At 73.3% G+C, this 224,809-nt stretch carries 224 protein-coding genes, 3 tRNA genes and 1 pseudogene (2 of these 228 only partly in view); 103 read left to right on the top strand and 125 right to left on the bottom strand.

Going from position 1 to position 224,809, the window contains the following annotated elements; genetic code table 11:
* The 4 genes in view from zwf to nagA are tightly spaced (at most 17 nt apart) and all read right to left on the bottom strand, a layout consistent with a single transcriptional unit that may run on beyond the window.
* On the bottom strand, positions 1-317 hold the start of the coding sequence (gene zwf / locus G5V58_RS23635) for a glucose-6-phosphate dehydrogenase (RefSeq protein ID WP_165237825.1). The gene continues 1,144 nt to the left of window position 1, outside the view; the window shows 317 of its 1,461 coding nt (coding positions 1-317); the start codon lies at positions 315-317; its stop codon lies beyond the left edge, outside the window.
* 17 nt (positions 318-334) lie between these two features.
* Positions 335-1,630, bottom strand: a complete 1,296-nt coding sequence (locus G5V58_RS23630) for an anthranilate synthase component I family protein (protein ID WP_165237823.1) — start codon at positions 1,628-1,630, stop codon at positions 335-337.
* On the bottom strand, positions 1,627-2,190 hold the full coding sequence (locus tag G5V58_RS23625) for an anthranilate synthase component II (RefSeq protein ID WP_165237821.1): 564 nt from the start codon (positions 2,188-2,190) through the stop codon (positions 1,627-1,629). Before G5V58_RS23625 ends, G5V58_RS23630 begins: the two co-directional genes overlap by 4 nt.
* 4 nt (positions 2,191-2,194) lie before the next feature.
* Positions 2,195-3,325: an N-acetylglucosamine-6-phosphate deacetylase gene (gene nagA, locus G5V58_RS23620; protein ID WP_165237819.1), complete on the bottom strand. Its 1,131-nt coding sequence runs from the start codon at positions 3,323-3,325 to the stop codon at positions 2,195-2,197.
* 57 nt (positions 3,326-3,382) lie between these two features.
* Here nagA and G5V58_RS23615 point away from each other — a divergent pair, with 57 nt between their 5' ends.
* Together G5V58_RS23615 and G5V58_RS23610 are read left to right on the top strand one after the other, a co-directional pair.
* Complete coding sequence (locus G5V58_RS23615) at positions 3,383-3,712, top strand: putative quinol monooxygenase (RefSeq protein ID WP_165237817.1); 330 nt, start codon at positions 3,383-3,385, stop codon at positions 3,710-3,712.
* A 53-nt stretch (positions 3,713-3,765) separates the two neighbouring features.
* Positions 3,766-5,280 carry a YncE family protein gene (locus G5V58_RS23610; protein ID WP_165237815.1) on the top strand — a complete coding sequence of 505 codons (1,515 nt, stop codon included), beginning with the start codon at positions 3,766-3,768 and terminating at the stop codon, positions 5,278-5,280.
* A gap of 7 nt (positions 5,281-5,287) precedes the next feature.
* Here the strand turns inward: G5V58_RS23610 and G5V58_RS23605 are convergent, their stop codons facing one another.
* The 4 genes from G5V58_RS23605 to G5V58_RS23590 form a co-directional block, all read right to left on the bottom strand.
* Positions 5,288-7,195, bottom strand: a complete 1,908-nt coding sequence (locus G5V58_RS23605; RefSeq protein WP_165237813.1) for an anthranilate synthase family protein — start codon at positions 7,193-7,195, stop codon at positions 5,288-5,290.
* Between the two features lie 26 nt (positions 7,196-7,221).
* A complete protein-coding gene (locus tag G5V58_RS23600; RefSeq protein ID WP_165237811.1) occupies positions 7,222-8,343 on the bottom strand; it encodes an SGNH/GDSL hydrolase family protein in 1,122 nt (373 codons plus the stop codon).
* 68 nt (positions 8,344-8,411) lie between these two features.
* Positions 8,412-10,607, bottom strand: a complete 2,196-nt coding sequence (locus G5V58_RS23595; protein ID WP_165237809.1) for a HelD family protein — start codon at positions 10,605-10,607, stop codon at positions 8,412-8,414.
* Between the two features lie 175 nt (positions 10,608-10,782).
* Positions 10,783-11,574: an enoyl-CoA hydratase-related protein gene (locus tag G5V58_RS23590; protein WP_165237807.1), complete on the bottom strand. Its 792-nt coding sequence runs from the start codon at positions 11,572-11,574 to the stop codon at positions 10,783-10,785.
* A gap of 17 nt (positions 11,575-11,591) precedes the next feature.
* On the opposite strand from G5V58_RS23590, the gene G5V58_RS23585 reads away from it, so the two are divergent.
* From G5V58_RS23585 to G5V58_RS23575, 3 genes are all read left to right on the top strand, one after another.
* Positions 11,592-11,921, top strand: a complete 330-nt coding sequence (locus G5V58_RS23585) for a TfoX/Sxy family protein (RefSeq protein WP_165237805.1) — start codon at positions 11,592-11,594, stop codon at positions 11,919-11,921.
* 107 nt (positions 11,922-12,028) lie between these two features.
* A complete protein-coding gene (locus tag G5V58_RS23580; protein WP_165237803.1) occupies positions 12,029-13,594 on the top strand; it encodes a molybdopterin-dependent oxidoreductase in 1,566 nt (521 codons plus the stop codon).
* A gap of 16 nt (positions 13,595-13,610) precedes the next feature.
* Positions 13,611-14,729 carry a CARDB domain-containing protein gene (locus G5V58_RS23575; protein WP_165237801.1) on the top strand — a complete coding sequence of 373 codons (1,119 nt, stop codon included), beginning with the start codon at positions 13,611-13,613 and terminating at the stop codon, positions 14,727-14,729.
* Positions 14,730-14,732: 3 nt separating this feature from the next.
* Here the strand turns inward: G5V58_RS23575 and G5V58_RS23570 are convergent, their stop codons facing one another.
* The gene (locus G5V58_RS23570; RefSeq protein WP_230486904.1) at positions 14,733-16,427 is read right to left on the bottom strand and encodes an MFS transporter; all 1,695 of its coding nucleotides are present in this window, start codon (positions 16,425-16,427) and stop codon (positions 14,733-14,735) included.
* A gap of 205 nt (positions 16,428-16,632) precedes the next feature.
* On the opposite strand from G5V58_RS23570, the gene G5V58_RS23565 reads away from it, so the two are divergent.
* Positions 16,633-17,427: a MarR family winged helix-turn-helix transcriptional regulator gene (locus G5V58_RS23565; protein WP_165237799.1), complete on the top strand. Its 795-nt coding sequence runs from the start codon at positions 16,633-16,635 to the stop codon at positions 17,425-17,427.
* On the opposite strand, the gene G5V58_RS23560 is transcribed toward G5V58_RS23565, so the two are convergent.
* Both G5V58_RS23560 and G5V58_RS23555 read right to left on the bottom strand, forming a co-directional pair.
* A complete protein-coding gene (locus tag G5V58_RS23560; protein WP_230486903.1) occupies positions 17,414-18,085 on the bottom strand; it encodes a class I SAM-dependent methyltransferase in 672 nt (223 codons plus the stop codon). The two genes, G5V58_RS23565 and G5V58_RS23560, sit on opposite strands and share 14 nt — an antisense overlap.
* Positions 18,082-18,486, bottom strand: coding sequence for a DUF4446 family protein (locus G5V58_RS23555; RefSeq protein WP_230486902.1), 405 nt, complete (start codon positions 18,484-18,486; stop codon positions 18,082-18,084). Before G5V58_RS23555 ends, G5V58_RS23560 begins: the two co-directional genes overlap by 4 nt.
* 23 nt (positions 18,487-18,509) lie before the next feature.
* Between G5V58_RS23555 and G5V58_RS23550 the strand changes: the two genes are divergently transcribed.
* The 7 genes from G5V58_RS23550 (at position 18,510) to G5V58_RS23520 (ending at position 24,760) form a co-directional block, all read left to right on the top strand.
* Complete coding sequence (locus G5V58_RS23550) at positions 18,510-19,352, top strand: prephenate dehydratase (RefSeq protein ID WP_165237795.1); 843 nt, start codon at positions 18,510-18,512, stop codon at positions 19,350-19,352.
* A 302-nt stretch (positions 19,353-19,654) separates the two neighbouring features.
* Complete coding sequence (larB, locus tag G5V58_RS23545) at positions 19,655-20,335, top strand: nickel pincer cofactor biosynthesis protein LarB (RefSeq protein WP_230486901.1); 681 nt, start codon at positions 19,655-19,657, stop codon at positions 20,333-20,335.
* Entirely contained in the window at positions 20,332-21,456 is a 1,125-nt protein-coding gene (gene larC, locus G5V58_RS23540) for a nickel pincer cofactor biosynthesis protein LarC (protein WP_165237793.1), read from the top strand. Before larB ends, larC begins: the two co-directional genes overlap by 4 nt.
* Entirely contained in the window at positions 21,456-22,046 is a 591-nt protein-coding gene (locus tag G5V58_RS23535) for a TMEM165/GDT1 family protein (RefSeq protein WP_165237791.1), read from the top strand. Before larC ends, G5V58_RS23535 begins: the two co-directional genes overlap by 1 nt.
* A gap of 39 nt (positions 22,047-22,085) precedes the next feature.
* Entirely contained in the window at positions 22,086-23,309 is a 1,224-nt protein-coding gene (locus G5V58_RS23530) for an arginine deiminase (protein ID WP_165237789.1), read from the top strand.
* 103 nt (positions 23,310-23,412) lie between these two features.
* Positions 23,413-23,787, top strand: a complete 375-nt coding sequence (locus G5V58_RS23525) for a Crp/Fnr family transcriptional regulator (RefSeq protein ID WP_165237786.1) — start codon at positions 23,413-23,415, stop codon at positions 23,785-23,787.
* Position 23,788: 1 nt separating this feature from the next.
* Complete coding sequence (locus G5V58_RS23520; protein ID WP_230486900.1) at positions 23,789-24,760, top strand: adenylate/guanylate cyclase domain-containing protein; 972 nt, start codon at positions 23,789-23,791, stop codon at positions 24,758-24,760.
* Here the strand turns inward: G5V58_RS23520 and G5V58_RS23515 are convergent.
* The 3 genes from G5V58_RS23515 to G5V58_RS23505 are packed head-to-tail and all read right to left on the bottom strand — an operon-like array spanning position 24,741 to position 27,320.
* Positions 24,741-25,580, bottom strand: a complete 840-nt coding sequence (locus G5V58_RS23515; RefSeq protein ID WP_165237784.1) for an alpha/beta fold hydrolase — start codon at positions 25,578-25,580, stop codon at positions 24,741-24,743. The genes G5V58_RS23520 and G5V58_RS23515 overlap by 20 nt on opposite strands.
* Positions 25,577-26,503: a DUF5926 family protein gene (locus tag G5V58_RS23510; protein WP_165237782.1), complete on the bottom strand. Its 927-nt coding sequence runs from the start codon at positions 26,501-26,503 to the stop codon at positions 25,577-25,579. Before G5V58_RS23510 ends, G5V58_RS23515 begins: the two co-directional genes overlap by 4 nt.
* 10 nt (positions 26,504-26,513) lie before the next feature.
* Entirely contained in the window at positions 26,514-27,320 is an 807-nt protein-coding gene (locus tag G5V58_RS23505) for a glycerophosphodiester phosphodiesterase (RefSeq protein WP_165237780.1), read from the bottom strand.
* 77 nt (positions 27,321-27,397) lie between these two features.
* Here G5V58_RS23505 and G5V58_RS23500 point away from each other — a divergent pair, with 77 nt between their 5' ends.
* A complete protein-coding gene (locus G5V58_RS23500; protein WP_165237778.1) occupies positions 27,398-28,237 on the top strand; it encodes a hypothetical protein in 840 nt (279 codons plus the stop codon).
* 1 nt (position 28,238) lies between these two features.
* Here G5V58_RS23500 and G5V58_RS23495 read toward each other — a convergent pair whose 3' ends face one another.
* Together G5V58_RS23495 and G5V58_RS23490 are read right to left on the bottom strand one after the other, a co-directional pair.
* A complete protein-coding gene (locus G5V58_RS23495; protein ID WP_165237776.1) occupies positions 28,239-29,429 on the bottom strand; it encodes an ATP-binding protein in 1,191 nt (396 codons plus the stop codon).
* A 52-nt stretch (positions 29,430-29,481) separates the two neighbouring features.
* Positions 29,482-29,748: a hypothetical protein gene (locus G5V58_RS23490; protein ID WP_165237773.1), complete on the bottom strand. Its 267-nt coding sequence runs from the start codon at positions 29,746-29,748 to the stop codon at positions 29,482-29,484.
* Between the two features lie 66 nt (positions 29,749-29,814).
* Between G5V58_RS23490 and G5V58_RS23485 the strand changes: the two genes are divergently transcribed.
* From G5V58_RS23485 to G5V58_RS23475, 3 genes are all read left to right on the top strand, one after another.
* Entirely contained in the window at positions 29,815-30,717 is a 903-nt protein-coding gene (locus G5V58_RS23485) for a DNA-formamidopyrimidine glycosylase family protein (protein ID WP_165237771.1), read from the top strand.
* 32 nt (positions 30,718-30,749) lie between these two features.
* Complete coding sequence (locus G5V58_RS23480; protein ID WP_165237769.1) at positions 30,750-32,105, top strand: helix-turn-helix domain-containing protein; 1,356 nt, start codon at positions 30,750-30,752, stop codon at positions 32,103-32,105.
* Positions 32,106-32,503: 398 nt separating this feature from the next.
* Positions 32,504-32,839, top strand: coding sequence for a rhodanese-like domain-containing protein (locus G5V58_RS23475; RefSeq protein ID WP_165237767.1), 336 nt, complete (start codon positions 32,504-32,506; stop codon positions 32,837-32,839).
* A 3-nt stretch (positions 32,840-32,842) separates the two neighbouring features.
* Here G5V58_RS23475 and G5V58_RS23470 read toward each other — a convergent pair whose 3' ends face one another.
* From G5V58_RS23470 to aat, 3 genes are all read right to left on the bottom strand, one after another.
* Positions 32,843-33,238, bottom strand: a complete 396-nt coding sequence (locus G5V58_RS23470) for a hypothetical protein (protein WP_165237765.1) — start codon at positions 33,236-33,238, stop codon at positions 32,843-32,845.
* A 64-nt stretch (positions 33,239-33,302) separates the two neighbouring features.
* Positions 33,303-33,722: a hypothetical protein gene (locus tag G5V58_RS23465; RefSeq protein ID WP_165237763.1), complete on the bottom strand. Its 420-nt coding sequence runs from the start codon at positions 33,720-33,722 to the stop codon at positions 33,303-33,305.
* Between the two features lie 35 nt (positions 33,723-33,757).
* A complete protein-coding gene (gene aat, locus G5V58_RS23460) occupies positions 33,758-34,444 on the bottom strand; it encodes a leucyl/phenylalanyl-tRNA--protein transferase (RefSeq protein WP_165237760.1) in 687 nt (228 codons plus the stop codon).
* A gap of 17 nt (positions 34,445-34,461) precedes the next feature.
* Between aat and G5V58_RS23455 the strand changes: the two genes are divergently transcribed.
* Positions 34,462-35,154, top strand: a complete 693-nt coding sequence (locus tag G5V58_RS23455) for an EcsC family protein (RefSeq protein ID WP_165237758.1) — start codon at positions 34,462-34,464, stop codon at positions 35,152-35,154.
* Here the strand turns inward: G5V58_RS23455 and G5V58_RS23450 are convergent.
* Genes G5V58_RS23450 through G5V58_RS23425 form a run of 6 tightly spaced genes read right to left on the bottom strand, consistent with a single transcriptional unit; the run spans position 35,115 to position 42,683 of the window.
* Positions 35,115-36,329 (bottom strand): hypothetical protein, encoded by a 1,215-nt coding sequence (locus tag G5V58_RS23450; RefSeq protein WP_165237756.1) that lies wholly within the window; start codon positions 36,327-36,329, stop codon positions 35,115-35,117. The genes G5V58_RS23455 and G5V58_RS23450 overlap by 40 nt on opposite strands.
* A complete protein-coding gene (locus tag G5V58_RS23445) occupies positions 36,326-37,468 on the bottom strand; it encodes a hypothetical protein (protein ID WP_165237754.1) in 1,143 nt (380 codons plus the stop codon). The genes G5V58_RS23450 and G5V58_RS23445 overlap by 4 nt, the downstream gene beginning before the upstream one ends.
* Positions 37,465-38,556: a hypothetical protein gene (locus tag G5V58_RS23440; protein WP_165237752.1), complete on the bottom strand. Its 1,092-nt coding sequence runs from the start codon at positions 38,554-38,556 to the stop codon at positions 37,465-37,467. Before G5V58_RS23440 ends, G5V58_RS23445 begins: the two co-directional genes overlap by 4 nt.
* Positions 38,553-39,461 carry a hydroxymethylglutaryl-CoA lyase gene (locus tag G5V58_RS23435; protein WP_165237750.1) on the bottom strand — a complete coding sequence of 303 codons (909 nt, stop codon included), beginning with the start codon at positions 39,459-39,461 and terminating at the stop codon, positions 38,553-38,555. Before G5V58_RS23435 ends, G5V58_RS23440 begins: the two co-directional genes overlap by 4 nt.
* On the bottom strand, positions 39,454-41,169 hold the full coding sequence (locus tag G5V58_RS23430) for an ATP-binding protein (RefSeq protein ID WP_165237748.1): 1,716 nt from the start codon (positions 41,167-41,169) through the stop codon (positions 39,454-39,456). The genes G5V58_RS23435 and G5V58_RS23430 overlap by 8 nt, the downstream gene beginning before the upstream one ends.
* A gap of 5 nt (positions 41,170-41,174) precedes the next feature.
* Positions 41,175-42,683: a carboxyl transferase domain-containing protein gene (locus G5V58_RS23425; RefSeq protein ID WP_230487399.1), complete on the bottom strand. Its 1,509-nt coding sequence runs from the start codon at positions 42,681-42,683 to the stop codon at positions 41,175-41,177.
* Between the two features lie 75 nt (positions 42,684-42,758).
* Here G5V58_RS23425 and G5V58_RS23420 point away from each other — a divergent pair, with 75 nt between their 5' ends.
* From G5V58_RS23420 to G5V58_RS23405, 4 genes are read left to right on the top strand one after another with little or no spacing between them, the layout of a single operon-like run.
* Positions 42,759-43,148 (top strand): VOC family protein, encoded by a 390-nt coding sequence (locus G5V58_RS23420; protein WP_165237744.1) that lies wholly within the window; start codon positions 42,759-42,761, stop codon positions 43,146-43,148.
* A 37-nt stretch (positions 43,149-43,185) separates the two neighbouring features.
* Positions 43,186-43,569, top strand: a complete 384-nt coding sequence (gene trxA, locus G5V58_RS23415; protein ID WP_165237742.1) for a thioredoxin — start codon at positions 43,186-43,188, stop codon at positions 43,567-43,569.
* 43 nt (positions 43,570-43,612) lie between these two features.
* On the top strand, positions 43,613-44,173 hold the full coding sequence (locus G5V58_RS23410; RefSeq protein ID WP_165237740.1) for an SACE_7040 family transcriptional regulator: 561 nt from the start codon (positions 43,613-43,615) through the stop codon (positions 44,171-44,173).
* Positions 44,166-44,906, top strand: a complete 741-nt coding sequence (locus G5V58_RS23405) for a hypothetical protein (RefSeq protein WP_165237738.1) — start codon at positions 44,166-44,168, stop codon at positions 44,904-44,906. The genes G5V58_RS23410 and G5V58_RS23405 overlap by 8 nt, the downstream gene beginning before the upstream one ends.
* Here the strand turns inward: G5V58_RS23405 and G5V58_RS23400 are convergent.
* Entirely contained in the window at positions 44,894-45,559 is a 666-nt protein-coding gene (locus G5V58_RS23400) for an SWIM zinc finger family protein (protein WP_165237736.1), read from the bottom strand. The two genes, G5V58_RS23405 and G5V58_RS23400, sit on opposite strands and share 13 nt — an antisense overlap.
* The gene (locus tag G5V58_RS23395; RefSeq protein WP_165237734.1) at positions 45,556-48,270 is read right to left on the bottom strand and encodes a DEAD/DEAH box helicase; all 2,715 of its coding nucleotides are present in this window, start codon (positions 48,268-48,270) and stop codon (positions 45,556-45,558) included. The genes G5V58_RS23400 and G5V58_RS23395 overlap by 4 nt, the downstream gene beginning before the upstream one ends.
* A 53-nt stretch (positions 48,271-48,323) precedes the next feature.
* On the opposite strand from G5V58_RS23395, the gene G5V58_RS23390 reads away from it, so the two are divergent.
* Positions 48,324-48,815 carry a glutathione peroxidase gene (locus tag G5V58_RS23390; RefSeq protein ID WP_165237732.1) on the top strand — a complete coding sequence of 164 codons (492 nt, stop codon included), beginning with the start codon at positions 48,324-48,326 and terminating at the stop codon, positions 48,813-48,815.
* On the opposite strand, the gene G5V58_RS23385 is transcribed toward G5V58_RS23390, so the two are convergent.
* The 3 genes from G5V58_RS23385 to G5V58_RS23375 form a co-directional block, all read right to left on the bottom strand.
* On the bottom strand, positions 48,793-49,866 hold the full coding sequence (locus G5V58_RS23385; RefSeq protein WP_165237730.1) for an NAD(P)H-dependent amine dehydrogenase family protein: 1,074 nt from the start codon (positions 49,864-49,866) through the stop codon (positions 48,793-48,795). The two genes, G5V58_RS23390 and G5V58_RS23385, sit on opposite strands and share 23 nt — an antisense overlap.
* A gap of 34 nt (positions 49,867-49,900) precedes the next feature.
* The gene (locus G5V58_RS23380) at positions 49,901-50,749 is read right to left on the bottom strand and encodes an NAD(P)-dependent oxidoreductase (RefSeq protein ID WP_230486899.1); all 849 of its coding nucleotides are present in this window, start codon (positions 50,747-50,749) and stop codon (positions 49,901-49,903) included.
* A 106-nt stretch (positions 50,750-50,855) separates the two neighbouring features.
* Positions 50,856-52,961, bottom strand: a complete 2,106-nt coding sequence (locus G5V58_RS23375; protein ID WP_165237728.1) for a RecQ family ATP-dependent DNA helicase — start codon at positions 52,959-52,961, stop codon at positions 50,856-50,858.
* 67 nt (positions 52,962-53,028) lie between these two features.
* Here G5V58_RS23375 and G5V58_RS23370 point away from each other — a divergent pair, with 67 nt between their 5' ends.
* Together G5V58_RS23370 and G5V58_RS23365 are read left to right on the top strand one after the other, a co-directional pair.
* Positions 53,029-53,487: a hypothetical protein gene (locus G5V58_RS23370; RefSeq protein ID WP_165237726.1), complete on the top strand. Its 459-nt coding sequence runs from the start codon at positions 53,029-53,031 to the stop codon at positions 53,485-53,487.
* A gap of 30 nt (positions 53,488-53,517) precedes the next feature.
* Positions 53,518-53,919 carry a hypothetical protein gene (locus G5V58_RS23365; protein ID WP_165237724.1) on the top strand — a complete coding sequence of 134 codons (402 nt, stop codon included), beginning with the start codon at positions 53,518-53,520 and terminating at the stop codon, positions 53,917-53,919.
* Here G5V58_RS23365 and G5V58_RS23360 read toward each other — a convergent pair.
* Positions 53,916-54,434, bottom strand: a complete 519-nt coding sequence (locus G5V58_RS23360; protein ID WP_165237722.1) for a hypothetical protein — start codon at positions 54,432-54,434, stop codon at positions 53,916-53,918. The two genes, G5V58_RS23365 and G5V58_RS23360, sit on opposite strands and share 4 nt — an antisense overlap.
* A 50-nt stretch (positions 54,435-54,484) precedes the next feature.
* On the opposite strand from G5V58_RS23360, the gene G5V58_RS23355 reads away from it, so the two are divergent.
* Entirely contained in the window at positions 54,485-54,964 is a 480-nt protein-coding gene (locus G5V58_RS23355) for a group II truncated hemoglobin (RefSeq protein ID WP_165237720.1), read from the top strand.
* A gap of 2 nt (positions 54,965-54,966) precedes the next feature.
* Here G5V58_RS23355 and G5V58_RS23350 read toward each other — a convergent pair whose 3' ends face one another.
* Positions 54,967-56,550, bottom strand: a complete 1,584-nt coding sequence (locus tag G5V58_RS23350; RefSeq protein WP_165237718.1) for a LuxR family transcriptional regulator — start codon at positions 56,548-56,550, stop codon at positions 54,967-54,969.
* Between the two features lie 82 nt (positions 56,551-56,632).
* Here G5V58_RS23350 and G5V58_RS23345 point away from each other — a divergent pair, with 82 nt between their 5' ends.
* Complete coding sequence (locus G5V58_RS23345; protein WP_165237716.1) at positions 56,633-57,184, top strand: hypothetical protein; 552 nt, start codon at positions 56,633-56,635, stop codon at positions 57,182-57,184.
* Between the two features lie 3 nt (positions 57,185-57,187).
* Here G5V58_RS23345 and G5V58_RS23340 read toward each other — a convergent pair whose 3' ends face one another.
* On the bottom strand, positions 57,188-59,167 hold the full coding sequence (locus tag G5V58_RS23340; RefSeq protein ID WP_165237714.1) for a M13 family metallopeptidase: 1,980 nt from the start codon (positions 59,165-59,167) through the stop codon (positions 57,188-57,190).
* A gap of 46 nt (positions 59,168-59,213) precedes the next feature.
* On the opposite strand from G5V58_RS23340, the gene G5V58_RS23335 reads away from it, so the two are divergent.
* A complete protein-coding gene (locus G5V58_RS23335; protein WP_165237712.1) occupies positions 59,214-59,507 on the top strand; it encodes a putative quinol monooxygenase in 294 nt (97 codons plus the stop codon).
* Here the strand turns inward: G5V58_RS23335 and G5V58_RS23330 are convergent, their stop codons facing one another.
* Positions 59,508-59,951 carry an OsmC family peroxiredoxin gene (locus G5V58_RS23330; RefSeq protein WP_165237710.1) on the bottom strand — a complete coding sequence of 148 codons (444 nt, stop codon included), beginning with the start codon at positions 59,949-59,951 and terminating at the stop codon, positions 59,508-59,510.
* Positions 59,952-60,051: 100 nt separating this feature from the next.
* Between G5V58_RS23330 and G5V58_RS23325 the strand changes: the two genes are divergently transcribed.
* A complete protein-coding gene (locus G5V58_RS23325) occupies positions 60,052-60,495 on the top strand; it encodes a MarR family winged helix-turn-helix transcriptional regulator (protein ID WP_165237708.1) in 444 nt (147 codons plus the stop codon).
* Complete coding sequence (locus G5V58_RS23320; RefSeq protein ID WP_165237706.1) at positions 60,492-60,926, top strand: GyrI-like domain-containing protein; 435 nt, start codon at positions 60,492-60,494, stop codon at positions 60,924-60,926. Before G5V58_RS23325 ends, G5V58_RS23320 begins: the two co-directional genes overlap by 4 nt.
* On the opposite strand, the gene G5V58_RS23315 is transcribed toward G5V58_RS23320, so the two are convergent.
* Both G5V58_RS23315 and G5V58_RS23310 read right to left on the bottom strand, forming a co-directional pair.
* A complete protein-coding gene (locus tag G5V58_RS23315; RefSeq protein ID WP_230486898.1) occupies positions 60,901-61,572 on the bottom strand; it encodes a 2-phosphosulfolactate phosphatase in 672 nt (223 codons plus the stop codon). The two genes, G5V58_RS23320 and G5V58_RS23315, sit on opposite strands and share 26 nt — an antisense overlap.
* Positions 61,569-62,531 (bottom strand): NADPH:quinone oxidoreductase family protein, encoded by a 963-nt coding sequence (locus tag G5V58_RS23310; RefSeq protein WP_165237704.1) that lies wholly within the window; start codon positions 62,529-62,531, stop codon positions 61,569-61,571. Before G5V58_RS23310 ends, G5V58_RS23315 begins: the two co-directional genes overlap by 4 nt.
* Before the next feature lie 64 nt (positions 62,532-62,595).
* Here G5V58_RS23310 and G5V58_RS23305 point away from each other — a divergent pair, with 64 nt between their 5' ends.
* Together G5V58_RS23305 and G5V58_RS23300 are read left to right on the top strand one after the other, a co-directional pair.
* Positions 62,596-63,444, top strand: coding sequence for an alpha/beta hydrolase (locus G5V58_RS23305; RefSeq protein ID WP_165237702.1), 849 nt, complete (start codon positions 62,596-62,598; stop codon positions 63,442-63,444).
* A 9-nt stretch (positions 63,445-63,453) separates the two neighbouring features.
* On the top strand, positions 63,454-63,906 hold the full coding sequence (locus G5V58_RS23300; protein ID WP_165237700.1) for an AAA family ATPase: 453 nt from the start codon (positions 63,454-63,456) through the stop codon (positions 63,904-63,906).
* Here G5V58_RS23300 and G5V58_RS23295 read toward each other — a convergent pair.
* The 13 genes from G5V58_RS23295 to G5V58_RS23235 all read right to left on the bottom strand — a co-directional run bounded on the left by G5V58_RS23295 (position 63,887) and on the right by G5V58_RS23235 (position 81,313).
* The gene (locus tag G5V58_RS23295) at positions 63,887-65,131 is read right to left on the bottom strand and encodes a M15 family metallopeptidase (RefSeq protein ID WP_230486897.1); all 1,245 of its coding nucleotides are present in this window, start codon (positions 65,129-65,131) and stop codon (positions 63,887-63,889) included. The genes G5V58_RS23300 and G5V58_RS23295 overlap by 20 nt on opposite strands.
* A gap of 55 nt (positions 65,132-65,186) precedes the next feature.
* Complete coding sequence (locus tag G5V58_RS23290; protein ID WP_165237698.1) at positions 65,187-66,167, bottom strand: electron transfer flavoprotein subunit alpha/FixB family protein; 981 nt, start codon at positions 66,165-66,167, stop codon at positions 65,187-65,189.
* Positions 66,164-66,940 (bottom strand): electron transfer flavoprotein subunit beta/FixA family protein, encoded by a 777-nt coding sequence (locus G5V58_RS23285; RefSeq protein ID WP_165237696.1) that lies wholly within the window; start codon positions 66,938-66,940, stop codon positions 66,164-66,166. The genes G5V58_RS23290 and G5V58_RS23285 overlap by 4 nt, the downstream gene beginning before the upstream one ends.
* Before the next feature lies 1 nt (position 66,941).
* Positions 66,942-69,446: a GcvT family protein gene (locus tag G5V58_RS23280; RefSeq protein WP_165237694.1), complete on the bottom strand. Its 2,505-nt coding sequence runs from the start codon at positions 69,444-69,446 to the stop codon at positions 66,942-66,944.
* 114 nt (positions 69,447-69,560) lie between these two features.
* Positions 69,561-70,631, bottom strand: a complete 1,071-nt coding sequence (locus tag G5V58_RS23275; protein ID WP_165237692.1) for an alkene reductase — start codon at positions 70,629-70,631, stop codon at positions 69,561-69,563.
* An 80-nt stretch (positions 70,632-70,711) separates the two neighbouring features.
* The gene (locus G5V58_RS23270) at positions 70,712-72,322 is read right to left on the bottom strand and encodes a BCCT family transporter (protein ID WP_165237690.1); all 1,611 of its coding nucleotides are present in this window, start codon (positions 72,320-72,322) and stop codon (positions 70,712-70,714) included.
* A 67-nt stretch (positions 72,323-72,389) separates the two neighbouring features.
* Entirely contained in the window at positions 72,390-73,370 is a 981-nt protein-coding gene (locus G5V58_RS23265) for an ABC transporter substrate-binding protein (RefSeq protein WP_230486896.1), read from the bottom strand.
* Between the two features lie 85 nt (positions 73,371-73,455).
* Positions 73,456-75,507: an ABC transporter permease gene (locus tag G5V58_RS23260; RefSeq protein WP_230486895.1), complete on the bottom strand. Its 2,052-nt coding sequence runs from the start codon at positions 75,505-75,507 to the stop codon at positions 73,456-73,458.
* The gene (locus G5V58_RS23255) at positions 75,504-76,580 is read right to left on the bottom strand and encodes a quaternary amine ABC transporter ATP-binding protein (RefSeq protein ID WP_165237688.1); all 1,077 of its coding nucleotides are present in this window, start codon (positions 76,578-76,580) and stop codon (positions 75,504-75,506) included. The genes G5V58_RS23260 and G5V58_RS23255 overlap by 4 nt, the downstream gene beginning before the upstream one ends.
* Positions 76,577-78,283 (bottom strand): choline dehydrogenase, encoded by a 1,707-nt coding sequence (gene betA, locus G5V58_RS23250; RefSeq protein WP_165237686.1) that lies wholly within the window; start codon positions 78,281-78,283, stop codon positions 76,577-76,579. Before betA ends, G5V58_RS23255 begins: the two co-directional genes overlap by 4 nt.
* A 13-nt stretch (positions 78,284-78,296) precedes the next feature.
* Positions 78,297-79,766, bottom strand: a complete 1,470-nt coding sequence (locus tag G5V58_RS23245; RefSeq protein ID WP_165237678.1) for an aldehyde dehydrogenase family protein — start codon at positions 79,764-79,766, stop codon at positions 78,297-78,299.
* A gap of 149 nt (positions 79,767-79,915) precedes the next feature.
* On the bottom strand, positions 79,916-80,701 hold the full coding sequence (locus G5V58_RS23240) for an IclR family transcriptional regulator (protein WP_230486894.1): 786 nt from the start codon (positions 80,699-80,701) through the stop codon (positions 79,916-79,918).
* 36 nt (positions 80,702-80,737) lie between these two features.
* Positions 80,738-81,313, bottom strand: a complete 576-nt coding sequence (locus tag G5V58_RS23235; protein ID WP_165237676.1) for a TetR/AcrR family transcriptional regulator — start codon at positions 81,311-81,313, stop codon at positions 80,738-80,740.
* Positions 81,314-81,428: 115 nt separating this feature from the next.
* On the opposite strand from G5V58_RS23235, the gene G5V58_RS23230 reads away from it, so the two are divergent.
* The gene (locus G5V58_RS23230; RefSeq protein WP_165237674.1) at positions 81,429-83,660 is read left to right on the top strand and encodes an MMPL family transporter; all 2,232 of its coding nucleotides are present in this window, start codon (positions 81,429-81,431) and stop codon (positions 83,658-83,660) included.
* Here G5V58_RS23230 and G5V58_RS23225 read toward each other — a convergent pair.
* The 4 genes from G5V58_RS23225 to G5V58_RS23210 form a co-directional block, all read right to left on the bottom strand.
* The gene (locus tag G5V58_RS23225; RefSeq protein WP_165237672.1) at positions 83,641-84,150 is read right to left on the bottom strand and encodes a glycine cleavage system protein R; all 510 of its coding nucleotides are present in this window, start codon (positions 84,148-84,150) and stop codon (positions 83,641-83,643) included. The two genes, G5V58_RS23230 and G5V58_RS23225, sit on opposite strands and share 20 nt — an antisense overlap.
* 9 nt (positions 84,151-84,159) lie before the next feature.
* Complete coding sequence (locus G5V58_RS23220) at positions 84,160-85,524, bottom strand: threonine/serine exporter family protein (RefSeq protein ID WP_230486893.1); 1,365 nt, start codon at positions 85,522-85,524, stop codon at positions 84,160-84,162.
* A gap of 175 nt (positions 85,525-85,699) precedes the next feature.
* A complete protein-coding gene (gene purU, locus G5V58_RS23215; RefSeq protein ID WP_165237670.1) occupies positions 85,700-86,575 on the bottom strand; it encodes a formyltetrahydrofolate deformylase in 876 nt (291 codons plus the stop codon).
* Positions 86,576-86,580: 5 nt separating this feature from the next.
* On the bottom strand, positions 86,581-88,020 hold the full coding sequence (locus tag G5V58_RS23210; RefSeq protein ID WP_230486892.1) for a trimethylamine methyltransferase family protein: 1,440 nt from the start codon (positions 88,018-88,020) through the stop codon (positions 86,581-86,583).
* A 139-nt stretch (positions 88,021-88,159) separates the two neighbouring features.
* Here G5V58_RS23210 and G5V58_RS23205 point away from each other — a divergent pair, with 139 nt between their 5' ends.
* Genes G5V58_RS23205 through G5V58_RS23185 form a run of 5 tightly spaced genes read left to right on the top strand, consistent with a single transcriptional unit; the run spans position 88,160 to position 93,052 of the window.
* On the top strand, positions 88,160-88,927 hold the full coding sequence (locus tag G5V58_RS23205) for an IclR family transcriptional regulator (protein WP_165237668.1): 768 nt from the start codon (positions 88,160-88,162) through the stop codon (positions 88,925-88,927).
* The gene (locus G5V58_RS23200; RefSeq protein WP_165237666.1) at positions 88,924-89,592 is read left to right on the top strand and encodes a corrinoid protein; all 669 of its coding nucleotides are present in this window, start codon (positions 88,924-88,926) and stop codon (positions 89,590-89,592) included. Before G5V58_RS23205 ends, G5V58_RS23200 begins: the two co-directional genes overlap by 4 nt.
* On the top strand, positions 89,592-90,473 hold the full coding sequence (locus G5V58_RS23195) for a dihydropteroate synthase (RefSeq protein WP_165237664.1): 882 nt from the start codon (positions 89,592-89,594) through the stop codon (positions 90,471-90,473). The genes G5V58_RS23200 and G5V58_RS23195 overlap by 1 nt, the downstream gene beginning before the upstream one ends.
* Before the next feature lie 7 nt (positions 90,474-90,480).
* Complete coding sequence (locus G5V58_RS23190) at positions 90,481-92,439, top strand: ASKHA domain-containing protein (protein WP_230486891.1); 1,959 nt, start codon at positions 90,481-90,483, stop codon at positions 92,437-92,439.
* On the top strand, positions 92,432-93,052 hold the full coding sequence (locus G5V58_RS23185) for a DUF1638 domain-containing protein (RefSeq protein ID WP_230486890.1): 621 nt from the start codon (positions 92,432-92,434) through the stop codon (positions 93,050-93,052). The genes G5V58_RS23190 and G5V58_RS23185 overlap by 8 nt, the downstream gene beginning before the upstream one ends.
* Here G5V58_RS23185 and G5V58_RS23180 read toward each other — a convergent pair.
* Positions 93,039-93,887 carry a helix-turn-helix transcriptional regulator gene (locus G5V58_RS23180; RefSeq protein WP_165237660.1) on the bottom strand — a complete coding sequence of 283 codons (849 nt, stop codon included), beginning with the start codon at positions 93,885-93,887 and terminating at the stop codon, positions 93,039-93,041. The genes G5V58_RS23185 and G5V58_RS23180 overlap by 14 nt on opposite strands.
* 85 nt (positions 93,888-93,972) lie before the next feature.
* Here G5V58_RS23180 and G5V58_RS23175 point away from each other — a divergent pair, with 85 nt between their 5' ends.
* Positions 93,973-94,737, top strand: coding sequence for an SDR family NAD(P)-dependent oxidoreductase (locus tag G5V58_RS23175; protein ID WP_165237658.1), 765 nt, complete (start codon positions 93,973-93,975; stop codon positions 94,735-94,737).
* Positions 94,738-94,740: 3 nt separating this feature from the next.
* Here the strand turns inward: G5V58_RS23175 and G5V58_RS23170 are convergent, their stop codons facing one another.
* Together G5V58_RS23170 and G5V58_RS23165 are read right to left on the bottom strand one after the other, a co-directional pair.
* Positions 94,741-95,601, bottom strand: coding sequence for a methylenetetrahydrofolate reductase (locus G5V58_RS23170; protein ID WP_165237656.1), 861 nt, complete (start codon positions 95,599-95,601; stop codon positions 94,741-94,743).
* A gap of 40 nt (positions 95,602-95,641) precedes the next feature.
* On the bottom strand, positions 95,642-97,045 hold the full coding sequence (locus tag G5V58_RS23165) for an MFS transporter (RefSeq protein WP_165237654.1): 1,404 nt from the start codon (positions 97,043-97,045) through the stop codon (positions 95,642-95,644).
* Between the two features lie 54 nt (positions 97,046-97,099).
* Between G5V58_RS23165 and G5V58_RS23160 the strand changes: the two genes are divergently transcribed.
* From G5V58_RS23160 to G5V58_RS23140, 5 genes are all read left to right on the top strand, one after another.
* A complete protein-coding gene (locus G5V58_RS23160) occupies positions 97,100-97,978 on the top strand; it encodes a GTP-binding protein LepA (protein ID WP_165237652.1) in 879 nt (292 codons plus the stop codon).
* Positions 97,979-98,075: 97 nt separating this feature from the next.
* Positions 98,076-99,401: a hypothetical protein gene (locus G5V58_RS23155; RefSeq protein WP_165237650.1), complete on the top strand. Its 1,326-nt coding sequence runs from the start codon at positions 98,076-98,078 to the stop codon at positions 99,399-99,401.
* Positions 99,398-100,273: an Abi-alpha family protein gene (locus G5V58_RS26230; RefSeq protein WP_230486889.1), complete on the top strand. Its 876-nt coding sequence runs from the start codon at positions 99,398-99,400 to the stop codon at positions 100,271-100,273. The genes G5V58_RS23155 and G5V58_RS26230 overlap by 4 nt, the downstream gene beginning before the upstream one ends.
* 100 nt (positions 100,274-100,373) lie before the next feature.
* Complete coding sequence (locus G5V58_RS26785; protein WP_230486888.1) at positions 100,374-101,822, top strand: fatty acid desaturase; 1,449 nt, start codon at positions 100,374-100,376, stop codon at positions 101,820-101,822.
* Positions 101,823-101,832: 10 nt separating this feature from the next.
* Positions 101,833-102,423 carry a TetR/AcrR family transcriptional regulator gene (locus G5V58_RS23140; protein WP_230486887.1) on the top strand — a complete coding sequence of 197 codons (591 nt, stop codon included), beginning with the start codon at positions 101,833-101,835 and terminating at the stop codon, positions 102,421-102,423.
* Here the strand turns inward: G5V58_RS23140 and G5V58_RS23135 are convergent.
* From G5V58_RS23135 to G5V58_RS23120, 4 genes are all read right to left on the bottom strand, one after another.
* Complete coding sequence (locus tag G5V58_RS23135; protein ID WP_165237648.1) at positions 102,420-103,193, bottom strand: ABC transporter permease; 774 nt, start codon at positions 103,191-103,193, stop codon at positions 102,420-102,422. The genes G5V58_RS23140 and G5V58_RS23135 overlap by 4 nt on opposite strands.
* Entirely contained in the window at positions 103,190-104,182 is a 993-nt protein-coding gene (locus G5V58_RS23130; protein WP_165237646.1) for an ATP-binding cassette domain-containing protein, read from the bottom strand. The genes G5V58_RS23135 and G5V58_RS23130 overlap by 4 nt, the downstream gene beginning before the upstream one ends.
* Positions 104,183-104,281: 99 nt before the next feature.
* Positions 104,282-104,914: a PadR family transcriptional regulator gene (locus G5V58_RS23125; protein ID WP_230486886.1), complete on the bottom strand. Its 633-nt coding sequence runs from the start codon at positions 104,912-104,914 to the stop codon at positions 104,282-104,284.
* Positions 104,915-104,926: 12 nt separating this feature from the next.
* Positions 104,927-105,700 (bottom strand): maleylpyruvate isomerase family mycothiol-dependent enzyme, encoded by a 774-nt coding sequence (locus G5V58_RS23120; protein WP_165237644.1) that lies wholly within the window; start codon positions 105,698-105,700, stop codon positions 104,927-104,929.
* A 62-nt stretch (positions 105,701-105,762) separates the two neighbouring features.
* Between G5V58_RS23120 and ppgK the strand changes: the two genes are divergently transcribed.
* Together ppgK and G5V58_RS23110 are read left to right on the top strand one after the other, a co-directional pair.
* A complete protein-coding gene (gene ppgK, locus G5V58_RS23115; RefSeq protein ID WP_230486885.1) occupies positions 105,763-106,521 on the top strand; it encodes a polyphosphate--glucose phosphotransferase in 759 nt (252 codons plus the stop codon).
* Between the two features lie 122 nt (positions 106,522-106,643).
* Positions 106,644-107,360 carry a hypothetical protein gene (locus G5V58_RS23110; protein WP_165237640.1) on the top strand — a complete coding sequence of 239 codons (717 nt, stop codon included), beginning with the start codon at positions 106,644-106,646 and terminating at the stop codon, positions 107,358-107,360.
* A gap of 37 nt (positions 107,361-107,397) precedes the next feature.
* Here G5V58_RS23110 and G5V58_RS23105 read toward each other — a convergent pair whose 3' ends face one another.
* Together G5V58_RS23105 and G5V58_RS23100 are read right to left on the bottom strand one after the other, a co-directional pair.
* The gene (locus tag G5V58_RS23105; RefSeq protein WP_456237794.1) at positions 107,398-108,786 is read right to left on the bottom strand and encodes a malic enzyme-like NAD(P)-binding protein; all 1,389 of its coding nucleotides are present in this window, start codon (positions 108,784-108,786) and stop codon (positions 107,398-107,400) included.
* A gap of 52 nt (positions 108,787-108,838) precedes the next feature.
* Positions 108,839-109,318, bottom strand: coding sequence for an SRPBCC family protein (locus G5V58_RS23100; RefSeq protein ID WP_165237638.1), 480 nt, complete (start codon positions 109,316-109,318; stop codon positions 108,839-108,841).
* 50 nt (positions 109,319-109,368) lie between these two features.
* On the opposite strand from G5V58_RS23100, the gene G5V58_RS23095 reads away from it, so the two are divergent.
* Positions 109,369-109,848: a glutathione peroxidase gene (locus tag G5V58_RS23095; RefSeq protein WP_165239543.1), complete on the top strand. Its 480-nt coding sequence runs from the start codon at positions 109,369-109,371 to the stop codon at positions 109,846-109,848.
* Here the strand turns inward: G5V58_RS23095 and G5V58_RS23090 are convergent.
* Genes G5V58_RS23090 through G5V58_RS26225 form a run of 3 tightly spaced genes read right to left on the bottom strand, consistent with a single transcriptional unit; the run spans position 109,845 to position 113,415 of the window.
* A complete protein-coding gene (locus G5V58_RS23090) occupies positions 109,845-111,086 on the bottom strand; it encodes a choice-of-anchor Q domain-containing protein (protein WP_165237636.1) in 1,242 nt (413 codons plus the stop codon). The genes G5V58_RS23095 and G5V58_RS23090 overlap by 4 nt on opposite strands.
* Positions 111,083-111,724 carry a hypothetical protein gene (locus tag G5V58_RS23085; RefSeq protein WP_165237634.1) on the bottom strand — a complete coding sequence of 214 codons (642 nt, stop codon included), beginning with the start codon at positions 111,722-111,724 and terminating at the stop codon, positions 111,083-111,085. Before G5V58_RS23085 ends, G5V58_RS23090 begins: the two co-directional genes overlap by 4 nt.
* Positions 111,721-113,415 (bottom strand): SDR family NAD(P)-dependent oxidoreductase, encoded by a 1,695-nt coding sequence (locus tag G5V58_RS26225; RefSeq protein WP_230486884.1) that lies wholly within the window; start codon positions 113,413-113,415, stop codon positions 111,721-111,723. The genes G5V58_RS23085 and G5V58_RS26225 overlap by 4 nt, the downstream gene beginning before the upstream one ends.
* A gap of 42 nt (positions 113,416-113,457) precedes the next feature.
* On the opposite strand from G5V58_RS26225, the gene G5V58_RS23070 reads away from it, so the two are divergent.
* The 3 genes from G5V58_RS23070 to G5V58_RS26500 are packed head-to-tail and all read left to right on the top strand — an operon-like array spanning position 113,458 to position 114,144.
* Positions 113,458-113,811 carry a hypothetical protein gene (locus G5V58_RS23070; RefSeq protein WP_230486883.1) on the top strand — a complete coding sequence of 118 codons (354 nt, stop codon included), beginning with the start codon at positions 113,458-113,460 and terminating at the stop codon, positions 113,809-113,811.
* The gene (locus G5V58_RS23065) at positions 113,808-113,999 is read left to right on the top strand and encodes a hypothetical protein (RefSeq protein WP_165237630.1); all 192 of its coding nucleotides are present in this window, start codon (positions 113,808-113,810) and stop codon (positions 113,997-113,999) included. The genes G5V58_RS23070 and G5V58_RS23065 overlap by 4 nt, the downstream gene beginning before the upstream one ends.
* A 22-nt stretch (positions 114,000-114,021) precedes the next feature.
* The gene (locus tag G5V58_RS26500; protein ID WP_268991246.1) at positions 114,022-114,144 is read left to right on the top strand and encodes a hypothetical protein; all 123 of its coding nucleotides are present in this window, start codon (positions 114,022-114,024) and stop codon (positions 114,142-114,144) included.
* A gap of 10 nt (positions 114,145-114,154) precedes the next feature.
* Here G5V58_RS26500 and G5V58_RS23060 read toward each other — a convergent pair whose 3' ends face one another.
* The gene (locus G5V58_RS23060) at positions 114,155-115,072 is read right to left on the bottom strand and encodes an AEC family transporter (protein ID WP_165237628.1); all 918 of its coding nucleotides are present in this window, start codon (positions 115,070-115,072) and stop codon (positions 114,155-114,157) included.
* A gap of 55 nt (positions 115,073-115,127) precedes the next feature.
* Between G5V58_RS23060 and G5V58_RS23055 the strand changes: the two genes are divergently transcribed.
* Together G5V58_RS23055 and G5V58_RS23050 are read left to right on the top strand one after the other, a co-directional pair.
* Positions 115,128-115,304 (top strand): hypothetical protein, encoded by a 177-nt coding sequence (locus tag G5V58_RS23055; RefSeq protein ID WP_165237626.1) that lies wholly within the window; start codon positions 115,128-115,130, stop codon positions 115,302-115,304.
* Between the two features lie 29 nt (positions 115,305-115,333).
* A complete protein-coding gene (locus G5V58_RS23050; RefSeq protein ID WP_230486882.1) occupies positions 115,334-116,212 on the top strand; it encodes an aminoglycoside phosphotransferase family protein in 879 nt (292 codons plus the stop codon).
* Between the two features lie 86 nt (positions 116,213-116,298).
* On the opposite strand, the gene G5V58_RS23045 is transcribed toward G5V58_RS23050, so the two are convergent.
* A tRNA-Leu gene (locus G5V58_RS23045) sits at positions 116,299-116,385 on the bottom strand.
* A gap of 181 nt (positions 116,386-116,566) precedes the next feature.
* Here G5V58_RS23045 and G5V58_RS23040 point away from each other — a divergent pair.
* From G5V58_RS23040 to pknB, 7 genes are all read left to right on the top strand, one after another.
* Positions 116,567-117,325, top strand: coding sequence for an FhaA domain-containing protein (locus G5V58_RS23040; protein WP_165237624.1), 759 nt, complete (start codon positions 116,567-116,569; stop codon positions 117,323-117,325).
* Positions 117,318-117,797 carry an FHA domain-containing protein FhaB/FipA gene (locus G5V58_RS23035; protein ID WP_165237622.1) on the top strand — a complete coding sequence of 160 codons (480 nt, stop codon included), beginning with the start codon at positions 117,318-117,320 and terminating at the stop codon, positions 117,795-117,797. The genes G5V58_RS23040 and G5V58_RS23035 overlap by 8 nt, the downstream gene beginning before the upstream one ends.
* On the top strand, positions 117,794-119,083 hold the full coding sequence (locus tag G5V58_RS23030; protein ID WP_165237620.1) for a PP2C family protein-serine/threonine phosphatase: 1,290 nt from the start codon (positions 117,794-117,796) through the stop codon (positions 119,081-119,083). The genes G5V58_RS23035 and G5V58_RS23030 overlap by 4 nt, the downstream gene beginning before the upstream one ends.
* The gene (locus G5V58_RS23025) at positions 119,080-120,486 is read left to right on the top strand and encodes an FtsW/RodA/SpoVE family cell cycle protein (RefSeq protein ID WP_165237618.1); all 1,407 of its coding nucleotides are present in this window, start codon (positions 119,080-119,082) and stop codon (positions 120,484-120,486) included. The genes G5V58_RS23030 and G5V58_RS23025 overlap by 4 nt, the downstream gene beginning before the upstream one ends.
* Positions 120,483-121,970 (top strand): peptidoglycan D,D-transpeptidase FtsI family protein, encoded by a 1,488-nt coding sequence (locus tag G5V58_RS23020; protein WP_165237616.1) that lies wholly within the window; start codon positions 120,483-120,485, stop codon positions 121,968-121,970. Before G5V58_RS23025 ends, G5V58_RS23020 begins: the two co-directional genes overlap by 4 nt.
* On the top strand, positions 121,967-123,556 hold the full coding sequence (locus G5V58_RS23015; RefSeq protein WP_230486881.1) for a serine/threonine-protein kinase: 1,590 nt from the start codon (positions 121,967-121,969) through the stop codon (positions 123,554-123,556). The genes G5V58_RS23020 and G5V58_RS23015 overlap by 4 nt, the downstream gene beginning before the upstream one ends.
* Before the next feature lie 71 nt (positions 123,557-123,627).
* On the top strand, positions 123,628-125,382 hold the full coding sequence (gene pknB / locus G5V58_RS23010; protein WP_165239535.1) for a Stk1 family PASTA domain-containing Ser/Thr kinase: 1,755 nt from the start codon (positions 123,628-123,630) through the stop codon (positions 125,380-125,382).
* Between the two features lie 6 nt (positions 125,383-125,388).
* Here the strand turns inward: pknB and G5V58_RS23005 are convergent, their stop codons facing one another.
* Positions 125,389-126,189, bottom strand: a complete 801-nt coding sequence (locus tag G5V58_RS23005; RefSeq protein WP_230486880.1) for a DUF881 domain-containing protein — start codon at positions 126,187-126,189, stop codon at positions 125,389-125,391.
* Positions 126,190-126,207: 18 nt separating this feature from the next.
* Here G5V58_RS23005 and G5V58_RS23000 point away from each other — a divergent pair, with 18 nt between their 5' ends.
* Entirely contained in the window at positions 126,208-126,687 is a 480-nt protein-coding gene (locus G5V58_RS23000) for a cell division protein CrgA (protein WP_165237614.1), read from the top strand.
* A 208-nt stretch (positions 126,688-126,895) separates the two neighbouring features.
* Here G5V58_RS23000 and G5V58_RS22995 read toward each other — a convergent pair whose 3' ends face one another.
* Positions 126,896-127,828: a rhomboid family intramembrane serine protease gene (locus G5V58_RS22995; protein ID WP_230486879.1), complete on the bottom strand. Its 933-nt coding sequence runs from the start codon at positions 127,826-127,828 to the stop codon at positions 126,896-126,898.
* 10 nt (positions 127,829-127,838) lie between these two features.
* Entirely contained in the window at positions 127,839-128,354 is a 516-nt protein-coding gene (locus G5V58_RS22990; RefSeq protein WP_165237612.1) for a peptidylprolyl isomerase, read from the bottom strand.
* A gap of 195 nt (positions 128,355-128,549) precedes the next feature.
* Between G5V58_RS22990 and G5V58_RS22985 the strand changes: the two genes are divergently transcribed.
* Entirely contained in the window at positions 128,550-129,281 is a 732-nt protein-coding gene (locus G5V58_RS22985; protein WP_165237610.1) for a hypothetical protein, read from the top strand.
* A gap of 3 nt (positions 129,282-129,284) precedes the next feature.
* Here the strand turns inward: G5V58_RS22985 and G5V58_RS22980 are convergent, their stop codons facing one another.
* The 4 genes from G5V58_RS22980 to G5V58_RS22965 are packed head-to-tail and all read right to left on the bottom strand — an operon-like array spanning position 129,285 to position 132,238.
* Entirely contained in the window at positions 129,285-130,295 is a 1,011-nt protein-coding gene (locus G5V58_RS22980; RefSeq protein WP_165237608.1) for a 1-acyl-sn-glycerol-3-phosphate acyltransferase, read from the bottom strand.
* Positions 130,292-131,116: a patatin-like phospholipase family protein gene (locus G5V58_RS22975; RefSeq protein ID WP_230486878.1), complete on the bottom strand. Its 825-nt coding sequence runs from the start codon at positions 131,114-131,116 to the stop codon at positions 130,292-130,294. Before G5V58_RS22975 ends, G5V58_RS22980 begins: the two co-directional genes overlap by 4 nt.
* 7 nt (positions 131,117-131,123) lie before the next feature.
* Entirely contained in the window at positions 131,124-131,474 is a 351-nt protein-coding gene (locus G5V58_RS22970) for a DUF3817 domain-containing protein (RefSeq protein ID WP_165237606.1), read from the bottom strand.
* On the bottom strand, positions 131,471-132,238 hold the full coding sequence (locus tag G5V58_RS22965; protein WP_165237604.1) for an SURF1 family protein: 768 nt from the start codon (positions 132,236-132,238) through the stop codon (positions 131,471-131,473). The genes G5V58_RS22970 and G5V58_RS22965 overlap by 4 nt, the downstream gene beginning before the upstream one ends.
* A 71-nt stretch (positions 132,239-132,309) precedes the next feature.
* Here G5V58_RS22965 and G5V58_RS22960 point away from each other — a divergent pair, with 71 nt between their 5' ends.
* The 4 genes from G5V58_RS22960 (at position 132,310) to G5V58_RS22945 (ending at position 135,293) form a co-directional block, all read left to right on the top strand.
* Complete coding sequence (locus G5V58_RS22960; RefSeq protein ID WP_165237602.1) at positions 132,310-133,035, top strand: FadR/GntR family transcriptional regulator; 726 nt, start codon at positions 132,310-132,312, stop codon at positions 133,033-133,035.
* The gene (locus tag G5V58_RS22955) at positions 133,032-133,772 is read left to right on the top strand and encodes a sterol desaturase family protein (RefSeq protein ID WP_165237600.1); all 741 of its coding nucleotides are present in this window, start codon (positions 133,032-133,034) and stop codon (positions 133,770-133,772) included. The genes G5V58_RS22960 and G5V58_RS22955 overlap by 4 nt, the downstream gene beginning before the upstream one ends.
* A 105-nt stretch (positions 133,773-133,877) precedes the next feature.
* On the top strand, positions 133,878-134,396 hold the full coding sequence (locus tag G5V58_RS22950) for a SigE family RNA polymerase sigma factor (protein ID WP_230486877.1): 519 nt from the start codon (positions 133,878-133,880) through the stop codon (positions 134,394-134,396).
* A gap of 33 nt (positions 134,397-134,429) precedes the next feature.
* On the top strand, positions 134,430-135,293 hold the full coding sequence (locus G5V58_RS22945) for a hypothetical protein (protein ID WP_165237598.1): 864 nt from the start codon (positions 134,430-134,432) through the stop codon (positions 135,291-135,293).
* 5 nt (positions 135,294-135,298) lie between these two features.
* Here the strand turns inward: G5V58_RS22945 and G5V58_RS22940 are convergent.
* From G5V58_RS22940 to dnaA, 12 genes are all read right to left on the bottom strand, one after another.
* Positions 135,299-135,371, bottom strand: a tRNA-Ala gene (locus G5V58_RS22940).
* A gap of 12 nt (positions 135,372-135,383) precedes the next feature.
* Positions 135,384-135,509 (bottom strand): DLW-39 family protein, encoded by a 126-nt coding sequence (locus tag G5V58_RS26220; RefSeq protein WP_230486876.1) that lies wholly within the window; start codon positions 135,507-135,509, stop codon positions 135,384-135,386.
* Positions 135,506-136,219: an SGNH/GDSL hydrolase family protein gene (locus G5V58_RS22935; protein ID WP_165237596.1), complete on the bottom strand. Its 714-nt coding sequence runs from the start codon at positions 136,217-136,219 to the stop codon at positions 135,506-135,508. The genes G5V58_RS26220 and G5V58_RS22935 overlap by 4 nt, the downstream gene beginning before the upstream one ends.
* 15 nt (positions 136,220-136,234) lie before the next feature.
* Positions 136,235-136,308 (bottom strand) — tRNA-Ile (locus tag G5V58_RS22930).
* 71 nt (positions 136,309-136,379) lie between these two features.
* A complete protein-coding gene (locus G5V58_RS26215) occupies positions 136,380-137,303 on the bottom strand; it encodes a DUF3566 domain-containing protein (RefSeq protein WP_230486875.1) in 924 nt (307 codons plus the stop codon).
* 41 nt (positions 137,304-137,344) lie between these two features.
* A complete protein-coding gene (gene gyrA, locus G5V58_RS22920; protein WP_165237594.1) occupies positions 137,345-140,053 on the bottom strand; it encodes a DNA gyrase subunit A in 2,709 nt (902 codons plus the stop codon).
* A 61-nt stretch (positions 140,054-140,114) separates the two neighbouring features.
* Positions 140,115-142,127, bottom strand: coding sequence for a DNA topoisomerase (ATP-hydrolyzing) subunit B (gene gyrB / locus G5V58_RS22915; protein ID WP_165239523.1), 2,013 nt, complete (start codon positions 142,125-142,127; stop codon positions 140,115-140,117).
* A 318-nt stretch (positions 142,128-142,445) separates the two neighbouring features.
* Positions 142,446-142,982: a DUF721 domain-containing protein gene (locus tag G5V58_RS22910; RefSeq protein WP_230486874.1), complete on the bottom strand. Its 537-nt coding sequence runs from the start codon at positions 142,980-142,982 to the stop codon at positions 142,446-142,448.
* On the bottom strand, positions 142,975-144,138 hold the full coding sequence (gene recF / locus G5V58_RS22905; protein ID WP_165237589.1) for a DNA replication/repair protein RecF: 1,164 nt from the start codon (positions 144,136-144,138) through the stop codon (positions 142,975-142,977). Before recF ends, G5V58_RS22910 begins: the two co-directional genes overlap by 8 nt.
* A 10-nt stretch (positions 144,139-144,148) precedes the next feature.
* Positions 144,149-145,165 carry a phosphogluconate dehydrogenase (NAD(+)-dependent, decarboxylating) gene (gnd, locus tag G5V58_RS22900; RefSeq protein WP_165237587.1) on the bottom strand — a complete coding sequence of 339 codons (1,017 nt, stop codon included), beginning with the start codon at positions 145,163-145,165 and terminating at the stop codon, positions 144,149-144,151.
* Positions 145,166-145,224: 59 nt separating this feature from the next.
* Positions 145,225-146,370, bottom strand: coding sequence for a DNA polymerase III subunit beta (gene dnaN, locus G5V58_RS22895; RefSeq protein ID WP_165237585.1), 1,146 nt, complete (start codon positions 146,368-146,370; stop codon positions 145,225-145,227).
* 373 nt (positions 146,371-146,743) lie between these two features.
* Positions 146,744-148,306 carry a chromosomal replication initiator protein DnaA gene (gene dnaA / locus G5V58_RS22890; RefSeq protein ID WP_407939764.1) on the bottom strand — a complete coding sequence of 521 codons (1,563 nt, stop codon included), beginning with the start codon at positions 148,304-148,306 and terminating at the stop codon, positions 146,744-146,746.
* Positions 148,307-148,827: 521 nt separating this feature from the next.
* On the opposite strand from dnaA, the gene rpmH reads away from it, so the two are divergent.
* The 8 genes from rpmH to G5V58_RS22850 all read left to right on the top strand — a co-directional run bounded on the left by rpmH (position 148,828) and on the right by G5V58_RS22850 (position 154,240).
* Positions 148,828-148,965: a 50S ribosomal protein L34 gene (rpmH, locus tag G5V58_RS22885; RefSeq protein ID WP_114780495.1), complete on the top strand. Its 138-nt coding sequence runs from the start codon at positions 148,828-148,830 to the stop codon at positions 148,963-148,965.
* Between the two features lie 23 nt (positions 148,966-148,988).
* Positions 148,989-149,366 (top strand): ribonuclease P protein component, encoded by a 378-nt coding sequence (gene rnpA, locus G5V58_RS22880; RefSeq protein WP_165237581.1) that lies wholly within the window; start codon positions 148,989-148,991, stop codon positions 149,364-149,366.
* Positions 149,363-149,644 (top strand): membrane protein insertion efficiency factor YidD, encoded by a 282-nt coding sequence (gene yidD, locus G5V58_RS22875; RefSeq protein ID WP_165237579.1) that lies wholly within the window; start codon positions 149,363-149,365, stop codon positions 149,642-149,644. The genes rnpA and yidD overlap by 4 nt, the downstream gene beginning before the upstream one ends.
* A gap of 4 nt (positions 149,645-149,648) precedes the next feature.
* The gene (yidC, locus tag G5V58_RS22870; protein WP_407939648.1) at positions 149,649-150,689 is read left to right on the top strand and encodes a membrane protein insertase YidC; all 1,041 of its coding nucleotides are present in this window, start codon (positions 149,649-149,651) and stop codon (positions 150,687-150,689) included.
* A 98-nt stretch (positions 150,690-150,787) separates the two neighbouring features.
* A complete protein-coding gene (locus G5V58_RS22865; protein WP_165239518.1) occupies positions 150,788-151,339 on the top strand; it encodes a Jag family protein in 552 nt (183 codons plus the stop codon).
* A complete protein-coding gene (gene rsmG, locus G5V58_RS22860; protein ID WP_165237577.1) occupies positions 151,336-152,004 on the top strand; it encodes a 16S rRNA (guanine(527)-N(7))-methyltransferase RsmG in 669 nt (222 codons plus the stop codon). Before G5V58_RS22865 ends, rsmG begins: the two co-directional genes overlap by 4 nt.
* Before the next feature lie 338 nt (positions 152,005-152,342).
* A complete protein-coding gene (locus G5V58_RS22855; protein ID WP_165237575.1) occupies positions 152,343-153,224 on the top strand; it encodes a ParA family protein in 882 nt (293 codons plus the stop codon).
* Positions 153,221-154,240 carry a ParB/RepB/Spo0J family partition protein gene (locus tag G5V58_RS22850; protein WP_165237573.1) on the top strand — a complete coding sequence of 340 codons (1,020 nt, stop codon included), beginning with the start codon at positions 153,221-153,223 and terminating at the stop codon, positions 154,238-154,240. Before G5V58_RS22855 ends, G5V58_RS22850 begins: the two co-directional genes overlap by 4 nt.
* 53 nt (positions 154,241-154,293) lie before the next feature.
* Here the strand turns inward: G5V58_RS22850 and G5V58_RS22845 are convergent, their stop codons facing one another.
* Both G5V58_RS22845 and G5V58_RS22840 read right to left on the bottom strand, forming a co-directional pair.
* Positions 154,294-155,052 carry a lysophospholipid acyltransferase family protein gene (locus G5V58_RS22845; RefSeq protein ID WP_165237571.1) on the bottom strand — a complete coding sequence of 253 codons (759 nt, stop codon included), beginning with the start codon at positions 155,050-155,052 and terminating at the stop codon, positions 154,294-154,296.
* On the bottom strand, positions 155,052-156,368 hold the full coding sequence (locus tag G5V58_RS22840) for an aminotransferase-like domain-containing protein (protein ID WP_165237569.1): 1,317 nt from the start codon (positions 156,366-156,368) through the stop codon (positions 155,052-155,054). Before G5V58_RS22840 ends, G5V58_RS22845 begins: the two co-directional genes overlap by 1 nt.
* A 93-nt stretch (positions 156,369-156,461) precedes the next feature.
* Between G5V58_RS22840 and G5V58_RS22835 the strand changes: the two genes are divergently transcribed.
* On the top strand, positions 156,462-157,112 hold the full coding sequence (locus G5V58_RS22835) for a GNAT family N-acetyltransferase (RefSeq protein ID WP_165237567.1): 651 nt from the start codon (positions 156,462-156,464) through the stop codon (positions 157,110-157,112).
* A gap of 14 nt (positions 157,113-157,126) precedes the next feature.
* Here G5V58_RS22835 and trxA (G5V58_RS22830) read toward each other — a convergent pair whose 3' ends face one another.
* From trxA (G5V58_RS22830) to G5V58_RS26780, 7 genes and pseudogenes are all read right to left on the bottom strand, one after another.
* Positions 157,127-157,456: a thioredoxin gene (trxA, locus tag G5V58_RS22830; RefSeq protein WP_329957543.1), complete on the bottom strand. Its 330-nt coding sequence runs from the start codon at positions 157,454-157,456 to the stop codon at positions 157,127-157,129.
* Positions 157,457-157,603: 147 nt separating this feature from the next.
* Positions 157,604-158,650 carry a thioredoxin-disulfide reductase gene (gene trxB, locus G5V58_RS22825; RefSeq protein ID WP_165237565.1) on the bottom strand — a complete coding sequence of 349 codons (1,047 nt, stop codon included), beginning with the start codon at positions 158,648-158,650 and terminating at the stop codon, positions 157,604-157,606.
* A 64-nt stretch (positions 158,651-158,714) separates the two neighbouring features.
* Positions 158,715-159,467, bottom strand: a complete 753-nt coding sequence (locus G5V58_RS22820) for a hypothetical protein (RefSeq protein WP_165237563.1) — start codon at positions 159,465-159,467, stop codon at positions 158,715-158,717.
* A 62-nt stretch (positions 159,468-159,529) separates the two neighbouring features.
* A complete protein-coding gene (sigM, locus tag G5V58_RS22815) occupies positions 159,530-160,216 on the bottom strand; it encodes an RNA polymerase sigma factor SigM (protein WP_165237561.1) in 687 nt (228 codons plus the stop codon).
* Between the two features lie 50 nt (positions 160,217-160,266).
* Complete coding sequence (locus tag G5V58_RS22810) at positions 160,267-162,087, bottom strand: protein kinase family protein (RefSeq protein ID WP_165237559.1); 1,821 nt, start codon at positions 162,085-162,087, stop codon at positions 160,267-160,269.
* Positions 162,088-162,153: 66 nt separating this feature from the next.
* On the bottom strand, positions 162,154-163,806 hold the full coding sequence (gene murJ, locus G5V58_RS22805) for a murein biosynthesis integral membrane protein MurJ (RefSeq protein WP_230486873.1): 1,653 nt from the start codon (positions 163,804-163,806) through the stop codon (positions 162,154-162,156).
* A pseudogene (locus tag G5V58_RS26780) lies at positions 163,803-164,198 on the bottom strand (DUF6049 family protein); the annotation flags it as partial. The pseudogene G5V58_RS26780 and the gene murJ, both read right to left, overlap by 4 nt.
* Positions 164,199-166,297: 2,099 nt before the next feature.
* Between G5V58_RS26780 and G5V58_RS22795 the strand changes: the two are divergent.
* From G5V58_RS22795 to G5V58_RS22785, 3 genes are all read left to right on the top strand, one after another.
* Positions 166,298-167,749 carry a CCA tRNA nucleotidyltransferase gene (locus tag G5V58_RS22795; RefSeq protein WP_407939645.1) on the top strand — a complete coding sequence of 484 codons (1,452 nt, stop codon included), beginning with the start codon at positions 166,298-166,300 and terminating at the stop codon, positions 167,747-167,749.
* A gap of 87 nt (positions 167,750-167,836) precedes the next feature.
* On the top strand, positions 167,837-170,650 hold the full coding sequence (locus G5V58_RS22790) for a metallopeptidase domain-containing protein (RefSeq protein WP_165237553.1): 2,814 nt from the start codon (positions 167,837-167,839) through the stop codon (positions 170,648-170,650).
* On the top strand, positions 170,647-171,375 hold the full coding sequence (locus G5V58_RS22785; protein ID WP_165237551.1) for a hypothetical protein: 729 nt from the start codon (positions 170,647-170,649) through the stop codon (positions 171,373-171,375). Before G5V58_RS22790 ends, G5V58_RS22785 begins: the two co-directional genes overlap by 4 nt.
* Positions 171,376-171,441: 66 nt before the next feature.
* Here the strand turns inward: G5V58_RS22785 and G5V58_RS22780 are convergent, their stop codons facing one another.
* Together G5V58_RS22780 and G5V58_RS22775 are read right to left on the bottom strand one after the other, a co-directional pair.
* Positions 171,442-172,530 (bottom strand): inositol-3-phosphate synthase, encoded by a 1,089-nt coding sequence (locus tag G5V58_RS22780; RefSeq protein ID WP_165237549.1) that lies wholly within the window; start codon positions 172,528-172,530, stop codon positions 171,442-171,444.
* Positions 172,531-172,556: 26 nt separating this feature from the next.
* The gene (locus G5V58_RS22775; RefSeq protein ID WP_165237547.1) at positions 172,557-173,138 is read right to left on the bottom strand and encodes a PadR family transcriptional regulator; all 582 of its coding nucleotides are present in this window, start codon (positions 173,136-173,138) and stop codon (positions 172,557-172,559) included.
* 144 nt (positions 173,139-173,282) lie between these two features.
* Here G5V58_RS22775 and G5V58_RS22770 point away from each other — a divergent pair, with 144 nt between their 5' ends.
* Complete coding sequence (locus G5V58_RS22770) at positions 173,283-175,733, top strand: transglycosylase domain-containing protein (RefSeq protein WP_165237545.1); 2,451 nt, start codon at positions 173,283-173,285, stop codon at positions 175,731-175,733.
* Between the two features lie 385 nt (positions 175,734-176,118).
* Here the strand turns inward: G5V58_RS22770 and G5V58_RS26210 are convergent, their stop codons facing one another.
* Positions 176,119-176,349 (bottom strand): hypothetical protein, encoded by a 231-nt coding sequence (locus G5V58_RS26210; RefSeq protein ID WP_230486872.1) that lies wholly within the window; start codon positions 176,347-176,349, stop codon positions 176,119-176,121.
* Here G5V58_RS26210 and G5V58_RS26205 point away from each other — a divergent pair.
* Complete coding sequence (locus G5V58_RS26205) at positions 176,348-177,154, top strand: glycosyltransferase family 87 protein (protein ID WP_230486871.1); 807 nt, start codon at positions 176,348-176,350, stop codon at positions 177,152-177,154. The genes G5V58_RS26210 and G5V58_RS26205 overlap by 2 nt on opposite strands.
* Here the strand turns inward: G5V58_RS26205 and G5V58_RS22760 are convergent.
* On the bottom strand, positions 177,115-178,164 hold the full coding sequence (locus G5V58_RS22760) for an alanine racemase (RefSeq protein WP_165237543.1): 1,050 nt from the start codon (positions 178,162-178,164) through the stop codon (positions 177,115-177,117). The genes G5V58_RS26205 and G5V58_RS22760 overlap by 40 nt on opposite strands.
* Positions 178,161-179,291 (bottom strand): lipid II:glycine glycyltransferase FemX, encoded by a 1,131-nt coding sequence (locus G5V58_RS22755; protein WP_165237541.1) that lies wholly within the window; start codon positions 179,289-179,291, stop codon positions 178,161-178,163. Before G5V58_RS22755 ends, G5V58_RS22760 begins: the two co-directional genes overlap by 4 nt.
* A 152-nt stretch (positions 179,292-179,443) precedes the next feature.
* Here G5V58_RS22755 and G5V58_RS22750 point away from each other — a divergent pair, with 152 nt between their 5' ends.
* The 5 genes from G5V58_RS22750 (at position 179,444) to G5V58_RS22730 (ending at position 185,095) form a co-directional block, all read left to right on the top strand.
* A complete protein-coding gene (locus G5V58_RS22750) occupies positions 179,444-180,037 on the top strand; it encodes an RNA polymerase sigma factor (protein WP_230486870.1) in 594 nt (197 codons plus the stop codon).
* Positions 180,030-180,518, top strand: coding sequence for a hypothetical protein (locus tag G5V58_RS22745; protein WP_165237539.1), 489 nt, complete (start codon positions 180,030-180,032; stop codon positions 180,516-180,518). Before G5V58_RS22750 ends, G5V58_RS22745 begins: the two co-directional genes overlap by 8 nt.
* A gap of 12 nt (positions 180,519-180,530) precedes the next feature.
* Positions 180,531-182,159, top strand: coding sequence for a S8 family serine peptidase (locus G5V58_RS22740; RefSeq protein WP_165237537.1), 1,629 nt, complete (start codon positions 180,531-180,533; stop codon positions 182,157-182,159).
* A gap of 26 nt (positions 182,160-182,185) precedes the next feature.
* Entirely contained in the window at positions 182,186-184,603 is a 2,418-nt protein-coding gene (locus tag G5V58_RS22735; protein ID WP_165237535.1) for a CHAT domain-containing protein, read from the top strand.
* A 126-nt stretch (positions 184,604-184,729) separates the two neighbouring features.
* Positions 184,730-185,095: a hypothetical protein gene (locus tag G5V58_RS22730; RefSeq protein ID WP_165237533.1), complete on the top strand. Its 366-nt coding sequence runs from the start codon at positions 184,730-184,732 to the stop codon at positions 185,093-185,095.
* Here the strand turns inward: G5V58_RS22730 and G5V58_RS22725 are convergent.
* From G5V58_RS22725 to G5V58_RS22710, 4 genes are all read right to left on the bottom strand, one after another.
* Positions 185,046-186,242 carry a bifunctional glycosyltransferase family 2/GtrA family protein gene (locus G5V58_RS22725; RefSeq protein WP_230486869.1) on the bottom strand — a complete coding sequence of 399 codons (1,197 nt, stop codon included), beginning with the start codon at positions 186,240-186,242 and terminating at the stop codon, positions 185,046-185,048. The two genes, G5V58_RS22730 and G5V58_RS22725, sit on opposite strands and share 50 nt — an antisense overlap.
* Positions 186,239-188,176, bottom strand: coding sequence for an ArnT family glycosyltransferase (locus G5V58_RS22720; RefSeq protein WP_165237529.1), 1,938 nt, complete (start codon positions 188,174-188,176; stop codon positions 186,239-186,241). Before G5V58_RS22720 ends, G5V58_RS22725 begins: the two co-directional genes overlap by 4 nt.
* 71 nt (positions 188,177-188,247) lie before the next feature.
* The gene (locus G5V58_RS22715; protein ID WP_165237527.1) at positions 188,248-189,036 is read right to left on the bottom strand and encodes a deoxyribonuclease IV; all 789 of its coding nucleotides are present in this window, start codon (positions 189,034-189,036) and stop codon (positions 188,248-188,250) included.
* A 9-nt stretch (positions 189,037-189,045) separates the two neighbouring features.
* Positions 189,046-189,783 (bottom strand): SDR family NAD(P)-dependent oxidoreductase, encoded by a 738-nt coding sequence (locus tag G5V58_RS22710; RefSeq protein WP_165237525.1) that lies wholly within the window; start codon positions 189,781-189,783, stop codon positions 189,046-189,048.
* Positions 189,784-189,894: 111 nt separating this feature from the next.
* Between G5V58_RS22710 and G5V58_RS22705 the strand changes: the two genes are divergently transcribed.
* Positions 189,895-190,761: a helix-turn-helix transcriptional regulator gene (locus tag G5V58_RS22705; protein WP_165237523.1), complete on the top strand. Its 867-nt coding sequence runs from the start codon at positions 189,895-189,897 to the stop codon at positions 190,759-190,761.
* On the opposite strand, the gene G5V58_RS22700 is transcribed toward G5V58_RS22705, so the two are convergent.
* A complete protein-coding gene (locus G5V58_RS22700) occupies positions 190,745-191,425 on the bottom strand; it encodes a serine/threonine-protein kinase (protein WP_165237521.1) in 681 nt (226 codons plus the stop codon). The genes G5V58_RS22705 and G5V58_RS22700 overlap by 17 nt on opposite strands.
* 202 nt (positions 191,426-191,627) lie before the next feature.
* On the opposite strand from G5V58_RS22700, the gene rpsF reads away from it, so the two are divergent.
* The 4 genes from rpsF (at position 191,628) to rplI (ending at position 193,387) form a co-directional block, all read left to right on the top strand.
* Positions 191,628-191,915 (top strand): 30S ribosomal protein S6, encoded by a 288-nt coding sequence (gene rpsF, locus G5V58_RS22695; RefSeq protein WP_165237519.1) that lies wholly within the window; start codon positions 191,628-191,630, stop codon positions 191,913-191,915.
* 120 nt (positions 191,916-192,035) lie between these two features.
* Complete coding sequence (locus G5V58_RS22690; RefSeq protein ID WP_165237517.1) at positions 192,036-192,617, top strand: single-stranded DNA-binding protein; 582 nt, start codon at positions 192,036-192,038, stop codon at positions 192,615-192,617.
* A 65-nt stretch (positions 192,618-192,682) separates the two neighbouring features.
* On the top strand, positions 192,683-192,919 hold the full coding sequence (gene rpsR / locus G5V58_RS22685) for a 30S ribosomal protein S18 (RefSeq protein ID WP_165237515.1): 237 nt from the start codon (positions 192,683-192,685) through the stop codon (positions 192,917-192,919).
* Positions 192,920-192,934: 15 nt separating this feature from the next.
* On the top strand, positions 192,935-193,387 hold the full coding sequence (gene rplI, locus G5V58_RS22680) for a 50S ribosomal protein L9 (protein ID WP_165237513.1): 453 nt from the start codon (positions 192,935-192,937) through the stop codon (positions 193,385-193,387).
* A gap of 227 nt (positions 193,388-193,614) precedes the next feature.
* On the opposite strand, the gene G5V58_RS22675 is transcribed toward rplI, so the two are convergent.
* Positions 193,615-194,433: an NAD-dependent epimerase/dehydratase family protein gene (locus tag G5V58_RS22675; protein WP_165237511.1), complete on the bottom strand. Its 819-nt coding sequence runs from the start codon at positions 194,431-194,433 to the stop codon at positions 193,615-193,617.
* A gap of 61 nt (positions 194,434-194,494) precedes the next feature.
* Here G5V58_RS22675 and G5V58_RS22670 point away from each other — a divergent pair, with 61 nt between their 5' ends.
* The gene (locus G5V58_RS22670) at positions 194,495-194,932 is read left to right on the top strand and encodes a MarR family winged helix-turn-helix transcriptional regulator (RefSeq protein WP_230486868.1); all 438 of its coding nucleotides are present in this window, start codon (positions 194,495-194,497) and stop codon (positions 194,930-194,932) included.
* A 347-nt stretch (positions 194,933-195,279) separates the two neighbouring features.
* Here the strand turns inward: G5V58_RS22670 and G5V58_RS22665 are convergent, their stop codons facing one another.
* Complete coding sequence (locus G5V58_RS22665) at positions 195,280-195,738, bottom strand: ArsI/CadI family heavy metal resistance metalloenzyme (RefSeq protein ID WP_165237509.1); 459 nt, start codon at positions 195,736-195,738, stop codon at positions 195,280-195,282.
* Positions 195,739-195,875: 137 nt separating this feature from the next.
* Between G5V58_RS22665 and G5V58_RS22660 the strand changes: the two genes are divergently transcribed.
* Genes G5V58_RS22660 through G5V58_RS22645 form a run of 4 tightly spaced genes read left to right on the top strand, consistent with a single transcriptional unit; the run spans position 195,876 to position 197,884 of the window.
* Positions 195,876-196,214 (top strand): ArsR/SmtB family transcription factor, encoded by a 339-nt coding sequence (locus G5V58_RS22660; protein WP_230486867.1) that lies wholly within the window; start codon positions 195,876-195,878, stop codon positions 196,212-196,214.
* A complete protein-coding gene (locus G5V58_RS22655; protein ID WP_165237507.1) occupies positions 196,211-196,930 on the top strand; it encodes an aquaporin in 720 nt (239 codons plus the stop codon). Before G5V58_RS22660 ends, G5V58_RS22655 begins: the two co-directional genes overlap by 4 nt.
* A complete protein-coding gene (locus G5V58_RS22650; RefSeq protein WP_165237505.1) occupies positions 196,923-197,336 on the top strand; it encodes an arsenate reductase ArsC in 414 nt (137 codons plus the stop codon). The genes G5V58_RS22655 and G5V58_RS22650 overlap by 8 nt, the downstream gene beginning before the upstream one ends.
* The gene (locus tag G5V58_RS22645) at positions 197,333-197,884 is read left to right on the top strand and encodes a GNAT family N-acetyltransferase (RefSeq protein ID WP_165237503.1); all 552 of its coding nucleotides are present in this window, start codon (positions 197,333-197,335) and stop codon (positions 197,882-197,884) included. The genes G5V58_RS22650 and G5V58_RS22645 overlap by 4 nt, the downstream gene beginning before the upstream one ends.
* 12 nt (positions 197,885-197,896) lie before the next feature.
* Here the strand turns inward: G5V58_RS22645 and G5V58_RS22640 are convergent, their stop codons facing one another.
* Positions 197,897-198,454, bottom strand: a complete 558-nt coding sequence (locus G5V58_RS22640; RefSeq protein ID WP_165237501.1) for a TetR/AcrR family transcriptional regulator — start codon at positions 198,452-198,454, stop codon at positions 197,897-197,899.
* A 121-nt stretch (positions 198,455-198,575) separates the two neighbouring features.
* Between G5V58_RS22640 and G5V58_RS22635 the strand changes: the two genes are divergently transcribed.
* Together G5V58_RS22635 and G5V58_RS22630 are read left to right on the top strand one after the other, a co-directional pair.
* Positions 198,576-199,769: a thiolase family protein gene (locus G5V58_RS22635; protein ID WP_165237499.1), complete on the top strand. Its 1,194-nt coding sequence runs from the start codon at positions 198,576-198,578 to the stop codon at positions 199,767-199,769.
* 1 nt (position 199,770) lies between these two features.
* Positions 199,771-200,472 carry an SDR family oxidoreductase gene (locus G5V58_RS22630; protein ID WP_165237497.1) on the top strand — a complete coding sequence of 234 codons (702 nt, stop codon included), beginning with the start codon at positions 199,771-199,773 and terminating at the stop codon, positions 200,470-200,472.
* A 78-nt stretch (positions 200,473-200,550) separates the two neighbouring features.
* Here G5V58_RS22630 and dnaB read toward each other — a convergent pair whose 3' ends face one another.
* The 3 genes from dnaB to G5V58_RS22615 form a co-directional block, all read right to left on the bottom strand.
* On the bottom strand, positions 200,551-201,918 hold the full coding sequence (gene dnaB, locus G5V58_RS22625; RefSeq protein ID WP_165239506.1) for a replicative DNA helicase: 1,368 nt from the start codon (positions 201,916-201,918) through the stop codon (positions 200,551-200,553).
* 597 nt (positions 201,919-202,515) lie between these two features.
* Positions 202,516-203,085, bottom strand: coding sequence for a pyridoxamine 5'-phosphate oxidase family protein (locus G5V58_RS22620; RefSeq protein ID WP_165237495.1), 570 nt, complete (start codon positions 203,083-203,085; stop codon positions 202,516-202,518).
* Positions 203,086-203,161: 76 nt separating this feature from the next.
* The gene (locus tag G5V58_RS22615) at positions 203,162-204,475 is read right to left on the bottom strand and encodes a hypothetical protein (protein WP_165237493.1); all 1,314 of its coding nucleotides are present in this window, start codon (positions 204,473-204,475) and stop codon (positions 203,162-203,164) included.
* A gap of 123 nt (positions 204,476-204,598) precedes the next feature.
* Between G5V58_RS22615 and G5V58_RS22610 the strand changes: the two genes are divergently transcribed.
* Both G5V58_RS22610 and G5V58_RS22605 read left to right on the top strand, forming a co-directional pair.
* Complete coding sequence (locus G5V58_RS22610) at positions 204,599-205,846, top strand: YibE/F family protein (RefSeq protein WP_230486866.1); 1,248 nt, start codon at positions 204,599-204,601, stop codon at positions 205,844-205,846.
* Entirely contained in the window at positions 205,843-206,499 is a 657-nt protein-coding gene (locus tag G5V58_RS22605; RefSeq protein ID WP_165237489.1) for a maleylpyruvate isomerase family mycothiol-dependent enzyme, read from the top strand. Before G5V58_RS22610 ends, G5V58_RS22605 begins: the two co-directional genes overlap by 4 nt.
* Before the next feature lies 1 nt (position 206,500).
* On the opposite strand, the gene G5V58_RS22600 is transcribed toward G5V58_RS22605, so the two are convergent.
* A complete protein-coding gene (locus tag G5V58_RS22600) occupies positions 206,501-206,998 on the bottom strand; it encodes a cupin domain-containing protein (protein ID WP_165237487.1) in 498 nt (165 codons plus the stop codon).
* Between the two features lie 29 nt (positions 206,999-207,027).
* Here G5V58_RS22600 and G5V58_RS22595 point away from each other — a divergent pair, with 29 nt between their 5' ends.
* On the top strand, positions 207,028-208,659 hold the full coding sequence (locus G5V58_RS22595) for a DUF429 domain-containing protein (RefSeq protein WP_165237485.1): 1,632 nt from the start codon (positions 207,028-207,030) through the stop codon (positions 208,657-208,659).
* 4 nt (positions 208,660-208,663) lie between these two features.
* Here the strand turns inward: G5V58_RS22595 and G5V58_RS22590 are convergent, their stop codons facing one another.
* From G5V58_RS22590 to G5V58_RS22575, 4 genes are read right to left on the bottom strand one after another with little or no spacing between them, the layout of a single operon-like run.
* Positions 208,664-209,536: a hypothetical protein gene (locus G5V58_RS22590; RefSeq protein WP_165237483.1), complete on the bottom strand. Its 873-nt coding sequence runs from the start codon at positions 209,534-209,536 to the stop codon at positions 208,664-208,666.
* Positions 209,537-209,571: 35 nt separating this feature from the next.
* Complete coding sequence (locus G5V58_RS22585; RefSeq protein ID WP_165237481.1) at positions 209,572-210,327, bottom strand: class I SAM-dependent methyltransferase; 756 nt, start codon at positions 210,325-210,327, stop codon at positions 209,572-209,574.
* A 2-nt stretch (positions 210,328-210,329) separates the two neighbouring features.
* The gene (locus G5V58_RS22580) at positions 210,330-211,223 is read right to left on the bottom strand and encodes a hypothetical protein (protein ID WP_165237479.1); all 894 of its coding nucleotides are present in this window, start codon (positions 211,221-211,223) and stop codon (positions 210,330-210,332) included.
* A gap of 44 nt (positions 211,224-211,267) precedes the next feature.
* Positions 211,268-212,257, bottom strand: a complete 990-nt coding sequence (locus tag G5V58_RS22575) for an LLM class F420-dependent oxidoreductase (RefSeq protein ID WP_165237477.1) — start codon at positions 212,255-212,257, stop codon at positions 211,268-211,270.
* Between the two features lie 44 nt (positions 212,258-212,301).
* Between G5V58_RS22575 and G5V58_RS22570 the strand changes: the two genes are divergently transcribed.
* Positions 212,302-212,802, top strand: a complete 501-nt coding sequence (locus G5V58_RS22570) for a mycothiol transferase (protein WP_165237475.1) — start codon at positions 212,302-212,304, stop codon at positions 212,800-212,802.
* A 3-nt stretch (positions 212,803-212,805) separates the two neighbouring features.
* On the opposite strand, the gene G5V58_RS22565 is transcribed toward G5V58_RS22570, so the two are convergent.
* Together G5V58_RS22565 and G5V58_RS22560 are read right to left on the bottom strand one after the other, a co-directional pair.
* A complete protein-coding gene (locus G5V58_RS22565) occupies positions 212,806-213,261 on the bottom strand; it encodes a hypothetical protein (RefSeq protein WP_165237473.1) in 456 nt (151 codons plus the stop codon).
* Between the two features lie 49 nt (positions 213,262-213,310).
* A complete protein-coding gene (locus tag G5V58_RS22560) occupies positions 213,311-214,585 on the bottom strand; it encodes an MFS transporter (RefSeq protein ID WP_230486865.1) in 1,275 nt (424 codons plus the stop codon).
* A gap of 57 nt (positions 214,586-214,642) precedes the next feature.
* Here G5V58_RS22560 and G5V58_RS22555 point away from each other — a divergent pair, with 57 nt between their 5' ends.
* Genes G5V58_RS22555 through G5V58_RS22545 form a run of 3 tightly spaced genes read left to right on the top strand, consistent with a single transcriptional unit; the run spans position 214,643 to position 217,675 of the window.
* Positions 214,643-214,927 (top strand): DUF1905 domain-containing protein, encoded by a 285-nt coding sequence (locus G5V58_RS22555; protein ID WP_165237471.1) that lies wholly within the window; start codon positions 214,643-214,645, stop codon positions 214,925-214,927.
* Positions 214,924-215,361, top strand: coding sequence for a YdeI/OmpD-associated family protein (locus G5V58_RS22550; RefSeq protein WP_165237469.1), 438 nt, complete (start codon positions 214,924-214,926; stop codon positions 215,359-215,361). The genes G5V58_RS22555 and G5V58_RS22550 overlap by 4 nt, the downstream gene beginning before the upstream one ends.
* A gap of 28 nt (positions 215,362-215,389) precedes the next feature.
* The gene (locus tag G5V58_RS22545) at positions 215,390-217,675 is read left to right on the top strand and encodes a RyR domain-containing protein (protein ID WP_165237467.1); all 2,286 of its coding nucleotides are present in this window, start codon (positions 215,390-215,392) and stop codon (positions 217,673-217,675) included.
* Here the strand turns inward: G5V58_RS22545 and G5V58_RS22540 are convergent.
* From G5V58_RS22540 to G5V58_RS22510, 7 genes are all read right to left on the bottom strand, one after another.
* On the bottom strand, positions 217,672-218,364 hold the full coding sequence (locus G5V58_RS22540; protein ID WP_230486864.1) for a GntR family transcriptional regulator: 693 nt from the start codon (positions 218,362-218,364) through the stop codon (positions 217,672-217,674). The genes G5V58_RS22545 and G5V58_RS22540 overlap by 4 nt on opposite strands.
* Before the next feature lie 72 nt (positions 218,365-218,436).
* A complete protein-coding gene (locus G5V58_RS22535; protein WP_165237465.1) occupies positions 218,437-219,345 on the bottom strand; it encodes a BKACE family enzyme in 909 nt (302 codons plus the stop codon).
* Between the two features lie 15 nt (positions 219,346-219,360).
* Positions 219,361-220,626: a Tm-1-like ATP-binding domain-containing protein gene (locus G5V58_RS22530; RefSeq protein ID WP_165237463.1), complete on the bottom strand. Its 1,266-nt coding sequence runs from the start codon at positions 220,624-220,626 to the stop codon at positions 219,361-219,363.
* A 100-nt stretch (positions 220,627-220,726) separates the two neighbouring features.
* Positions 220,727-223,135 carry a xanthine dehydrogenase family protein molybdopterin-binding subunit gene (locus tag G5V58_RS22525; protein WP_230486863.1) on the bottom strand — a complete coding sequence of 803 codons (2,409 nt, stop codon included), beginning with the start codon at positions 223,133-223,135 and terminating at the stop codon, positions 220,727-220,729.
* Positions 223,132-223,659 (bottom strand): (2Fe-2S)-binding protein, encoded by a 528-nt coding sequence (locus G5V58_RS22520; protein WP_230486862.1) that lies wholly within the window; start codon positions 223,657-223,659, stop codon positions 223,132-223,134. Before G5V58_RS22520 ends, G5V58_RS22525 begins: the two co-directional genes overlap by 4 nt.
* A complete protein-coding gene (locus G5V58_RS22515; RefSeq protein ID WP_165237461.1) occupies positions 223,656-224,519 on the bottom strand; it encodes an FAD binding domain-containing protein in 864 nt (287 codons plus the stop codon). Before G5V58_RS22515 ends, G5V58_RS22520 begins: the two co-directional genes overlap by 4 nt.
* Before the next feature lie 47 nt (positions 224,520-224,566).
* Positions 224,567-224,809 carry the end of a zinc-dependent alcohol dehydrogenase gene (locus G5V58_RS22510; protein WP_165237459.1) on the bottom strand. 813 nt of this gene lie beyond the right edge of the window, so the window shows 243 of its 1,056 coding nt (coding positions 814-1,056); its start codon lies beyond the right edge, outside the window — the gene reads right to left on this strand; its stop codon occupies positions 224,567-224,569.

Raw genomic sequence — 224,809 nt, 5'->3', positions numbered from 1 at the left:
TCGGCCTTGTGGACCGCCTCGGCCAGCTCGTGCGGGCCGCGCTGCTGGGAGACGTAGCTCAGGATCGAGGCGAACCGCGCCCACCGCTCGTCGCTCATGTCGCAGCGACCGAACTCGGCGCAGGCCTCGCGGGCCCGGTCCACGAACTCCTCGGTGGTGATGTCCTCCAGCGAGGTCCCGACGATCCGGGCCTCGGGCAGCAGCCCGGCCTGGGTCAGTCGCAGCAGGCCCGGCAGCAGCTTGCGCTTCGCCAGGTCCCCGGTCGCACCGAAGAGCACGATGACGTGCGGAGCGGTCACTCCATCGACGTTAGCCATAGGTGATGTCCACGGTATTACGGGAGTGGGGACGGTGACAGAGCACTCAGCAACCGCTCCGCCTTCCAGCGCGACTCGGCGTACTCCTCGGCCACGTCGGACAGCACGGTGATCCCGCCGCCGGTACCCAGCCGGTAGCCGCCCCCGCCGGTGGTGGTGAGCGTCCGGATGACCACCCCGAGGTCGGCGCGACCGTCGGCCGCGACCCAGCCGAACGCGCCGGCGTACGCCGCCCGCGGGGTGCTCTCGACCGCCTCGATGATCTCCATGGTGCGCAGCTTGGGCGCGCCGGTCATCGAGCCGGCCGGGAAGAGCGCCCGGAGCGCCGCCACCGTGGAGACCTCGTCGCGCAGCCGGCCCCGCACGGTGGAGACGAGCTGGTGCACCGTCGGGTAGGACTCGACCGCGAGCAGCGCCGGCACCTCCACGCTGCCGAGCGTGCACACCGTCCCCAGGTCGTTGCGGAGCAGGTCGGTGATCATCAGGTTCTCGGCCCGGAACCGCGGCTCGGTGGCCAGCGCCTGCCGCAGCGCCTCGTCCTCCGCCTCGGTCGCGCCGCGCGGCGTGGTGCCCTTGATCGGCTTGGTCTCGACGACCCGGCTGCCGTCCTCCTCGCGGGTGATGAGGGCGTAGCGCTCCGGCGACGAGCTCAGCAGCCACCCGCGTGCGCCCTCGACGTCGTGCTGGAGGAACCCGGCGTACGGCGCAGGGTTGATGCTGCGCAGTCTCAGGTAGGCCGCGACCGGGTCCAGGTCGCTCGCCTGGTCGAGCCGGTAGGTCAGGTTGACCTCGTAGCTGTTGCCCGCCCGCAGCTCCTCCTGGACCCGCGCGAAGGCCTCGGCGTAGGCCGGCGGCGGCCTGTGAGTTTCACCGGCCGGCCGGTGAAACTCACGCTTGGAGTACGAAACTCCCGGGGTCTGACTCCAGTTCCGTACTCCAAGGTCGTGCTCGAAGAACCGCAGATGGCTCGGTTTCATCCACACCGCATCGGGCGCGCCGCTGTCGTCGACCCGCGCGGGGAGGTCGGGCCGGGACGCGTAGCCGAAGTAGCCGAACCACTGGTCGCGCCACGAGCCGGCGGCCAGCTCGGTCTCGAGCACCGCGAAGACGTCGTCGCCCACCACCTCGGCCTCGCCGTCGCAGTGCCGCGTCACCTCGCGACGCGCGGCGGAGTAGGTGAGCGATACGTCGTCGGGCTCGAGGATCCCGAGCACCGAGCGCCGCCCGGACCACTCGCGCGCCCCGCCGCCGTCCAGCCAGAAGCATCGCGGGTGGTCGGCGGCGACGTCGGCGATGAGCCGGTCGGGGGTCACGAGAGGAAGTTCCGCACGAGGTCGACGCCGTGCTCGGACAGGATCGACTCGGGGTGGAACTGCACGCCCTCCTGCGGGAGCGTCCGGTGCCGCACGCCCATCACCACGTCGCCGGAGGCGTCCGAGGCCGTCAGCTCCAGCTCGGGCGGGACCACGAGCGCGGCCAGCGAGTGGTAGCGCACCGCCGCGAACAGCTGCGGCAGTCCGGCGAAGACCCCCACGCCGTCGTGCCGGATCCGCTCCACGACACCGTGGGCGGGCTCGACGCGCACGACCGTCCCGCCGTACGTCGTGACGAGGCCCTGCAGTCCGAGGCACACCCCGAGCACCGGCCGCGAGCCGTCGAGGAGCACGTCACGGCCCACGGCGAAGTCGGTGCGCGAGACCGGCGTGCCCGGGCCGGGCGAGAGCACGACGTGGGAGTGCCGGAGGACCTCCTCGGGCGTCACCGCGTCGTGCTGGACGACGGTCGGCAGCACGCCGGTGACGGCGCCGACGAGGTGGACCAGGTTCCAGGTGTAGGAGTCGTGGTGGTCGACCACCACGACGTCCGGAGTCACGCGGTCAGGCTAGCCAGGTGCCGTGGCGCAGCACCCGCTCGACCTCGAGGTCGTCGGACAGCACGACGAGGTCCGCCCACGCGCCGGGCGCGACGACGCCCACGTCGGCCAGTCCCAGCATGGCGGCCGGTGTGGAGCTGACCGCGGCGAGCGCCTCAGGCAGGGGTACGCCGGCCGCGGCGACCGCGAGCCGGAGCGCGGCGTCGAGCGTCCCGGTCGAGCCGGCGATCGCCCCGGTGCCGGCCAGGCGGGCGACGCCGTCCTCGACCGACACCGCCAGTCCGCCGAGCTCGTAGGCGCCGTCCGGTGCCCCGGCCGCGGCCATCGCGTCGGTGACCAGCGCGGTGCGCCCCTCGCGCCAGGCCAGCGACAGCACGGAGGGGTGCACGTGCACGCCGTCGGCGACCAGCTCGACGTACGCCGAGGACTCCAGCAGGGCGCCGACCGGCCCGGGGTCGCGGTGGTGCAGCGGCGGCATCGCGTTGAACAGGTGGGTGCCGACCGTCGCGCCGGCGGCCAGGGCCTCGCGGGTCTGGTCGTAGGTCGCCTCGGTGTGGCCGACCGCGACGACGACGCCGGCCTCGACGAGCTCGGGGAGGGCGACGAGCGCGCCAGGCAGCTCGGGCGCGAGGGTGACCATGCGCAGGTGGCCGCGCGCGGCGGCGACCAGCCGGTCCACGGCCTCCAGCGTGGGCGGCACCAGCAGGGAGGGGTCGTGCGCGCCGGCGCGCTGGGGCGAGAGCCACGGGCCCTCGAGGTGGATGCCCGCGACCAGCCCGGCCTCGACCGCGTCGGCCAGCGCGGCGCAGGACGCCTCGAGCGAGTCCAGGGACGCGGTCACCAGCGAGGCGACCATGGTGGTGGTGCCGTGCCGGAGGTGGGTCGCCACGACCCGCTCGACCGCCTCGCGCGCACCGCCGTCGAAGGACGCACCGCCGCCGCCGTGCACGTGCGCGTCCACGAACCCGGGGGCGACCAGGCCGCCGGTCGTCCACGCCGGGCGCTCCGGCGGCGGCCCGTCGCCGACGTCGAGCACGCGGTCGCGGTCGACCACGACCCACGCGTCCGGCACGATCCCCGCCGGCGTGGCCACCGCCCCCGCCGCGAGCACCCAGGCACCCAGAGGCAGCTCCACGCGGAGCAAGGTAGCCGACCCGCCCTCCGGGCCCGACGGGCTGGCAGGCTGACGGTCATGATCTTCATCGCTGCGAAGTTCCTCGTCCAGCCCGAGCACGCCGACGCCTGGCCCGAGATCACCCGCTCCTTCACCGAGGCCACCCGCGCCGAGCCCGGCAACCTGTGGTTCGACTGGTCGCGCGACCTCGACGACCCGAACGAGTACGTCCTGCTCGAGGCCTTCGAGGACGACGCCGCCGCCGCGCACGTGCAGTCCGCCCACTTCAAGCAGGCCCAGGCCGACCTCCCGCCGTACCTGCAGGAGACCCCGCGGATCGTCAACACGGTGCTCGAGGGCACGGGGTGGAGCGAGCTCGGCGAGCTCGCGGTCGAGCGACCCAGCTGACGGCTGCCCGGTTTCCGCACCGGGACGGCCGCCGTCCCGCTACCTTGCCCAGCATGAGACGCACGCTGGTCGCCGGTTCCGTCGTGCTGGGCCTCCTCGCCGCTCCGGCGTACGCGGACACGCCTGAGCCCTCGTCACCGCAGACACCCTCGGTCGCCCAGGCGCCCGCGTCGTTCGGCGGGGAGGCGATCGTCTATTCCAACTACCTCTCCGACACGATCTCGTGGGCCGCCCTGAACGGCGGCGCGAGCGGGACGCTCAACACGACCGGAGCGACCGTGAGCGGACCGTGGGGGGTGGCGCTGGACCCGGCGAGGAACAAGGTCTGGTGGGCCAACTACGACAGCAACACCATCGGGTCCGCGAACCTCGACGGCACCGGCGCGGGCGCGGACCTGCCGACCGGCGCGGCACCCTTCGGCGACATCTACGGCTTCGCCCTCGACCCGGTCGCCGGCGTCGTCTACTGGGCCAACTACGGCAGCAGCACCATCGGCTACGCGCGCACCGACGGATCCGGAGGCGGGACCTTCAACACCGGCACCGCGACCATGAACGGACCGTGCGGCGTGGCGGTCGACCGGGCTGCCGGCCGTCTCTACTGGGGCAACTTCGACGGCGACACGATCTCCTACGCCAACCTCAGTGGCGACGGCGGCGGCAGCGGAGACCTCGCCACCACCGGGGCCACCGTGGCCGCTCCGTGCGGCGTGGCCGTCGACCGGTCGGCCGGACGCATCTGGTGGACCAACGCGGACACCTCCTCGATCTCCTCGGCCAGCACCGCGGGTGGCTCGGGGGCCGATCTGGACATGACCGGCGCGAGCGCCGACGCGTACTACGGGTTGGCCCTGGACCCGGCCGCCGGCCGGGTGTGGTGGCCGGGCTACAACAACGGGATCAGCTCCGCAGCCCTGAGCGGTGGCGGCGGCAGCGACCTGATGAGCTCGGCCGACCTCGTCTATCCGAGCTACCCCGCCCTGCTCGACAAGCCCGTCGCAGCCGGCGCGGCTGCGGTCACCGGCGGGTCGACCGTCGGCACCCGACTCACCTGCACGAGCAGCTGGGCAGGTGATCTCGTCGAGTCCTTCTACTTCCGGTCCCCCAGCACCACCACGACGTCGTGGACGCGCAACGGCCAGCCGGTCCCGGGAGCGACGGCCGCGACCCTGACCGCGACCCAGCCCGGCAGCTACACCTGCGCCCGGACCGCGTCGAACCCCGCGGGGAGCGCGACCGCCACCAGCCCGTCGTTCACGGTCAAGCCGGTCGGTGTCACGCTCGGCAAGGCGAGGCGGAACCAGGCCACCGGGACCGCCAAGCTCAAGGTGACGGTGACCAGCCCGTGCCAGATCCGGGTGTCGGGCAAGGGCGTCAAGACCCTCTCGAAGACGGCGACGCGAGCAGGGGTGTTCCAGCTCGTGGTCAAGGCGTCCGGGAAGGCGAAGCGGAAGCTCAAGGCGACGGGCGCCGTCACCGTGAAGGTCACCGTGACGTGCACTCCGAGCGACGGGACCGCCACCACGAAGTCGAAGAAGGTGACGCTCAAGCGGGCCAGCGCTCGCTAGCCCGCCCTCAGGGGAGCAACAGCTCCGACACCAGGCGGTGGACCAGGTCGTAGCCGTGCTCGGTGAGGATCGACTCGGCGTGGAACTGGATGCCGCGGTAGTGCGGGCCGTAGAGCGCGTGGATGTCGCCGGTGTCCGGATCGGCCTCCACCCGTACGCCGGCGGGGAGCTCGGTCTGAGGGGCGACCCGGCCGACGAAGGTGTTGTAGAAGCCGACGCGCTCGGTGCGGCCGTCGATCTCGACCGGTGACTGCGTGCCCTGGAAGACGATGTCCTTGTAGGCCAGCGGCAGTCCGAGCTCGTGGCACAGCGCCTGGTGACCCAGGCACACGGCGAGGAACGGGCGCTGCTGCTCGAGCAGGCGGGCGGTCGCGGCGCGCAGGGTCTGCATCTTGGGGTCGGCGTCGTCGCGGGGGTCGCCCGGGCCGGGACCGACGATGACCAGGTCGTAGCCGTCGAGCACGCCCTCGGCGTACTCGTCGTAGCGCACGACGGTCGTGGTCAGGCCGAGCACGCCGAGCACGTGGCGCAGCATGTTGACGAAGTCGTCCTCGCCGTCGAGCACGACCACGCTCTGCCCGCGCAGCCGCGGGTCGGGCGGCGAGCCGGCCTGGTCGGTCAGCCAGAACGACGAGAGCCGGCGGTTGCGCTGGTTGAGGGTGAGGAGCACGTCCTCGTCGCTGACCAGCTCGGCGACGTTCGCGGTCGAGGCGGGCGCGGCCGGGACCAGCCCGAAGGCGCTGAGGATGCCGCCGGCCTTGGCGTGGGTCTCGGCCACCTCGTACGCCGGGTCGGAGTCGCGCACCAGCGTGGCGCCGGCGGTCACGGTGAGCCGGCCCTCGAGGTCGACGTCGGCGGTGCGGATCACGATCGGGCTGTCGACGACGGGGCCGCCCTCGGGATCGCGACCGAGCACGGCGAGCGCGGCGCCGTAGTAGCCGCGGCCCTCGGTCTCGTACTGCTTGATGAGGCGGCAGGCGTTCTCGACCGGTGAGCCGGTCACGGTGGCGGCGTACATGGTGTCGCGCAGCACCTCGCGGGGGTCGCGGTCGGTGCGGCCGGCGAGGAGGTACTCGGTGTGGATGAGGCGGCTCATCGGCTTGAGGAACGGCCCGAGCACCTGACCACCCTCGTGGCAGATGTCGCACATCATCTTGAGCTCCTCGTCGACGACCATGAAGAGCTCGTAGATCTCCTTCTCGTCGCGCAGGAAGTCCAGCAGCCGGGGCTGCAGGCCCTCGGTCTCGGCGGGGAGCCGGAAGGTGCCGCTGATCGGGTTCATCCGCACGTCGCCGCCGTGGATGGACACGTGCCGCTCGGGGCTGGCGCCGACCAGGTAGCGGTCACCGGTGAAGAACAGGAAGGTCCAGTACGCCCCGCGCTCGCGCTCGAGCAGCCGCTTGAGCACGGTGAGCGCGGTGTCGGCCCCCCAGTCGCTCAGGGTCGCGCGGTAGTGCCGCCCGATGACCAGGTTGGCGCCCTCGCCCTGCCCGATCTCGTCCTTGATGATGGCGTCGACGAGCTTGGCGTACTCCTCGTCGTCGGTGTCGAAGCCGCCGCGGTCGCTGAACTCCACGCCGGTGTCGTCGATGGCGGCGACGACCTCCTCGACGGAGTACTCCAGCTCCGACTGCACGTCCACCACGACCAGCGGCGTGCCGTCGTCGTGGGCCTCGAAGCCGCGCTCGGCCACCTGCCGGAACGGCACGGCCAGCAGCCGGTCGGCGATGTGCCCGGCCTCGGGCACGCCGGTCTCGAGGGGTACGTCGAGCAGGGACTCCACCACCGTGCGCGTGCCGCCCACCAGGCCGACGGTGTCGCGGTCGCCCGCGCGGGTGGAGCGCCGGATGATCGCCCAGGCCTCGTGCCCCTGGAGCGCGGCGATCGCGGTCCGGGCATCGGGCTTGGCGTCCATGCGCGAAGCCTAGGTGCCGCCCGGCGTCAGAGGCCGAGCTGTCTCGCGCAGTTGTCCCAGGCCCGGACGACGTAGCGGGCGTACCAGTCCTCGTGCTGCCGGTCCGGGTGCTCGCCGTCGACGAGGTTGGACAGGTGCTGCGAGGCGTACGACGGCCAGTCGGCCAGGCAGGTCCGCGGCCGGTCGGCGGCGAGCCGCTTGATCCAGGTGGCGTAGCGCTGGGTCGCGGCCACCAGGTTGGCGTTGTCGCGGGTGGGCTCGCGGAAGGGCAGGAACATCAGGACCGGGGTGTCGGCCGGGATGGTGGCCATGGTGGCGCGGAACCGGTCCTCGGTGTAGCCCACGCGGCGGTTGGTGCCGAGCTCGATGATGACCCGGTCCGGGTCGCCGTGGTCGGCCCGGTACCAGTCCAGCCGGCCGGCCAGCTCGTCCAGGCGGCGGCCCGGGCGCAGGTCGAGGGTCCAGCCGTCGGTGCGGCGGCGCAGGTCGTCCCAGGCGCGCCAGCTGACGGAGTCGCCGGTCATGAACGTGCCGCCGAGCGCGCTGGCCGGCGGCGGCCCGACGCGCCGCTCGCACACGCCGTCGACGAAGACCCAGCCGCCGCGGTAGTCGCAGTTGTGCGCCGACCGGTCCTTGGCCGCCTGGGGCAGCGAGATCCCGTCGCTCTTGGCCACCCGCGAGAGCTGCCGCAGCCGCCGCGGGCTGAGGCACTCGTCGTACCAGCCCTCGACCTCGCGCTGGCTGACGTACGTCGCGCGCGGGTCCAGGCACTGCGGCGCGTGCCGGATCACCTTGTGCCGGCGGTCGGGGTTGGACGCGCAGATGTTGATCGGCCCGGTCCACACCCGACCGAGCTGCCGGCAGCGCTGGGAGTTGATGGGCTGGCCGTAGGCCCAGCCCTTGCGGCCCGCGCGCTCGCACAGCTCGGCGTCGTGGCCCTCCTTGGTCATGAAGGCACCGCGGACGCAGTGGTGGCGCGAGCAGCCCTGGCCCGGGTAGTGGACCCGACCCGCGAGCGCGCACTGCCGCGCGCTCAGCGCGGGGTCGGCCGCGGGCGAGGAGCTGGCGACCGAGCCCAGCCCTGCGACGACCACCAGTCCGGCCCCGAGGGTGAGCACGGCGAGCAGGAGGGCTGCGTACCGGCGCACAGCGAGGGAGCCTCCCACAGCAGACGCGGCTTCTCGAAAACGGCGTGGTTGAGCCGGTCGGGACCCGGTCAGGACAGGGTGGTCAGCAGCTGCGTGGCCCGGGTGAGCACGACGTAGAGCGTCGCGCGCCCGGTCGCCGACTCGGCCTCGATCTCCTCCGGTCGGACCACGACGATGCCGTCGAACTCCAGGCCCTTGGTGTCCAGGCCGGTGAGGACCACGACCCGGTCCTCACCCGACGGGGTCACCGACGAGTCGATGGCGGCCCGGGCCGCGGGCGCGTCGTCGGCCAGCTCCGGCCACGAGGCCAGCCACGCGTTGGCCTCGGAGCGGCGGGCCACGGGCACGACGATGCCGACGGTGCCGGGGACCCGGCCGGCCACGTCGAGGACGGCCTCGCGGACCGCGGCCTCGAGGTCGGGCACGCCGGTGAGCACGCGCGGGGGCACGCCGGTCGAGCGCACCGCGGTCGGGAGGTCGGCGTCGAGGCCCACGCGCTCGGCGTACGCCGCGGCGTGCTCGTAGATCTCGGCGGAGTTGCGGTAGTTGGTCGAGAGGTGGAACTCGTGCCGCTCCTTGCCCTCCAGTGCCTCGCGCCGGGCGACCTCGGCCTCGGCCGGGTCGGGCCACGAGGACTGCGCCGGGTCGCCGACGATGGTCCAGCTGGCCGTGCGCCCGCGTCGCCCGACCATCCGCCACTGCATGGGCGTGAGGTCCTGGGCCTCGTCGATGAGGACGTGGGCGAACGGGTCGTCCTCGATGCGGTGCATCGGCGGGGTCCACGAGCGCCCGCTCGAGAGCGAGTCGGCGACCGTCATCAGCTCTTGGAGGTCGCGGCCCCCGCTGAGCAGGCCGGTCTCGTCGAGGTCGCGCTCGTCCTCGGTGCGCTGGGGCACGTCGCCGATGGCGTAGCGCAGCTCGTCGATCAGCGGGACGTCCTCGACCGACAGCGCGGTGTCGCCGCCCCACGACTTGGTCAGCAGCTGCTGCTCCTCGCGGCTCAGCACGCCGTCGCAGACCTGGGCCAGGACCTCGGGCTCGCGGAGCCAGCCGAGGACGGTGGGCGCGTCGAGCGGCGGCCACCAGGCCAGCACGAAGTCGAGGAAGGTGTCGTCGGAGAGCATGTCGTCCTCGAACGCCTCCCGGCCACGCTCGCGGCCGCGCTCGCCGCGGACCTGGCCCCACAGGGCGTCGAGGAGCGCGCCGGAGACGCGCGGCAGCTGGCGGTTGCGCCGGCCCTGGGACATCAGCTGGCGCCGCACCCGCCCGAGCCGTCCTCGGTCCAGGGTCAGCACGTCGTCGCGCCAGAAGACCCGGAAGTGGTCGGGGCTGCCGGGCGCCTGGAGCCGGGCCGCGCGCCGCAGCAGCGTGGCCATGCGGGCCGAGCCCTTGATCGCGGCCACGGCCGGCTCGTCGTGCCGGGTGGCGCGCAGGCCGTCGACGACCTCGCCCAGCGAGCGCAGCGCCACCGCGGTCTCGCCGAGGCTGGGCAGCACGCGCTCGATGTAGCGCATGAACACGCCGCTCGGCCCGACCACCAGCACGCCGCCGCTCTCGTAGCGGCGCCGGTCGGTGTAGAGCAGGTACGCCGCGCGGTGCAGCGCCACGACGGTCTTGCCGGTGCCGGGCCCGCCGCTGATCGTGGTCACGCCGCGGCTCGGCGCGCGGATCGCGCGGTCCTGCTCGGCCTGGATGGTGGCCACGATCGAGTGCATCGTCCGGTCGCGGGCCCGGGAGAGCTGCGCCATGAGCGCGCCCTCGCCGATGATCGGCAGCTCGACACCGTCGGCCTCGAGCTCGGCCAGGGCCTCGGAGTCGAGCAGCTCGTCCTCGATCCCGACCACCTGGGGGCCGGTCGAGCGCAGCACCCGCCGGCGCACCACGCGCTGCGGGTCCGCCGCCGTGGCCTGGTAGAACACCGCGGCCGCCGGCGCGCGCCAGTCGATCAGCAGCGAGTCGCGCTCGGAGTCGCGCAGCCCGATCCGGCCGATGTAGCGCGGCTCGTCGCTCACCGAGTGCTGCAGGTCGAGGCGGCCGAAGACCAGCCCCTCGTGCGCGGCGTCGAGCTGCGCGATCCGGCGCGCGGCCTGGAAGACCATGGCGTCCCGCTCGACCAGGCCACCCTCGTGCTCGAGCCGCCCGCGGTTCTCCCCCTCGCGGGCCAGCTGGCGCGCGTTGCGGGCGGACTCCTCCAGCTGGAGGTAGACCCGGTCGACGAACGCCTGTTCGGCGCCGATCTCGTGCTCGACCAGCTCGTCGTTCAAATGAGTCGTTCCCCTCGGCCCAAGTCTGTCGGGTGCCACCGCCGGAAGCGGCAAGCTCCCAAGCCTATCTCGGGAACCGGCTCGAGGGACGGCCCGATCAGGTCACGATCCAGCTGACCCGTCCGGGCCAGGCCTCGGGCCAGGCCTCGGGCCGGGCCTCGGGTCAGGGCTCGGGTCAGGCCTTGCGGCTCAGGAAGGCGGTCATCGCGGCCTTGGCCTCGTCGGAGGCGAACAGCCGGGCGCTGGTCGCGGCCATCTCCTCGCCGTACGCGTCGATCCGCTCCACCAGCTCCCGGTTGAGGATCCGCTTGGATTCCCGCAGCCCCTGCGCAGCGCCGGTGGCCAGGCTCTGCGTCACCGTGCGGACCTCCTCGGCAAGCTGGTCGCCGGGGACGGCCCGGGTCACCAGGCCGTACGCCGCCGCCTCGGTGCCGCTGAACACCTCGCCGCCCAGCGTCGTGAGCGCCGCGCCGCGTGGCGTCATCCGCGCGTGCACGGTGAGCGAGATGATCGCGGCCGCGAGCCCGAGCTTGACCTCGGTGAGCGCGAAGGTCGCGTCCTCGGCCGCGATCGCGACGTCGGCCGCGGCCACGATCCCGATGCCGCCGGCCCGCACCGGACCGCCGAGCTCCACGACCACGGGCTTGTCCATGGTCACCACCAGCCGCTGGAGGGCCACGATGCGACGCGCACCCTCCTCCATGCCCTCCGTGCTGGCCTCGGTCAGGTCGGCACCGGAGCAGAACACCCGCCCGCTGGACCGGATGAGCACGACCCGGACCGCCTCGTCGGCCTCGGCCGCCTCCAACCGCGCGAACAGCTCGGTGACCAGCCTGCGCGACAGCGCGTTGCGGTTGTGCGGGCTGTCGAGGGTGATGACCGCGACCTGGTCGGCGACCTCGAGGTGGACCAGCTCGGTCGGTGCGGTGCTCGGTGCGGAACTCGGTGCGGTGGCGCTGTCGGACATGTGCGCCACAATGCCGCATGGCCTACGACGAGGAGCTCGCGGAGCGGGTCCGTGGCGTGCTCCCTCCGGTCCCGGTGCGCGAGCGGCGGATGTTCGGCGGGCTCGCCTTCCTGGTCGGTGGCCACCTCGCCGTGGCGGCCAGCGGCGAGGGGCTGATGCTGCGCTGCGACCCGGCCGACGCCGAGCGGCTGCTGGCCGAGCCGGGCGTCTCCCGGATGGTGATGCGCGGCCGGGAGCTGGACGGGTGGCTGCGCACCACCGCCGAGGCGGTGGCCGACGACGCGGCGCTCGCGCGGTGGGTCGAGGTCGGCACGACGTACGCCGGGAGCCTGCCTCCGAAGGACTGAGCACGGTGTGACCACGGTGTGAGCCGCAGGGTCGGCCATGGGGTGGCCATGGGGTGGGCCGTCTGTACCAGACCATCCGGTGGGTCCCGCCGCTCCGAACAGGGTGCATGCGCAGCCGCCTGATGTACGCCCTGTTCGGGGTGCTCGCCACCCTCGTCGGCGTGGCTGCGGGGCACCTGGTCGCCGCGCTGCTGAACCCGGCCTCCTCCCCCGTCCTCGCGGTCGGCTCGCAGGTCATCGACCTGACGCCCACCGACCTCAAGGAGTGGGCGATCCGGCACTTCGGGTCCAACGACAAGCGGGTGCTCATCGGCTCGGTCATGGGCGGCGTGCTGATGCTCGCCGGCGTGGCCGGGCTGCTGGCCCGACGCCGCTTCGTCTACGGCGCGGGGCTGCAGGTGCTGCTCGTGGGCGTCGCCGCGTTCACCGCGCTGCACCGCCCCGCCGCCGAGGGCGTCGACGTCGTGCCCTCGCTGGCCGCGGTGGTGACCGGCGTCGGTGCGCTGTGGCTGCTGGTGCGGCGGGTGCCGGCGGTCCGGGGGGCGCAGCCCGACGACGACAGTGCAGCAGCTCCAGGCGCACGGGGGTCCGGAGATGCTGCGCTGTCGTCCGGGCACAGCCGTCGAGGGGTCCTCATCACCGCCGGCGTGCTGGCCGCGGCGGCGGCGGTCATGGGCGGCGCCGGCCGGCTGATCGGCCAGGCCCGGGCCAAGATCAGCGACATCGCCTTCCCGGCGGCCGCCGACGCGGCGCCGGCGCTCCCGGCCGGGCTGGACCGGCAGGTCCCCGGCATCACGCCGTTCCGCACGTCCAACGCGGACTTCTACCGCGTCGACACCCGCCTCGACGTGCCCGTGGTCGACATCGACTCGTGGTCGCTCACCATCGACGGGATGGTCGACAAGAAGCTCAGCTTCTCCTTCCAGGACCTGCTCGACATGCCGCTCATCGAGCGCGACATCACGCTGACCTGCGTGTCGAACAGCGTCGGCGGCCCCTACGTCGGCGGCGCCCGCTGGCTCGGCGTCCGCCTCACCGACCTCCTCGAGCAGGCCGGCGTCCAGGACGGCGTCGACCAGATCTTCAGCACCGACGTCGACGGCATGACCATCGGCACGCCGTACGACCTGGCCACCGATGGCCGCGACGCCATGATCGTGGTGGCCATGAACGGCGAGCCGCTGCCGCGCGAGCACGGCTACCCCGTGCGGATGGTGGTGCCCGGCCTCTACGGCTTCATCAGCGCCTGCAAGTGGATCGAGAAGATCACCCTCACGACGTACGCCGACCAGGACAGCTACTGGACCAAGCGCGAGTGGGCGACCGACGCGCCGATCAAGATCTCCAGCCGCATCGACACCCCGAAGGTGCTGGAGAAGATCCCGTCCGGCGACACCTTCATCGGCGGCGTGGCCTGGGCGCAGCAGAACGGCGGCGTGGCCAAGGTCCAGGTCCGCATCGACGGCGAGGCCTGGCAGGACGCCCAGCTCGGGCCGAGCGGCGGCAACGACTACTGGCGGCAGTGGTTCATCCCGTGGAAGGCGACCTCGGGCTCGCACACGCTGGCCTGCCGCGTGGTGGACGGCGCAGGACAGGTGCAGACCGACGTGCGCGCCGACCCGTTCCCATCGGGGTCCTCCGGCGTCCAGAGCCTGGTCGTGACGGTCGCCTGAGCAGTAGCGTCCCCGTGTGCTGAGACGCCTCTTCACCCTGCTCGTCGTAGCCGCCCTCGGCCTCGCCGCCACGGGCACCGCGGTGGCCGCCGGCGGCGGGCACCGCCACCGCGCCGACCTGAGCGTGCAGGGCGGGAGCGTGACCCTGAGCGGGACCACGCTCGCCGGCTCGTTCCGGGTCAAGGCCAAGCGGAGCGCCCGGGCCAAGGCCACGACCGCAGCACTGCACGTCCGGGCGGGCGGACGCGACGTCGTGGCCGGGAGCTTCGCGGTGAAGGCGGTCCGCCCCGGACGGACACGGACCGTGTCGGTCTCGGTGCCGCTGCCGGCCTCGCTGCCGGCCGGCCCGGCCCAGCTCGTGGCCTGCGCCGACGAGGGCCGACGGCTGCGCGAGCGGTCGGAGACGAACAACTGCCGCGCCGTCGGCACGATCACGGTGCCGACGGTCAGCTCGGTGCCGAACGACCCCATCGCCTTCGAGCCGGACACGGTGCTCCAGCTCAGCTCCGGGGTCACCGACTACTGGCTGACCGTCCCCCCGTCGTACGACGCGTCGCACCAGACGCCGACCACGCTCTTCGTCTGGCTGCACGGGTGCGGGGGCGAGGGCCGGTACGACATCTACGACGTCTCGCCCGGCGGCGCGGCTCAGAGCTGGATCGCCCTGTCCGTGGGCGGCACCGAGGGCGGGTGCTGGGACGTCGACACCGACGGGGCCAAGGTCTCCGCCGCGATCGCGTCGGTCAAGACGCACTTCAACATCGACCCGCGCGCGGTGGTCCTCGGCGGCTACAGCTCCGGCGGCGACCTGGCCTACCGGACCGCGTTCTACGACGCGCGCAGCTTCGCCGGCGTGCTGGCCGAGAACACCTCGCCGTTCCGCGACACCGGCTCCTCGGCGTCGCAGTCCATCGCCGCGGCCAGCTGGAGGTTCAACGTGGTGCAGCTCGCCCACCTGCAGGACGACACCTACGACATCGCGACCGTCCGCCAGGAGACCGGGGTCCTCGAGGCCGCCGGCTTCCCGGTGACGCTGGTCGAGCGCCCCGGGAAGCACTACGACGCCGGCACCGTGCCCGACCTGCAGAGCGTGCTGCTGCCCTACCTCCGGGCCGGGTGGCGCGCGCCGGCCTGAGGCTCAGTGCCCGGCGGGCGGGCCGCCCTGCTGGACGAAGTCCTGCTGCCGGATGGTCAGGAAGCACACCACCGCCGCGGCGAAGGCCAGCACCATCGCGATCAGCGTGATGTGGTTGAGCGCGTCGACGAAGCTCGACGTGGCCACCGCGGCCAGCTGCTCCCGCACGCCGGCCGGCGCGGAGGCGATGACCGCCTGGGTCTGGCCACCGGTGACGGCCTCGGCGATCCGGTCGGACTGGTCCGCGGCCGGCGTACCGGCCAGGCCGCTGCGGATCCCGTCGGCGACCTGGTGGGCGAAGATCGTGCCGAGCACGGCGATGCCGGTGGCGATGCCGACCTGGCGGAACGTCGAGTTGATGCCCGAGGCCATGCCCGAGCGGTCCACCGGGACCACGCCGACCGCCGTGGAGGCGAGCGGCGTGTTGATCATGCCGATGCCGACGCCGGAGACGAGCAGGCCGGGGATCAGGTGGGTCCAGGAGGAGTCCGGGTGGATGCCGTGGACCAGCAGCAGCCCGACGCCCAGCACCGTGAAGCCCGGCGCGATCAGCCACTTGGCGGGCACGTGCTCGGTCAGCCGGCCCGCGATCGCCGCGGCCACGAAGGACGCACCGGACAGGAACAGGAACCGCACGCCCGCGCCGACCGCGGAGTAGCCGAGGACGTTCTGCACGTAGATGACCAGGTAGGTCAGCAGCGAGAAGATCGACGCGCTCACCGCGAACGCCGCGACCAGGCCGCCGGTGAAGGTCGGCTTGCGCAGCAGCCCGAGGTCGAACATCGGGTGGGCACCGCGCAGCTGGACCAGGACGAACACCGCCAGCAGCACCGCCGCCGCCACCAGGCACGCGATCACCCGGCCGTCGCCCCACTCGGTCTGCCCGGCCCGGATCAGGCCGTAGACCAGCGCGGCCAGGGCCAGGCTGAAGGACACGAAGCCCGCCCAGTCCGGCCGGCCGGCCCGCGGGTCGTGCGACTCCTTGACCCGCCACACTGCGATGGCCACCGCTGCCAGGCAGATCGGGATGTTGACGAAGAAGATCCACCGCCACGAGATGCCGCTGGTCAGCACGCCGCCCAGCACCGGACCGACGGCCACGGCGACACCGGTCGTCGCCCCGAAGGCCCCGAACGCCACCCCGCGGTCGCGGCCCTGGAAGGCGGAGGCGATGAGCGCGAGCGCGGTGGAGAACATCGCCGCCCCACCGATGCCCTGGAAGGCCCGGGCCAGCTGCAGGAAGAAGATGTCCTGCGCCGCGCCGCAGGCGATCGAGCCGACCATGAACAGCAGCGTCCCGATCACGAACACCTTGCGCCGTCCGAAGAGGTCGGCCAGCGAGCCGGCGGTCAGCAGCAGCGCCGCCAGGCTCAGCGCGTAGGCGTCGATCACCCACTGCAGGTCCGACAGGCTCGCGTCGAGCTCGGACTGGATGTCGGCCAGCGCGACGTTCACGATCGTGATGTCGAGCAGCAGGATGAACACGCCGAGGCAGACCGCCGCCAGCGTCCACCACTTCGGGTCGCGGCCGCTGCTCGGGCGCCTGGCGCCTTCCGCGGAGTCCTTGGCGTCCGCCGCGGCCTCGTGGGCGCCCGGTCGGCCGACCGTCGACTCGAGCCGCTCGTCGGCCTCGGCCTTCGCGTGCTGGCCGGCCGCGTGCTGGCCGTGACCGCCCCTGCCCTCGTCGTTCTCGGTCACGAGTCGTCCCTCTCCGTGCTGGGGGTGTGGCGTGTGGTGCGGGTGGGATACGCAAACCGCTTAACGATTACCCTGTGAGCGTAGGTCTGAGCGTGAACATGTGCAAACCACTTAACGATTAGGCGGTGGGCAGATCGTGGAGGAAGGCCTCCGGCCGGAGCTGGCGGCGTCGGCCGGCCACGTGGTGTGGCGTGCGTCGGCACGCGTGAGCGCGACCGTGTCCGAGGTGCTGCCGTCCGGGGTCGACGTGCACGCCTACGCCACCCTCCTCGCGCTCGCCGACCTGCGCCCGCGCACGCAGAAGGCCCTGGCGGAGTCGGTGTCGGTGAGCCGCACGACCCTGGCCAAGGTGGTCGCGAACCTCCTCGAGGACGGCCTGGTCGAGCGGGTGCCCAACCCGGAGGACGGCCGCTCGTTCCTGCTGGTGCGCACCGCCGAGGGCCGGCGCACGATCGAGCGCTGGCGGGCTCACGTCGAGGGGCTCGAGTCGGCCCACGGAGCCGGGTTCTCGGACGAGGAGCGCCGCGAGCTGCGTGACCACCTGCGAGTGGCCGTCGACCCCTACCTGCCGGCCGGGTTGCCGGACTCCCTGCTCCACAGCACCGGGTTCCTGGTGACCCGGCTGCACGCCCTCATGCACGCGCGGGCCGCGGAGGCGCTGCGGGACCTGGAGCTGGAGCCGCGCGACCTCGGGACGCTGATCCTGCTCTCGCAGGAGCGGCCGGAGTCGCAGGCGGTGCTGGCGCGCGAGCTGGGGGTCAGCCAGCCGATGGTCGTGCACATCGTCGACGCGCTGGCCGGCGCGGGGGTCGCGGTGCGGGTCCGGGGACCTCAGGACCGGCGGCTGAACATGGTCGAGCTGACCGAGCACGGGCGCGTCGTCGCCAAGGACGCGCTCGAGCGGGGACGCGCCGTGGCCCGTGAGGTGCTGGGCGAGCTCACCTCCCGGCAGCGCGACCGGCTGGTGGCGCTGCTGGTCCGGCTGGTCACGGGCGGCTGAGCACCGCTCGCCACAGCAGGTACGCGCGACCCTCGACCGGCACCTCGTCCAGCGCCTCGAGGCGTACGCCGTCGTGGGCCAGCGCCTCGACCTCGGCGCGGGTGAGCGTCCAGGGCGGCTCGGCGGTGCGGGGCTCATCGTCGCGGCGCACCATCTGCACGACGAGTGCCGTGCCGCCGGTCCCGAGCAGGCCGTGCAGGCCGGTGACAGCGGCCTCGCGCAGCGAGGGGTGCAGCGCCTGCAGGGTGTAGATCTCCACGACCAGGTCGAAGCCGCGGGCCAGGTCGGGGTCGAGGTCGAGCAGGTCGCCGACGCGGTAGTCGACGGCCGAGTCGGGGTAGCGCTCGCGCACGGCGGCCACCGCGGCCGGCGAGATGTCGAAGGCCGTGGTCTCCCAGCCGAGGCGGGCCAGGTGCTCGGAGTCGGCGCCCAGGCCGCAGCCGACGACCACGGCCCGGCGGCCGGCGCCGGGCGCGGGCGGCTGGGCGAAGGCGGCCAGGACCGGGTTCGGGTCGGTGTGGTCCCAGGGGAGCGCGACGTCGCCGCGCCCGGCGGCCGACCACAGCTCGTCGTACCAGCGGGCCGGCTCGCCGTCGGCGACCGCCCGGGTGCCGAGCTCCTCGGCCAGGCCGTCCCAGTCGTCCCAGGCGCGGCTCACGGCTTGGCGGAGGCCACGGCCTCCTCCTCCTCGGGCGACATCGGCTGGTCCGAGCGCCACCCGGTCACGCTCTTGGCGTAGGACCGGGCCTCGCTGCGGCCGTGGATCGCGGTCAGCACCACGCCGTCGCCGGCGTCGTCGAGCAGGGCCAGCGACCACGACAGCCGGCCGCCGACGTCCTGGCCGTGGGCGGCGAAGGCGTCGTAGCGAACGACCCCGAGGTGGCGTACGGCGCCTGCGGCCTCGGCCCGGAGCGCGGCCACCTCCTGGCGCAGCCCGACGACGTCCTCGGGCAGGGCGTCGACGTCACCGGCACCGCGGGGCGGGCGGCGCAGGCCGAGCCCGGCCACGGCCAGTGCGGCGAGGGCGACCAGGAGCGAGACGACGACCAGGAAGGTCACGCGCACCAAACTACGATGCTGCGGTGACCGGACCGCGACGCATCGCCTACCAGGGCGAGCCGGGCGCCAACTCCCACCAGGTGTGCCGCGAGCACTACCCGGACCTGGAGGCGGTTCCCTGCGCGTCGTTCGAGGACGTCTTCGCCGCGGTCGAGGGCGGCGAGGCGGACCTCGCGATGATCCCGATCGACAACTCCATCGCGGGCCGGGTGGCCGACATCCACCACTTCCTGCCCGACTCGGGGCTGCACATCGTGGCCGAGCACTTCCTGCGGATCCGGTTCCACCTCATGGGCATCCCCGGCGCCCGGCTCGAGCAGATCCACACCGTGCACAGCCACGTCCACGCGCTCGGCCAGTGCCGCAAGGTCATCCGGGCGCACAACCTCACCCCGGTCATCTCCGGCGACACCGCCGGCGCCGCCCGCGAGGTGGTCGAGGCCGGCGACCCGACCCAGGGCGCGATCTCGCCGCCGCTGGCAGCGGAGATCTACGGCCTCGAGGTGCTGGCCGAGGACGTCGAGGACGAGGACCACAACACCACCCGGTTCGTCGTGCTCTCCCGCGAGCTGGTGGAGGCGCCGCCGGGCCACGGACCGGTCGTCACGTCGTTCATCTTCAACGTGCGCAACCTGCCCGCGGCGCTCTACAAGGCACTCGGCGGCTTCGCCACCAACGGCGTGAACATGACCAAGCTGGAGAGCTACATGGTCGGCGGCGAGTTCACCGCCACCCAGTTCCTCGCCGAGGTCGACGGTCACCCGGCCCACGCCGGCCTGGCCCGCGCGCTCGAGGAGCTGGCCTTCTTCACCACCGACATCAAGATCCTCGGCGTCTACCCCGCCGACGCCTTCCGCGCGCGCTGACGCGACGGGAGCCGCCCGACCGACGCGCCCTGCGGGTCGCGCAGGGTGGCGGTCCGCCGTGGCCGCGGGCAGGTGGGGGCTGCCCAGACTCCCGCCCGGACACCACCCCGGCGACCGGGTCGCCGGCCACGGTGCCGACGTCGTCGCGGAACGCCCACCCCAGGAGCTCCCCGCAGAACACCCGGGCGGCCCCGGGATCGGGGGCGGCCAGCTCGACGCAGCACGGGGTCTCCTGGGCGTACCGGTCCACGGTGCTCACCACCGGAGCCGGGCACGGCGCGGCCCGCGACTACCCTGCTCAGGTGGAGCAGGACCCCCGGATCGAGGACCTCGGGTTCGCGCGCGTGGACGTGGACCGCGCGCGCCGGACGGGCGACGCCGAGGTCGTGTACGGCGCGGGCAAGACGCCGGGCCAGGTCATCGCGATCCTGCGGACCCTGCACGCCACGCACCCCGACCGTGCGGTGATGGCCACCCGGCTGTCGGAGGAGGCGCTGGCCCAGGTGGCCACCAGCCTGCCCGAGGCGTCGGTCGACGCGGTGGCCCGCGCGGTCACCCTCGGCCCGCTGCCGGAACCGCGCGGCACGGTGGCCGTGGTCTCCGCCGGCACCAGCGACCAGTCCGTCGCCGCCGAGGCGGCGCTGAGCGTGCGGGTGCACGGCGGCGGCGTGGACCTCATCGAGGACGTCGGCGTCGCTGGGCTGCACCGGCTGCTCGCGGTCCAGGACCGGCTCGAGGCCGCGGACTGCCTGGTCGTCGTGGCCGGCATGGAGGGCGCACTTCCGTCGGTGGTCGGCGGCCTGACCGGCGTACCCCTCGTGGCCGTCCCCACCAGCGTCGGCTACGGCGCGTCCTTCGGCGGCCTCGCGGCCCTGCTGGCCATGCTCAACTCCTGCGCACCCGGGGTGACGGTGGTCAACATCGACAACGGGTACGGCGCGGGGGTCTTCGCCGCCCGCGTGGCGCGCGCCGCGGGCCGGTGACGACCGTCTGGGTCGACGCCTCGGCCGGGGCGAGCGGCGACATGCTGCTCGGCGCCCTGGTCGGAGCCGGCGTCCCGCTCGAGGTCCTGCAGGCGGCGATCGACGCGGTCAGCCCCGAGCCGGTCCGGCTCAGCACCGAGCGGGTGACCCGGCACGGCTTCGCGGCCACCCGGGTCCACGTCGACGTGGCCGACTCCGCGCACCACCGGACCTGGCGCGACATCCGGGCCCTGCTGCCCGAGGGCACCGCGCACGACGTCTTCGCGCGCCTGGCCACCGCCGAGGGCGCCGTGCACGGACACGACCCCGACGACGTGCACTTCCACGAGGTCGGCGCCCTCGACGCGATCGCCGACGTGGTCGGCGTCTGCGCTGGCTTCGCCCACCTCGGTGCCACCGAGGTCGTGGTCAGCCCGGTCGCGGTCGGCTCCGGCAGCGTGCGGACCGAGCACGGCCCGCTCCCGGTCCCGCCGCCGGCCGTGGCCGAGCTGCTCCGCGGCGTCCCGTCGTACGCCGGACCCGGCACGAGCGAGTCCTGCACCCCGACCGGCGCGGCGCTGCTCACCACCCTCGCCACGGCGTACGGCGGGCAGCCGGCCATGACCACCGCGACTGTCGGCGTCGGCGCGGGCGGGCGCGACCCCGAGAGCCACGCCAACGTGCTCCGGCTCCTGGTCGGCGAGCCGAGCGGGGCGGCCGCACAGCTGCACGTGCTCGAGGCCAACGTCGACGACCTCGACCCGCGGCTGTGGCCCGAGGTCCTCGCCGCGCTGCTCGACGCCGGCGCCCGCGACGCCTGGCTCACGCCGATCCTCATGAAGAAGGGCCGCCCGGCCCACACCGTGCACGCCCTGGTCGACACCGAGCTGGCCGACGCGGCCCGCGCCGTGCTCTTCCGGGAGACCAGCACCATCGGCGTGCGCGACCACGCCGTCGGGCGCACCGCCCTGGACCGCGCGACCACGACCGTCGCGGTCGCCGGCCAGGAGGTCCGCGTCAAGCTCACCGCCCACACGGCTCAGCCGGAGTACGACGACGTCGTGCGCGCGGCCCGCGCCCTGCGCCGTCCGGTCCGCGACGTGCTGGCCGAGGCGACGGCGCTGGCGCGGACCACCCGCTGATGGACCTCGCCGCCCTCGCCCTCACCTTCGGCGCGATCTTCGTCGTCGAGCTGCCGGACAAGACCTTCCTGGCCACGCTGGTCCTGGCCACCAAGTACCGCCCGATCCTGGTCTGGCTGGGCGTCGGGGCGGCCTTCGCGGTGCAGACCACGGTCGCGGTGCTGGTCGGCCACGCGGCGTCGTTCCTGCCCGAGGAGGTCATCAAGGTCGTCGCCCTGGTGATGTTCCTGGCCGGCGCGGTGATCCTGGTCCGCGAGGGGCGCAGCCACCAGCAGGACTCCGGCGAGGAGTTCGCCGACGAGGCCGAGCCGGCCACCGGCTTCCGCGCCGTCGTGGCGTCCTTCCTCGTCCTCTTCGCCGCCGAGTGGGGCGACCTGTCGCAGCTGCTGACCATCTCGTTGGTGGCGCGCTACGAGGCGCCGGTCAGCGTGTTCATCGGCGCTCTGGCCGCCCTGCTGCTGGTCAGCGGGCTGGCCGTGGTGGCCGGCCGGACCCTGATGCGCTTCGTGGCCCTGCACGTCCTGCACTACGTCGGGGCCGGCGTCTGCCTGCTGCTGGCCGCGCTCACCGCCTACGAGCTGCTGGCCTAGGGAGCAAGGGTGGCCCGCGCCACCCTTAGGCTGCAGGGCATGACGGACCCGGCTCCCCACGGCGCGGACAGCGAGGTCGGACGGCTGCGCACCGTGCTGCTGCACCGGCCCGGCCCGGAGCTCAAGCGGCTCACGCCCCGCAACAACGACAAGCTCCTCTTCGACGCCATCCCGTGGGTGGCGCGCGCGCAGGACGAGCACGACGCCTTCGCGGCGGCGCTGCGCGCTCGCGACGTCGAGGTCCTCTACCTCACCGAGCTGCTGTCCGAGACCCTCGCCGACCCCGACGCCCGGGCGCACGCGATCGAGGAGGCCCTGCGCGACCTCGACCTCGGCGACACCATGCGCGGCTACCTCGAGGGGCTGCTCGGGGACGCCTCGCCGGAGGAGCTCACGACGTACCTCACCGCGGGCATCCGCAACGACGAGGTCCGCGGCGGCTTCGGGCTGGTGACCAGCCTGCTGGCCTTCGACGACTTCCTCATCGACCCGCTGCCCAACCTGCTGTTCACCCGCGACTCCAGCGTGTGGGTGCGCGACCAGGTCGCGATCACCAGCCTGGCCATGCCGGCCCGCAAGCGCGAGACCGAGCTGACCGAGCTCATCTACACCCGGCACCCGCGCTTCGTCGGCACGCCCACGATGCACGGCGCCCACCTCGAGCACGTCGAGGGCGGCGACGTGCTGCTGCTCGCGCCCGGCGTCATCGCGGTCGGCTGCGGCGAGCGCACCACGCCGGCCGGCGCCGAGCGCCTGGCCCGCCAGTGTTTCGACGCCGGGCTGGCCCACACCGTGCTCGCCGTGCCCATCGCGCAGGAGCGCGCGACCATGCACCTCGACACCATCTGCACCCTCGTCGACGTGGACAAGATGGTCGTCTACCCCAACGTCGCGGACTCGCTGGTCGCCTACACCGTCAAGCCCACCGGGGACCACGAGGACGACGGGGCGATGGTGCTCGACGTCGCGCAGGCCGAGCCGTTCCTGGTGGCCGCGGCCAAGGCCATGGGCATCGACACCCTCCAGCAGATCGACACCGGCCTGGACCCGGTCACCGCCGAGCGCGAGCAGTGGGACGACGGCAACAACACCCTGGCCGTCGCGCCGCGGGTGGCCGTGGCCTACGAGCGCAACGACGAGACCAACGCCGCGCTCGAGGCGGCCGGCATCGACGTCATCAAGATCGCCGGCTCCGAGCTCGGCTCGGGCCGCGGCGGCCCGCGCTGCATGAGCTGCCCGATCTCGCGGGAGCCGCTGGGGTGAGACCGGGCCCACGGTGACCCGGACGGACTTCGGTCGTTCTGGTTGATGGACCCCCTGCGGTCCGCGAAGATCGCGGCGGCAGACCGACGGCGAAAGGCAGGCCATGGCAGAGACCTTCTTCTCGATGTTCACCCCCGAGGAGATCGCCCGCATCAGCGCCTCCGGCCGGAAGGTGAGGCTGCCCGAGGGCTGGGCGCCGATCTCGGAGCGGACCGGCGCCGACAAGGCCTACATCATCCTCAACGGCAAGGTCTCGGTCCGCTCGCACGGCGAGGAGGTGGCCCAGCTCGGCCCGGGCGACATCGTCGGCGAGGCCGCGATCCTCAACCACTCGCTGCGCACGGCGACCATCGTGGCGCTGACCCCGCTGGAACTCATCCACTTCACCCAGGACCAGCTCGACCAGCTCAGCGTGGAGATGCCGGCGTTCCACGAGGCGCTCGAGAAGACCGCGGCGGAGCGGTTCCCGAAGTCCTGAGGTGGACGAGCCGGACCTGTCCGAGGCCCTCGACACCGTCGAGCGGTACCTCCTCGGCTCTGCACCGACGCTGACCTCCGTCCAGGTCTCCGAGCAGGCGGGCGTGCCCCTCGAGGTCGCCCAGGAGCTCTGGCGGCTGCTCGGCTTCGCCCACCAGCCCGACGACGCGGTCGCCTTCACCGAGGCCGACGTCCAGGCGCTGCGCTACACCCACGACCTGGTCCAGCTCGGCATCCTGAACGCCGATCGCCAGGCCGCGCTCGTGCGGACCTGGGGCCGCAGCTTCGCCCGGCTCGCGGAGTGGCAGACCCGGCTCCTCACCGACGTGGCGCTGGAGAGCGACGACCCGGTCGGGCAGGTCACCGACCTGGCCTCGGAGGTGCTGCCGCGGGTCGAGGCGCTGCAGGACTACGTCTGGCGCCGCCACCTGGCCAGCGCCGGCAACCGGCTCATGGCCAGCGACGCGGCCGGCTCCGACACCTCGCGCCTGGCCGTGGTGTTCGTGGACATCGTGGGCTTCACCTCGCGCTCCAAGGAGCTCACCGACGCCGAGCTGGTCGGCTGGATCGAGCACTTCGAGGCCGAGTGCTCCGGGCTGGTCGTCGACTCCGGCGGTCGGGTCATCAAGAACATCGGCGACGAGGTCCTGTACGTCGCCGAGGACCTGCGCGCCGCGGCCGAGGCGGCCCTGACCATGACCGCCCGGGGCGCCGACCCCGACGACGAGTTCCCCGAGGTGCGCGCCGGGCTGGCCTACGGCGACGTGGTCTCCCGGCTGGGCGACGTGTTCGGCCCGACGGTCAACATCGCGTCCCGGCTCACCTCGATCGCCCGGCCCAGCTCGGTCCTGGTCGACCAGGGCGCGCACGACGCCCTGGACGGCGAGCCGTTCGAGCTGCGCCGGCTGCGGCGCACGTCGGTGAAGGGCTACGCCCACCTGCAGCCGTACGTCGTCAGGCGGCCCCGCCACTGACCACGGCCGCCACCCGCGCGGCCGCCGCCGGCGCGAACACGATCGTGTAGTGGTTGGTGTCCGGGACGACCTCGACGTCGATCCCCGGCACCTCGTCGTACGCCGTCAGGGCGGCGACCGGCAGCAGCCCCGGCGGTTCGCCGAGCATCCCGCCCGGCGCCGCCAGGATCGTCACCGGCACCCCGACCGAGCGCAGCTCGGAGTCGAAGACGGCGCCGGAGACCAGCAGGTCGCGGCCGTCGGCGCGCACCGACTCCTCGTCGCAGCGCGACCGGACGCCGTCGGGCGTCTCGAGGGCGTCGTAGCGGGCGTAGCCCTCGACCACCGTCGACCAGTGCGGCCCGAGCGCGGGGTGCGCGCGGAACACGTCGACGTACGCCTCGACCGTGGGGCAGCTCCGGCTGAGCCGCTCCAGCGCCGGGCCGAGCGTGGCCGCCAGCACCGCGTCGGGGTCGGCGTCGGCCGGCAGCGGGAGCGCCACTCCTCCGTCGACCAGCACCACGCGCGAGAACAGGTCGGGGCGCTCGTGCGCGAGGTGCACGGCGACGTAGGCGCCCATCGAGTGGCCGACCAGCGGCACGGGGCCGCCGGCTGCGAGCTCCTCGGCCACCGGCACCAGGTCGTCGACGTGGCTCTGCAGCCCGGTCGAGGACGGCAGGTCGCGCGAGTGGCCGCGCCCGCGCAGGTCGACCGCGACCAGGCTCCACTCCTCCGGCAGCGCGGCACCGACCGCGGCCCAGGCCGCGCTGGAGGCGGTGATGCCGTGCACGGCCAGCGCCGGCCGCGGGCCGGCGCCGTACCGCTGGCGGTGCAGGGTCACCGGATGGTGACCTGCCGGTTGGCCAGCCCGGAGCGCGCGGACCGCTCGTCGGCGGTGAGCGGCTCGTCGGAGGCCAGCGCGGTGTCGAGCCTGGCCTTGAACTCCGCGGCCGGGTCCTCGAGCGGCTCGGGACCGGTGCCGACGGGGAGGTCCCACACGGGGGCGAGCAGCCCGTGGGCGCGGAACATGCCGACCAGCCGGGCGCCGTCGACGATGACGTCGTCGCCGGCCGCGTGCAGCCGGGCCAGCGCGTCGAGGAGCTGGTCCTCGGGCTCGGGCATGACCCAGCGCAGGTGCTCCTTGGTCCCCACGTTGGTCCAGTACGCCGCCTCGACCTGCGTCAGGCGCGCCGTCGGGTTGGCCGCGGCGTTGGCCTGCTCGAGCGCGGCGGCCACGTCGTCCTTGTTCTCCACGTCGGCGACCCAGAAGTCGAAGCCGTCGTGGACGGTGATCGTGAGCGCGTCGTCGGCGACCAGGTCCTGCAGGCGCGGGCCCTCGCCGGGCGGGTCGGTCAGGCCGATGACCCCGGGCTCGTCGGCCGCCAGCGCGAGCTGCAGCGCGGCGGCCAGGTCGCGCGAGGGGTCGCCGAAGTTGTGCTGGACCTGCAGGCCGAGCCAGACCTGCCCGGAGTCGCGGTACATCGCCGGCGCCGCCATCGGCAGCAGGGTGCACAGCGTCACCGGGCGGTCGGTGCCCTCGACCGTCAGCGGCGCGGTGGCGGCCGGCACCAGCTCGCGCAGCGCCACGATGTCGCACTCCGACGGCAGCCCCTCGAACGGCCGCGCGACGTACACCGCCGCCCCGCCCTCGGCGCCGTGACAGGCCTTGTAGCGCTTGCCCGAGCCGCACGGGCACGGCTGGCGCGGCCCGACCTCGCCGGGTGCGTGCGCCTCACGGGTCTTGGTGCGGGACTTCTTCGCCATGCCGGCGAACCTACTTGCCCAGCAGTCCCAGCACGTACGCCGGGCGGTCGGTGATCACGGCCCGCACCCCGAGCTCCTGGCAGCGCCGCAGCTCGGCCTCGGTGTTGACCGTCCAGACGTGCACGTCGTGGCCGGAGCCCGCGATCCGCTCGGCCAGCCGCGGGTGCTCGGTGAGCAGCTCGATGCCCGGGCCGACGATCCAGTCCGGGCCCATGACCCGGCGCAGCAGCGGCCAGTACTGGGCCTTGTCGAGCAGCTGCACCACGGGCACCTTCGGCGCGAGCCGCTCCATCCGCTGCAGCGCGGTGTGGCTGAAGCTCATCACCCGCACCGGGCTGGGGCCGCCGCCCGTCGGCTCGACCCAGCCGAAGTCGTGCAGCATCTCGCAGACCCGCTTCTCCACCAGCCCGCCGTACCGCGTCGGGTGCTTGGTCTCGATGGCCACCTCGACCCGGCGGTCGTAGTCCGCGACCGTCTCCAGCAGCTTGCGCAGGGTGAGCACGCCGTCGTAGGTCCGGTCGCGCTCGGGCGCCTCGTCGTCCAGGTCGGCCCACGGGTTCTTCCAGGCCGCGAAGTCGAGCTCCTCGAGCTCCTCGAGGTTCGAGGTCGAGACCAGGCCGCGCTTGGCCGCCGTGCGCCTCAGGTCGCGGTCGTGCACGCAGACCAGGTGGCCGTCGGCGGTGAGGCGCACGTCGCACTCCAGGCCCTCGGCCCCCGCGTCGAGCGCCTTCACGTAGGCCAGGAGCGTGTGCTCGGCGTTCTCCTCGCTCGCTCCCCGGTGCGCGACCACCTGGGGCACCGAGGGCACCGACGGCATGGCTCCAGTGTGGCGCGCCGACCCGAACGCGGCGCGGATGTCGGCCGGGTGTCCGTGCCGTGTCCGATGCTGGGTGCGTGGCCATGCACTCGGGGTCGACCACCAAGACCTACCTCTACCTGCGCGTCGGGCTGGTCGGGCTCGCGGTCTTCCTCGGCGCCGCGCTGGTCCTCGAGATCGCCCTCGGCGACGGACCGTGGCTGGACTCGATCAGCGCGTACTTCTACACCCCCGTCCGCAACGTCTTCGTGGGCACGCTCTGCGCCATGGGCGTGTGCCTCATCGCCCTCAAGGGCCGCGACCGGCCGCGCGAGGACCTGATGCTCAACCTGGCCGGCATGTGCGCGCCCCTCGTCGCGCTCTGCCCGACGCCGCTCGACGGACGCGTCCCCGCGTCGTACGTCCCGGGCGTGGAGAACGGCGTCGGCGCGCTCCTGGTCGTCGGCGCCCTCGGGGTGGTCTTCGCGGCCTGGACCGTCCGGCGGGGCGCGGACGCCGCCGGCGACCTGGTCGCGCTGGCGGCCTCCGGCGGTGGGGTGCTTGCCGTCGGGCTCTGGTTCGCGCTGGACCGGTCGTCGTTCCTGGACTACGCGCACTACGCGGCTGCGGTGCTGATGTTCGGCCTCGTCGTCGCCGTCGCGCTGGTCAACGCGGCCCAGGTGGAGGAGTTCGTGGCCGCCGGCGGGACGCTCACGATGGGCGCGGCCACGACGTTCCGCCGGCTCTACCGCGCCATCGCCTCCGCGATGGGAGTCGTGCTGGGCGGCGCCCTCGTGCTGGGCGTGGTCTACCTGGTCAGCGGCGCCGAGCCGTTCGCGCACTGGGTCTTCGTGGTGGAGGCGCTGCTGCTCGCGCTGTTCACGGCGTTCTGGGTGCTGCAGACGGTGCAGTACGCCGTGGACGGCGCCCCGCAGTGACTCAGCCGGCCTGCCCGCGCAGGTAGCGCCCGAAGTGCGGGACGGTGAAGGCGATCCGGCCGCGCTCCCCGGAGTAGATGAGCCCCTTCTTGAGCAGCGAGTCGCGGGCGGGCGAGAGCGACTGCGGCTTCTTGCCGAGGACGCCGGCCACGTCGGCGGTGGCGACCGAGCCGACGGGGTCCTCGCTGTCCGGCGGGGCCGCGTCGGCCATCGCGCGCAGGTAGTCGCGCTCCCCGGGGGTGGCGCGCTCGTAGCGGCTGCCGAAGAAGCCGACGGCGAGCTCGGCCTCGGCCTCGGGGGCGGCGACCGCGACGTCGGAGCGGGTGATGGGCGAGCGCGGGGCGAGGTCCCAGACCGTCTTGCCGTAGGCCTGGATGAAGTAGGGGTAGCCGCCGGTGGCGGCGTACATCGCGGCCAGCGCGTCCTCGTCGTACGTCGCGTCCTCCTCGGCGGCCGGCGCGGAGAGGGCGCGGTCGGCCTCGGCGCGGCTGAGGCGGTCGATGCGCTGGTAGGAGAAGAGCCGCTCGGAGTAGGACTTGGAGGCGGACAGCACGGCGGGCAGGTGCGGCAGGCCGGCGCCGACCACGATGACGGGCAGCCCGGTCTGGCTGACCTCGTGGCAGGCGGCGCAGAGCGCGGAGACGTCGTCGGGCCCGAGGTCCTGCATCTCGTCGAGGAACACCGCGGCGCCCTTGCCGAGGTCGGCGGCCAGCCCGCCGACGTCGGTCATCAGCTCGACCAGGTCGATCTCGACGTCGCCGGAGTCGGCGCGCCCGCGGACGGCGGGCACGTCGATGCCGGGGCTCCAGCGCTCGCGCAGCTTGGCGTCGGGGCCGGCCTGGCGCTCGGCGAACGAGCGGACGACGCCGAGCACGTGGTCGGGCTCCGGGTGGCCGAGCTCGCGCACGGCCTGGTGCACCGCGCTGGACAGCGGGCGCCGCAGCGACTGGTCGGGACGGGCCTCGAGTTTGCCGGTGCCCCAGCCGCGGCGTACGGCCTGACCGCGCAGTGCGTTGAGGAGCACGGTCTTGCCGACCCCGCGGAGTCCGGTCAGCACCAGCGAGCGCTCCGGGCGGCCGCGCACCACGCGCTCGAGCACCACGTCGAACGCCGCGAGCTGCTCGTCGCGCCCGGCCAGCTCGGGCGGGCGCTGGCCGGCGCCGGGCGCGTAGGGGTTCCGCACGGGGTCCACGATCGGACCGTATGGGCCTGTCTAGCCCCCGCCCTAGATTTCCGCGGGCGTGTCAGCCGGCAGCCTGGTGGCTCTCGCTGCCGACCGGGCGGGTGGGGGCGTGCCGGTACGCGCGGTCGAGCCCGGTCCGGAGCAGGTCGATCAGCTGCGGCACCTCCTCGACGGCGAGCCGGAAGGTGCCAGTGCAGACGTTGTCGCGCCACAGCGAGAGCACGACCAGGTCCTGCTCGGAGTGCCAGGAGACCCGGAGCGCGCGGTCGACACCGCGGGCGTCGAGGAAGATCGACCCCACCGCGGGCAGCGGCCGGGCGGCACTCATCTGCCCATGATGCCCCGGGCTGTGAAGGCTGTCACGGGGTTCGTCCGGGCGCCCTAGACTGCGGGCGTGCCCGAGCTGCCCGAGGTGGAAGCCCTGGCCCTCGACCTCCGGGGCCGGCTCGACGGCCACGCCATCGCCACCGTGCACATCGCGGCGTTCAGCGCGTTGAAGACCTTCGACCCGCCGCTGCGCGCCCTCGAGGGCCTGCTGGTCGACGACGTGACCCGGCACGGGAAGTTCCTGGACCTCGAGGTCGGCGGCCTGCACCTGGTCATGCACCTGGCCCGCGGCGGCTGGATCCGCTGGCGCGACGAGGTGCCGACCCTGCCGCCGCGCCCCGGTGGCAAGAACCCGCTCGCCGCCCGCGTCGTCCTGGACGAGTCCTCGACAGGCTCGGCCCGAGCACCGGGGCTCGACGTCACCGAGGCCGGCACCAAGAAGCGCCTCGCGATCTACCTGGTCCGCGACCCGCAGGACGTGCCGGGCATCGCCACCCTCGGCCCGGACCCGCTCACCGACGACTTCACCCTGGAGCGGTTCCGCGAGATCCTCACCGCCGAGGGCCGCAAGCAGATCAAGGGCGTGCTGCGCCACCAGGGCACCATCGCCGGGATCGGCAACGCCTACTCCGACGAGATCCTGCACGCCGCCAAGATGTCGCCGTACCGCTCGGCCGCCTCGATCCTCGAGGGCGACAGCGACGACTCCGCCCTCGTCCACCTGTACGACGCCATCCGGGTCACGCTGGGCGATGCGGTCGAGCGCTCCCGTGGCCTGGCCATGAGCGAGCTCAAGGGCGAGAAGAAGTCGAACCTCGCGGTGCACGGCAAGGCGGGTCAGCCGTGCCCGGTCTGTGGCGACACGATCCGCGAGGTGTCCTTCGCCGACTCGAGCCTGCAGTACTGCCCGACCTGCCAGACCGGCGGCAAGCCGCTCGCCGACCGTCGGATGAGCAAGCTGCTCAAGTAGCACCGCGCGCGGCGGCGGCGCAGACTGTGCGCGTGCCCGAGGACCTCGCCGCTCTCCTGGCGTCCGTGGACCCCGCCCAGCTGGGCCAGCGGATCCGGGCGGCCCGACGCAGCCTGGACCTCACCCAGGGCGAGGTCGCGGGGGCCGACGCGAGCGTCGCGTTCGTCTCGCGCATCGAGAGCGGCAAGCGCCGCCCCGACCTCGCGCTGCTGCAGGCGATGGCCGGCCGGCTGCGCACCACCGCCCTCGCGCTGCTGACCGGCGCCCCCGACCCGACCGCGTCCCGGCTCCGGGTCGCGCTGGACCACGCCGAGCTCGCGCTGCGCAGCGGCTCGCCCGACGCGGCCGAAGAGCTGCTGGAGTCGGTCCGCGAGGACGTGGAGTCGTTCTCGGACCCGGACCTGCGCGCCGCGTGGCGGCTGACCAGCGCCCTGACCGCCGAGGCCCGCGGCGCACTGGACGACGCGATCACCGGCCTGGAGGACCTCCTCGAGGCGAGCCGCTCGGTCCCGGACGCGACCAGGATCGCGATCGCCCTGAGCCGCTGCTACCGCGAGAGCGGTGACCTGTCCCGCGCCATCAGCACCGGCGAGCGCTGCCTGACCTCGCTGCGCGACCTCGGCCTGGAGGGCACCGACGACGCGGTGCAGCTCGCGGTGACCGTGGCCGCGGCCCACTTCGTGCTCGGCGACGTCGGGCACGCGGTCCGGCTCGCCCGGCGGGCGGTCAAGCAGGCCGAGGACGTCGGCAGCGACGCGGCCCGCGCCTCGGCGTACTGGAACGCCAGCATCATGGAGTCGCGGCGCGGCGCCACCGAGGCGGCGCTGCCCCTGGCCGAGAAGGCGCTGCGACTGCTCGACTCCGCCGAGGGCAACCGGAACGTCGCCCGCCTGCGCAGTCAGCTCGGCATCTTCCAGCTGCGCGTGGACCCGCCCGACGCCGACGGCGCGATCGAGAACCTCACCGCCGCCGCGGAGGAGCTCGCGTGGTCCAGCGCCAGCCCGGTCGACAAGGGCCGCAACGCCGTCGCGCTGGCCAGGGCCCGGCTGCTCACCGGTGAGCCGACCGAGGCGCTCGCGCAGGCCGAGGGCGTGCACCGCGACGTCGGCAGCACCGCTCCCCTGCTCGACGCCGGCGCGCTGACCGTCATGGGTGAGGCGTCCTTCGCGCTCGGCCAGCCCGAGCAGGCCGCCGCGCACTACCGTCAGGCCGTCGCCGTCCTCACCGGGGTCGGTTCCGACCGCGGCGCGGCGGACTCCTGGTTCGAGCTGGCGGCGCTGCTCGACGAGCTCGGACTGCGCGACGAGGCGCACGACGCCTACCGCAACGCCGCCGTGGCCAGCGGTGCGGTCTCGGCGGCCGGGCTGCGGCGACTCCAGCAGCACTGAGACCTGCCCGAGGCGGGGCCGGGCCGGACTGCGCTCCGGCCCGACCCCGCCCGCCCTCACGCGGTCAGCAGCACCAGTGGTCGTCCGGACCGGCCAGCAGGTCCGAGCCCGGTGCGACCTGGGCGACGGACACCGACACGACGGCCGAGACGGCCAGGACGACGGCTGCGACGAACTTCTTCACTGCGGATACCTCCTTGTGGCAAACCACGCGATTCGTGGTTTGCCACAGGAGGTAACATTTTGACAACCGGTTGACGCTCGACGCACCGCGTGGAGGCGCGGTCGAAGACGACGCAGCGGCGTGGATCGATTCCCGCTGCCGGAGCGCTGCGACGCGCCCCTCAGCGACCGGCCGCGACGTCCGCGCTCGAGGCGGCGGCGGCTAGGTTGGAGCCGTGCCCGGCATCCCCACCGTCTCCATCTCCGGCGTTCCCGACCCGCTGCCGGAGGGCGTCAGCGTCCTCGACGTGCGCGAGCCCGTGGAGTGGGCGCACGGCCACGTGGAGGGCGCGCTGCACATCCCGCTCGGGCAGCTCACCCAGCGGCTCGACGAGGTGCCGGAGGGCCAGACCCTGGTGGTCTGCAAGGTCGGCGGCCGCTCGGCGCAGGCGGTCGCGTGGCTGGCCCAGCAGGGCCGCGACGTGGTCAACCTGGACGGCGGGATGCTCGAGTGGGAGGCCGCGGGCCGACCGATGGTCAGCGAGACGGGGCAGCCGCCGCAGGTGGTGTGAGGCTCAGGCCCCGAGGTCGGGGCAGGCCTTCTCGATGTAGTCCTCGAGCGCGTCGAGGCGTCGCTGGTCCTCGTCGCTGACGTCGCCGAGGCGCGCGACGTCGTCCTGGGTGGCGTCGTCGGCCAGGTCCTCGATGCGGCTCACGGTGAGCTCGAAGCCCTGCTCGGCCGCGACGGGGATGTCGTCGGGCACGCCGACGTCGGCCACCGCGCCGGCGGCGTCCTTCAGCGCGCGGATGTACGCCGGGAGGTCGGCGGAGTCGGCGGCGTCGACGTCGGCGCGGAAGGTCTCCAGCGCGGTGCAGAACGAGCGGACCGAGGAGTCGCCGCTCGCGCTGTCGTCGCCGTCGTCGCCGGTGCAGCCGGCGACCAGGGTGCTGCCCGACAGCAGGGCCGCCACCAGCACGAGGCGGGTGGCGGCCCTGCCGAGGGCACGCGGGTGCGGGGCCAGGTCGGGTCCTGGGTCAGGAACCGGCGCCGAGGTCCGGGCAGGTCTTGTCGAGGTAGTCCGAGAACGCCTTGGAGTTCTTCTCCGCGTCGTCGTCGAGCTCCTGGTCGAGGTTCTGGATGTCGTCGGCGGTCGCGTCGTCGGGGAGGTCGTCGATCTGGTCCAGCGTGTCGTCCAGCCCCTCCTTGGCGTCGTCGGGGATGTCGGAGGGCACCCCGACGTCCTTGATCTTCTTCGCGGCGTCCTTGAGGATCTTGCCGAGGTCCTTCTCGTCACCGGTGACGCTGGTCAGGTCGTCGTAGAACCCCTGGAAGGCGTCGCAGAAGTCCTTCTTCGACGCGGTCTTGTCACTCGCGCCGTCCCCGTCGTCGCTGCCGCACCCCACGGCGCCGCCGGCGACGAGGACGAGGCTGGCGGCCAGCAGTCCGAGCTTCACGTGGTCTCCCCACAGTTGGTTGGATCCGTCACCGCTCACCCTCGCACGACCGGGCCCCCACCCCAGGCAGGGGCCGGCAGCTCGAGGGCCTGGTCCAGTCGCCTCAGGTACGCCGGCCGCGGGACCTCGACGGCGCCGAGCGTGGCCAGGTGCGGCGTCACCCACTGCACGTCGAGCAGCCGTCCCGGCACCCCGTCGCCGGTCAGCACCTCGACCAGGCCGACGAGGGCGACCTTGGAGGCGTCGCGGACGTGGTGGAACATCGACTCGCCCGCGAACAGCCCGCCGATCCCGACGCCGTACAGCCCGCCGACCAGCGCGCCGTCGCGCCACGCCTCGACCGAGTGCGCCCAGCCGAGGCGGTGCAGCTCGGCGTACGCCGCCGCGATGTCGCCGGTGATCCACCCCGCCTCCCGCGTCGGGTCGCCGCAGGCGGCCACGACCTCCTCGAACGCGGTGTCCACACGCACCTCGAAGTCGCGCACCGACCGGCGCAGCGAGCGCGAGACCCGCAGCCCGTCGAGCGGCAGGATCCCGCGCTGCACCGGGCAGAACCAGTGGATCGGCGGCCGCACGCCGTCCTCGGGCATCGGGAAGATCCCGCTGCGGTACGCCGCGAGCAGGGTGCCCGGCGCCAGGTCGGCGCCCACACCGACCAGGTCGTCGGGCGCGTCCACCGGGTCCGGGAACACCCACGGCGTGGGCGGAGGCTCGACCGGCACCTACGTAGGATCACACCATGGGCGTGACGAGCAAGGCGGCGGGCGCGGTGGGCAAGCAGCTCGCGCCCAAGCTCACCCAGGTGGCCCCCGGGCTGACCTCGTCGTTCGTCCGTGAGGCGCTGCACCGCGCGATCGTCGGCGTGGGCCCGCTGCCCGCGGCCAGCAAGGCGGCGGACGCCCAGCTCAAGGAGCAGAAGGGCGACGTCGAGAAGGCCGTCCACGAGGTCATCGAGAACCACGTCCGTTACGCGGCGGCCCAGGGCTTCGTCACCAACATCGGCGGCCTGGTGACGGCGGCGCTGACCATCCCGACCAACATCACCGGCGTGGCGCTCATCCAGTGCCGGATGATCGCCGGCATCGCACACCTGCGCGGCTACGACCTCGACGACCCGCGGGTGCGCAACGCGATCCTCACCTGCCTGGTCGGTGAGGACCACGTCAACGAGCTGGTCAAGAAGCGCAAGCTCCCCGCGCCCCCGATGGCCCTGGCCACCGCGCCGGTGCACGACGCCGACCTCGACGCGGTCGTCTCCGCCGAGGTCGCGGCCGAGCTGGTCAACAAGGTCGTCGGCAAGCGGCTGGCCATCACGGTCGGGCGCCGGGTGCCGATCGCGGGCGGCTTCATCGGGCTGGGCGCCGACGCCTACGCGACGTGGAAGGTCGGCCGCTACGCCGACCGCGAGCTCCTGCCCCGCGCCCGCCGGTAGACCCCGAGCAGCCCGCGCCCCACGGCGCTGGCCTCCAGGCGCAGGTAGAGCGTGCGCTTCATGCGGTAGGACAGCGTGTTCTCGGCCCGCTCGAGCGCGCCGCGCACGTCGGCCAGCTCGTGGTGCAGCCGCTCCTCCTCGTGGCGCAAACGCGCATTGTCGAGGAGCAGCGCGGTGATCGCGTCCACAGCTGCCGACGCCACCTGGCGCTCGCGCGGTCGGTCGGGGTCGGACCACTCCTCCGCCGGCGGCGGGCCGACCAGGTCGCCCAGGTCGCCGATCACGTCGTACCCGCGCCGCTCGACCTCCTCGGTCCACGCCGTCGACAGCCCGGTGGCCCAAGCGTGCAGGTCCGGGGGCAGGGCCAGCCGCGGCGACTGCGTGCGCCGCGAGAGGGTCTGGTGGGCGAGCAGCTCGCGGACCAGCGGCCGGTAGTCCGCGGGCGGGAGCTCGGCGTTCGCCCGGCGGTTGATCCGGCGCAGCAGCGTGGTCTCGGGCGCGCCGAGCGACGGGTTCTGGCGCTCGCCCTGGAGGTCCAGGTCGATGCCGTCGAGGCCGAAGGCCTGGCTGAACCGCTTCCAGAGCAGCTCGGGCGCACCCCCCGGCGGCGGCACGGTGACCACGTGGACGTGGGCCGGGTCGAGGTCCTGACCCCAGCGGTCCAGGATCTCGGGCACCTCCTGCACGCCCCAGAACCACGAGCCGATGCGCGAGGCGCGCTCGGGGTCGGTGATCTGGTCCAGGAACGCCGCGTAGCGCAGCTGGGCGCGGTGCTTGACGTTCTCCTGCCACTCGGCCGGGATCTGGCGGACCAGGTCGCGCACGCTCAGCACCAGGTGCACCTCGGTGCCCTCGCCGTGGCCGAGCGAGGCCAGCGCGCGCCCGATCTGGCTGCGTGAGGCGGTGGCCAGGATCTCGTGGCTCAGGATCGCGGTGCCCTCGTGGGCGCGGACCCGCGCGGCCAGCTCGTCCCACGCGCCGATCGCCTCGGTCTGCAGACCGCCCCACGGCAGCTGCATGAGGTCGAGCGCGGCCAGGAAGTGGTGGTCGTGCCGGTCGGCGGGGTAGAGGATCCCGGCCTCCTCGAGCACGGGACGGTTCCGGAACAGCACGTCCTGGAGGTACGACGTGCCGGTCTTCGGCGTACCGACGTGCAGGAGGACCTTGGTGCTCATCGGTCCTCCTCCAGCAGCAGGTCGATCGCGAGGTCGAGCACCGAAGTGTTGGGCCTTTCCTCACGGCGTTGGGGTGTTGCAACGGCCCAACCCCGTGGGGATACCCGGGTACCCGGGTATCCCGACCACTGGGCCAGCACCGCGTCCGCGTCTCCCACCACAGGGTATCGAGCGCGCAGCAGCCGCTGGCGCAGGGCGAAGCCGGCGTCCTCGACCCAGTCGCGGTGCTCGGGAGGTACGACGGGACGGGGGCCCTCCTCGCGAGCGAGCCTGGGCAGCAGGCGCTCGGTGAGCAACCGGGCCTGCTCCGCCGGGACGACGTGCAGGCTCAGCGCGGTCCCGACCTGGCGGGCCAGCTCGGTGGCGTGGACCGCGACCTCGGGCGCGGGGGCCAGCCGGCGCACGCCGACCAGCCGGGGCAGGGCGGCCGGGTCGAGGACGACGCCGACCCGCCCGGTGTGCGGCCGCGCCTCGAAGCGCGCGACCGCGCCGGGCAGGTCGAGGCGCTCCGGCAGCCGGCGTCGGGCGCGGACCCGGGCCAGGAAGTCCGGCCAGCTCGGGGCGGCCGGGCCGAAGGCGCCCGCGCCCCAGGTGTGGGCCAGCATCGTGGCCACGTCGCAACCCAGGACGTGGACGGCCCGGCCCTGGCCTCCGGGCGGCCGGCCGTCGGCGGTCAGCGCGCGGGTGTGGGCCGCGGCCAGCCACGGGTCGCCGGCCAGCTGGTAGCGCACCCGCAGCCGCCGGGGCGGGCGCGGCTCGGCCGCAGGGGCGTCGGCGGCCAGCACGTCCTCGGCCAGCAGCCCGGTGGCCACCCGCAGCAGCTCCTCGTCGGGCAGCGTCGCCGGGTCGACGGGCGGCGGGCCGAAGCGGCGCTCCTCGTCGACCCCGACCAGCTCCAGGTCGGGACGGCCGCGGCCGGGCGCGGAGGCGGTCAGCACCCGCTCGACCAGCGTGGCCGACGGCCGGCCGGCCGCGTTGAGCCGGCGCAGCAGCTCGAGCTGCTGGGCGCCGGGCAGGAAGCGGCTCTCCTCGGCCGGGTCGGTGGTCTCCCAGGCCGCCCACGGCGTCGTACCCCCGGCGCGCAGGTGGGCCACCCACGCCCAGGCGCGGGCGCGGCCGGTGTCGAGCGAGGTGCTCATCGGCGCAGCAGCCGCGAGAGCCGCGCGGACCGGGAGACGAGCGGGTCGGCCGGGTCGGGGCGACGCGCCGCCTCGAGGGTCAGCGCGACGATGGCGTCGAGGGCGGCCGAGCTGACGTCGCGGTTGCTCGGCCGGTCCGGGTCCTGCCAGACGGCGTCCGGCGCGGGGCGCACCGGCCGGAGCTCCTCGAGGTCGCCGACCACGTCCACGCCGGCCTCGAGGGCGCGCTCGATCCAGAGCTGGGCGATCTCCTCGGCCCAGTCGAAGGCCTCGGGCGGGAGGGTGACCGGCTGCATGTCCGGACGGTTGGCCCAGGTCTGGTGGACGACGGCGTGGCGGACCAGGCTGCGGTACTGGTCCGAGGGCAGTCCCGCCGCCTTGAGCCGGGCGTTGACCCGCCGCAGCAGGGTGGTCTCGGCGGTGCCGATGGAGGGGTTCTTGCGGGCGCCCTCGACCGGCGCCCAGGCCGGGTCCATGCCGGTCGCGGCGCAGAAGCGGCGCCACAGCTCGCCGGCCGGACCGCCCGGTCGCGGCACGGTGACCAGGTGGAACCGCTCCGGAGCCAGCCCCCGGCCCCACCGGTCCAGCACGCCGCCGAGGCCCTGGACCCGCCAGAACCACCGGGTCGCCTTGCGCTGGTCGGTCTCGCGGATCTGCTCGAGGAAGGTGCGGAAGCTCAGCTTGCGCTGGTGCTTGACCTGCTCCTGCCACTCCGCGGCGACCTGTCGCGCCACGTCCCGCGCGGTGTAGACGACGTGCACCTCGGTGCCGTCGAGGCTGTCGAGCACCCGGCGCACCCCGCTGGGCCGGGCGCCGGCGAGGATCTCGTGGCTCAGCACCGCCGTGCCGCGCACCTTGCGGGTGCGCCGCACGAGGGCGTCCCACTCCCCCTGCGCCAGCGGCCGCATGCCGCCCCACGGCCGGTCGACCACGTCGAGCGCGGCCAGGAACATGTCCTCGTGCGGACCGGTCGGGTAGGTGTAGCCGTGGCGCCGCAGCGCGTCGGCGTTCAGCGCGAGCCGGTCCTGGAGGTACGTCGTCCCGGTCTTGGGCGCGCCCACGTGGAGGTAGACGCGCCGCGGGCTCATGCCTGCGATTGTGACAGCGCCCGGACCACCGCGGACGGCGACGGGCGACCGAGCTCGCCCGCCATCCAGGCGCTGGTCGCGACCAGCGCGTCGAGGTCGACGCCGTGCTCGATGCCCAGGCCGGTGAGCATCCAGACCAGGTCCTCGGTGGCCAGGTTGCCCGTCGCGCTCTTGGCGTAGGGACACCCGCCCAGCCCACCCGCGCTCGCGTCGAAGGTCGTGATGCCGGACTGCAGCGCGGAGTAGGTGTTGGCCAGCGCCTGGCCGTAGGTGTCGTGGAAGTGCATGGCCAGGTCGTCCTTGGCCATCCCCGCGGCCAGGAACGCCTCGATCAACGCCGTCACCTGACCCGCCGTGCCGACGCCGATGGTGTCGCCCAGGCTCAGCTGGCTCGCGCCCAGGTCGAAGAGCCGCTGGCCGACCGACACGACCTGCTCGACCGGCACCCGGCCCTCCCAGGGGTCGCCGAAGCACATCGAGACGTACGCGCGGACGTCGAGCCCGGCGTCACGCGCCCGCTTCACGGTCGGCTCGAACATCGCGAACTGCTCGTCCACGCTGCGGTTGAGGTTGCGCTGGGCGAAGGTCTCGGTGGCCGAGCCGAAGATCGCCACGTGCCGCAGCCCCAGCTCGAGCGCCCGGTCCAGGCCGCGCTCGTTGGGCACCAGCACCGGCAGGCCCTTCCCGTCCTCGCCCAGGCGCGTCATCAGCTCCTCGGCGTCAGCCAGCTGCGGGACCCACTTCGGGTGCACGAACGACGTGGCCTCGACGACCGGGAGCCCGGTCGCGAGCAGGCGGCGCACGAACTGCTCCTTGACGTCGACGGGCACCATCGACTTCTCGTTCTGCAGGCCGTCGCGCGGGCCCACCTCGTAGATCGTGACCTTCGTCGGCAGCTCAGCCATCGTTCTCCTCCACCACGAACAACGCGGCGCCCAGCTTCACCTGTTCCCCGGCCGCCGCGCCCACGGACGTGACGGTGCCGGCGAACGGCGCCTTGAGGCTCAGCTCCATCTTCATCGCCTCGAGCACGCCGAGGACCTGGCCCTCCTCGACCGCGTCGCCCTCGGCCACGCGGACGTCGAGCACGGTGCCCGGCATCGGGGCGGTGAGCGCGCCGTCGGCCACCGCCACGCCGTGGTCGCCCATCACATCGGGCCGGGCGAAGAGGAACCGCTGGCCGTGGTGGACGACCTCGACCCGGTCGTGCCGGACCGCGGCCACCGGGCGGGTCGTCGGCTCGGCCCCGAGGGTGACCGGCTCGTCCAGCTCGACCACGACCGGCGCCGGGTCGGACCCGAGCCGGAAGCCGTCGCTGGCGAACGGGCCGTCCGCCGTCCGGTCGCGCCGGAACACCGCCCAGGCGGCCAGCTCGCGGGCCGGTGCCGGGTCGGGCTCGGGCACGTCGTGGCGGTCCAGCCAGGCGGTGTCGATGGTGGCGTCGCGGAACTCGTCGCTGGCCACCAGCACCCGCAGGAACCCCGCGTTGGTGGTCAGCCCGAGGATCGCGGTGTCGTCGAGGGCCTGCACGAGCCGCAGGCGCGCCTCCTCGCGGGTCGCGCCGTGGGCGATGACCTTGCCCAGCATCGGGTCGTACGCCGTGGAGACGGTCTGGCCGGACTCGAGCGCCTGGTCGACGCGCACCCCGTCCGGCCAGCGCACGGTCGAGGCCGTGCCGGCCTGCGGGAGGAAGCCGTGGAAGGAGTCCTCGGCGTAGACCCGCGCCTCGATGGCGTGGCCCCGCGGCGTGAGCTCCGGCAGGTCGAGCGGCTCGCCCGAGGCGACCCGGAGCTGGAGCTCGACCAGGTCCAGGCCGGTGATGAGCTCGGTCACCGGGTGCTCGACCTGGAGGCGGGTGTTCATCTCCAGGAAGTAGACCTCGCCCGTGTCGTCGTCCAGCAGGAACTCCACGGTGCCGGCGTTGACGTAGCCGACGTGCGCGGCCAGCGCGACCGCGGCGGCCAGCACGCGGGTGCGCTGGGCGTCGGTCAGCGTCGGCGCGGGCGCCTCCTCCAGGACCTTCTGGTGGCGGCGCTGGGTCGAGCAGTCGCGCTCGAACAGGTGCCGCACGGTGCCGTGGGTGTCGCCGATGACCTGGACCTCGACGTGCCGCCCGCGCTCGACGTACTTCTCGATGAGCATGGTGTCGTCGCCGAAGGCTGACAGCGCCTCGCGCCGGGCGGCCGCCGTCGCCTCCTCCAGCTCGGCGGCGCTGCGGACCACCCGCATGCCCTTGCCGCCGCCGCCGGCCGCGGCCTTGACCAGCACGGGGTAGGCGGCGTCCTCGCCGCGGGGCACCACCGGCACGCCCGCCGCGACCGCGATCTCGCGGGCGTGGTCCTTGCGGGCCATCGCCTCCATCGCCTCAGGCGGCGGCCCGATCCAGGCCAGGCCGGCCGCGGCCACGGCCCGCGCGAAGGTCGGGTTCTCCGAGAGGAAGCCGTAGCCCGGGTGGACCGAGTCGGCCCCGGCCCCTCGCGCCTGGGCGACCTGCGCCTCGACGTCGAGGTAGTCGCCGCTGCTCGCCGTGGCGCGGACGCCGAGCCGCGCGCAGGTGCGCGCGACCCGGGCGGCGATCTCGCCGCGGTTGGCGATGAAGACGTGCTCGAGCATGGCCATCACATCCGGAAGACGCCGTAGGACGACGCCGGGATCGGGGCGTGGGACGCCGCGGCGAGGCCCATGCCGAGGACGCGGCGGGTGTCGACGGGGTCGATGACGCCGTCGTCCCACAGCCGGGCGGTGGAGTAGTACGGCGAGCCCTGGGTCTCGTACTGCGCGCGGATGGGCGCCTTGAACTCCTCGTCGTCGGGCCGGTTGGCCACGGTGGCGAGCACCGAGGCGGCCTGCTCGCCGCCCATCACCGAGATGCGGGCGTTGGGCCACATCCACAGGAACCGCGGGTCGTAGGCCCGCCCGCACATGCCGTAGTTGCCGGCCCCGAACGAGCCGCCGATGACCACCGTGAACTTCGGGACCACCGAGCAGGCCACCGCGGTGACGAGCTTGGCCCCGTCGCGGGCGATGCCCTTGTTCTCGTACTCCCTGCCGACCATGAAGCCGGAGATGTTCTGCAGGAAGACCAGCGGGATGCGCCGCTGGTTGCACAGCTCGATGAAGTGCGCGCCCTTGAGGGCCGACTCGCTGAACAGGATCCCATTGTTGGCCGCGATCCCGACCTCGTGGCCCCAGATCCGCGCGAACCCGCAGACCAGCGTCTCGGCGTACAGCCGCTTGAACTCGTGGAACCGGCTGCCGTCGACGACCCGGCGGATCACCTCGCGCACGTCGTACGGCGTGCGGGTGTCGGTCGGGACGACGTCGTAGAGGCCGAGCGGGTCCTCCTGCGGCTCCTCGACCTCGTGCACGGCGAGGTGCCGCTCGCCGCGGGGCAGGGTGTCGACGATGCTGCGCACGATGTCGAGCGCGTGGGCGTCGTCCTCGGCCAGGTGGTCGACCACCCCGGAGGTGCGGGCGTGCACGTCCCCGCCGCCGAGCTCCTCGGCCGTCACGACCTCGCCGGTCGCCGCCTTCACCAGGGGCGGGCCGCCCAGGAAGATCGTGCCCTGGTTGCGCACGATGACCGTCTCGTCGGACATGGCCGGGACGTAGGCGCCGCCGGCGGTGCACGAGCCCATGACGCTGGCGACCTGCGGGACACCTTGGGCGCTCAGGTTGGCCTGGTTGAAGAAGATCCGGCCGAAGTGCTCCTTGTCGGGGAACACGTCGTCCTGCATCGGCAGGAACGCACCGCCCGAGTCGACGAGGTAGACGCACGGCAGCCGGTTCTCCGCGGCCACGGTCTGCGCGCGCAGGTGCTTCTTGACGGTCATCGGGTAGTAGGTGCCGCCCTTGACGGTGGCGTCGTTGGCCACGACCACCGTCTCGCGGCCGCTGACCCGCCCGATGCCGGTGACGATGCCGGCGCTGGGCACCGCGTCGTCGTACATCCCGGTCGCGGCCAGCGGGCTCAGCTCCAGGAACGGGCTGCCCGGGTCGAGCAGCCGGTCGACCCGGTCGCGGACCAGCAGCTTGCCGCGGGCGGTGTGCTTCTCGCGGGCCGCGTCGCTGCCGCCGCGCCGGACGACGGCCAGGCGCTCACGCAGGTCGGCGACCAGCTCACGCATCTCCTCTGCCACGCAGGTCAGGTTAGCGATCATTAACCTCGTGCGCCATCGCCCGGGTCGTGTGAGGGTCGGGACGTGAGCCTGCGCTGGCAGTGCGTGGTCGTGGACTGCGCCGACCCCGAAGCCGTCGCGACCTTCTGGGCCGCCGCGCTCGGCTGGCGGCGCACGCACGTGTCGGCCGACGGCGGCGAGGTCGTCCTCGAGCCGCCCGCGGGCAGCCCCGAGGACGGCGTCGCGCCGGACCTGCTGTTCATCCGGGTGCCCGACCCGACGCCGGGCAAGCGGCGGCTGCACCTGGACCTGCGACCGTCCGGCGACCAGGCGAGGGAGGTGGCCCGGCTCGAGGCGCTGGGCGCCACCCGCGCCGACGTGGGCCAGGACGAGGGCGCCAGCTGGGTGGTGCTGGCCGACGTCGAGGGCAACGAGCTCTGCGTCCTCAAGCCGTACGGCGCCCACGAGGGCTGAGCCGGAACACCGGGCGGCGGTCCCGCGTTGACCCCACATGAGCGCCGTACCGCTGACCGCCGAGACCTTCGAGCAGACCGTCACCAGCGAGGACATCGTGCTGGTCGACTTCTGGGCGTCGTGGTGTGGGCCGTGCCGCCAGTTCGCGCCGGTCTACGAGGCCGCCTCCGAGCGCCACGAGGACGTCGTGTTCGCCTCCATCGACACCGAGGCCGAGCAGTCGATCTCCCAGGCCGCGCAGGTCACGGCCATCCCGACGCTGATGGCCTTCCGCGACGGGATCCTGGTCTTCCGGCAGTCCGGCGCGCTCCCCGCGCCCGCGTTGGAGGAGCTCATCACCGCGGTCAAGGGCCTGGACATGGACGACGTGCGGGCCCAGATCGCGGCCGCCGAGGCCGACGCCGGCGGCGCGCAGGCCTAGGCGCCCGGTCGGCCACCGGGTTAGTCGCCGCTAACCTCGGGGCATGGCCCGCCGCGACGAGATCCTCGCGACCGCGGCCGAGCTGTTCGCCGCGCGCGGGTTCCACGGCGTGAGCGTGGCCGACATCGGCGCGGCCTGCGGCATCTCCGGGCCGGCGCTCTACAAGCACTTCGCGTCCAAGGACGCGGTGCTGGCCGAGATGCTGGTCGACATCAGCGAGCGGCTGCTCGAGGTCGGCCGCGAGCGCTCGGACGCCGCGCCCGACGCGGTGACCGCGCTGCACGCGCTGGTCGACTGGCACGTCGACTTCGCCCTGCGCGACCGCCCGCTGATCGTGGTCCAGGACCGCGACTGGGAGTCGCTGCCGGACGACGCGCGCGAGCTCGTCCGCAAGCTCCAGCGCGCGTACGTCGACCTCTGGGCCGACCGCCTGCGCGAGGTGCACGACGGGCTGCCGCTGGACAGCGCGCGGGCCATGGCGCACGCGGCCTTCGGGCTCATCAACTCCACGCCGCACAGCGCGCTGCTGCCCGACGCCCGGATGCGCGAGCTGCTCACGGGGATGGCGGACGCCGCCCTCGGCACCGGGCCGCGCGGTGCGTAGCCGCGTCGTCGCCCCGCTGCTGGCCGCGGTCCTCGGGATCGGCGGCGGTGTGACCACCGCGCTGGTGGTCGACGACGGGGGCGGCGACGAGCCGGCCGCGTCGTCGTTCAACGACCCGCTGCACCTGCGCATCCCCCAGGTCGACCAGGCCGACTGCACCGGCCAGGCGCTGCTCATCGTGGGCTACGGCGACACCGCCGCGCCGCTGAGCAACGCGGTGGCCAACGCCAGCAGCAGCAAGGGCCTGCGCTACCTGCGCACCGACAGCTCGTGCCCGACGGTGATGGGTCCCGAGGGCAAGGACCCGCCCAAGTACGCCGTCTACCGAGGGCCCTACGACAGCAAGCAGGACCCCTGCGAGGTGCGGATGTCCGGCACCGAGGTCAACAGCTTCGTCACCGTGCTCAGCTCCGGCAACGAGCAGCTGGTCAAGTGCCCGTGCGAGATCCCGTCGTCCGAGGCGCCGGCGCTGGAGCTCGGCATGGCGGTCACCACCGAGAGCAAGGTCTGGGTGCGGGCGCTGCAGGCGATGTTCTCCGACGACGCGCAGCTCCACCCGCAGCGCGGGGCGTTCCCGGGTGACCAGATCACCGGGATCTTCGACGACCCCACCTCGGCACGCGTGGCGGAGTACCAGGACGACGCCCCGGGCCAGGTCACCGAGCGCGGAGCGGTGGACACGGCCACGTGGAGCCTGCTCACGCTGCGGCTGTGCCGCAACTACGAGTACTGACCCGGCCCCTCGGCCTCGCGCAGCAGCGCCGCGGCCCGCAGGGCGGCGTCGACCGCGGTGTCCACGTCCGGGTCGGCCTCCTCCTCGCGCACCGCGGGCACGGAGCGGCCGTGCAGCTCGGCCAGCAGGTCGTCGCGGCCCAGGCCGCGCAGGTGCAGCAGCACGAACGGGTCGTCGTCGATGAGCCAGGCCAACTGGTACATCACGGCCAGCGCGTGCGGGCAGGGGTCGGTCCAGCTCTCGCAGCTGCAGGTCGAGGCCAGCTCGCCGCCGTAGGGCAGCAGCTCGACGCCGGCCTCCTCGGCGTGCTCGACCAGGGTGTGCGGAAGGTCGCCGGCCAGCAGCGCCGCGACCCGCCCGGCCTCGGCGGCGACCGTCTCCACCAGCGCCTCGCGGGCGTCGGCGTCGAGGACCGGGACCGTGCCCTGGACGGCCCAGAGCCCGTGCTGGTCCTCGACCGCGGCCACGAACGCGCCCGGGCGCACGCTGATCTGGCCGATCCGCCCCGACCGGGAGATGGTGCGGGCGGCGGTCAGGTCGCCCGAGGAGTACGACGACTCCTCGACCGCACGCACCCAGGCCTTGGACCACCAGCGGGTCGACCGGGCCGCGCCGCGGCGCTCGGGAGCGCGGGGGTGGACGACGGTGGTCACGACCGGTCCCGGCCCTCGCGGCGCGCGTCCTCGCGGCGCAGCGTCACCAGGTCGCGCAGCTCGTCGTCGCCGAGCTCGGTCAGCGCCGCCTCTCCGCGGCCCAGGACGGCGTCGGCCAGCGAGCGCTTGCGGGCCAGCAGCTCGGCGATGCGCTCCTCGACGGTGCCCTGGGTGATGAGCCGGTGCACCTGCACCGGCTTGGTCTGCCCGATCCGGTAGGCCCGGTCGGTGGCCTGCTCCTCGACGGCGGGGTTCCACCACCGGTCGAAGTGCAGGACGTGGTCGGCGCGGGTCAGGTTGAGGCCGGTGCCCCCGGCCTTGAGCGAGAGCAGGAAGACGGGCGCCTCCCCCGCCTGGAACCGCGCGACCATCGCCTCGCGCTCGCGCACCGGCGTGCCGCCGTGCAGGAACTGGTGGGGCACGCCGGCTCGGGTCAGGTGGGCCTCGAGGAGCCGCGCCATGGCGACGTACTGGGTGAAGACCAGGGCGGCGCCGTCCTCGGCCAGCACGGTGCCGAGCAGCTCGTCGACCAGGTCGAGCTTCTGCGAGCGGCCGGAGAGGCGCACCGCGCCGGACTCCTTGAGGAAGTGGGCCGGGTGGTTGCAGATCTGCTTGAGCCCGGTCAGCAGCATCAGGACCAGGCTGCGGCGGGTGACCTGGTCGTCGGCGTGCGCGCGCTCGATGCGAGCCATGGTGTCGCGCACGAACGACTCGTAGAGCACGACCTGCTCGCGGGTCAGGTGCAGCGGGTGGTCGGTCTCGGTCTTGGCCGGCAGCTCGGGCGCGATCCCGGGATCGGACTTGCGGCGGCGCAGCAGGAACGGGCCGATGAGCTCGGCGAACTGCCGGGTCTTGGCCTCGTGCACGCCCGCCTCGATCGGGCTCGCCCACGCGCGGCGGAAGGCCTGGCGGCTGCCGAGGAGGCCGGGGATCACCCAGTCGAGCACGGACCAGAGCTCGGTGAGGTTGTTCTCCATCGGCGTGCCGGTGAGCGCGACCCGCACCGCGCTGGGGATCTTGCGCAGATTGCGCGCGGTCGAGGAGCGCGCGTTCTTCAGGTGCTGCGCCTCGTCGGCGACCACCAGGTCCCAGGGCACCTCGGCCAGCGCCTCGTGGCTGACCCGCATGGTGCCGTACGTCGTGAGCACGAACCCCTCGGTCAGCCCCTCGAGCGTGCGCCGCTCGCCGTGGTAGCGGCGCACGGCCACGCCCGGGGCGAACCGCGCCAGCTCCTGCTCCCAGTTGCCCAGCAGGCTGGCCGGGCAGACGACGAGCACGGGACCGGTGTGCCCCTCCTCGACGCGGTGCAGGTGGAGCGCGATGAGCGTCACCGTCTTGCCCAGGCCCATGTCGTCGGCCAGGCACGCGCCCAGGCCGTGGGAGGTCAGCTCGGCCAGCCACGTGAGCCCCTGGCGCTGGTAGTCGCGCAGCTCGGCCCGCAGCGCCGCGGGGACCGGGACCGGCTCACGGGTCGCCGCACCGAGCAGCCGCTCGCGGACCTGGAGCAGGCTGGCGCCGAGCTGGACCTGCTCCTCGACCGGCTGCTCCGCGGTGCCGAGCTGGACGGTGCCGGTCAGCGCGGCGGCGATGGCCTCGGCGGCGGTGGCCGTGCGGACCACCCGTTTGCGGGCCTTGCGCGCGATCGAGGGGTCGATGACGGTCCAGTTGCCGCGCAGCCGCAGCAGCGGGGCCGCCGTGGTGGCCAGCTGCTCCATCTCCTCCTCGGTCAGCGGGTCGCCGTGCAGGGCCAGCTGCCAGCGGAAGCTGAACAGCTCGCCCTCGCCGAAGACACCGGTGCGCAGCTGGGCCTCGCGCTCCGACATCGGACGGGCGCGGTCCAGCACCGTGGTCGCCGTGAGGTCGCGCCCGAGGCTGCGCGGCCAGAGCACGTCCACGCCGCGCCCGGCCAAGGCACCGACGCCGGTCTCGAGCAGGCTCTCGATCTCGTCGCCGTCGAGGGTGATCTGGTCGGGCACCCGCAGCTCGAGCATCCGGTCGAGCACCGGCCAGGCCTCGGCCGCGCCGCGTAGCGCGATCGTGGCGTGGGTGCGGGCCCGGTCGCCGAAGCCGTGCTCCTCCTCCGCTCCGGTCCACAGCAGTGCCGCGTCGCAGAGGTGGAGCGGGTTCTGCTCGTCGTGGACCTGCAGCACCAGACGCACCGCGCCCGCGACCAGCTCCTCCTCGTCGGCCTCGACGCGCAGCGAGACCCGGACCAGCTGCGGGCGCTCCGGGCGCGGCTCGGTGTAGCGCTTCAGCCGATCGCGCAGGGTCCGCTCGAAGTCCGGGCGCGGCCGCTGCTGCTGGGCCACGGTGGGCGCGGCGCGCGGCACCGCGTCGGCCACCGCGTCGAGCAGGTCGCGGACCAGCCGCTCCGCCTCATCGGGTCCGAGGTCGCCGTGGGTCCGGGCGCTGGCCAGCTGCAGGACGCGGTCCTCGTCGGCGCGGTCCAGCGGAGCCATCCGCCAGCTGGGGTCGGTGCCGGACGGCTCGATCCGGCCGGCGGCCACCAGCTTGAGCCCCAGCAGCGCCGCTCCGGAGAGCAGCCCGATGCTCGGGTGCAGGTCGTCGCGGTGGTGGGCCTTGGTCAGCACCGGCAGCGCCGCGCGGATGGGCAGTGTGACCGTGCGGCGCTCGTCGCGGAACTCCACCACGCCCTCCCGCGGCGGGCTCGCGGGCCGGAACGCCGCGGTGCCGAGGGGGACGAAGCTCACCCCCCGAAACTAGCCGTCCGGCCCGACAACGCGGGCGTCCTAGGATCGGAGCCGTGAGCATCCTGGAGGAGAAGATCGCCCGGCTCGACGGCACCGCGACCACGCTCGGCGACATCACCGCCGGCCGCCCGGCGCTGCTGGTCAACGTGGCCAGCCGGTGCGGGCTCACCCCGCAGTACGCCGGGCTCGAGCGGCTCCAGGAGGCGTACGGCGACGAGGCGTTCACCGTCGTCGGCTTCCCGTGCAACCAGTTCCTGGGTCAGGAGCCAGGGAGCGCCGAGGAGATCCAGGAGTTCTGCTCCTCGACGTACGGCGTGACCTTCCCGATGACCGAGAAGATCGAGGTCAACGGCGAGGACCGGCACCCCGTCTACGCCGCGCTGACCCGGACCCCAGACGAGAAGGGCGAGGCCGGCGACGTGGCGTGGAACTTCGAGAAGTTCCTCCTCGCCGCCGACGGCAGCATCGTGGCGCGCTTCAGCCCCACCGTCGAGCCCGAGGACGAGCGGATCCTCGAGGCGGTCAGGGCGCTGGCGTCGGCCTGAGCCTGCCGCTGACCGGCCTGGCGACCCGACCCGTGATCGGCGGCAGGTCCGCCAGGGTGACGATCCCGGGCGGCGCGGCCACGACGTACGGCACCGCGTTGGTCACCGGCATCGCCGTGTAGACCATCCCGAGGCCCATGAAGCCGGGCTCGTCCCAGTCCGCCGGCGGCAGGCAGTGCAGCACCGTGCGCATGTTGGGCAGGCCGAAGACCTGGATGACGTGGCCGTGCTGCAGCGGCTTGGGCGGGACCGTGTGCGCGCCCATGATCCAGTTGAAGCCGACGCTCACGACGTTCTGCTCGCCCGCCCAGGCGCGGTGGTGGCCCATGACCCCACCGACCGTGCCCGCCGGGATGGTCATGAAGCCGAGGTCGCTGTCGCCCGTCGCCGCGGTGAACTCGACGTCGAAGGTGACCCGGTCCACCACCGCGCCGATCGCCTGCGCCAAGAGCACGGCCGACTCGGCGAAGACCTCGGACTCCCTCCGGACGCTCTCCGCGAGCCCTGCGGTGTCCGGGTCCCGGCCGAAGCCCATCGCACGCTGGGTCTCGGCCGACTCGTACGTCGAGCAGTCCACCGACTCGGTGATGACCATCGAGTCGACCCGCTCGCAGGCCCCGGTCAGGACCATCCCGACCAGGTTGGTCATGCCGGGGTGGGCGCCCGAGCCGAAGATCGTGCTCCGGCCCCGCTCGCAGGCCTCCTGGATCCGCCGCCGGTCGCGCTCGGTCTGCTTGCCTCCGGTGATCCACGCGGCGCTGGTGCACACGTTGACGCCCGCCTCGAGCAGGGTGACCAGCTCGTCGACGTCCGGCCACAGCGGGTTGTAGCAGCAGGCGTCCGGCTCCGCCCTCAGCAGCTCCGCGACGTCGTTCGTCGCGAGGACGCCGGTCGGCTCGGGCCAGCCGCACAGCTCGGCCGCGTCGCGCCCGACCTTGTCCGCGCCGTGGGCGTAGACGCCGACCAGCTCCAGGTCGTCGCGGCTGAGGACGGCGTGCAGCGAGCGGCGGCCGATGTTGCCGGTGGTCCACTGCACGACCCGGAGCGTCATGCTCCGGCACCCTAGCGGCTCACTAGAACGTGTTCTAGAAAGCCTTCCGCACCGCGGCCATGTCGGCCCCGCCGTGGCCCTGCTCGCTGGCCCGCCTGAAGAGGCCCTGCAGCGCCTCGAGGAGCTCGGCGCTCACGCCGCCCTCGTCGGCGGCCTGCCGGATCAGCCCGAGGTCCTTGCTGATGCCGTCGACGTCGAAAGCCACCGGCATCTCGCCGCTGATCATCGCGTCGCCCTTGAGCTGCGCGTACGCCGCGTCCGTGGGCGAGCCCTCGATGGCGTGCAGGAACAGCCGCGGGTCCAGGCCGAGGCCCTCGGCCAGCGCCACCGACTGCGCGGTGGCCGCCGTGATCGAGGCGACCCAGGCGTTGCAGGCCAGCTTGAGCCGGCTGGCCATCCCCACCTCGTCACCGACCCAGACCGTCTTCGCGCCGATCGCGTCCAGCACCGGCTGCGCCTCGTCGCGGTCCGCGGGGTCGCCCGAGGCCAGCACCGTGAGCTTGCCCTCCTCGGCCGGCTTGCGGGTGCCGAGCACGGGCGCGTCCAGGACCCGCAGCCCGCGGCTCCGCGCCGCGTCGGCCACCCGCGGCTGCTCCAGCCCGACCGTCGTGCTCTGCACCAGCAGCACGCCCTGGCCGAAGCCGTCGGCCGCCTCGTCCAGGACCGCCAGCACCGAGTCGGCGTCGAACAGCATCGGCAGCACCACCTCCGCGCCCCTGACCGCCTCGGTCGCGCTGTCCGCCACCGTCGCGCCGTCCTCGGCCAGCGGCTCGGCCTTGTCGCGCGAGCGGTTCCACACCCGCACGTCGAAGCCGTGCTGCACCAGCTGCCGGGCCATCCCGGCGCCCATCTTCCCGGTCCCCAGGACCGCCACCGTCGTCACGAGGGGGCGGTACCCCGGCAACCCCGGGGGCCGCCCGCCGCCGACGCGACCTCGGGTGGCCGGGTGGGCGCGCACGCTGGCCCCCGGTCGGTCCGTCGGGCGGGCGTCAGCTCTGGACGGCGAGCGTGAGCGGGAGCACGTCGGCGGCGCCCGCGCGCCGGATGGCCCGGGCGGCCAGCGTGAGCGTCCAGCCGGTGACCACCAGGTCGTCCACGAGCAGCACCCGGGCCCCTGCGGGCACCTCGGCGTGCAGCGAGGCGCGGCGACCGGCGGCGGCCACCCGCTGGGCGGAGTTGACCGCACCCTGGCTGGGGGCGACGTCGGGGTCGACGATGGCCCAGTGGCCGACGACCGGCACCCCGAGACGGCGGGACAGGCCGGCGGCCAGGTCCTCGGTGAGGGTGGGCCGGGTGGCGGACTCGACCACCACGATGGCGTCGACCTCGGGGCGCCAGTCGTCGAGGACGCGCAGCACGGCCTGGACGAGCGGGACCGGCACGGGGCCGTCGGGCGTCTCGGGCCGGAACAGCGCGCGCAGCGACTGACCGTGGCCGAGGTCGGTGAGGCGGGCGATCGCGCGGCCCTCACCGGCGGCCTCGTCGGCGGCGATGCGGCCCTTGAGGTCGATGCCCAGGGCGGCCAGGGCGGTGGGCCACATCTTGCGCGGCTCGACGGGCACGCCGGGCCGGGCCAGCCGGGTCTCGGCCTCCTCGATGGCGGCGGCGGACACGGTGGTCGCCAGGGTGAGGCCGCCGCAGTTGTCGCAGCGCCCGCAGTCGGCGGCGTCGGGGTCGTCCAGCTGCTCGCGCAGGTAGCGCATCCGGCACTCGGTGGTGTCGAGGTAGGCCAGCATCGCAGCCTGCTCGCGCTCGCGGGCCTCGCGCACGCGCTGGTAGCGCTCGGCGTCGTAGCTCCACGGCTGGCCGGTCGACTCCCAGCCGCCGCGGACCCGGCGCACCGCTCCGTCGACGTCGAGGACCTTGAGCATGGTCTCGAGCCGGTTGCGGGTGAGCTCGACCCGGCTCTCCAGGGCCGCCGTGCTGAGCGGTGCGCCCTCCGCGGCCAGCACCTCGAGGGTCTGGCGGACCTGCGCCTCGGGCGGGAAGGCCAGCGAGGCGAAGTAGGCCCAGATGTCGCGGTCCTCGATCGCGGGCAGCAGCACCACGGTCGCCTCGTCCGTCCCGCGGCCCGCGCGGCCGACCTGCTGGTAGTAGGCCACCGGCGACTGCGGGGCGCCCATGTTGACCACGAAGCCGAGGGTGGCGTCGAAGCCCATGCCGAGCGCGCTGGTGGCCACCAGCGCCTTGACCCGGCCGGCGGCGAGGTCCTGCTCGAGGGCGTGGCGCTCGGTGGCCTCGGTCTGGCCGGAGTACGCCGCGACGTCGTGCCCGCGCGAGCGCAGGTAGTCCGCGATCTCCTGGGTGGCCGCAACCGTGAGGCAGTAGATGATGCCGACGCCGGGCTGCTCGGCCAGGTGGTCGGCCAGCCAGGCCAGCCGCTGCTCGGGCGTGCGCAGCCGGACCACGCCGAGTCGCAGCGACTCGCGGTCCAGCGAGCCGCGCAGGACGAGGACGTCGGTGCCGAGCTGCTCGGCCACGTCCTTGGTCACCCGCGCGTTGGCGGTGGCCGTGGTGGCGAGCACCGGGATGCCGGCGGGCAGCTCGCCGAGCAGGGTGCGGATCCGGCGGTAGTCGGGCCGGAAGTCGTGACCCCAGTCGGAGATGCAGTGCGCCTCGTCGACCACCAGCAGGCCGCAGGTCGCGGCCAGCCGCGGCAGCACCTCGTCGCGGAAGCCCGGGTTGTTGAGCCGCTCGGGGCTCACCAGCAGCACGTCGACCTCGCCGGCGCGGATCTGGTCGTGGATCGGCTCCCAGTCCTGCATGTTGGTCGAGTTGATGGTCACCGCGCGGATGCCGGCGCGCTCGGCCGCCGCGATCTGGTTGCGCATCAGGGCCAGCAGCGGGCTCACGATCACCGTCGGCCCGGCGCCCTGGGCGCGCAGCAGCAGCGTGGCCACGAAGTAGACCGCCGACTTGCCCCACCCGGTCCGCTGCACGACCAGCGCCCGGGCGCGCTGCACGGCGAGCGCCTCGATCGCGCGCCACTGGTCCTCGCGCAGGGTGGCGTCGTCGCGGCCCACGAGCGCGCGCAGGTGCCGCTCGGCCTCCTGGCGGACGTCGCTCTGGACGTCGTCCTGGGCTGCGGTGGTCATGCGCCCTGTCTACCAGCGGCGACCGACGGCACGGCCGGGCTCTCCACAGGCGTGGTTGGCTGGCCGGGTGGTCGAGCTGCCCCCGCGCCGGATCCTGGTCGTCGCCAGCGCCCTGGTCGCCCTGCTCTTCTCACCGGTCCTGGTCTGGACGGTGCGCCACGCGGCCGCGGGCGCGCCGGCGCGGGAGGTCGTGGCCGGCGCGCTGGGCAGCGTGCTGCTGTGCGGCGTACCTCTCTGGGGCGCGGTGCTGTTCGCCCGCCAGCACGTGTACGTCGGCCCGGACGCCGTCCAGGTGCGCTACGGCGAGCGCGTGGTCCGCGAGCTCCGGTTCGCCGACCTCACCGAGGTCCGCACGACCCGCAGCGGCGCCGTGGAGTCGGTGCTGCTCGTCGGCTCCGGCGCGGACGGCCGGCCGCGCGGGATCAAGGTGACCCGCAGCCAGGTGCAGAGCCTCGAGCCGCTGCTCGACGCGCTGCGCCCCGAGCTCGGCCGGCGCCCGCAGCTGCGGACCACCCGCGGAGGTTAGGCCCAGGTCTCCGCGGGAAGGACCGCGGTCATGCTCACCTCGTCGTCCCGCCGCCTCGCCGCCGCCGCCGTCAGCACCCTCGCCGCCCTCACCGCCGCCTGCGTCGCGGCGGCCGCACCGGCGCACGCCGCCGACTGGACCACCGTGCTGTCGGTGCACAAGGCCAAGACCCAGCTGTGCAAGACCCCCGTCCCCGGCGGCTACCGGGTCAAGATCCGCCTCGACGACCGCACCAGCGACCACGCGCACCTGGCCGGCATGAGCACGGGCGCCGAGGGCGCCTCGGTCGACGTCAAGGCCGCCGCCGGCGAGGTCTCCAAGGTCAGGTCGCTGGTGGTCCGGCGCGGCGACGACCTGGTCGTCGGCATGGGCGAGCCCACCGGCGAGGGCATGGGCGGCGACCAGTCGCTGACCCGGATCGGCGCCTGCTAGGCGGCCGGCCCCTTCTCCCGCACGTCGGCGACCGACTGCATCGCCGTGCGCAGCTCGCCCAGCCAGTCCTCCTCGTGCTGGCCGACCAGGCGTACGCACCAGGCCAGCGCGTCCGAGCGCGACCGGGCCACGCCGGCGTCGACCAGCGTGTCCAGGACCAGCCGCTGGGGCTGGCGCAGCCGGGTCATCACCGGCGCCGCGACGTGCGTCCACAGCTCGCTGTGGTCGCCGACGCTGACGCCCCAGGACACCTTGGCCTCGTAGCGGTGCTCGGCCTCGCGGGCGATCTCCACCCGCTGCTCGCGGGTCTGCTCGCGGAACTGCTTGGCCCGACCGGCGCGCGCCTCGGCGCGGGCGGCCTCGGAGGAGCCGTCGAGCTCGACGTCGGGGACGGTGAGCCGGACGGTGATCTCCTCGCGGTCGATCGTGATGTCCGCGGGGGCCGCCTGCCACTCCGCGGGGAGCCGGCCGGCGAACCAGCCGGCCACGCGCTCTCGCGCCTCGTTCGTAATCATGATTACATGCTTACACCGCAGCACCGAGTGGGACAAGAGAGGGTGGCGTCATGGGCGTGGACGAGCCAGGAGTGCCGACGCTGTACGACTGGGCCGGCGGCCGTACGCCGATCCGCCGGTTCCTCGACGCCTTCTACGACCGCGTCGAGCAGGACGCGGAGCTGGGACCGTTCTTCCCCGGCGGCGTGAGCGAGGAGCACCGCGCCCACGTCACCGACTGGTGGTGCGAGGTGCTGGGCGGGCCGGCGACCTACACCGCCGAGCACGGCGGCTACGCGCACATGCTGGCCCACCACCGCGGGCTGGGCATCACCGCGGCGCAGCGGCACCGCTTCGCCTCCACCATGAGCCTGGCCCTCGACGACGCCGGGCTGCCCGCGGACCCGGAGTTCCGCGCCGCGGTCGTGGGGTACGTCGAGTGGGGCACCCGCCTGGCCATGCACAACTCCCAGCCGGACGCGGCCGACGTGGTGGGCGACGCGCCCGTCCCGCGCTGGGGCTGGGGCGTGGCCCCGCCCTACGAGGGCTGAGGTCAGCCCGCCAGCCACGCGCGGGCCAGCGCGACCCGGTTGGGGAGTCCGGCCCGCCCCAGCACGTCGCTCACGTGGCGCTCGACGGTCCGCTCGCTGAGGGCGAGCCGCGCGGCGATCTCGGCGTTGCGCAACCCGTCCGCGACCAGAGCGGCGACGTCCCGCTGCCGGGAGGTGAGGCGGTCGCGGGCCAGCCGGGCTGGTCCGGGAGGCCCGGCGCGGACCGCGGCGGGCAGGGCCGAGCGGGTGGCCACCCCGAAGGCGGCGAGCACCCGCGACAGGTGCGCCCGCACCGTGTGGTCGCTGACGTGCAGCGCCTGCGCGACGGCGTGGTTGCTCAGTCCTGCGGCCACCAGGCGGGCCACGTCGGCCTCGCGCTCGGACAGCCCGGCCCAGCCGCTGCCGGCCAGCGGAGGCAGCCGCAAGCCCGCCGCCCGCAGCTCGCGGGCCGCGGCCCGCCGGGCCATCCCGTGGCCCCGCTCCTCGGCGGCGGCGACCATGGCGCGCAGCGCGCGGACCGCGTCGGCCGACGAGTGGCCGGGGTGCTCGAGGCGGGCCCGGTTGAGCACGATCTCCGCCTCGGCGTGCTCGATGACCCGGTCCACCTCCCCGGCGCGCGCGAGCGCGCGCTCGCCCCAGGCCACCGCCTCGTCCGCCCGCCCGGCGAGGAGGGCGACCCGGCTCAGCGCCCGCGCGGCGGTGGAGTCGGCGATCGGGGAGGCGAGCAGCGGCGCGATCTGGTCGGCCCAGGTCTCGGCAGCATCCAGGTCGCCGTGCGCGACCGCGAAGCTGACGAGCGCCTCGAGCGCCAGCGCCCGGTCCACGACGTTCAGCCGCGACAGCTGCTCGTCCCCGCCCGCGAGCAGCACCCGGCGGGCCGCGGCGCTGGTGTCCTGCAGCGCGACCTCGCCGTACGCCGCCAGCAGGTGCGCGCCGACGGCGAGGTGCCCCTCGGGCGCACCGATGGCATCGACCGTGGCCACGAGCCGCCGGACCTCGGTGGCGTCCGCGTCGTTGCCCCGGACCAGAGCGGAGGTGGCGGCGACCAGCGCGGCGAGCAGGGGCTCGGTGGGCGGCGGGATGCCGGCCACCACGGCTCCGGCCGCGGCGATGTCGCCGCGGAAGGCCAGCAGCCGCGCGCGGCAGACGGCCACCGCCGCCCCGAACGGGTGACCGACGCTCGCCCAGACCCGCGGGCCGAGCCGGTCGGCGATCGACGCGGCGAGGTCGAGGCGGGCGTGCGCCATCGTCGCCTCGACGAGGAGGTAGCCCGCGAACCGGCCGAGCGGCGTGCCCGGATCGGGCAGCGCAGACTCGCCCAGGCGGGCCAGGAGCGCGCCGGAGTCCCGGCCGGGGTCCCCCGACGCGGACCACAGCGCCGCGGCGTACTGCAGCCAGCCGGCCTCTGGGTCCCCCGCCGGCGGTGGGGGCAGCGGCGCGCGCCACCGCTGGGTCAGCACGGACGCCCACAGCTCGAGCCCGCGGGCCCACTCCGCGTCCCCTGGGGGAGGCGACCACGACGACACCCGGCCGGCCACCGCGGCGTCGAGCAACCCGTGGAGGGCCGCCTCGCGTGTCGTCGTCACCCGGCGAGCGTAGGTCCGGCACCGTGCGGATGTAGACGTTCCACGCATGCGCCGGAGCCGGTCCCGGACCTAGGTTCCGCGCATGCCACGCTCCCTCTCCGCACCCGCCGCCGCCCTGGTGCTGGCCGCTGCGGTCGTCGTCTCCGCCACCGGCGGGGCGGTCGCCGGCTCGCTGATCACGGGCAAGCAGATCAAGGACGGCTCGCTCACCGGCAAGGACGTCAAGGACTCCTCCCTCGCCCTGGCCGACCTGGCGCCGGACGCCCGGGTGCCCGGACCGGCCGGGCCCGCGGGCGCCACCGGACCCGCCGGCGCCGCTGGACCGGCCGGTCAGCCTGGCCAGACCGGGCCGACGGGCCAGACCGGCCCGCCCGGACCGGCCGGGGTGTCGGGCTACGTCATCGTCGAGGGGTTGAGCGCGGTGGTGGCGAGCGGTCAGACCGCCAGCACGTCCGCCACCTGCCCGGCCGGCAAGAAGGCGGTCGGGGCGGGGGCGTACTGGGCCAACAACCCGACGGCCGTGAAGCTGTGGCCGGTGGGCGGCACGTCGTCGACGACGTGGTTCGCGCAGTCGGTCAACACCTCGGCCGGCAACGACCTGATCACCATGTCGTTGATCTGCGTCACCGCCTGAGGCTCACCAGATCCGGACGCGCTGCTCCGGGTCGAGCCACAGACCGTCGCCCTCGCGGGTGCCGAAGACCTCGTGGAACTCGTCGAGGTTGCGCACGATGTTGGCGCGGAACTCCGGCGGGCTGTGCGGGTCGATGGTGAGGTACTGCTGGGCCTGCTCGAGGCGGCGCTTGGTGCGCCAGCAGTAGGCCCAGTTCATGAACAGCCTCTGCCGGTCCTCGGCGCTGGCCTCGCCGCCGTTCGCGATGAGGAAGGCCTGGTGGCCGATGGTGAGCCCGCCGAGGTCGCCGATGTTCTCGCCGACGGTGAGCGAGCCGTTGACGTGCTCCTCGGGCAGGTCGCGCGGGGAGAACGCGTCGTACTGCGCGATGAGCGCCTGCGACTTCACCTCGAAGGCCGCCTTGTCCTCCGGCGTCCACCAGTCGTTGAGGTTGCCGCGGCCGTCGTACTGCGCGCCCTGGTCGTCGAAGCCGTGGCCGATCTCGTGGCCGATGACCGCGCCGATGCCGCCGTAGTTCTCGGCCGGGTGGGCGTCGGGCGAGAAGAACGGCTTCTGCAGGATGCCGGCCGGGAAGCAGATCTCGTTGGTGCCGGGGTTGTAGTAGGCGTTCACGGTCTGCGGGAGCATGAACCACTCGTCGCGGTCCACCGGCGAGCCGATCTTGGCCAGCTGCCGGTCGGTCTCGAAGGCCGCGGACGCAGCGACGTTGCCGAGCAGGTCGTCGGGGCGGACCTGGAGCGCGGAGTAGTCGCGGAACTTCTCCGGGTAGCCGATCTTGGGCCGGAAGGTGTCGAGCTTCTCGTAGGCCCGCTGCTTGGTCTCCTCGGTCATCCAGTCGAGCCGGCTGATCGAGGAGCGGTACGCCGCCAGCAGGTGGGCGACCAGCTCGTCCATCTGCTGCTTGGAGCTCGGCGGGAAGTGGCGCGCGACGTACTCCTCGCCGACGGCCTCGCCCAGGGCCCCCTCGACCAGGCCGACGCCGCGCTTCCAGCGCGCACGCAGCTCGGGGGTGCCGTTCAGGGTGCGGCCGTAGAAGTCGAAGTTGGCCTCGACGAAGTCGTCGGTGAGGTACGGCGCCGCGCTGCGCAGCACCCGGGTGAGCAGCCAGGTCCGCCAGTCCTCGATGGCGACCTCGCCGAGCACGGTCGAGAGGTGCTCGAAGTACGACGGCTGGCGCACGCAGCTCTCGAACAGCAGGTCCTCGGCCTCGCGCGCCGATGCGCTGAGGTTGGTCGCGTAGACGTCCCAGTCGAAGCCCGGGCACAGCTCGCGCAGCTCGGCGACGGTCGTGAGGTTGTAGGTCTTCTGCACGTCGCGGGTCAGCGACCGCTCCCAGTGACCCTCGGCCAGCCGGGTGTCGATGCGCAGCACGGTCTGCGCGCCGGCCTCGGGGTCGTTGCCCTCGACCTGGTCCTGGACCAGGCGCAGGATCGTGGTGAGGTAGCCGACGTAGGCCTCGCGGACCGACGCGAACTTCTCGTCGCGGTAGTAGGACTCGTCCGGCAGCCCCAGCCCGCCCTGCACCAGGTGGAACAGGTAGCGGTCGGAGTCGCGGTCGTCGGTGTTGACGTAGGAGCCGAACAGCCCGTGCCCGCCGATGCGCTCGAACTCACCCAGGAACGCCGCCACGTCGCGGGTGTCGCGCAGCGCGGCCACGGCGTCCAGCAGCGGCTTGATCGGGCGCGTGCCCAGCCGCTCGATGCGCTCGGTGTCCATGAAGGAGGCGAACAGGTCGCCGATCTTCTGCGCGTTCGGGTCGAGGTCGCCCTCGGTGGCCGCCGCCGCCTTCGCCGCGAGGTCCTCGATGATCCGGTGGACCTGCTCCTCGGCCACGTCGGCCAGCTGCACGAACGGACCCCAGCTCGACCGGTCGCTCGGGATGTCGGTCTCGACCAGCCACCGGCCGTTGACGTGCCCGAACAGGTCGTCCTGCGGCCGTACGTCGGGGTCCATGCCCTCGCGGGCGTCGTCCAGGATGCTCACGCCACACGACACTAGTTGGTCTGGACACACGGGCTAGGTTCGGCTCATGAGCGACCTCCGCGTGGTGGCCACGATCCCGACCGACCCTGCGGCGGCCGAGGCCGTCCGAGCCGGGCTCGCCGACCTCCTCGCGGCGACCCTCGAGGAGGAGGGCTGCCTCGGCTACGAGGTCTACGAGTCGGCCGCCCAGCCCGGCGTCTACGTGACCATCGAGTCCTGGCGCAGCCAGGAGGACCTCGACGCGCACGTCGCGACGCCGCACGTCGCCCGGGCCTTCGAGACCCTGGGCGGCGTGCTCACCGGCGAGGTGGCGATCCACCCGCTCACGCCGGTCGGCTGATCAGCTCTCGAGCGCGGCGTCGAGGGTGATGTCGACGCCGGTGAGGGCCTTGCTGATCGGGCAGTTGGCCTTGGCCGCCTCGGCGGCCTCCTTGAAGCCGGCCTCGTCGAGACCGTCGACCTCACCGCGGACGGTGAGCTTGATGCCGGTGAGCCTGAAGCCGCCGTTGGCGCTGTCCGGGCCGAGCGAGACGTCGGCCTGCACGTCGAGAGCCTCGGGGGTGCCGCCGCGCTGGGCGATCTCGGCGCTGAACTGCATGGCGTAGCAGGAGGTGTGCGCCGCGGCGATGAGCTCCTCGGGGCTGGTGGTGCCGCCGGCGTCGTCGGCTGCGCGCTTGGGGAAGGACACGTCGTAGGTGCCGACCTTGCTGGTGGTGAGCTCGACCTGGCCCGAGCCCTGCTCGAGGGTGCCGTTCCAGGCGGTGCGTGCGGTGCGAGTGGGCATCAGCGTCTCCTTCGTGAGTTTGTCTTGTGCACAAGATACTTGCGCACAAGGTATCTTAGGTCAAGAGCGACGTGGTGAGACCCGAGCCACAGGAGGACCGATGACCGACGAGCGCGTGCTCGACGACCTGCTGTGCTTCGACCTGTACTCGCTGTCGCGCACGGTCACCGGCCTCTACCGGCCGGTCCTGGAGCCGCACGGCCTGACCTACCCCCAGTACCTCGTCCTGGTCGCGCTCACGCGGCTCGGGCCCACGTCGATCGGCGAGATCGGCCGCGCCACCCGCCTCGACCACGGCACGCTCACGCCGCTGCTGCGGCGGATGGCCGACCGTGGCCTGGTCGCCCTCGAGCGCGACGCGGCCGACCGGCGGGCGGTCACGGTCTCGCTCACCGAGGCCGGCGAGGCCCTGCGCCCGGTCCTGCACGACGCCCAGTGCCACCTGGGTGAGCAGCTCGGGCTCACCGAGACCCAGCTGATCCGGCTCCAGTCCTCCTTGCACCGGCTGGCCGACCACCTCGACCAGCTGGACCCGGTGTCGTGACGCTCTTCGCCCGGCCGGTCGACGTCGTGGACCGCGAGCCGGTCCGGGTCATGCAGGCCACGTGCGCCGACGAGCTGGGCGAGATCCAGCGGCTCTGGCCGTGGTTCGAGGAGCTGGTCGGGCTGCGCGGACGCCGGATGTACGCCGTCGCGGACGAGGCCGCCGCGACGTACACCACCTGCACCCCGGTGCGACCCGACGACGACCCCGCCGCGCTCGGCCTCGGGGTCGGCGCCCTGCCCGGCGGACGGTTCCGGCGCGGCCGCCTCAGCGGCGGGCCGCCCGAGGTCTACGCGCACATCGGCCCGGGCTTCGACGAGCTGGCGGCGGCGGGCGACGTCGACCCCAGTCGCCCGCTGGTGGAGTTCTACCGCCGGCGAGACCAGGTCGAGCTGTGGCTGCCGGTCAGGTCCGGAACACCCCGCCCCTGAGCTCGGGCACCACGGACGCGGCGTCCAGCTCGGCCGCGAGCGTGACGTCGGCGCCGTAGCCGATCGCGTGCAGCTCCAGCGCGCCGGCGACCTCGTGCAGCCCCGACGGGAGCGGCGCGGCGCGGAACGCCGCGGCGGCCACCCGGGCCTCGGGCGACAGGTCGGCCTCGGGCAGCAGGGCCAGCACGGCGCCGGCGCCCCAGAGGTCCTCGGCGCACGGCCGCAGCGAGCCGTCCGGCCAGCGCTCACCCGCAGCGACGACGGCCACGGTGGCCGACGCGTCGAGCCAGGCGGCGACGGCGGTGCGGTTGCGCAGGCACCCGGCCACGACGCGGGCGCCGGTCTCGGCCAGCCCGAAGGCGAGGGCCGAGCCGTTGGGCGAGGGGACGACCAGCTCCTCGACGTGCGCGCGCTCGGCCATGGCGCTCGGCGCCAGCCCGCGGCCCCGGTGACCGGCGTCCTCGGCCGGGCGCCACGGGGACGGCCGGACCGCGATCCCCCGCTCGGCGGCGATGGTCACCGTGGTGGTGAAGGACAGCACGTCGACGACCACGGCCACGTCGGCAGCGACCGCGGCGGCCCCGGTCGGCCCCCAGTCGAAGCGGACCCGGTGGCCGCGCTGGCGGTGCGCCTCCAGGAAGGTCACCGCAGGTGCACGACCGACTTGCCGAGGGTCTTGCGCTGGTCCATGTCGATCAGGGCCTGGCCGAACTCCTCCATGGCGTACGTCGTGCCGACGGGCGGCTTGACGACGCCGGACTCGATCATCGGGACCAGCTCGGCCCACTGCTGGTGCATGAAGCCGGGGCGGACCATCGCGTAGGCGCCCCAGCCCACGCCGCGCACGTCGATGTTGTTCAGCAGCAGGCGGTTGACCTTGACCTCGGGGATGCCCTGACCGGCCGCGAAGCCGACGACGAGCAGCCGGCCCTGCGGCGCCAGCGAACGCAGCGAGTCGGTGAAGACGTCGCCCCCGACCACGTCGACCACCACGTCCACACCGCGGCCGTCGGTCAGGCCGGCGACGGCGTCCTTGAAGCCCTCGAGCAGGACGACCTCGTCGGCGCCGGCCGCGCGCGCGACCTCGCCCTTGGCCTCGCTGCTGACCACGGCGATGCTGCGCGCGCCGTACCCCTTGGCCACCTGGATGGTCGCCGTGCCGACCCCGCCGGCCGCGCCGTGGACGAGCACGGTCTCGCCCGCGCGCAGGCTCCCGCGGTCGGCCAGCGCGAACTGGGCGGTGAGGTAGTTCATCGGCAGCGCCGCGCCCTCGTCGAAGGACAGCACGTCCGGCAGGGCGAAGACCGAGTCGCGGTGGCACGCGGTCAGCTCGGCGGCGTTGCCCCAGCCGCCGACGCCACACACCCGCTGCCCGGGCTCGAACCCCGGCCCGGAGACGACGACCCCGGCGAAGTCCACGCCGAGCGTGAACGGCGGCTCGGGCTTCATCTGGTACTCGCCGCGGCTCAGCAGCAGGTCCGGGAACGACGTCCCGACGGCGTGCACCTCGACCAGCACGTCGTCCGGGCCGGGCTGCGGCTCCGCGACGTCGCGCACCTGCAGGTGCTCGGGACCGGTGAGCTCGACGACCTGGACCGCACGCATGTCCCGGAGGCTACTGGCCCGCGCCCCAGCCATCCGACCGGTCCCCCGGCGCCGAAGCACCGGCATGAGGCGCGCCTCGGACCTGGCTGCCGCGGCGCTCATGCACGCCTCGGCCCGCTTCACCGTGAGGTACGGCGCGGACCTGCGCTTCGCCGGCCGCGACCTGCCGCGCCCGCGCCGGGTCCGGGCCACCACCCGCTACGGCACCGTCCCGGTCCGCGTGTACGGCGAGCTCGGCAGCCCGACGTACGTCCACAGCCACGGCGGGGCCTGGCTGATGCGCCACCCGGGGATGGACGACTTCTGGTGCCGCTACGTCGCGGCGCGGGCCGGGGTGAGCGTGGTCAACGTCGACTTCCGGGCGGCGCCGTACGTCACCTACCCGGTCGCCCAGCACGAGGTGCACGACGCGGCCGCGTGGGTGGCCGGCCACGGCGCGCCCGTGGCCGTCGGGGGCTTCTCCTCCGGCGGTGGCCTGGCCGCGGCCGCGTGCCTGCAGGCCCGCGACCGGGGCAGCTTCGAGCCGGTGCTGCAGGTGCTCGGCGTCCCCGCCCTCGACCTGGCCTCGCCGGTCGACCCGGACGTCCCGGGGATGGTCTCGCCGTCCCTGCGCGGGCTGGTCCGCCGCGTCTACTTCCCCGACCCTACGACCCGGGCGGCGGCGTACGCCTCCCCGGTCCTGGCCCCGGACCTCTCCCGGCTGCCGCCCGCGGTGGTGCTCACCGCTGAGCGGGACGCGTTGCGCGCCGACGGCCTGCGCTACGTCGAGCGGCTGCGGGCCGCCGGCACCGACGTCGTGCACGACGAGACGCCGGGCGCCGACCACTACTTCCTGACCGCCGACCTCGACCGGGCCCGGACCACCATGGCCCTGGCCGCCGTCGAGATCGCGCGGCGCCTCCACGCACCCTAGGTTGGCGGCGTGACGCGGGTGCTGGTGACCGGGATGTCCGGGGCCGGGAAGACCACGCTGCTCGACGAGCTGGCCCGGCGCGGGCACCGCACGCTGGACACCGACCACGGCGGCTGGGTGCGCAGCGACGGGCGCTGGGACGAGCCGCGGATGGCCGCGCTGCTGGCCGAGCCGGGCGACCTGGTGGTGAGCGGGACCGTGGACAACCAGGGCGCGTTCTACGACCGGTTCGACCACGTGGTCCTGCTCAGCGCGCCCCTGGAGGTGCTGCTGGAGCGGGTCCGGTCCCGGACGACCAACCCCTACGGGAAGCGCGGCGAGGAGCAGGCCGAGATCGCGGCGTACGTCGAGAGCGTGGAGCCGCTCCTGCGCCGGGGCGCGAGCCGCGAGCTGGACGGGCGCGCGCGGGTCGCGGACCTGGCCGACGCGGTGGAGGCGCTGCTCAGTCCTCGCGCGCGTTGACGTCGGGCGAGCCGCCGCCACCGGGGGTGACCAGCTCGGCCATCTCGAAGTGCATGGGGTCGGTGAAGTTCCAGTCGCCGCCCCAGGCGAAGCCCCACTTCTTGAATGTGTCGACCACGCCGCGGTCCATCTCGCCGACGGTGCCGCGCTGGTTGCCGGGCACGTTCATGTCCAGGGCCAGGCCGAACGCGTGGTTGGACAGGGTGTTGGTCCCGGCGATGAAGCGCGGGTAGTAGCAGCCGGCGTACTCACCCGGGTGGATCTTGTCCGCCAGCCCGCGGTCGATGACCTCCTGGAGGGCGGCCTTGAGCTGCGGGAAGATCAGCCGGTTGCAGGTGACCTGGCCCAGGATCGGGACGGTCTCGGTGGTGATGTGGTCGGCCACCCAGCCCTGGTCGGGGGCGATCCGGCCGCCGGCGAGCACGGTGTACCTGAAGACGCCGACCGCGTCGGCGACCGTGCCGGTGACCACGGCGACCTGCTGGGCGCCGGGGTCGAGGCCGATGCGCGAGGCCTTGTCCACCGGCGTGATCGCGGCGTCGGCGCCGAGCAGCGGGGTGAGCCGCTCGATGACCGCCTGGGGCGCGGCGCCGCCGGTGCGGATGAGCATGGCGTTGTCGGGCTTCATCCCGAGCGTCTTGACCCAGGTCTGGTTGACCACCGCGTCGACGAGGGGCTGCTGGTCGACGTAGGCCCCGATGTGCACCGCGGGCGCGTCGTCGGCGCCGCCCAGGCGCAGGTAGCCCTGGGCGTCGGGCGGGAACTTGTCCTTGAGCCGCGGCTTGAGGGCGAGCTCGCCGCCGGCGACGCGGGCCCAGGCGTTCTGGTAGTCCGGGCTGTCCGAGCCCGGCACGAAGCTGCGGTAGTCGGCCGGGTCCAGGGCGGCGATGCGGACGGCCTGGTTCTCGATCACGGCCTCGGACAGGGCCAGGGTGGTCACGCTGGTGACGCCGCGGACGCCCTCGACCTGCTCGAGCAGGTCGGCGTCCGCGCTGTCGGGCAGCACGACGAGGATGTCGGCCGGCGCGAGCAGACCCGGACCGCGTGGCCCGGGGGCCGGGACGGCGTGGTCCTCGGCGACGGCGGGGTCCGCACTGCTGCCCGGGGCGGCGGCCCCGGTCGTCGAGGCGGTCGGCCCGGCGGAGGAGCCGGGGTCCGAGGAGCAGGCCGCGGGCAGCACGAGAGCCGCGACCGCCACGGTCGTCAGCAGCGCGCGCTTCGCCACAAGCCCTCCCCTCGTGCCACCAGGGTAGGCGGCAGTCAGGAGTCGGGGTACCCGTTCAGCCGCGCCGGCGCTTGATCTCCTCGTTGATGGCCGGCACGACCTCGTGCAGGTCCCCGATCACGGCGTACGTCGCCCGCGTCACCATCGGCGACTCCGCGTCGGTGTTGATCGCGAGGATCGTCTTGGCCGACGAGCAGCCGGCCCAGTGCTGGATGGCGCCGCTGATGCCGCACGGGATGTAGAGGTCGGGGCTGATCCGGGTGCCCGTCTGGCCGACCTGCTCGTGGTGCGGGCGCCAGCCGGCGGCGGTGACCACGCGGGAGACGCCGAGCGCCGCGCCGAGCAGGGAGGTGAGCTCCTCGAGGTCGCCGAAGCCGTCCGGGCCGCCGGCGCCGCGACCGGCGCCGACGACGACGCGGGCCGACTTGAGCCCGCTGCCCTCCTCGGCCTCGAGCTTCTCCACCGACTGCACGCGCGCGACCAGGTCCTCGGCTGCGACCTCAGGCGTGTGCTCGACGACGTCGGCCGCGCCCGGGCTCTCGGCCGGCGCCGCCTCGACGGCGTGGCCCGCCACGGTGAAGACCGCGGGCCGCTGGTCGAGGACCATCTCCTCGAGCGCGGCACCGCCGACCACCTGGCGGGTGACCTGGAACGGCGACAGCCCGTCGAAGGACAGCACGTTGGCGGCCATGGCCACGCCCGCGCGGGCCGCGACGTGGGCCATCAGCTCCATGCCGCGGTCCGACCCGGGCGCCATCACGACGACCGACTTCGCGGCCTGCCGCACGGTGAGGATGGCCGAGGCCCAGCCCGCGCCGGAGTACGCCGCGACGGCCTCGCCGCCGACCTGGTACACCGTGCGCACGCCGTACGCCGCCAGGTCCTTGCGCAGGTCGTCGCCGACCTCGCCGAAGACCACCGCGTCGACCGGCACGCCGCCGCCCTCGGCGGACAGCTTGCGGGCGAAGGTGAGGCCCTCCAGGGAGGTCTCGGCGGCCGAGCCGTCGAGCTCCTTCTCCACGACCGTCAAGATCATCGGGCCAGCACCCCCAGCTCCTCCAGGATGTCCACGACCGCGGGCGCGGCGGCCGCGCCCTCGCCGAGGATCTGCACGTTCGACGGCACCGGCGGCGGCAGCGTCATCCGGACCCGCTTGGCGCCGCTCGGCTCCGCGGACGGGGTCCGCTCCTCCACGGCGACCTTCTTGGCCTTCATCCGGCCCGGCACGCTCGGGTAGCGCGGCTCCACGCCGCCCTCGCGCACCGTGACGATGGCCGGCAGCGGCACCCGGTAGGTCTCGGTGCCCTCGGGGCCCTCGCCGCGGGCGACGACGTGGTCGTCCTCGACCGAGAGGGTGCGGGCGCCGTTCACGACCGGACGGCCCAGCTCGTAGGAGAGCCGGATGCCGACCTGGAAGTCGCCGCTGTCCGCGGCGTCGTTGCCCAGCAGGATCAGGTCGTGGCTGGTGCCCTCGGCCTCGTGGGCCCGGACCACCGCGGCGATCTCGCGGGCCACGTCGGCCGGGCCGAACGTCGACGGCTCCGCCTGGACCAGCGTGGCCGCGGTCGCGCCGACGGCCAGCGCGTTGCGCAGCTGCTCGACGGCCTCGGCGTCGCCGAGGGTCAGCACGGAGGCCTGGCCGCCGCCGGCCGCGGTGACCTGCACCGCGAGCTCGACGGCGCACTCCTCGTGCGGGCTGGTCGTGAAGCCGGCGAACCGGCCGTCGACGGCCTGGCCGTCGTCGGTCAGCACGACCTCGCTGGAGGAGTCCGGGACCCGCTTGATGCAGACCAGGACGTTGGCCGCCACGTCAGCGCATCCGCTCGTTGCTGGGGTCGAACAGCGCGGTGGCGTCGACCGAGCCCACGACGACGGGGTAGAGCTCCTCCATGTACGACACGGCCAGCTCGTTGCCGACCGTGGCCGCCTCCGGCGGGAGGTAGGCCAGCAGCACGTGCTTGCCCAGCGACGGCGCGGAGCCGGCGGTGGTGACGTACGGGTGGTGGCCGTGGCCGTCGGTCAGGGTGCCGCCGTCGCGGGTCAGGATCGGCTCGCCGCCGAGCATGTAGCGCTTCGTCCCCGACGCGGAGGTGTGGTCCTCGACGGTCAGCGTGCAGAGGACGGCCTTCGGGGCCTCGTCGCGCTGGGCGAGGTACTTCGCCTTGCCGGTGAAGTCGGCCGCCTTGACCTTGGGTCGCTGCATGCCGGCCTCGACGATGGTGCGCTCGCCGTCCAGCTCGTAGCCGTAGGCGCGGTAGCCCTTCTCGATGCGGCCGGTGGTGCCGTAGACGCCGATGCCGACCGGGCGGGTGCCGTGCGAGTCGCCGGTCTCGAGCAGCGCGTCCCAGAGGGCGGCGGCGTCGGCGAAGTCGACGTACAGCTCCCAGCCGAGCTCGCCGACGTAGGAGATGCGCGACGCCAGGACCTGGGCGCCGTTCACCGTGATCTCGCGACAGGTGAGCATCGCGAACCCGGCGTCGGAGACGTCGTCGCTGGTCAGCGAGGCGAGCACCTCGCGGGCCTGCGGGCCCCACAGGCCGATGGTCGAGACCGAGTCGGTGACGTCGGTGAGCGTGGCCTCGCCGGTGAGGTGGTCGCGGAACCACTTGCGGTCGGCCGGGCCGTGCGCGCCGCCGGTGACCACGCGGAAGTGGTCGTCACCGAGCCGCATCACGGTGAGGTCGGAGCGGAAGCCGCCGTTGGCGTCGAGCACCGGGGTGTAGATGACCTTGCCCACCGCCACGTCGCACTGGGCGACGCAGGTGCGCTGGACGCTGTCGAGCGCGCCCGGACCCTCGATGTCGAAGATCTGGAACGCCGTGAGGTCGACGACGCCGGCGGCCTCGCGCATGCGCAGGTGCTCGGCGTTGATGATCGGGCTCCACCAGCGCGAGTCCCACTCGTGCTCGCGCGGCATAGTCGCGTCGCCGTACTGCTCGACGAGGTCGGCGTTGGACTCGTACCAGTGCGGGCGCTCCCAGCCGGCGGTCTCGAAGAAGAACGCGCCGAGCTTCTGCTGGCTCTCGTGCATGGGCGAGAGGCGCTGGTTGCGGTCGGACTCGTACTGCTCGGCCGGGTGCACGATGCCGTAGGTCTTGATGAACGACTCGGTGGTGCGCAGCTTGGTGTGCTCGCGCGGCTTCTGGTGCTCGTGGAAGCGGGCGATGTCGCTGTGGCTGATGTCGATCTCGCTGAAGCCGTGGGTCATCCACTCCGCGACGGCACGGCCGACGCCCGGGCCCTCCTTGATCCACACCGCCGCCGCGGTCCAGAGGCCCTTCACGTCGGACTCACCCAGGATCGGCAGCCCGTCGGCGGTCAGGGAGAGCAGGCCGTTGATGGCGTAGCGCATCTCCGCGCCCTCGGCGCCGAGCAGCTCGGGCATCAGCTCGTAGGCCTGCTCGAGCTGGGTGTCGAAGTCGTCGGAGGTGAAGGGCAGCTCGGTCGGGCTGAGCTTGGACTGCTCGATCGAGGGGATGTCCTCGGGCTCCATCAGGATCGCCCGGTGGGCGTAGGAGCCGACCTCCATGTCGGCGCCGTGCTGGCGCTCGTAGCAGAAGGTGTCCATGTCGCGCACGATCGGGAAGGTGATCTCACCCTCGGTCTCGGCCAGCTGCGGGCACGGGCCGACCGAGATCATCTGGTGCACGGCGGGGGTGAGCGGGAGGCTCACGCCGGCCATGTCGGCGATCTTGGGGCTCCAGACGCCGCACGCGATGACCACGGTCTCGGCCTGGATCGTGCCGCCGTCGGTCACGACCGCGGTGATCGTGCCGTCGGTGACCTCGAGGTCGGTCACCTCGACGTTCGGGACGACGGTGAGCACGCCCTTCTCCAGGGCCCGCTCGCGCATGATCGTGCCGGCGCGCAGGGAGTCGACGACGCCGACGCCGGGCTGCCAGAAGGCGCCGATGATCTGGTCCTTGTCGAGGAACGGGACCTTCTCCTGCACGAACTCCGGGGAGACCAGCTCGGCCTCGATGCCCCAGGCCTTGGCCGAGGACATGCGGCGGCGCAGCTCCTCCATCCGCTCCTCGGTGCGGGCGACCTCGAAGCCGCCGGGCTCGATGAGCACGCCCATCTCGCGGTACTGCGCCACCGAGTCCAGCGTGAGGTCGGTGATCTCACGCGAGTGGTCGGTCAGGAAGATGAAGTTCGAGGCGTGGCCGGTCGAGCCACCCGGGTTGGGCAGCGGGCCCTTGTCGATCTGGACGATGTCGGTCCAGCCGAGCTCGGCCAGGTGGTGGACCAGGCTGTTGCCGACGATGCCCGCGCCGATGACGACGCACTTGGCCTGGGTGGGGACCTCTGCCACGTGTACTCCTCGATGATGCACGTGTTGCGCATGACGCAATCGCGTGCGCGATGTGGAACACGAGAAGTGTGGACCCGCCCCGCGGCAGTGGTCAACCTCCGGCGCGGCCTCGGATCAGTCGTCGAGGAACGGGTAGTCGGTGTAGCCCTGGGCGCCCCCACCGTAGAACGTGTCGGGGTCCGGCTCGTTGAGCTCGGCGCCGCTCTGCCACCGAGCGGGCAGGTCGGGGTTGGCCAGGAAGAGCCGGCCCACGGCGACCGCGTCGGCGAGGTCCTTGTCGAGGATCTCCTGCGCGGACTCGCGGGTGGTGATCTCGCCGAAGCCGTCGTTGGCGATGACCACGCCGCCGAAGGAGCGGCGCAGGTCCTGGACCAGCTCCTGCTTCGGGTCGGCGAGGACGCTCAGGTAGGCCAGCCCGAGGGGCGCGAGGCCCTCGACCAGCAGCCGGTACGTCGCGGCGACGTCGGCCGGGTCCTCCTCGGTGGCGCCCTGGATGTTGTGCGCGGGCGAGATGCGGATGCCGACCCGGTCGGCGCCGATCGCGTCGGCCACCGCCCGGGTGACCTCGAGTGCGAACCGGACCCGGTTCTCCGGCGAGCCGCCGTACTCGTCGGTGCGGTGGTTGGAGCCCGGCGCCAGGAACTGGTGGATGAGGTAGCCGTTCGCGCCGTGCACCTCGACGCCGTCGAGGCCGGCCTCCACCGCGTTGCGGGCGGCCTGCACGTAGCCCTCGACGACCGAGGGGATCTCCTCGACGGTGATCGCGCGCGGGGTGGGGTAGGGCTTCATGCCGTCCGCGGTGAACATCTCGTCCGGGGCCGCCACCGGGCTCGGGGCGATGATCTCCTCGCCGCCGGTGTTGTCGGGGTGCGAGATGCGACCGACGTGCATCAGCTGCGCGACGATCCGGCCGCCGTTCGCGTGCACGCCGTCGGCGACCCGGCGCCACCCGGCCAGCTGCTCCTCGGTGTGGAAGCCCGGGGTGTCCAGGTAGCCCTGGCCCTCGGCGGTGGGCTGGCTGCCCTCGGTGATGATGAGGCCGGCCGAGGCGCGCTGGGAGTAGTACTCCACGGCGAGGTCGCCGGGCACGGTGCCCTCGGCACGGTTGCGGGTCAGCGGTGCCATCACGAGCCGGTTCGGCAACGTCCACGCGCCGACGGTCAGGGAGTCGAAGAGATCAGCCATGACCGGTACAGCGCTCCAGGGCCCCAGGCGTGTTCCGGGCAGCACTGGTGAGGAGTCTCACCAGCACTGCCCGGATCGACCTACGGGCCGTCGGGGTAGCGCTGGGCGTGCTCGACCGCGCGCCGCACCCGCGAGGGCAGCGTCGACTCGAAGGTCTCCTCGCGCAGCGCCTTGAGCAGCGAGACGCACATGCCGATCAGCACGAGCATGAACGGCGCCGCGACCAGGATGACCAGGGTCTGCAGGGCCGCGAGACCACCGGCCCACAGCAGCACCGCGGCCACCGCGCCGGTGGCCACACCCCAGAACACGATGAGCCAGCGGTGCGGCTCCTCGGTGCCGTTCTGGCTCAGCTGGCCCATGACGATCGAGGCCGCGTCCGCGCCGGTGACGAAGAAGATCGCCACCAGGAACACCGCCAGGGCCACGGTCAGCCCACCCCACGGGAACTCGCGCAGCAGGTCGAAGAACGACGACTCCAGCGCGATGCCGCCGCTCGAGGTCGTGGGCGGGTCCCAGCCCTGGTTGAGCTGCAGGTCGATGGCCGAGCCGCCCAGGATCGCGAACCACACGAAGGACACCAGGCTCGGCACCACGATGACGTAGACGACGAACTGCCGGATGGTGCGGCCCTTGGAGATGCGCGCGATGAACATCCCGACGAACGGCGTCCAGCTGATCCACCAGGCCCAGTAGAAGATCGTCCAGCTGCCGAGCCAGGAGCTGGCCTCGGAGTCGTAGACGCCGGTGTTGAACGACATCGCCGGCAGGTGGGTGAGGTAGTCGCCGACCGTGGTGGTGAAGGTCCCCATGATGAACACCGTCGGACCGACCACGAACAGGAAGAAGACCAGCAGCGCCGCGGCCACCGCGTTGGCGTTGGACAAGAACTTGATGCCCCGGTCCACGCCGGAGACGGCCGAGAGGACGAAGCAGGCCGTCAGCACGGCGATCACCGCCACGGCCAGCGTCTTGCTGCCTCCGCCGCGGTCGAAGACGTCGTCGATGCCGCCGGTGATCTGCAGCGCCCCGAGGCCCAGCGAGGTGGCCGAGCCGAACAGGGTCGCGAAGATCGCGATCACGTCGATGGCCTTGGCCGGTCCGTGCCGGTCGCCCAGGAGCGGGCGGAAGGTCGCCGAGATCAGGTTGCCGGTCCCGCGGCGGTAGGCGAAGTAGCCGATCGCGAGCCCGATCACGGCGTACATCGCCCACGGGTGGAAGCCCCAGTGGAAGAAGGCGTACTGCATCGCGCTCTCCGCGGCCTCGGGCGTGCCGCCCTCGCCCTCGCCGAGGGGCGGGGTGTTGAAGTGCGTCAGCGGCTCCGCGACGCCCCAGAACATCAGCCCGATGCCCATGCCGGTCGCGAACATCATCGAGACCCAGGAGAACGTCGAGAACTCCGGCTCGGAGTCGTCCGGGCCGAGCTTGATGTTGCCGTAGCGGGTGAGCGCCAGGTAGGCCGAGAAGACCACGAACCCGGCGCTGGTCAGGACGAACAGCCAGCCGAAGTGGCCGGTCACCCAGTTCAGTGCGGAGGTGGACTTCGCGGCGAAGTCCTCGGGCCAGACGGCGCCGGCGGCGACGACCGCCAGGGCCAGGGCGGCGGCGACCCCGAAGACGGTCCAGTCGACCGGGAGGTGCCGCTCGGGGTGCTGTCCGGCCGCGACGGGCCGGTCCTGCGTGTCGGTCATGTGCTGTTCCCTCCGAGATGGGTGGCCGGGCCCGTCGAGCGGTGCTCGTCGGGCCCGGCCGGGTGCCTCAGCTGAGCCAGGCGTCCACCTTGTCCTGGTTGTCGGCGACCCACTTGGCGGCGGCGTCCTCCGGCGACATCTTGTCCTCGGAGATGTACTTCGCCACGACGTTCTGGTCGTCGTTGGTCCAGCTGAACTTCTTGAACAGGTCCTGCGCCGGGCCGCCCTCGTCGAGCCACTTCGTGGCCGCGACCTTCTGCAGGTCGGTGGTCGGGTAGTCGCAGGCGACCTTGGCCGGGTCGTCCTGGCAGCCGTCGGTGTACGGCGGCAGGGCGACGCGCTGCAGGTCGATGTCGGCGAAGAGCCACTGCGGCTCGTAGAAGTAGCCGATGAGGAAGGTGTGGTCCTTCTCGGCCTTCTGGAACGCCGTGATGCTGGCGGCCTCGGAGCCGGAGAAGACCACCTGGAAGTCCAGCCCGAGGTTGCTGATGATCGCCTCGTCGAACTGCACGTAGGACGGGTCCGCCCCGAGGAACTGGCCCTTGCTGCCGGTCTCGGAAGTGGCGAAGTCCTTGGCGTACTTGTTCAGGTTGTTGTAGTCGAGGATGTCCGGGTGCTCCTTGGCGAGCCACGGCGGGACGTACCAGCCGATGATCCCCTCGGCGCCGAGCGAGCCGACGTTGGAGGCACTGCCGTCGCCCTGGTCGGCGAAGAACTTCTTCTCCAGGTCCGGGTGGCCCCAGTCCTCGATGACCGTGTCGACCTCTCCGGTGCCGAAGCCCTGCCAGGAGACGTCCTCCTTGAGCTCCTTGTAGTTCATCTTGCAGCCGAACTCCTGCTCGGCCACCGCGCCGTAGACGTAGGCGTCGGCCTCGTAGCCGACCCACGGGTTGACGGCCATGTTGACCTCGCCGCAGTCGCCCGAGGAGGCCTGCTGGTCCTCGTTGGCCTTGGTCTCCTTGTCGATGGAGCTGTCGCCACACCCGGCGAGCACCATGGCCGCCACGGCGGCCGCGCCGAGGAGGCCGGCGCCCCGTTTGCGGTTCATTCTCATTCCTGACCTCCGGTTGGTTTGCGCTGCTGCGCGTGGTGCGGATCCGTGCTGGGGCGGGAGTGCGGGGAGGGCGTCGGTGTCAGCCGACGGTGGCGGCGCCGGCGCGGTTGCGGGCGGCCAGCCGGCCGGGCCGGGTGGCGGCCGTCTGTGGCTGGTAGTCGGCGGCGGCCCGCGTGATCCGGTCGATCATCACGCCGAGCAGCACGATGGTCACGCCGGCCGCGGCGCCGCGGCCCCACTCCTCGGAGCGGGAGAAGCCGAGCACGACGTCGTACCCGAGCGCGCCGGCGCCGACCAGGCCGCCGATGACGACCATGGCCAGGACGTAGAGCAGCCCCTGGTTGGCCGCGAGCACGATCGCGCCGCGGGCCATCGGCAGCTGGACCTTGGTGATCTCCTGCCACGTCGTGGCACCGGTGGAGCGCGAGGCCTCGACGGTGGTCGGCGACACGTTCTTGACCCCGTCGGCCAGCAGCTTGATCGCAGCGGGTGCGGCGTAGACGATGCCGGCCACGATGGCGGTGAAGCGGGTCGGCCCGAACAGCGCGAGGACCGGGATGAGGTAGACGAACGGCGGGATGGTCTGCCCGGCGTCCAGCAGCGGGCGGATGAGCAGGTCGACGCGGCGACTGCGCGCCATCCAGACGCCGAAGACGACCGCGAGGACCATGACCAGCGCGGTGCCGACCAGCGTCATGGTGAGCGTGACCATCGCGTCGTGCCAGAAGTCGAGCAGGCGGATGCCGACCAGGCAGACGACGGTCGGCACGATGGCCCGGCTGCGGCCGAAGACCCACGCCAGGGCCAGGATCGCCACGGCCGCGAGCCACCAGGGCGACTCGGCCAGCAGGCTCTGCAGCGGGTCGATGAGCACACTGGAGACGAGGTTCTTCACGCCCTCGGTGAACCCGCCGATGGTGTCCACGACCCACCCGGTGAGGCTGTTGACGCGGTCGGCCACCCAGCGGCCCGACTGGTTCTCCGGGAACTGGGCGGCCCACAGGGCCTGGCGGGACTCGTAGATGCAGACCAGGACCGCGACGCCGGTCACGGCGAGGACGATGCGGCGGGTCCGGGTGCTCCAGCCCTCGCCGTGGGCGGCCACGTCGCGCCGCTGGCTGGCCGCGGTGACGGTGCGGTCGAGCATGATCGCCATCACCACGATGAGCATGCCGGGCACGAACGCGCCGCCGATGTCGACCCGGGTCAGCGCGTTGAGCACGGGCTTGCCGAGCCCCGGGCCGTCGACGTAGGAGGCGAGCGTGGCCATCGAGAGCGCGGCCATGATGCTCTGGTTGAGCCCGACCACGATGGTCGAGCGGGCCATCGGCAGCTGCACCTTGAACAGGCGCTGGAGGAACGTCTGGCCCGCGGAGTCGGTGGCCTCGATGGTGGTCGGCGAGACCGAGCGGATGCCGTGCCCGGCGATGCGGATCAGCGGCGGCAGGGCGTAGATGAGGGTGCAGACCACCGCGCCCGAGGCGCCGATGCCGAAGAACAGCACGATCGGCAGCAGGTAGACGAAGGTCGGCATCGTCTGCGCGAGGTCGAGGAAGACCGTGACCACCCGGTCGGCGCGCCTGCTCGTCGCGATCCAGACGGCCAGCGGCATGCCGATGACCACGACGATGGCGACCGAGACGAAGGTGACGATGAGCAGGTCCATGGCGTCGGACCAGAAGCCGAGCAGGCCGAAGGAGACGAAGGACGCCGCCACCAGGACGGCGATCCGCCACCCGGCCACGGCCAGCGCGATCCACACCGCGACCGCGGTGACGCCCAGCCAGCCGAGCTCGGGGACCGGGCGCGGGAAGTTCGGCTCGGAGACCATCCGCTGGAGCCAGTCGACCGCGCTGACGAACTTGTCGCCGAGCGCGTAGGTGAACTTGATGATCGGGTTGGTGTCGCGGCTGGCGATGACGTCGTCGCGGAAGCCGGACAGCCGGTCCATCAGGTCGGTGCGCTCACGGATCGGCCGGGCCAGCGTGTCGGTGCCCTTGGTCACCGCCCACACCACGACCCAGGCCACCACGACCAGCGCGGCCCAGACCGCGCGGGGGGTGGCCTCGCGGGGCGCGACCGGCGGCTGCGCGCCGGGCTCGACGCGGGGCGGGGCCGCGGTGGCGGTCACGCCTTCGCTTCCTCTTCGGCGACGACCACGCGCAGGATCTCCTCGTCGTCGACGACGCCCACGACCTGGCCGTCCTCGACGACGCGCACCGGCTTGTCGGAGGCCAGCACCGCCTGGGCCGCCTTCCGCACGATGGTGTCCGAGGGCATCGTGGAGCCGGTGAGGTCGTCGTCGGGCCGCGGGTCGCGCATCACCCACTTCAGGGTCAGCACGTGCGAGCGGGGCACGTCGGAGACGAAGTCGCGGACGTAGTCGTCGGCCGGCGCCCCGACCACCTCGGGCGGCGTACCGACCTGGACGATCTCGCCGTCGCGCAGGATCAGGATGCGGTCGCCGAGCTTGAGCGCCTCCTGCAGGTCGTGGGTGATGAAGACCATGGTCTTGCCGAGCTCGTGGTGCAGCCGGATGACCTCGTTCTGCATGTCGCGGCGGATGAGCGGGTCGAGCGCGGAGAACGGCTCGTCGAAGAGCAGCAGCGACGGGTCGTTGGCCAGCGCCCGGGCCAGCCCCACGCGCTGCTGCATGCCGCCGGAGAGCTGGTCCGGGTAAGAGCGCTCGTAGCCGGTGAGGCCCACCAGGTCGACGATCTCCCCGGCGCGCGCCCGGCGCTCCTTCTTGCCGACGCCGCGCACCTCGAGGCCGTAGGCGACGTTGTCGAGGACCTGGCGGTGCGGGAGCAGCCCGAAGTGCTGGAAGACCATTGAGGTGTGCTTGCGGCGCAGGTCGCGCAGCTCGCTCTCGCTGGCCTTGACGATGTCGTGGCCGTCGATGACGACCTCGCCGGCCGTCGGCTCGATGAGCCGGGTGAGGGTGCGGATCAGCGTGGACTTGCCGGAGCCCGAGAGCCCCATCACGACGAAGACCTCGCCGGGGGCGACGTCGAAGCCGACGTCCTTGACGCCGACCACGCAGCCGGTCTTCTCCTTGAGCTCCGCGCGCGAGAGGTCCGCGTCGGGCGTGCCGATGATCGACTCGGCGCCCTTGCCGAAGATCTTCCAGAGGTGGCGCACCGACAGCGCCGCGTCCCCTCCGGTCGTCGTGGTGCTGCTCGCCTCGGTCTCGGTCGCGGTCATGAGGACTCCTCGGTCTGCTCGTTGCGCGGGTCTCCGGGAGGGTAGAGGGGGCTGCCGTCGCCGTGGCGGTACCACGGCACGTCGGCGGGCGGCAGCGGCGTGTTGCCGGCGATCAGGTCGGCGGCCTTCTCGGCGACCATCATCGTCGGGGCGTAGATGTTGCCGTTGGTCACGAACGGGAAGACCGAGGCGTCGACGACGCGCAGCCCCTCCACGCCGTGCACGCGCATCGTGGCCGGGTCGACCACCGACATCTCCTCCACGCCCATCGCGGCGGTGCAGGACGGGTGCAGTGCGGTCTCGGCGTCGGCGCGGACCCAGTCAAGGATCTGCTCGTCGGTGTCGACCTGCAGGCCGGGCGAGAGCTCGCCGTCGTTGTACGGCGCGAAGGCGGGCTGGTTGAGGATGTCACGGGCCACGCGGATCGCCTCGACCCACTCGCGCCGGTCGGTCTCGGTGGACAGGTAGTTGAACTGCATCGACGGGTGCACCTTCGGGTCGGTGCTCTTGATGCGCACCCAGCCGCGGGTGTCGGCGTACATCGGGCCGATGTGCACCTGGTAGCCGTGGCCCTCGGTCGGCGCGGTGCCGTCGTAGCGGATGGCGACCGGGAGGAAGTGGAACATCAGGTTGGGCCAGCGCACGTCGTCGTTGGAGCGCGCGAACCCGCCGCCCTCGAAGTGGTTGGTGGCGCCGAGGCCCTTGCGGTGGACCAGCCAGTTCCACGCGATGCCGGGCCGCTTGCTCCACTTCAGGCCCTCGGAGATCGAGACGGGCTGCTTGGACGCGTACTGGACGTAGACCTCGAGGTGGTCCTGGAGGTTCTCGCCCACGCCGGGCGAGTGGTGGACGACGTCGATGCCGAGGTTGCGCAGCAGGGTCTCGTCGCCGACGCCGGAGAGCTGGAGCAGCTGCGGGCTGTTGATCGCGCCGCCGCTGAGGATGACCTCGCCGGCCTGCACGCTGCGCTTGAGCCGGCCGCCGCGGACGTAGTCGACGCCGACCGCGCGCTTGCCCTGGAAGCGGACCTTCGTGGCCATGGCCAGGGTCTCGACGTCGAGGTTCTTGCGGTGCCGGACCGGGTGGAGGTACGCGCGGGCGGCCGAGAGCCTCCGGCCTCGGTGCAGGTTGCGGTCGAAGCGCGCGAACCCCTCCTGGCGGTAGCCGTTGACGTCGTCGGTGAGGTGGTAGCCCGCCTCCTGGACGGCGTCGAAGAAGGCGTGGAAGAGCGGGTTCTGTGCCGGGCCGCGCTCGAGGACCAGCGGGCCGTCGCCGCCTCGCCAGTCGTCGGCGCCGGCCAGGCAGGTCTCCATGCGCTTGAAGTAGGGCAGGCAGTGGGCGTAGTCCCACTCCTTCATCCCCGGCTCGGCCGCCCAGCGCTCGTAGTCCATCGGGTTGCCGCGCTGGAAGATCATCCCGTTGATGCTCGAGGAGCCGCCGAGCACCTTGCCGCGGGCGTGGAAGACCTTGCGGCCGTTCATGTGCGGCTCGGGGTCGGTCTCGTAGCGCCAGTCGTAGAGCCGGCTGCCGATCGGGAACGGCAGCGCGGCCGGCATGTGGATGAACGGGTCGATGCGCCAGTCGGAGTGCCCGGCCTCGAGGACCAGCACGCTGGTGCCCGGGTCGGCCGAGAGGCGGTTGGCCAGGGCGCAGCCGGCGGAGCCGCCCCCGACGATCACGACGTCGTACCGGTCCCTCGCCATGTCGGTGCGTCCCCTATCCCTGGAACCAGCGCTGCTCGGCCGGCCGGATGTTGTGCCAGACGTGCTTGGTCTCGCGGTACTCCTCCAGCCCGGCCCGGCCGAGCTCGCGGCCCACGCCGGACTGCTTGTAGCCGCCCCACTCGGCCTGCGGCACGTAGGGGTGGTAGTCGTTGATCCAGACCGTGCCCATGCGCAGCCGGCCCGCGACGCGCTGGGCCTTGCCGGCGTCCTGGGTCCACACCGCGCCGGCCAGGCCGTAGATGCTGTCGTTGGCGATCGCGACCGCCTCGTCCTCGCCGCTGAACGTCTCGACGGTGAGCACCGGGCCGAAGGACTCGTCCTGGGCCACGCTCATCTCGCTGCGGACGCCGTCGAGGATGGTGGGCAGGAAGTAGTAGCCGCTCTGCAGGGCCTCTTCGTCGGGCGCCTGGCCACCGCAGCGCAGCGTGGCGCCCTCCTCGAGCCCGCGGGCGACGTACGCCGCCACCTTGTCGCGGTGCTGGGCGCTGATGAGCGGGCCGGTCTCGGCCTTGTCGTCATGAGGTCCGCCGAGGCGGATGGCCTTGGCGCGGTCGACCAGCGCGTCGACGAACCGGTCGTGCACGCTCTCCTCGACCAGCAGGCGGGCGCCGGCCGAACAGACCTGGCCGGAGTGCAGGAAGACCGCGGTGAGCGCGTAGTCCAGCGCCACCTCGAGGTCGGCGTCGGCGAAGACGATGTTGGGGTTCTTGCCGCCGAGCTCGAGGGCGACCTTCTTGACCGTCTTCGCGGCCTCGGCCATCACCACCCGGCCGGTGACCAGGCCGCCGGTGAAGCTGACCAGATCCACGCGCGGGTCGCTGCTCAGCAGCGCGGCCGCCTGCGGGCCGGCGCCGAGGACGAGGTTGCCGACGCCCGCGGGCAGGCCGGCCTCCTCGAGGATCCGCATCAGGTGGATGCTCGTGCTGGGCGTCAGCTCGCTCGGCTTGAGCACGAAGGTGTTGCCGGCGGCCAGGCACGGGGCGACCTTCCAGCTGGCCTGCAGCAGCGGGTAGTTCCACGGCGCGATGAGCCCGCAGACGCCGATCGGCTCGTGCACGATCCGGCTGAGCACGTCGGGGTTGCCGGTGTCGACCACCCGGCCGGAGTCCTCGGCCGCGATCCGGCCGTAGTGGCGGAAGACGCTGACCACGTCGGCCACGTCGTACCGGCTCTCGACCAGGCGCTTGCCGGTGTCGCCGGACTCGGCCGCGGCCACCGCCTCGGTGTCGCGCTGGAGCAGGTCGGCCACGCGCAGCAGCAGGTCGCCGCGCTCGCGCGCGCTGGTCTGCGGCCACGGTCCGTCGTGGAACGCGCGGTGCGCCGCCCCGATGGCGCGCTCGGTGTCCTCCGGGCCGGCCTCGTCGACCTCGGCCACGACCGTCGCGTCCGCCGGGCACGCGATGGTCCGGCGGCCGCCTGCGAGCGCGCTGACCCACGCTCCGTCGACGTAGAGGTCAGGCACCCGGTGTCCCTCTCAGTGTTGCGGACGACGCAACCAATTGCGGATCCCGCAACGGGTCTTGTGCGGAACATGCCCCGTGTTCCGGCCCACGTCAAGGGGTGGCCCGCCGTCTTGACCAACCCGTGTCATGTGTCCATGGCCCCAGCGGGTCATGTCCGCTCGCCCCAGCCCAGCCGGTGCGAGATCTCCTCCGCCGCCGCGACCAGCTGCGGCACGACCCGCTCGACCTTGGCGTCGTCGAGGCGGTACGTCGGCCCGCTGACGCTGATCGAGGCGATCACGTCGCCGTGCGCGCTGCGGATCGGCGCCGCCGCCGCCGTCAGCCCGACCTCGAGCTCGTCCACCACGACGGCGTACCCGAGCTCGCGGACCTCCTGGAGGTCCGCCTTGAGCTTGGCCCGGCTCGTCACCGTGGCGTCGGTGACCCGCGGCAGCGCGCGCACCGCCTCCTTGAGCTCGGCGTCGCTCAGCTCGCTCAGCAGCACCTTGCCGTTGCTGGTCGCGTGCAGCGGGATGTGCTGGCCCACCCAGTTGTGGCTCTGCACCGCGCTGCCCCCCGCCACCTGGTCGAGGTAGAGCGCGCTGGTCTCGCTGCGCACCGTGATGTTGACCGTCTCGCCCGTGTCCGCCGCCAGCTGCCGGCACACCGGCCGCGCCTCGGTCACCAGGTCCAGCCGCGCCGTCGTCGCCCCCGCCAGCCGCAGGTTGCCGACCCCCAGCCGGTAGCGCCCCCGCTCGCCGTCCTGCTCCACCAGCCGGTGCGCCTCGAGCGTGGCCAGCAGCCGGAACGCCGTCGACTTGTGCACCCCGAGATCGGCCGCGATCTCGGTCACCCCCGCCTCGCCGTCACGGGCCAGCAGCTCGAGGATCGTCAGCGCCCGGTCGACGCTCTGCACGGACGCCGGCGCCGCCTCGGTGTCGCTGGTCGCCGGCATGGCGGGCACGCTACAACAGCGCTCGCCCGCCGACGTTCAGCGTCGCAGTGCCGCCAGCGTGAGCATGGCGTAGCGGCGCCAGACGGCAGGGTCGGTGACCTCGAGCTCGGTGAGGCTGTGGGCGAAGCCGGCGACGAGCACGGTGATGTCGGTCATCGTGGCGTCCTCGCGCAGGGTGCCCTGCTCCTTGGCCAGGTCGAGGAGTCGCTCGCCGGTCTGGGCGAGCTGGGGGTCCTCCTCGAGGTCGTCGACGGTGTTCAGCACGTCGGCCATCAGCCGGTCGGTGGCCAGGCGGGTGGTGACGGCCTCGAGGAGGGCCTGGAGGGCGGCGTACGCGTCGGTCTCGGCGTCGGCGGCCGCCTGGACGATCAGCTCGCGCAGCCAGCCGATGTGGACCATGGCGATCGCCCGGACCAGGTCGGCCTTGGTCGGGTAGCTGCGGTAGACGGTGGCCTTGCCGACGCCGGCGCGCTCGGCGATCTGGGGGATGGTCGCGTCCAGGCCGTGCTCGGTGAAGACCTCGACGGCGGCGGCCAGCACGCGCTCGTGGTTGCGGCGCGCGTCCGAGCGGCGCTCGGACCAGTCGGTGTCCGCCGGTGCGCTCCCCGCCATGGCGCACATCGTGCGGCAGACGTCACTCCGCCGCAAGTGGACTCGCGGGTCCGGATGTGGGTACCGTGCAGCTAACCGGACCTTCGAGTCCGTTTGTGTGACGGAGGGCACAGCGATGGCGTGGCACCTGTTCCGGCTCGGCCGGTGGTCGTTCCTGCACCGGAGGGTGGTGGCGGCGGCGTGGGTGCTGCTGCTGGCCGCCCTGGCGGTCGGCTCGGCGACGCTGGCGGGGCAGACCAGCGACGACTTCGAGCTGGACGGGATCGAGTCGACGCAGGCGTTCGAGCTCATCGAGCAGCGCACGCCGGACGCCTCGCCGGACGGCGCGACGGCCCGGGTGGTCTTCGAGGCGCCGGAGGGCGCGTCGCTCGGCGACCCGGCGTACCGCGGCGCGGTGACCGACGCGCTCGCCTCCCTCCAGGGCGGCGCGGCGCAGAGCGTGACCGACCCGTTCACGGGCGGGACGCTGTCGCAGGACGGACGGGTCGGCTACGCCACCGTGGGCTACACCGTGACCGCGGTCGACCTGCCGGCCGCGGACAAGACCGCGCTCGAGGACGCGAAGGACGCGGCCGAGGCGGCCGGGCTGCGCGTCGCCATCGGCGGCGACGCGCTCGCGGGCGACTTCGAGCCGCCGCTGGCCGAGCTCGTCGGCATCGGCGTCGCGCTGGTGGTGCTGGCGCTGACCTTCGGCTCCCTCGTCGCGGCCGGCATGCCGCTGCTCACGGCGCTGGTCGGCGTGGGCGTGGGCGCGCTGTCCATCAGCACCCTCAGCGGCTTCGTCGAGCTCGGCTCCACCACGCCCGCGCTCGGCACCATGCTCGGCCTGGCCGTCGGCATCGACTACGCACTCTTCATCATGTCGCGCTACCGCCACGAGGTCCGGCTCGGCCGGCCTCTGGAGGAGGCCGCCGGCCGCGCGGTCGGTACGGCGGGCTCGGCCGTCGTGTTCGCCGGGCTGACGGTGATCATCGCGCTGGCCGGGCTGTCGGTGTGCGGCGTCGGCTTCCTGACCCAGATGGGCCTCGGCGGCGCGTTCACCGTCGCGCTCGCCGTGCTCATCGCGCTCACCCTGCTGCCCGCGCTGCTCGGCTTCGCCGGGCGCCGGGTGACCTCCGGTCGGCTGACCGCCGCGGCGGACCGCGACCCGGAGGACGAGACCCAGCGCACCAACGGCCGCCGCTGGGCCGAGCTGGTCAGCCGGCACCGCTGGAAGGCGCTCGTCGCCGGGGTGGGTCTCGCGGCGGTCGCCGCGCTGCCGGTCGCGTCCATGCAGCTGGCCCTGCCCGACGACGCCAGCAAGCCGGTCGGCAGCGACGCCCGCGTGGCCTACGACCTCATCGCGGACCACTTCGGCGCCGGCGCCAACGGCCCGCTCCTCGTGGTCGTCGACACGGCCCGCGCGGCCGACCCGGGCGCGGCCCTGGCCACCGCCACGGCCGACATCTCCGCGCTGGCCGCACGCAGCGGCTCCGACATCGCGACGGTGGTGCCGAGCGCCGTGACGCCGGAGCAGCTGGCCGCGGTCGGGTACGCCACCATCACCGTCGTACCAGGCTCCGGGCCCTCCGACGAGGCGACCAAGCAGCTGGTCGCGGACCTGCGCACCGCCGTCGCCGACCTGCCCGACGACACCGGTGCGCGGGCCCTGGTCACCGGCCAGACCGCGGTCGGCGTCGACATCTCCAACGAGCTGAGCTCGGTCTTCCCGCTCTACCTCGCGGTCGTGGTGGGGCTCGCCTTCATCCTGCTGGTGGTCGTCTTCCGCTCGCTGTGGGTGCCGCTCAAGGCGGCGCTCGGCTTCCTGCTCTCGGTCGGGGTCTCGCTGGGCGCGACCGTGGCGGTCTTCCAGTGGGGCTGGCTCGGCTCGCTGCTGGGCCTCGACACCACGGCGCCCGTGCTGTTCCTGCTGCCGATCCTGCTGACCGGCATCCTGTTCGGGCTGGCCATGGACTACGAGGTCTTCCTGGTGACCCGGATGCGCGAGGCGTACGTCCACGGCACCCCGGCCCGCCGCGCGGTCGTCGACGGCTTCGCGCACAGCGCCCGCGTGGTCGTGGCGGCGGCGGTCATCATGATCGGCGTCTTCGCCGGCTTCGCGCTCACCGACGACGTCATCCTCAAGACCATCGGCTTCGCGCTCGCGGTCGGCGTGCTCGCCGACGCGCTGCTGGTCCGGATGACGATCGTGCCCGCGGTGATGGCCATCGTCGGCGAGCGGATCTGGTGGCTCCCGAGGTGGCTGGACCGGCTCGTGCCCGACCTCGACATCGAGGGCGAGCGGCTCGGCGCACGGCTGGACCCGGCGCCCGCGCCGGAGCTGGCGACTACTGCTCCGAGAGCCTGAGCTCGACCATCAGCTCGTCGGCGAGGCCCTCGAGGACGGCCTGGACGTCGTCCTGGGTGGCGCCGGCCGGCACGTCGAGCAGCGCGCGCGCCTCGAACAGCATGCCGCCCGCGTGCGGCGCCTCGCGGACGTCGGTCGTGAGCTCCTCGATGCTCACGCCGGCCTCCGCGAGCGCCGACGAGATCTCGGCGACGATGCCCGGCCGGTCGTCGCCGAGCAGCTCGAGGAGGAAGAAGCTCGTCTCGCCGGTGACGACCCGCTCGCTGCGCTCGGTGGCGACCTGCAGCCCCTCGAGCGCGGCGAGCTCGGCGACCAGCGCGTCGTGGCGGTCGTCGGGCACGCGCACCACGACGATGCCGGCGAACTTGCCGGCGAGCTGCGCGAGCTGACTGCGCTCCCAGCTCGCGCCGTGGGCGGTGATCGTCGCCGAGAGCGCGGAGACCAGCCCGGGCCGGTCGTCGCCCAGGACGGTGAGGACGAAGGTGGCCACGGCTGGAGGCTAGCCCTGCCGGCGCCGACGCACGCGGGGACGGTGCACGCGGTGCGGGCCCACCAGCCGCGGGTTGGCCAGCCGGTTCTCGAGGCGGTGGGCCTCCCGGCGTACGGGTTGGGCGGCGTACTCCCCCAGGATCGCGCCGGAGCTGAGCGAGATCGCGATGCCCGCCGCCGTGGCCATGGCCAGCAGCGCGGCGCTCGGCTCGCTGCCGACGAGCGTGAGGCCGCGGTAGATCGACAGGCCCGGCAGGAACGGCGTGATGCCGGCCGCCACGACGACCAGTGAGGGGATGCGCACCCGCGCGGCGACCGGGTAGCTGAGGAAGCCGAGCAGCACCGCGGCCAGCGCCGACGACCACGCCGTGCTGACCCCGCGCTCCAGCGCGACGGCGTACACCGCGATGGCGGCGCCCGCGACCAGGGCGATGGCGCCGATCGAGCGCGCGGGGGCGTACGCCGAGAACGCGTAGGCCCCCGCCGCCAGCGCGCCGCCGGCGACCATCGCCGGCAGGTCCGCGATCGAGGTCGCGCCGGGCGTCACCGTCCCGAGCTCGACGCCGGCGAGCTCGGCCACCTGGAGGCCGCCGCTCACCCCGGCCACGATCCCCGCCGTGGCCAGGAAGGCCTCCAGCATCCGGGCGTTGGCCGTGACCGGGAAGCCGGTGAGTGCGTCCTGGATGGCGCCGAGGAAGTTCACGCCCGCCAGCAGCAGCACGATGCTCGTGGAGATGACCAGGCTCGGTGACACGTCGGCCGGTGTCGCCGCGACCGCCACCGCGATGAGCGTGGCCAGCAGCCCGCCGGCGACCTGCTGGTAGAACGCCGGCAGCCGCCGCCGGCCCATCCGCTGCTGGAGCACGTCGACCAGCACCGCCGCCAGCGCGGCCACGAGCACCACGACCCCGTCACCGCCGAGCACGAGTGCCACCCCGCCGCCCATCACCGCCAGCGCCGCCGACACCGACCACCGCGGCCGGCTGTGCCCCGTCGACGTGATCGCGTTGAGCCGCGCCGTCGCCCCCGCCCGGTCCAGCCGCCCGTCGGCCAGCTCGCGCAGCAGGTGGTCCACGCCCGTCAGGTCGCCGTAGTCCACCGTGCGGTAGCGCACCTGCCGCAGCTGCACGATCGCCGGCCGCTCCGGCGCCGGCTGGTGCGCCACCGTCAGCTCGGTGAACGTCACGTCCGCCGTGAACCCACCCCGCAGCCCGCACGCCCGCGCGACGTTCTGCATCGCCGCGCTCACGTCGCTGGCGCCCGCGCCGGACGAGAGCAGCAGCTCGCCGATGCGCAGCGCCAGGTCGAGCGTCGCCGTGATCTCGGCGGTCTCGAGCGCCTGCGCGGCGCGCTCCTCGGCTGGGTCCTGCGGCACAGCGGTCCAGTCTTCCGCATGGGACTCCCGCGCCGACCGGCCCGCACCGGACCGCACTGGCGGGCAGCCCCACTGGGCAGGCGGTCGACGGTCACGGGTCGAGCACGCGCACACGCCAGAGCAGCTGGTCGCCGCCGGGCGGGACGTGGAGGCGGCGGTGCAGCCGCGGGCCGCGTCAGCGGAAGACGACGGTCCGGTTGCCGTTGAGGAGCACCCGGCTCTGGGTGTGCCACGACACCGCCCGTGACAGCACCGCTGCCTCCACGTCCCGCCCGGCCGCGACCAGCTGCTCGGGCGTGTGCGTGTGCTCGACGCGGGTGACGTCCTGCTCGATGATCGGGCCCTCGTCGAGGTCGGCGGTGACGTAGTGGGCGGTGGCGCCGACCAGCTTGACGCCGCGGTCGAAGGCCGCGTGGTAGGGCTTCGCGCCCTTGAACGACGGCAGGAACGAGTGGTGGATGTTGATGGCGCGGCCACCGAGCTGGCGGCACAGGCCGTCGGAGAGGATCTGCATGTAGCGCGCCAGCACGACCAGGTGGACGCCGAGGCCGTCGACCAGCTCCATCAGCTCGCCCTCGGCCTGCTGCTTGGTGTCCGGCGAGACCGGGATGTGGTGGAAGGGGATGCCGTAGGACTTCACCATCGGCTCGGCGTCGGGGTGGTTGGAGACCACGGCCGGCACGTCGATGTTGAGGGCGCCGGTGCTCTGGCGGAACAGCAGGTCGTTGAGGCAGTGCAGCTGCTTGGAGACCATGATCAGCGTGCGGTACGGCGCGGCCGCGGACCACAGCTCGTAGTCCATCTCGAACGTCGCGGCCACCGCGGCGAACTCCTCGCGCAGCGTGTCGGCGGAGGCCGGCCCGTCGACCTCGAAGTCGATGCGCATGAAGAAGCGGTTCTGGCGCACGTCGTCGAACTGCTGCGACTCCATGATGTTGCCGCCGTGCTCGAGCAGGAAGCCGCTCACCGCGTGCACGATGCCCGGCCGGTCCGGGCAGCTGAGGGTGAGGACGAAGTCGCCGGCGGTCTCGGCGGTGCTCGCGATCGTCATGTCCCTCAGTCCCCCAGCTCGGTGCGGCGGCGGTTGACGTAGTCCTCGAGCTCGGCGCGGACGGCCTCGTCGAGCGGCGGCTGCTCGTAGTCCTCCAGCCGCTTCTTGTAGATCTCGCCGGCGCGCGTGGCGGTGTCCTTGGCGCCGTTGCGCATCCACCGCTCGTAGTTGTCCGAGGAGTTGAGGAACGGGCGGTAGAAGCAGGTCCGGAACCGCTCCATGGTGTGCATCGCGCCGAGGAAGTGGCCGCCGTGGCCGACCTCCTCGTGGGCGCCGAAGGCCATCGAGTCCTCGTCGATCTCGAGCGGGGTGAACTCGGCCTGGAGCATCTCGACGATCTGGGCGTCGATGACGAACTTCTCGAAGCCCGCGACCAGGCCGCCCTCGAGCCAGCCGGCGGAGTGCATCACCCAGTTCGCGCCGGCCAGGAACGTCGGCATCATCGTCATCAGCGCCTCGTAGCCGGCCTGGGCGTCCGGCACCTGCGAGGACGTGAGCCCGCCGCCGGTGCGGAACGGCAGGTTGAAGTGGCGCGCGATCTGGCCGGTGCAGAGCAGCCCGATGCCGCTCTCCGGCGTGCCGAACGTCGGCGAGCCGGACTGCATGTCGATGTTGGACAGGAACGAGCCGAAGACCACCGGCGCGCCCGGGCGGATCAGCTGCGACAGCGCGACGCCCGAGAGCGCCTCGGTGATCTGCTGGACCAGCGCGGCCGGGATGGTCACCGGCGACATCGCGCCCATGAGGATGAACGGCGTCAGCACGACCGGCTGGGCGGCCGCGGAGTACTCGAACTGCGACTCCAGCATCCGGTCGTCCCAGCGCAGCGGGCTGTTGCAGTTGATGAGCGAGATGATCGCCGGGGTCTCCTCGATCGCCTCCCGCGAGCCGAAGAGGATCTCGGTCATCTTGATGGTGTCGGCGGCGTTGGTCCCGGAGACCACGTTGCCCATGTAGAGCTTGTCGGTCAGCGTCTGCAGCGCGTAGACCATGTCGAGGTGGCGGCTGTCGAGCGGGGTGTCGTTCGGCTCGTTGACCACGCCGCCGGCCGAGTCGAGCACCGAGAAGCTCTGGGCCAGCTTGGCGAAGTTGCGGAAGTCCTCCATGGTGCCGTCGCGGCGCACGTCGCCCTCGCGGACGAACGGCGGGCCGTAGACCGCGCCGAAGGCCATCGAGTCGCCGCCGATGTGCACGGAGTTGGCCGGGTTGCGCGCCTGGAGGTCGAACTCGCTCGGCGCCTTGGCCACCTGCTCGAGGACGAAGTCGGGGTCGAGGAAGACCTTGTGGTCCTCGACCTTCTGCCCGGCCTGGCGGAACAGCTCGAGCGCACGGTCGTCCATGAACTCGACGCCGATCTCGGTCATCAGCCGGCGCCAGCCCGTCTCGAGGGTCGCCATCGCGTCCTCGGAGAGGATCTCGTAGCGCGGCATCTTGTTGACGAACAAGGGGGTCCTCCTGTGACGGGCGCTTGACCTCGGATCGGCTCGGATCCTAGCCTCATGATGTGGAACGTGGGTTCCATCATGTGGAACACTGCACCGCGAGGTCAACACCTGCGGGCACCCGACGGGCAGAGGAGGAGCGATGGCCGCCAGCGGCACCCAGGCCCTCGACCGCGCTGCCCTCCTGGTCTCCACCGTGATCCAGGCCGGCGAGCCGCTGAGCTTCGCCGACCTCCAGGAGGCCTGCGACCTCCCCAAGTCGACCACCTCGCGGATGCTCGCGGCCCTGGAGCGCTCGGAGATGCTCGAGCGCACCGACGACGGCAGCTACGTGGCCGGCGGCCTCTTCTGGCTGTACGCCGCGCGCCACGACCCCGGCGAGGAGCTGGTCCGCCTGGCCCAGCCGCTGCTCGAGGCCATCGGCGCCGAGACCCTGGAGACCGTCAACCTGAGCATGGCGCGCGGCGACCACGTCGTGCAGGTGGCCCAGGTCGACTCCCAGTTCCTGCTCGGCACCCGCGACTGGACCCAGGTCGACGTGCCCGACCACTGCAACTCCCTGGCCAAGGTCTTCCTGGCCTGGGACGTCGTCCCCGTGCCCCGCGAGCAGGAGCGGCTCACCGACGCCACCCTGGTCGGCGACGCCCTGCGCGAGGACCTGGCCCGCACCCGCAAGCGCGGGTGGGCCACCACCGTCGACGAGCTCGAGGTCGGGCTCTCCGGTGTCGCCGTACCCGTCCGGGGCCAGCGCGACCAGGTGGTCGCGGCCCTCGGCGTCTCGGGACCCACTGCCCGGCTCGAGGGTCGCTTCGGCGAGCTCGGCCGGCTGCTGCGAGGACACGCCCTGGAGCTCAACCAGCTGCTCCACGGCAGGACAGCCACACCCATGAACAAGGAGGGCGCCGCATGACCAGTCCCGAGGAAGTGCTCCAGGGTCTGTACGACGAGACGCTGGTGGGCAACGCCCCGCGGGTGCTCGAGCTGACCGAGGAGGGGCTGTCGATCGGCATGGAGCCGCAGACGCTCCTGTTCGACGCGCTCATCCCGTCCCTGGAGGAGGTCGGCGCCCGCTTCGAGCGCGGCGACTTCTTCGTCCCCGAGATGCTCATCGCCGGCAAGGCGATGGCCGGGGCCATGGAGCGGCTGCGCCCGCTGCTGGTCGAGGGCGGCATCGAGACCGTGGGCAAGTTCCTCATGGGCACGGTCAAGGGCGACGTCCACGACATCGGCAAGAACCTCGTCAACATCATGCTCGAGGGCGCCGGCTTCGAGGTGATCGACCTCGGCGTGCAGGTGGCCCCGGAGAAGTTCGTCTCCGCCATCGAGGAGCACCAGCCCGACATCGTCGGCTTCTCGGCGTTCCTCACCACCACCATGCCGATGTTCAAGGCCAACCTGAACGCCCTGGAGAAGGCCGGCATCCGCGACCAGGTCATCGTCATGGTCGGCGGCGCCCCGGTCACCCAGGAGTACGCCGACGCGGTGGGCGCGGACGGCTACGCCGCCGACGCCTCGGCCTGCGTCAAGCGCGCCAAGGACCTGCTCAACCAGAAGCGCTCGAAGGTCCCCGCCTGATGGCCTACGAGGGAGAGCCTCTCCACACCGTCCTCCGCTCCCCGGGCAAGGAGGTGGTGATCGGCCACGACCAGCGCTTCTGCCTCATCGGCGAGCGGATCAACCCGACCGGCCGCAAGATCTTCCAGGAGCAGCTGCGCGCCGGCGACCTCTCGGCCATCGAGCGCGACGTCAAGGCCCAGGTCGAGGGCGGCGCCGACGTCCTCGACGTCAACATGGGCGTCCCGCTCACCGACGAGCCCGAGCTGCTGGCCAAGGCCATCCAGCTGGTGCAGACCCTGACCGACCTGCCGATCTGCATCGACTCCTCGGTCGTGGAGGCCCTCGAGGCCGGCCTGTCGGTCTACCAGGGCCGCGCGCTGGTCAACTCGATCACCGCCGAGGACGAGCGGATGGCCCAGATCCTGCCGCTGGTCAAGAAGTACGACGCCGCGATCATCGCCCTGCCCAACGACGAGGACGAGATCCCGATGGAGGCCGACAAGCGCCTCGTGCTGACCGAGAAGATCATCCGGGTGGCCACCGAGGAGTACGGCATCGCCAAGGCCGACATCGTCATCGACCCGCTGGCCATGCCCATCGGCGCAGACACCTCGACCGCGCTGGTCACCATGGAGACCATGCGGCGCATCCGTGACGAGTTCGGCGTCAACATGACGTGCGGTGCGAGCAACACGTCCTTCGGCATGCCCGACCGGCACACCCTCGGCGCCGCCTGGCTGCCGATGGCGATGACCCAGGGCCTCACCTGCGCGATCATGGACGCCCGCACGCCGCAGATCGTCGAGGCGGTCAAGGCCGCCGACGTGTTCATGAACCACGACGACTGGGGCATGGCCTGGATCTCGGCCCACCGCGCCAAGGCGGCTGCCACCGCATGAGCCCGGCGTGACCCAACCGCCCGACATCGACCCGGAGGAGCTGCGCCGGGAGGGGCTCGTGACACCTCCCGGCACGGACCGGGTGGCCCACGACGGCGCCGGCCGGGTCGAGCTGGCCTTCACGGTCGAGGACACCGACCCGGCCCGCACGGCCGAGAAGAAGGTGCGCGTCCCACCCGGCGTCACCGTCTTCGACTCCGCGTCGTGGAACGGCATCGCGATCGACTCCACCTGCGGCGGGCACGGCACCTGCCACAAGTGCAAGGTGCGGCTCGACCGCACCGAGCCGGTCACCCGGCACGACGCGAAGACGTTCAGCGCCGACCAGCTCGACGCGGGTTGGCGCCTGGCCTGCCTGGTCAAGGCGACCAGCGACCTCAAGGTCCTGGTGCCCCCGCTCACCACCCGCCCCAAGGCCGCGACCGTCGGCGTCGGCCGCCAGGTGATCCTGCGGCCCGCGGTCCAGAAGCGGTACGTCAAGCTGGCCGAGCCGACGCTCGAGGACCAGGTCACCGATCTCGACCGGCTGCTGGCCGCGATCACCGACCTCGAGCCGCGCGCCGACCTGCACGTGCTGCGCCGGCTCCCGAAGGTGCTGCGCGAGGCCGACTTCAAGGTCACCGCGGTGATCGTCGACGAGGAGCTCGTCGACGTCGAGCCGGGCGACACCACCGAGCAGCGCTACGCGATCGCCTTCGACCTCGGCACGACCACCGTGGTGGCGACGCTGCTCGACCTGGTCACCGGTACGCCGGTCGCGGTCGCGTCGATGCTCAACAAGCAGCAGCCCTTCGGTGGCGACGTGATCAGCCGGATCAGCGCCACCATGCTCGACCCTCTCGCGCTGGAGCGGCTGCAGACCGCGGCGTGCCAGACGCTGGCCCAGCTCGCCGCGCAGGTCTGCGCCGAGGGCGAGGTGGACCCGGCCCACGTCTACGAGGCGTGCATCGCCGGCAACGCCACCATGACCGCGCTCGTCCTCGGCATCGACCCCGAGCCGCTCGGCGTCGCGCCGTTCATCATGTCCACGCCGCTGCCGCCCACCGTGCTGGCCGAGGACCTCCAGCTCGGGCTGCACCCGCGGGCCCGGGCGGTGTTCTTCCCCGCGCTCGGCGCCTACGTCGGCGGCGACATCGTGGCCGGCATGCTCGCCTCGGGCATGGACCGCGACAAGCGCACCCGGCTGTTCATCGACGTGGGCACCAACTGCGAGATCGTGCTCAGCGACGGCGACCGGATCGTCTCCACCGCGGCGCCCGCCGGCCCGGCGTTCGAGGGCGGCGCCATCCGCTGCGGCATGCGCGCGGCCGACGGCGCCATCGAGGTCATCAAGCTCGACGCCAGCGGCGAGCAGCCGGTCGAGCTCGGCGTCATCGGCGACGTGGAGCCCAAGGGCCTGTGCGGCTCCGGGCTCGTCGACGCGGTGGCCGAGCTTGTCAAGGTCGGGTTGCTGGACTCCTCGGGCCGCTTCGTGCCCGAGGACGTGGCCAAGGAGCTCGCCCCCGCGCTGGCCGACCGGCTGACCATGATCGGCCAGGAGCGGGTCTTCGTCCTGCACCGCCCGACCGTGGACGCCTCGCCCGAGGAGAGCGTCGTGCTCTCCCAGCGCGACGTGCGTGAGCTGCAGTTCGCCAAGGCCGCCATCTCCACCGGCTGGACGCTGCTGCTCGAGGAGCTCGGCCTGGAGCACCGCGACATCCAGCAGGTCCTGCTGGCCGGCTCGTTCGGCAGCTACCTGTCCGCCGCCTCCGCCGTGCGCATCGGCCTGGTCCCGCAGCTTCCGGTGCTGCGCATCGTCGCCGCGGGCAACGTGGCCGGCGAGGGCGCGAAGATGGCCCTGCTGTCGGTGCGCGAGCGCGCCGGCGCGCAGACCCTCCTCGAGGAGGTGACCTATGTCGAGCTCTCCGACCGCCCCGAGTTCAACGACCGGTTCGTCGAGCAGCTCGCGTTCAGCCACGGTGGCTGAGGAGGGCGTTCTGCGCCCGTCTCGAAGCCGCGCGGCCGTCATCGCCTGCGGGGCGATCGCCCAGCCGGTCAGCGACGTGGTCGAGCGGCGCGGCTGGTCGGTGGCCGTGCACCCGCTGCCGCCGCTGCTGCACAACTCACCCCACCTGATCGCCGACCAGGTGCGCGAGCTCGCCGTCGCGCTGCGCTCGACGTACGACGAGGTGGCGGTGGCCTACGCCGACTGCGGGACCTACGGCGCGCTCGACGAGGTGTGCACCGACCTCGGGCTGCGGCGGCTGCCGGGGCTGCACTGCTACGACCTGTTCGCCGGGGAGTCGCGGCTGGCGGCGTTCCTGGACGAGCAGCCCGGGACCTACCTGTTCACCGACTTCCTCATCCGGGGCTTCGACCGGCTGGTGGCCCGCGAGCTGGGGCTGGACCGCTACCCGGAGCTGGCCGAGGACTACTTCCGCCACTACACGCGGGTCGTGTGGCTGGCCCAGGACCCGACGCCCGAGCTGCGCGCGCAGGCCGAGGTGGCCGCGGCGCGGATGGGGCTGCCGCTCACCGTCGTGGAGACCGGCGACGCCCGGCTCGAGGTCGCGCTCGAGGAGCTGCTCAGCCCGGTGTGAGCAGCCGCTGGGTGCCGACGACCGCGAGCAGCCGGAGCAGCTCCTCGTCGCGCGAGCCCGGGGCGGCGGTGTGGACGACCAGCTGCTGGTCGCGGTCGGCCACGCCGAGCACGTCGCAGCGCACGGTGACCGGTCCGACGGCCGGGTGCGCGAAGGTCTTGGTCAGCGTCGGCTCGTCCGCCACCTCGCGCGCCGCCCACGCCGCCTCGAACTCCGCGCTGCCCGCGCGCAGGTCGGCCACGAGCGCGCGGAGACCGGGGTCGTCGGGGTAGCGGCCGGTGGCCGCGCGCAGCCGGCGCACCACGCGGGCGCGGAACGCCGCCAGGTCGTCCACGCCGTAGAGCACCGGGCGGTCGGGCTCGGGCAGGAACGCGCGCCGGGCCAGGTTGCGCTCGCGCGGCGCCACCGCGCTGAAGTCCTCCATCAGCGCGGCGGCCAGGTCGTTCCACGCCAGCACGTCGAAGGCCGCCGACGTCACCACCGCCGCCGCGCCCGGCAGCCGCTCGAGCAGGTCCAGGACGCTGTCGCGCACGTCGCGGCGCAGCGCGCTCGGTGGCCCGGGCGGCGTGCCCGCCAGGTGGTGGAGGTGGTCGCGCTCGGCGTCGTCGAGCCGGAGGGCGCGGGCCAGCGCGGCCAGCACCTCGCGCGAGGGCCGAGGCGCCCGGGCCTGCTCGAGGCGGGTGTAGTACTCCGTGGAGATGTGCGCCAGCTGCGCCACCTCCTCGCGCCGCAGCCCCGGCGTACGCCGCCGGGCGTGGTCGGGCAGCCCGAGCGCCGCGGGCGTGAGCCGCTCGCGGCGGCTGCGCAGGAACGCTCCGAGCTCGACCTGGTCCACGTCTCGAGTCTGCCCCGCCCGGCCCGCCGCAGACAGGTACCGGCTGTGCCTGCCTGGGCCCGGCGACGCCCCGCACGGTGGAGGCATGACCACACCACTGCTCCAGGACAAGGTCGCCTTCGTCTCCGGCGCCGGCCGCGGCATCGGCGCGGCGGCCGCGCGGCTCTTCGCCCGTGAGGGCGCCGCCGTGCTGCTGGCCGCCCGGACCGAGGCCGAGCTCGCGGCGGTCACCGACGACCTCCAGGCCGGCGGCGCCGAGGCGGCGTACGTCGTGTGCGACCTCGCCGACCCCGGCGGCGTCGCCGCGGCGGTCCAGGCCGCCGTGGACCGGTTCGGTCGGCTCGACCTGGCCTTCAACAACGGGGCCGCGCTGCAGGCGCCGGGCCCGGTCGAGGCGCTCGACGTCACCGGGTTCGACGCGCTCTACGAGATCAACCTGAGGGGGCTGTGGCTGTCGATGCGCGCCCAGGCCGCGGCCTTCCGGGCCGCCGGCCGCCCCGGGGCGATCGTCAACACCTCCAGCGTCGGCAGCCTGCGCGCCAACCCGGCGCTCCCGGCGTACGGCGCGCTCAAGCGGGCGGTGAACAGCCTCACCCAGTCGGCCGCGGTGAGCTGGGGACCCGACGGGATCCGGGTGAACGCCATCGCTCCGGGCAACACGCGCACCGAGATGATGGCCGACTGGCAGCGGCAGACGCCGGGTCTCCAGGAGCGGCTCGTCGCCGCGACGCCGCTGGGCCGCCAGGCCGAGCCGGCAGAGGTGGCCGAGGCCGCGCTGTGGCTGCTGAGCGACCGGGCGTCCTTCGTGACCGGCGCGGTGCTGCAGGTCGACGGGGGCGCGGGGGCCTGAGGCTCAGGCCCTGGCGCTGAGCTCGTCGAGCAGCTGGTCGCGCCAGGCGATGGTGGCCGCGACCTGGTTGAAGGTGAACACGTGCAGGCCCTCGACCAGCATCTCGGGGCCCGAGAGCGCGGGCGCGACCTTCTCCAGGAACCGCTCGCCGGTGTAGCCGCCCGGGGCGGCCAGCCGGGCGAAGGTGCCCTTGTTCTTCATCAGGAAGCGGGTCGACTCACCCACGCCGATCTTGGTGGCCATGCCGAGCAGCTTGGTGCGGTCGACCGGCCCGGGGATGCCGAGGAGCAGGGGCAGGGTGATGCCGCGCCCGCGCATCCGGGCGACCCAGTCGGTGAGCAGGTCGGGGTCGAAGGTCAGGTTGCTGACCACGTGGGTGGCGTACTTCCGCTTGTCCCACATCGACTGGATGGTGAGGTCATCGCTGATGGTCGGGTGCGACTCGGGGTAGCCGGTGATGCCGACGTGGGTGAACGGCGTGCCGATCACCTTGAGCTCCTCGAGCAGCGAGAGCGCGTCGGGGTAGGCGCCGGGCGGGTCCGCGTCGCCACCGGGCACGAACACCGACTCGATGCCCTGGCTGGTCAGCCGGGCGGCGATCTCCTCGAGCTCTGCGCGGTCACGGACCATGCGGGCGGCGAGGTGGGGCACGGCGGTGTAGCCGTGCTTGGTCAGCCGCTCGGTGAGGTCGAGGGTGGCCTCGAGGCCCTTGCTGGGCGAGGCGGTGACGGTGACCGCGCTGGTGCTCGGCACGTGTTCGAGGACGGTGTCCTCGATGGACGCCGTGGGCAGCACCTCGTAGCGCGCGTGCTCCAGCAGCCGGGCCACGGTGGCCGCCGCGTTGACCTTGCTTTTGTTGCGCATTGTGCACCCTGTTCCGTGATGCGCACCGACGAGCAGCAGCCTAGCCCTCCCCGGGGGCGCCGTCGAGAGCCTCGGGTGCCTCCTCCAGGACCCGCGGCCGGATGGTGAACCAGGAGAGCACGCCGCCGGCCGCGACCAGGACCGCGCAGATGACCAGCGCGCTGCGGAAGGCGTCGTCGAAGGCCGCCGGGTCGGCGTACTCCTCGCCGTGCAGGCCCACCGCCACGGGGAGGGCGGCGACCGCGAGCAGGGACGCCGCGCGGGCCACCGCGTTGTTGACGCCGCTGGCCACGCCGGCGTGCTCCTCGGGCGCCGCGGCCAGCACGGTCGCGGTCAGCGGCGCGATGAGCAGGACCATGCCGGCGCCGAAGACGACCGTGGCCGGCAGCACGTCGCGCACGTAGTCCACGTCGGTGCCGATGCGCAGCATGAGCAGGACGCCGGTCGCGGTGATGAGCGGCCCGACGGTCATGGGGATGCGCGGGCCGATGCGCATGCCGAGGCGGCCGGCGCGCGCGCTGAAGAGCAGGAGCAGCACCGTCATCGGGACGAACGCCGCACCGGCCGCGAGCGCGCCGTACCCGCTGACGGTCTGGAGCTGGAGGGTGGTGAAGAAGCTGACCGCGCCGAGGGCGCCGTAGACCAGCAGCGTCATCACGTTGGAGGCGCTGAAGGTGGCGTCGCGGAAGATGCTGAGCACCAGCATCGGCTCGCGCTCGCGGTCCTCGACCACGAGGAACCCCACTGCGGCGAGCACGCCGACGACGACCGCGACCCAGGCCGCGGTGCCGCCCCACTCGATGAGGGCGTACGTCGTGCCGCCGAGCGCGAGGATGGCGAGGACCGCGCCGAGCAGGTCGAAGTGCGACGAGGCGTGCGGGTCGCGGGTCTCCGGCACGTAGCGCAGCGCCACGAAGACGGTGAGCACCGCGAGGGGGACGTTGATGAGGAAGATCCAGCGCCAGTTCGCGTACTCCACCAGGCCGCCGCCCAGGAAGGGGCCGATCGCGCCGGAGACGCCGGTGAGCCCGGACCACGCGCCGATGGCCGGCGCGCGGTCCTCCTTGGCGAACGCGCCCTGGATCATGGCCAGGCTGCCCGGCGTGAGCAGGGCACCGCCGACCCCCTGCAGGATGCGCGCGGCGATGAGCACCTCGGGGTTGGGCGCGATGCCGCACAGCAGCGAGGCCGTCGCGAACCACACCACGCCGATGACGAAGACCCGGCGCCGCCCGAACCGGTCGCCCAGCGAGCCGCCGAGCAGGATCAGGCTGGCCAGCGAGAGCAGGTAGCCGTTGGTGATCCACTGCAGCTCGGCCAGGCTCGCGTCGAGGTCCTCACCGATCGTGCGCAGGGCGACGTTGACCACCGTGCCGTCGAGGAACGCGATGCCCGAGCCGAGCGCGGCGGCAGCGACCACCGCCCGGCCGGTCGACGTACCCATCCGCACTGCTGCCGGCGCCGAATCCACCACACCCGGAAAGGTAGCCTTCTGCCGATGTCACGCGCGTACGCCCCGGCCGCCGCCCGGCGGTTGACCGACCACGTCGCGAAGCTGGCCGACGACCACCCGCCCATCGACCTGGACTCCGTCGACTTCACCGTGCGCCGCCCGGACGAGTTCGAGGCCCGCTTCGGCCACGTGCTCGACTACATGGCGCGCGTCGAGCTCGAGGTCGACCGCAACGTGCTCGAGCTGACCACGATGCTGCCCGACCCGCCCCAGATCGACCGCGACTTCTACACCGTCTGGCAGCGCCAGGAGATCCAGCACGGCCTCATCCTCGACCGGCTCCAGGTCGAGCTCGGCCGCGAGCCCGCCGACGCCGACCTCGACTCCATCGGCGCCAAGCTCAAGGTGCTCGGTGCCCTCTCGCACCTCACGCCGTTCCAGGACGTCTGCCGGATGCTCTACTACCTGACCGGCATGGCCACCGAGCGCTCGGCCGTGCTGGCCTACAACCTGCTGCACCGCGGCACCGTCGAGATGGGCGAGACCGCCGTCGCCGACACCGTGATCGGGCAGATCAAGCGCCAGGAGCCCGGCCACTACGCCTTCTACCAGTTCTCGGCCCGCGGCCTGTGGGCCGAGCTCGCCCCGTGGCAGCGCTGGCTGGTCCGCCTGATGCGGCGCATCTCCTTCGCCCCGGTCGGCGCCAACAACGAGGTGCAGAAGGCCGACTTCGGCGACGTCATGGCCACCCTCGGCATCGCCGAGGACTCCGACGACTTCGCCGACCAGATCTCCCGGGTCGAGGCCGAGCTCCTCTGGGCCCGCCGCCGCGGCCTCAAGGTCCCCGACTACGTCGCCCGGGCCTTCCGGGAGGCCGTCGAGCTCGCGCGCGACCGCGCGCACCTGCCGCACCTGCACCGCTGAGGGTCGCCGCGGCGACAGGTCCAGTCCTGCCCGCGTGACCTGCGCCGCGGGTACTGCGTTCACCTGTCAGGTCGGGGCGCAGACAGGGGGTGACGCGGTGGTGACGGCGCTGGAGGTCGACTGGTCCTTCACCGACGTCGACGGCGTGCGCGGGTGGCTGCACGTGCTGACCATCCCGGTCTTCACCGGCGTGGTGGGCTGGCTGATCAACTGGTCGGGGCTGTGGATGCTGTTCTCGCCCGAGCGCTTCCACGGGGTGCACGTGCCGGGGCTCAAGCCGCTGGCCCGGGCGCTGCCGCGCAAGGCGCAGGAGGTCCCGGGGCTGCTGCAGGGTGGGCTGGGGTGGCAGGGCATCGTGCCGGCGCGGGCGGCCAAGATGGGCAGCATCGCGGTGGACAAGGTCATCGCCAAGGTGGGGACGCCGCGCGACTTCTACGAGCAGCTCGAGCCGGAGCGCATCGCGGCGCACGTCGTCGACGTCTTCGAGCCCGACCTGCCGGCGCTGATCGACGAGATCATGCGGCGCGAGCAGCCCCGGCTGTGGCGCGACCTGCCGCCGTGGGGTCGCCGGGCCGTCGTGCGCAGGGTGCAGGACCAGCTGCCGACGGTGGTGCAGCGCATCACCGACGAGATCGGGGAGCACATCGACCAGCTGCTCGACCCGAAGCTGATGGTCATCGAGCACTTCCGGGCCCACCCGGGGCTGGTGGCCGCGATCTTCCGCGAGGTGGGGGCGCGGGAGCTGCGGCTGATGGTGACCTTCGGGTTCGTCTTCGGCTTCCTGCTCGGCGTGCCGGTGGCGGTGGTCGACCACTGGTTCAGCGCGTGGTGGCTGCTGCCGCTGCTCGGCGTGGTCGTCGGGTGGGTGACCAACAAGCTCGGCATGTGGCTGATCTTCGAGCCGCTCGAGCCGCGGCGGGTGCTCGGGGTGCGGGTGCAGGGACTGTTCCTGCGCCGCCAGGACGAGGCGGCCGAGGTCTACGCGCGCAACATCGCCGACGACGTCATCACGCTGGAGCGGATCGGCGACTTCCTGCTCAACGGTCCGCGCGGCGACCTGACCCAGGCGATGCTGACCCGCGCGCTGCGCCCGGCCATCGACGACGCGGCCGGGCCGCTGCTGCCGGTCGTGCGCGTCGCCGTCGGGGCCGGGCGCTTCGAGCGGATCCGCGACGACATCGCGGTCGAGGCCGTCGGCCGCACCGAGCTGGCGCTGCGCGACCCTGCCTTCGGACGCGAGCAGTCCCTGCGGATGCGCGAGCTGGTGGCCCGGCGCACCCAGGAGCTCCCGCCCGCGGACTTCGTGGAGATGATGCGCTCGGCCTTCCGCGAGGACGAGTGGATGCTCTACGCCCACGGCGCGGTCATGGGCTTCGCGGGTGGCGTGCTGCACCTGCTGGTCTTCGGGGTGGGTGGCGCGTGAGCGACGAGCGCGACCCCGCGAGGGAGCTGGCCCGCTGGCTGGAGACGACCGGCGAGGAGCTGCCCGGCCTGGCCCGCATCGTGGCCGGTACGACGGCGCGCGGCCTGGCCTGGACGGCCGGCTCCTACCTGCGCTCCGGGCGGCTGCTGGCCCGGGCGCTCAACGACCCGAAGGCCGCCACCGAGCTGCTGAACGAGGTGGCCGACGACGTCGCGGTCGCCTCCCGCGCGGTGGCCGAGGTGGCCGACGCGGTCGCGCGCGGCGTACCCCTCTCCCAGGCGCTGCGCGACGCCGGGACCACGCTCGCCCAGGTGCTCCCCGAGCCGCCCCCACCGCCGGAGCCCACGCGCGAGCCGACCCTGCGCGAGCGCGGCGAGCAGCTGCTCGAGCGCTCCCGCGACGTGTGGCGCGAGGAGGAGCCGCACCCGGCGTACGCCCGGATCCTCGACGACCTCGCCCCCGACGAGGGCCGGGTCCTGGTGCACCTGCTGCGCGACGGCCCGCAGCCGGCGGTCGACGTGCGCACCGGCGGACCGGTCGGCGTGGTCAGCTCCACCCTGGTCGCGTCCGGGCTGACCATGATCGGCGCCCGCGCCGGGGTGCGCCACGACGACCAGGTGCCGGCGTACCTCAACAACCTGTTCCGCCTCGGCCTGGTCTGGTTCTCCACCGAGCAGGTCGAGGACCCGGTGGAGTACCAGGTCCTCGAGGCCCAGCCCGACGTGCTGGCCGCGGTGCACAGCGTGCGCTTCGCCAAGATCGTGCGCCGTTCGATCCACCTGACGCCGTTCGGCACCGGCTTCTGCCGCAGCTGCCTGGCCGACCCGTCCGAGCTGCCCGACCTCCCGGAGCACGGGGCGCCGCGCGACTGACCTCTGGTCTGCCGTGCTTGACCCCGGGCTTTACATCTCGTACCTTTCTGTCAACCCGCTTGACAGATTCAACGTTGTTGTAAAGTCCGAGGAGCGACGCGTGGACACCATCGCCAACACGACCGTGCCGGCCGGCTCGACCGAGCAGTGGCACGACCCCAAGCGCTACCTCTGGCTCATCGGCCTGGTCGTGCCCAGCCTGTTCTTCATCGGCTACGCCGGCTGGGTCACCACCGGCTTCGGCGGCTGGTTCTGGATCGGTCCGGTGGTGATCCTGGTGATCGTCCCCGCCATCGACCTCGTCGCGGGGCTCGACCGCTCCAACCCGCCGGACGACGTCATCGAGGCGCTCGAGCAGGACCGCTACTACCGGTGGATCACCTACGCCTTCCTGCCCATCCAGTACGTCGGGTTCGTCTCCGCGATGTACCTCATCGCGCGCGGCGACCCGCTCGGGGTCGGCGGCGACCTCGCGGTGTGGGAGAAGGTCGGGCTGGCCATCAGCATCGGCAGCATCGGCGGCATCGGCATCAACACCGCCCACGAGCTCGGCCACAAGAAGGAGAGCCACGAGCGCTGGCTGTCCAAGGTCGCGCTGGCCCAGAGCTTCTACGGCCACTTCTACATCGAGCACAACCGTGGCCACCACGTCCGCGTGGCGACCCCCGAGGACCCGGCCAGCAGCCGGGTGGGCGAGAGCTTCTACCGGTTCTGGCCGCGCACGGTCCTCGGCTCGCTCAGGAGCGCGTGGCGGCTGGAGAAGCGGCGCTACGCCCGCAAGAAGCAGCACCCGTTCCGGCTCGGCAACGACGTGCTCAACGCCTGGCTGATGTCGGCGGTGCTCTGGGGTGCGCTCATCGCCTGGCTCGGCGTCGGCATCGCGCCGTACCTGCTCGTCCAGGCGGTCGTCGGCTTCTCGCTGCTCGAGGTCGTCAACTACATGGAGCACTACGGGATGCTGCGCCAGAAGGTCGGCGTCGGCGAGCGGCAGCGCTACGAGCGGGTCGACCCCACGCACTCGTGGAACTCCAACAACATCGCCACCAACGTGCTGCTCTACCACCTGCAGCGGCACAGCGACCACCACGCCAACCCGACCCGGCGCTACCAGACGCTGCGCGACTACGAGGAGTCCCCGGTGCTGCCGACCGGGTATGCCGGGATGATCGTGCTCGCCGCCGTGCCCCCGGTCTGGCGCCGCGTCATGGACCGTCGCGTGCTGGACCACTTCGACGGCGACCTGTCCCGGGCCAACCTCGCGCCGCACCGGCGCGCGCGCATCCTGGCGGCGTACCCGCCGCCTGGGCACCGCGACGCGGTGGCCGGCGCGGCGGCGTCGGCGGGACCGGTCGGGGACGAGGAGGTCCTGGCCGCCCGCTGCCCGGGCTGCGGCTACACCTACGACGTGGTGGCCGGCGACGAGCGCGAGGGCTTCGCGGCGGGCACGGCGTGGGCGGACATCCCGGACACGTGGTGCTGCCCGGACTGCGGCGTGCGCGAGAAGGTCGACTTCGTGCCCCTGGACCGGTCGCTGGCCGCGGGGACGTAACGTCGCGGGTGTGACCACCGCGCCGCCGACCACCATGCGCGAGCGCGTCGTGGACGCGGCGGTCACGCTCACCACCGGCGTCGGGTGGAGCCAGGTCACCATGGCCCGCCTGGCCGAGGTGGTCGGTGTCAGCCGGCAGACGGTCTACAACGAGATCGGCTCCAAGCCGCGGCTGGCCGAGGCCATGATCCTGCGCGAGCTGGACCGCTTCCTCGGCGTGGTCACGCTGGCCTTCGACGCCCACCCCGACGACCTGGTCGACGCGATCCGCGCCGCCGCCCGCGCGGTGCTCGAGACCTCGCAGGACAACAAGCTCCTGCACGCGGTCGTCTCGGCCACCCACGGCGCCGACACCGAGCTGCTGCCGCTGCTCACCACGCACGCCGGCGCCCTGCTGGCCACGGCCAAGGCCGTGCTGGTCGAGCGGGTCGCGCCGTACGACGTGGCGCTCACGCCCGACCGGCTGGAGGCCGCCGTCGACACCGTGGTGCGCATCGTGCTCAGCCACGTCATGCAGCCCTCCGGCCCCCCGGCCGCGACCGCCGACGACATCGCCTGGATCGCGGGCCGGGTGCTCCGGGGCCAGGACGTGACTCCCTAGGCGTTCTCCTTGCGGAAGACGCTCGCCCCCCACCACATGGCCAGGGCGAAGATCAGCACGGCCCAGCCGGTGCCCCACATGACGTCGGTGGAGCCGAAGTCGCCGGTGAAGACCTCGCGGACCGCGTCGACGATGTAGCGGAACGGCATGAAGTCGGAGATCCGCTGGAGCCAGCCGGCGCCGAGGGTCATCGGCAGCAGGATCCCGGACAGCAGCAGGATCGGCATCATCACGACGTTGACGACCGGGGCCATCACGTTCTCGTCCTTGGTGGACATGGCCAGGGCGTTCGAGGCGGCCGCGCAGGCGCCCCCGACCAGGAGCGTGATGAGCACGCCGAGGACGACGCCGGCGACCGAGCCGCGCATGCCGATGGCGTAGCCCAGCGCGACCAGGATGAGCGCCTGGACCAGGAGCTGGAGCAGGTCGCGCCAGAGCCGGCCGACCAGCAGGGCCGAGCGCGCGGCGGGGGTGACCCGCTCGGCCTCGATGACGCCCTCGCGCCACTCGCCGATGAGCGAGAAGCCGGCGAAGAAGGCACCGAACATCCCCAGTTGCACCAGCAGGCCGGGGACCAGGAAGGTGTAGGCGTTGGTGGTGCCGGTGTCGAACTGGGCGACCAGGGGCTTGAGCAGCGGCCCGAACAGCACCAGGTAGAGCACCGGCTGCATGATGCCGATGAGCACCCAGGCGGGGTTGCGCAGGTTCATCCGGATCTGGCGGCGGAAGACCACCGAGCAGTCACGCAGGTACGACGAGACGGTGGTCATGCGGACTCTCCTGCGGTGGGGGCGTCGGGCTCGTCGGCGTCGCGCAGCGAGCGGCCGGTGAGGGTGAGGAACACGTCGTCGAGGGTGGGGCGGATGACCTCGATGGAGTCGAGGACGACCCCGGAGGACTCCAGGTCGCGCAGCAGCCCGGGCACGGCCTTGCCGGCCCGGGACACCCGGCCGGAGACGACCCGGCCGTCGACGGTGACGTCGTGGGTGAGCGAGGCGAGCCGGTCGCGGGCCACCGCCACCTGGTCGTCGGCGGCCACCTCGAGGGCGACGAGGTCCCCGGAGACGCTGGCCTTGAGGTTGTCGGCGGTGTCACTGGCCACGATCTCGCCCCGGTCGATGATGACGATCCGGTCGGCCAGGGCGTCGGCCTCGTCGAGGTAGTGCGTGGTCAGGAAGACCGTCGCCCCCTCCTGGGTGCGCAGTCCGGAGATGTGCTCCCAGAGGTTGGCGCGGGCCTGCGGGTCCAGCCCGGTCGTGGGCTCGTCGAGGAAGACCAGTGACGGCGAGTGGATCAGCCCCATCACGATGTCCAGGCGGCGCTTCTGCCCACCCGACATGGACTTGTTCATCCGCTTCCACAGACCGTCGAGCTGGAACTTCTCGAACAGCTCCTGACCCTTGGCCACCGCGTCCTTGCGCGACATCCCGTAGAGCATCCCGTGGTCGACGACCTCGTCCCCGGCGTAGGCGCCGGAGAACGTCGAGCCGACCTGCGAGCAGTAGCCGATGCTGCGCCGCACCTGCACCGGCTGGGTCGCCACGTCGTACCCCGCCACCCGTGCCGTCCCGGCGGTCGGCTTGAGCAGCGTGGTCAGCATCCGCAGCGTCGTGGTCTTGCCCGCGCCGTTGGGGCCGAGGAAGCCGACGACCTCGCCCTCGGCCACGTCGAGGTCGACGCCCTTGACGGCGTGCACCTCCTTCTTCGCCTTCCCCTGCCCCGTGTGGAAGGTCTGCACGAGCCCTCGTGCCTCGATCATCTGCGCTCCCGCCTGTAGTCAACATTGACCATGGTCAACCTTGAACAAGACCCCGTCAACATCCGTGCTCGCACGACCGACCCCGCGGCCGGCCCGGACTCATCGGTCGGCGCGGTCGAGGATCTCGCGGTAGCGCTCGCGGTCGGCGGCCATCTGCCACCCCGGGTCCCCGGCCGGCGGCTCCCACTCCGGCCGGGTCCCGGTGGCGAGCTCGTCGACGACCTCGCGCAGCCAGCCCAGCTCGGCCACGGTCACGTCGTACCAGAGCAGCGCGCCCTGCAGCACGTGCGGCGGGACCGCGTCGCTGCGCATCTTGATCTCGGTGAACTCGGCCAGCGTCGCCTCGAGGTGGACGCGCCGCTGCACCAGGCTGCGTCGAGCGAGGTCGGCCGGCAGCACCGAGGGGTACATCGAGAACGCCGCCATGAAGTCCGAGCGGTCGTAGAGCTCGACGGTCTCCAGGGCCGTGGTGGTGAGCCGCTCGAGCTCGGTCCGCCCGGACCCGGTGAGCTCGTAGACCGTCACCTCGCGACCGCCGTCGACCAGCTCGTGCCGGGCCAGGTGCCCCTGCCGGGCCAGCGTGGTCAGTCCGCCGTAGATCGAGCCGGGGTTGAGGTGCGCCCAGCGGTCGACCTGCCAGGACGTGAGCTCGCGGCGGATCTGGTAGCCGTTGACCGGCTCGAAGATGCCCACCGCACCCAGGAGCAGCAGGCGGGTTGCGGTGGCGGCCACCGCCCGATCCTCTCAGGACCACCGCACCGCCGTGAGGTGCCGCCACTGGTCGGCGGGGCCCTCGCTCCCGGCCGCGTCGGTGCGGTTCCACAGCCGGAGGTAGAGCTCGACCGCGCCGCCGGTGAGCTCCCAGTCCGCCTCGGGCGGCTCGGCGCCGCCGTGCCGGGTGGTCCGCGCGGGGCGGGGGCCGAGCTCGACCGACCACCAGTCGGTCACGTCGTCGGGTCGTACGACGAGCAGCGCGTCCTCCTCGCAGCGCAGCCGGGACCGGGGCCGGGTGAGGAAGCCGCCGAGCAGCTCGTCGATGCCGTCGCCGGCGAGCTCGGGGTCGAGCCACACCTCGTCGGCCCGGGGCGGCCGGCCCAGCGCCGCCGCGAGCGCGTCCACCGCGTGGACCGAGGTCTCGTGGCACTGCCGGCGCGCCCAGAAGGCGGCGGGCCGTGGGGCGTCGAGCAGGAAGACCGGCGCGTCGAGGGTCTCGGGCGCGGCCTCCAGGGCGCTCGCCAGATCGGCGACCCCCTCCGCCAGCCATCCGGTCGGGTCGGCGGCGGCGCGGCCCGCGGCCTCGAACCCGGTGACCTCGTCGTCGTCGGGGTGCCGGCCCCGCACCAGCGCCGCGGCCCAGCGGTGCACCATCCCCTGGTGGGCGACCAGGTCCAGCACCGTCCACTCCGGGCACGTCGGGACGGGTGCGTCCACGCCCGCCCGGTCGGCGTACGTCGTGAACGCGCTCGCCGCCTCGCGGAGCCCGGCGAGGTGCTGCGCGGTGGTCAGCTGGGTCGGCACGCGGCGAGTGTGACCCCGCGCGGAGCGCGCCCGCGAGCCATTTCTCTCGTAGGTTGGAGGGCGTGGCGGACCTCCCCTTCGGCATCGACTTCGGCGGCACCGGCATCAAGGGCGCGCCGGTCGACCTCGACCAGGGCGAGTTCGCCGCCGAGCGGGAGCGGATCCGCACCCCCTCGCCGTCGACGCCCGAGGCCGTGGCCGAGGTCTTCGTCGACCTGCTCAGCCGGTTCCCGGACTCGCGCGGCCCGGTCGGCGTGACCGTGCCCGCCGTGGTCCGCCACGGCGTGGTGAAGTCGGCGGCCAACATCGACCCGGCCTGGGTCGGCACCGACGCCGACCAGCTGTTCACCGAGGCCACCGGTCGCGACGTCCACGTGGTCAACGACGCCGACGCCGCCGGGCTGGCCGAGGCGAGGTACGGCGCGGCGAAGGGCCGCTCCGGCCTGGTCATCGTGACCACCCTGGGCACCGGCATCGGCTCGGCGTTCATCCACAACGGCGTGCTCGTGCCCAACTCCGAGCTGGGCCACCTCGAGATCGACGGCCACGACGCGGAGTCCCGTGCAGCCAACAGCGCCCGCGAGCGCGACGAGCTGAGCTTCAAGCACTGGGCCAAGCGGCTGGTGAAGTACTACAACACCCTGGAGATGCTGTTCTCGCCCGACCTGTTCGTGGTCGGCGGCGGCATCAGCAAGCAGGCGGACGAGTTCTTGCCGATGGTGGCCGAGAAGCTCGAGACCGAGATCGTCCCGGCCCAGCTGCTCAACAAGGCCGGCGTGGTCGGCGCCGCCCTCTGCGCGGTCGAGGAGCTCGCCGAGTAGCTGCCCCGGGGCAGTACAGACCGGTGCGTGCCCGAGGACCGGTCCGTCGGCGGTGTGCGCCACAATGACCGGATCGGCGTGCGGGGGCGCGCCGCTCTTGGGATGCAGGGGGTTCGTGGGGGATGGCGGAAGGGGCTGCGCGCGCTCGCTGGCGGGACGCCCTGGTGCTGGCCGTGCTGGCGGTGGTGATCCTCGGCGGAGTGATCCACTACGGCCGCGGCCTGGCCGCGGACGACGGGGGCGAGTTCGTCGGCAGCGCCGGCCCGGGCCGCTCCGCGCTCCCCTCGCCGTCGCCGAGCGCGCAGGAGACCGCGCAGCTCGAGAGCGGTCCGCCCACCGACCCGGCCGAGCCGCCGGCCCCGGCCGGCGGCACCTGCTGGGACGGCCGTGCCACCACCTCGCTGCGGCTGTGCGGGCTGCCCGAGGGCGCCCGCGGCCTGGCCTGGGTCTTCCCGTCGTTCGAGAAGGACCGCCCCTTCTGCCACAAGGCGCCGCGCAACGCGGACAGCTATCGCGTCGTGGCGTCCTTCGAGTGCTTCCAACGCGCGGCCGGGCAGCCGGTCACCGTCGTCTACGACCAGGTCCAGGACCCCGAGCGGGTCGAGGACTGGCTGCTGGCCCGGCTCGGGCGCCAGCGCATGCACCAGCTGCCGGGCTCGCACGGCGGGCGCTGCGTGTTCACCGACGGCCGCAGCCGACCGGCCCGGATCACCGGCACCTACGAGCGCTTCCCCTACGTCGTGTCGGTCTACGCCCAGAGCCCGCAGGCCGCCAAGGCCGCGTGGCAGCGGCTGACCTTCCGCGACGAGGCCGAGATCCGCGGCACCCGCGCGGGGTGAGCCTCAACCCGAGCCTCAACCCGAGCCTCACCGGGGCTCAGGCGTCGCCGGTCCCCGCCCCGCGGATGGCGGCGGCGACGGCCTTCGGCACCTGGGTGTTGAAGACGGTCGGGATGATGAAGTTCGGGTTCAGCTCCTCGTCGCGCACCACGTGGGCGATGGCGTCGGCGGCGCGCAGCAGCATGTCGATGGTGATGTCGCGGGCGCGCGCGTCGAGCAGGCCGCGGAACACGCCCGGGAAGGCCAGCACGTTGTTGATCTGGTTGGGGTAGTCCGAGCGGCCGGAGGCGACCACGGCGGCGTACTTCTCGGCCTCGGCGGGGTCGACCTCGGGGTCGGGGTTGGCCAGGGCGAAGACCACCGGCTTCTCGGCCATGGTGCCGATCCACTCCGGCTGCAGGATGCCGGGCGCGCTGACCCCGATGAAGACGTCGGCGTCGACCAGGCACTCCTGGAGGCTGCCCTGGACGTGGCGGGGGTTGGTGACCTCGGCCAGCTCGGTGTGGGCCGGCGACAGCGAGCCGTCACCGGAGCAGATCGCGCCCTCCTTGTCGACGACCACGACGTCGCTGACCCCGGCGGCGATGAGGAGGGTGACGATGGCGGTGCCGGCCGCGCCGGCGCCGGAGACGACCACGCGGGAGTCGGTGAGCTTCTTGCCGACCACGCGCAGCGCGTTGGTGAGCGCGGCCAGCACCACGATGGCGGTGCCGTGCTGGTCGTCGTGGAAGACCGGGATGTCCAGGCTCTCGCGCAGCCGCTGCTCGATCTCGAAGCAGCGGGGCGCGGCGATGTCCTCGAGGTTGATGCCGCCGAAGCCCGGGGCGATCATCTCGACCGCGCGCACGATCTCGTCGGTGTCCTGGCTGGCCAGGCAGATCGGCCAGGCGTCGATGCCGGCGAACCGCTTGAACAGCGCGGCCTTGCCCTCCATGACCGGCAGCGCCGCGCCGGGGCCGATGTTGCCCAGGCCCAGGACCGCGGAGCCGTCGGTGACCACCGCGACGCTGTTGCCCTTGATGGTCAGGCGCGAGACGTCGTCGGGGTTCTCGGCCAGGGCCATCGACACCCGGCCGACGCCGGGGGTGTAGGCCATCGACAGGTCGTCGCGGTTGCGCAGCGGGACCTTGGAGGTGACCTCGATCTTGCCGCCGATGTGCAGCAGGAAGGTCCGGTCGCTGACCTTGTAGACCTCCACGCCGTCGATGGCGTCGACGGCCTGCTCGAGCCGCTTGGAGTGCTCGGCGTCGCTGGCCGAGCAGGTCACGTCGAGGACCAGGCGGTCGCGGGTGGAGTCGACCACGTCGATGGCGGTGACCACGCCCCCGGCCGCGGAGATCGCCGTGGCCACCGCCCCCACGATGCCGTGGTCGGGCGCGGTGTGGAGCCGCATGGTGATGGAGTACGACGACGCGGTCACGGACACGGCGCCAACCCTTCCCCGCGGGCGGCGTACGGGCAAGTCACCGCCCCGCCGCTCAGGCCCGCTCCTCGGCGCCCAGGTGGTCCAGGAGGTTCTGCGAGAAGTTGTCGCCCATGGTGTCGATGACCTTGCGCATCGTGGCCTTGACCGCGCGACCGGCGGCCTTGGGCAGCGGTAGGTCGAGGGTGATCTCCAGGTCGGTGACCAGGGTGGTGCCGCCGTCGTCGGCCGGCGCGAGGGAGTACCACCCCTCGACCCCGGCCTTCTCCTGCTTCCCCGCGGGCGGGTCGTGGTGGAAGTCGATGCGGTCCGGCTCGTCGAAGACCATCTTCTCGGTGAACGCGGGCGCGACCTTGACGCCCAGGACGTCGATGCCGGCCATCTCCCAGCGCCAGTGGTCGCCGTCGGCGGTGATCTGCTTGAGGAACGGCGTGAACCGCGCCATCAGGTCCGGGTCGACGAGCACCGCCCAGACCTCCTCGGGCGAGGCGGTGATGACGGCCTCGGCGTGCGTCTTGGCGGAGAAGGAAGCCATGGCCGGTCGGTACCCGTCACCCGTCCGGGGGTACCGGCGTTGACGTGAGCATGACGCTGACCGACTTCGACGCGACCTCCCTCGACGGCTCCGGCGTCGACCTCTCGGCGTACGCCGGCCAGGTGGTGCTGGTCGTCAACACCGCCTCGCAGTGCGGTTTCACCCCGCAGTACGCCGGCCTGCAGGAGCTCTACGACCGCTACGGCGAGCAGGGCTTCACCGTGCTCGGCTTCCCGTGCGACCAGTTCGGTCACCAGGAGCCGGGCTCGGAGGAGGAGATCGGCGCGTTCTGCGAGCGCAACTACGGCGTCACCTTCCCGATGTTCAGCAAGGTCGACGTCAACGGCGACGGCGCGCACCCGTTGTTCCGCTGGCTGCGCGAGCAGAAGGGCGGCCTGCTCGGCGACCGGGTGAAGTGGAACTTCACCAAGTTCCTCGTCGGCCGCGACGGGCAGGTGCTCGACCGCTACGCCCCGACCACCGCGCCGGCCAAGCTGTCCGGCGACATCGAGAAGGCGCTCGGCTCCTAGCGCTTCCTCTTCTTCGGCTTCCACTTCCAGGTGGTGGTCGCCGGCGGTGAGACGTTGCCGGCCGCGTCGACGGCGATGACGCTCAGCGTGTGCTTGCCGTGTCGCTTCGGCTGCACGACGTACGGCGAGGCGCACGGCACCGCGCGGAGCTGGTCGAGCTGGCACCAGAAGGTCGACGGCTCGCTCGCGGCGAAGGTGAACGTCGCCTTGCGCTTGGCGATCCTGCGACCCGGCGTGCGTCCGAACGTCGCCGCCGGGGCGGCCGTGTCGGGCACCAGCTCGTCGGCGCCGATGTCGATCGCGCGGAGCGCCACGCGGGGCTGGCCGTCGATGTCGGTCGTGCCGGTGCTGGCGTCCCGGGAGCCGGCGTTGACCGTGGGCGAGGTGGTGGCCTGGTGGTAGGTGACGGTGTCGGCGAAGACCGGCAGCGCCCGCTGGTTGCCGTTGGCCGTCGACGAGGTGATCCCCGCGAGGCCCGAGGTCGAGGTGGTCCGGTAGTTGGACGTGGCCAGCGTGACCAGCGCGAAGCGGTTGTCGCCGTTCGCGGCCGCCCGCACGTCGGCGGCCACGCCCGAGGCGATGACGCTGCGGCCGGAGAGGGAGAGGTTGGTGTTGGCGTCCTGCGCCTCGGCGCGGATGCCGTAGGAGCCGGCGCCGGTCGCGACGGCCGTGACGTTGCGGACCGTGAGCGTGCCGGTGTCGGCCGACCAGGAGTCGTCGAGCGCGACGCCGCCGGCGGCGGTGTTGACGCAGACGCTGTCGCGCAGCAGGCCGCTGAAGGCGATCCCGCACGAGATCAGCCCGGACGAGCGGACCTCGACGTGCTCCACGCGGACGTTGGCGGCCAGCACGTTGAGCGCCCACAGCGAGCCCTGGTGCTGGATGGTCACGTCGCTCAGCCGGACGCCGGAGCCCTTGAGGGTCACCGCGCTGTCGGCGGCGCTGTTGAGGACCGGGCGGGGCTGGCCGGCCACGCCGTGCACGTTGAGGTTGCTGGCGCTGCTGCTGATCGGGCCCATGGCGTTGTAGCTGCCGGGGGTGAGGACCACCTCGTCGCCGGACGCCGCGGCGCCCACGGCCTGGGTCACCGCGCAGGGTGCGGCCGCGGTGCACGCCGTGCCGCTGCCCGCCGGGGCGGCGTAGCGGACCGTCGCCGCCTGCGCGGGGGCCGCGACCACGACACCGGCCGCGACGGTGGCGGCAGTGGCGGCGGCCAGGACCGCGGCGAGAGACCTCACGAGGACGAAGGATAGGTCCGCAGCGTCCCGGTCGCCCGGACCGGCTGCTGGTGACCGGCCGGGTTGTGGTGCCCGTCGAGCAGCACGCGCACCCGCCGGTCGCCCAGGTCGAGCACCACCGCGTCGTCCTCGATCGTCTCCACCTCGCCGCACACCACGAACCGGAGCCCGTCGACCTGGTCGAGCACCGAGCCCGGCGGACACCGCTCGAGGTCCTCGGTGGCCACCAGGACCATGTCCTGGCGCAGGCGGGAGCCGAATCGCAGCAGGAGCAGCACCAGCACGAGCAGGAACACGTCGGCGACCACCGTGATGACCAGCCCCACGCCGCCGCGCGCCTCGCCTGCGACCTCCCAGACCGTGGTCGAGCCGGGCAGCACGCGCACCGTCGTCGTCCCGCGGGCCACCGCGTCGTCGTACGCCGACTCCTCGACCGGCACGGTGCCGCCGAAGGCCGGCTGGTCGCCGCGCGCGGGGACCGCGAAGGTGAGGAAGCGCCCGTCCTCGGCGTGGTCGGTCACGTCGGCGGTCACGTCCACGCCGTCCTGGTCGAGGCGGTGCTCCTGCCAGCGGCTGTGCACGAACGGCAGGTTGACCATCACCACGACCAGCAGGACGAGGAGCAGCTTGCCCCTCACCCGTCCGCGCCCCGCCAGGGCACGCCCCACCGGGCGCCGTGGGCGGTCTCGCGCAACGGGCGCCGGCGCCTGGCCCGGCCCTCCCGTTCCCGGTCCCGCTCGGGCACGTCGGCCGGGTCGCCCAGCACACCGACCGCGATGCCGGCCATGACCTTGACGTACGCCGGCACGCCGAGCCCGGCCGCGAGCGCCTCCTTGTCGAAGCCGGCGAACTGGTGCGCGTGCAGCCCCATGGCGCGCGCCTGGAGCGTGAGGTGGGCCGCCGCCTGGCCGGCGTCGTACTCGGCGTGGAAGGGCTTGTACCCGCCCTCACCCTCCTCGTCGGGCGCGACCTGGGCGGTCACCACGAACACCGCGGAGGCCCGCGGCACCCAGCCGGCGTTGCCGCGCGAGAGGTGGCGCACCAGCACCGCGTGGCTGGCGCTCCCACGCTCGCACACGACGAACGCCGCGGGTTGGGCGTTGCCGCAGCTCGGCGCCCACTGCGCGGCGGTCAGCATCAGCCGCAGCTCGTCCGGCGACAGCTCGTGGGTGTCGTCGAAGACGCTCGGGCTCCAGCGGGAGCGCATCGGCTCGGCCAGCCCCGCCTGGCTCCCCTCAGGCTCCCGCTCGCTCATGGGGCCGAGTCTGGCAGCGGGGTGCCAGAGTCCAGTTTCACCGGCCGGCCGGTGAAACTCACGCTTGGAGTACGGGCCTCGACCCGATTCCGCCAGTTTCGTACTACCCGACGGGACCAGAGGTGGCGGTGGTGCTGGTGACGTAGCCCAGGAACCGGCGTACGGCGGCCGGGTCGGCCTCGCACTGCCAGGCCAGCGTGGTCGGCCGCTGGGCGCGGTCGTGCCAGAGTGCGGGCTCGTGGAGGCCGGCCGGGTGGCGACCAGCCAGACCGCGGTGTCGGCGCCGTCCGCCGCGTCGCGCAGGACCGGCCCGGTGACCCGGCGGAAGGTCGGCAGGTGGGTGGCCACGCCGGGGGTCTCGACCCAGCCGGGGTGCATGCTCTCGACGAGCACGCCGGTGCCGACCAAGTGCCGCGCCCAGGCGTCGGCCAGGACCACCTGCATCCGCTTGGTGCGGGCGTAGGCCTGGACGCCGTTGAACGTGCCGTCGCGGTACTCGATCGCGTCGGGGTCGTCGCGCAACCGCGCGCCGTACATCCCGCCGGAGCTCATCCACACCACGCTGGCCGGGCCGGCCCGCAGCGCGTCGAGGAGCAGCGTGGTGAGCAGGTGCGGTCCGAGGACGTGGGTGGCCAGGGTCAGCTCGTGGCCCTGGGCGCTCTCCTCGCGCGACGAGGTCATGGTGCCGGCGTTGTGGACCACGCCGTGCAGCGCGCCGACGCGCGCGGCGAAGGCGGGTGCCCAGGCGCGGACGGCGTCGAGGTCGGAGACGTCGCAGACCTCCTCGACGACCTCGGCGGTGGGTACGGCGAGCCGCAGCTCCCGGGCCACGCCGGCCAGCTTGGCGGCGTTCCGGCCGAGCAGGTGGACGGTGGCCCCGAGGTCGGCGAAGGACCGGCCCATGGCCTCGCCGATGCCCGAGGTCGCGCCGGTGACCAGCACCCGGCGGCCCGCCAACGCGCCCGGCTCGGGGTCGGCGGGCCACCAGCGGCGCCGCAGCCCGGAGCCCACGCGGCTGTAGCCGAGCACCACCGAGCGGTCGAGCGCGGCGTCGATGAGCGAGGTCACGTCCATGTCGATGGGTGTACCCCACCCCTGGTCGGAGACCATGGGGGCGTGAGCGACCCCACCCCGCCACGCCGGCCGCGGCACCTGATGGATCCGGACAACCCGGTCCGGCAGGTCAACGACCGCTCCTTCACCCACGTGCAGCGGTGGGTGGGCTCGGTCCTGGCCGTCACCACGATCCTGCACCTGTCGGCGGGCCTGGTCATCGGCGCGCTGTTCATGGACGTCGACAACACCACCGGGCGCGTGGGCATCTGCGTCATCGGCGGGCTCTTCGGGGTCGTGGCCGTCGCGGTGGGGCTGCTCATCCACCAGCGGACGGTCGCCTCGCCCTGGCTGGCCCTCGGCCTCGTCCCCGGCATCGTCGGTGTGGTGCTGGTCCTGAACGACGTCCACCTGTGAGCGCCGGCGTCTACCGGGAGCCGCTCGTCTACGCCCCGGTCGCCCTGCTCGCGGCCACGGTCACCGGCGGGCTGGTCGCGGTGTGGGTGGCCTTCGCCGCGGTGTTCATGGGCGCCCGCCTCGTGGTGCTCACCCGACGGGCCCGCGGCGACGCCTGGCTGGTCACCGGGGTGACGCCCGTCTCGTGACCAGACTCATGGCACTCAGGTCTTGGATCGTTCCAAGAACTCTTGCGACCATGGAGGCATGACCTACCTCCGCACCCTCGTCCGCCGCTTCGACGCCTACACCCTGCGCCACTTCAACCCCCGCGACGTCCGCCGCGGCTTCTGATCCGCCGGCCTCAGGCCAGGAGCGCGACGACCCCGATCGTCACCGGCACGCACCCCAGCGTGCTGACGAAGATCGCGTCGCGCGCCAGCAGCACCCCGCGGTCGTAGCGCGTCGCGATGACGAAGACGTTCTGCGCCGTGGGCAGGGCCGAGATGACGGTCACCGCGAGCAGCGCGGCGTCGTCCAGCCCGAGCAGCCGGCCGGCGACGTAGGCCACCGCCGGCTGGGCCAGCAGCTTGAGCCCAACCGCCAGCCCGAGGTCGCCGGCCGACACGCCGCGGCCCGGCAGCGGCCCGAGCCGCAGGCTGACGCCGTAGGCCAGCAGCATCGCCGGCACCGCCATCCCGCCCACCAGGGCCAGCGGGTCGACCACCGCGTCCGGCAGCGCCACGCCGCTCAGGGCCACGAGCAGCCCGAGCAGGCTGCCGACCGTGATCGGGTTGCGCAGCGGCCGGGTCAGCACCCGGCCCAGCGGCAGCCGCACCGGGCTCACCGCCACGTCCAGCGCCGTGAGCGCGAGCGGCTGGAGCACCAGCAGCTGCAGCAGCAGCACCGGCGCGATCAGCGCCGCGTCGCCGAGGACGTACGCCGCGATGGGCAGCCCGAGGTTGCCCGCGTTGCAGTACGACGAGCACAGCGTCGCGATGACGCTGCGGCCCACGTCCTCACGGCGTACCCGCGCCACCACGAGGGTCACCGCGCCCGTCGCCGCCACCCCGGCCACGATCGCGACGACGTTCAGCGAGAACACCCGGCCCAGGTCGCTCCCCAGCAGCGTCACGAAGAGCAGCGCGGGCGAGGCCAGGTAGAACGCCACCGCCGACAGCACCCGCTGCCCGTTGGCGTCGACCACCCGCGTGTGCGCGAGCAGCATGCCGAGCCCGATCACCACCGCGATGGTCGCGAACCCCGCGAAGACGCCCGACACCCGGCGAGCCTAGGTGGCGACAGGTGGACCTGACCCGGGTTAGGCTCCCGGGCTCGTGAGCTCGGGGACCTCGACCAGCACCTGCACGCGCTGCGGCCACACCGCCCGCCGGCCCGTCCGCCTCACCGAGCGCCTGCGCCGCCTCACCGGCGAGCGCGAGTCCCGCCGCTGCCTGACCGCCATCACCGGCGGCCGCTGCGCCTGCACCGACCGCTTCCACGACGGCCGTTGACCGCAGGCCCCGACACCGACGCGGAGCGCGTGACCGCACTGCTGCGGGAGCAGGCGCCGCACCTGGCCGACCTGCCGGTGCGTCCGGCCGAGGGCTCCGGCAGCAGCAACACGGTCGTCCGGCTGGGTGAGGCGTACGCCGTCCGGCTCCCGCGCTCGACCGAGTACGCCGCCGACCTGCGCAAGGAGGTCGCCTGGCTGCCGCGACTCGGCCCCCTGCTGCCCGCCCCGGTGCCCGAGGTCGTCTTCACCGGTCGGGCCTCCGACCTGTTCCCCCACCCCTGGGCCGTGGTGACCTGGGTCCCCGGCGACCCGCTCGGCGACCTCGACGCCTCGCAGCAGCAGGCCCTGGCCACGGACCTGGGCGCGTTCCTCCAGGGGCTGCACGCGCTGGACACCGCCGGCCTGACCAGCGGTGCGCAGGAGTGGGGCTACCGCTGCGGCGAGCCGGTCACCGCGACCGCCGACGCCTGGGTCGACGAGGCCGCCGACGGCCTCAGCGACCTCTTCGACCCCGCCCGGGTGCGCCGGGCCTGGGGGCTGCTGCGCGACGTACCCGCAGCCACCACGCCCGCGTGCTGGGTGCACACCGACCTCTCCGCCGAGAACCTCCTGGTCCGGCCCGACGGCCACCTCGCCGGCGTCATCGACTTCGGCAGCCTCGGCGTCGGCGACCGCTCGGTCGACCTGCTCTACGCCTGGAGCCTGTTCGACGCCCCGGCCCGCGAGACGCTCCGCGCGGCGGCCGGCGCCGACGCCGCCACCTGGTCCCGCGCCCGGGCCTGGGCCTTCGCCGGGCCGGGGCTGCTGACCATCGCGCACTACGGCGACCAGCTGCCGCGGCGTACCGCCAGGCTCACCGCGATGGTCGAGGCCGTCGCCGCCGAGGTCGGCGTCGACCTGCGCTGAGGCGCCGGGCCCGGGGCCGCGGACAGACCTCGGACAGGCGGAGGGCCCCCGACCTGGTTCGACCAGACCGGGGGCCCTGCGTCACGTGGTGCGCGAGGGGGGAGTTGAACCCCCACGCCCTTTCGGGCACACGGACCTGAACCGTGCGCGTCTGCCTGTTCCGCCACTCGCGCGTGAAGCGGGAGCAAGGTTAGCCCAGGCGGCGGAGGGCGACCAAAAGGCGGCCCACCGGACGGTGACGAGAACCGCACGGGCGGCCCCGGCGTCCCCCCTCAGCGAGTGGGTACACCGATACAGTCGTGGCGACCCGCCGGCCGGAGCGGCTGGTTGGTGTGCCGTGAGGAAGGAGGCGACGTGGGCGGGCTGCAGCGGTTCGAGCAGCGGCTGGAGAGCATGATCTCCGGCGCCTTCGCGCGGGCCTTCCGGAGCGCGGTGCAGCCGGTGGAGATCGCGGCGGCGCTGCAGCGCGAGTGCGACAACAACGCGCAGATCCTCTCGCGCGAGCGGCGGATGGTGCCCAACGACTTCCACGTCGAGCTGTCGCAGGTGGACCTGGACCGGCTGGCGCCGTACGACAGCGCGCTGGCCGACGAGCTGGTCCACCAGGTGCAGGAGCACGCGGAGACCCAGGGCTACGTCTTCCCGGGGCCGATCGCCATCGAGTTCGAGAAGGCCGAGGACCTGACGACCGGCCGGTTCCGGATCCGGAGCAAGGCGGCGGCGCGGGTGCAGAGCAACGCCACCTTCACCCAGGTGCGCCGGGCGCGGGCGGTGCTGGAGATCAACGGCACGACCCACCCGCTGCAGCCGCCCGGGGTGGTGGTGGGCCGCGGGACCGAGGCCGACATCCGGATCAACGACCCGGGCGTGAGCCGCCGCCACATCGAGTTCGACGTGCAGATCGCCCGGGGCTCGGCCAGCGACGGCCGGGCCAGCGAGACGCCGCACATCGAGGTGCGCGACCTGGGCTCGACCAACGGGATGCTCGTCGACGGGCACAAGGTGACGCGGGCAGGCGTGCGCGACGGCAGCGAGGTGCGCGTCGGCAACACCACGATGACGGTGCGGGTGCTCGAGGACGAGGACGGCGGGGGCGAGGGTCCGTTTGTCTGAGCTCACCCTCTTCCTGATCAGGGTCGCCTTCCTGGCGATCCTGTGGATCTTCGTGCTCAGCGCGATCTCGGTGATCCGCAGCGACATGTTCGGCGCGCGGGTGCCGGAGGCCGCGCGCGGGGCCGAGGCGCGCCGCGAGCGCCGCAGCGCGAAGAAGCGCGAGCCGACCAAGCGCCGCGGCAGCCCGACCCACGTGGTGGTGACCGAGGGCAGCAACGCCGGCCAGCGCGCCGAGCTCGACCAGGCACCGATCCTCATCGGCCGCGGCAGCGACGCGGGCATCCGCCTCGACGACGACTACGTCAGCACCCGCCACGCGCGGATCGCGGCGAGCGGCGACCAGTGGTTCGTCGAGGACCTCGGCTCGACCAACGGCACCTACATCGGCACGGTGCGCATCACCCAGCCGACGACCATCACGCTCGGCACCCAGGTGCGCGTCGGCAAGACGATCATCGAGCTCAGGAAATGAGGCTGGACTACTCCGCGATCTCCGACGTGGGGCGGGTCCGCAAGGACAACCAGGACTCGGGGTACGTCGGACCGCACCTCGTCGCCGTCTGCGACGGGGTGGGCGGCGCGGCCCGCGGCGACGTGGCCAGCAGCACGGCGATCATCCAGCTGCGCCAGCTCGACGAGCAGCCGCCGCCCCCCGACACCGGCGAGGCCGACCTGCTCGGCCTGGTCAACACCGCGCTGCACCGCGCGCACGACAAGATCGCCGAGCTCGTCGACCAGGACCCCAGCCTCGACGGCACCAGCACCACCGCGACGCTGGCGCTCTTCGACGGCCAGCGGGTGGCCATGGGGCACGTGGGCGACAGCCGCGCGTACCTCTTCCGCGACGGCGAGATCAGCCAGCTCACCAACGACCACACCTTCGTGCAGACCCTCATCGACGAGGGCCGCATCACCGAGGAGGAGGCGCGGGTCCACCCGCACCGCAACCTCATCCTGCGTGCGCTCGACGGCATCCACGACCTCGAGCCGGACCTGTTCGTCATCGAGCTCAAGACCGGCGACCGGCTGCTGCTGTGCAGCGACGGCGCCAGCGGCGTGCTCGACGCCGGCCGGCTGGCCGACATCCTCTCCAGCGGCTCGGCCGACTTCGCCGCGGTGGAGCTGGTCCGCGCCAGCCTCGAGGCCGGCAGCTCCGACAACGTGACCTGCCTGGTCGCCGATGTCGTGGACGGTTCGCCGGACGACCCGCCCAGTCCCCCGCTCCTGGTCGGCGCGGCCGCGGAGATGAAGGCGCGGCGACGCCCGGCCCAGGGCCGCAGCCTGTTCCGCGGGCACCGCGCTGGCGACACCGGCGAGCTCGAGCCGGTCCGCGCCGAGATCCCGAGCGAGGTCGGCTTCGCCATCTCGAGCGACCCGATCCCGGCCACCAGCGACCCCGAGGCGGTGCGCTACGCCCCCCGCCCGCCGAGTCGCTACACCTGGCTGAGCCGGCTGCTGGCCCTCGCCGTCGCCGTCGGTGCCCTGTGGATCCTGGCCGCCGCGGCGTGGTCGTGGAGCCAGGACCAGTACTACGTCGGCGAGCGCGGCGGCACCGTCGTCATCTACCGCGGTGTGGACACCTCCCTGCCCGGCGTCGAGCTCTCCCACCCCTACGAGTCGAGCAACGTCACCCTCGACCGACTCTCGGACTTCCAGGCCGACCAGGTCCGCGACGGCATCGACGCCAGCAGCCTGGCCGATGCCCGCAAGACCGTCGACGGCCTGGCCCAGGAGATGAAGCCGGAGTCGGGCTCATGAGCCAGCAGCAAGGCTTCGTCATGGGCTTCGTGCACCGCCGCCGCCGGGGCGCCGAGCTGTTCCTGCTCGTCCTCGCGCTGGCCGTCGGCGTCGGGGCGTACGCCGCGGTGGGCATCGGCGTCGAGGGCAAGGTGCCGGCCGACATCGTGGGCTACGGGTCCTGGCTGGCCGCGCTGTCCGTCGTCGGCCACGTCACGGTCCGCCTCGTCGCGCCGTACGCCGACCCGGTGCTGCTCCCGGTCGTGGTCGCCCTCAACGGCCTCGGACTGGCCGTGATCCACCGCCTCGACCTGGCCTACGAGGACGCCGGCCGGGCGGCGCACACCTTCGCCCGCCAGCAGCTGACCTGGATGACGCTCGGCGTCGTGCTGTTCGTGGTGACCCTGGTGGTGCTGCGCGACCACCGGGTGCTGACCCGCTTCACCTACACCAGCGGGCTGGCCGCGATCCTGCTGCTGCTGCTGCCGATGGTCCCGGGCGTGGGCAAGACCATCAACGGCGCCAAGATCTGGATCGGCGTCGGCCCGTTCAGCTTCCAGCCCGGCGAGCTGGCCAAGGTGCTGCTCGTCGTCGCGTTCGCCGGCTACCTCGTGCTGCACCGCGACGCCCTCGCCCTGGCCGGGCGCCGGGTGGCCGGCATCGACCTGCCCCGCGGGCGCGACCTCGGCCCGATCCTCGCCATGTGGCTGGTCAGCCTGGGCATCCTCATCTTCCAGCGCGACCTCGGCTCCAGCCTGCTGTTCTTCGGCCTGTTCCTGGTCATGCTGTACGTCGCCACCGAGCGCGCCGGCTGGCTCGTCGTCGGCGTGCTGCTGTTCCTGGCCGGGGCCGCCGGCTCCTACCAGTTCCTCGGCCACGTCCAGAACCGCGTCAACATCTGGCTCGACCCGATGGGCTACTACGACAAGACGCCCGGCAGCTTCCAGCTCGTCGAGGGGCTGTTCGGGATGGCCTGGGGCGGGCTCATCGGGCGCGGCTTCGGTGGCGGCAGCCCGGACCGCGTGCCCTACGCCAACTCCGACTTCATCATCTCCTCCATCGGCGAGGAGCTCGGCCTGACCGGCGTCATGGCCGTCGTCCTCTGCTACGGCCTGATCGTCGAGCGCGCGCTGCGCGCGGCCCTCATCTGCCGCGACGGCTTCGGCAAGCTGATGGCCACCGGCCTCGCCGCCGTGCTCGCGCTCCAGGTCTTCGTGGTCATCGGCGGCGTCACCAAGCTCATCCCGCTCACCGGCCTCACCACGCCGTTCCTCTCCTACGGCGGCTCGTCGCTGGTCGCCAACTGGGTCATCGCCGCCCTGCTGCTGCGCATCTCCGACCAGGCCCGCCGCCCGGTCCCCGACCTCTCGCCCGTCGAGGACGAGCAGGCCGACGAGCAGGCCACGCAGGTGGTGCGCCTGTGAACAAGCCGATCCGCACCATCTCGCTCTTCTGCCTGCTGCTGTTCCTGGCCCTCATGGTCAACGCGACCTACCTGCAGTACTGGAAGGCAGACTCCTACGACAAGAACGGCCTCAACCGCCGGGTCATCGAGGCGGCGTACTCTCAGCAGCGCGGTGCGATCCTGGTGGACGGCGAGCCGGTCGCGGAGAGCGTGGAGTCCGACGACGACTACGACTTCCAGCGGGTCTACGAGGAGCCGTTCAAGTACGCCCACGAGACCGGCTACTTCTCCTTCTACGACCAGACCGGCATCGAGCGCTCGCAGAACGACGTGCTGTCCGGCGACGACGACGTCTTGTTCGTCAACAAGCTGGTCGACCTGCTGTCGAACAAGTCCGGCAAGGGCGGGAACGTCGTGCTGACCCTCGACGGCAAGGCCCAGGACGCGGCGTACCAGGGGCTCGACGACCTGCCCGGCGACGTCGAGGCCTCGGTGGTCGCCATCCAGCCGAGCACCGGCAAGATCCTGGCGATGGCCTCGCTGCCGACCTTCGACCCCAACAAGCTGGCCTCGCACGACTTCTCGGCGGTCAAGGAGGACTACGACCGCCTGCAGGGCGCCGAGGACGAGCCGCTGCTCAACCGCGCGATCCAGACCACGCTGCCGCCCGGCTCGACGTTCAAGCTGGTCACGGCGGCGGCCGCGCTGGAGAGCGGGAAGTACACCGCGGACGGCGACGTGCCCGGCGGGCCGAGCTACCAGCTGCCGCAGACCAGCGGCGACACCGGCCTGATCGACAACGAGGGCCGCAGCTGCGGGACCGACAAGATCCCCTTCGAGCAGGCGCTGGCCCAGTCGTGCAACACCACGTTCGCGCGGCTCGGCGTCGAGCTGGGCGGCGACGCGCTCAAGGAGCAGGCCGACAAGTTCGGCTTCGACCAGCGCTACCTCACCGACATCGGGCCCCAGGCCGTCTCGACCTTCCCCAGCGACGCGACCGAGCCGGAGGCCGGCCAGTCCGGCATCGGCCAGTTCGACGTGCGCGCCACGCCGCTGCAGATGGCCATGGTCGCCGCGGCCATCGCCAACCAGGGCAAGCTGATGAAGCCCTACCTCGTCGACTCCATCCAGTCGCCGGAGCTCGAGACGCTGAAGCAGACCGAGCCCGAGGAGATCGATGAGGCCGTGAGCCCCGAGACCGCCGACGGGCTGACCCAGCTGATGGTGGCCACCGTCGAGGGCACGGCCAACGGCGTGCCCGGCACGGCCGGCCCGGCGGCGATCCCCGGCGTCACCGTCGCCGGCAAGACCGGCACGGCGCAGAGCGGCAACCCGGACGTGCCGCCGTACGCCTGGTTCGTCTCCTTCGCCCCCGCCCAGGACCCGGAGGTCGCGGTCGCGGTGATGATCCAGAAGATCGACGGCGTGGACCGCGGCGAGATCGCCGGCGGCCTGCTCGGCGGGCCGATCGCCAAGGCCGTGATGGAGGCGGTGATCAAGTGACCGACGCGACCCCGGAGCGCTTCGTCGACGACCAGCGCCGCTACCGGCTCGACTCCCGCATCGCCACCGGCGGCATGGGTGAGGTGTGGCGCGCCACCGACACCTCGCTCGGCCGGCCGGTCGCGATCAAGGTGCTGAAGAGCGAGTACGCCGACGACCCGCTCTTCCGCTCGCGCTTCGAGACCGAGGCCCGGCACGCCGCCTCGCTGCACCACCCCGGCGTGGCCTCGGTGTACGACGTGGGCGAGTCCGCCTTCCTCGGCCGCGAGGACGGCTCGGGCATCCCGCGCCCGTTCCTGGTCATGGAGCTGGTCGACGGCCAGCCGCTGTCGGCGCTGCTGCGCGGCGGTCGCGCCCTGGACCCCGACGTGGTCCGCGACCTGATGGCGCAGACCGCCGACGCCCTCGGCGCGGCGCACCGCGCCGGCATCGTGCACCGCGACGTGAAGCCGGCCAACCTGATGGTCACGCCGGACCGCCAGATCAAGATCACCGACTTCGGCATCGCGCGCGCCTCGGACGGGCTCGGCCTCACCGGCACCGGCCAGGTGATGGGCACCCCGCAGTACCTCTCCCCCGAGCAGGCCCGCGGGATGACCGCGACCCCGGCCTCCGACGTCTACGCCCTCGGCGTGGTGGCCTTCGAGTGCCTGGTGGGGCACCGGCCCTTCGACGCCGACTCCCCGGTGGCGACCGCACTGGCCCACCTCAACGACCCGGTGCCGACCCTGCCGCCGAGCGTCCCGGCCGACCTGGCCATCGTCGTGCGCCGCGCGATGGCCAAGGAGCCGGAGCAGCGCTTCGCCGACGGCGACGCCTTCGCCGCCGCGCTGCGCAACCCCGCGAGCGCGGCCCCGCTGACCGCCCCACCCGGACCCGCCGACGCGCAGACCACGCAGGTGATCGGCGCCGTGCCCCCGGTCGTGCCCGTGCCCCTCGACCAGCCCGACCCGTGGCGCGACCCCGAGCCGCTCCCGTCCGAGCCGGAGCCGCGGCGCACCTGGCTCCTCGTCGTGCTGGTGCTGGCGGTGGTGGCCGCGGTCGTGCTGGTCTTCGTGCTCATCGCCACCGCGGGCGACGACGACAGCGGGGACGAGCCGCAGACCCGGCCGACCCGCTCCACCGGCCCGGCCTCGTCGGCGCCGCCGAGCAGCGAGGACACCCCCAGCCAGCCGAGCAGCTCGGCCCCGGCCGAGGTGACGGTCGACGAGGACGAGTACCTCGGCCGGCCGCTCGACGACGTGGTCTCCGACCTCAAGCGCCTCGGGCTCGAGGTGGAGACCCAGGAGGTCGACAACCCGGGCGAGAAGGACCCGGGCACCGTCGCGCTGATCCGGCCCGACGGCACCCTGCGCGAGGGGGACACGGTGACGGTCGGCTACTACGGCGAGGCGCCCGAGTCCGACACCCCGACCCCGACGCCGAGCAACACCCCGTCGCCCACACAGTCGGACTCGCCGAACCCCCAGCCGTCGAGCACCCCGCCGACCCCCAGCCAGTCCGCGAACCAGACGCCGTCGGCGCCGGCCACGCCCTCGGCCTCCCAGGTGGCCGGGTCCGCCTCGCCGTCCGGAGGAGCCTCGTGAGCGACGACCCGACCCCGACCCCGCCGAGCCAGCCGACGCCACCGACCACACCGCCGTCGCCGGCCGGGACCGTGGTCGGCGGGCGCTACGAGCTGGGCGAGCTCCTGGGCCGCGGCGGGATGGCCGAGGTCCGCAAGGGCCACGACACCCGGCTCGGCCGGGTGGTCGCCATCAAGCGGCTGCGCACCGACCTGGCCAGCGACGCGACGTTCCAGGCCCGCTTCCGCCGCGAGGCGCAGAGCGCGGCCTCGCTCAACCACCCCGCGGTGGTCGCGGTCTACGACACCGGCGAGGAGCCCGCGCAGGACGGCTCAGGGGTCTCCCAGCCCTACATCGTCATGGAGTTCGTGGCCGGCCGCACCCTGCGCGACATCCTGCGCGAGGGCCGCAAGATCCTGCCCGAGCGCGCCCTGGAGATCACCAGCGGCGTGCTCTCGGCGCTCGACTACAGCCACCGCGCCGGCATCATCCACCGCGACATCAAGCCCGGCAACGTCATGCTCACCCCGAGCGGCGACGTCAAGGTCATGGACTTCGGCATCGCCCGCGCGATGAGCGACTCCAACACCATGACCCAGACCGCGGCCGTGGTCGGCACCGCGCAGTACCTCTCGCCCGAGCAGGCCCGCGGCGAGACCGTCGACTCGCGCTCCGACGTCTACTCCGCCGGCTGCCTGCTCTACGAGCTGCTCACCGGTCGCCCGCCGTTCGTCGGCGACAGCCCGGTGGCCGTGGCCTACCAGCACGTGCGCGAGCCGGCCCAGCCGCCGTCGGACCACGACACCGACCTGCCGCCCGCCGTCGACGCCATCGTCATGAAGTCGCTGGCCAAGCGCCGCGAGGACCGCTACCAGTCCGCGGCCGCGATGCGCAGCGACATCGAGCGCTACCTGGCCGGGCGACCGGTGCAGGCCCCGGTGCCCGCGCCCGTCGTCGCGGCCCCGCCGACCCCGCCGCCGGTCGACACCTCGACCCGGATGCGGCCTGCCGTCCCGGCCCCCGGGCCGGCGTACCCCGAGGACGACGACTACGAGCGCCGCGGACCGCGGACGCTCATCGTCGTGCTGCTGGTGCTCCTCGTGCTCGCGCTCATCGCCGGCGCCTGGGTCGCCCTGCGCAGCGACCTGTTCGCCTCCGCACCGGATCAGGAGCAGGTCCCCAACCTCATCAACATGTCCGAGGACCAGGCGCGCGCCGCGATCGCCGACGCGGGGCTCGACGTGGGCGACGTCGACTTCGAGGACAGCGAGACGGTCCAGGAGGGCCTGGTCATCCGCCAGGACCCGGCCGTCGACCTGTACGTCGACCCGGGCAGCACCGTCGACATCACCGTCTCCTCCGGGCTGCCGATGGTGCAGGTGCCGTTCGTGGTCGGCGCCCCGCAGGGGGAGGCCCGCAGCAAGCTGCGCGACGCCAAGCTCGACCCCGAGTTCACCAGCGTGGAGTCCGACGAGCCGCAGGGCCAGGTGCTCTCCACCGACCCCGAGGGCGGCGCCCAGGTCGAGCAGGGCTCGGTCGTCCAGGTGACGATCAGCAAGGGTCCGGTCAACGTCCCCAACGTCGTCGGCATGAACCGCTCGGACGCCATCAAGAAGCTGGTCGACGCCGGCTTCACCTACGAGATCCGCGGCGACCCGCGCTCCACCGCCGAGAAGGGCACGGTCACCGACCAGCTGCCCGAGGGCGACAAGCCGCAGCCGCAGGGCACCGAGATCGTGCTGTTCGTGTCCACCTACGAGCCGCCTCCGCCGCCGCCGACGCCCACCCCGACGCCCACCCCGACCGACACCCCGACAGGGCTGCCGACCGACCTGCCGACCGGGTAGGCGCGCTCAGCGGTCGTTCTGGTCCGCGCCGCCCGCTCCGGACGGCGCGATCGGTGTGGCGTAGGTGAGGTCGAGCAGGCCGTCGTACGCCGGTGCCTTGACCTCGTCCTCGAGCTCCAGCTCCCAGCCGACGTCGATGGTCGGGTCGTCGGACTGCTCCCGGTAGATCTGGAGGTAGTCGTCGTCGGCCAGTGCGCCGGTCAGGTCGCCGACGTCGCCGACCGCCTCGATGACGTAGGGCTGGGGGTAGGGCACGCCCTGGATGACCACGGAGTTGCCCTCGCACTTGATGCCGGTGGTCGACACCATGCGCTGGCCCTGCAGCACCACCGCGGTGGCACCGCCCTGCCACATCGCGTTGACCACGGCCTGGATGTCCTGCTGGTGCACGACCAGCAGGTTCTGGTCGCCGGTCGTCGCGTCGACCACGTCGTCCGGGGCGTCGGACAGCGTGACCACCACGCCCGGGCCCCGCTGGGCCCGCAGCCCGGCCGGGGCCTCGAGGGCCTTGGCCTCGCGCTGGTAGCGGCGCACGTCGTCGTCGTCGACCTGGTCGGTCAGCTCCTTGACCTCCTGGGTCAGCGCGGCGACCCGCTCCTGCAGGCTCTCCGCGCGGTCGGCCTCCTCCTGCGTGAGCGCTGCCAGGTCGTCGTAGCGCCCCGGCCGCAGGTCGGTGCCCTGGCTGCTCTGCGCACTGGCCACGAACAGCAGACCGCTGACCAGCACCACCGCCACGGTGCCGATCGCCCACCCCCCGGTCCGGCCGCGGCGCTCCGGGTCCCGCGCCGGTTCGGGCTGATCGTCCACGTTGACTAAGGTAGCCGCGTGCGACTCAGGACCCGTGACCAGCAGTTCCTCGACCCCGAGCGGGGTCCGGTCGTCACGCCGCGCGCCGTCATCGCGCTCGTGCTCGTCGTGATCGGCATCGCGTGGATCGTCTACTACTACACCGGCGTCCGCCCCGACCCGAACGCGTTCGACAAGCAGGGCAACCCCGCCGGCCCATCGGGCCCCGGCTTCATGGGGGACCTGAAGAAGTGGAACTACGTCATCGGCTTCGGTGCGCTCTTCCTCGGCCTGGCCATCTCGGCCCACCCCTCGACGCCGCTCGGCCGGGGCCGCGGCGTGGTCGTCGGCATGCTCGGCTGCTTCCTGCTCGGCCTGCTGTGGATCTGCAGCTACTACGTGCTGGCCAACGACAAGCTCGACAGCGTGCCGGTCTTCAACGACCTGGGCCAGTACAACCTCATGGTGGGCATCGCCTTCATGGCCGTCGGCTTCACCTTCGCCACGCGCTGGGAGTAGCCCTTCCCCTGCCGCCCGTGTGCACCGGCCGCCGCGTGAGTTTCACCGGCCGGCCGGTGAAACTCACGCTTGGCGTACGGAACTGGAGCCCTGAACGGGAGGTCCGTACGCCCCGGTCGGGCGAGCCGCTGATGTTGTCCACAGCCTTGTGCACAGGTGTGGAGGAACTACACGCGTGTCATTCCCTGTTGGGGAATGTGGACAAGGGTCAGGACAGACTGGCCAGCCGGGCCAGCACGGCGGCCACGACGATGAGCGCCACGGCCCCGGTCCCCAGCCACTGGACCAGCGCGCGGCGCGGGCCGCGGGGGGCGTAGACCAGGATCGCGCCGATGGCGGAGCCGGCCAGGAAGCCGCCGAGGTGGCCCTGCCAGGAGATGTTGGCGAGCAGGAAGGTGAAGGCGAAGTTGATGCCGATCCAGGTCAGCACGCCGCGGACGTCGCCGCCGACCTTGAGGGCCAGCACCGCGAGGGCGCCCATGAGGCCGAAGATCGCGCCGGAGGCGCCGAGGGTGCCGCCGATGGTGTACTCGTCGGCGAACCACAGCACCATCGCGGAGCCGGCCAGCGCCGAGACGAAGTAGAGCGCGAGGAAGCGCATCCGCCCGACGGCGAGCTCGAGCTGCGGGCCGAGCACCCAGAGCGCGAGCATGTTGAACCCGATGTGCCAGACCTGGACGTGGGTGAAGGCCGAGGTGAGCAGCTCCCAGTACGCACCGTCGGCGACGCCGGGCAGGTAGGTGCCGCCGCCGCGCTCACAGACCGAGCGGCTCGCGTCGAGGCCGGCGGCCGGGCCGGTCTGGCACAGGGCCTGGGTGCGCAGGACCAGCCAGTCCAGCACCCGGCTGCCCGAGCCGCCGGTGGCGAGCACGCCGAGCCAGACCGCGACGTTGATCGCGATGATCACCCCGGAGGTGATCGAGGCGTCGGTGGGCCGCAGCCCGCCGTACGCCGTGCGACCCGCGCGGGTCTGCTTGGCGCCCTCCTTGACGCACTCGGGGCACTGGAAGCCCACGGCGGCCGGGCGCATGCAGTCCGGGCAGATCACGCGGCCGCACCGCTGGCAGCGGATGTGCGCCTCGCGACCGGGGTGCCGGTAGCAGGTCGGCACCCCGGTCTCGGGCAGAGGGGTCTGGCTCAAGCGCTGCTTCTCAGGCGGCCTGGACGAGCTCGACCGACTCGATGACCACGGGCTCGGCGGGCTTGTCGCCGGCGCCGGTCTTGGTCGTCGCGATGGCGTCGACCACGTCGCGCGAGGCCTGGTCGGCGACCTCGCCGAAGATGGTGTGCTTGAAGTTCAGCCACGGGGTCGTGCCCACGGTGATGAAGAACTGCGAGCCGTTGGTGCCCGGGCCCGCGTTGGCCATGGCCAGCAGGTAGGGCTTGTCGAAGGTCAGCTCGGGGTGCGGCTCGTCCTTGAAGGTGTAGCCCGGGCCACCGGTGCCGGTGCCGAGCGGGCAGCCGCCCTGGATCATGAAGCCGTCGATGACGCGGTGGAAGGTGAGCCCGTCGTAGAACGGGCCGCTGCGACCGTTGCCGGCGTCGTAGGACTTCTCGCCCGAGGCCAGCCCGGTGAAGTTGGCCACCGTCTCCGGGGCGTGGTTCGGGAACAGGTTGAGGGTGATGTCCCCACGGTTGGTGTGGAGGATCGCCTGGGGCTCAGCCATGACTGCCTTTCCGGCCCGGCACGGCCGGGCTGCGGTGGGTGGTGGGTCGTGCGCGGGAGTGGGTACCGACAGCGCCGGAACCGCTCGCGCGTGCCCGTCGATCCTCGCACGGGTCGCAAGGCGGACCGCACTGGCCGCCCTCTCAGGGGGCGTGGTTGAGTGGAGAGCCCCAGACGAACGAACAGGAAGACCGCGATGCCCTTCAGGAAGAAGAAGTCCCTGCTCGACCAGGCCTCGGACTACATCGACCAGGTGCGCCCGCAGGTCGAGTCGGCGGTGAGCACCGCGATCGACGCCGCCGAGGAGTTCTACGAGAAGACCGCCAAGCCGGCGCTGCTCGACGCCAAGGACAAGGCCGGCCCCGCGCTGGCCGACGCCCGCGACAAGGCCACCCCGTACGTCGCCGAGGCGCGCGACCGCGCCGCCTCCGCCCTGGCCGACGCCCGCGACCAGGCCGGTCCCGCGCTGGCCGACGCCCGCGACAAGGCCGCCCCGCTGGTCGCGGCCGGTGCCGCCAAGGCCGGCGCCGCCGCGGCGAGCGCCAAGGAGGCCGCCGACGCCCGCGTCGCGCAGCTGCGTGGTGAGCCGGAGAAGAAGAAGGGCAGCAAGCTCAAGAAGCTCGCGCTCTTCGCCGCGCTGGCCGCGGCCGTCGGCTTCGTGGCCAAGAAGCTCCAGGGCGGCGGCCAGAGCGACAACTGGCAGTCCTCCTACGTGCCGACCCCGGCCCCGGCTCCGTCGAGCACGACCTCGAGCACGACCTCGAGCACCTCGTCGAGCAGCGCGACCCCGGCCCACGACGCCGGCGCGGCCGGCCCGGACGAGGCCCTCGCCGACGCGGTGGAGGAGCCCAAGACGCCCACCACGCCCGACCAGCCTGCCGAGGTCGTCGACCTCGACGAGCCGGTCGAGGACACCCCGAAGAACTGACGCTCACCGGCTGGGTGCGGAGCGGTTCTCCTCGATCCAGAGGTCGATCCGCTCCCACCAGCCGAAGAGCCACTCGATCCGGTCGTCGCGGTCGGTCGGGATCTCCGCGCGCGGCACCCGCCACCAGCGCATCACGATCTGCTTGTCCATCGGCAGCTCGCGCCACACGTCGGCCACGGTCAGCACGTGGTCCAGGCCGGTGTGCGCGACCAGGACGACGTCCGCGTCCGGTGCGGCGTCGAGGGCGGCCAGCAGGCCGCCGGGCCGCGGTGCGAGCACGTGGGTCATCTGCTCGGCCCGGCGCGCCATCCGTTCCAGTCCCAGCTTGCGCAGCCGGCCGATGGCCCTGTCGCGGCGGGCCGCGGTGAAGTTGCCGCCCTCGGGGAAGATCACGAACGCGTCGTCCTGGTCCAGGCCGGTGGCGAGCGCCGTGATCTGCGACTCCAGGTCCTCGCCCTCGCCCGGGTTGGGTGAGATGTACCGCGCCGGGATGCGGTGCAGCAGCACGTCGATGGCCGGGTCCCACTGCAGCGTGTCCTTGAGCACGACCCGCGGCTCGCGGTCGTACCAGTGCATGAGCGCGTGCACGAGCGTGAAGGAGTCCCCCGGCCCGGCGTGCCGGCAGCAGACGAGCAGCGGCTCACCCGGGTAGGCGTCCGGCGTCGGCCCCTCGGTCGTGATGTCGAGCTTGAGCACCCGCTTGGCCTCGCGGAACAGCACCCACATCGCGCCCTGGACCAGGTCGTAGTGCAGCCCCTCCCAGTACGGCGATGAGCGGATCTTCCAGCCGAACCCCGACGCGAGCCAGTAGCCGAACATGATGACCAGCAGCAGCGAGTCGACGGTGGCGTAGAGGATCACGATCCACAGCAGCCGCAGCGCCCGCCACCGCCCCGGCAGCAGGGGCGAGAGCGCGGCGGCGGCGACCAGCCACAGCGGCAGCAGCACCCACAGCAGGACCGTCACCCCGAGCACCGCCGGCGCCGTGATCAGCCGACGGGCCCGGCGCCTCACAGGGCCTCGTCGAGATAGGCCCGCGCCGCGTCGTACGTCGCGTCGATGCGTCTCTGCACGCTGGAGAAGTCGCGGCTGCCCAGCAGGGTGTCGTCCTTGGCCGACGTGCCCTTGGCCGGGAGCACGTGGCACTCGACGCCGTCGGGCAGCTCGGCCAGCTCGCGCACGAACCGGTGCCGCCGGGCGATCTCGAAGGAGACCCGGGCGACCTCCCACGGCCGCTTGGGCGGCTGGAGCGGCCGGTCCAGGCGCCCGACCTGGAGGACGAAGACCTGGGTGGCGCCGAGCTGGACCGCCCGACCCAGCGGCACCGAGTTCACGATGCCGCCGTCCAGGAAGTGCTCACCGTCGATCTCGGCCGGCGGCAGCAGTCCGGGCACCGCCGCGCTGGCCACCACCGCGTCGACGACCCGACCGCTGGTGAACCAGTGCTCGGCCGCCCGCTCGATGCTGGCGGCGCAGACCTGGAAGGTGACCGGCAGCTCCTCGAAGGTCACGTCGCCGAGCTCGTCGGCCAGTCGCCGGCGCAACGGCCCCGCCGACCACAGGTGGGTGCCCGAGGAGACGGCTCGGCGCACGGTCCGCAGCGGTCGGTCGCCGTAGCCCGCCTCGCGGGCCGTGCCGGCCGAGGCCCACAGGTCGCTGAGCCGCCCCACGACCCCGAGGGTGGGGTCGCTGGCCACCAGCGCACCGTTGAACGCACCGATGCTGGTGCCGAGGACCAGGTCCGGGCGCAGGTCGCGCTCGAGCAGCGCGCGGAGCATGCCGACCTCGACCGCCCCGAGGACGCCACCACCGCCGAGGACGAAGGCGGTGGTCACGGGGCGCTCACGTGGCGGAGTCTGCCACCCGTTCGAGCGGGGAGGCCTCGCCGCGCAGCTTGTGCATGACCTGGCGCTCGACCCAGAAGATCAGCAGCGGCACGAGGCCGGCCACCACCACCAGGAGGACGAACGGCACGCTCCAGCCCTCGCGGCGCCACAGGAAGAAGGTGACGACGAGGTAGACGATGTAGATCCAGCCGTGGGCGAGCCACACGATGCCGGCGTCCTCGCCGAACTGCTGCAGGCCGGAGCCGTCGGCGGCGAGCTCGTCGAGCAGGAACACCACGGTCCCGAAGGCCAGCAGCACGCCGACGACGTACGCCAAGATCCGGTAGGCCCTGACCAGTCCGCTCACGTGGCCACGGTACTGGCCCGGTCCTCGGTCTCGTCCTCCTCCTCGGGGTCCTCGCCCGGGGGCGCGCGGAGCTCCCCCACCCACCGCCACCACAAGAAGACCGCGAAGCCCCCGAAGACCCACCACTCCAGGGCGTAGAACAGGTTGCGCACCGCGGTGAACCGGCCGGCGTCGGGCAGCTGAGCCAGGTCGGCCGCGGGCAGGCCGTCGACCCCGTCCTGCGCCACGGCGTACGCCGAGTAGAGGTCCTGGTCGACCCGCTGCACGACGTCAGCGATCCGCAGCTGCGGCAGCACGTCGTCGGTCGGGTCGTCGTCGCGGTCGCCCGTGCCCTCCGGCGGCTGGAGCCAGCCGGTGAGGTCGGCCGTGCCCTGCGGCGGCGCCGGCGCCTGGCCCGGGTCGGCGACCCACCCGAGCACCACCGGCAGCGCCGGCGCGCCGGCGTCGCCCACGGCCAGCGGCGTGACCATCCAGTAGCCGTCCACGCCGTCGTGCTCGCGACCGGACACGAAGACCGTGCCCGTCGGCACCCAGCTGCCGCTCACCGTCACCGGCTGCCCCACCGAGCGGCCCGGGAACGGGTCGTCCGGTCCCATCACGTCGGCCAGCGGCTCCGGTTGCGCCTGGGTCAGGTCGCGGGCCGCGTCGGCCCGGCGCTCGCGCCAGGCGTCGAGCTGCCACAGGCCCAGGAGCAGGGCCGCGACCACGGCGACGACCATGAGCAGGTGCCCGCCCCAGTACCGCGGGGCGAGGGCATTCGGCACGTCCCCAGGGTACGGCGCACCCACTGGTCCGACCACTTGACCTCTGACCACAGCGGTGCCACGGTGGCCAGGTGCCGCTGCAACCCGTCCGTCGCCGATCCGTGCCCGACGAGGTCTTCGACCAGGTCCTGGCCGAGGTGGTCGACGGCGCCCTCGGCCCCGGTGCGGCCCTGCCCAGCGAACGCCGCCTGGCCGAGGTGCTCGGCGTGAGCCGGCCCGCCGTGCGCGAGGCCCTGCAGCGCATGGCCGCGACCCGGCTGGTCGAGGTCCGCCACGGCGGCACCACGACGGTCCGCGACTTCCGGACGGCCGCCGGCCTGGACCTGCTCCCCCGCCTGCTGGTGCGCCACGGCGAGCTCGATCCCCAGGTCGCCCGCAGCGTGCTCGAGGCCCGGCTGGCCGTCGGGCCGGCGGTCGCGGCCCTCGCCGCCCCCCGCGGCGGCCCGGCGCTGGCCGCGGCCCTGCACACCCTGGTCGACGACCTGGCCGCGACCGAGGACGACGTACGCCGCCAGGAGCTGGCCCTGGCCTTCTGGGACCAGGTCGTCGCGGCGGCCGACTCGCTGGTCTTCCAGCTGATGTTCAACAGCCTGCGCGCGGCGTACGAGCCGGCGCTCGAGGCCCTCGCGCCCCTCATGGCCGAGGAGGTGGGCCAGGTCGAGGCCTACCGCCTGCTGGCCGCGGCCCTCGGCTCCGGCGACGCCGAGACCGCACGGGCCGCCGCCGAGCGCGTCCTGCGCCCCGCGACCGAGAGCCTGCTCACCGCCCTGGCCGCCCTCGAGGAGGAGCCCACATGACCCAGGCCGACCCCCAGATCGAGGCCCTCGCCGCCCAGCGGCTGGCCGCCGACGAGGAGCGCATCACCGGCCAGGCCCGCCGCCGCCAGTCGCTGACCCTCAGCGCCGCGTGGCGTGAGTTCTGGCGGCACCCGAGCCCCTGGCTGATCTCGACGTTCCTGGTCGCCTCGGTCATCGCCCGCATCGCCGTCGGCCGAGGCTCCTGGTGGGAGCTGCTCGTCCCCGTCGCCCTCATCGCGCTGTTCCCCGTCATCGAGTGGGTCATCCACGTCGCCGTCCTGCACTGGCGCCCGCGCACGATCGGCCCGCTGACCGTCGACTCGCTGCTGGCCCGCGAGCACCGCGCCCACCACGCCGACCCGCGCGACCTCCCGCTGGTCTTCATCCCCTGGCGGGTGCTGGTCTGGCTCCTCCCGACGTACGTCGTCGTCGCGTGGCTGGTCACCCCGAACAGCGCCTGGATGCTCACGCTGCTGGTGTCGGTCTACGGCATCAAGGCCGGCTACGAGTGGACGCACTACCTCGTGCACAGCGACCACCGCCCGCGCTCGCGGTGGTACCGCTCGGTCTGGCGCAACCACCGCCTGCACCACTACAAGAACGAGCACTACTGGTTCACCGTGACCAGCGCCGGCACCGCCGACCGCCTCTTCGGCACCTACCCGGCCGACGCCTCGGCGGTCCCCACGTCGCCGACGGTGAAGCGGCTGCACGACCTCGAGGAGACGCGCGGCTGAGTGCGCTCACCGCCTCCCGTCCTGCCCCCGGCCGTGGCGACGCGTAACACTTCGCCGGCCGCCGGCATCCAGAAGGGTGTGACGGTCAAGCTGCGAGAGGAACGCGTGGACGCGACGCCCCCGCCAGAACCACCCGACGACCCGGTGACCGGGCACGGGTTCGAGGAGTTCGTGGTGGCCACCGCGGACCGGATGATGCGCACGGCGGTGCTGCTCACCGGTGAGCGGCACGCGGCCGAGGACCTGGTGCAGGCGACCTACGCGCAGGTGTTCTCGAAGTGGCGCCGGGTGCGCCGCGCGGACCACCCGGCGGCGTACACCAGGACCGTGCTGACCCGGCTGTTCCTCGCCCAGCAACGGCGGCGCCGGGTCGACGAGGTCTCGTGGGAAGGCTCGGCGGATCTCGCCGGCTCAGCGCAGGACCCGACGCTGCGGCTCTCGCTCCTCGAGGCGCTGGCCACCCTGCCCCCAGCCGACCGGACGGTGCTGGTGCTCCGCTACTTCCACGACGTCCCGGTCGCCGAGGTCGCCCGTCAGCTCTGCCTCTCCGAGGGCGCCTGCCGGACGCGGGCGTCCCGAGCGCTCGCCCGTCTCCGGCTGCACTTCCCCGATCTGGCCGAGTGACCGGCTCGTGACCGCCCGAGAGGACACCACCTCATGAAACTCAAGGACTCGCTCGAGGCCGCGGTGGTCGACGTGACCACCGACGCATCCACCCTGGCGTGGCAGGCGCGCCGCGCCGGTCTCGCCGCCCGTCGCCGTCGTCGCGTGCTCGCCGTCGTCGGCGGAGCCACCGTTGCGGTGCTCTCCGCCGGTGTGGCCTGGGGGACCCTGCCCGGCCAGGGTGGGCAGGACCGTGGTGCGACGGCCCACGACACGGCCTCGTCGCCCGCCACCCCGGAGCCGACCGCCGAGCTCTCCGGGGCGACCGGGCCGTTGACCGGCCGGGGCGTCGTGGCCGCCCTCGTCGCCGGCGTGGACGAGGTGACGGGGGGCGACGGACGCTTCGCCGCCTTCGGCGGCTCGGCCGGAGCGGAGCCGATGGCGGAGTTCCTCTTCACCGACGACGCCGACCCTGAGGGGCTGGTGCAGCTGAACCTCCAGCCGCTCGAGCACGAGGGCTCACTGGACACCGGCCCGGTCGGCCGGCCGCCGTACAGGTGCGAGAGCTACATGGGCCAGTGCCAGGTCACCGAGCTGGCCGACGGCGCGACGCTGCGCACCTACGTCGACACCGTCAGCGGCAGCGGCCCGGGCTATCGGCGCAACGTGGCCGAGCTCATCGATCGCGCCGCCGGCCTGCGGCTGGTGCTGGGCGCTGCCACCACCGCCCGGACCGAGGACGACGTCGTGCGCTCGGCTCCCCCGCTCACCGTCGAGCAGCTCGCCCAGGTCGTGACCCGACCGTGGTGGTCGAGGACCACGCTGCCGCAGGAGTACCTCGACCAGGGCGACGAGCTGCCGACGTTCCGGTCCCTGTGCGCCCCGGACGTGTTGGACACCGAGGCGCCGTGCGTGTGAGCGGGTGGAGCCTAGGGGACTCGAACCCCTAACCCCCTGCTTGCAAAGCAGGTGCGCTACCAATTGCGCCAAGGCCCCGGTGGGGGCGGATCAGCTGCGCTTGACCGCGTCGGTGGCCTCGGCCCAGAGGGCCTGCTCGGCCTTGCCCTCGTCGAGCTTCTTCTTCGCGATCACCGCGCCGGCGGCGGCGAGGGCGATGAGGAGCAGCTTCTTCACGCGGGAGACGGTAGCAAGGGCTGCGGCGGGGCGGGTAAACGCGAGGGCCGGGGCTGGCCGTTGACGGCGTCGTACTTGTCGAGGATGAGCTTCAGGTAGGTGTCGACGCCGGGGCCGGGGGGCTGGCCGTGGGTGGCGCCGGTCTGGTGGGTGCCGTCGACGAGGAGGGAGGAGACGCCGGTGACGGGGTCGAGGGTGGGGTCGGCGAGGACGGTCTGGCGCCAGTCGATGGTGTAGGTGTTCGGGCGCACGCGCGCGAGGTGGCGCGAATAGCGGTTGTACAGGCGCAGCGTGACGTCCTTCCACCGCTGGTAGGAGCCGGCGCGCACGACCATCACCAGGAAGACGTTGGTCTCGGGCGGGAGCAGGTCGATGGCGCGCTCGAGGCGGGCGTAGCTCCACTCGGGGAAGTGGCAGCGGTTGGTGCCGAGGGCCATGACGAAGTTGGCGGGCGTCGGGTGCGTGGCGAGGTAGGCCTCCATGCGCCGCTGCAGCGCGTTGACGGCGCGGCCGCGCTGCTGGTCGACGTACCAGTCGGGCTCGAGTCGGCGCAGCTTCGGCGCGACGCGGTAGAGCGTGGAGTCGCCGATGATGAACGTCCCGGAGTACGGCGCGGGCGGGGTGGCGCGGCCACCGGAGGCGTCGACCGGCGCGGCCGGGACGAGGAGCGCCAGGCAGGTCAGCGCGGCGAGGAGGAGGGTCTTGTTCAACGCGAACTCCGTGGGTGGGCCTAAGAGGACTTGAACCTCTGACCTCTTCCTTATCAGGGAAGCGCTCTAACCGTCTGAGCTATAGGCCCGCGAGTGTCGCCGACGGCGCGGCGACCGAACGGGAACGATACCCGAGCCCGGGAGGCCCGGAGAAATCGCCTCAGTTGTCCTCGGCCAGGGTGACCTCGACGCCGCCGAGCAGCGAGGCCGACATGTTGTAGAGGAACGCCCCGAGGGTGCAGATCGCGGTCACCAGCACCACGTCCACGGCGGCCACGATCATCGTGAAGCCGACCACGCGTCGGGTGCCGAGGTAGTCCTCGATGTCGAACGTCGAGGCGTCCTGGCCGCCGACGACGTCCTGGACGGTCTGGTTGATGGAGTTCCACACGTCGGCGGCGCCGAGCACGGTCCAGACCATGAGGACCGAGACCACGATGACGATGCCGAGCGCGATGGAGAGCAGGAACGACGTCTTCATCACCGACCACGGGTCGACCCGGGTCACCCGGAGCCGGGCCCGACGTCCGGCCTGCGGGGCGGCGGCCGCGGCCGCGGCGCGCTTCTGCTCGCGGGTCGGCTTGGCCGGCTTGGCGGTCCTGGCCGGCTTCGCCTTCTCCTGGGGTACGGCGGGCGCGGGCGCGGCCACGACCGGCGGCGGCGCCGCGGCCGGGCGCACCGGCTCGGCCGTGCGCACGGCGGGCGTCGCCTGGGTGGCCGGGCTGGGCTGCGCCACGGACTGGGCGGCCGCAGCCGGAGCAGCCGCGGGAGCAGTCGGACGAGGCGCTGCCTTCTTGGCCGCGGGTCGGGCGGTCTTCTTGGTCACCGGACGCGGGGTCCGGGCCGGAGCCGCCTTCTTGGCCGGCGCCGGGGCGGCCGAGCCGTTGCGGGTGCCGTTGGCCGGGGTCGCGGGAGCCGCCGGCGGTGCCGCCGAGGGAGCGGACTCCCCCGCGGCGTCCTCGCCGGCCGGCATCGGCGGGAGGACCCGGCCGTTGCCGGACCCGTTCTGGGGCGGACGCTGCTGGGGGGTCCGTGGCAACGCGACCGTGTCCTCACGGCCGGTGTTGCTCGGGCGATCAGCCATGCTGACTGTCACTCCCCCTGGTCTCGACGACGGTGCGGCGTCTACTCAGACGTGTCCTGGTCCTCGATTGTTGCACCCGCCTCGTCATTCTCCGATTCGGCCAGCGGCGCGGCGGGGTCCGCCGGACCGTCGTCCGCGCTGACCGGGCCCTGCTCGAGCTCGCGCTCGACGACCTCGGTCGCGGCGTCCTCGGCCACCTCGGCCGCGGAGTCCTCGAGGGCCTCCTCCAGCTCCTCTTCGACCTTGGCCTCGACCGAACGGGCCACGACCGCGACGGCGTCGCCGTTCTTGGGGCTGACGAACTTCACGCCCATCGTGGAGCGACCGGTCGGGCGGAAGTCGGCGTTGATCGGGCTGCGCACGACCTGCCCGCCCTGGGTGATGGAGAGGATCTCGTCGCCGTCCTCGACGATGAAGCCGCCGACGAGCACGCCGCGCGCCTCGTCCTCGAGCTTCATCGCGCGCACGCCCTTGGTGCCGCGGTTGGTGAGGCGGTACTCCGAGATGCGGGTCCGCTTGGCGAAGCCGCCGTCGGTCATGGTGAAGACGTACTGGATGTTCTCCTCGGAGTCCTCCGAGGCCGCCTGCGCCGCTGCGATCCGCGACATCGACAGCACCGAGTCGCCCTCGGGCGTGTCCATGCCGCGCACGCCGGACGTGGCCCGGCCCATCGGCCGCAGCTGGGCGTCGTCGGCGCGGAAGCGCACGGCCTGGCCCTTGCGCGAGACCAGCAGGATCTCGTCCTCGGGGAAGACCAGCTCGGCGCCGATCAGCTCGTCGTCGTCCTCGCGGAAGTTGATCGCGATGACGCCGGCCTGGCGCGGGCTGTTGTAGTCGGCCAGGCGGGTCTTCTTCACGAGTCCCGCACGGGTGGCGAGCACGAGGTACGGCGCCTGGTCGTAGTCGCGGATCGCCAGCACCTGGGCGATGTTCTCGTCGGGCTGGAAGGACAGCAGCCCGGCCACGTGACCCCCGCGCGCGTCGCGCGAAGCCTCGGGCAGGTTGTAGGCCTTGGTCCGGTAGACCCGGCCGGCGGTGGTGAAGAAGAGCAGCCAGTGGTGGTTGGTGGTCGCGATGAAGTGCTCGACCACGTCGTCACCGCGCAGCGAGGCGCCGCGCACGCCCTTGCCGCCGCGCCGCTGCGAGCGGTACTGGTCGGCGCGGGTCCGCTTGGCGTAGCCGCCGCGGGTGATGGAGACGACGAGGTCCTCGTCGGGGATCAGGTCCTCCATCGACAGGTCGCCGTCGGCCGCGATGATCTGGGTGCGCCGGTCGTCGCCGTACTTGTCGACGATCTCGGTGAGCTCCTCGACCACGATCGAGCGCTGGCGCGTGATGTTGGCCAGGATGTCCTCGAGGTCGGCGATGGTGATCTCGATGGCGGCCAGGTCGTCGATGATCCGCTGGCGCTGCAGGGCCGCGAGCCGGCGCAACTGCATGTCGAGGATGGCGGTGGCCTGCTCCTCGTCGATGTCGAGCAGCTCGATCAGGCCCACCCGCGCCTCGTCGACATCGGGCGAGCGGCGGATGAGCGCGATGACCTCGTCGAGCGCATCCAGCGCCTTGACCAGGCCGCGCAGGATGTGGGCGCGCTTCTCGGCCTCGCGCAGGCGGTACTCCGTGCGCCTGCGGATGACCTCGACCTGGTGCTCGACCCAGTTGCTGATGAACTGGTCGATGCTCAGCGTGCGGGGTACGCCGTCCACCAGCGCGAGCATGTTGGCCGAGAAGTTGGTCTGGAGCTCGGTGTGCTTGAGCAGGTTGTTGAGCACCACGCGGGCCACGGCGTCGCGCTTGAGCACGACGACCAGCCGCTGGCCGGTGCGCGAGGAGGTGTCGTCGCGGACGTCGGCGATGCCCTGGACCCGGCCGGAGTCGGCCAGCTCGGCGATCTTCAGCGCCAGGTTGTCCGGGTTGACCATGTAGGGCAGCTCGGTGATGACCAGGCAGGTCCGGCCCTTGCTGTCCTCGTCGATCTCGATGACCGCGCGCTGGGTGATCGAGCCGCGGCCGGTGCGGTAGGCCTGCTCGATGCCCTGGCGGCCGACGATGAGCGCGGCGTTCGGGAAGTCGGGGCCCTTGATCCGCTCCAGGAGCGCGTCCAGGAGCTCCTCGCGGGTGGCGTCGGGGTGCTCGAGGGCCCAGACCGCGCCCTCGGCCACCTCGCGCAGGTTGTGCGGCGGGATGTTGGTGGCCATGCCGACCGCGATGCCGGCCGAGCCGTTGACCAGCAGGTTGGGGAAGCGGGCCGGCAGGATCGTCGGCTCGGCCGAGCGGCCGTCGTAGTTGGGCTGGAAGTCGACGGTGTCCTCGTCGATCCCGCGCACCATCTCCATCGCCAGCGGCGCCATCCGGCACTCGGTGTAGCGCATCGCGGCGGCGGGGTCGTTGCCGGGCGAGCCGAAGTTGCCCTGCCCGTGGATGAGCGGGTTGCGCATCACCCAGGGCTGCGCGAGGCGGACCAGGGTGTCGTAGATCGCGGTGTCGCCGTGCGGGTGGTACTGACCCATGACGTCGCCGACCACGCGCGAGCACTTGGAGAAGCCGCGGTCGGGGCGGTAGCCCCCGTCGTACATCGCATAGAGCACCCGGCGGTGCACCGGCTTGAGCCCGTCACGGACGTCGGGCAGCGCGCGCCCGACGATGACCGCCATCGCGTAGTCGATGTAGGCGCGCTCCATCGAGGTGCGCAGCTCGACCTCGTTGACGCGGCCGCCGCCGGTCGGGGGAGTCGTGGGGGTCTCGGTCATGCTCGGTCTCGATTCGTCGGTCTAGGGATGTCTAGGACTCAGGCAATAGCTGCGTAGAGACCTAGATGTCCAGGAATCGCACGTCCTTGGCGTTGCGCTGGATGAACGAGCGGCGCAGCTCGACGTCCTCACCCATGAGCGTGGAGAAGGTCTCGTCGGCCAGCGCGGCGTTCTCCAGGGTGACCTGCAGCAGCAGCCGCTGGTCGGGGTCCATCGTGGTCTCCCACAGCTCGTCGGCGTTCATCTCGCCGAGGCCCTTGTAGCGCTGCACCGGGTTCTCCTTGGGCAGCTTCTTGCCCTCGGCCAGCCCGGCCTTCATCAGCGCGTCGCGCTCGGCGTCGGAGTAGACGAACTCGTGCTCGGCCGGCTTGTTCCAGCGCAGCCGGTAGAGCGGCGGCTGGGCCATGTAGACGTAGCCGCCGTCGATGAGCTGCGGCATGAAGCGGAACAGCAGGGTGAGCAGCAGGGTGTTGATGTGGTGGCCGTCGACGTCGGCGTCGGCCATCAGCACGACCTTGTGGTAGCGCAGCTTGTCGATGTCGAACTCGTCGTGGATGCCGGTGCCGAGCGCGGAGATGATCGCCTGGACCTCCTGGTTGCCCAGGACCTTGTCGAGACGGGCCTTCTCGACGTTCAGGATCTTGCCGCGGATCGGCAGGATCGCCTGGATGCGCGGGTCGCGGCCGGACTTGGCCGAGCCGCCCGCCGAGTCGCCCTCGACGATGAAGACCTCGCACTCGGAGGGGTTGGTCGACTGGCAGTCGGCCAGCTTGCCCGGCAGGCCGCCACCACCGAGCAGGCCCTTGCGGTTGCGGGCCAGCTCGCGCGCCTTGCGCGCGGCGATCCGGGCCTGCTGGGCGGACTGGGCCTTGCGCACGATGTCGCGGCCCTCCTGCGGGTTCTGCTCGAACCACGCGCCGAGCTGGTCGTTGACCACCCGCTGCACGAAGCCCTTGGCCTCGGTGTTGCCCAGCTTGGTCTTGGTCTGGCCCTCGAACTGCGGCTCGCCCAGCTTGATCGAGATGATCGCGGTGAGCCCCTCGCGGATGTCGTCGCCGGAGACGCGGTCCTCCGACTTCTTCACCAGGCCCCACTCCTCACCCCAGCGGTTGACCAGCGAGGTGAGCGCGGCGCGGAAGCCCTCCTCGTGGGTGCCGCCCTCGTGGGTGTTGATGGTGTTGGCGAAGGTGTGGACCGACTCGGTGTAGGTCGTGTTCCACTGCATCGCGACCTCGAGGCTGAGCGGGTTCTCCGCGTGGTCCGGCGTCTCGGCCTCGAAGGCGATGATGGTCGGGTTGGCCGCCTGCTTGCTGCGGTTGAGGTGCTCGACGTAGTCGACCAGGCCGCGGTCGTACTTGAAGACCTGCTCGCTGCCGCCGCCGTCGACGCGGTGGATCACGTCGCTGCTGGAGGCGTCGCTCTCGCGGGCGGTGTCGTCCTGCACGGCGTCGGCCACGGCGCCGGCGTCGGGGCGCTGGTCGCGCACGACGATCTCGAGGCCTTTGTTGAGGAAGGCGTACTCGCGGAAGCGGGTGGTGATGGTCTCGAGGGAGTACGACGTGGTCTCGAAGATGTCCGGCGAGGCCCAGTAGGTGACGGTGGTGCCGGTGCCCTCGCCGTCCTCGAGGTCGCGCACCTTGGCCAGCGGACCCTCGGGGTCGCCGAGCCGGAAGGTCTGGCTCCACAGCGCGCCGCGGTTCTTGACCTCGAGCACGAGCTTGTCCGAGAGCGCGTTGACCACCGAGACGCCGACGCCGTGCAGGCCGCCGGACACCTTGTAGCCGCCGCCGCCGAACTTGCCGCCGGCGTGCAGCTGGGTCAGCGCGATGGTCGCGGCCGGCAGCTCCTGGCCGGGCGCGGTGTCGGTGGGGATGCCGCGGCCGTTGTCCTCGACGCGGATGGCGCCGTCGGCGGTGAGCGTGACGACGATCCGGTCGCAGTAGCCGGCCAGCGCCTCGTCGACCGCGTTGTCCACGATCTCCCAGATCAGGTGGTGCAGGCCGCGCTCACCGGTGGAGCCGATGTACATGCCCGGGCGCTTGCGGACCGCCTCGAGGCCCTCGAGGACCTGGATCGCGGAGGCGTCGTAGGCGACTCCGTTGGGGGGGCTCCGGTGGGTTCTGCTGCGTCAACGTCGACCCCTTCTGCGCACGGCTCGCACCGCTGTCTTGACATGAGTCGGGCCGCCCGCCGGGTGGGAGGACGACCCAACAGCCATGATAGCGCCCAGAACGCCGCATTCCACGCACCGGACTCGGCGAGCGGGGGGACGCGGCGTCCAGGAGCGCCTCCAGCGGCGCGTGGAGGCCGGTGAGAGCGACGCACAGGGGGTGCGCCGTGTCCCCGTATGGCCGCGAGCCCCGCAGATCGGCTCAGCCGCGCTCGCGGGTCCTCACCCGTAGGTGTCGCGCGGCCCCCGGCTGTCGCGGGTCCGCAGCCGACCGCGGCGCTTCGGGGTGTGCGGCCCGAGCACGTCGATGACCGTCACCGTGCCGTCGCCGAGCTCCTGGTTGAGCCGGCGCACCACGGCCGGCGCCAGGTGGGTCAGCTCGGTGGCCCAGGCGGTGGAGTCCGCGCGCACCACGAGCTTGCCCTCGGCGAAGGTCTCCGGCGTGCAGTGCGCGCCCACGTCGGCGCCCACCAGCTCCGGCCACCGGGCGAAGACGCCGCGCACGCGCAGCTCGAGCGCCCACCCCTGGTCGGCCACGAGCCGCTCCAGCTGGGAGCCGAGCAGCTGCGGGTCGCGGTCGTCGGGGTGCGCGCCGGAGACCTGGGTGTCGCGGGGGCGACGGTCTCGCTTGGCGCGGCGCTTGCGGGCCGCCGGCGTGCTGCCCGCGGTCGCCCGGGTCAGCTGGCGGGCCAGGTCGAGCCCGTCGTCGCGGTGCTCCTCCTCGGGCCCGGGCTGCGCGGGACCAGGCTCCTCAGCCACCCGCCTCACCGTCCCCCGCCTCGTCCCTGGTCACCGCGCCGCCGGCCACGACGTACCGCACCCCGCGCAGGGCCGCCGGCACGTCCTCGGGCACCGCCGCCGTGACCAGCACCTGCTCGGCGCCGGCCACCAGCTCGGCCAGCTGCTCGCGCCGGCCGCTGTCGAGCTCGGCGAAGACGTCGTCGAGGATCAGGATCGGGTCGTCGCCCTCGCTGCGCAACAGGTCGTACGACGCGAGCTTGAGCGCCAGGGCGAACGACCAGCTCTCGCCGTGGGAGGCGTAGCCCTTGACCGGCAGCCGCTCCTCGCCCGGGTCGGACCCGTGGCCCAGCCACAGCAGCAGCTCGTCGCGGTGTGGGCCGACGAGGGAGAGGCCGCGGTCGAGCTCGTCCTTCTGCCGGCGGGCGAGCTCGTCGAGGATCGCCTGCTCGAGCGGCCCGTCGACCGGCACCGACGAGCGGTACTCGATCTCGGCGTCGTCGCGGGAGGCCCCGCGGGCCACGGTCTCGTAGGCCTTCCCGACGTACGGCCGCAGGTCCTCGACCAGCGCGAGGCGCGCCTCGAGCAGCTCGCTGCCGTGCCGGGCCAGCTGCTCGTCCCAGACCGCCAGCGTGGCCAGCGCACCTTCGCGCGCCGAGCCGCGCGCGATCCCTGCGGTCTTGAGCAGCGAGTTGCGCTGCTTGAGCACGCGGTCGTAGTCGGCGCGGGTCCCGGCCAGCCGCGGCGTGCGCAGCACGAGCAGGTCGTCGAGGAACCGGCGCCGGTCCGAGGGGTCGCCCTTGACCAGGGTGAGGTCCTCCGGGGAGAAGACCACGGTGCGGACGAGGCCCACCAGGTCGCGGGTGCGGGGGAGCGCGGAGCGGTTGATGCGCGCCCGGTTGGCGCGACCCGGGTTGAGCTCGACCTCGAGCACGGCCTGGCGCCCGTCCTTGACCACCGCCGCGCGCACCACGGCCTGCGGGGCGCCGCTGCGCACCAGCGGTGCGTCCGTGGCGACCCGGTGGGACTGGAGCCGGGACAGGTAGTCCACGGCCTCGACCAGGTTGGTCTTGCCCTGGCCGTTGCGACCGATGAACGCCGTGACGCCCGGCTCGAGCGCGACCTCCGCAGAGGCGTAGGACCGGAAGTCGTGCAGGCTCAGGTGGGCGACGTACATCGGCCCCCGGTCAGGACTGCTCGGTGGGTCCGCCGCCGGAGTTGGCCGGCTCGCTCCCGCTGCCGGCCTGCTGGGCGGCCTCGGACTGCGCGGGACCGCCGGCCGTGTCGGCCTGGCTGGCCTCACCGCCGACCGGCGGCGGGGTGTGCAGGGCGTGGCCGCCGAACTGGTTGCGCATGGCCGCGATCGCCTTCATGGCCGGGCTCTCGTCCTGGCGCGAGGTGAAGCGGGCGAAGAGCGAGGCGGCGATGACGTGCATCGGCACGGCGTTGTCGATGGCGGCCTCGACCGTCCAGCGGCCCTCGCCGGAGTCCTCGGCCCAGCCCGGGACCTTGCTCAGCCCCTCGTCCTCGCGCAGCGCCGCGACCAGCAGGTCGAGGAGCCAGGAGCGGATGACGGTGCCGGCCCGCCAGGAGTCGAAGACCTCGGTGACGTTGTCGACGACGTCGACCTTCTCGAGCAGCTCCCAGCCCTCGGCGTAGGCCTGCATCATGGCGTACTCGATGCCGTTGTGGACCATCTTGGCGAAGTGCCCGGCACCCGGCTTCTGACCGGCGTGGACGAAGCCGTGCTCGCCCTCGGGACGCAGTGCGTCGAAGGCCGGCTGGACCTTGGCGACGTCCTCGTCGGAGCCGCCGCACATGAGGGCGTAGCCGTTCTCGAGCCCCCAGACCCCGCCGGAGACGCCGCAGTCGACGAAGCCGATGCCCTTGTGGCTGAGCATCTCGGCGTTGGCCTGGTCGTCGGTGTACTTGGAGTTGCCGCCGTCGACGACCAGGTCGCCCTCGGACAGCAGCTCGCCGAGCTCCTTGACGGTCTCCCGGGTCGGGTCGCCGGCCGGGACCATCACCCACACCACGCGGGGCCCGCCGTCCGGGCCGGGCAGCTGCTCGACCATGGCGGCCAGGCTGTCGGCGTCGGCGAGGTCGGGGTTGCGGTCGTAGCCGACCACGGTCAGGCCGGCGTTGCGCATGCGCGTGCGCATGTTGCCGCCCATCTTGCCCAGACCCACGAGACCGATGTGCATTGGCTTGCTCCTCCTGAACGGGTGGATGACCTACGACCTGCCGGTGCCCCGGACCGGCCTCAGGACAACAGTCGGCGCGGCATCAACAGGTAGCGGAACGTGGTCTCCTCGGCCGCGCCCTCCTCCTCGCTGGTCCCGCGGATGACCACGGGCTTGGAGGACTGGGTGAAGGCCAGCTCGACCTGCTTGTCGTCGATGGCGGTGAGACCGTCGAGGAGGAACTGCGGGTTGAACCCGGTGGTGATCGCCTCGCCGGTGATGTCGGCCTCGATCGACTCCGAGGCCTGGGCCTCGTCGCCGGAGCCCGCGTCGAGGGTGAGCACCCCGTCGGCGAAGGCCAGCTGCACCGCGGTGTTGCGCTCGGCGACCAGCGAGACGCGGCGCACCGACTCGATCAGCGCCTGCTTGTCGACCTTGGCCACGGTGAGGTGCTCACTGGGGAAGAGGCTGCGGACCTTGGGGAACTCGCCGTCCAGCAGGCGGGTCGTCGTACGCCGGGAGCCGCCGGCCGCCATGCCCTCGAAGCCGATGATGCCCTCGCCGGAGCCGGAGGTGGCCAGCGCGATCGTCACCTCGCTGCCGCTGGTCAGCGACTTGGCGGTGTCGCCGAGCACCTTGGCCGGGACCAGGGCGGCCAGGGTGTCGTCGGGCGTGCGCGGGTCCCACTCGAGCTCGCGGTGCGAGAGCCGGAACCGGTCGGTGGCCAGCAGCGAGATGGTCGAGCCGTCGATCTCGACCCGCACGCCGGTGAGCACGGGGAGCATGTCGTCGCGACCGGCGGCGGTGACCGCCTGCGCGACCGCGTGGGCGAAGGCCTCGCTGGAGACGGTCCCCGTCGCGTCGGGCATGTCCGGCAGCGTCGGGTAGTCCTCGACCGGCATGGTCTGCAGGCTGAACCGCGCGGAGCCGCAGGTCAGCGAGACCCGGGCGCCGTCGGTGACCATCTCGACCGGCTTGGGCGGCAGGCTGCGGCAGATGTCGGCCAGGAGGCGGCCGCTGACCAGCGCGCGGCCCTCGTCGGCCACCTCGGCCTGCAGCGTGGCGCGGGCGGACGTCTCGTAGTCGAAGGTGGAGAGCACCAGGCCCTCGTCGCTGGCCTCGATCAGCAGACCGGCGAGCACCGGGACGCTGGGGCGGACCGGGAGGCTGCGGGCAGCCCATGCGACGGCGTCCGCGAGCACGTCGCGGTCGACACGGAACTTCACAGTCGGGGTTCCTTCGGGATCTCGGCGATCTGGGCTGCGGTGCGGGCTGCGATCTGGGCTCGAATCCTGCCACCACGGTGCGCGGTGTTCCACAGGGTGCGGGGCTCGTGGAGTTCCACCGTCGATCGATCCGTGTAGAAGTCCGGAGTCGTAGTAGGAGCGGTGGAAACTGTGGACGGTGCCCGCTGGCCCCGGCGGGACGCGGATCTGCCTGTGCAGGACGGCTGTGGACGGTGACCCGGTCCGACGGGGCGGGGTGTGGACGACGCCGGTCGTGCGCACCGTCCGGTGCCGCGGATCCCGAGATCCTCCCCGTGTAGTTCGGACCCTGGAGTGGGGTCTGTCCACAGGCTCGCCGACGCGTCCACGGGGCTCAGGCCTGGCGGGCGGCGGCCTTGACCCGGCTGGTCAGCTCGCTCACCTGGTTGAAGACGGCGCGGCGCTCGGCCAGCAGCTGGTTGATCTTGCGGTCGGCGTACATCACCGTCGTGTGGTCGCGGTTGCCGAACTGCGCACCGATCTTGGGCAGCGACAGGCCGGTGAGCTCGCGGCACAGGTACATCGCGATCTGGCGGGCCATCACCAGGTGCCGGCCGCGGCTGGGGCCGGTGAGCTCCTCGATGGAGACGCCGAAGTACGCCGCGGTCTGGGCGATGATCAGGCCAGCGGTGATCTCGGGCTCGCCGCCCTCGGGGATCAGGTCCTTGAGCACGATCTCGGCCAGGGTCATGTCGACCTCCTGGCGGTTGAGGTTGGCGAACGCCGTCACCCGGATCAGGGCGCCCTCGAGCTCACGGATGTTGGTCTGGATCTTGGAGGCGATGAACTCCAGCACGTCCGGCGGCGCGGTCAGCCGGTCCATCGCGGCCTTCTTGCGCAGGATGGCGATGCGGGTCTCGAGGTCCGGCGGCTGGACGTCGGTGATGAGGCCCCACTCGAACCGGTTGCGCAGCCGGTCCTCCAGCGCCTCGAGGCGCTTGGGCGCACGGTCGGAGGTCAGCACGATCTGCTTGTTGGCGTTGTGGAGGGTGTTGAAGGTGTGGAAGAACTCCTCCTGGGTCTGGGTCTTGCCCTCCAGGAACTGGATGTCGTCGATGAGGAGCACGTCGACGTCGCGGTAGCGCCGCTTGAACACGTCCTGCTTGTCGTCGCGGATCGCGTTGATGAACTCGTTGGTGAACTCCTCGCTCGACACGTAGCGCACCTTGGCGCCGGTGTAGAGGCTGCGCACGTAGTGCCCGATCGCGTGCAGGAGGTGGGTCTTGCCCAGCCCGGACTCGCCGTAGACGAGCAGCGGGTTGTAGGCCTTGCCGGGCGCCTCGGCCACCGCCACCGCGGCGGCGTGGGGGAAGCGGTTGGAGGAGCCGATGACGAACGTCTCGAAGGTGTACTTCGGGTTGAGCCGGGTCTCCAGCGCGCTCGGGCGCTGCGAGCGGTGGTCGCCGTCGGTCTCGATCCGGTCGTGGTGGAGCACGGGAGCGGGCGGCTGGTCGGTGGCGGCGCCCGGCATGGGGAGCACGTCGGCCAACCGGCTCACCGGACCATTTGTCGACATGTCGTCGTGTCGCCTTGTCGACGAGTCGATCCGGGAGACCGTCTCGGGCTCGCGGCCAGGTGCGCTCGGGCCGGTCGGCTCGATCCGGTCGATCCGGTCGATCCGGTCGGTGCTCTCGCGGCGCGGGGCGTGGGACGCCTGAGCGGCGGTCCGCTCGGCCCGGCCCGGCTCACTCAACGCCGGGTTGATGGTGGTGCCCAGGCGGATCGCGCGGCGGTAGACCTCGCTGAGTGCGCCCTCGAGCTCGGGCCGCAGCCGGCCCTCGACCTGGGTCCGGGTGAACTCGTCGGGCACCGCGATGATCGCCAGGTCGTCGTGGACGGTGACGGGGTCGCAGGTCGACAGCCAGGCCCGCTGGTTGGGCTGGACGTTGTCGAGCACCGCGCGCCAGGCGTCGGTGAGGTCCGGGTCGGTGTGGTCCACGAGGTCGGTCGCCTTCTCCCGCTCGATGCGGCTGGGGGTCCTGTCCGGACAGGTGCGGACAGCTGGGTCGGCGTCACTGTCCACAGAGTTCTCCACAGGCTGTGCACCCGCCGCACCGGGTGTCCGGGACGGGTGGGGACTGTGAGGAACCGGCGGGGGAGCACCGGACCGAGACGGCCCCGGGGGGCAGTAGGGAACCTCGGTTGGGGCCCGAACCTAACCCCGCGCGGCGGGCAGGCACAAGCCGTTCTCCACAGGTGACGAAGCCATTTCACCAGGTGGTCCCGGGCCGTCCGCAGCCCACCCGTCCGGGCGATCTCCACAGGCCCGCGGGCGTGGCGCGGGCCCGGCCCGCGCCGGTTTGACCCTGGCTCCGCGCACCGCGTACCGTTGATCGGTCAGTGGCTGGGTCCTGGCAGCGCACCCGCGCCGACCGCCGCGACCACCAGACCTGCCCGTCCTACCGGAAGAGAACTCCCGTGAGCAAGCGCACCTACCAGCCGAACAACCGTCGCCGCCACAAGGTGCACGGCTTCCGTCTGCGCATGCGCACCCGCGCCGGTCGCGCCATCCTCTCCGCGCGTCGCCGCAAGGGCCGCAAGAGCCTCGCGGTCTGAGTCGGCTCAGGCCGCTCTTCCCCGTGCTCGCCGCCGAGCACCGGCTGCGCGACTCCGACGCCTTCCGGCGCACCGTGCGAGCGGGCCGGCGAGCGGGTGGGTCCGCGGTGGTGGTGCACCTGCTCACACCTGCGCCGCCCGCGCAGGTGCACTCGGTGCGCGTCGGCCTGGTGGTCTCCAAGGCGGTGGGCAACGCCGTCGCCCGCAACCAGGTGAAGCGCCGGTTGCGTCATGTCGTCAGGCCACACTTGGCGTCGTTGCCCGCGGGCGCGGAGGTGGTGGTCCGGGCCCTGCCCCCGGCCGCCGGCCTGTCCAGCGCGGAACTCGACGCCGAGCTCACCCGTTGTCTCAGCAGGGCGATGCGGAGCCCGGCCGCGCCCCGGACAGGGGCTGCCTCATGAAGTACGTCCTCATCGGGCTGCTGCGCGCCTACCGGCTGCTGATCAGCCCGCTCTACGGGCAGGTGTGCCGCTACCACCCGAGCTGCTCGGCGTACGCGCTCGACGCGGTGACCGAGCACGGCAGCATCCGCGGCAGCTGGCTGGCGGCGCGCCGACTGGCGCGCTGCCACCCCTGGGCCGCCGGTGGCTACGACCCGGTCCCGTCCCGCACCTCTGCACGCACCTCCGGCCCGGACCGTGACGCACTGGTCGGCGCCGCCCACAGGAAGGAAGCCTGATCGCGTGAGCGCACTCGTGCTGGGACCGCTGGGCACCATCGGTCACTACATCCTCACACCGTTGTACTACGCGGTGTCCGGAGTGATGCTGGCGTGGCACTGGCTGTTCAGCCAGATCGGGCTCGACCCCGAGGGCGGTGCGTCGTGGGGCCTGTCGATCATCGGCCTGACCCTGGTCATCCGGGCCGCGCTGATCCCGCTGTTCGTGCGCCAGATCAAGGCCAGCCGGAACATGCAGCTGATCCAGCCCAAGGTCAAGGAGCTGCAGAAGAAGTACGGCCACGACCGGGAGCGTCTCGCACAGGAGACGATGAAGCTCTACAAGGACTCGGGCACCAACCCGTTCGCGTCCTGCCTGCCGATCCTGATGCAAATGCCGATCTTCTTCGCGCTGTTCCGGATGGTTGACCAGGCGGCCAAGAAGGGCACGGCGCACGGCTTCCTGACCGAGACCCAGGCCAAGGAGTTCGGCAAGGCCGAGCTGTTCGGCAAGCTGCCGCTGGCCGCCTCGTTCACCGACTCCCAGGGCATCCTGGCCGTGCAGATCGTGGCGGCCATCCTGGTGCTGGCGATGACCGCCACGACGTTCACCACCCAGCGGCAGCTGATGAGCAAGAACATGCCGCCCGACGCGCTGACGGGTCAGTACGCCCAGCAGCAGAAGATGCTCCTCTACGTCCTCCCCGTCGTGTTCGCGGTCGGCGGCATCGCCTTCCCCATCGGCGTGCTCTTCTACTGGACCACCTCGAACCTGTGGACCATGGGTCAGCAGTTCTGGGTCATCCGCAACAACCCGGCGCCGGGCACCGAGGCGGCCAAGGCCAAGGAAGAGCGCGACCGCAAGAAGGCCGAGGCCCACGGGCTGCCGGCCGCCGAGGGCGCGGTGGCGACGGTGACCGAGGTCGAGCCGGAGGACAAGCGCCCCGCACAACGCCAGCAGCCCAAGCGGCAGACCAAGGCCCAGCGCCAGAAGGGCGGCACCGGGCGACCACCCGGCGGCACCCAGCGCAGCCAGAACCAGAAGAGGAACGGGAACCAGCAGTGAGCGAGCAGACCACCGACGAGACGCCCGACCTGACCGTGGAGGACGCCGGCACCGTGGCGACCGGCACCGAGGCGACCGGTGCCGACGAGGCCGCCGCGGTGGCTGACAGCGGGGGGCCCGCCGACGGCGGCGAGACCGCGGGCGGCGCGGACGCGGCCGAGGACGCCGAGGACCAGCCGGCCGGCTCGCGGGTCGAGCGGCTCGAGGCCGAGGGCGACATCGCCGCGGACTACCTCGAGGAGCTCCTCGACATCGCCGACCTCGACGGCGACCTGGACATGGACGTCGAGGGTGACCGGGCGGCCGTGTCGATCGTGGGCGCCGAGCTGAGCCAGCTGGTCGGCCGCGACGGTGAGGTCCTGGAGGCGCTCCAGGAGCTGACCCGGCTGGCGGTCTACCGCGAGACCGGCGAGCGGTCGAGGCTGATGCTGGACATCTCCGGCTACCGCGCCGACAAGCGCGACCAGCTGGAGAAGCTGGCCGAGGAGACCGTGGCCCGGGTCAAGGAGTCCGGCGAGTCCGCGTCGCTCGACCCGATGTCGCCGTTCGAGCGCAAGGTGGTGCACGACGCCGTCGCGGCCGCCGGCCTGACCTCGGAGTCCGAGGGCGTCGAGCCCCGCCGCTACGTGGTGGTCCTTCCGCCGCGGTGAGCGGGCAGCAGATCCCGTCCGGGACGCCCCCCACGCCCGAGGCGGCGCGGGGGGCGTTCCCGTCGGAGCGGTTGGCTCTGGCGGAGCGCTACGTCGAGCTCCTGGCCACGGCCGGTGTCGAACGCGGGCTGATCGGCCCCCGGGAGGCGCCGCGGCTGTGGGAGCGGCACGTGTTCAACTGCCTGGCTCTGGCCTCGGTCGTCCCCGAGAGCGCGACGCTGGCCGACCTGGGCTCCGGCGCCGGTCTCCCCGGTCTGGCGCTGGCCGTCGCGCGGCCCGACCTGAGGGTCACGCTGGTCGAGCCGCTGCTGCGGCGGACCACTTTCCTGGAGGAAGTCGTCGGGGAGCTCGGACTCGACGGCGTCGAGGTCGTCCGGGCGCGGGCCGAAGAGCTGCACGGGTCCCGGCTCTTCGACGTCGTCACGGCCCGTGCCCTGGCCCCGTTGGAACGTCTGCTCGGGTGGGCGTGGCCGCTCGTCGCGCCGGAGGGCGCCCTGCTGGCCATGAAGGGCAGCTCGGCGGCCGAGGAGATCGCCTCGGCTCGGACGCGGCTGCGCACGCTCCGTTGTCCGGAGCCCGAAGTACTGGAGCTGAGCACCCCCGACGACGCCTCCACAGCCACCGTCGTGCGAGTGGCTCGAGGCATTCGGGCGCGACTAGGGTGAGGTGGACGCGACGTGGTGGGAGGGATCCAGGAGTGACGCACGGCCCGACACCGCCGGACGGTGCAGGGGAGTTATCCACCGGTACGGAACCCCTCCCTGAGCCTGACTCTCCACAGGGTGACGTGGTTTCTCCACAGGTTCGCCTTGACGACGCGGACGATGTTTCACGTGAAACACCGCCCGGAGGTGCCGACAACCCCGTCCCCCAGACCGATGTTTCACGTGAAACTGAAGGAGACCCGGCCGTGCTGCGCGCAGGCGATCTCAGCGACGTCCCACCTTCCTTGGCCGACCCCTATGGGGACGAGCCGACCCCGCTGGCCAGGGCCGCTGAGCACATGCTGCTGGCACGCCAGGGCGCACGGCAGCGGCCGGCGATGCCGCGGCCCGAGGCCACCCGAGTCCTCGTCGTGGCCAACCAGAAGGGCGGGGTCGGCAAGACGACGTCGACCGTGAACATGGCCGCCGCGCTCGCCCAGCTCGGTCAGCGGGTGCTGGTGGTTGACCTGGACCCGCAGGGCAACGCCTCCACGGCGCTCGCGGTGGAGCACCACCGGGGCACGCCCTCGACGTACGACCTGCTGGTCGAGGGAACCCCGCTGGCCGAGGTGCTGGCGCCGTGCCCCGACCTCGAGCTGCTCTCGGTCGTCCCGGCCACGATCGACCTGGCCGGAGCCGAGATCGAGCTCGTCAGTGTGGTGGCGCGTGAGCAGCGGCTGCGCAAGGCGCTCTACGCCGATCCCCGGGTCAGTGAGCAGAGCGTCGACGATGCGGGCGAGGACCGGTTCGACTACGTGTTCATCGACTGCCCGCCGTCGTTGGGGCTGCTCACGCTCAACGCGTTGGTGGCGGGGGCCGAGATGATGATCCCCATCCAGGCGGAGTACTACGCGCTGGAGGGTCTCGGCCAGCTCATCTCCACCGTCGACATGGTCCGCGCGCACCTGAACCCGGACCTGAGCATCTCCTCCATCCTCATCACCATGTACGACGGCCGCACCCGACTGGCCGCCGGCGTGGCCGAGGAGGTCCGCTCGCACTTCGGCGAGCAGGTGCTCCGCTCGGCGATCCCGCGCTCCGTGCGCGTGTCCGAGGCGCCGTCGTACGGCCAGACCGTGATGACCTACGACCCGGGGTCGCCCGGTGCGATGAGCTACCTCGACGCCGCCAAGGAGCTCGCGCAGAAGGGGCTGCGGCCCCAGGAAGGACAGCACGCGTGAACGCCTCCCGGCCCCAGCGTCGCGGTCTCGGCCGCGGTCTCGGTTCGTTGATCCCCACGGCCGCGCCGGCGGAGGAGTCGCCTGCTGCCGGCGCCGCCGGGGCCGGCGCCGCCGATGGCCCCGCCCCGCCGACCGGTCCGACCGGCCCGCCGGAGCCGGGAGCCGCCGGCTCCGCACCCGGTCCCGAGCTCGCCCCCGTGACCGGGGCGTCGTTCGCCGAGCTGCCCATCGACCAGGTCCGCCCCAACGCCGCACAGCCTCGTCAGGTCTTCGACGAGGAGGCGATGGCCGAGCTGGTCCACTCGATCCGCGAGGTCGGGCTGCTCCAGCCGATCGTGGTGCGCCGCCGCGCGGAGGGCGACTACGAGCTGGTCATGGGGGAGCGGCGCTGGCGCGCGTCCCAGCAGGCCGGGCTCGACGTCATCCCGGCCATCATCCGCGACACCGACGACACCGACATGCTCCGGGACGCGCTCCTGGAGAACCTGCACCGCTCCCAGCTCAACCCGCTGGAGGAGGCGTCGGCCTACCAGCAGCTGCTCGACGACTTCGAGTGCACGCACGAGGAGCTGGCCCACCGCATCGGTCGTTCACGTCCGCAGATCAGCAACACGATCCGGTTGCTCAAGCTCAGCCCGGCCGTCCAGCGCAAGGTCGCGGCCGGGGTGCTCTCGGCCGGCCACGCCCGCTCCCTGCTCGGCGTGGACGACGCCGAGCGCCAGGACCGCCTCGCCCAGCGCGTCGTCGCCGAGGGCATCTCGGTGCGCGGGCTGGAGGAGATCGTCGCGGTTGGGAGCGACGACGACCCCGCCGTCCGCCGCGTGCAGCGGGCCAAGCCCACCGCGCCCGGTCTCGCCGAGCTGGCCGACCGCCTGTCCGACCGGCTGGAGACCCGGGTGAAGGTGGACCTCGGGCGCAGCAAGGGCAAGATCACCGTGGAGTTCGCCAGCCTCGACGACCTGCGCCGCATCGTCGACGTGATGGACCCCCGCAACCGGGACGACCGCCCGATCTGAGCATCGACTTGTGGATCAGTCGCTTTGTCGACAAAGCGATCTGACGACAATGGTCAGGGCCGCGCGGCCTTGCGGGCCGCGCGGGCGGCCTTCTCCTCGGCGTCGAGAACCGCGGCCTGCTCGAGCGTCGGCGCGCTGCCGCCGTACCGTGCCGGCAGCCACCAGCACCCCGGCGGCTGCTCGGCGGTCGGGTAGGCCCGGACCGCCTCGTCCAGCATCGACGACATCACCCGGTGCAGCTCGGCGGTCTCGGCCACCGGGTCGGCACCCGTCGGGTGCAGGGGCGCGCCGACCGAGATCGTGATGGTCTTGCCGCGGGAGAAGTCGCGCGGGTGGTCCTTGGTCATCATCCGCTGCGTGCCCCAGAGGATCACCGGCACGAGCGGTACGCCGGCCTCGGCCGCGATGCGCACGGTGCCGGTCTTGAAGTCCTTGAGCTCCAGCGCCCGCGAGATCGTCGCCTCCGGGAAGATGCCGACGGCCTCGCCGGCTCGCAGGAACTGCACGGCCGTGCGCATCGACGCCTCCCCCTCGGCCCGGTCGACCTCGATGTGGTGCAGCGAGCGCATGAGCGGGCCGGTCCAGCGGTGGTCGAAGAGCTCGCGCTTGGCCATGAAGCGCACCTTGCGCCCCGACGGGTTGGCCGCGAGCCCGCCGTAGACGAAGTCGACGTAGCCGATGTGGTTCACCGCCAGCAGCACGCCGCCCGAGCGCGGCACGTGGTCGGCACCGGTGATCGTGATGCGCTGGCCGAGCAGCCGGAAGCCGGCCTTGGCCGCCAGGATGATCGGCGGGTAGGTGACGTCGCGCATCAGCTGAGGTCACTGCTCGGGCCGTCGTACCCGCGAGGACCGAGCTCGCGGGCCGGGGCGTAGCTGTCGAACGTCGCGCGCAGCTCCAGCTCGGCCTCGACCACCCCGGCCAGCCGGCGCACGCCCTCGCGGATCCGCTCCGGGGTTGGGTAGCAGAAGGACAGCCGCATCGCGCTGGAGCCGAAGCCGTCGGCGTAGAACGCCGTGCCAGGGACATAGGCCACCCGGGCGGTGACCGCGCGCGGCAGCATGTTCTTGGCGTCCACTCCCGGCGGCAGGGTGAGCCAGACGTAGAACCCGCCGTCGGGCACGTTCCAGCGGCAGGAGGCCGGCATCTGGTCGGTCAGCGCGTCGACCATGGCGTCGCGCCGCTCGCGGTACATCTCGCGGAACTGCTTGATCTGGCCCTGCCAGTCGTGGTGCGAGAGGTACGCCGACACCGCCATCTGGGAGAACTGCGGCGGGCAGAGCGTGGCGGACTCCTGGGCCAGGACCAGCTTCTCGCGCACGGTGTGGGGCGCGAGCGCCCAGCCCACGCGGAACCCGGGGGCGAAGGTCTTGGAGAACGACCCGAGGTAGATGACGCCCTCGGCCGCGTCGGCCCGCAGCGCGCGCATCGGCTCGCCCTCGAAGCCGAGCAGACCGTAGGGGTTGTCCTCGAGGATCAGGATGTCCTCGCGATGGCAGATGTCGAGGATCTCCGGGCGCCGCGCCGCGGTGAGCGTCACGCCGGCCGGGTTGTGGAAGTTGGGGATGGTGTAGAGGAACTTGATCCGCTTGCCGGCCGCCTTGGTGGCCGCGATGGCCTGGCGCAGCGCCTCGGGGTTGAGCCCGTCGGCGTCCATCTCGGCGTGCACGACCTCGCACTGGTAGGCCTTGAAGACGCCCAGCGCGCCGACGTACGACGGCGCCTCGCAGATCACCACGTCGCCGGGGTCGCAGAAGACGCGGGTGACCAGGTCGACCGCCTGCTGCGAGCCGACCGTGACCACGACGTCGTCGGGGTGGGCCTCGATGCCCTCGAGGCGCATCACCTCGGTGATCTGCTCGCGCAGCTCCGGGACGCCCTGGCCCGAGCCGTACTGCATGGCGACCGGGCCCTGCTGGGCGACCAGGTCACTGATCGCGTGGCCCACCACGTCGAGCGGGAGCCCGGAGATGTTCGGCATGCCGCCGGCCAGCGAGACCACCTCGGGGCGCGAGGCGACGGCGAAGAGAGCGCGGATCTCGGAGGCCGTCATCCCGGCGGTGCGGGCGGCGTACCGGTCGACGTAGGGGTCGAGACGGGCCTGCGGGCGCGAGGGCGTGCTCTCCATGATCCCCCTAGTGTGCGGGATCGGGCCCGTCCTCGGCACGGCCCGCGCCCACGACTCGGTCACAGACGTACGCCGCGCGCCTACGCTGGGGACATGTCGCGCAAGGTCGTCCGGCTCACGGTGGACCACCTGGCCGAGCTCGAGGGACCGTGCCGCACCTGCCTGTTCTGGCAGCTCGACCCGGTCGCCCGCGACCGGGTCGGCGCGGAGGACGCGGCGGCCGAACGCGAGGCGTGGGTCTCGCAGGTGCTGCGCGACTGGGGGTCGTGCGGGCGCGTCGTGCTGGTCGACGACCGGCCGGTCGGCTACCTGATCTACGCGCCGGACAGCTACCTGCCCGGCGCGGGCGGGTTCGCGACCGCGCCGATCTCGCCGGACGCCGTGCTGCTCACCAACGTCTGGGTGCACCCCGACCACGCCGGCGGCGGGCTCGGCCGGATGCTCGTGCAGGGGATGGCGCGCGACCTGATCAAGCGCGGCGGCTTCAAGGCCGTCGAGGCCTTCGGCGACACCCGCGGGCCGGGCGCGCGGCGCAGCTGCGTGGTGCCCGCGGACTTCCTGGGGAGCGTGGGCTTCAAGACCCAGCGCGCGCACGGCGCGACCCCGCGGATGCGGATGGAGCTGCGCGCCGCCCTCTCGCTCAAGGACGAGGTCGAGGCCGCGCTCGAGCGGCTCGTGGGCGTCGTGCGACCGAAAGCGGCCCACCCCGCCGAAGGCAGGATGGGCCGCTCGGACCTGAACTAGACCAGCCGGGGGTCTCAGGCGTTGATGTAGTCGGAGAGCTCGTTGAGCAGTGCCGCCTTGGGGCGGGCACCGACGATGGACTTCACGACCTCGCCGCCCTGGTAGACGTTGATCGTCGGGATGCCGGTGACGCGGTACGACGAAGGGGTGACGGGGTTCTCGTCGACGTTCATCTTCAAGAAGGTGATCTTGTCGCCGTGCTGGCCCGCGATCTCGTCCAGGATCGGCGCGACCTGCTTGCACGGCCCGCACCACTCGGCCCAGAAGTCGACCAGCACCGGCTTGTCGGACTTGAGGACCTGGGTGTCGAACTCGGCGTCGGTCACGCTGTCGATGTTGCTCAAGGGAGTTCCTCTCGGTTGAGTTCAGCTTGAAGCCTGGCTCGCTGCACCCGGGATCGGCCCGGGTCACAGCAGTGAACACCACGCCGGGCGCGGGTGTTCCCACGCCACGCGTGGGGCCCGCGAGCCCGGAGGAGGCCGTCAGCCGGCTCAGGCGCCGGCGGTCTGTGCTTCCTCGACCACGACCTCGCCGGCCGCCATCGCGGCGTCCGGGTCGTCGGCGACCTCGGCGTCGGCCCGGTGCTGGGCCTCCCGTGCATCGCCGGTGTGCTCGAGCTCGGCCAGGTAGCGCTCCGCGTCCAGCGCGGCGGCGCAGCCGGTGCCGGCGGCGGTGATGGCCTGGCGGTACTGGTGGTCGACCAGGTCGCCGGCCGCGAAGACGCCGATCAGGTTGGTGCGGGTCGAGGGGTGCTCGACCACGACGTAGCCGTTGTCGTCGGTGTCGACCTGGCCGGTCAGCAGCTCCGAGCGCGGGTCGTGACCGATGGCGATGAACAGCCCGGTCGCGTCCAGCTGCCGGCGCTCACCGGTGACGGTGTCCTCCAGGGTCAGCGACTCCAGCCGGTCGGCACCGTTGATCTCGGCGACCGCGGAGTTCCACACGATCTCCAGCTTCGGGTCGTCGAAGGCACGCTCCTGCATGATCTTGGAGGCCCGCAGCTCGTCGCGGCGCACGATCAGCGACACCTTGGAGCCGAAGCGGGTCAGGAACGTCGCCTCCTCGATCGCGGAGTCGCCACCGCCGACCACGGCGATGTGCTGCTCGCGGAAGAAGAAGCCGTCACAGGTCGCACACCACGACACGCCGCGCCCGGACAGCTCGTCCTCGCGGGGCAGCCCGAGCTTGCGGTAGCCCGAGCCCATGGCCAGGATCACGGCCTTGGCGGTGTAGGTCTCCGTTGACGTCTTGACGACCTTGACGTCGCCGGTGAGGTCGACCTCGACCACGTCGTCGGGGACGAGCTCGGCGCCGAACCGCTCGGCCTGGGCGCGCATCTCGTCCATCAGGGCCGGACCCATGATGCCGTCGCGGAAGCCGGGGAAGTTCTCGACCTCGGTGGTGTTCATCAGCGCACCGCCGGCGGTCACCGAGCCCTCGAAGACCAAGGGCTGCAGGTTCGCTCGGGCGGCGTACACCGCAGAGGTGTAGCCGGTGGGGCCGGAGCCGATGATGATGACGTTGCGGGGCTCTGCCACGCTGAACCACTCCTGTTGTCGTCGGTCAAGACACAACCCACGATAGGTCAGGGAGATTCCCCCGTCAGGGCGCCGGCAGCTCCGCGCTGTCCAGCTCGGTCGCGGTCGCGCAGTCCAGGACGTCGGCGCGTTGGCTCGAGCCCTCCGGGGGTCGCAGCGCGAGCACCGCAGGGATGCCGTCGTAGTAGGCCGGGTAGAGGTCGCCGAGGCCGTACGCCGACGCGGGGGCGCTGGTCGCGCAGGGGAAGCCGGGCGTGCTCGGGCTGCGCCCCGGCAGCGCCTCCGCGCTGTCGAGACCCCGCTTGGGGAGCTGCTCGGTCACGTCGGTGGCCAGCGAGCCGGCGCTCAGCTCGAGCGGCGTGCGCGCGGCCTCGGGCGCCCCGGGCGCGACCCCCTGGCTCGGACTCGGCGAGGCGTTGCCCCCACCGCCGCCGCTGCCCGAGGCGTCGGCCGCCGAGTCGTCGGAGTCGTCGGTGCCGCGCTGGGAGGTGAGCGAGCTGCCGGCGTCGGAGCCGGCCGAGCTCGCGTCGTCGTCGTCCACGTGGATGACCTGGGCGACCGCGAACCCGCCGATGATGACGGCCGCGGCGCCGGCCAGCAGGGCCGCGGCGTTGCGGCGGCGCCGGCGCGCGGCCAGGTCGACGACCGGGGCGAGCTGGGCGTCCGGCCCGGCGGACGGGTCCTCCGCGGCCAGGCCGGCCAGCACCCGGTCCAGGCGGGCGGCGACGTCGTCGGGGACGGGCTCGTCGTGGCGTGCCTCGGCGAGCAGGCGGCGTACGCGCTGCTCCTGCTCGGGCGTGAGGTCGGGATCACTCACGGACGGGCACGCCTCCTCTCGAGGCTCGGACGGACTGGCTGTCTGGCTGGCTGGGCGGGGAGTCAGCCGGGATCGGGCGGGGCGCGCGGCGCCTCCGCAGATCGGACGGGGGACAGGTCGACGGGGTTCCCCGGCCCCGCGTGCTCCGCGTCACCACCGGCCCGCAGGTCGCCGAGCAGGGTGGCCAGTCGCGCGCGCCCGCGCGAGCACCGCGACTTCACGGTGCCCACTGCGCAGTCGAGCATCTCGGCCACCTCCGCGACCGGGTAGCCCTCCATGTCGACCAGGACCAGCGCGGCCCGCTGGTCCGCGGGCAGCTGCTCGAGCGCGGAGAGGACCAGCCGGCGCCGCTCCTGGACCACCGCAGCGTCGGCCGGGTCCGAGGTCTCGCTGGTCGCCGTGACCAGCGACCCCCGGTCGCCGAAGTCGTCGAGGTCCTCGGGCAGCGGCTCGGCGCGGCGCACCTTGGCCGCGCGGATCCGGTCCAGGCAGGCGTTCACGACGACCCGGTGCAGCCAGGTGGTCACCGCCGCGTCGCCGCGGAACGAGCCCGCCCGCCGGTACGCCGAGATCATGCCGTCCTGCAAGCCGTCCGCGGCGTCCTCGGGGTTGCCCATGGTCCGCAGCGCGACCGCCCACAGCCGGTCGCGGTGCCGGCGGAACAGCACCCCGAACGCATCCGGGTCGCCGTCGACGTGGGCCCGCAGCAGGTCGTGGTCGGTCGGCTCGGCCCCAGCCTGGGCGCTCATGCGACCTCCACGTAGGACATGGTCCCACGAAGGGGTGGTCCACCTGGGACTCAGCCCGAGACCACGGCCTCCGCGACGCCGCCCTTCCAGCCACCGCTGACCTGCGGCAGGGCGGTGAGCCAGACCGTGACGTAGCGACCGGTGCTCGCGCGGTCCAGGTCGACGGTGGCGGTGTCGGTGGCGGCCGTGAGCTGGCCGACGGGGCTGAGCCGCTCGACGTCGCCGGGTGCCGTGCCGGTGACGTAGACCGACAGCGTGGTCGGCGCGCCGACCAGGGTCAGCTGGACCCGGCGCACCGCGCGGGCCTCCCCGAGGTCGAGCACGAGGCCGACCCCGCGCTTGAGGCCCACCGGGCCGAGCTGCTGCTTGTAGGTGAGGGTCTGCCAGGACGTCGCGGGGTCGCCGTCCACCGCCAGGCCGGCCTCCTGGGGGTTCTCCTCGCGGTCCCCCTGGGGGTCGAAGTCGGCGGCGCTCAGCCCGGGGAACGGCGTGGGCTCGACGGTCGGCGTCGGGGTCGGCGTGGCCGAGGGCGTGGGGTCGGGTCCGTCGTCGGGATCGGCCCCCAGCGGGGTCTTGCCGCGGCTGAGGTTGACGGTGATGGCCACCGCGACGAGCAGGACCACGGCGACCGCGACGAGCATGGCCAGCCGCATCCAGTTGCGCCCGGGCACCTGCTCGCGGGTGTCGTCGTCGAGCAGTGCCGCCGGTCCCTCGCCGGTCGCGGCGCGGTCGAAGGGCCAGTACTCGTCCCCGCGTGAGACCACCGGCCCCTCGTCGGCCCGCGGGAAGCGCGGGCGCCGGGCCTCCGCGGCGAAGAGCGGGCGCTCCGGCGGCTCCTCGAACGGCGGCGGCGGGGCCGGAGGCGTCGAGCGCGCGCGCAGCCAGGAGACCTCGTCGCTCTCGTCGTCGAAGATCGGCAGCCCGGCCTCGGTGGGCTGCTCGGGCTCGGGCTCGGGTTCCGGCTCGGGTTCCGGCTCGGGCTCGGGCTCCGGCGCGACGAAGTCGTCGGGGTGCGGCCGGGCCAGGATCTCGGGCACCGCGGGCAGGACGACCGTCTCGTTCTTCTCGGGGTTGCCGGCCGCGATCGCCGGGCCGAGCCCGGCCGGGTCGCCCACGAAGTCGGACAGGAAGCTCTGCACGCCCCGCGCGCTGGCCAGGTCGCGCACGTCGCGGACCCGCTGGCCACGCGGGTTGAGCAGCTCGTCGCACAGGTCGTCGAGCGGTCGCGGTACGCCGGCCCGGACCTGCCGCGGCCGCAGCACCCGCCCGTGCGCCTCGGGCCCCCGGGGCACGTGCGACGGGGAGGCGCCGGCCCAGCGCCCGGTGAGCGTGGCGTACAGCAGTCCGGCCAGGTCGAGCACGTCGTGCTGCGGGTCACCGGGCGGCAGCCCGTGCAGGGCGGCGTCGACGCAGAAGCCGATGATCTTGACCGAGCCGGCCGTGTCGAGCAGGACGTTCTCGGGCGACAGCAGGCCGTGGGCGACGCCGTGGGCGTGCGCGGCCGCGATGGAGTCGGCGACCTCGGCCACCAGCCACGCCCCGCGGCGAGGGGAGAGCGGGCCGTTGCTGGCCAGCATGATGTCGAGCGAGGTGCCCGAGCCCCACTCGTTGACCACGAAGCAGTGGTCGCCGCGCCGCTCGACGTCGAGCACGCGCAGGATCCGCTGGTCGAGCACGGTGGCCGAGCGACGGGCGGCGTCCTGCAGCAGGCCGGCCCGCGGGTCGTCGGCGCCGATCACGTGCAGCGCGACGTGCCGCTCCAGGATCCGGTCGTGGGCACGCCAGAACCGGCCGCCCCCGCTCTCGCTCAGCAGGTCGACCAGACGGTACCGGTCGGCGAGCACGTCGCCGGCCCGGGTGGCGTACGGCACTGTCCCCTCGTCGTCGCTTGACGATGCTGTCCCCGAGAGCCCCACTGTATTCCGGCCCGGCGCCGGTCAGCCCCGTCCTCGGCGCAGGAGCGTGGTGACCACGTCGCGCACCTCGTCCAGGCGCAGCAGCCGGGCGGCGACGAGGAACAGCAGGACGTCGAGGGCGCCGACGCTGAGCAGGCGCACGGCGGCCACGACCAGCCCGGGGTCCTCGGCCAGCCCGTCGAGGACCCGCGCCACCGGGAAGGTCAGCGCCGTCGCCAGGCCGGTGGCCACGATCAGCCGACCGGCGAAGACCACCAGCCGCCGCGTGCGCAGCCCACCGAGCCGGCGGGCGAGCAGCGCGTAGGAGACCGCCGAGCCGACGAGGTACGCCGCGGCGTAGGCCACGACCAGGGCCGGCGCGGTGTGGTCGGCCGAGGTGAGGCCGACCAGGACGACGGCGGCCACGATGTTGGTGGCGGCCACCGCGCACTGCACGAAGAAGACCGTGCGGTTGAGCTCGAGGGAGTAGAAGCCGCGCAGCACCAGGTAGTGCACGGTGAAGAAGAGGATGCCGAGACCGAACAGCGACAGGGTCGGGCGGTAGGCCTCGACGCCGACGTCGGCCGCGGCGCCGTTGGCGAAGATGACCCGCGCCAGGTCGGGCGCCAGCACCGGCAGCAGCGCCACGAACGGGACGATGACCACGAGCGCGGTGCGCAGGGTCGTGGACAGCGAGCCGGCGAGCCCCGGGAGGTCGCCGTCGGCCGCGCGCGCCGAGAGCCGCGGCAGCACCGCGGTGGCCAGCGAGACCGTCACGATCGAGTGCGGCACCATCACCACGAGGAAGCTGTTGGCGTAGACCGTGGCGCCGGTGCCGCCGTCGACCGCACCGCCGGTGGCCAGGCGCTGCACGACGACGTAGGCCACCTGGTTGACGATCACGAACAGCACCGTCCACACGCCGAGGCGCAGGGTGTGGCCCAGCCCGGTGCCGCGCAGGTCGAAGCGCGGCCGGTAGCGGAAGCCGGCGCGGCGCAGGTAGGGCACCAGGATGAGCAGCTGCAGCGCGATGCCGAGCGTCGAGCCGACGCCGAGCAGCAGCTCCTGCCCGCCGGTGAAGCCGCCCTGCCGCTCGGCGCCCTCCGCGGGACCGTAGGCCAGGAGGTAGAGCAGGATCACCGCGACCGAGAGGACGTTGTTGGCGATCGGCGCCCACATCATCGGGCCGAACGAGCCGCGGGCGTTGAGGATCTGCCCCACCAGCACGAACATCCCGTAGAAGAAGACCTGCGGCAGGCAGTAGCGGGTGAAGGCGACGGCGGAGTCGTAGACCGCGCCCTCGTAGCCGTGGGTCACCACCCGCACGAGCAGGGGCGCGGCCACGACCAGCAGGACGGTCACCGCGAGCAGGAACAGCCCGGCCGCGGTGACCACGCGGCTGGTGTAGGCGTCGCCGCGGTCGGGGTCGTGGCGCAGCGCGCGGACCAGCTGCGGGACGAGCACGGCGTTGAAGACGCCGCCGGCCAGCAGGATGTAGAGCGCGTTGGGCAGGGTGTTGGACACCGTGAAGACGTCGGCGTGCGCGCCGGCGCCGAGCGCGGCCGAGAGCAGCACCGCCCGGATCAGCCCGCTGAAGCGCGAGACCGCCGTACCGGCCGCCATCACGGCGCTGCTGCTCAGCAGCGAGGACTCGGCCGCCTGCTTCGGGCTGTCCTCCGCACGCGCCCCGGTCACCGGCGACCGGCCCCGGCGGGCTCGGGCTCAGGGTCGCGCTCGGCCGCGGTGCCGTCCGGGGTGCTCGTGCTGCGCGGGGCGCGCCGGGCGTCGCGGATGCGGCGGTAGAGCCGCACGCCGATCGCGCCGAACAGCAGCGCGGCGCCGATGCCGATGAACAGCCAGATCACGTTGCTCACCTGCGCCGAGCGGATCTTCAGGTCGGTCCGGGCGCCGAGCGGGCTGCCGCGCTTGTCGGTGACCATGATCGAGACGTCGTGCACGCCGTTCTCGTCGGTGCGCGCGGTGAGCAGCACCGAGGCCCGCTTGCCGGCGCCGACGTCGACGACCTGCGGCCCGCGGATGCTCAGCCGGTCGTCGGAGTCGGCGTCCAGCGCGACGGTGACGGGCTGGTCGAGGCCGTTGACGACGGTGGCGTAGAACCGGCCGCTGTCGCTGGAGAGCGTGACCGCGGGGGGGTGCGCTCACCCGGACCCGGCCGAGCCGCTCCTCGATCCAGCGCCGGCTGCCGTCGGCCGAGGCGCGGTTGACGATGGGGCTGGTGCGCGCGGAGTAGGACACGGTGCCGAGCGCCTCGTCCGCGACGGTCCCGGCGACCACGTTGTTGAGCGTGAGCAGGTTCTGCAGCATCGAGCCGCTGCGGATCAGCGCGTCCGCGGCGTCGAAGCCCGGCTGGTCGAGCTCGGCCTCCTGCTGCCACCCGGGGTAGCGCAACGTGCTGCTGTCCACGGTCTGCGCCGCGTGGGTGGCGCTGATCTGGTCGACGCGGGTCAGGTCGAGCCAGGGCACGTCGAGGCCGCTGAAGTACGAGGAGGCGTCGGTCGGGTTCCAGTCGTGCGGGACGACCATGGTCAGCGGCTCGTCGCCACCGCGCAGGAAGCGCACCGCCGCCTCGGCCAGCAGCCGCTGGCGCATCGCGGTCGGCCCGGTCCGGGTGTCCGGGCCCGGCCCGCCGGCGGCCGCGCCGCTGGAGGCGACCAGGGCGCGGTGCCCGTCGACGACGGCCACGCCCGGCGCCGGACCGGGGAACATCGCGTCGGTCAGCAGGATCGTGGTGCCGGGCTCGGCCGCGGCGATCCCCTGCGCCGTCAGGTAGCCGCCGGGTGAGGCGTACGCCGGCGTGGTGGTGAGGTCGAGGCCGGGCAGCGCGTTCCCCGACCGGGCCACCGCCCGGCGCAGCAGCTGCGGGTCGTGGGCGGCCGCGCCCGCGACGTCCACGTCGCCGTACGGCAGCGTCAGCACCTGGTCCTCGGGGCGCACGGCACCGTCGAGGCGGGTCAGCCAGTCCTGGGCCGCGTCTGCCGCGGCCTGGACGACGGGGTCGAGGGCGTCGAGGTCGAGCGGGCTCTCGCCGCCCTCGTCGTCGGTCGCCGACGGCGTCGGGCTCGGCTCCGGCGTCGGGGTGGCGGTGGTCGTGGGGTCGCCGGCCCCGTCGGTCCCGTCGGCCCCGTCCGTCCCCTCGGTCGGGGTGTCCTCGCCGTCGGCCTCGCCGGCCTCCAGGTTGGGCGCGAGCGACCGGCCGGGGTTGCCGTCGGCCAGTCGGCGCACGGCGTCGATGAGTGCCGGGTCGACCAGCCACGTCACCTCCCGGTCGCCGGCGCTGGCCCCCAAGTCGACCAGGGAGCGCAGCCGGCCACCGTCGGACAGCGCGGTGGTCCAGCCGGCCAGGTCGTCGACCGAGCCGTCGTCGGCGTACACCAGCTGGCGGCGCAGCGGGATGACCACCGCCGTGGACAGCCGGCCCTCCCGCGCCTGCGGCACGAGCGGCAGGAAGGTGCGGGCCTTGCCGTCGGCCTCGGTGTCGCGGCCGTCGGCGTTCTCGCCGAGCGCGTGCACGCCGAACCAGTACACGCCCGGAGTGTCGGCCTGCAGCAGCCGGCGCGGGATGCTCAGGTCGTACTCCGCCGTCTGGCCCGGCGCGAGCTCCTCGATCTCGTCCTTGTGCTCGCCCTCGGTGATCCGCGGACCGACCACCTCGTCGGCCGGCGTGTGCGCGGCCGCGGCGAGCTGGGCCGACGACGTCATCGGCTCCTCGGAGATGAAGGCGTAGACGTTGATCATCCGCCAGGTCTCGTCGTCGTCGTTGGTGATGTGCCCGGACACCCGGATCCGGCCGCTCTCCTGGATCGTCGACGGCGTCAGCTGGTCGATGGTCACCGACAGCGGCTGGTCCACGGCCTTGGCCGTCGCCTGGGCCACCGCCTGCCGCTTGGCCCGCCGGGTGACCAGCCGTGGTCGCGCCGAGGCGGTCCGGGCCTCGGCCTGGCGCGCCGCCGGGTCGGCCGCGGGGCCGCTCACGGGGGGTGAGCCGGGGTCCGCCGCGCGGGCGTCGGCCGGTCCGGAGAGCAGGGCCGGCACCACGACGGGCACCGCCAGCGCCGCCAGGGCAGCGCGGAGCGGGAGCCGGCGGAGCATGCCCGACAGGGTAGACCTCGGGGCTGAGGGTCCCGACGTCCGTGATTCGGCGTTCGGCGCCCTAGAGTGGACCCCCGTGTCCGCGACCCCGCCTGCGCCCCGCACCGTGGTCGAGCTGCAGCAGAACGCGGTCACCGAGCTCGAGCGGATCGCGCCCGTCGTCGACGACCTCGGCGAGGTCTTCGCGGCGGCCGGCTTCGAGCTGGCCCTGGTCGGCGGACCGGTGCGCGACGCGATGCTCGGTCGTCCCCACCACGACCTCGACTTCACCACCTCGGCGCGGCCCGACGACACCGAGCGGCTGCTCAAGGGGTGGAGCGAGGCGACCTGGGACATGGGCCGCGAGTTCGGCACCATCGGCTGCCGCAAGGGGCCGTGGACGGTCGAGGTCACGACCTACCGCTCCGAGGCCTACGACCCGACCTCGCGCAAGCCGAGCGTCGACTTCGGCGACAGCCTCGACGGCGACCTCGGGCGCCGCGACTTCACCGTCAACGCGATGGCGGTGCGGCTGCCGGGCCGCGTGGTCGAGGACCCGTACGGCGGCGTGGTCGACCTCGCCCAGGGCCTGATCCGCACCCCCGGGACCCCGGAGAGCTCGTTCTCCGACGACCCGCTGCGGATGATGCGCGCGGCGCGGTTCGCCGCGCAGCTCGGCTTCGACGTCGCACCCGAGGTGGTCGCGGCGATGACCGCGATGGCCGGGCGGATCGAGATCATCTCGGCCGAGCGGGTCCGCGACGAGCTGGTCAAGCTGATCTGCGCGCCGTACCCCCGCCTCGGGCTGACCCTGCTCGTCGACACCGGGCTCGCGGCGCACGTCCTGCCCGAGCTGCCCGCGCTGCGCCTCGAGCGCGACGAGCACCACCGCCACAAGGACGTCTACGAGCACACCCTCACCGTGCTCGAGCAGGCCATCGACCAGGAGGACCGGCTCGGCGGGCGCCCGGACTTCGTGTCCCGCTTCGCCGCGCTGATGCACGACGTCGGCAAGCCCAGGACCCGCCGCTTCCTCGAGGACGGCTCGGTCACCTTCCACCACCACGACGTGGTCGGCGCCAAGACCACCCGCAAGCGGATGCAGGCACTGCGCTTCTCCAAGGACGAGATCGACGCCGTGGCCAAGCTCGTCGAGCTGCACCTGCGCTTCCACGGCTACGGCTCGGGTGAGTGGACCGACTCGGCCGTGCGCCGCTACGTGCGCGACGCCGGCGACCAGCTGGAGCGCCTGCACGTGCTCACCCGCGCCGACAGCACCACCCGCAACCGCCGCAAGGCCGAGCAGCTGCGCCGCACCTACGACGACCTCGAGGCCCGCATCGCCCGCCTGCAGGAGCAGGAGGAGCTCGACGCGATCCGCCCCGACCTGGACGGCAATCAGATCATGTCGCTGCTCGGCATCGGCCCCGGCCGCGAGGTCGGCGACGCCTACCGCTTCCTGCTCGAGCTCCGCCTCGACCGCGGTCCCCTGAGCGAGGAGGAGGCCGCGGCCGAGCTGCGGTCCTGGTGGGAGAGCCGGCGGGACTGACCCGCCGGACGGTGTATCAGGGGCAGGTCCCCGGCCCTCCCTGGTGACAGACGCCCGATCCGCGGGTGCGCACCCCGGGAGGGATCCATGGCCGACCACGTCGTCGCCACCGGCTTCACCGACATCACCGCGATGGTCTGCGTGGCGTCTCGCCACGTCGCCGTCGTCGCCGAGCGCTCCGGTCGGCTCACCCTGCTCGACCTGCTGCGACCCGACGACGAGGGGGTGTACGACGCCCGCGTGATCGGGACGGGCTGGTCGGCGCCGACCCACCTGGCCCTCGACGCGACCGGCAAGCAGCTCGTGGTCGCCGACGCCGACGGCCTGTGGCTCGCGCAGGTCGACCGCGCCGACCGTGCCCAGGCCGTGCCGTTCGTCGACGCCCCGGGGCTGGTCCGCTCCCTGGGCTTCGTGCAGTCGGGCCCGGGGCCGGCCTCCCTCGTGGTGCTCGACGGGGCGCCGGTGCCCCACCTGGACCGCTACGAGCTGGGTGCGGCGCCCGGCTCGGTGGTCCACCCGCTCGTGGCGGAGGCCACCGGTGCCTTCGCGGCCGCCGTCGCGGCCGACGGCAGCGCCGCCCAGCTGCTCGCCTCGGTCCCGGGCGGCTTCGCCGTCCGCTCGGTCGACCTGGGCACCGGCGTCGTCTCCGACCTGACCGGGTCGCCGCTGCCGACCGGCGGGCTGCTGACCCGGCTCTCGTCGACCTGGGCCGCCCTGGTCGACCCGTCCGGAGCGACGCGGCTCGTGGCCGACGGCGTCGTCCGGGCCGTGTCGGACCCTGCGGTGGCCGCGGCGACCGCGGTGACCGCGGCCGCCGCCGTCGACGGCGAGCGGCTCCTCGTCGCCGTCGGCGACCACGTGCTCGAGCGCGAGCTCCCGCTCGGCGTGACCGACCCGGTGCTGCTCACGGTCGAGCCCGGCGGGCTGTTCATCGGCGGCAACACCCCGGTCCGGGCCGACCCCACCGGCAGCGGCCTCGACTTCGAGGAGCTCGACCTCACCGTCGACGACGCGTCGCTCGGCGCCGTCTCCCCCTCGCGCGACGACACCTTCGACCCGGCCGACCCGCACCTGCTGCTCGTGGGTGGGTGGCGCACCGGCACCGGCGTGGTGACCGCGACCCACCGCCCCACGGGGGAGGTCGTGGGCCGCTGCCGCTTCGACGTCCTCGGGGTCTGGGCCGACGACGACGCCGGCCCGTCGTTCACGGTGACCGGCGCGCTCGACGCCCGGGTGCCCAGCTCGGCCTGGGGCGGGGGCGGCGGCGGGCCGCAGAACATCGACGTCTTCCCGGCCGCGCCGCCCCAGTGGCGCGTCGCGGTGGTGCTCATCGACACCACGACCCAGGGCTACCCCGGTGACGCCGCCGGGCTCGCGCCGATCCGCACGGAGTGGTCCGACGCCATGACCACCGGCGTCAGTGTGGGCGGCGTGAGCCAGTCGGTCCGGTCCTACTGGTCCGAGGTGAGCTACGGCCGCCTCGACATGTCGCTCGCCGGCGGCGACGTGCGCGGCCCGCTGCACGCGCCCGGCTCGTGGGACGACTACTTCGAGCTCGAGACGCAGGACGACCCCGCGAACCCGGGCACCACCCGTCCGCGGCGCTGGAACCCCAAGCCCGACACCTGGGCGTCGTTCGTCTCCGTGCTCGAGCAGGCCAACCAGGCCGAGACCTCCGCCAGCCCGCCCCGGCCGCCGGTCGTGGACCTGGCCGCCGTGGACGCGGTGGCGTTCGTGGTGCGCACCGTCAACGTGCCGGACCCCACGGTGTCACCCGCCACGGGCGTCAGCATCGGGCGCTACGTCTGGCCGCAGCAGCTCACGCCGTCGGTCACGCTCAGCACCGGCCAGCGCAACCTGCCGATCCTGATGATGCCGGAGAACTGGACGACGGTCCGACCGGGTCGGGTCCTGCACGCGACCCTGGCCCACGAGCTCGGACACACGCTCGGCCTGCCGGACCTCTACCTCTACGACTGGATGAACCAGGGCAACGCCCAGCGCACGATGGCCGACTGGGACCTGATGCACCGCGAGACCGCGCTGCCCCACCTCGGGCTGCCGCTGCGGATGGGGCTGGGCTGGGTCGAGCCGGCGCAGGTGAAGTCCTACGACTTCGCCGCGCTCGGTGGTGGCGCGCTGGTGGAGACGGTGACCATCGCCGCGCTCGAGAGCGCGACCCCGCCACCGGGCACGGTGCGCGGCGTCGAGGTGCGCATCGCCAACGGGCGCAACTACTACCTGGAGTACCGCAACCGGCAGGGCGCCTCGGTCGGTGACTCCGGGCTCCCCCTCGGCCAGGTCGTGGTGGGCACGGACGTCGTCTCGCCCCTGGGGGCGCAGAACTACGACAGCCGTCCGATGGTGCTGCGCCTCTACGACGACCCCGACGCCGTGAACGACACCGACGGCGTCCTCACCGAGGGCGCGTTCCTGACCGTGGGCAAGGACTACCGCGAGAAGGACTTCACCGAGGGCGCGCCCAAGGACTTCGCGGCCAAGGTCATCGCCACCCGCGCGGACAGCGCCGACGTGGAGATCCGCTACGACTCCGACGCCCGGCCCGAGCTGTCCATCCGCCCGTGGCCGAACGGCGAGAAGCTGTGGCAGAGCCCGGACATCGAGATCCGCAACGCCAAGAGCAACGTGGACGCGACGTTCCTCAACGTGCCCTGGGGCGGGAAGCCCAACCGCGTCGTGGCCAAGGTGCGCAACCACGGCACCCTGGACGCCCGGCAGGTGCGCGCGACGTTCTCGGTCAAGAACCTCACCACCAACGCCGCCGACCAGCCCCCGGTCACCGCCGAGCCGCTCGGGCTCTCGGCCGCCGTGGACATCGCCGCGGGCGCCGTCGGGGAGCTCGAGGTCGACTGGGTGGCGCCCACGGTCACTACTGCGTGACCGTCGACCTGCCCCTGTACGAGGAGCCGGGCCACCCCGACATCCACGAGAGCAGCGACCGGGACAACACCGCGCAGTCGAACTACGACCGGTTCTGGTCGGAGACGGCGTCGCCGGCCGCCCGCAAGCGGTTCCGGATCAAGCTGGAGAACCCGACCGACGCCACGGCCGTCATCTACGCCCGGGTGCGCCAGACCCTGCCGTACTACCGCACCTACCTCGACCACCGGTGGCTGCGGATCCCGGCCCGGCAGACCCGCGAGATCCAGGTGATGACCGAGTCGCTGGACGGCGACCCGGCGCACGCGACGTTCATCGACCGCCACCGCGAGCAGCTGTGGGGCGAGACCAACCTGCTCGAGATCTCCGGCCACGTGCAGGGCGTCTGCTCGACGTTCTGCACGGGCGGGGCGTCGGTGGAGACCCGGACCGCGCGCAAGGCGGTCATCGAGGACGTGCGCTTCTACCCCGAGCCGGGCGCGGCGGGCGTCGTGCGCCAGCCCGACGGCACACCGGCGACCGGCGGAGAGGTGCTGATGGTCTTCCGCCACGAGGACGAGCCGCTGACCGAGGAGCGCACGGCGACGGCCCAGGTGAACAGCAGCGGTGGCTTCTTCGTCTACGACCGCCGCCTGGAGCGCGGGATGGTCGCCGGGCTGCACTACCTCGGCGGGTGGGGCTACGCACCGTGCGACCTCGACGGGCTGCGGGCCGAGTGGGACTGAGCGGACAGCACGACGGCCCGACAGCACAGGCTGTCGGGCCGTCGGGTCGCTCTCAGAGAGGGGAGGTCACTCCTCGCCGCGGATGAAGGCCTCCACGCGGGCGCGGCCCTCGTCGTCGGGCAGCTGCACCGGCGGGGACTTCATGAGGTACGACGACGCCGAGATGATCGGGCCGCCGAGACCGCGGTCCTTGGCGATCTTCGCCGCGCGGATCGCGTCGATGATGATGCCGGCGGAGTTGGGGGAGTCCCAGACCTCGAGCTTGTACTCGAGGTTCAGGGGCACGTCGCCGAACGCGCGGCCCTCGAGCCGGACGTAGGCCCACTTGCGGTCGTCGAGCCACGCGACGTAGTCGGACGGGCCGATGTGCACGTTGCGGTCGTGGGCGCCGGCGCCGGCCAGCTCGCCCTTGAGGTTGCTGGTGACGGCCTGGGTCTTGGAGACCTTCTTGGACTCCAGGCGCTCGCGCTCGAGCATGTTCTTGAAGTCCATGTTGCCGCCGACGTTGAGCTGGTAGGTGCGGTCCAGCGCCACGCCGCGGTCCTCGAACAGCTTGGCCAGCACCCGGTGGGTGATGGTCGCGCCGACCTGGGACTTGATGTCGTCGCCGACGATCGGGACGCCCGCGGCGCGGAACTTCTCGGCCCACTCCGGGTCGGAGGCGATGAAGACGGGCAGGGCGTTGACGAAGGCCACGCCGGCGTCGATCGCGCACTGGGCGTAGAACTTGTCGGCCTCCTCCGAGCCCACCGGGAGGTAGGAGACGAGCACGTCGGCCTGGGTGTCCTTGAGGACCTGGACGATGTCGACCGGCTCGGCGGCGGACTCCTCGATCGTCTCGCGGTAGTACTTGCCGAGACCGTCCAGGGTGTGGCCGCGCTGCACCTCGACGCCGAGGGTCGGCACCTCGGCGATCTTGATCGTGTTGTTCTCCGAGGCGTTGATGGCCTCGGAGAGGTCCTTGCCGACCTTCTTGTCGTCGACGTCGAACGCCGCGACGAACTCCACGTCGCGGACGTGGTAGTCACCGAAGGTGACGTGCATGAGGCCCGGGACGGTGCCCGAGGGGTCGGCGTCCCGGTAGTAGTGCACACCCTGGATCAGGGATGTCGCACAGTTGCCGACTCCGACGATTGCTACTCGAACCGAACCCATCAGGGCGTTCCTTTCCGGTGCGTCCCTCAGGACGTTTCTGCGGTGGTGGTGGGCGGGACTGGGGTGCTGCTGGGGGTGCTGCGCTCGGCGTTGATGAGGTCGGAGAGCCAGTTGACCTCGCGCTCGACCGACTCCACTCCGTGGCGCTGGAGCTCGCCGGCGTACCGGTCGGCCTCCTTCTGCGTCATCGACAGCTCGCGCTGGATCCGGTCGAGCCGCTCCTGGAGGCGCATGCGCCGCCCCTCGAGCACGCGCAGCCGGATCTCCATGTCGGTGGAGGAGAAGAAGGCGAAGCGGATGTCGAAGTTGTCGTCCTCCCACGCGGTGGGACCGACCTCCGACATCAGCCGCTCGAACTCGCGGGTGCCGGCCTCGGTCACCTGGTAGGTGATCTTCGGTCGCCGTGACAGCGGGGTCGAGGCGGTGGACTCCTCGATCAGCTGGCCCTTGAGCATCTTCTTCAGCGTCGGGTAGAGCGAGCCGTAGGACAGCACCCGCCCCCACCCCAGCATCAGGTTGAGCCGCTTGCGCAGCTCGTAGCCGTGCATCGGTCCCTCGTGCAGCAGTCCGAGGACTGCCAGCTCGATGGTCTCCGCACGCCGTGCCATGCGACCTATCGTAGCGATACATCACCAGATTGCGAATCACCGGTACATCGGCGAGGTGCATCACGGTGGGACCCGCTCGGGACGGGCGGATCGCCACACCGAGGACTCGGCGGTTCTGGGCGGGGGTGCGTACCCTCGTGCGACGTGGCAGGCAAGCGCAAGGCGGGGTCGCCGGGGTCGCCGAACTCCTCCTCCCGCCCCCCGGGCAAGGCCGCCGGCGGCTCGGCGCCGGGCGGGAAGCCCGTGGCCGGCGCCGGCACCAAGGTCAAGCTGGGCCGCAACGGCAAGCCCAAGAAGGTCCGCACGCGCGGGCAGAAGGTCCGTCGCGCGCTGCTCTACGTCCTGGTGAGCGGCCTGGTCGCGGTGCTGATCCTGGGCGCGGGGTTCGTCTACCTCTACCAGACCACCGACCTGCCGGACCCGAACTCCGACTTCGAGACCAACACGTCGTTCGTCTACTACAACGACGGCAAGACCGAGATCGGCCAGTTCGCCAAGCAGAACCGCGACTCGATTCCCTACGACCAGATGCCGCAGGACATCAAGGACGCGGTGGTCGCAGCCGAGAACCGCACCTTCTGGAGCGACAGCGGGATCGACTTCAAGGGCATCGTGCGCGCGGCCTTCAACAACGCCAGCGGCAACTCCACGCAGGGCGCCTCGACGATCACCCAGCAGTACATCAAGATCCTGTACCTCAGCCAGGAGCGGTCCTACCAGCGCAAGCTGAAGGAGGCGATCCTGGCGCTCAAGCTCCGCAAGGAGAAGAGCAAGGAGCAGATCCTCGAGGGCTACCTCAACACGATCTACTTCGGGCGCGGCGCCTACGGCATCCAGGCCGCGGCCCAGGCCTACTTCAAGGTCGACGCCGCCGACCTCGACCTGCCGCAGAGCGCGATGCTGGCCTCGATCATCAACAACCCCAACGGCTACGACCCCGACAACGGCAAGGCCGCCCGCAAGGCCCTGCGCGAGCGCTACCGCTACGTCCTCGACGGGATGGCCAAGGCCGACGACGTCAGTGCCGCGGACGCCCAGCAGGCCGCCCGCAAGCTGCCGAAGTGGCAGCCCGAGGAGACCGACAACCGCTACGGCGGTCAGGAGGGCCACCTGCTGACCATGGTCAAGGACGAGCTCGGCACGCTGCGCAAGAGCTCCGACGGGGAACTGTTCACCGCCGACGAGATCGACGGCGGCGGCCTGCGCGTGACCACGACCTTCACCAAGAAGGCGATGGACGCGGCGGCCGACGGGGTCAAGGAGGTGCGCCCCGAGGGTCCGGAGTTCACCGACAAGAACCTGCACGTCGCGGTGGCCACGGTCGACGTCAAGACCGGCGCGGTGCGCGGGCTCTTCGCGGGCCAGGACTTCCTCAAGTCCCAGATCAACTGGGCCATCGCCGGCGGTCAGGCGGGCTCGTCGGTGAAGCCGTTCGCGCTGGCCGCGGGCATCAAGGCCGGCTACTCGCTCAAGGACACCTTCGACGGCAACTCGCCGTTCGTGCTCGACAACGGCGACGAGATCCGCAACGAGCAGGACAACGACTACGGCTCGGCGGTCAACCTCATCAAGGCGACCGAGGACTCGATCAACACCGCCTACACCGACCTCACCGTCTCCATGCCCGACGGGCCGCAGAAGGTCCTGGAGATGATGAACAAGATGGGCATCCCGCCCAACAAGGGCCCGGGCAAGCACTACGGCTTCCCGCGCCAGAGCGCCGGGCTCGACCCCTTCCCGAGCATCACGCTGGGCAGCGCGACGATCAGCCCGATCAACATGGCCAACGCCTACGCGACCATCGGCAACGAGGGCAAGTTCCACGCGCCCTTCATCATCGACAAGGTCACCGACAAGAACGGTGAGGTCCTCTACGACCACTCCGAGAGCGACGCCCAGGTCATCGACCAGGAGCAGGGCCCGGACATCGCCGCCGACGTCAGCTACGCGCTCCAGCAGGTGGTGCAGTCCGGCACCGGCACCGCGGCGCTGGGCATCGACCGTCCGGCGGCCGGCAAGACCGGCACCGCGACCAACGCGCTCGACCAGGTCGACTCGGCCTGGTTCACCGGCTACACCCCGCAGCTGTCGACCTCGGTGATGTACGTGCGCGGCAAGGGCAACGAGCAGCTCGACGGCTGGTTGCCGTCGTACTTCGGGGGTGACTACCCGGCCGACACCTGGACCGCGGTGATGAACCACGATCTGGTCGACGTCCCCGACGACGAGGAGTTCCCGGAGCCGGCGTACGTCGACGGCGACGCGCCCGACGACGGCCACGCGCCGACCACGGCGCCGCCGCCGCCGACCAAGAAGCCCAGCGACAAGCCGAGCGACTCGGTGACCCTCGAGCCCACCGACGAGCCGACGACCAAGCCGCCGACGTCCGACGTCCCGACGACCGCGCCGCCGACGACTGTGGCGCCTCCGCCACCGCCGCCGACGACCGAGCCGCCGACCACCGCGCCGCCGCCGCCGACCAACAGCTGCGACCTGCTGGGCTGCCAGACGCCGACGCCCAGCTCGACCCCGACGCCCAGCCAGACCGCGGCGCGCAGCCTGGCCTACGCGTGGTGGCCACGGATGACCTGGTGACGTGACGGTCCACCCGAGCCGCGACGACCCGGTCGTCGCCGCCCTCAGCGAGGGCGTGGGCGGCCCGGTCGGCTCCCGGGCGGGTCGGCACCCGTGGTGGACGCCGACCCGCGTCGTGCTGCTGGTGGCGGCGGCGGTGTTCGCGCTCGGGATGGTGCAGAAGAGCGGGTGCAACGAGCGGCAGTGGGTCTACGACGACCACCGCTACACGCACATGTGCTATTCCGACCTGCCCTACCTCTACTACGGCCGCGGGCTGGTCGAGCTCGAGTGGCCCTACTCCGACGACGCGCAGGTGCGCAGCCGCTTCGAGGTCATGGAGTACCCCGTCGGCATCGCCTACTTCGCCTACACCGCGGCGTGGGTGACGCACTGGGCCAGCGGGTCACCCGACGTCGGTCCACGCTCCGACGTGCCGGTCGGCGACCTGGTCGGCACCCCGCAGGTGCTCAAGGAGATCCGCGGCTTCGTCATCGTCAACGCGCTGTTCTTCGCGCTGCTCGCCCTGCTGTCGGCCTGGCTGCTGGCCGGAGTCGAACGCCGGCGGCCGTGGGACGCGATGGCCTTCGCCGCCTCCCCCGACGCTGCTGCTCACCGGGATCATCAACTGGGACATGCTCGCCGTGGTCCTGGTCGCTGGTGCGCTGTGGACCTGGGCGCGCGGCCGGCCGCTGGCCACCGGTGTGCTCCTCGGGCTCGGCACGGCGACCAAGCTCTACCCGCTCTTCCTGCTCGGCGGGATCGCGGTCATCTGCCTGCGCGAGCGCCGCTACCGCGACCTGGCGGACACGGTGCTGACGGCGGCCGCGGCCTGGCTGCTGGTCAACGCGCCGGCGTACCTCTCGGGTGCGCAGGAGTGGAAGCGCTTCTGGGAGTTCAACTCCGAGCGCGGACCGGACCTCGGCTCGCCCTGGCTGGTCATCAGCCAGGCCTGGCACGTGACCATCGCCCCGCACACCGTGAACCAGTGGTCGTGGCTGCTGTTCGGCCTGTGGTGCGTCGGCGTCGCCCTGCTCGGGCTGCGGGCGCCGACGACGCCGCGGCTGGCCCAGCTCGGCTTCCTGGTCGTGGCCGGCTTCCTGCTGGTCAACAAGGTCTACTCGCCGCAGTACGTCCTGTGGCTGCTGCCGCTGGCCGCGCTGGCCCGGCCGCGCTGGCGCGACCAGCTCGTCTGGCAGGCCACGGAGGTCGTCTACTTCGCCTCGGTGTGGTGGTACCTCGGCGGCGAGCTCGCCCCGGGTGACGGCGGCGACACCACGACGTACTGGGTCGCGATCCTGCTGCGGATGGCCGGCGAGCTCTACCTGGTCGCCGTCGTGGTCCGCGACATCTGGTGGCCGCGGCACGACCCCGTGCGCACCAGCACCCTGGCGCAGCCGCCTCAGCTGACGACGACGCGGTCGAACGCCGTCGCGGTGTAGCGCACCCGCGCGTCCAGCCGGTCGCCGACCTCGGGCACCCCGGCGCCCTGCGGCAGCAGCAGCATCGAGGCCTGCATGTGCGGCGGCTCGGCGAACCAGCGCTGCTTGCCGTCGACCCAGAAGGGCGAGCGGCTGAGCCCGGCGGCGTCCAGGCCGCCCTTGGCGACGCTGCGGGCGCGGTCCTTGAGGCCCAGCTGGCCCTGGGGCGCCTCGAGCCCGATGCCGTGGGCGGTGCCGCCGCTGACGACGAGCAGGTGCCCGTCGCGCGGGGCGGTGCGACCGCGGTAGCCGTAGGGGTCACCGCGGCGCAGCGGGTGGACGTCGAGCACGGTCGAGGTGACGCGGAGCGCCCCGCGGTCGCCCAGCCACAGGTCGGTGCCGGTGCGCGGGCGCAGCTCGAGGTCGGCGTACGCCGCGCGGAGCCGGTCGCGCTCGGCGTCGGTGAGGTGGCTGACCCAGACCGTGCGCGAGGGCAGGTCGGCGGCGACCACGTCGGTGAGCAGCCGCTCGACCTCGGCCAGGTGGCCGCCGTGGGCCAGCGGCAGGTGCAGGGCCACGCCCTCGAGCCGGCCGCCGAGGCGTCGCAGGTCCGGGGCCAGCGCCCAGAGCTCGGCCGCGGTCATGCCGTGGCGGCGCATGCTGGTGGCCAGCTCGAGCACGAACCGCGCGCCGGGCCGACGCTCGAGCAGGGCCGGCAGGTCCTCGGGCCGGCTGACCGTGTGCACCACCCGCTTGGCCAGCGCGGGGTCGGCCGGGTCCTCGTGGAAGGGCCGCCACGGGGTGAGCACCAGCAGGTCGCCGGGGAAGCGGGGGGCCACCTCGGGCAGCTCCTCGTAGAGCCCGACCGCGACGGTCGAGGCGCCGAGCCACCCCGCCCGGCGCGCGAGCCGGTGCAGGCCGAAGCCGTAGCCGTTGCCCTTGAGCACCGGCACCAGGCCGGGCGTCCGCTCGGCCACCGCGCGAAGGTGGGTCCGCCACCGCTCGCCGTCGACGCTCAGCTCGAGGCTCACGCGCGGCGCTTCATGTAGAGGTCGAACGCGGCGTACAGGGCCCGGTTGAGCGGGAGGTCCCACTCGCCGGCGTACTCGACCGCCTCGCCGCCGGTGCCGACCTTGAACTGGATGAGGCCGGCGTGGCTGTCCTCGGGGTCGAGGGTGGGGGTGATCCCGCGCAGGTCGTAGACGTCGGCGCCGGCCGCGATCGCCTCACGGAGCATGGCCCACTGCACGGCGTTGGAGCCGCGGACGTCGCGCTTCTCGGTCGAGGAGGCGCCGTAGGAGTACCACGCGTGGGCACCGACGCGGACCGCGATGGTGGCCGCGACCAGGTCTCCCTCGTGACGGGCCAGGTGCAGCCGGAACCGGTCCGGGTCCTCGGTGCCGAGCGCGTCGGCCATGGTGCGGAAGTACGCCAGCCCGCGCGGGGTGAAGTGGTCGCGCTCGGCGGTGTGCACGTAGAGGTCGTGGAACGCCTTGAGGTCGCCCTCGTCGTCGCCGCGTCCGGTGCTGGTGGTGACCTCGACGCCGGCCTTGTCGGCCTTCTTGATGTTGCGGCGCCACAGCTGGTTCATCCCCGCCAGCACGTCGGCCTCGCTGCGGCCGGCCAGCGGGACCTGGAAGACGTACTGCGGCTGGCCCGCGGCGAATCCCTCGTCGCTGCCCTGCGGACGCCAGCCGAGCGTGGTCAGCTGGGAGACCACGCGGGCACCGACCGGCTCGCGCACGGTCGGGGTCAGGTCGCCGAGCCGACGCACGGCGGGATCGGCGAGGCCCTCCTTGACCTGCGCCGCGCTCCAGCGGCGGGTCACCACCGGCGGTCCCATCCGGACGCCGAACGCCCCCTGGGCGCGCAGGTGCTCGGCCAGCGGCGCGAGCTGGTCGGCCAGGCGGTCGGAGGTCCAGTCCAGGTCCGGGCCCTCGGGCAGGTAGGCCAGGTAGCGCTTGAGCCGGGGGAGCTGGCGGTAGAGGACCAGGCCCGACCCGACCAGCCGGTCGCCGTCGAACCACCCGAGCGACTCGTGGCGCCACTCGGTCTTCACCTCGCCCCACGCCGGGGTCTGCAGGAAGCTCGCCGACCGCAGGCTGCTCAGGTGGGCGAGGTGCTCCTCCGGGCTGATCGTCCGGACGGTGGGGGTCACCGCTCGAGGTTATCGGCCGGGTGCTCGCGGCCGACGCGCGAACCTGCCACGCTGGACCAGACCGAGCTGTTCGCCACGGCGTGTATCAGGAGGCCGACCCGCGCCTCCTCCTCGTCGTGACCGGCCACACCACGCGAAGCCTGGGGGCGCCCGTGACGATCGACGGACGCGCGACCGAGCGCCCGGGAGACGTCTGGGGGCAGGCCGCCGCATCCTTCGAGCGCTGGGCCGGCGGCGACGCGGTCGCGCTCGACGACCTGGTCCGGGTGATGACGCCCGTGCTGTGGCACGTGGTCCGCTCCTACCGGCTGAGCGCCGAGGTGGCCGAGGACGTCGTGCAGACCACGTGGCTCGCCCTGGTGCGCTCGCGCGCGTCGGTGCAGGACCCCGCCGCGGTCGGTGGGTGGCTGACCACGACCGCGCGCCGCGAGGCGTGGAAGGTGGCGCGGGCCAGCGGGCGTGCGCTCCCGGTCGAGGACGACGAGCTCGCCCGACGGCTCCCCGACGAGGGCTCGCCGGAGAGCGAGGTCGTGCGCCGCGACGGCGACGAGCGCCTCTGGGGCGCCGTGGACCGGCTGCCCGAGCGCTGCCGCCAGCTGCTGCGGGTGGTGGCCTTCGAGCACCGCCCCGACTACACCAGGATCGCGGCCGATCTCGGCATGCCGGTCGGCAGCATCGGCCCCACCCGGGGCCGGTGCCTGCAGAAGCTCCGCACGCTGCTCGAGGACGGGGACCACCATGGCTGAGCGCACCGACGACGAGCTCCTGGCCGGCGTACGCGCCTTCTGGGAGGGGACCGACCCGGTCCCGGACGGCCTGGTCGCCCGGGTCCAGGCCGCGGCCGCGCTGGCCGCCTCGGACCGCTTCGACGTCGGGCTCGACCTCGAGCTGATGCTGCTCGTCGAGCGCACCGAGGAGCTGGCCGGCACGCGCGGGAGCGGCGCGGCGGCCTACACCCTGCGCTTCGCCCGCGACGGCGTCGACCTGCTGCTGCGGATCTCCGCCGACGGCACGGCCGCGCGCATCGACGGCTGGGTCGTCCCGCCCAGCCCGGTGGCCGTCACGGTCCAGCGCGACACCGACACCACCTGGCACGACGTGGCCACGATCGAGGTCGACGCCACCGGCCGCTTCGAGCTCGCCGCGCTCACCGCCGGGATGCTCCGGCTGCGCCTGGAGCCCAACGACGGCAGCACCCCGTTCCAGACCCCCGCCTTCGAGATCTAGAGGAGCACCCCCATGCACCCCGCCTCGCGCCGGCGCCCGCCGGCCCCCGGTCCCGACCCCGATGACTGGCGCCGGTGGGCCGGACCGCCGTTCCCCGTGGCGATCGTCGACCCGGGCGTGCTCGGCACGCTGCCCGACGGGAGCCCCGCGGACACCCCTCGCGGCCTGCCCACGGCGTACGTCGCCGACCGGGTCCTGGTCCGCGACGACGACGGACGGGGGCGCGAGCGCGCCGCGCGGCTCGACCAGACCGCGCGCAACCTCGACTGGTTGGTCGACACCCGTCCGGTCGAGGGCAAGGAGAGGGCCCGTCGGCGGCTGGTCCCGCTCCCGCTGCGCGCCCAGGCCCCGCAGGCGACCCGGCCGCCGAACGCCTGGGTCCTGATCCAGCAGGCCCGCGCCGACGCCGAGGCCCTCGAGGACCCCCGGGCGCGCGAGGCCGCCCGCGACGAGCTGCGCGGGGTGTCCCTGGACCACCTCCTCGACCTCCACCCGATCGAGTCCGACCCCTTCCACTGGTCCAACCCGTTCCACTGGTCGAACCCGTTCCACTGGTCCAACCCGTTCCACTGGAGCAACCCGGCCGGCGGTGGCGACGACTCGCCCATCTCCACCTACGCCGCGCCCGGCTCCGGCGGCCGCCAGCCGGTGGCCTACGTCGGCCAGCCGCCGCCGCGCCAGGAGCAGTACGCCGGGCGCCGGCCGCTCGTCGCGGTCCTCGACACCGGCTGCGGCGAGCACGAGTGGCTGGGCTTCGTGCAGCACGGCGCGACGGTGCAGGGCCTGGCCATCGGCCACGACACCCCCGCGGACGATCCCGAGGTCAAGCCCGACCAGGTCGGGCCGCTGGACGGCGTCATCGACCCGATGTCCGGGCACGGCACCTTCATCGCCGGGCTCGTGCACCAGCAGTGCCCGGACGCCGACATCCTGGCCATCCGCATCGTGCCGTCCGACGGTCCGATCGTGGAGTCCGACCTCGTCACCGCGCTCGAGCGGCTGCGCGACCTGGCCCGGCTGGGGCGCCAGGACCCGGGCAAGGGACCGGTCATCGACGTGCTGAACCTGTCCATGGGCTACTACCACGAGACCCCGGACGACGCGCACTTCGACCCGACCATGTACGACCTGCTCGCCGAGATCGCCGCCACCGGCTGCGTGGTCGTCTGCTCGGCCGGCAACGACGGCACCAGCCGTCCGTCGTTCCCGGCCGCGTTCGCGCCCTGGACCACCGGTGCGCCGCCGGTCACCCTGGACCCCGACGTGCCGCCGATCGTCTCGGTCGGCGCCAAGAACCCCAACGACTGCACCGACGCGCTCTTCAGCAACACCGGCCCGTGGGTCACCTGCTACACCCGGGGGGCCTCGGTGCTGAGCACGCTGCCGGTCGGGTTCCAGGGCGGGCTCGAGCCGGTGGCCCGGTGGGAGAAGGACGGGCGCAAGCGCGAGACCATCGACCCCGACGACTACCGTGGCGGGTTCGCGGTGTGGAGCGGCACGTCGTTCTCCGCGCCGGTCATCGCGGGCCGGGTCGCCTCGATGCTGGCCGCGCGGATCGTCCAGGAGGGCGACGACCAGGCGGTCGCCACCGCGCGGGCCTGGGACGTCGTGCAGTCGCTGCAGGCGCAACCGGAGCAGTAGGGCGCGCGCTGGGCCAGGATGGGCGGGTGCTCTCCGCCCAGGACCTCCACGCCCGTGGGGTGGCCGCCATCAACGGCGGCCGGGTCCGTGCCGCCCGCGCCCTGCTCGAGCGGGCGCTGGAGCGGGCCGCGGACGAGGCGACCACCGGGGCGGTCGAGGCCAGCCTGGCCTACGTCGTCGCGGAGACCGGCGACCGCGAGGCGGCCGAGCGGCTGTGCCGGTCCGCGCTCGCGCGTGACGGGCTGACGGCCGAGACCCGGGGCTCGCTGCTCAGCCAGCACGCGCTGCTGGTCATGCTGTCGGGCCGGATGGCCGAGGCCGTCCGCGAGCTCGACGCGGCGATCGCGGTGCTGGGCGACTTCCCCGTGCTGCTGGGCCGCGCCCACGGCAACCGGGGCACCGCGCACCTCGAGCTCGGTGACGCGGCCGCGGCGAGCGCGGACTTCGCGCAGACCGTGGTGCTGCTGCGCGAGGCCGGCCTGCCGCACGAGGCGGCGATGGCCGAGCACAACCTCGGCTACGCGCGCTTCCTGGCCGGCGACCTGGCCGGCGCGCTGGGCGCGATGGCCGCGGCCCGCGACGTGCTGGCCGCGACCAGCGTGGTCACGGCCGCCGTCTGCGACGCGGACCGCGCCGAGGTGCTGATGGCGGCCGGACTCACCGAGGAGGGACGCGACGCACTCGACCGGGCCGCCCGGGCCTACGGCGCGGCGCGGCTGGCCCGGCGCCGCGGCGAGGCCGAGCTGACCCTCGCCCGCTCGCTGCTGCTCTCCGACGCCCGCGGGGCGGCCGTGGTGGCCCGGCGGGCCGCGCGCCGGTTCGAGCGCGCCGAGCTGGCCTCCTGGCAGCGCCGGGCCGACGCCGTGCGGGTCCAGGGCGAGCTGGCCGCGGCGCCGACCGCGACGTCGGCGGTCCTGGAGGAGGGCGTCCGGGTGGCCGAGGCGCTCAGCGCCGACGGCCTGCGCTGGGACGCCGCGGCCGTGCGGCTCGCCGTGGCCCGCTCGCGCGCCGAGGGCGGGGACCGCGACGGTGCCCGCCGCCTGCTGGTCCGGGCCGACACCGCGGCCCCCGCGCCGCTCTCGGTCCGGCTGCAGGCGCGCGAGGTGGGCGCCGTCCTGGCCCGCCGGCCGGCCGACGCCTTCGGCCACGTCCGCGCCGGCCTCGACGACCTGCACGCGTGGCAGAGCTCGTTCGGCTCCCTCGACCTGCAGACCAACGTGGTCGGCCACGGTGTGCGGCTGGCGGTGCGCGGGCTGGCCCTGGCCGTCCGGTCGCCGGCCGACACCGTGCTCTTCGAGTGGTCCGAGCGCGCGCGGATGCTGGCCACCCGGGTCCAGCCGGTGCGCGCCCCGCAGGACCCGCAGACCGCGGCGGACCTGGCCGAGCTCAGGTCCGGGCCGGCGCCGGAGCGCGAGGCCGTGCTGCGGCGCCGGGTGCGCGAGCAGGCCTGGCAGCGGCGCGGGTCGGGTGAGGTCGCGGACCCGGTCGAGCTGCCGGCGCTCCAGGCGTCGCTGGGCGGGGCCGCGCTGGTGGCGTACGTCGTCACGGCCACCTCGGTGGTCGCCCTGGTCGTCACCGCGGACGGCACGACCCGGTGCGAGCTCGGCTCGCGCGCGGCGCTCGACGCGGTGCTGAGCGGGCTGCTGCCCGACCTGGACATGGCCGCGGCCGCGCTGCCGGCCGCGCTGGCCGGCTCGGTGCGCGGGGCGCTGGCCGCCCGGCTGGACCGGGCCGCGGCCCTGCTGGTGGCGCCGCTCGCCGACGCGGTGGGCGACCGGCCGGTCGTGCTCACGCCGTCGGGGGTGCTCGCCGGGGTGCCGTGGACGCTGCTGCCCGGCCTGGTCGGCCGCCCGGTGACCGTCGCCCAGAGCGCCACCTCGTGGCTGGCCCGGTCGGCGGAGCCGCTGCGGCTGGGCGCGGCCGGTCTGGTCGCCGGGCCGCGGGTCCCGCGGGCCGAGGCCGAGGTGCACGCGGCGGCCGCGGCCTGGTCGGACGCCGAGGTCCTGGCCGGCGACGCGGCCACGGCCGACGCGGTCTCGGCGCTGGCCGCCCGCGTCGACGTGCTGCACGTGGCCGCTCACGGACGGCACACCGCCGAGAACCCGCTCTTCTCCGGGCTCGAGCTGGTGGACGGCCCGTGGTTCGGCTACGACGTGGACCAGCTGCCCGGCGTACCGGACGTGGTGCTGCTCTCGGCCTGCGAGGTGGGCCGCTCCTCGGTGCGCTGGGGCGAGGAGCTGATCGGGCTCACCGCGGCCTGGCTGCACGCCGGCGCGCGGCGGGTCGTGGCCAGCCCGGCCGCGGTCAACGACGACGCCGCGCACGACGCGCTGGTGCGTGTGCACGCGGCCCTGGCCACCGGCACGGACCCGGCCCTGGCCCTGGCGGGGACCGTCGGGGCGGTCGGCGCCGACGCGCCGGCACCGTTCGTGTGCTTCGGCTGACCCGGGCTGAAAGGTTTCCGAAAGACCTCCCCGGCACCCTCGTCCTGGATCCTCCCGGACGGTGTATCTGCGCACGACGGACGACCTCCTGAACCGCAGACCACCCCCTCGACCCAGGAGCGCGGCATGACCGTCACGACCAGCTTCCCCCTCCCCAGCTGCACCGACGACCGGTACGTCGTCCTCACCGACCCCTGCCCCGGCACCATCGTCGAGCTCGGCGCGGGCAGCCAGCTCGCGGTCCGGTTCCGCACGCCGCTCGGCGCGAGCCGGTGGCAGGTGACCGGGCTGCCCGGCCACGTGCTGCCGCTGGCGGCGCACGGCGCGGAGTTCCAGTTCCTGGTCTTCGGCCACGAGAGCGACGGGACGCCGCTGCGCTTCGAGCGCCGCCACCCCGACCGCGAGGTCGCGCACGAGGTGTGCGAGCTCCTCGTCCTGCCCGTCAGCGCCGCCGCGCGAACATCCAGGTCCGCATCGTCACGAACCGCATGACGGTCACGGCCAGGTTGGCCGCGGTCAGCACGACCACCTCGACGGCGCGGTGCGTCGTCCCGGTGGCGTGCAGCGCGGCGATGGCCGTGCTCGTCACGGCCAGGCCGACGCCGAAGACCAGCAGCCCCTGCACCTGGTGGCGCAGGGCGTGGCGCCGCCCGCGGACGCCGAAGGTGAGCCGGCGGTTGGCCGCGGTGTTGCCGACCGCGGTGAGCAGCAGCGCCAGCAGGTTGGCGCTCTGCGCGCCGGTCCAGCCGCGCAAGAGCAGGAACAGCGCGGCGTAGGCCACCGTCGAGGCCACGCCGACCAGCGCGAACAGCGCGACCTGCAGGCCGAGCCGGCCCGCCCCGGCGTCGGCCGACGCCCGGCCGAGCCGCTCGGAGACCTCGGCCAGCGGCAGCCGGCCGGTGAGCAGGCTGCGCCCGAGCCGGAGGATCCCGCGCACGTCGTCGTACGCCGTCCGCGCGAGGTCGACCCGGCTGTCCGGGTCGTCGACCCAGTCCACCGGCACCTCGTGGATGCGCAGCCCGGCGCGCTCGGCCAGGACCAGCAGCTCGGTGTCGAAGAACCACGCGTCGTCCTCGACCAGCGGCAGCACGGCACGGGCCACGTCGCGCCGGATGGCCTTGAAGCCGCACTGCGCGTCGGAGAAGCGGGTGCGCAGCGTGCCGCGGACCAGCAGGTTGTAGCCGCGGCTGATCACCTCGCGCTTCGGCCCCCGCACGACCCGGGCGTCGTGGCGCAGCCGACTGCCGATGGCCAGGTCGGAGTGCCCGCTGAGCAACGGAGCGACCAGCGGCAGCAGGGCCTTGAGGTCGGTCGAGAGGTCGACGTCCATGTAGACCAGGACCTCGGCGTCGGACTCGGTCCACACCTTCTTCAGCGCGCGGCCGCGGCCCTTCTCGGCCAGGTGGACGACGCGGACGTCGTCGTGGCGGTGCGCCAGGCGCCGGGCCAGGACGGCCGTGCCGTCGGTGCTGGCGTTGTCGGCGATGGTCACCCGGGCGCTCCACGGCAGCCGGGCGAGCTGCGCGCGGACCCGCTCCACCGACGCCTCGAGGTCGGCCTCCTCGTTGTGCACCGGGATGACCACGTCGAGGGTCACGGTCGCGAGCGCCGGCTCGTACGCCGTCTCCAGCGCGGTCACGACGCCGCCGTCAGGTCGTAGAGGGTCACGCCGTCGACGGTCTGGGCGGTGAAGGTGGCTTCGACCCATGCGGCGATCTCGCTGCTCGCGCTGCTGCCGCCCATCTGGTTCCCGCCGAACCCGCCCATGCCACCGGCGATGAAGTAGTGGATCTCGCCGTCGGCGACGTGCTGCTGGAACTGCGCCAGCGTCGGGCTCGGGTCGGAGCCGTTGAAGCCGCCGATGGCCAGGACCGGCTCCTGGGTCGCGAGCTGGTAGCCGGAGGCGGAGTTGGACCCGACCGCCGCGGCCACCCAGGTGTAGTCGCTCGCGTCGGCCTCGAGCAGCGCGGTGAGCTGCGCGCCCGGGTCGCTGCCGGTGAGCAGCCCGCCGGCACCACCGGCCCGAGCGCCACCCGTCGGCATCCGCATCCCGCCGGGGCCGGCGCCGGGACCACCCTGCGCGCTCGGGCCGGCGCTGGGGATCGAGCCGGTGTGCGCGGTGCCCGCGGTCTGCACGGCGTACGCCGCGGGGCCGGCCAGGCCGAGGACCAGCGCGGTCGCCGCGACACCGGCCGCGAGGCGGCGGGGCAACAGGCCGAGCCCGCTGAGCGCGAGCGCGGTGAGCACGCCGCCGACCAGGACCACCCAGCGCAGCCAGGGCAGGAAGTCCGGGGTGCGGTCGAGCAGGAAGAAGGCCAGCACCGTGGTCAGCGAGACGGTCAGGCTGGCCGCCAGCCCGGAGACGAGCGAGCGGCGGTGCGTCCACAGCAGCCAGGCGCCGGTGCCGACCAGCGCGGCGATGGCCGGGGCCAGCGCGACGGTGTAGTAGGCGTGGAAGATCCCCGCCATGAAGCTGAACGTCGCCGCGGTGACCAGCAGCCAGCCGCCCCACACGACCAGGCCCGCGCGGACCGGGCCGGTGCGCGGCTCGCGGTGGGTCAGCCAGAGCCCGGCGACCAGCAGGACCAGCGCCGCGGGCAGCAACCAGCCCGCCTGACCGCCGACCTCGCTGCTGAGCAGCCGGCCGATCCCGGTGTCGCCCCACATGCCGCCGCCCGCGCCGCCGCCCGGTCCGCCGCCGCCGACCGAGCCGGTCTCGTCACCGGTGAGCCGGCCGAGGCCGTTGTAGCCCAGGGTCAGCTCGAGGACTGAGTTCTCCTGGCTGCCGCCGATGTACGGGCGGCTGCCCGCCGGCCACAGCGACACGATCGCCACCCACCAGCCGGCGCTGGCCACCAGTGCGAGCAGCCCGACGGCCAGGTGGCCGAGCCGCTTGGCGAACGGGCTGCGGGCCAGCAGCAGGTAGGCCAGGCCCATCGCCGGCACCACCAGGAACGCCTGCAGCATCTTGGTGAGGAAGGCCAGCCCGACCAGGGCGCCGGCCAGGGCCAGCCACCGGACCGGGTGCCTCTCGGTCTCGACCGCCCGCAGCGTGGCGTACGCCGACCCGATGAGCAGCAGGACCAGCAGCGAGTCGGGGTTGTCGAAGCGGAACATCAGCACCGCCACCGGCGTGGTGGCCAGCACCAGGCCGGCCAGCAGCCCGGCCGCCGCCGATCCCGTCGTACGACGGACCGTCGCGTGGAGCAGCCCGACCGCGGCCACGCCCTCCAGCGCCTGCGGGACGAGCAGGCTCCACGACGAGAGCCCGAAGACCCGGATGGACAGGGCCATCGGCCACAGCGAGAGCGGCGTCTTGTCGACGGTGATCGCGTTGGCGGCGTCGGAGGAGCCGAAGAAGAAGGCCTTCCACGACGCCGACCCGGCCTGGGCGGCCGCGGCGTAGAAGCTGTTCGCCCACCCCGACGTCCCGAGCCCCCAGAGGTAGAGGACGGCGGTGCCGGCCAGGAGCACCAGCAGCGCCGGCCGCTCCCAGCGGGCGCGGTCCGGTCCGGCCGGCGTCGGGTCAGGGGCGGGGGAGGGCGCGGGTCGGACCGCGGTCGCGAGGCTCATGCCCCCACGGTCGGCGGCCCGGCTCGGCCGCCGGTGTGGTCAGTCTGTGCTGAGTCTGTGAGCCCAACGCCTCAGAGCCGCTCGCGCAGCCACGCGAAGTCGGCCTCGTGCTCGGCCGCGCCGCCGGGCGTCTCGCAGATGACCGGGGCGCCGGCCTCGCGGACCACGCCGGCCAGCAGGTCGGCGTCGATCTTGCCGGCCCCGAAGTTCGCGTGCCGGTCGGCGCCGGAGTCGAACTCGTCGCGGCTGTCGTTGCAGTGCACCAGGTCGATGCGTCCGGTGATCGCCAGGACGTCCTCGACCACGGTCTCCAGCTTGTTGCCGCCGGCGTGAGCGTGGCAGGTGTCGAGGCAGAAGCCGACCTGGTCGAACCCCTCGGCGTTCGAGATCGCCTCCCACACCCCGGCGATCCGGTCGAGGTAGCGGCACATGGCGTTGGTGCCGCCGGCGGTGTTCTCGATGAGCAGCGGGATCTTGATGTCGGTGGCCTCGATGGCCTTGCGCCAGTTGTCGAAGCCCTTGGCCGGGTCATCGTCGTCCTGCACGTGGCCGCCGTGCACGATCAGCCCCTTGGCGCCGATCTCGGCCGCGGCGTCCATGTGCTGCTGGAGCAGCTTGCGGCCGGGGATGCGCTGGCGGTTGTTGGTCGTGGCCACGTTGATGAGGTACGGCGCGTGCACGTAGAGGTCGACGCCGGCGGCCTCGGCGTCGGCCCGCAGGCCGTCCGGGCCGCCGGCGTACTTCACGACCGGGCCCTTGAAGCTCTGCGGGTCGCCGAGGAAGAACTGCACCAGCGTGGTGCCGCGCGCCTGCGCCTCCGCGATCGGGTCGGTCTGCTCGACGTGGGCACCGATGTCCATGCGCCCAGACTAGGCGGGGGCGCCGACGTCCAGACCGAGGTGGCCGCGGTCGAACTTGTGGTCCGGGACCACGTCGGCGCTGGCCGCCGCCACGATCGCGTCGGTCCCCTCGGTGACGGTCTGCGGACCGCTGTGACCGTTGAGGTCGGTGGCGGTGTAGCCCGGGTCGACGGTGCTCACGCGCACCTCGGGCAGGGCCTTGGCGTACTGCACCGCGATCATGTCCAGCGCGGCCTTGGACGACTGGTAGACGAACCCGGGCACGGTCGACTCGATGCGCTCGGGGTCCAGCACGTGCTCGATCGAGCCGAGCCCGCTGGAGACCATGACGATCCGCGGCCGGGCGGACGCGCGCAGCAGCGGCAGGAACGCGTGGGTCACGCGCACCGGGCCGAGCACGTTGACGCCGTACGTCGCGAGGAAGTCGGCCGGGACGGTGGCGAGGGTGTCGTAGCCGCCGGCGGCGATGCCGGCGTTGTTGACGAGGACGTCGAGGCCGGTGCCGGACCCGGCCACGGTGTCGCGCGCCGCCGTGACGGAGGCGTCGTCGGTGACGTCGAGCTGGACGACCCGGAGGTCGGCGTCGGGCTGCTGGGCGCGGACGGCGTCGGCGGCGGTGGTCGCGGCCTCGACGGAGCGGGCGCCCATCCAGACGGTCCAGCCGAGGGCGGCGAGGCGGCGGGCGGTCTCGGCGCCGAGGCCCTTGTTGGCCCCGGTGATCAGTGCGGTGGTCGTGGAGGTGGTCATGCCTCCACCGTGCGGGCCCTCGCGGAGGTGGAGAAGGGTCGGCTGGTCGTGGGACCGGCGGTCCTACCCTCACGCTCGCTGTCCGGCGCGCGGCCGCGTCATGCTGGAGGGGTGAAGCCGAACCGCGCCGGGCTGGCCCGCGCCGTCAAGCGGGCCCGCGACCGGGTGCAGCCCGGGGACGTCGGCCTGCCCGCCGGTCACCACCGCCGGGTGCCGGGGCTGCGGCGCGAGGAGCTGGCCCTGCTGGCGGGGATCAGCGTCGACTACGTCGTCCGGCTCGAGCAGGGCCGCGGCCCGCGCCCCTCGGAGCAGGTGCTCACCGCCCTGTGCCGGGCGCTGCGGCTGGACACCGACGAGCGCGACGAGCTGTTCAACCTGGCCGGCACCGCACCTCCGCACGCCGGGCTGATCGACCTGCACGTGCGCCCGAGCGTGCTGCGCCTCATCGACCGGTTCCACGACCTGCCCGCGCTCGTGGTCAGCGCGAAGGGCGACGTGCTGGCCTGGAACGCCATGTCGTCGGCCCTGCACGGTGACTGGTCCGCGCTGCGGCCCGAGCGCCGCAACCACGCCCGGCTGCGCTTCCTCACCGACCCCGCCGACCCGCCGCGCAGCGTCGTCGGCGGCCGGCCGGGCGAGCGCGAGGAGACCGCCCGGCAGACGGTGGGCAACCTGCGCTCGGTCGCGGCCCGCTACCCCGACGACCCGGGCCTGGCCCGGCTGCTGGAGGACCTGCACGCGGGCTCGGCGGAGTTCCGCGAGCTCTGGGCCACGGCCGAGCCCGGCGGCTGGCGCAGCCACACCAAGTCGGTGCTCCACCCCGAGGTCGGCGAGCTGGTCCTGGAGTGCGACCTGCTGCACGTCCCCGACGTCGACCAGAGCGTGCTCGTCTACTCCGCCGCTCCGGGCACGCGGGAGGCCGACGCCCTGGCCCTGCTGCGGGTGCTCGGCACCCAGGAGCTCAGCACGGCCCGCTGAGCTCGCGCAGCCTCCTCCCGGCCTGGGCCGCGGTCGGGCGCTTGTCCGCCTCCCTGCGCGTCATCGAGTCGCACAGGGTGAGCAGCGGCGCGGGTGCGCCCAGCGCGCGGCGGGCGACCAGCCCCGCGGCGTACACGTCCTGGCTGGGGTGGGGCGGCGCGCCCGCCTGGCGCTCGGGGGCGAGGTGGGACGGCGTACCGCTGAGCGGGGCGGCCTCGCCGGCCCGGGTGCTGACGCCGAAGTCGGCCAGGAGCAGGTGGTGACCGTCGCGCAGGAGCAGGTTGGCCGGCTTGACGTCGCCGTGGACCAGGCCGCTGGCGTGGACGGCGACGAGGGCGTCGAGGAGCTGGCCCAGCAGCCTGGTCACCTCGGCCGGCGGGAGGGGGCCGCGGCGCAGCCGGTCCTGGAGCGTGCCGGCCGCGACCAGCTCGGTGGCGAGCACGGCCACGTCATCGGTCGCGGCCCAGGCCAGGGCGGGCAGGACGTGGGGGTGCTCGACGCGGTGCTCGCGCTCGGCGCTCAGGTGCTGGGGTCGCCCGACCTTCGCCGCGACGTGGCGGCGGGTCTGCAGGTCCCGGGCCCGGTGCACGGTCGCGGTCCCGCCGCGGCCGATCTCCTCGAGCAGCACGAAGCGCCCGGCGAGCGGACGGTGGCGACGGAGCACGACGCGGACCGTAGCCTCGACCGCGGGGCCCGTGCCGGTGCTCGTCCACAGGCCCCGGCCTGGGCACACGATTGGGAGTCGGCCCGGTCGCCGCGCTAGTCTTGCCTGTCCGCTGCGACCCGATGTCGCGGCGTACTCGAAACGCAAGCCCTCCTGCCACGGAGAGACCGTGGCCGCCGAGTCCACAGGAGGTGGGACTGCTTTGCGTGCCTACGAAGTCATGGTGATCCTCGACCCGAGCCTCGAGGAGCGGACGGTCGGACCGTCGCTCGACAAGTACCTCAACGTCATCCGCAAGGACGGCGGTTCGGTCGAGTCGGTCGACGTCTGGGGCCGTCGCCGCATGTCCTACGAGATCAAGAAGAACCAAGAGGGCATCTACGCGGTCGTCTCGCTGACCGCCGAGCCCGCCACGGTCAAGGAGCTCGACCGCCAGCTCACGCTGAACGAGTCGGTCCTGCGCACCAAGGTCCTGCGCCCGGCGCACTGACCCCCGAGCGGCCCCCCGTCGTACGACGGGGGTGCGGCTGTGGATGGCCACTTCCCACCGTCGGTGCCGACGGCAACGATGGGGGGCACCTGAGCCGAGACAGGACGACAAGGAGACCTCATGGCAGGCGAGACCATCATCACCGTGGTCGGCAACCTCACCGACGACCCCGAGCTGCGCTTCACGCCCTCGGGCGCCGCGGTCGCCAACTTCACGGTGGCCTCGACCCCTCGCAACTTCGACAAGAACACCAACGAGTGGGTCGACGGCGAGGCCATGTTCCTGCGCTGCTCCATCTGGCGCCAGGCGGCGGAGAACGTCGCCGAGTCGCTCCAGCGGGGCATGCGGGTGGTCGTCCAGGGTCGGCTCAAGGCCCGTTCTTACGAGGACCGTGAGGGCCAGAAGCGCACGGTCTTCGAGCTCGAGGTCGACGAGGTCGGCCCCTCGCTGAAGTTCGCCACCGCCAAGGTCAACCGCACCAGCCGCCAGGGCGGCGGGGGCGGCTACTCCGGCGGCGGTGGTGGCGGCGGCTACTCCGGTGGCGGCGGCGGTGGCGGCCAGTCCGCGCCCGCCGACGACCCGTGGGCCACACCGGCCCCGGCCGGCGGCGGCCAGGGCGGTGGCCAGGGTGGCGGTGGCGGTGCCCCCGCCAACGACCCCTGGGCCGCGCCGGGCGTCGGCAACGACGAGCCCCCGTTCTGATCCACCTTTCCCAACCAACCCGAGCATTCCGGCGCGAGCCGGGCTTCTGAGGAGGAAGCACCACAATGCCCAAGGCAGTGATCCGCAAGCCCAAGAAGAAGGTCTGCCAGTTCTGCAAGGAGAAGGCGACCTCCGTCGACTACAAGGACTCCGCGCTGCTGCGCAAGTTCATCTCCGACCGCGGCAAGATCCGCGCGCGTCGCGTGACCGGCAACTGCGTCCAGCACCAGCGGGACGTCGCCATCGCGGTCAAGAACGCCCGTGAGATGGCGCTGCTGCCCTACACGTCCACCGCTCGCTGAGAGGAGCCCCCTGAGATGAAGCTGATCCTCACCCAGGAGGTCACCGGCCTCGGTGCCCCCGGCGACGTCGTCGAGGTCAAGGACGGCTACGGCCGCAACTACCTCGTCCCGCGCGGTGTCGCCATCCGCTGGACCCGCGGTGCCGAGAAGACCGTCGAGTCCATCAAGAAGGCGCGCTCCGCGCGCGCCGTCCGCGACCACGACTCCGCCGAGACCATCAAGACCAAGCTCGAGGCCGAGCCCGTCCAGGTCAAGGTCCGCGCCGGCGACGGCGGCCGCCTCTTCGGCGCCGTCACCGTCACCGACATCGCCGACGCCCTCACCGAGGCCACCGGCCAGGACGTCGACAAGCGCACCATCGCCCTCGGCAACCCGATCAAGGCCCTGGGCAACCACGAGATCACCGTCCGCCTCCACGACGAGGTCTCCGCGACGGTGGCCCTGAACGTCGTCCCGGCTCAGGGCTGACGCTCTCCTCGTCGCACCTCCGCACCAGCACTTCGGCCCGCCAGCTCACGCTGGCGGGCCTTCGTGTCTGTCGCGCCGGTGCTCCTCGTCGTTCGCCAGAGCCCTGAGCCGGGACGACGTTCAGGCCACCGTCGCGGAGGTCTCGTCGCTCCGTCTCCCGGCGCTCTCGCGGTTGCCGAGGGCCTTGATCGGGCCGCCCAGGGCGACGGTGCGCTCGGTGCGCAGGATCAGAGGATGCCCTGGGCCGCCGCGTCCCAGATGGTGGGGACCGCGGGTCGGAACCCCAGGCTGCGCAGCAGCGAGGAGTCCATGCGGCCCGCCCACGGGTGGGCCAGGGGCTCGGCGGAGCCGTCGATCGGGCTGCCGGCCAGACGGGCCATGTCGTAGACGGTGACGGGTGCGTCGTCGGCGAGGTTCGCGATGCGGCCGTCGAGCGCCCCGGTCAGTGCCAGGCGGACGGCGGCCGCGACGTCGCGGTGGTGGGCGACGGAGTAGGTGTGCGCGGGGTGCAGGCCGAACCGCTCGGCCAGCGTCGGCATGGACGCCAGGTGCCCGTCGCCCTCGCCGTACACGAAGGGCAGCCGCAGCACCGACCAGGTCAGCCCGCTCTCGCGGAGCAGGGCCTCGGCGGCCACCTTGCTGGCGGGGTACGCCGCGGTGGGGTGGCAGCTGTCGTCCTCCTGGCCGGGACGCGCCTGGTCGTGGTCGTAGACGTTGCCGGTGCTGGCCATCACGAACCGGGCTGCGGGGGCGTGCGCGGTGACGGCGTCGAGGAGGTGGCGCGTGCCGTCGAGGTTCGCCCTCCAGATGGCCGCCTCGTCGTCGGTGCGGAAGAGCGCGGCCAGGTGCACCACCGCCGCCACGCCCTCGGTCGCCGCGCGCAGGGTGGTCGGGTCGTCGAGGTCGCCCAGGACCGCCGTCGCGCCGTCGGGGAGCGGCTGCTCGCGACGCACGAGGACCCGGCAGTCGTGGCCGTCGGCGACGAGCCGCGGCAGCAGCCGCGAACCGACGAGGCCGGTGGCCCCGGTGAGGAGCAACGTGCTCATGATCGTTCCTTTCACTGATTGTCAGTTCAACTGATGATCAGGCTAGCACTAGACTGGCGTCGTGACGAGCGAGGACGGACCCGGCCCCCAGCTGGGGGCGCGGTTGGGCTACCAGCTCAAGCACGCGTTCTTCGCGCTGGAGGAGCTGCACGCCGAGCACCTGGCCGACGGCCCGGTGAGCGTCCGCGAGCTCAGCGTCCTGCTGCTCCTGGACGGGCGCGAGCCCGAGTCGCAGCAGCAGGCGGCCGAGCGCCTGGGTGTGGACCGGACCACGATGGTCGGTCTGCTCGACAGCCTGGAGACCAAGGGCCTGGTCACGCGCCAGCCCGACCCGGATGACCGCCGTCGCAACGTCGTGGTCCTGACGGCCGCCGGTCGCGCCGCCCTGAAGGCGGCCAAGGCCGCCAGCGACCGGGCCGAGCGCCAGCTCCTGGCCGAGCTGTCCCCGACGGAGGCCGCGCAGTTCCGCCGCTTGCTGGCCCGGGTCGTCCCCCACTGACCCTCGGGGTCCCCGCCCGCAAATGAGACGTGTGGGCTATGGGCGAGCCCCCCCACGCGTTGTCATGATCCGGAGATGCTGGGGGGCAGAGGTTGGTTGGTCGTTGCGTGCTTGGTCCTCGCGGGGGCGCCGGTGCACGCGGCGGAGCCGCAACCGGCGGGGAGCACCGGGAGCCCGGACGCCTTCGAGGCGAACACGCTCAACGACACGAGTGGGGCCACCGAGCTGCCGTACGTGCAGCTAGAGGACAGTCACTACGGCACGAAGCGAGACCTGGGCTTGATCGTCGTCGGTGCTCTGTTCTCGGTGGCCGTCGAGCTGACCCTCTCGGCGTTCCGGCGGCGAGCTCAGGAGCAGCAGGCGCCCGTGGTCGTGGCCGCTGCGGACTGAGCCGGCGACGGGCTCGTGAGCGCACGGGTGGCCGGGCCACCGGGGACGGGGCTGTCGGCGAGGACGGTGTAGATCTCCCAGGACTCGCCGTTCGGGGTGCCCTGGACCCAGAACTTGTCCTGTTTGGCGTAGCAGCAGGTGGTGTCGCGCTCGTCGACCGAGGCGAGGCCGGAGGCGGCGAGGCGGGTCTGCTCGGCGTCGACGGCGGTGGTGTCGGCGACCTCCACGCCGAGGTGGTTGAGGCTGCCGCCGTGGCCGGGGTTCTCGATGAGGACCAGCTTGAGGGGTGGCTCGGTGAGGGCGAAGTTGGCATAGCCGGGCCGGGTCTTGGCGGGCTCGGCGCCGAACAGCGCGGAGTAGAAGGCGACGGACTGCTCGAGGTCGTCGACGTTGAGGGCCAGCTGGACTCGGGACATGGTCACTCCTCGGTCAGACATCGACGTACGTCGATGTGTTGGTTCCGCTCATGTTGCCCTCGGACATGGATGTACGTCAATATCGACACGTGTCGAAGTCTGTGTCGTCCAGGACAGCGGTCCTCACGCTCAGCCCCGTGGAGACGGTGGCGTGCTGCTCGCCGCTGACCAGCGAGCCGTTGAGCAGCGAGGCGGCGGACCGGATCGCGCCGCTGCTGAAGGCGCTGGCGGACCCGGTGCGGCTGCGGCTGCTGTCGCTGGTGGCGTCGCACGCCGACGGGGAGGCGTGCGTGTGCGACCTCAACGACGCCTTCGAGCTGTCCCAGCCGACCATCAGCCACCACCTCAAGGTGCTGCACGAGGTCGGGCTCCTGGACCGGTCCAAGCGCGGGGTGTGGGTCTACTACGCGGTACGCCGGGAGGCGCTCGCCGACCTCGGTGCGCTCCTCGGCGGCGTGGCCGTCTCGACCGCGTGACCGCTCGCGTCGGCGTACCCACCCTCGGCCGCAGGGCGGTGGCCGAGGGTGTGGGCACGGCGTTCCTCGTCGCCGCGGTGATCGGCTCGGGCGTCGCGGCCACGCAGCTGTCGCCGGACGACGTGGGGCTTCAGCTGCTCGAGAACAGCCTGGTCACCGGGGCCGCGCTGGTCGCGCTGATCCTCGCGCTGCAGCCGGTGTCGGCGGCGTTCAACCCCGTCATCACGCTCATCGAGCGGGCGCTGGGACAGATCGACAGCCGGGCCGCGGCCGCGCTCGTGCTCGCGCAGGTCGTGGGCGGCTGCGCCGGGGCGGTGGTGGCGAACCTGATGTTCGACCTGTCGGCGGTGTCGGTGGCGACCACGCACCGTGACGGGCCCGACCTGTGGCTGGCCGAGGTGGTCGCCACGCTCGGCCTGGTGACCGTGGTCTTCGGCAGCCTGCGTGCCGGCCGCACGGGGACGGTCGCGTACGCCGTGGGCGGCTACATCGCCGCGGCGTACTGGTTCACCTCGAGCACCAGCTTCGCCAACCCCGCGGTCACGGTCGCGCGCACGCTGTCCGACACGTTCGCGGGCATCGCGCCGGCGTCCGTACCGTGGTTCCTCCTGGCCCAGCTGGTCGGCGGTGGACTCGGCCTGGCCCTCGTGGCCTACCTGTTCCCGACCACCACCTCGCGCGCCGCGCTGCTCGACCCGGAGGCCACGCATGAGTGACGAGAAGCCGCAGGTGCTGTTCGTGTGCGTCCACAACGCGGGGCGCTCGCAGATGGCCGCGGGGTGGCTGACCCGCCTGGGCGGCGACCGGGTCGAGGTCCGCTCCGCCGGCTCGGAGCCGGCCGACCGGGTCAACCCGGTCGCGGTGCAGGCGATGGCCGAGGTCGGCATCGACATCGCGGCCGAGCAGCCGGAGGTCCTCACCAGCGACGCGGTGCGCGAGTCCGACGTGGTCGTCACCATGGGCTGCGGCGACGCGTGCCCGTTCTTCCCGGGCAAGCGCTACGAGGACTGGGCGCTCGACGACCCGGCCGGGCAGGACCTGGACGCCGTACGCCCGATCCGCGACGAGATCCGCACGCGCGTCGAGGCGCTCCTGCGCTCGCTCGGGGTGGACGCGGGATGACGGCGCTCCCCACGCCGACGCTGCGCAGCGAGCGGCTGGTGCTGCGGCCGTTCGCCGATGCGGACGGCGACGACCTCTACGCGTTGCAGAGCGACGCGGAGGTGCTGCGCTACTGGGACGCGCCGCCGTGGACCGACCGGTCCCGGGTGGAGCGCTTCCTGGCCACGTGCCGGTCGGTGGCCGAGGACGGCACGGGCGCGCGGCTGGTCCTGGAGTCGTCGTCGGGCGGGTTCCTCGGCTGGTGCGCGCTCAACGGCTGGAACCCGACGTACCGCAGCGCGTCGATCACCTACTGCCTGACGCGGTCGGCGTGGGGGCACGGGTACGCGACGGAGGCCGGCCGCGCGCTGTTGCGGTGGGCGTTCTCGACGCTGGACCTGAACCGGGTCCAGGCAGAGGCGGACACCCGCAACGCGGCGTCGCGGCGGGTCCTGGAGAAGCTCGGCTTCACGCTCGAGGGGACGCTGCGCGAGGACTGCGTGGTCGACGGGGTGGAGTCGGACTCGTGGGTCTTCGGGCTGCTCCGGCGGGAGTGGTCGGGCGCCTGACCTCGATCGGCGCTAGGCGACCAGGTCCTCGACGAGCCCGACCGAGGACTCGGCGAGGCGGGTCCGGTCCGGGTAGGGCGCGGCGGCGTACACGCCCTCCAGGACGAGCCAGATCCGCTGGGTGAGCTCGTCCGGGTCGTCGACGTCCAGCGCGACGACGTGCTCGCGGACCCGCCGGCGCAGGGCGCGGACCTGGGTCAACGCGAAGCGGCTCGGGCGGGTGCTGTTGTCGCGCACCTCGCGCAGGTGGTTGCGGAACGGGCAGCCGCGGTAGCGCCGGTGCGTGACCAGGCCGGCGACGTAGCGGCTCAGAGCGACGAGCGCCTCGTCGGGCGGCCGGCCCTCGGTGGCCTCGTCCATCTGCCGATCGATCCGCTCGGCGAACCGGTGGAGGTAGGCGAGGACGAGCTCCTCCTTGCCGGGGAAGTGGCGGTAGAGGACGTTCTTGCCGGTGCCCGCGGCGTCGACGACGTCGCTCATGCCGACCTGGTGGACGCCGCGCTCGTAGAACAGCGCCGTCGCGGCGTCGAGGATGCGCTCGCGTGCGGTGGGGTCGGGCGGCCGGGCCATGGAACCAGTATGACGGACCGCCCATTCCGAAATCTTGTCCGAACGGGAATGCGACGGCCGAGCAACGGCTTGGAACGGTATCGGAACGAACAGTCCGCAACCCCGTCCGAAGGAGTCACCGGTGCGTGACGCAGTGATCGTCGAAGCAGTCCGAACCCCACTCGCCAAGGGCAAGCCCGGTGGCGCGTACTCCGAGGTCCACCCGGTGGACCTGCACGCCCACGTCCTGACGTCGCTCGTCGAACGCGTCGACGGCCTGGACCCCGCCGAGATCGACGACGTGATCGGTGGCGCCGTCGGCCAGGTCGGCGAGCAGAGCACGAACACCACGCGGATGGCGGTCCTGGCCGCCGGGTTCCCCGAGTCGGTCCCGGCCGTGACCGTGGACCGCCAGTGCGGGAGCAGCCAGCAGGCGCTCAGCTTCGTGGCCCAGGGCGTCGTCGCCGGCGCCTACGACATCGCCATCGCCTCGGGTGTGGAGTCGATGAGCCGGGTGCCGATCGGCAGCTCGCAGGCCGGGCAGGACTTCGCCGGTCCCACCGTGGGGGCGCGGTACGGCGGGCTGGTGCCGCAGGGCGTCTCGGCGGAGCTCATCGCCCGGACGTGGGGCCTCACCCGGGAGCAGCTGGACGAGTTCGCCTACGACAGCCACCGCAAGGCCGCCGAGGCCTGGCGCCAGGGGTGGTTCGACCGCGAGGTCGCGCCGCTCAAGGTCACCCACGCCGACGGGACCGTCACCGCGCTGGACACCGACGAGACGATCCGGCCCGGCACCACCACGGAGGCTCTGGCCGGACTGCGGACGCCGTTCGCCGAGGAGCACTGGGAGGAGCGGTTCGGGCCGATCGACTGGAAGGTCACCGCGGGCAGCAGCTCGCCGTACAACGACGGCTCCGCGGCCCTGCTGGTCACGACCAGCGAGATGGCCCGGTCGCGCGGCTGGACCCCGCGGGCCCGGATCCACACGGCGACCGTCGCCGCGGACGACCCGCTGCTGATGCTGACCGGGATCATGCCGGCCACTGCGAAGGTCCTCAGCCGGGCCGGCCTCACGATCGACGACATCGACGCCTTCGAGGTCAACGAGGCCTTCTCGCCCGTGGTGCTCGCGTGGCTGGCCGAGACCGGTGCGGACCCGGCCCGGGTCAACGTGCACGGCGGGGCGATCTCGATCGGGCACCCGCTCGGGGCCAGCGGTGCCCGCCTGGCCACCACGCTCCTGGGCGTGCTGGAGCGGACCGGCGGACGGTACGGGCTGCAGACCATGTGCGAGGCCGGCGGGACGGCCAACGCGACGATCATCGAGAGGATCTGAGATGGACACCAAGAACAGCGTGGCGCTCGTGACGGGCGCGAACCGGGGCCTCGGCCAGGCCATCGTCCAGGAGCTGCTCAGCCGCGGCGCCGCCAAGGTGTACGCCGGCGCGCGCGACCCCCGGTCCGTGGACACCACGGACGCACGCGTCGTACCGCTGCGGCTCGACGTGACCGACCCCGACTCGGTGACCGCGGCCGCCGCGGCTGCGCCCGACGTGGACCTGGTGGTCAACAACGCCGGCATCGCCGAGACCATGTCGGTGTTCGCCGCCGACGGCGTCGAGGCGCTCCGGCGCCAGCTCGAGACCAACGCGGTGGGGCCGCTGCTGGTGACCCGCGCCTTCGCCTCAACCCTGGCCGCCCACGGCGGCGGCGCGGTGGTGAACATCCTCTCGGTGCTGTCGTGGTTCACGCCGCCGTCGTGGTCGAGCTACGCCGTGTCCAAGGCCGCGGCCTGGTCGGTCACCAACGCCACGCGCGGGGAGCTCAAGGCGCAGGGCACGCAGGTCCTCGGCGTGCACGTCGGCTTCCTGGACACCGACATGACCGCGCACGTGGACAGCCCCAAGATCGACCCCGCTGTCCTGGCCGCCCAGGTCCTCGACGCCGTCGCCGCCGGGGCCGACGAGCTCCTCGCCGACGAGCTGAGTCGCGGGGTGAAGGCGGGGCTGTCGGGGGACGTCGCGGCGCTCAACGGCTGACCTGGCAACGGCCCCACCCACGACATCACCGTGGCCTTGCAGGGCCACTCCTCCCGGGCTTCGTCGCGGCAGCGGCGCTCAGTGGGCCATGTCGACGAAGCGGGAGTAGTGGCCCTGGAAGGCCACGGTGATGTCGCGGGTGGGGCCGTTGCGGTGCTTGGCGACGATGAGGTCGGCCTCGCCGGGGCGGGTGGACTCGCGCTCGTAGACGTCCTCGCGGTGCAGGAGGACGACCATGTCGGCGTCCTGCTCGAGGGAGCCGGACTCGCGGAGGTCGGAGAGCATGGGGCGCTTGTCCGAGCGCTGCTCGGGGCCACGGTTGAGCTGGCTGAGGGCGATGATCGGGACCTCGAGCTCCTTGGCCAGGAGCTTGATCTGGCGGCTGAACTCCGAGACCTCGAGCTGGCGGGACTCGACCTTCTTGCCGGAGGTCATGAGCTGCATGTAGTCGATGACGATGAGGCGCAGGTCGTGGCGCTGCTTGAGGCGGCGGGCCTTGGCCCGGATCTCCATCATCGTCATGTTGGGGGAGTCGTCGATGAAGATCGGGGCGCTGCTGACGCCGCCCATGGTGCGGGCCAGCTTGTTCCAGTCCTCGTCCTGCATGTTGCCGTTGCGGATGTGGTTGAGGGGGACCTTGGCCTCGGCCGAGAGCAGGCGCATGGTGATCTCGGAGCGCGTCATCTCCAGGCTGAAGAAGCAGCTGGTGAGGTTGTTGTGGATGGAGGCGGCGCGGCAGAAGTCGAGGGCGAGGGTGCTCTTGCCCATGGCGGGGCGGGCCGCGACGATGATCATCTGGCCCGAGTGCAGGCCGTTGGTGAGCTCGTCGAGCTCGATGAAGCCGGTGGGCACGCCGTAGAGGCCGGCCTCGCGGTTGCCGATGGCCTCGATCTCGTCGAGGACGCCGCTCATGATCTCGCTGAGCGGGGCGTAGTCCTCGGCCGCGCGGCGGTCGGTGACCTTGTAGACCTCGGCCTGGGCGGCGTCGACGAGGTCGTCGACCTGGCCCTCGCCGGAGTAGCCGTACTGCACGATGCGGGTGCCGGCGTCGACGAGGCGGCGGAGCACGGCCTTCTCGCGCACGATCTCGGCGTAGTAGGCGGCGTTGGAGGCGATCGGGACCTGGGAGGCCAGGGTGTGGAGGTACGGCGCGCCGCCGATCCGCTGGAGCTCGCCCTTGCGGTTGAGCTCGTTGGACACGGTGATCATGTCGGCCGGCTCGCCGCGGCCGTAGAGGTCGATGATCGCGTCGTGGATGGTCTCGTGCGAGGGCCGGTAGAAGTCGACCCCGCGCAGGATCTCGGCGACGTCGGCGATGGCGTCCTTGGAGATCATCATCGCGCCGAGCACGGACTGCTCGGCGGCCATGTCCTGGGGCGGGGTGCGGTCCATGCCGCCGCCCCCTCCGCCGCTGCCGCCGGAGCCGCCGCCACCCCAGGTGTCCATGCCCGCCGGCTCGGCGGCCCAGGCGTCGGACTCGGTGACGCTCACGGACGGCTCCTCGGGTGTGGGGGATGGTGCTGGTGGGACAGCGGTGGGGTGTGCCGGCAACGCTAGGGTCGAGCGCCGACAGCGCCGGGGAGGGCGCCGCGCCGGGTGCTCGTCGGGGTCACGTCCCGCAGACCGTAGTCACCGCCCGGGCGGCGGGGCCAGCCCGGGGCGAGGGGTTGTCCACAGGCCCCCTGTGGACCTGGGGAGAACGTCGGGTCGGGGGTGGAAGACACGCGCGGGAACCTGTGCACAGCCTGGGGACAACGTGTGCACTCGACGCTGCGGCTGGCGCCAGCTACCGCTCTGACCTGGGCAAACGCGGATCCACCGGTGTGGAGCAGAAATAGTCTCGGGCGAGTCGGCTCCCGGGTCCGTTCACCGGCCGGTCACCCGGGAGCAGCCGGGTGGCTTTGTCGACATGGGCCTGCCGAGAGGTCATCCACAGCATTGTCCACCGGTGTGCATGGACTAGCCCCGTCCGGTCCAGATGACCGGGGTGCCTCTTACCATGACTAGTCGGGACCCTGGGGACAACGCCCGGTCGGGTGGTCCTCAGAAGTCCCAGCGGGTGGCGCCGCCGGGCTCCGCGACCCCGAGGGCGACCACGGAGGCCACGTCGATCCGGTAGACGTGCCAGGGCGGCCCGCCGGCCGACGGGGCGCTGAACTCGGCGGTGAGGGCGGTGCCGGAGTCGTCGACACGGCAGGGCCAGCCGTCGGCGTCGTACACCTCGGCCAGGCGGGCGACGCTGGCCGGCTCGGTCACCGGCGCGGCGGTGCCGGAGACGCTGAGGTCGACGTCGGCCACCGCCACGGCCAGGGTGCAGCGCGGGTCCCGCGCGAGGTTGCGGCCCTTGCGGGTGCTGCGGCCGCTGGCGAACCACCAGGAGCCGTCGACCCACTCCGCTCCGACGCCGGTCGTGTGGGGCGCGCCGTCGGCGTCCAGGGTGGTGAGCCAGCAGGTGTGCCGATCCGGGCCGCCGTTGCCGGGCGCCTGGGTGAGCCCGCCGAAGTCGAGCCGGGCGGTGACGGCTGACCACGTCATCACCGGGAGGTCGTAGCGCCCGGCCAGGTTGCGGGTGCGGGTGGGCTGGCGGCTCGGGCCGCCCGGTCGAGTGCTCATGACGTGGAGACCGCGCCCCCGCACCAGGGTCATCGGTGCGGGGGCGCGGGGCACGGGTGGGCGGGTGCGGCCCCGGTCAGCGGTGGTGGTGGTGGCGCTTCTTTGTCTTCTTGACCGTGACCGCGGGGCTGGTCAGCGAGACCGAGGGGTACGCCGAGAGCGAGCCGGTGACGGTCACCGCGAGCTTCTTGCCGCGGTCCTGCTTGGTCACCTTGTACGTCGAGGCGGTAGCGCCCTTGATCGGCTTGCCGCCGCGCAGCCACTGGAAGGTCATCGCGGAGGGCGTCGGGCTGAAGGCCGGGACGCCCGCCGTGAGCCTCTTGCCGACCTTGGCCTTGCCGGACACCTGGAGCTTGCCGGAGACCGCGAAGGCGCGCGGGGCGGGGTTGGCCGCCGCGGCGGACCAGTCCGGCTCCGAGCCGCCGGCGACGAGTAGCCGGGGCTGGGGCGCCGTGCAGTCGGCCGGGTCGTCCTTGACCCAGATGCCGTCCGGCTCCTGCCAGGCCACGGCGTTGCTGTCCGGAGCCCAGGTCGGGTCGGCGAAGCCGGCCTGCTTCCCGGTGGAGCACCGCGGGTCGGGGACCGGGGGCGGGTTGTCGGTGGCGGGGTTGCCGCTGACGGCGTACCAGATGATCTGCGCGGAGCTGCTGTAGCCGCGCACGGCCGCGAGCCAGTGCCCGTCCGGGGAGACCTCACCGTCACCCAGGTCGGTGGCGTCTGCGGCGTAGTCGTAGTCGTTGAACCACAGCTGCTCGGCACCACCGACGTCCTTGAGCTTCATGTGACTGCCCCAGCCGCCGCTCTGCAGCGTGCGGCCGTTGCCGATCCAGGAGGGCGTCCGCTGGTAGGTCGTGCCGTAGGTGGCCGCCGGGGTGAGGCCCGTCGCGGCCGTGATGCCGGTGGCGGTGCGGGCCAGGCAGTCGGCCCCGATCGGGCAGCCGTAGGAGTAGAATGTGTAGGCGATCTTGGTGCCGTCCGGCGAGAACGCGAGGTCCTGCGGGACGCCGTCGACGGGGTGGCTCACCGAGTCGGTGAGCGGTGTCGGGTCGATGGTGCGCAGGACGGTGCCGTTCTGGCTCATCACGACGATGTCCTGGCCGTGACTCGCGGCGATCACGCCGGTGTCGGACTGGGTGGGCGAGGACCACGGCGAGTCCGCGGACCCGTTCGTGGTCACCTGGTACTGCCCTGAGCCGTCGCCCTTGGCCAGCCAGACGTTGTTCGCCTTGATGAAGACGATCGACCCGGCGTACGACGACGGGGCGGCCTGGGGGGTGTGGTCGGCGGCGGCCGTGGCGGGCGGGGCGGCGAGACCGGTCAGGCCGGCCAGGCCCAGGCCGGCCAGCCAGACGAGCGCGGTCCGGGACCGCGGTGCGGTGTGCGTGGTCATGGCTCGACCCTGGTGGGCGCGACGTCCCGGCCGGCAGCGGCAGCGGTCCCGCGTCGGCCGGGACGGCACTCCCGTCCGGTGTCCCGTCCGCGGTGCTGGGCCCGACCCGGCACCATGACGGGCGTGGGATCACACCGAGCCGAGCCGACGCCGCCGGGGAGCGGGCCCGGCCACTCCCACAGCCACGCTCACGGCGACACCGAGCTGGAGGTGCGACCGCTGCCCCGCCTGGTGCTGCTCGGGGTCCTCGCCGCCGTCGCGGTGGTGACCGTCGTCGGCGTCGTGCTGCTCTGGCCCGACCGCGGCGAGGTCGACCGGCTGCAGGGCTCGGTGGGCTTCGCGGCCGAGGGGACGACGTTCCCCGAGGCCACCGTCGACCGGGTGCAGAAGGCGTGCCCCACGCCCTCGGACGGCACCGAGACCGACTGCGGCCAGCTCGAGGTGACCCTCGCCGAAGGCCCCGACGACGGCACCGAGGTGAGCGTCGGCATCCCGCCGCAGGTCGCCGCGGCCGGGCTGGAGGAGGGCGACCGGGTGGTGCTGCTGCGCACCCCGGGCGCCGACGGGCAGCCGGCGACCTACGGCTACTTCGAGATCGAGCGGTCCACCCCGCTGTGGCTGGTGGGCGGCTTGTTCGTCCTGGTCGTCGTGGCCGTGGCGCGGCTGCGCGGGCTGATGGCGCTGGTCGGCCTGGGCGTGGCCGGGGTGGTCATCGGCGGCTTCGCGGTGCCCGCTCTGCTGGCCGGTGAGTCCGCCGTACCGGTCGCCCTGGTGGCCTCGGCCGCGATCATGTTCGTCGTCCTCTACACGACCCACGGCCTCTCGCTGCGCACCAGTGCGGCGCTGGCCGGGACGCTCGCGGGCATGGTGCTCACCGCCGGGATCGGCTGGTGGGCGGTGACCTCGGCGCACCTGACCGGGGTGGTCGACGAGGGCGGCCAGGTCCTCTCGACGTACGCCGGCGCGGTGCGGCTCCAGGACCTCCTCGTCGCCGCCGTGGTCATCGCCGGGCTCGGCGTGCTCAACGACGTCACCATCACGCAGGCCTCCGCGGTGTGGGAGCTGCGCGCGGCGGCGCCCGGGCTGAGCCGGGCCCGGCTCTTCACCAGCGCCATGCGCATCGGGCGCGACCACATCGCCTCGACGATCTACACCATCGTCTTCGCCTACGCCGGCACGTCGCTCACGCTGCTGCTGGCGGTCTCGCTCTACGACCGTTCGTGGCTGGACCTGCTGGGCACCGAGGAGATCGCGGAGGAGCTGGTGCGCTCCTTCGCGAGCAGCATCGGGCTGGTCCTCGCGGTGCCGGCCACCACCGCCATCGCCGTGCTCACCGTGCCCGGCCCGCCCGACCCCCTGGAGGTCTCGTGACCGGTCCCGACCCGATCGCCGAGTGGTCCGCCGCGCACGAGCGGGTGTGCGGGCTGGTCGAGGCGCTGAGCGCCGACGCGCTGGAGCGCCGGGTGCCGGCCTGCCCGGACTGGACGGCGCGGGACCTGCTGGCCCACATGATCGGCCTCGGCGCCGACGTGCTGGCCGGCGACGAGCCGGACGACCACCACGCGGGCTGGACCCAGGCGCAGGTCGAGGCCCGGCGCGATCGCTCGGGCGCCGAGCTGGTCGCCGAGTGGCGTGCGCTCGCGCCCGACCTGGTCGCCTGGATGGCCGACCACGGCAGCCGGCCGCTGAACGACGTGGTGATCCACGAGCAGGACCTGCGCTCGGCGGTCGACCGGCCCGGCGCGCGGGACACCGCGGGCTTCGCGCTGGTGCGGGACCGGATGGCCGAGCGGTTCGGCCGCTCGGCGCCCGACGGGCTCGCGCTGGTCGGCGACACCTGGCGCTGGGGGCCGCTCGACGCACCGACCCGGCTGCGGGCCTCCGACTTCGACCTGGGCCGCGCGCTCACGTCGCGGCGCACGGCGCAGCAGCTGCGCTCGTGGACCGAGGCCGGCGACGTGGCGCCGTACTCTGACGCCTTCGCCGGCCTGGGCGACCTGCCGGCCCACGCCCTCCCGGAGTGACTCAGACCCAGTAGGTGTCGTGGCGGAGCATGAACTCGACCCGCTCCTCCTCGGTCATCGGGTGGTCGGCGAGGCCGGCCAGGGTCTCGAAGTAGTCCTCGCGCGGACCGCCGGGCGCGAACATCAGGAGCATCGCAGCGTGGTCGGAGCCGCGGAAGCCGTGCAGCCCGCCCTCGGGGACGTGCAGGAAGTCGCCGACGCCGGCGGTGCGCCACCCGGTGCCGTCGTACAGCTCGACCTCGCCGTTGAGCACGTAGAACGACTCGCTGATGGCGCGGTGGAAGTGCGGCTCCGGGCCGCTCTGGTCGGCGCCGAAGGTCCAGCGGTAGAGCCCGAAGGTCCCGTGGGTCTGGTCGCCGGTCGCGAGTTGCTCGCACGTCCCGCCGCCGCGGTAGCGGATCTCGGGCTCGCTGGTGCTCGGTCGCAGCCAGGCGGAGACCTCGCCGGCGGTGCCGCGGTAGCGGTCGGGCGGGTACGGGCGGTGGAGCGGTCCGGTCACCTGTCGCACGCTAGCCCTAGGTTGAGACCGTGACGGCGTACCTCGGCATCGACCTCGCCTGGGGCGAGCGGCAGCCCACCGGGCTCGCGGTGCTCGACGACGACGCGCGCCTGGTGCACGTCTCGGCCGTGCGGACCGACGAGCAGATCCTGGCCGCGCTCGAGCCGTGGCTGGGCCCGGACTGCGTGGCCGGCATCGACGCGCCGCTGGTGGTCACCAACCCGACGGGTTCGCGGCCGGCCGAGCGCGCGCTGAGCAAGGACTTCCGCCGCTACGAGGCCGGCACCCACCCGTCCAACACGGGCAAGCCCGAGTTCCGCGACGGGCTCACCCGCGGGGCGCGCGTGTGCGCGCTGCTCGGGCTCGAGGTGCACCGCACCGGGATCGAGGTCTACCCGCACGCGGCCACCGTGGCGCTCTTCGGCCTCGACAAGACCCTGAAGTACAAGGCCAAGCCGGGCCGCGACCTCGAGTCCCTGCGCGGCGAGCTGCTGCGGCTCTTCGACCTGGTCGAGACGGTGGTGAGCGTCGACGAGGCGTGGGCCGGCCTGCGCTCCGACGTCATGGCCGCCACGCGCAAGAGCCAGCTGCGGGTCGTCGAGGACCAGGTCGACGCCGTGGTGTGCGCCTACGTGGTGTGGTTCGCCGCGCGCCACCCCGACCGGGTGACGACGTACGGCGACGACGAGACCGGCCTCATCGTGACCCCGTCGCTCGGGCGGCACGACCCGGTGCGCGCCGCGGTCCAGGCGTACGCCGAGCGGCACGACGAGCTGGTCGGCGCGGCCGAGGCGGCGGTGGCGCTGGTGCGCGACATCCTCGACGAGGCCGGCGTCAACTACCTCACCGTCGAGGGCCGGGCCAAGGCCGTGGCGTCGTTCGCGGAGAAGGCGGCGCGCACCGAGGGCGGTCGCCCGCTCTACCCCGACCCGCTGCGCGACATCGGCGACCAGCTCGGGCTGCGCGTGCTCACCTACGTCCGCGACGACGTCGAGGCGGTGGCCGCGCTGCTGGCCACCCAGCTCACCGTGCTGGACGACCGCGACCTGGGCGAGATCACCGCGAGCCAGGGCCGGTTCGGCTACGCCAGCCGGCACCTCCAGGTCGAGGTGGACGGCCGCGTGGTCCAGGTGCAGCTGCGCACGGTCCTGCAGCACGCGTGGGCGGAGTTCGAGCACGACATCCGCTACAAGGGCACCGTCCCGCCCGAGCACGCCAGCGAGTTCGACCGGCGCTTCACGCTGGCGGCCGGCCTGCTGGAGCTGGCGGACCAGGAGTTCGCCGCCATCCGTGAGCGGCTGCGCGGCTCGACGCCGGCCGAGCGGGCCGACGACGACCCCCGCATCGCGCCGAGCGAGCTGGCGGCGTTCCTCGCGGGGCAGTACGCCGACGCGGGCTGGTCGCGCACCGACCACTACGCCTGGATCTCCGGGCTGCTGCTCGAGCTCGGCATCACCACGCTGGTCGAGCTGGCCGACGTGCTGCGCGGCGTGGACGAGGACACCATCCACGAGCGGATGGCCTACCGCTACCCGCCGGCGGCCGTGCGCCGCCTGGACGACGCGCTGCTGGCCTCGTTCGGCCCGGCGTACGTCGACCTGCACGCCAACGCCCACCGGCGCCAGCTGCTGGAGACCCGGCTGGAGCGGCTGAGCGTCTAGCGGATCAGTAGCCGGTGATCCGCACCTTGACCTTGGCCGGCTGGGGGTCGACCAGCCCGGCCGGGCTCACCGCGCGGATGCGCAGGGCGTGCGAGCCGCGGCCCAGCTTCTTGGTGTACGGCGACGTGCAGGGCCGGAACTTCCGGCCGTCCAGGCTGCACTCGAACGTCGAGCCGGCCACCGTCGAGGTGAACTTCACCTTGACCTTGGCGTTGGCGCGCGTGCGCTTCGGCTTCTTGGTGATCGTCGTGTCCGGCACCGGGCAGGCCACCTGGCTGAGCGCCGACTGCGGGCAGGCGTCCTGGGTCGTGTCGCCGTACCCGTCGCGGTCCACGTCGGGCTCGAGCACGGCGGAGATGTTGGGGCGCGGCGTCGCCGGCGAGAGCGTGCCCGCCGGGGTGAACGTCGCCGACGTGTCGGGGTCGAACGCGGTGTCCACCTGGGTGGAGTCGGTGGGTGCCACCTGCAGCGCGCAGGCCATGTTGACCGCCGTGAAGCCGAGGGCGAGCGACTGGCCCGCCGCGATCGGCAGCCGGGTCGCGAAGGTGTTGACCGCGTTGACGGTCACGGGGAACACGGGGCTCTTGGCCGCCACGCTCCTCGTCCCGCCCGCCGTCGCGGGGGTCAGCACGACCGCCCGCACGCCACCGGCCGCGCCGTTCGCGCGGTGCGAGAAGCTCGTGATGACGCCGGAGGTCGCCGCGGTGTAGGTCGCGGTGCCCGGTGCCTGGGTGGCCAGGACGACGGCGGCCGGCACGGTGACCAGCGGCCCGCAGACGACGACGGAACCGGTGGTCTGGCCGAGGGTGTCGGCCGAGGCGGGGCCGCCGACGGCGAGCAGGCCGGCGACGCCCAGGGCGAGGATCGTGTGGCGCACGGGGCCATCGTGACGCATGAGAGGGCCTCGCCGCGTCAGGCGGGACCGAGGACCACGGCGCGGGCCGCGCGGGTGCGCAGCGGGTGGTCGAACTCGCCGTGCGCCGTCGCGGGGTTCTCCTCGAGGAAGGCCCGCACCCGGCCCAGCACCTCGGCCCGCTCCTCGGCCGGGATGACCACCGTGTGCGAGTGGGTGCCGACGGTCTCGGTCAGCGACACCGCGGTGCGCCGCTGCCGGTGCGCGAAGGCGGCCATCTCGACGGAGCCGAAGCCCGTGAGGTCCGGCTGCCACTTCGCGTCGTCGGGCGGCGTGGACACGCTGGAGCGCGAGAGCCGGCCGAGCTCGGCCACCCACGGCACCGACTCGTCGGGGGTGTTGTAGAGCAGCGCCAGCACGCCGCCCGGGCGGAGCACCCGCGCGATCTCCGGCAGCGCGCCGTTGGGGTCGAACCAGTGGTACGCCGTCCCCACCAGCACCGCGTCGACCGCCTCGTCGGCCAGCGGGATCGCCTCGGCCCGGCCGAGCGCCGTGGGCACGCCGGGGTGCCGGCGGCGCAGCTCACCGAGCATCTCGGCGTCCGGCTCGACCGCGGTCACCGCCACGCCCGCCGCCAGCAGCCCGCCGGTCAGCGCCCCGGTGCCCGCGGCCAGGTCGAGCACCTCGGCCACCGGCCGCCGCGCCCCGGCCAGGGACCACGCGATCGCCTCGGCCGCGTAGTCGGGCCGGTGCTCGGCGTACGCCCGGGCCACGGTGCCGAACGACGAGGACCGCTCGGCCCAGAGGGAGCCCACGGCTACCGCTTCTTCTTGCGGATCTTGAACCGCACCTCGAGGGGCGCGGGGTCGGCGACGCCGAGGGGGCTGATCGCGGTGATGCGGAGGGTGTGCCGGCCGTAGCCGTAGCGCTGACGCAACGGCGAGGCGCACGGCTTGGCCGGCTTCTTGTCCACCGCGCAGGTGAACGTCGAGCCGGGGATGGTCGAGCCGAAGGCCACCTTGGCCTTGCGCTTGGTCGAGATGAGCCGCGGGGCCTTGGTGAGGGTGGTGTCGGGGGTCGGGCAGGCCGAGGTGTACGCCGCGGACTGCGGGCACAGGTCGCCGGAGGTGTCGCCGTAGCCGTCCCCGTCGGTGTCGGGCTCCCACACCGCCGAGACAGGGATCGTGGAGACGCTGAACGTGCTGCCGCCCTGGGCGGTGTCGAAGGCGGCGGTCGCCGTGGGGTCGGCCGTCCGGCCCGAAAACGCGTCGGCACTGTTGCCCGTCTGCGTCCCGCACCGCATCCCCGCGCCGGGCGCGAGCCAGAGGCCGATGGTCGTGCCGGGCGCCACCGGGATCCGGACCGGGACGGTGGTGACGGTGTTGGCGGCCGCGGTCAGGACGTCGGTGTAGGCCCGGACGGTCCGGCGGGTGGGGGTGTCGCCGGGGCCGAAGAGCACCACGCGGAACTGGCCGCTGGGCACGGCGGCGTACGACACGCTCGTCAGCACGCCCGCGCCGGGGACGGTGTACGACGCGGTCGCGCTGGTGAGCGGGGTGAGCAGGTAGCCCGAGGCGGGTGCGGAGCAGGCGAAGGGGGTGCCGGGCCCCGTGCTGCCGACCACCACCGACGCGGCGCCGTCGGCGGACGTGCTGCCGAGGGCGCTCGCGAGGAGCAGGGCGCTGAGGCAGACCGGGAGCGCGCGACGCATGGCGGCACCCTAGGACCCCTCTCACCCCAGCGAAAGGACGCCGGCTACGGGGCGGCGGTGCGCAGCTTCTCCAGCAGCGGCTCGGCGGCCTCCTTCAGGAACTGGTCCTGGCTCTCGTCGCCGATCTGCACGAGCGCGATGTCGGTGAAGCCGGCCTCCCAGAACTCGCTGACGTTCTCGACGATCTTGTCCAGGTCGGGGCCGCAGGCGATCTGGTCGGCCACGTCCTCCTGGCGCACGAACTGGGTGGCGCCGGCGAAGCCGGAGGTGGTGGGCAGGTCGGCGTTGACCTTCCAGCCGCCGGCGAACCAGCGGAACTGCTCGTGGGCCTTCTCCACGGCGGCGTCCTCGTCGGGGCCCCAGCAGATCGGGATCTGGCCGATCGCGCGGGCGCCGTCGCCGATCGTGGCCACGCCGTCGACGGCGTTCCACTCCTTGATGGCGTCGCCGTCGGGTTCGACCGCGATCAGGTCGTCGGCCAGCGGCGCGAACCGGCCGATGCTGCGCTCGCCGGAGATCGCGAGGCCGAGGCGGACCTGCTCCTCGGGGAGGTCCCACAGCCGGGCCGAGTCCACGTCGAAGTGGTCGCCGCGCCAGGTGACCAGGTCGCCGGCGAACAGCGCCCGGATGATCTCCACGGCCTCCTCGAGCATCTCCTGCCGGGTCTCCAGGGCCGGCCAGCCCTCGCCGATGGTGTGCTCGTTGAGGTTCTCGCCGCTGCCCAGGCCGAGGGTGAACCGGTTGTCCGAGAGCAGCCCGAGGGTCGCGGCCTTCTGCGCGACGACGGCGGGGTGGTAGCGCATCGTCGGGCAGGTCACGTAGGTCATCAGGTCCACGCGCTCGGTCGCCTGGGCCACCGCGCCCAGCACGGTCCAGGCGTACGGCGCGTGGCCCTGCTCGGTCAGCCACGGCGAGTAGTGGTCGCTGGAGACCTCGAAGTCGAAGCCGGCGCGCTCGGCGCCGACGGCGTAGCGCACGAGCTCGCGGGGGCCGGACTGCTCGGTCATGAGGGTGTAGCCGAAGCGCGTGGTCATGGCGCCCCGGTATCCAGAACGGACCGCTTGGTTACCGTCGGGCCATGACGCCCTCAGAGCTGCTCCAGGACGCCCTCGACCGGGTCCGCGAGACCGCCGCCGGCGCGGTCGACGGGCTCAGCGAGGACCAGCTGGCTCACCGTCCGACGCCGGACGCCAACTCCATCGCCTGGCTGGTCTGGCACCTGGCCCGCGTGCAGGACGACCACGTCGCCGACGTGGCCGGGACCGAGCAGGTGTGGACCGCGCAGGACTTCGTCTCGCGCTTCGGCCTGCCCTTCGAGGTCGGCGCGATCGGCTACGGGATGAGCAGTGAGGAGGTGGGCCAGGTGCGCGCGTCGGCCGAGCTGCTCACCGCCTACCTCGAGGCCGTGCACGAGGCCACCGCGGCCTACCTCGACGGCCTCTCGGCCGAGGACCTCGACCGCGTCGTCGACGAGCGCTGGGACCCGCCGGTCACCCTCGGCGTCCGCCTGATCAGCGTGCTCAACGACGACACCCAGCACGCCGGCCAGGCGGCGTACGTGCGCGGGCTGATCACCTGAGGGTCAGCCGGCGTCCTCCTGCTGCTCCTCCTCGACCTTGCGCTTGACCCGGCCCATGCCGGGCAGGTGGGTGAGCAGCTCGTTGAGCTCGACCGAGGCGTCGAGGAGGTCGTGCAGGTCGGGGGCCACGGTCCGCAGCTCCTCGAGCAGGCCGACGGCGGCCTCGACCGTGGCCGGGTCGACGACGTCGGCGGTGCGCTCGAGCGTCGGCGCCATGCGCAGGAACAGCGCCTCGGCGGCGGCCACCAGGTCGGTGGCGCGCAGCTCGGTGCCGGCCACCGCGACGACCACGGCCTCGGCGTCGCGGCGGGTCTGCTCGATGCGCCGCAGGGTGGCGCGGGCGTCGGCCAGGAGGAGCTCGGCGTCACCGAGCAGCCGGGTCAGCCGGGGGACGACGCCGGCCACCTGCTCGGCCAGGGTGACGACATCGCGAGGGCCGGGGAGCGTGGGGAGCCGCATGACCCCCGGTATCCGCCGCCGGTGCGGCCACGCGGTTCCGCGGCCGCGGTCAGGCCGTGCGGGTGATCCGGTAGCGGACGAACGCCGGGGCGAGCAGCGCGGCGACGACGGTGCCGATGACGACCAGCACGCCGCCGCCGGCCGCGGCGGCCGCGGTGCCGACCGCGGCCGCGCTGGCGCCGTGCAGCACGTCGGCGATGCGCGGTCCACCGGCCACGACCACGATGAAGACGCCCTGGAGCCGGCCGCGCACCGCGTCGTCGGCGGCGCTCTGGAGCATGCTCGTGCGGAAGGCCGCGGAGGCCATGTCGGCCGCGCCGCCCAGCGCCAGCATGACCAGCGCGAGCGCGAGCATCAGGTCCGGCGCCACGTCGGCCAGACCCACGAAGAGCCCGAACCCGGCCATGGCCACACCCCAGATGAGGATGCAGACGATGACCGCCCGGCCCTGCGCCTCCACCCGCGACACCCAGCCGCTGAACACGCCGCCGACCACGGCGCCGGCCGGGATCGCGGCGAAGAGCAGTGCGAAGGCCAGGCCGCCCTCGTCCGGTCCGCCGAAGTCGAGGTGCGCGATCTCGGGGAACAGCGCCCGCGGCATGCCGAAGACCATCGCGATGATGTCGACCACGAACGACATCAGCAGCACCGGCTGGTGGCGCAGGTAGGCGAACCCCTCGACCACCGCGCGGACGCCGGGCGCCGCGGCCGCGGCGTCGGTGACCGCCAGCGGCGGCAGCCGCAGCACCGCGAACAGCGTGGCGAAGAGCGTGATCGTGTCGACCAGGTAGAGCCACGACAGTCCCACCAGGGGGATGAGCGCGCCGGCCACCAGCGGCCCGCCGATCGCGCCGGCCTGGAAGACCGTCATGTTGAGCGAGTTCGCCGCCGGCAGCAGCTCGGCCGGCAGGATCTTGGGCAGCACGGCGCTGCGCGTGGGCTGGTTGACCGCGAAGAACGCCTGCTGCACCGAGAACAGCGCCAGCAGCAGCCACACGTTGGTCCCGCCCAGCGCCGCCTGCACCCAGAACAGCGCACTGGTCCCGATCAGCCCGGTGGTGGTGATGACGAGGATCGTGCGGCGGTCGAAGACGTCGGCCAGCGCGCCGCCGTACAGCCCGAAGACGACCAGCGGCACCAGGCCGAAGACGCCGGTCAGCCCGACGTACGCCGAGGAGCCGGTGTCGGCGTAGATCTGCGCCGGCACCGCCACGATCGTCAGTTGGGCGCCGATGACGGTGACGATGTTGGCCAGCCACAACCGCCGGAAGTGCCCCTCCTGCAGCGGCCGGGCGTCCGCCACCAGGCTGCGCAGGTCCACCACGCCTCCATCCTCTGATGCCGATCGATGAGTCCGCACGCCGACCCCGGTCCACCCGGCATGACCGCGGAGGCAGGACCGCTCGACGTCACGTTCGAGGCCACGCTGCAGAAGTCGGACGCGAAGGGCGGCTGGACCTACGTCGTGTGGCCGGACTCGGCCGAGTTCTTCGGCACCCGCGGCCTGGTCAAGGTCCGCGGGACCGTGGACGGCGTAGCGTTCCAGAGCTCGTTCATGGCCCTCGGCGACGGCCGGCACAAGCTCCCCGTCCGGGGTGCGCTCCAGGTCGAGGTCGACAAGGCCGCGGGCGAGACCGTGACCATCCACCTGGAGGAGAGACTGTGAAGCTGCGGCTCGAGCTGGTCAGCCACGGTGGGAACACCGCCGGCTTCGAGATCCCCGACGCGGCCGTCGAGGAGCTGGGCGGCGGCCGGCGGCCCAAGGTCGTGGCCACCGTCGGCGACCACACCTGGCGCTCGTCGATCGCGAACATGGGCGGCACCTTCATGCTCGGCATGAGCCAGGCCGACCGCAGGGCCGCGGGCGTCGAGGCGGGCCAGACCCTCGACCTCGAGGTCGTGCTCGACACCGCCGAGCGCACCGTCGAGCCGCCCGAGGACCTGGCCGCCGAGCTGGCCGGGGACGCCGCGGCCCGGGCGGTGTGGGACGGGTGGTCGTTCACCCGGCGCAAGGAGGCCGCCCGGCAGCTGACGGAGGCCAAGCAGCCGGAGACCCGGGCCCGCCGCCTGGCGAAGGTGCTGGCCGAGCTGCGCGCCTGAGACCCGCAGCGGCCCCTACGATCCTCGCGTGAGCGAGCGCGCGCGCTGGGTGGTGCGGGTGGCCGGGACGGTCTACCTGGTCGGCGTCGGGCTGCTCGCGCTGGCCGTGTACGTCGACCTGCCCGGCCCGCTCTCGGCGTACGGCGACTCGACGGCGTCGTGGCCGGTGGCGCTCAACCTGGTCGCGGGGCTGGTCGCCTTCGGCACGTGGCGGTGGGTGAACCGGCGCAACACCCGGCCGTTCGCGGTGGTGCTGCTGGGCATGGGCATAGCGACGGTGCTGGTGCTGGCGTCGGCGTCGTACGCGCGGTGCCCGGACGCCGGGCTCAGCACCGGCTGGAGCGTGGTCACCCGGGTGGTCGGGCTGATCACCAACAACTACGCGGTCGACATGTTCGCGGCGCCGGGGTGCACGACGGACGGGGTGCCGCTGGCGCTGCAGTTCGCGCGGCTGGCGCAGCTGATCGTGCTGCTGGTGGCCGCGACGAGCGCGCTGACCGCGCTGCTGCGCACCCAGGTCGACCGGATCGCGGTGCGGTGGTCACCGCGGCTGTCGGTGGCGCTCGGGGTCGACGTGACGTCGGCGCCGCTGCTGACCGCGCTGGCCGTGGACGCCGAGCGCTACACGCTGGCCGCGCTGACCTCGGACCCGGCCGCGCCGTGGGTGGCCCAGGCGCGGGCGGCGGGGTGGCGGGTCGTGGTCACCGATCCGCGGCGGCTGGAGTCGATCAGCCGGTTGATCACCCGGCCGGGCCACCGGCACGCGCTGCACCGACTGGCCGTGCTGGCCCCCGACAGCACCGAGGCGCAGAGGCTGATGAGCCTGGTCCAGGACGTGGTGGGCGAGCGCCGGCAGGTCGCCGGCCCGCAGGCGGTGCGGGTGCTGCTGCGCATCGACGAGGCGTGGCAGGCAGAGGACTGGCGGCGCCGCTACCTCAGCCGGATCCCGAGCTGGATCGTGGACACCATCAGCGAGAACGAGGTGACCGCGCGCCTGCTCGTCGACGACGCCCTCGCGCGGGGTGTCGACCACGTGCTGGTCACCGGCCAGTCCGACCTGACCTTCGCGCTGGTCGCCGAGCTCGCCCAGCGCGAGCGCGAGCAGGGGCTGAGCGGCGAGGGTGCCCGCGTGCCCGGCGTGAGCGTGGTCGGTCCCGACGCCGAGCAGGTCATCGAGGAGCACGCGCTGGCCCAGAGCCGGTTCGGCAACACCCGGCTCGACCGGGTCCGCGCCGAGCCCGCGCGCGACCTCGACGACGTGGTGGCCGACAGCGTGCGCGAGCACCGGGTGCCGGCGCTGGTCTTCAGCGGGGACGTCGACGTGACCGACCAGCGCCGCGCCTCGCGCCTCGGCGCGACGTACCCCGGCCTGCTCGTCTACTCCCGCCACACCGAGGTCACCGGCCTCGGCGGCGAGCCGCTGCTGGCCCAGGTCCGGGCCTTCGGCTCCACCCTCGACGCCGGCCGCGGCCACCCGGTGGACAGCTGGGAGCAGATCGCCCGGCTGGTGCACGAGGACTACGTGCGGCAGTTCCCGGACCCGGACGACCCGGCCCGTCGGCCGTGGGACGAGCTCGAGGCGTTCTACCGCGAGTCCAACGTGCGCCAGGTGCTCACCGCCCTCGGCTCCGCGGTCGAGGTCGGCCGCAGCTGGGGCGCCAGCGCCGATCCCGCCGCGCCGCCGAGCGACGACCAGCTCGACCGGATGGCCCGCGCCGAGCACGAGTCGTGGCTGCGCCACCTGGGGGAGCACGACTGGACGTGGGGCCCGACCCGCGACCGCGCGGCCAAGCGCCACCCCGACCTGCTGCCCTGGGACCAGCTCTCCGACGAGTCGCGTGAGAAGACCCGCCGCGGCGTCCTCGAGAGCCTGGCCCTGCTCGAGGCGCTCGGCTACCGCTCCTTCGACGACCCGTACGCCGCGTGGGTGCGCCTCCGGCGCCGCGGCGAGGTCCGGGCCGTGCGCCGCGACGAGCGCTGGAGCTGGAGCACCAGCGACGGCACCGTGCTGCACGGCGCGGCCGGCGACTGGGAGGTCACCGACGCCGACGACCCCACGGGTGCGAGCCGCTCGGTGGCGGCCGACGTCTTCGAGCGCACCCACCAGCCGCTCGGTGGCGACCGGTGGCGCCGGGTCGGCGAGGTGCGCGGCCGGAGGGCCCGACCGGGCGAGGTCGTGCACACGCTCGAGGGCGACACGACCGCCCGACCGGGCCAGTGGCTGCTGCACGGCGTCGCGGGCGAGGAGTGGCTGGTCTCCGAGGAGCACCTGCGCGCGTCCTACGACGAGGTCGCGGAGGCGTCCGCGACCTAGGGCGCGGACGCCTCCGCGGGCTCCGCGTCGAAGTGGTCGCGGAACAGCGCGCTCACGTTCAGCTGGTGCTGGCGCGCGCACGCGGCCGCGAGCGCCGCGTCGCCGTCCTCGAGCGCGGCCAGGATCGCGCCGTGCTCGCCGATGATCGAGCCGACGTCGGCCTTGGGCATGGTCAGGGTGATGAAGGTGCGGGCGAACGGCTCGAGCTGGTCGAAGACCTGCTCGATGGCCTTGTTCTGCGAGGTGGTGGCGATGATCTTGTGGAAGCGGGCGTCGGCCTGGGTGACCGCGAGGTGGTCGCCGCCGGCGTGGTGGCGCTGCATCTCGGCGTAGGCCTCGCGCAGCTGGTCCAGGACGTCCTCGTCCATCAGCGGGGCCGCGGTGGTCGCGGCGAGGGCGTCGATCTCCGAGCGGACCAGGCTGATGTCGGCCAGCTCCTTGCTCGTCGGCTGGCGCATCCGCGCGCCCTTGCGCGAGTGGATGCTGACCAGGCCGATGGCGGCGAGGTCGCGCAGCGCCTCGCGCACCGGCGACTGGCTGGTGCCGAGCTCGCGGGCGACCTGCAGCTCCACGATCCGTTCGCCGGGCTGGTAGTGGCCCTTCATGATCCGGTCCATCAGCAGCCGCTTGACCGAGGCGGACAGCAGCTCGCCGCCGATGAGGGCGTCGTCGCCGGTCCGCTCCGTCACGCTGCCCTCCTGCCCTGCCGGGATCCCGGGGATCCTCTCACGCCTGCCCCTGGGCGACCGTCCGCCGACTCCTCACCGGGAGCCGCGCAGGGCGAGCCGGCGCCGGGCCTCGGCCGGGGTGGCCACGTCGCGGTACAGCACGCCCGCCGCCGCGGTGATGCGCTCGACCTGGACCCGGCTGGACTCGGCCAGCTTGCCCGGCCCGTCCCACAGCGAGTCCTCCAGGCCGACCCGGGCGTTGGCGCCGAGCGCGAGGGCGATGGAGCCGACCCGGATCTGGGCCGCGCCGGCGCCGAGCACCGACCACTCGAAGTCGTCGCCGAACAGCCGCTGCGCCGTGCGCCGCATGTGGAGCAGGTCCTCGACGTCCGCGCCGATGCCGCCCAGGAGGCCCACGACGCTCTGCACGAACAGCGGTGCCCGGACGAGCCCACGCTCGAGGAAGTGCGCCAGGTTGTAGAGGTGGGCGGTGTCGTAGCACTCGAACTCGAAGCGGGTGCCCTGGTCGCCGCAGGTCTTCAGGATCCGCTCGATGTCGGCGAAGGTGTTCTTGAAGACCAGGTCCTTGTTGCCCAGGTGCGTCCGCTCCCAGTCGTGGCGCAGGTCGGGGAACCGCTCGAGCATGGGGAACAGCCCCATGTTCATGGTCCCCATGTTGAGCGAGGCCAGCTCGGGGGCGAGGTCCGCGGCCGGGCCGATCCGCTCGTCCACGCTCATGTGCGGGCTCCCGCCGGTGGTCAGGTTCACCACCACGTCTGAGCGGTCCTCGATCTCGGCCAGGAGCTCCCGGAACAGCCCGGTGTCCTGCACGGGGTGGCCGTCCTCGGGGTCGCGGACGTGCAGGTGCACGATCGCCGCTCCCGCCTCGGCCGCGCCGAGCGCGGCCTCCGCGATCTCGTGCGGCGTCACCGGCAGGTACGGCGACATCGAGGGCGTGTGGATCGCGCCGGTGGGGGCGCAGGTGATGATGGCGTCGGGCACGGCGGGCTCCTCGGTTCAGTGACCAGCAGCGGGCTGGGTGGTGCGGGCCTGCCACTGCTTCATGAACAGGGCGAACACCGCGTCGGCGAAGGCCTCGTCGTTGATGTTGTTGTCCATCTCGATGAGCTCGACGTCGGGGTCGAGGTGGGCGCGGACGGCCTCGAACAGCGGGGTCACGTCCGACCCGTGCCACTGGCTGCCCTCCTTGAAGTAGTTGTCGAGCCCGCCCAGCGGCAGGGCGACGGCCTTGGGGCCGGGAGCCTGGTTCACGTGGTCGGCGAGGTACTCCCCGAGCCGGGCCAGCTCCTCCGGCGTCGCCATCAGTGAGGTGATGTTCGGGTTGTGGATCAGCACGTTGCGCTCGGGGGTGTTGAACTCCGCCGGGATGGTGTCGACGGCGCCGAAGTTGAAGCACTCCATCGCGCCGGGGACGACCACCTGCGGGATGCCCGTGCGGATCGCGGCCTCCATGCGCTCCACGCCCGGGTCGAAGATGCCGTGGTTCCAGTGGTTGATGATCTCCGGCAGCGTGTAGTCGATGACCGCGTCGATGGCGCCGACGTCGATCAGGTGCTCCATCCCGGCGCCCTCGCCGACGGCGTGGAAGGTGACGACCTCGAAGCCCTCGTCCTCCAGCTGCTGGCGGATGCGCATGACCCCCGGCGTGGTGACGCCGAACATCGAGACCGCGACGAGCGGCTTGCTGGCCTCGGCCTGCGCCTGCACGTGCGCGCGGATCGTGGCCATGCCCGCCGCGGCGCCGGCCGCGTTGCCGAGGACCTGCTTGGAGATGCTGTTGAGACCGGCGATGTCGGTCACGGCGGCGGCCATGAGCATGTCGGAGTGGCCGACGTACGGGCGGGTGTTGTTGGAGGCCATCGTGCTGACGATGAGCTTGGGGAAGCCCAGGTCGAGGTCCTTGAACGCCCCGCTGAGCAGGTCGGTGCCCCCCGTGCCGCCGAGTCCCATCACCGCGTCGATGCGGTCCTGCTCGACCAGCTCCAGGAGCAGCGCGCGGAGCCCTTCGCTCATCTTGCCGACCGCGGTGACCCGCCCGCCGGTGCCCTCGACGCCGGCCTTGAAGTCCGCCAGGTCGATGCCGGCGCGGGAGGCGACCTCGGCCGAGGCGATGTCGGGGGCGAAGTAGGGCTCGCCCAGCACGCCGCAGTCGACGACCAGCACGTCGACTCCGGCCGCGACCAGGCAGTCGCGCACGTAGGCGTACTCCGCGCCCTTGGTGTCCAGCGTCCCGGCCAGGCAGACGACGGGGTTGCGGTCCATGAGTTCTCCCTCTCAACGGTGGGTGTCGCGGGTACGCCGAGGCGCGCCCCCGGCCCGCGCGGCCCGGTCGGGCGCACGGCTGGTGCGGTGGTGCGGTGTCTCAGGGGTCTGCGGTCGCCGCCTTCTCCTGCAGGGCGGTCCAGACGCGCTCGGGGGTCAGCGGGAGGTCGCGCACGACCCACCCGATGGCCTCGCTCACCGCGGCACCGAGCGCGCCGGCGGTGCACAGCAGGGCGCCCTCGCTGATGCCCTTGGAGCCGTAGGGGCCGGGGCCGTCGTGGTTCTCGATGCCGTGGGTGACCAGCTCGAGCGGGACGTCCTTGAAGGTCGGGATCCGGTAGTCGAGGGCGCCGAGGTTGCGGATCACACCGTGCTCGTCGAGCAGCAGCTGCTCCATCTGGCTGTGGCCGAGCCCCATGATCGAGGCGCCCTCGTCCTGGGAGACGACCTGGGCGGGGTTGAGCTCGGTGCCCACGTCGCTGACCGAGACGTGCTTGTGCAGGAGCAGCTCGCCGGTCTCGTGGTCGACCTCGACCTCGATCGCGGTGCAGTTGAACTCGTAGAACGCCGCGTCGCCGCCCAGCGGGTGACCCTTGCGCCCGCGCATCCGGGCCGTGCCCTGCCCGACGAACTCGCCGCCGAGCGCGCCCAGGGCCACGTGCGCGGCGTCGCGCAGCGGCAGGACGCCGTCCGGCGTCACCAGCTCGCCGGGGCGCTCGGACAGCTCCTCGGCGTCGATCTCCGTCGACTCGGCGTACAGCGCGAGGATGCGGCGGCGGATGTCGCGGCAGGCCTCCAGGACCGCGTTGCCCATGAACACCGTGGAGCGGCTGGCCGAGGTCTGCAGGTCGAAGGGGACCACGCCGGTGTCGCCGCTGACGACGTGCACCTTGTCGAGGTCGGTGCCGAGCTCGTCGGCGACGATCTGCTGCCACAGGGTCCGGGCGCCCTGGCCCATGTCGGAGGTGCCGGCGTAGGCGATCGCGCTGCCGTCGGCGAGCAGGCGGACCAGGCTCTGGGAGAGCCCGGACGTGGCGCCGGGCTTGATGGCCACCGCGATCCCCCGGCCGCGGCCCGGGGGCAGCGGGCGGTCCCAGCCGATCAGCTCGGCGGCCTTCTCCAACGACTCGTGCCAGCGGCCGTCCGCGTGCGCGGCGTACGGTCCGCGGAAGAAGGGCTCGCCCTCCTGGACCAGGTTGCGGCGACGGATCGCCAGGGCGTCCAGGCCGAGCTCGCGGGCGCCGGCGTCGAGCTGCGACTCGGTGGCCCAGGCGACCTGGGGGCAGCCGAAGCCGCGGAACGCCGTGCTCGGGGTGGTGTTCGACATGACCGCGCGGGACGCGGTCCGGGCGTGCGGGATGCGGTAGGGGCCGGCGCCGACGTAGCTGCCCTTGGTCATCACGCGCGGGGCCACGTCGGCGTACGCGCCGATGAGGTAGTCGCACTCGAGGTCGTGGAAGACCAGCGCGCCGTCGCGGTCGAACCCGGTGCGGGCCCTCACCCGGCAGGCGGCCCGGCGCATCATCTGGAAGGTCTGCTCCAGGGACAGCACGAGCCGGCACGGGCGCCCGGTGCGCAGGGCCAGGAAGGCGATCAGCGGCTCGAGCTTGGGCATCTGCTTGCCGCCGAAGCCGCCCCCGGGGTCCGGGGCGAAGACCCGGACCTGGGCCAGGGGCAGCCCCATGACCTGGGCGATGCTGCGCTGCAGCAGGTAGGGGTGCTGGACCGGCGAGTGGACCTCCAGCCCGCCGCCGTCGGTGGGCACCACGACGGTCCCGCCGGGCTCGATGGGGAAGTGGGTGACCATCGGGAAGGTGTAGGTGTCCTCGACGACCACGTGCGCCTGCGCCGCGGCCTGCTCGACCTCGCCCCACTCGTAGAGCGCCGTCTCCAGGACGTTGGACTCGCGGTGCGGGTCGTCGTCGGGGCGCAGCTCGGGCCGGCGGACCAGCGGCGCGTCGGGGGCGAGCGCCTGGTCGAGGTCGAAGGCGCCCGGCTTCTCCGTGAAGTCGACGCGGACCGCGCGGGCGGCCGCCTCGGCCTGCTCAAGCGTCTCGGCGACGACGGCCGCGACCGGCTCGCCGTGGTAGATGACCTCGCCGTCGGCGAGGACGGGGCGGTCCTGGTGGGAGACCCCGAAACGCGGCACCGGCTGGGGCAGGTCCGCGGCCGTGACGACCGCGAGGACGCCGGGCATGGCGCGCGCGGCGGCGGTGTCGACGGCGTGGAGGTCGGCGACGGCGACGGGCAGCGTCACCAGGCTGACCTGGGCGACGTCGGTGAAGGCGAGGTCGGCGACGAACCGCTGGCTGCCGGTGACCCGGTCGTCGCCGCCGTAGCGGCGCACCGAGGTCCCCACGTGCCGGCCGTCCCCGTCGGGGGCCGACCCCGCGTGGTCCTGGACCTCGGCGGCGAACGCCCGGGCCGTCTCGGCGTCGAGCGGGGCGCCGGAGGTGGCCCGGTCCTCGTCGACGGTGCGCTGGGACACGTCGGCCCGCGTGTCGCTCACGGCTGCCTCCGGCTCTCGGCCGTCTGCAGCACGGCCGCCACGATGCGCTGGTAGCCGGCGCACCGGCACAGGTTGCCGGACAGGCCCTCGCGGACGGCCTCCTCGTCGAGGGTGTCGAGCGCGTCGTGGGTGCGCAGGAGGTGCTCGGCGGCCATCACCTGGCCGGGGATGCAGAACCCGCACTGCACGGCCCCGGCGGTGAGGAAGGCGTGCTGCAGGTCGCTCATCCCGTCCGGCTCGTCGGCGCCGAGCCCCTCGATGGTGAGGATCTCGTGGCCCTCACCCTCGGCGGCCAGCATGAGGCAGCTGTTGACGGCCTCGCCGTCCACGAGGACGGTGCACGCGCCGCACTCGCCCTCGGCGCAGCAGGTCTTGGTGCCGGTCAGCCCGAGCTGGTAGCGCAGCGCGTCCATGAGCGTCCGGTGCGGCGGCACCTCGAGGTGGACCGCGCGACCGTTGACGGTGCAGTCGACGGGCACCAGCTCGGCGCCGGGCAGGTCCTGTTCAGGCGTGGACGTGGTCACTGCACGCTCCTTCCCTGGTCGTCGGCCCCCGCGCGTCGGCCGGCGGCGCGCAGCACGGCGCGCTTGGCGAGGACCCGGAGCATGGCCGCGCGGTAGGGCCGGCCCGCGCGCACGTCGCCGATCGGGGTGGCGTGCTCGAGCAGCGTGTCGAGCGCGTGCTCGAGCTCCTCGGCGGAGCCGAGGTCCAGCGGGCCGGTCGGTCCGCCGAGCAGCGCGGTGGGGCCGACCGCGCCGAGGCCGGCGGTCACCGACCCGTCGGCCTCGACCACGGCGGCCACGCTGCACGTGGCCAGGTCGACGCCGCGGCGTCGCGTCATGCGCAGGTACGCCGACGCGCTGCCCGCGGCCGGTCGCGGGACCCGCAGGGCCGTCACCAGCTCGCCCGGCTCGCACAGCGTGCGGCGGGAGGCCAGGAAGAAGTCGCGCAGGGGCACGGTCCGCTCGCCCTCGGTCGAGGCGATGGTCACCTCCGCGCCCAGTCCGAGCAGCGGGGGCGAGGTGTCCGCGGCGGGCGAGCCGTTCGCGGAGTTCGCGATCAGGCTGGCGCGGGTGCGGATGGCCACCGAGCCCACGAGCAGGGCGGCCTCGACGAGGGCCGGGAACCACTCCTGGACCACCGGGTGCGTGGCCACCTGCGCCATCGTCGCGGTGGGCCCGAACGTGACTCCCGCGTCGTCCGCGCGGATCGGCTCGCGCAGGTCGCGCGCGGCCTTGATGTCGACGACCAGGTCCGGCACGACGGTCCGGTGCCGCAGCGCGACGAGCAGGTCGGTGCCGCCGACGAGCACGCGCGACGAGGCGGGCGAGGTGGCCAGGGCGCGCAATGCGTCCGCGGTCGACTCCGGTCGGTAGTAGCGCACCGGCTCCTCCTCCTCTGTCGGCTCGGCTCGGTCCAGGGATGGGTGGGTCAGGGGTGGACGATGATCTTGACCGCACCGCTGCTGCGGTCGTTGAAGGTGGCGAGCGCCTGCTCGTACTCCGCCAGCGGGAAGTGGTGGGTGATCAGCTCGCCCGCGCGCACCCGCCCGTCGGCCATGAACGGCAGCACCCGGCGCATCTCGCCCGCCGACGCACGCGAGCCGACGAGCTCGAGCTCGTCGAGGACCAGCCGCTGCACCGACAGCGCGACGTCCTCGGTGGGGATGCCGAC

This window comes from Nocardioides anomalus (assembly GCF_011046535.1).
Classification (GTDB): domain Bacteria; phylum Actinomycetota; class Actinomycetes; order Propionibacteriales; family Nocardioidaceae; genus Nocardioides; species Nocardioides anomalus.
This window is presented reverse-complemented; position numbering and strand designations above follow the sequence as displayed.

What these genes read in the sequence shown, in the direction of transcription:
- recF (WP_165237589.1), bottom strand. Translation starts at nt 144,138, where the DNA reads ATGTACGTCGCCCACCTGAGCCTGCACGACTTCCGGTCCTACGCCTCT.
- G5V58_RS23510 (WP_165237782.1), bottom strand. Translation starts at nt 26,503, where the DNA reads ATGGCGAAGAAGTCCCGCACCAAGACCCGTGAGGCGCACGCACCCGGC.
- G5V58_RS22740 (WP_165237537.1), top strand. Translation starts at nt 180,531, where the DNA reads ATGCACCCCGCCTCGCGCCGGCGCCCGCCGGCCCCCGGTCCCGACCCC.
- trxA (WP_165237742.1), top strand. Translation starts at nt 43,186, where the DNA reads ATGAGCGCCGTACCGCTGACCGCCGAGACCTTCGAGCAGACCGTCACC.
- G5V58_RS23025 (WP_165237618.1), top strand. Translation starts at nt 119,080, where the DNA reads ATGAGCCAGCAGCAAGGCTTCGTCATGGGCTTCGTGCACCGCCGCCGC.
- G5V58_RS23585 (WP_165237805.1), top strand. Translation starts at nt 11,592, where the DNA reads ATGGCCTACGACGAGGAGCTCGCGGAGCGGGTCCGTGGCGTGCTCCCT.
- G5V58_RS23450 (WP_165237756.1), bottom strand. Translation starts at nt 36,329, where the DNA reads ATGAGCACCAAGGTCCTCCTGCACGTCGGTACGCCGAAGACCGGCACG.
- G5V58_RS23135 (WP_165237648.1), bottom strand. Translation starts at nt 103,193, where the DNA reads ATGACCACCGTCTCGTCGTACCTGCGTGACTGCTCGGTGGTCTTCCGC.
- G5V58_RS22845 (WP_165237571.1), bottom strand. Translation starts at nt 155,052, where the DNA reads ATGCGCGACGTCACCTACCCGCCGATCATCCTGGCGGCCAAGGCCGGC.
- dnaB (WP_165239506.1), bottom strand. Translation starts at nt 201,918, where the DNA reads ATGGACACCTGGGGTGGCGGCGGCTCCGGCGGCAGCGGCGGAGGGGGC.
- G5V58_RS23580 (WP_165237803.1), top strand. Translation starts at nt 12,029, where the DNA reads ATGCGCAGCCGCCTGATGTACGCCCTGTTCGGGGTGCTCGCCACCCTC.
- G5V58_RS23360 (WP_165237722.1), bottom strand. Translation starts at nt 54,434, where the DNA reads ATGATTACGAACGAGGCGCGAGAGCGCGTGGCCGGCTGGTTCGCCGGC.
- yidD (WP_165237579.1), top strand. Translation starts at nt 149,363, where the DNA reads ATGAAGTACGTCCTCATCGGGCTGCTGCGCGCCTACCGGCTGCTGATC.
- G5V58_RS23095 (WP_165239543.1), top strand. Translation starts at nt 109,369, where the DNA reads ATGACGCTGACCGACTTCGACGCGACCTCCCTCGACGGCTCCGGCGTC.
- G5V58_RS23175 (WP_165237658.1), top strand. Translation starts at nt 93,973, where the DNA reads ATGACCACACCACTGCTCCAGGACAAGGTCGCCTTCGTCTCCGGCGCC.
- G5V58_RS22570 (WP_165237475.1), top strand. Translation starts at nt 212,302, where the DNA reads ATGACGCCCTCAGAGCTGCTCCAGGACGCCCTCGACCGGGTCCGCGAG.
- G5V58_RS23205 (WP_165237668.1), top strand. Translation starts at nt 88,160, where the DNA reads ATGGCCGCCAGCGGCACCCAGGCCCTCGACCGCGCTGCCCTCCTGGTC.
- G5V58_RS22720 (WP_165237529.1), bottom strand. Translation starts at nt 188,176, where the DNA reads ATGAGCCTCGCGACCGCGGTCCGACCCGCGCCCTCCCCCGCCCCTGAC.
- rpsR (WP_165237515.1), top strand. Translation starts at nt 192,683, where the DNA reads ATGCCCAAGGCAGTGATCCGCAAGCCCAAGAAGAAGGTCTGCCAGTTC.
- G5V58_RS23345 (WP_165237716.1), top strand. Translation starts at nt 56,633, where the DNA reads ATGCCACGCTCCCTCTCCGCACCCGCCGCCGCCCTGGTGCTGGCCGCT.
- G5V58_RS22565 (WP_165237473.1), bottom strand. Translation starts at nt 213,261, where the DNA reads ATGCGGCTCCCCACGCTCCCCGGCCCTCGCGATGTCGTCACCCTGGCC.
- G5V58_RS22835 (WP_165237567.1), top strand. Translation starts at nt 156,462, where the DNA reads ATGTCGCGCAAGGTCGTCCGGCTCACGGTGGACCACCTGGCCGAGCTC.
- G5V58_RS22780 (WP_165237549.1), bottom strand. Translation starts at nt 172,530, where the DNA reads ATGGGTTCGGTTCGAGTAGCAATCGTCGGAGTCGGCAACTGTGCGACA.
- G5V58_RS22555 (WP_165237471.1), top strand. Translation starts at nt 214,643, where the DNA reads ATGACCGCGGAGGCAGGACCGCTCGACGTCACGTTCGAGGCCACGCTG.
- G5V58_RS23200 (WP_165237666.1), top strand. Translation starts at nt 88,924, where the DNA reads ATGACCAGTCCCGAGGAAGTGCTCCAGGGTCTGTACGACGAGACGCTG.
- G5V58_RS22615 (WP_165237493.1), bottom strand. Translation starts at nt 204,475, where the DNA reads ATGACCACGCACACCGCACCGCGGTCCCGGACCGCGCTCGTCTGGCTG.
- G5V58_RS22690 (WP_165237517.1), top strand. Translation starts at nt 192,036, where the DNA reads ATGGCAGGCGAGACCATCATCACCGTGGTCGGCAACCTCACCGACGAC.
- G5V58_RS23310 (WP_165237704.1), bottom strand. Translation starts at nt 62,531, where the DNA reads ATGCGTGCGGTCCAGGTCGTCGAGCTCACCGGTCCCGAGCACCTGCAG.
- G5V58_RS23375 (WP_165237728.1), bottom strand. Translation starts at nt 52,961, where the DNA reads ATGACCACCGCAGCCCAGGACGACGTCCAGAGCGACGTCCGCCAGGAG.
- G5V58_RS26210 (WP_230486872.1), bottom strand. Translation starts at nt 176,349, where the DNA reads ATGTCCCAGTTGATGATCCCGGTGAGCAGCAGCGTCGGGGGAGGCGGC.
- G5V58_RS22645 (WP_165237503.1), top strand. Translation starts at nt 197,333, where the DNA reads ATGACGGCGCTCCCCACGCCGACGCTGCGCAGCGAGCGGCTGGTGCTG.
- G5V58_RS23535 (WP_165237791.1), top strand. Translation starts at nt 21,456, where the DNA reads ATGGACCTCGCCGCCCTCGCCCTCACCTTCGGCGCGATCTTCGTCGTC.
- G5V58_RS22675 (WP_165237511.1), bottom strand. Translation starts at nt 194,433, where the DNA reads ATGAGCACGTTGCTCCTCACCGGGGCCACCGGCCTCGTCGGTTCGCGG.
- G5V58_RS22745 (WP_165237539.1), top strand. Translation starts at nt 180,030, where the DNA reads ATGGCTGAGCGCACCGACGACGAGCTCCTGGCCGGCGTACGCGCCTTC.
- rplI (WP_165237513.1), top strand. Translation starts at nt 192,935, where the DNA reads ATGAAGCTGATCCTCACCCAGGAGGTCACCGGCCTCGGTGCCCCCGGC.
- G5V58_RS26225 (WP_230486884.1), bottom strand. Translation starts at nt 113,415, where the DNA reads ATGGACGTGACCTCGCTCATCGACGCCGCGCTCGACCGCTCGGTGGTG.
- G5V58_RS23165 (WP_165237654.1), bottom strand. Translation starts at nt 97,045, where the DNA reads ATGGGTACGTCGACCGGCCGGGCGGTGGTCGCTGCCGCCGCGCTCGGC.
- betA (WP_165237686.1), bottom strand. Translation starts at nt 78,283, where the DNA reads ATGGCGAGGGACCGGTACGACGTCGTGATCGTCGGGGGCGGCTCCGCC.
- G5V58_RS22790 (WP_165237553.1), top strand. Translation starts at nt 167,837, where the DNA reads ATGGCCGACCACGTCGTCGCCACCGGCTTCACCGACATCACCGCGATG.
- G5V58_RS22620 (WP_165237495.1), bottom strand. Translation starts at nt 203,085, where the DNA reads ATGAGCACTCGACCGGGCGGCCCGAGCCGCCAGCCCACCCGCACCCGC.
- G5V58_RS23590 (WP_165237807.1), bottom strand. Translation starts at nt 11,574, where the DNA reads ATGTCCGACAGCGCCACCGCACCGAGTTCCGCACCGAGCACCGCACCG.
- G5V58_RS22710 (WP_165237525.1), bottom strand. Translation starts at nt 189,783, where the DNA reads ATGACCACCTCCACGACCACCGCACTGATCACCGGGGCCAACAAGGGC.
- G5V58_RS23610 (WP_165237815.1), top strand. Translation starts at nt 3,766, where the DNA reads ATGAGACGCACGCTGGTCGCCGGTTCCGTCGTGCTGGGCCTCCTCGCC.
- G5V58_RS23325 (WP_165237708.1), top strand. Translation starts at nt 60,052, where the DNA reads ATGACCGACGAGCGCGTGCTCGACGACCTGCTGTGCTTCGACCTGTAC.
- G5V58_RS23160 (WP_165237652.1), top strand. Translation starts at nt 97,100, where the DNA reads ATGTCACGCGCGTACGCCCCGGCCGCCGCCCGGCGGTTGACCGACCAC.
- G5V58_RS22840 (WP_165237569.1), bottom strand. Translation starts at nt 156,368, where the DNA reads ATGGAGAGCACGCCCTCGCGCCCGCAGGCCCGTCTCGACCCCTACGTC.
- G5V58_RS23440 (WP_165237752.1), bottom strand. Translation starts at nt 38,556, where the DNA reads ATGAGCCCGCGGCGCGTCTACCTCCACGTGGGCGCGCCCAAGACCGGG.
- G5V58_RS22665 (WP_165237509.1), bottom strand. Translation starts at nt 195,738, where the DNA reads ATGTCCCGAGTCCAGCTGGCCCTCAACGTCGACGACCTCGAGCAGTCC.
- G5V58_RS23270 (WP_165237690.1), bottom strand. Translation starts at nt 72,322, where the DNA reads ATGACCGACACGCAGGACCGGCCCGTCGCGGCCGGACAGCACCCCGAG.
- G5V58_RS23355 (WP_165237720.1), top strand. Translation starts at nt 54,485, where the DNA reads ATGGGCGTGGACGAGCCAGGAGTGCCGACGCTGTACGACTGGGCCGGC.
- G5V58_RS22575 (WP_165237477.1), bottom strand. Translation starts at nt 212,257, where the DNA reads ATGACCACGCGCTTCGGCTACACCCTCATGACCGAGCAGTCCGGCCCC.
- G5V58_RS26205 (WP_230486871.1), top strand. Translation starts at nt 176,348, where the DNA reads ATGCTCGCCGTGGTCCTGGTCGCTGGTGCGCTGTGGACCTGGGCGCGC.
- G5V58_RS23605 (WP_165237813.1), bottom strand. Translation starts at nt 7,195, where the DNA reads ATGGACGCCAAGCCCGATGCCCGGACCGCGATCGCCGCGCTCCAGGGG.
- G5V58_RS23195 (WP_165237664.1), top strand. Translation starts at nt 89,592, where the DNA reads ATGGCCTACGAGGGAGAGCCTCTCCACACCGTCCTCCGCTCCCCGGGC.
- G5V58_RS23275 (WP_165237692.1), bottom strand. Translation starts at nt 70,631, where the DNA reads ATGGCTGATCTCTTCGACTCCCTGACCGTCGGCGCGTGGACGTTGCCG.
- G5V58_RS26215 (WP_230486875.1), bottom strand. Translation starts at nt 137,303, where the DNA reads ATGGCTGATCGCCCGAGCAACACCGGCCGTGAGGACACGGTCGCGTTG.
- gnd (WP_165237587.1), bottom strand. Translation starts at nt 145,165, where the DNA reads ATGCACATCGGTCTCGTGGGTCTGGGCAAGATGGGCGGCAACATGCGC.
- G5V58_RS22990 (WP_165237612.1), bottom strand. Translation starts at nt 128,354, where the DNA reads ATGGCTGAGCCCCAGGCGATCCTCCACACCAACCGTGGGGACATCACC.
- G5V58_RS23240 (WP_230486894.1), bottom strand. Translation starts at nt 80,701, where the DNA reads ATGCCGGCGACCAGCGACACCGAGGCGGCGCCGGCGTCCGTGCAGAGC.
- G5V58_RS23410 (WP_165237740.1), top strand. Translation starts at nt 43,613, where the DNA reads ATGGCCCGCCGCGACGAGATCCTCGCGACCGCGGCCGAGCTGTTCGCC.
- G5V58_RS23170 (WP_165237656.1), bottom strand. Translation starts at nt 95,601, where the DNA reads ATGCGCAACAAAAGCAAGGTCAACGCGGCGGCCACCGTGGCCCGGCTG.
- G5V58_RS22580 (WP_165237479.1), bottom strand. Translation starts at nt 211,223, where the DNA reads ATGCGTCGCGCGCTCCCGGTCTGCCTCAGCGCCCTGCTCCTCGCGAGC.
- G5V58_RS23615 (WP_165237817.1), top strand. Translation starts at nt 3,383, where the DNA reads ATGATCTTCATCGCTGCGAAGTTCCTCGTCCAGCCCGAGCACGCCGAC.
- G5V58_RS23425 (WP_230487399.1), bottom strand. Translation starts at nt 42,683, where the DNA reads ATGCGTGAGCTGGTCGCCGACCTGCGTGAGCGCCTGGCCGTCGTCCGG.
- G5V58_RS23490 (WP_165237773.1), bottom strand. Translation starts at nt 29,748, where the DNA reads ATGAGTGCCGCCCGGCCGCTGCCCGCGGTGGGGTCGATCTTCCTCGAC.
- G5V58_RS23255 (WP_165237688.1), bottom strand. Translation starts at nt 76,580, where the DNA reads ATGACCGCGACCGAGACCGAGGCGAGCAGCACCACGACGACCGGAGGG.
- G5V58_RS22985 (WP_165237610.1), top strand. Translation starts at nt 128,550, where the DNA reads ATGCCCTTCAGGAAGAAGAAGTCCCTGCTCGACCAGGCCTCGGACTAC.
- G5V58_RS23445 (WP_165237754.1), bottom strand. Translation starts at nt 37,468, where the DNA reads ATGAGCACCTCGCTCGACACCGGCCGCGCCCGCGCCTGGGCGTGGGTG.
- G5V58_RS22530 (WP_165237463.1), bottom strand. Translation starts at nt 220,626, where the DNA reads ATGGACCGCAACCCCGTCGTCTGCCTGGCCGGGACGCTGGACACCAAG.
- purU (WP_165237670.1), bottom strand. Translation starts at nt 86,575, where the DNA reads ATGACGATCGCGAGCACCGCCGAGACCGCCGGCGACTTCGTCCTCACC.
- G5V58_RS23030 (WP_165237620.1), top strand. Translation starts at nt 117,794, where the DNA reads ATGAGGCTGGACTACTCCGCGATCTCCGACGTGGGGCGGGTCCGCAAG.
- G5V58_RS22630 (WP_165237497.1), top strand. Translation starts at nt 199,771, where the DNA reads ATGGACACCAAGAACAGCGTGGCGCTCGTGACGGGCGCGAACCGGGGC.
- sigM (WP_165237561.1), bottom strand. Translation starts at nt 160,216, where the DNA reads ATGAGCGCCCAGGCTGGGGCCGAGCCGACCGACCACGACCTGCTGCGG.
- G5V58_RS23525 (WP_165237786.1), top strand. Translation starts at nt 23,413, where the DNA reads ATGGCAGAGACCTTCTTCTCGATGTTCACCCCCGAGGAGATCGCCCGC.
- G5V58_RS22715 (WP_165237527.1), bottom strand. Translation starts at nt 189,036, where the DNA reads ATGGACATCGGTGCCCACGTCGAGCAGACCGACCCGATCGCGGAGGCG.
- G5V58_RS22855 (WP_165237575.1), top strand. Translation starts at nt 152,343, where the DNA reads ATGCTGCTGGCACGCCAGGGCGCACGGCAGCGGCCGGCGATGCCGCGG.
- G5V58_RS23335 (WP_165237712.1), top strand. Translation starts at nt 59,214, where the DNA reads ATGAGCGACCTCCGCGTGGTGGCCACGATCCCGACCGACCCTGCGGCG.
- G5V58_RS22945 (WP_165237598.1), top strand. Translation starts at nt 134,430, where the DNA reads ATGAAACTCAAGGACTCGCTCGAGGCCGCGGTGGTCGACGTGACCACC.
- G5V58_RS23110 (WP_165237640.1), top strand. Translation starts at nt 106,644, where the DNA reads ATGGCGGAAGGGGCTGCGCGCGCTCGCTGGCGGGACGCCCTGGTGCTG.
- G5V58_RS23305 (WP_165237702.1), top strand. Translation starts at nt 62,596, where the DNA reads ATGAGGCGCGCCTCGGACCTGGCTGCCGCGGCGCTCATGCACGCCTCG.
- G5V58_RS22640 (WP_165237501.1), bottom strand. Translation starts at nt 198,454, where the DNA reads ATGGCCCGGCCGCCCGACCCCACCGCACGCGAGCGCATCCTCGACGCC.
- G5V58_RS23330 (WP_165237710.1), bottom strand. Translation starts at nt 59,951, where the DNA reads ATGCCCACTCGCACCGCACGCACCGCCTGGAACGGCACCCTCGAGCAG.
- gyrA (WP_165237594.1), bottom strand. Translation starts at nt 140,053, where the DNA reads ATGACCGAGACCCCCACGACTCCCCCGACCGGCGGCGGCCGCGTCAAC.
- G5V58_RS22650 (WP_165237505.1), top strand. Translation starts at nt 196,923, where the DNA reads ATGAGTGACGAGAAGCCGCAGGTGCTGTTCGTGTGCGTCCACAACGCG.
- G5V58_RS23385 (WP_165237730.1), bottom strand. Translation starts at nt 49,866, where the DNA reads ATGACGCTCCGGGTCGTGCAGTGGACCACCGGCAACATCGGCCGCCGC.
- G5V58_RS23130 (WP_165237646.1), bottom strand. Translation starts at nt 104,182, where the DNA reads ATGATCGAGGCACGAGGGCTCGTGCAGACCTTCCACACGGGGCAGGGG.
- G5V58_RS23365 (WP_165237724.1), top strand. Translation starts at nt 53,518, where the DNA reads ATGCTCACCTCGTCGTCCCGCCGCCTCGCCGCCGCCGCCGTCAGCACC.
- G5V58_RS23435 (WP_165237750.1), bottom strand. Translation starts at nt 39,461, where the DNA reads ATGGCTGAGCTGCCGACGAAGGTCACGATCTACGAGGTGGGCCCGCGC.
- G5V58_RS23530 (WP_165237789.1), top strand. Translation starts at nt 22,086, where the DNA reads ATGACGGACCCGGCTCCCCACGGCGCGGACAGCGAGGTCGGACGGCTG.
- G5V58_RS23505 (WP_165237780.1), bottom strand. Translation starts at nt 27,320, where the DNA reads ATGCCGTCGGTGCCCTCGGTGCCCCAGGTGGTCGCGCACCGGGGAGCG.
- G5V58_RS23100 (WP_165237638.1), bottom strand. Translation starts at nt 109,318, where the DNA reads ATGGCTTCCTTCTCCGCCAAGACGCACGCCGAGGCCGTCATCACCGCC.
- G5V58_RS22955 (WP_165237600.1), top strand. Translation starts at nt 133,032, where the DNA reads ATGACCCAGGCCGACCCCCAGATCGAGGCCCTCGCCGCCCAGCGGCTG.
- G5V58_RS23230 (WP_165237674.1), top strand. Translation starts at nt 81,429, where the DNA reads ATGGCGTGGCACCTGTTCCGGCTCGGCCGGTGGTCGTTCCTGCACCGG.
- G5V58_RS23290 (WP_165237698.1), bottom strand. Translation starts at nt 66,167, where the DNA reads ATGATCTTGACGGTCGTGGAGAAGGAGCTCGACGGCTCGGCCGCCGAG.
- G5V58_RS23455 (WP_165237758.1), top strand. Translation starts at nt 34,462, where the DNA reads ATGGGCGTGACGAGCAAGGCGGCGGGCGCGGTGGGCAAGCAGCTCGCG.
- G5V58_RS22775 (WP_165237547.1), bottom strand. Translation starts at nt 173,138, where the DNA reads ATGGCACGGCGTGCGGAGACCATCGAGCTGGCAGTCCTCGGACTGCTG.
- G5V58_RS23430 (WP_165237748.1), bottom strand. Translation starts at nt 41,169, where the DNA reads ATGCTCGAGCACGTCTTCATCGCCAACCGCGGCGAGATCGCCGCCCGG.
- G5V58_RS22730 (WP_165237533.1), top strand. Translation starts at nt 184,730, where the DNA reads ATGACCGTCACGACCAGCTTCCCCCTCCCCAGCTGCACCGACGACCGG.
- G5V58_RS23265 (WP_230486896.1), bottom strand. Translation starts at nt 73,370, where the DNA reads ATGAACCGCAAACGGGGCGCCGGCCTCCTCGGCGCGGCCGCCGTGGCG.
- G5V58_RS23235 (WP_165237676.1), bottom strand. Translation starts at nt 81,313, where the DNA reads ATGGCGGGGAGCGCACCGGCGGACACCGACTGGTCCGAGCGCCGCTCG.